Source organism: Saccharolobus solfataricus (assembly GCF_900079115.1).
GTDB classification, from domain to species: domain Archaea; phylum Thermoproteota; class Thermoprotei_A; order Sulfolobales; family Sulfolobaceae; genus Saccharolobus; species Saccharolobus solfataricus.
On record NZ_LT549890.1, the window covers coordinates 288,357 to 517,647 of the forward strand.

General features: G+C 35.3%; 244 protein-coding genes, 10 tRNA genes and 19 pseudogenes (2 of these 273 only partly in view). 140 read left to right on the forward strand and 133 right to left on the reverse strand.

Annotated elements, in window-relative coordinates; all coding sequences use genetic code 11:
* The 19 genes from SSOP1_RS01675 to SSOP1_RS01765 form a co-directional block, all read right to left on the reverse strand.
* Nucleotides 1–2,107 carry the 5' portion of a hypothetical protein gene (locus SSOP1_RS01675; RefSeq protein ID WP_009990626.1) on the reverse strand. 260 nt of this gene lie to the left of the window's left edge, so only the first 2,107 of its 2,367 coding nucleotides appear in the window; the start codon lies at nt 2,105–2,107; its stop codon lies off the left edge, out of view.
* Nucleotides 2,108–2,201: 94 nt separating this feature from the next.
* Entirely contained in the window at nt 2,202–3,245 is a 1,044-nt protein-coding gene (locus tag SSOP1_RS01680; protein WP_009990627.1) for a hypothetical protein, read from the reverse strand.
* A gap of 256 nt (nt 3,246–3,501) precedes the next feature.
* Nucleotides 3,502–3,589 (reverse strand) — tRNA-Arg (locus SSOP1_RS01685).
* A 24-nt stretch (nt 3,590–3,613) separates the two neighbouring features.
* Nucleotides 3,614–4,255 carry a DUF434 domain-containing protein gene (locus SSOP1_RS01690; protein WP_009990628.1) on the reverse strand — a complete coding sequence of 214 codons (642 nt, stop codon included), beginning with the start codon at nt 4,253–4,255 and terminating at the stop codon, nt 3,614–3,616.
* Nucleotides 4,256–4,264: 9 nt separating this feature from the next.
* Complete coding sequence (alaS, locus tag SSOP1_RS01695) at nt 4,265–6,967, reverse strand: alanine--tRNA ligase (RefSeq protein WP_009990629.1); 2,703 nt, start codon at nt 6,965–6,967, stop codon at nt 4,265–4,267.
* 203 nt (nt 6,968–7,170) lie between these two features.
* Nucleotides 7,171–7,491, reverse strand: coding sequence for a 50S ribosomal protein P1 (gene rpl12p / locus SSOP1_RS01700; protein ID WP_009990630.1), 321 nt, complete (start codon nt 7,489–7,491; stop codon nt 7,171–7,173).
* A 46-nt stretch (nt 7,492–7,537) separates the two neighbouring features.
* Nucleotides 7,538–8,554: a 50S ribosomal protein L10 gene (locus SSOP1_RS01705; protein ID WP_009990632.1), complete on the reverse strand. Its 1,017-nt coding sequence runs from the start codon at nt 8,552–8,554 to the stop codon at nt 7,538–7,540.
* A complete protein-coding gene (locus SSOP1_RS01710; RefSeq protein ID WP_009990633.1) occupies nt 8,551–9,207 on the reverse strand; it encodes a 50S ribosomal protein L1 in 657 nt (218 codons plus the stop codon). The genes SSOP1_RS01705 and SSOP1_RS01710 overlap by 4 nt, the downstream gene beginning before the upstream one ends.
* A 1-nt stretch (nt 9,208) precedes the next feature.
* Complete coding sequence (locus SSOP1_RS01715; RefSeq protein ID WP_009990636.1) at nt 9,209–9,721, reverse strand: 50S ribosomal protein L11; 513 nt, start codon at nt 9,719–9,721, stop codon at nt 9,209–9,211.
* A 5-nt stretch (nt 9,722–9,726) separates the two neighbouring features.
* Nucleotides 9,727–10,185 (reverse strand): transcription elongation factor Spt5, encoded by a 459-nt coding sequence (locus SSOP1_RS01720; RefSeq protein ID WP_009990638.1) that lies wholly within the window; start codon nt 10,183–10,185, stop codon nt 9,727–9,729.
* A 4-nt stretch (nt 10,186–10,189) separates the two neighbouring features.
* Nucleotides 10,190–10,378: a protein translocase SEC61 complex subunit gamma gene (locus tag SSOP1_RS01725; RefSeq protein ID WP_009990639.1), complete on the reverse strand. Its 189-nt coding sequence runs from the start codon at nt 10,376–10,378 to the stop codon at nt 10,190–10,192.
* A 31-nt stretch (nt 10,379–10,409) separates the two neighbouring features.
* The gene (gene ftsY, locus SSOP1_RS01730) at nt 10,410–11,342 is read right to left on the reverse strand and encodes a signal recognition particle-docking protein FtsY (protein WP_029552549.1); all 933 of its coding nucleotides are present in this window, start codon (nt 11,340–11,342) and stop codon (nt 10,410–10,412) included.
* Between the two features lie 140 nt (nt 11,343–11,482).
* Nucleotides 11,483–11,926 carry a prefoldin subunit alpha gene (pfdA, locus tag SSOP1_RS01735; protein ID WP_009990641.1) on the reverse strand — a complete coding sequence of 148 codons (444 nt, stop codon included), beginning with the start codon at nt 11,924–11,926 and terminating at the stop codon, nt 11,483–11,485.
* Between the two features lie 6 nt (nt 11,927–11,932).
* Complete coding sequence (rpl18a, locus tag SSOP1_RS01740) at nt 11,933–12,193, reverse strand: 50S ribosomal protein L18Ae (protein ID WP_009990642.1); 261 nt, start codon at nt 12,191–12,193, stop codon at nt 11,933–11,935.
* 1 nt (nt 12,194) lies between these two features.
* The gene (locus SSOP1_RS01745) at nt 12,195–12,866 is read right to left on the reverse strand and encodes a translation initiation factor IF-6 (protein ID WP_009990645.1); all 672 of its coding nucleotides are present in this window, start codon (nt 12,864–12,866) and stop codon (nt 12,195–12,197) included.
* Nucleotides 12,863–13,129: a 50S ribosomal protein L31e gene (locus tag SSOP1_RS01750; protein WP_009990647.1), complete on the reverse strand. Its 267-nt coding sequence runs from the start codon at nt 13,127–13,129 to the stop codon at nt 12,863–12,865. The genes SSOP1_RS01745 and SSOP1_RS01750 overlap by 4 nt, the downstream gene beginning before the upstream one ends.
* A gap of 3 nt (nt 13,130–13,132) precedes the next feature.
* Nucleotides 13,133–13,288, reverse strand: coding sequence for a 50S ribosomal protein L39e (locus SSOP1_RS01755; protein WP_009990648.1), 156 nt, complete (start codon nt 13,286–13,288; stop codon nt 13,133–13,135).
* Entirely contained in the window at nt 13,285–13,641 is a 357-nt protein-coding gene (locus SSOP1_RS01760) for a DNA-binding protein (RefSeq protein ID WP_009990649.1), read from the reverse strand. Before SSOP1_RS01760 ends, SSOP1_RS01755 begins: the two co-directional genes overlap by 4 nt.
* 11 nt (nt 13,642–13,652) lie before the next feature.
* Complete coding sequence (locus SSOP1_RS01765) at nt 13,653–14,117, reverse strand: 30S ribosomal protein S19e (RefSeq protein WP_009990651.1); 465 nt, start codon at nt 14,115–14,117, stop codon at nt 13,653–13,655.
* Nucleotides 14,118–14,187: 70 nt separating this feature from the next.
* Here SSOP1_RS01765 and SSOP1_RS01770 point away from each other — a divergent pair, with 70 nt between their 5' ends.
* Nucleotides 14,188–15,351 carry a nicotinate phosphoribosyltransferase gene (locus SSOP1_RS01770; RefSeq protein ID WP_009990652.1) on the forward strand — a complete coding sequence of 388 codons (1,164 nt, stop codon included), beginning with the start codon at nt 14,188–14,190 and terminating at the stop codon, nt 15,349–15,351.
* Here SSOP1_RS01770 and SSOP1_RS01775 read toward each other — a convergent pair.
* Nucleotides 15,348–16,403 (reverse strand): phosphate signaling complex PhoU family protein, encoded by a 1,056-nt coding sequence (locus SSOP1_RS01775; protein ID WP_009990653.1) that lies wholly within the window; start codon nt 16,401–16,403, stop codon nt 15,348–15,350. The two genes, SSOP1_RS01770 and SSOP1_RS01775, sit on opposite strands and share 4 nt — an antisense overlap.
* 61 nt (nt 16,404–16,464) lie before the next feature.
* Nucleotides 16,465–17,460, reverse strand: coding sequence for a PFL family protein (locus tag SSOP1_RS01780; RefSeq protein WP_009990654.1), 996 nt, complete (start codon nt 17,458–17,460; stop codon nt 16,465–16,467).
* Nucleotides 17,461–17,503: 43 nt separating this feature from the next.
* On the opposite strand from SSOP1_RS01780, the gene SSOP1_RS01785 reads away from it, so the two are divergent.
* The 5 genes from SSOP1_RS01785 to SSOP1_RS01800 are packed head-to-tail and all read left to right on the forward strand — an operon-like array spanning nt 17,504 to nt 19,891.
* Nucleotides 17,504–17,905 (forward strand): DsrE family protein, encoded by a 402-nt coding sequence (locus SSOP1_RS01785; protein ID WP_009990655.1) that lies wholly within the window; start codon nt 17,504–17,506, stop codon nt 17,903–17,905.
* Nucleotides 17,902–18,132, forward strand: coding sequence for a sulfurtransferase TusA family protein (locus SSOP1_RS01790; protein WP_009990657.1), 231 nt, complete (start codon nt 17,902–17,904; stop codon nt 18,130–18,132). Before SSOP1_RS01785 ends, SSOP1_RS01790 begins: the two co-directional genes overlap by 4 nt.
* A gap of 41 nt (nt 18,133–18,173) precedes the next feature.
* The gene (locus SSOP1_RS01795) at nt 18,174–19,067 is read left to right on the forward strand and encodes a cysteine synthase family protein (RefSeq protein ID WP_009990658.1); all 894 of its coding nucleotides are present in this window, start codon (nt 18,174–18,176) and stop codon (nt 19,065–19,067) included.
* A 16-nt stretch (nt 19,068–19,083) separates the two neighbouring features.
* On the forward strand, nt 19,084–19,242 hold the full coding sequence (locus SSOP1_RS17340; protein ID WP_009990659.1) for a hypothetical protein: 159 nt from the start codon (nt 19,084–19,086) through the stop codon (nt 19,240–19,242).
* Entirely contained in the window at nt 19,235–19,891 is a 657-nt protein-coding gene (locus SSOP1_RS01800; RefSeq protein WP_009990660.1) for a BUD32 family EKC/KEOPS complex subunit, read from the forward strand. Before SSOP1_RS17340 ends, SSOP1_RS01800 begins: the two co-directional genes overlap by 8 nt.
* Here the strand turns inward: SSOP1_RS01800 and SSOP1_RS01805 are convergent.
* Entirely contained in the window at nt 19,871–20,059 is a 189-nt protein-coding gene (locus SSOP1_RS01805) for a hypothetical protein (RefSeq protein WP_014511523.1), read from the reverse strand. The genes SSOP1_RS01800 and SSOP1_RS01805 overlap by 21 nt on opposite strands.
* Before the next feature lie 38 nt (nt 20,060–20,097).
* Between SSOP1_RS01805 and moaA the strand changes: the two genes are divergently transcribed.
* The 4 genes from moaA to SSOP1_RS01825 are packed head-to-tail and all read left to right on the forward strand — an operon-like array spanning nt 20,098 to nt 23,684.
* Nucleotides 20,098–21,024 (forward strand): GTP 3',8-cyclase MoaA, encoded by a 927-nt coding sequence (moaA, locus tag SSOP1_RS01810; protein WP_009990662.1) that lies wholly within the window; start codon nt 20,098–20,100, stop codon nt 21,022–21,024.
* Entirely contained in the window at nt 21,021–22,079 is a 1,059-nt protein-coding gene (locus SSOP1_RS01815) for an aminopeptidase P family protein (protein ID WP_009990663.1), read from the forward strand. Before moaA ends, SSOP1_RS01815 begins: the two co-directional genes overlap by 4 nt.
* A 53-nt stretch (nt 22,080–22,132) precedes the next feature.
* Nucleotides 22,133–22,759, forward strand: a complete 627-nt coding sequence (gene folE / locus SSOP1_RS01820) for a GTP cyclohydrolase I (RefSeq protein ID WP_009990665.1) — start codon at nt 22,133–22,135, stop codon at nt 22,757–22,759.
* A 25-nt stretch (nt 22,760–22,784) separates the two neighbouring features.
* Nucleotides 22,785–23,684 carry a winged helix-turn-helix transcriptional regulator gene (locus SSOP1_RS01825; RefSeq protein WP_009990666.1) on the forward strand — a complete coding sequence of 300 codons (900 nt, stop codon included), beginning with the start codon at nt 22,785–22,787 and terminating at the stop codon, nt 23,682–23,684.
* Here SSOP1_RS01825 and glnA read toward each other — a convergent pair.
* The 4 genes from glnA to SSOP1_RS01845 form a co-directional block, all read right to left on the reverse strand.
* On the reverse strand, nt 23,681–25,096 hold the full coding sequence (gene glnA, locus SSOP1_RS01830) for a type I glutamate--ammonia ligase (RefSeq protein ID WP_009990668.1): 1,416 nt from the start codon (nt 25,094–25,096) through the stop codon (nt 23,681–23,683). The genes SSOP1_RS01825 and glnA overlap by 4 nt on opposite strands.
* A gap of 122 nt (nt 25,097–25,218) precedes the next feature.
* Nucleotides 25,219–25,827 carry an ATP-binding cassette domain-containing protein gene (locus SSOP1_RS01835; protein ID WP_009990669.1) on the reverse strand — a complete coding sequence of 203 codons (609 nt, stop codon included), beginning with the start codon at nt 25,825–25,827 and terminating at the stop codon, nt 25,219–25,221.
* On the reverse strand, nt 25,824–26,225 hold the full coding sequence (gene trxA / locus SSOP1_RS01840) for a thioredoxin (RefSeq protein WP_010922953.1): 402 nt from the start codon (nt 26,223–26,225) through the stop codon (nt 25,824–25,826). The genes SSOP1_RS01835 and trxA overlap by 4 nt, the downstream gene beginning before the upstream one ends.
* Nucleotides 26,212–27,576: a class I adenylate-forming enzyme family protein gene (locus SSOP1_RS01845; RefSeq protein WP_009990671.1), complete on the reverse strand. Its 1,365-nt coding sequence runs from the start codon at nt 27,574–27,576 to the stop codon at nt 26,212–26,214. Before SSOP1_RS01845 ends, trxA begins: the two co-directional genes overlap by 14 nt.
* Nucleotides 27,577–27,612: 36 nt before the next feature.
* On the opposite strand from SSOP1_RS01845, the gene SSOP1_RS01850 reads away from it, so the two are divergent.
* The 4 genes from SSOP1_RS01850 to SSOP1_RS01865 are packed head-to-tail and all read left to right on the forward strand — an operon-like array spanning nt 27,613 to nt 31,005.
* Nucleotides 27,613–28,491 (forward strand): beta-ribofuranosylaminobenzene 5'-phosphate synthase family protein, encoded by an 879-nt coding sequence (locus SSOP1_RS01850; RefSeq protein WP_009990672.1) that lies wholly within the window; start codon nt 27,613–27,615, stop codon nt 28,489–28,491.
* Nucleotides 28,491–29,519 (forward strand): methyltransferase domain-containing protein, encoded by a 1,029-nt coding sequence (locus tag SSOP1_RS01855; RefSeq protein WP_173645074.1) that lies wholly within the window; start codon nt 28,491–28,493, stop codon nt 29,517–29,519. The genes SSOP1_RS01850 and SSOP1_RS01855 overlap by 1 nt, the downstream gene beginning before the upstream one ends.
* A gap of 11 nt (nt 29,520–29,530) precedes the next feature.
* The gene (locus tag SSOP1_RS01860) at nt 29,531–30,040 is read left to right on the forward strand and encodes an LbetaH domain-containing protein (RefSeq protein ID WP_009990675.1); all 510 of its coding nucleotides are present in this window, start codon (nt 29,531–29,533) and stop codon (nt 30,038–30,040) included.
* Nucleotides 30,037–31,005 carry a radical SAM protein gene (locus tag SSOP1_RS01865; protein WP_009990676.1) on the forward strand — a complete coding sequence of 323 codons (969 nt, stop codon included), beginning with the start codon at nt 30,037–30,039 and terminating at the stop codon, nt 31,003–31,005. Before SSOP1_RS01860 ends, SSOP1_RS01865 begins: the two co-directional genes overlap by 4 nt.
* Here the strand turns inward: SSOP1_RS01865 and xerA are convergent.
* On the reverse strand, nt 30,976–31,851 hold the full coding sequence (gene xerA, locus SSOP1_RS01870; RefSeq protein ID WP_009990677.1) for a tyrosine recombinase XerA: 876 nt from the start codon (nt 31,849–31,851) through the stop codon (nt 30,976–30,978). The genes SSOP1_RS01865 and xerA overlap by 30 nt on opposite strands.
* 74 nt (nt 31,852–31,925) lie before the next feature.
* Between xerA and SSOP1_RS01875 the strand changes: the two genes are divergently transcribed.
* Nucleotides 31,926–33,443, forward strand: a complete 1,518-nt coding sequence (locus SSOP1_RS01875; protein ID WP_010922954.1) for a cation:proton antiporter domain-containing protein — start codon at nt 31,926–31,928, stop codon at nt 33,441–33,443.
* A gap of 13 nt (nt 33,444–33,456) precedes the next feature.
* The gene (locus SSOP1_RS01880; RefSeq protein ID WP_009988825.1) at nt 33,457–33,975 is read left to right on the forward strand and encodes a cob(I)yrinic acid a,c-diamide adenosyltransferase; all 519 of its coding nucleotides are present in this window, start codon (nt 33,457–33,459) and stop codon (nt 33,973–33,975) included.
* On the opposite strand, the gene SSOP1_RS01885 is transcribed toward SSOP1_RS01880, so the two are convergent.
* Entirely contained in the window at nt 33,959–34,888 is a 930-nt protein-coding gene (locus SSOP1_RS01885; RefSeq protein WP_009988824.1) for an ornithine cyclodeaminase family protein, read from the reverse strand. The genes SSOP1_RS01880 and SSOP1_RS01885 overlap by 17 nt on opposite strands.
* 151 nt (nt 34,889–35,039) lie before the next feature.
* Between SSOP1_RS01885 and SSOP1_RS17345 the strand changes: the two genes are divergently transcribed.
* Nucleotides 35,040–36,557, forward strand: coding sequence for a hypothetical protein (locus tag SSOP1_RS17345; protein ID WP_162922039.1), 1,518 nt, complete (start codon nt 35,040–35,042; stop codon nt 36,555–36,557).
* Between the two features lie 38 nt (nt 36,558–36,595).
* Here the strand turns inward: SSOP1_RS17345 and SSOP1_RS01895 are convergent, their stop codons facing one another.
* From SSOP1_RS01895 to SSOP1_RS01915, 5 genes are all read right to left on the reverse strand, one after another.
* Entirely contained in the window at nt 36,596–37,678 is a 1,083-nt protein-coding gene (locus SSOP1_RS01895) for a nucleotidyltransferase family protein (RefSeq protein ID WP_009988820.1), read from the reverse strand.
* A gap of 1 nt (nt 37,679) precedes the next feature.
* Nucleotides 37,680–39,455, reverse strand: coding sequence for a glutamine--fructose-6-phosphate transaminase (isomerizing) (gene glmS / locus SSOP1_RS01900; protein WP_009988819.1), 1,776 nt, complete (start codon nt 39,453–39,455; stop codon nt 37,680–37,682).
* A gap of 40 nt (nt 39,456–39,495) precedes the next feature.
* Nucleotides 39,496–40,440 (reverse strand): mevalonate kinase, encoded by a 945-nt coding sequence (mvk, locus tag SSOP1_RS01905; protein ID WP_010922957.1) that lies wholly within the window; start codon nt 40,438–40,440, stop codon nt 39,496–39,498.
* 306 nt (nt 40,441–40,746) lie between these two features.
* Nucleotides 40,747–41,907: a threonyl-tRNA synthetase editing domain-containing protein gene (locus SSOP1_RS01910; RefSeq protein WP_009988816.1), complete on the reverse strand. Its 1,161-nt coding sequence runs from the start codon at nt 41,905–41,907 to the stop codon at nt 40,747–40,749.
* Nucleotides 41,908–41,929: 22 nt separating this feature from the next.
* Nucleotides 41,930–43,198 (reverse strand): MBL fold metallo-hydrolase, encoded by a 1,269-nt coding sequence (locus SSOP1_RS01915; protein WP_009988815.1) that lies wholly within the window; start codon nt 43,196–43,198, stop codon nt 41,930–41,932.
* A gap of 58 nt (nt 43,199–43,256) precedes the next feature.
* On the opposite strand from SSOP1_RS01915, the gene SSOP1_RS01920 reads away from it, so the two are divergent.
* The gene (locus SSOP1_RS01920) at nt 43,257–43,607 is read left to right on the forward strand and encodes a nascent polypeptide-associated complex protein (protein ID WP_009988814.1); all 351 of its coding nucleotides are present in this window, start codon (nt 43,257–43,259) and stop codon (nt 43,605–43,607) included.
* Here the strand turns inward: SSOP1_RS01920 and SSOP1_RS01925 are convergent.
* Nucleotides 43,573–44,298: a helix-turn-helix domain-containing protein gene (locus SSOP1_RS01925; RefSeq protein ID WP_048054172.1), complete on the reverse strand. Its 726-nt coding sequence runs from the start codon at nt 44,296–44,298 to the stop codon at nt 43,573–43,575. The two genes, SSOP1_RS01920 and SSOP1_RS01925, sit on opposite strands and share 35 nt — an antisense overlap.
* Nucleotides 44,299–44,334: 36 nt before the next feature.
* Between SSOP1_RS01925 and SSOP1_RS01930 the strand changes: the two genes are divergently transcribed.
* Nucleotides 44,335–44,410 (forward strand) — tRNA-Pro (locus SSOP1_RS01930).
* A gap of 369 nt (nt 44,411–44,779) precedes the next feature.
* Here the strand turns inward: SSOP1_RS01930 and SSOP1_RS01935 are convergent.
* Nucleotides 44,780–46,009 carry a glycosyltransferase family 4 protein gene (locus tag SSOP1_RS01935; RefSeq protein WP_009988811.1) on the reverse strand — a complete coding sequence of 410 codons (1,230 nt, stop codon included), beginning with the start codon at nt 46,007–46,009 and terminating at the stop codon, nt 44,780–44,782.
* A 48-nt stretch (nt 46,010–46,057) separates the two neighbouring features.
* Between SSOP1_RS01935 and SSOP1_RS01940 the strand changes: the two genes are divergently transcribed.
* Nucleotides 46,058–46,131 (forward strand) — tRNA-Ala (locus SSOP1_RS01940).
* A 10-nt stretch (nt 46,132–46,141) separates the two neighbouring features.
* Here SSOP1_RS01940 and SSOP1_RS18010 read toward each other — a convergent pair.
* Nucleotides 46,142–46,222, reverse strand: a pseudogene (locus tag SSOP1_RS18010) (hypothetical protein); the annotation flags it as partial.
* A 123-nt stretch (nt 46,223–46,345) separates the two neighbouring features.
* Between SSOP1_RS18010 and slaA the strand changes: the two are divergent.
* The 4 genes from slaA (at nt 46,346) to SSOP1_RS01960 (ending at nt 53,812) form a co-directional block, all read left to right on the forward strand.
* On the forward strand, nt 46,346–50,041 hold the full coding sequence (gene slaA, locus SSOP1_RS01945) for an S-layer protein SlaA (RefSeq protein ID WP_010922960.1): 3,696 nt from the start codon (nt 46,346–46,348) through the stop codon (nt 50,039–50,041).
* 41 nt (nt 50,042–50,082) lie between these two features.
* Nucleotides 50,083–51,276, forward strand: a complete 1,194-nt coding sequence (gene slaB, locus SSOP1_RS01950) for an S-layer protein SlaB (protein ID WP_010922961.1) — start codon at nt 50,083–50,085, stop codon at nt 51,274–51,276.
* A 259-nt stretch (nt 51,277–51,535) separates the two neighbouring features.
* A tRNA-Gly gene (locus SSOP1_RS01955) sits at nt 51,536–51,611 on the forward strand.
* Nucleotides 51,612–51,628: 17 nt separating this feature from the next.
* The gene (locus SSOP1_RS01960) at nt 51,629–53,812 is read left to right on the forward strand and encodes a tRNA(Met) cytidine acetyltransferase TmcA (RefSeq protein ID WP_014511527.1); all 2,184 of its coding nucleotides are present in this window, start codon (nt 51,629–51,631) and stop codon (nt 53,810–53,812) included.
* A 630-nt stretch (nt 53,813–54,442) separates the two neighbouring features.
* Here the strand turns inward: SSOP1_RS01960 and SSOP1_RS01965 are convergent.
* The 6 genes from SSOP1_RS01965 to SSOP1_RS01990 form a co-directional block, all read right to left on the reverse strand.
* Nucleotides 54,443–54,527, reverse strand: a tRNA-Ser gene (locus SSOP1_RS01965).
* Between the two features lie 24 nt (nt 54,528–54,551).
* Nucleotides 54,552–55,112, reverse strand: coding sequence for a class I SAM-dependent methyltransferase (locus tag SSOP1_RS01970; RefSeq protein WP_009988805.1), 561 nt, complete (start codon nt 55,110–55,112; stop codon nt 54,552–54,554).
* Nucleotides 55,102–55,857, reverse strand: a complete 756-nt coding sequence (locus tag SSOP1_RS01975) for an RNA-guided pseudouridylation complex pseudouridine synthase subunit Cbf5 (protein WP_009988804.1) — start codon at nt 55,855–55,857, stop codon at nt 55,102–55,104. The genes SSOP1_RS01970 and SSOP1_RS01975 overlap by 11 nt, the downstream gene beginning before the upstream one ends.
* Before the next feature lie 16 nt (nt 55,858–55,873).
* Nucleotides 55,874–56,143 (reverse strand): tRNA pseudouridine synthase A, encoded by a 270-nt coding sequence (locus SSOP1_RS01980; protein ID WP_009988802.1) that lies wholly within the window; start codon nt 56,141–56,143, stop codon nt 55,874–55,876.
* A 5-nt stretch (nt 56,144–56,148) separates the two neighbouring features.
* Nucleotides 56,149–56,439, reverse strand: coding sequence for a 50S ribosomal protein L14e (locus SSOP1_RS01985; RefSeq protein ID WP_009988801.1), 291 nt, complete (start codon nt 56,437–56,439; stop codon nt 56,149–56,151).
* Between the two features lie 40 nt (nt 56,440–56,479).
* Nucleotides 56,480–59,221 (reverse strand): DEAD/DEAH box helicase, encoded by a 2,742-nt coding sequence (locus tag SSOP1_RS01990; RefSeq protein ID WP_009988799.1) that lies wholly within the window; start codon nt 59,219–59,221, stop codon nt 56,480–56,482.
* A gap of 39 nt (nt 59,222–59,260) precedes the next feature.
* Between SSOP1_RS01990 and SSOP1_RS01995 the strand changes: the two genes are divergently transcribed.
* From SSOP1_RS01995 to SSOP1_RS02005, 3 genes are read left to right on the forward strand one after another with little or no spacing between them, the layout of a single operon-like run.
* Nucleotides 59,261–60,979 (forward strand): ATP-binding protein, encoded by a 1,719-nt coding sequence (locus SSOP1_RS01995; protein WP_009988797.1) that lies wholly within the window; start codon nt 59,261–59,263, stop codon nt 60,977–60,979.
* Nucleotides 60,980–61,294, forward strand: a complete 315-nt coding sequence (locus tag SSOP1_RS02000) for an RNA polymerase subunit Rpo13 (RefSeq protein WP_009988796.1) — start codon at nt 60,980–60,982, stop codon at nt 61,292–61,294. It abuts the gene before it with no gap.
* Nucleotides 61,295–61,298: 4 nt separating this feature from the next.
* Nucleotides 61,299–62,048, forward strand: coding sequence for a DNA polymerase sliding clamp (locus SSOP1_RS02005; protein WP_009988793.1), 750 nt, complete (start codon nt 61,299–61,301; stop codon nt 62,046–62,048).
* Here SSOP1_RS02005 and SSOP1_RS02010 read toward each other — a convergent pair.
* Genes SSOP1_RS02010 through SSOP1_RS02030 form a run of 5 tightly spaced genes read right to left on the reverse strand, consistent with a single transcriptional unit; the run spans nt 62,015 to nt 65,393 of the window.
* Nucleotides 62,015–63,154 (reverse strand): amidohydrolase family protein, encoded by a 1,140-nt coding sequence (locus SSOP1_RS02010; RefSeq protein WP_009988792.1) that lies wholly within the window; start codon nt 63,152–63,154, stop codon nt 62,015–62,017. The genes SSOP1_RS02005 and SSOP1_RS02010 overlap by 34 nt on opposite strands.
* The gene (locus SSOP1_RS02015) at nt 63,133–63,828 is read right to left on the reverse strand and encodes a GTP cyclohydrolase IIa (RefSeq protein ID WP_009988791.1); all 696 of its coding nucleotides are present in this window, start codon (nt 63,826–63,828) and stop codon (nt 63,133–63,135) included. Before SSOP1_RS02015 ends, SSOP1_RS02010 begins: the two co-directional genes overlap by 22 nt.
* Nucleotides 63,825–64,289, reverse strand: coding sequence for a 6,7-dimethyl-8-ribityllumazine synthase (gene ribH, locus SSOP1_RS02020; RefSeq protein ID WP_009988789.1), 465 nt, complete (start codon nt 64,287–64,289; stop codon nt 63,825–63,827). The genes SSOP1_RS02015 and ribH overlap by 4 nt, the downstream gene beginning before the upstream one ends.
* Entirely contained in the window at nt 64,270–64,737 is a 468-nt protein-coding gene (gene ribC / locus SSOP1_RS02025; RefSeq protein ID WP_009988788.1) for a riboflavin synthase, read from the reverse strand. The genes ribH and ribC overlap by 20 nt, the downstream gene beginning before the upstream one ends.
* Nucleotides 64,734–65,393 (reverse strand): 3,4-dihydroxy-2-butanone-4-phosphate synthase, encoded by a 660-nt coding sequence (locus SSOP1_RS02030; protein WP_009988787.1) that lies wholly within the window; start codon nt 65,391–65,393, stop codon nt 64,734–64,736. Before SSOP1_RS02030 ends, ribC begins: the two co-directional genes overlap by 4 nt.
* Before the next feature lie 127 nt (nt 65,394–65,520).
* On the opposite strand from SSOP1_RS02030, the gene SSOP1_RS02035 reads away from it, so the two are divergent.
* Nucleotides 65,521–66,279, forward strand: coding sequence for a DUF2208 family protein (locus SSOP1_RS02035; RefSeq protein ID WP_009988785.1), 759 nt, complete (start codon nt 65,521–65,523; stop codon nt 66,277–66,279).
* Here the strand turns inward: SSOP1_RS02035 and SSOP1_RS02040 are convergent.
* Nucleotides 66,251–67,555, reverse strand: a complete 1,305-nt coding sequence (locus tag SSOP1_RS02040) for a cobyrinic acid a,c-diamide synthase CobB (RefSeq protein ID WP_009988783.1) — start codon at nt 67,553–67,555, stop codon at nt 66,251–66,253. The genes SSOP1_RS02035 and SSOP1_RS02040 overlap by 29 nt on opposite strands.
* Before the next feature lie 64 nt (nt 67,556–67,619).
* Between SSOP1_RS02040 and pcn the strand changes: the two genes are divergently transcribed.
* Genes pcn through SSOP1_RS02060 form a run of 4 tightly spaced genes read left to right on the forward strand, consistent with a single transcriptional unit; the run spans nt 67,620 to nt 70,861 of the window.
* Nucleotides 67,620–68,399, forward strand: coding sequence for a proliferating cell nuclear antigen (pcna) (gene pcn, locus SSOP1_RS02045; RefSeq protein WP_009988781.1), 780 nt, complete (start codon nt 67,620–67,622; stop codon nt 68,397–68,399).
* Nucleotides 68,400–68,401: 2 nt separating this feature from the next.
* Nucleotides 68,402–69,388: a uroporphyrinogen decarboxylase/cobalamine-independent methonine synthase family protein gene (locus tag SSOP1_RS02050; protein ID WP_014511528.1), complete on the forward strand. Its 987-nt coding sequence runs from the start codon at nt 68,402–68,404 to the stop codon at nt 69,386–69,388.
* Nucleotides 69,381–70,379, forward strand: a complete 999-nt coding sequence (locus SSOP1_RS02055; RefSeq protein ID WP_009988777.1) for a methionine synthase — start codon at nt 69,381–69,383, stop codon at nt 70,377–70,379. Before SSOP1_RS02050 ends, SSOP1_RS02055 begins: the two co-directional genes overlap by 8 nt.
* Before the next feature lie 23 nt (nt 70,380–70,402).
* Complete coding sequence (locus tag SSOP1_RS02060; RefSeq protein ID WP_009988775.1) at nt 70,403–70,861, forward strand: 30S ribosomal protein S15; 459 nt, start codon at nt 70,403–70,405, stop codon at nt 70,859–70,861.
* Here the strand turns inward: SSOP1_RS02060 and SSOP1_RS02065 are convergent.
* Nucleotides 70,858–71,244: a CbiX/SirB N-terminal domain-containing protein gene (locus SSOP1_RS02065; protein ID WP_009988774.1), complete on the reverse strand. Its 387-nt coding sequence runs from the start codon at nt 71,242–71,244 to the stop codon at nt 70,858–70,860. The two genes, SSOP1_RS02060 and SSOP1_RS02065, sit on opposite strands and share 4 nt — an antisense overlap.
* A gap of 77 nt (nt 71,245–71,321) precedes the next feature.
* On the opposite strand from SSOP1_RS02065, the gene SSOP1_RS02070 reads away from it, so the two are divergent.
* From SSOP1_RS02070 to SSOP1_RS02095, 6 genes are read left to right on the forward strand one after another with little or no spacing between them, the layout of a single operon-like run.
* Entirely contained in the window at nt 71,322–71,966 is a 645-nt protein-coding gene (locus SSOP1_RS02070) for a 30S ribosomal protein S6e (protein ID WP_009988772.1), read from the forward strand.
* An 8-nt stretch (nt 71,967–71,974) separates the two neighbouring features.
* A complete protein-coding gene (locus SSOP1_RS02075; protein WP_009988771.1) occupies nt 71,975–73,222 on the forward strand; it encodes a translation initiation factor IF-2 subunit gamma in 1,248 nt (415 codons plus the stop codon).
* Nucleotides 73,201–73,623 (forward strand): type II toxin-antitoxin system VapC family toxin, encoded by a 423-nt coding sequence (locus SSOP1_RS02080; RefSeq protein WP_009988768.1) that lies wholly within the window; start codon nt 73,201–73,203, stop codon nt 73,621–73,623. The genes SSOP1_RS02075 and SSOP1_RS02080 overlap by 22 nt, the downstream gene beginning before the upstream one ends.
* Before the next feature lie 3 nt (nt 73,624–73,626).
* The gene (locus SSOP1_RS02085) at nt 73,627–74,169 is read left to right on the forward strand and encodes a DNA-directed RNA polymerase (protein WP_009988767.1); all 543 of its coding nucleotides are present in this window, start codon (nt 73,627–73,629) and stop codon (nt 74,167–74,169) included.
* Between the two features lie 6 nt (nt 74,170–74,175).
* Nucleotides 74,176–74,376 carry a transcription elongation factor subunit Spt4 gene (gene spt4 / locus SSOP1_RS02090; RefSeq protein ID WP_009988766.1) on the forward strand — a complete coding sequence of 67 codons (201 nt, stop codon included), beginning with the start codon at nt 74,176–74,178 and terminating at the stop codon, nt 74,374–74,376.
* The gene (locus SSOP1_RS02095) at nt 74,349–74,888 is read left to right on the forward strand and encodes a GTP-dependent dephospho-CoA kinase family protein (RefSeq protein WP_009988765.1); all 540 of its coding nucleotides are present in this window, start codon (nt 74,349–74,351) and stop codon (nt 74,886–74,888) included. The genes spt4 and SSOP1_RS02095 overlap by 28 nt, the downstream gene beginning before the upstream one ends.
* Nucleotides 74,889–74,972: 84 nt before the next feature.
* On the opposite strand, the gene SSOP1_RS02100 is transcribed toward SSOP1_RS02095, so the two are convergent.
* Nucleotides 74,973–76,217, reverse strand: a complete 1,245-nt coding sequence (locus tag SSOP1_RS02100; RefSeq protein WP_009988763.1) for a 2,3-bisphosphoglycerate-independent phosphoglycerate mutase — start codon at nt 76,215–76,217, stop codon at nt 74,973–74,975.
* Entirely contained in the window at nt 76,214–78,493 is a 2,280-nt protein-coding gene (locus SSOP1_RS02105) for a CDC48 family AAA ATPase (protein ID WP_009988761.1), read from the reverse strand. The genes SSOP1_RS02100 and SSOP1_RS02105 overlap by 4 nt, the downstream gene beginning before the upstream one ends.
* Before the next feature lie 23 nt (nt 78,494–78,516).
* Here SSOP1_RS02105 and rgy point away from each other — a divergent pair, with 23 nt between their 5' ends.
* Both rgy and SSOP1_RS02115 read left to right on the forward strand, forming a co-directional pair.
* Nucleotides 78,517–82,245, forward strand: a complete 3,729-nt coding sequence (gene rgy / locus SSOP1_RS02110; protein ID WP_009988760.1) for a reverse gyrase — start codon at nt 78,517–78,519, stop codon at nt 82,243–82,245.
* 17 nt (nt 82,246–82,262) lie between these two features.
* Nucleotides 82,263–83,129: a carbon-nitrogen hydrolase family protein gene (locus tag SSOP1_RS02115; protein ID WP_009988759.1), complete on the forward strand. Its 867-nt coding sequence runs from the start codon at nt 82,263–82,265 to the stop codon at nt 83,127–83,129.
* Between the two features lie 3 nt (nt 83,130–83,132).
* On the opposite strand, the gene SSOP1_RS02120 is transcribed toward SSOP1_RS02115, so the two are convergent.
* The gene (locus tag SSOP1_RS02120) at nt 83,133–83,465 is read right to left on the reverse strand and encodes a 30S ribosomal protein S25e (protein WP_009988758.1); all 333 of its coding nucleotides are present in this window, start codon (nt 83,463–83,465) and stop codon (nt 83,133–83,135) included.
* A gap of 48 nt (nt 83,466–83,513) precedes the next feature.
* Here SSOP1_RS02120 and SSOP1_RS02125 point away from each other — a divergent pair, with 48 nt between their 5' ends.
* From SSOP1_RS02125 to SSOP1_RS02145, 5 genes are all read left to right on the forward strand, one after another.
* A complete protein-coding gene (locus tag SSOP1_RS02125; protein WP_009988755.1) occupies nt 83,514–84,245 on the forward strand; it encodes a TrmB family transcriptional regulator in 732 nt (243 codons plus the stop codon).
* Between the two features lie 43 nt (nt 84,246–84,288).
* Nucleotides 84,289–84,441: a ribbon-helix-helix domain-containing protein gene (locus SSOP1_RS02130; protein WP_009988754.1), complete on the forward strand. Its 153-nt coding sequence runs from the start codon at nt 84,289–84,291 to the stop codon at nt 84,439–84,441.
* Between the two features lie 100 nt (nt 84,442–84,541).
* Complete coding sequence (locus tag SSOP1_RS02135) at nt 84,542–85,312, forward strand: tRNA (adenine-N1)-methyltransferase (RefSeq protein WP_010922967.1); 771 nt, start codon at nt 84,542–84,544, stop codon at nt 85,310–85,312.
* A gap of 24 nt (nt 85,313–85,336) precedes the next feature.
* On the forward strand, nt 85,337–85,669 hold the full coding sequence (locus SSOP1_RS02140; protein ID WP_009988752.1) for a hypothetical protein: 333 nt from the start codon (nt 85,337–85,339) through the stop codon (nt 85,667–85,669).
* On the forward strand, nt 85,666–86,646 hold the full coding sequence (locus tag SSOP1_RS02145; protein ID WP_009988751.1) for a V0D/AC39 family V-type ATPase subunit: 981 nt from the start codon (nt 85,666–85,668) through the stop codon (nt 86,644–86,646). The genes SSOP1_RS02140 and SSOP1_RS02145 overlap by 4 nt, the downstream gene beginning before the upstream one ends.
* Here SSOP1_RS02145 and ubp read toward each other — a convergent pair.
* A complete protein-coding gene (gene ubp, locus SSOP1_RS02150; protein ID WP_009988750.1) occupies nt 86,626–86,964 on the reverse strand; it encodes a UBP family nucleoid-associated protein in 339 nt (112 codons plus the stop codon). The two genes, SSOP1_RS02145 and ubp, sit on opposite strands and share 21 nt — an antisense overlap.
* Nucleotides 86,965–87,012: 48 nt before the next feature.
* Here ubp and SSOP1_RS02155 point away from each other — a divergent pair, with 48 nt between their 5' ends.
* Nucleotides 87,013–87,993: an aldo/keto reductase gene (locus SSOP1_RS02155; RefSeq protein WP_009988748.1), complete on the forward strand. Its 981-nt coding sequence runs from the start codon at nt 87,013–87,015 to the stop codon at nt 87,991–87,993.
* Between the two features lie 28 nt (nt 87,994–88,021).
* On the opposite strand, the gene SSOP1_RS02160 is transcribed toward SSOP1_RS02155, so the two are convergent.
* The 6 genes from SSOP1_RS02160 to SSOP1_RS02180 form a co-directional block, all read right to left on the reverse strand.
* Nucleotides 88,022–88,600, reverse strand: a complete 579-nt coding sequence (locus SSOP1_RS02160) for an XTP/dITP diphosphatase (RefSeq protein WP_009988745.1) — start codon at nt 88,598–88,600, stop codon at nt 88,022–88,024.
* Entirely contained in the window at nt 88,560–89,231 is a 672-nt protein-coding gene (locus tag SSOP1_RS02165) for a Kae1-associated kinase Bud32 (RefSeq protein WP_009988744.1), read from the reverse strand. The genes SSOP1_RS02160 and SSOP1_RS02165 overlap by 41 nt, the downstream gene beginning before the upstream one ends.
* Nucleotides 89,219–90,214 (reverse strand): KEOPS complex N(6)-L-threonylcarbamoyladenine synthase Kae1, encoded by a 996-nt coding sequence (gene kae1 / locus SSOP1_RS02170; RefSeq protein ID WP_009988742.1) that lies wholly within the window; start codon nt 90,212–90,214, stop codon nt 89,219–89,221. The genes SSOP1_RS02165 and kae1 overlap by 13 nt, the downstream gene beginning before the upstream one ends.
* Nucleotides 90,215–90,217: 3 nt before the next feature.
* Entirely contained in the window at nt 90,218–90,445 is a 228-nt protein-coding gene (locus tag SSOP1_RS16050) for a 30S ribosomal protein S27ae (protein WP_010922972.1), read from the reverse strand.
* Nucleotides 90,387–90,749 carry a 30S ribosomal protein S24e gene (locus SSOP1_RS02175; protein WP_009988738.1) on the reverse strand — a complete coding sequence of 121 codons (363 nt, stop codon included), beginning with the start codon at nt 90,747–90,749 and terminating at the stop codon, nt 90,387–90,389. Before SSOP1_RS02175 ends, SSOP1_RS16050 begins: the two co-directional genes overlap by 59 nt.
* A 66-nt stretch (nt 90,750–90,815) precedes the next feature.
* Nucleotides 90,816–91,619 (reverse strand): sulfide-dependent adenosine diphosphate thiazole synthase, encoded by an 804-nt coding sequence (locus tag SSOP1_RS02180; protein WP_009988737.1) that lies wholly within the window; start codon nt 91,617–91,619, stop codon nt 90,816–90,818.
* Between the two features lie 89 nt (nt 91,620–91,708).
* Here SSOP1_RS02180 and SSOP1_RS18090 point away from each other — a divergent pair, with 89 nt between their 5' ends.
* Nucleotides 91,709–91,918, forward strand: a complete 210-nt coding sequence (locus tag SSOP1_RS18090; protein ID WP_009988736.1) for a TRASH domain-containing protein — start codon at nt 91,709–91,711, stop codon at nt 91,916–91,918.
* A complete protein-coding gene (locus SSOP1_RS02185; RefSeq protein WP_009988735.1) occupies nt 91,849–92,466 on the forward strand; it encodes a UbiX family flavin prenyltransferase in 618 nt (205 codons plus the stop codon). Before SSOP1_RS18090 ends, SSOP1_RS02185 begins: the two co-directional genes overlap by 70 nt.
* Nucleotides 92,467–92,827: 361 nt before the next feature.
* Here SSOP1_RS02185 and SSOP1_RS02190 read toward each other — a convergent pair whose 3' ends face one another.
* From SSOP1_RS02190 to SSOP1_RS02215, 6 genes are read right to left on the reverse strand one after another with little or no spacing between them, the layout of a single operon-like run.
* Nucleotides 92,828–93,217, reverse strand: a complete 390-nt coding sequence (locus SSOP1_RS02190; RefSeq protein WP_009988733.1) for a hypothetical protein — start codon at nt 93,215–93,217, stop codon at nt 92,828–92,830.
* A gap of 40 nt (nt 93,218–93,257) precedes the next feature.
* Nucleotides 93,258–93,806, reverse strand: coding sequence for a tRNA-intron lyase (gene endA, locus SSOP1_RS02195; protein WP_009988732.1), 549 nt, complete (start codon nt 93,804–93,806; stop codon nt 93,258–93,260).
* Complete coding sequence (locus tag SSOP1_RS02200; protein WP_009988731.1) at nt 93,807–94,454, reverse strand: hypothetical protein; 648 nt, start codon at nt 94,452–94,454, stop codon at nt 93,807–93,809. It lies immediately after the preceding gene.
* Between the two features lie 25 nt (nt 94,455–94,479).
* Entirely contained in the window at nt 94,480–94,884 is a 405-nt protein-coding gene (locus SSOP1_RS02205) for a hypothetical protein (protein ID WP_009988730.1), read from the reverse strand.
* Complete coding sequence (locus tag SSOP1_RS02210) at nt 94,881–95,246, reverse strand: hypothetical protein (RefSeq protein ID WP_009988728.1); 366 nt, start codon at nt 95,244–95,246, stop codon at nt 94,881–94,883. The genes SSOP1_RS02205 and SSOP1_RS02210 overlap by 4 nt, the downstream gene beginning before the upstream one ends.
* Complete coding sequence (locus tag SSOP1_RS02215; RefSeq protein ID WP_009988726.1) at nt 95,230–96,954, reverse strand: glycine--tRNA ligase; 1,725 nt, start codon at nt 96,952–96,954, stop codon at nt 95,230–95,232. Before SSOP1_RS02215 ends, SSOP1_RS02210 begins: the two co-directional genes overlap by 17 nt.
* Before the next feature lie 52 nt (nt 96,955–97,006).
* On the opposite strand from SSOP1_RS02215, the gene speB reads away from it, so the two are divergent.
* Entirely contained in the window at nt 97,007–97,900 is an 894-nt protein-coding gene (gene speB, locus SSOP1_RS02220; protein WP_010922974.1) for an agmatinase, read from the forward strand.
* Here the strand turns inward: speB and SSOP1_RS02225 are convergent.
* Nucleotides 97,887–98,033: a DNA-directed RNA polymerase subunit P gene (locus SSOP1_RS02225; protein ID WP_009988725.1), complete on the reverse strand. Its 147-nt coding sequence runs from the start codon at nt 98,031–98,033 to the stop codon at nt 97,887–97,889. The two genes, speB and SSOP1_RS02225, sit on opposite strands and share 14 nt — an antisense overlap.
* 95 nt (nt 98,034–98,128) lie before the next feature.
* Between SSOP1_RS02225 and SSOP1_RS02230 the strand changes: the two genes are divergently transcribed.
* A complete protein-coding gene (locus SSOP1_RS02230) occupies nt 98,129–98,431 on the forward strand; it encodes a translation initiation factor (RefSeq protein ID WP_009988719.1) in 303 nt (100 codons plus the stop codon).
* Here SSOP1_RS02230 and SSOP1_RS02235 read toward each other — a convergent pair.
* Complete coding sequence (locus tag SSOP1_RS02235) at nt 98,421–99,350, reverse strand: transcription initiation factor IIB (protein ID WP_009988715.1); 930 nt, start codon at nt 99,348–99,350, stop codon at nt 98,421–98,423. The genes SSOP1_RS02230 and SSOP1_RS02235 overlap by 11 nt on opposite strands.
* Before the next feature lie 159 nt (nt 99,351–99,509).
* Between SSOP1_RS02235 and SSOP1_RS02240 the strand changes: the two genes are divergently transcribed.
* The 4 genes from SSOP1_RS02240 to SSOP1_RS02255 all read left to right on the forward strand — a co-directional run bounded on the left by SSOP1_RS02240 (nt 99,510) and on the right by SSOP1_RS02255 (nt 101,640).
* Nucleotides 99,510–99,582: transfer RNA gene (locus tag SSOP1_RS02240), tRNA-Gln, on the forward strand.
* A 241-nt stretch (nt 99,583–99,823) separates the two neighbouring features.
* Nucleotides 99,824–99,899: transfer RNA gene (locus SSOP1_RS02245), tRNA-Gly, on the forward strand.
* A gap of 179 nt (nt 99,900–100,078) precedes the next feature.
* Nucleotides 100,079–100,663, forward strand: coding sequence for a helix-turn-helix domain-containing protein (locus SSOP1_RS02250; protein ID WP_009988714.1), 585 nt, complete (start codon nt 100,079–100,081; stop codon nt 100,661–100,663).
* Entirely contained in the window at nt 100,660–101,640 is a 981-nt protein-coding gene (locus tag SSOP1_RS02255; protein ID WP_009988713.1) for an aminotransferase class I/II-fold pyridoxal phosphate-dependent enzyme, read from the forward strand. Before SSOP1_RS02250 ends, SSOP1_RS02255 begins: the two co-directional genes overlap by 4 nt.
* Here the strand turns inward: SSOP1_RS02255 and SSOP1_RS02260 are convergent.
* The 3 genes from SSOP1_RS02260 to SSOP1_RS02270 are packed head-to-tail and all read right to left on the reverse strand — an operon-like array spanning nt 101,637 to nt 103,095.
* Nucleotides 101,637–102,074, reverse strand: a complete 438-nt coding sequence (locus SSOP1_RS02260) for a GtrA family protein (RefSeq protein WP_009988712.1) — start codon at nt 102,072–102,074, stop codon at nt 101,637–101,639. The two genes, SSOP1_RS02255 and SSOP1_RS02260, sit on opposite strands and share 4 nt — an antisense overlap.
* Nucleotides 102,075–102,111: 37 nt before the next feature.
* Nucleotides 102,112–102,822: an alanyl-tRNA editing protein AlaXM gene (gene alaXM / locus SSOP1_RS02265; protein WP_009988710.1), complete on the reverse strand. Its 711-nt coding sequence runs from the start codon at nt 102,820–102,822 to the stop codon at nt 102,112–102,114.
* On the reverse strand, nt 102,823–103,095 hold the full coding sequence (locus tag SSOP1_RS02270) for a hypothetical protein (RefSeq protein WP_009988709.1): 273 nt from the start codon (nt 103,093–103,095) through the stop codon (nt 102,823–102,825).
* Here SSOP1_RS02270 and cdvB1/B2 point away from each other — a divergent pair.
* Together cdvB1/B2 and SSOP1_RS02280 are read left to right on the forward strand one after the other, a co-directional pair.
* Nucleotides 103,049–103,810, forward strand: a complete 762-nt coding sequence (gene cdvB1/B2 / locus SSOP1_RS02275) for a cell division protein CdvB1/B2 (RefSeq protein WP_009988708.1) — start codon at nt 103,049–103,051, stop codon at nt 103,808–103,810. The genes SSOP1_RS02270 and cdvB1/B2 overlap by 47 nt on opposite strands.
* A 64-nt stretch (nt 103,811–103,874) precedes the next feature.
* On the forward strand, nt 103,875–105,017 hold the full coding sequence (locus SSOP1_RS02280) for a tryptophan--tRNA ligase (RefSeq protein WP_009988707.1): 1,143 nt from the start codon (nt 103,875–103,877) through the stop codon (nt 105,015–105,017).
* Here SSOP1_RS02280 and cbp1 read toward each other — a convergent pair.
* Nucleotides 104,986–105,438 (reverse strand): CRISPR DNA repeat-binding protein Cbp1, encoded by a 453-nt coding sequence (cbp1, locus tag SSOP1_RS02285; protein WP_009988704.1) that lies wholly within the window; start codon nt 105,436–105,438, stop codon nt 104,986–104,988. The two genes, SSOP1_RS02280 and cbp1, sit on opposite strands and share 32 nt — an antisense overlap.
* Before the next feature lie 55 nt (nt 105,439–105,493).
* On the opposite strand from cbp1, the gene SSOP1_RS02290 reads away from it, so the two are divergent.
* The 3 genes from SSOP1_RS02290 to SSOP1_RS02300 are packed head-to-tail and all read left to right on the forward strand — an operon-like array spanning nt 105,494 to nt 107,500.
* Complete coding sequence (locus tag SSOP1_RS02290; RefSeq protein WP_009988703.1) at nt 105,494–106,216, forward strand: DUF72 domain-containing protein; 723 nt, start codon at nt 105,494–105,496, stop codon at nt 106,214–106,216.
* Between the two features lie 8 nt (nt 106,217–106,224).
* Nucleotides 106,225–106,785, forward strand: coding sequence for a LysE family translocator (locus tag SSOP1_RS02295; protein WP_009988702.1), 561 nt, complete (start codon nt 106,225–106,227; stop codon nt 106,783–106,785).
* Nucleotides 106,775–107,500, forward strand: a complete 726-nt coding sequence (locus SSOP1_RS02300; RefSeq protein WP_009988701.1) for a 5-formyltetrahydrofolate cyclo-ligase — start codon at nt 106,775–106,777, stop codon at nt 107,498–107,500. Before SSOP1_RS02295 ends, SSOP1_RS02300 begins: the two co-directional genes overlap by 11 nt.
* Here the strand turns inward: SSOP1_RS02300 and SSOP1_RS02305 are convergent.
* Nucleotides 107,471–107,821 carry a helix-turn-helix domain-containing protein gene (locus SSOP1_RS02305; protein ID WP_009988699.1) on the reverse strand — a complete coding sequence of 117 codons (351 nt, stop codon included), beginning with the start codon at nt 107,819–107,821 and terminating at the stop codon, nt 107,471–107,473. The two genes, SSOP1_RS02300 and SSOP1_RS02305, sit on opposite strands and share 30 nt — an antisense overlap.
* Nucleotides 107,822–107,919: 98 nt before the next feature.
* Between SSOP1_RS02305 and SSOP1_RS02310 the strand changes: the two genes are divergently transcribed.
* Nucleotides 107,920–108,138 carry a hypothetical protein gene (locus tag SSOP1_RS02310; protein ID WP_012713887.1) on the forward strand — a complete coding sequence of 73 codons (219 nt, stop codon included), beginning with the start codon at nt 107,920–107,922 and terminating at the stop codon, nt 108,136–108,138.
* On the opposite strand, the gene SSOP1_RS02315 is transcribed toward SSOP1_RS02310, so the two are convergent.
* The 9 genes and pseudogenes from SSOP1_RS02315 to SSOP1_RS17355 all read right to left on the reverse strand — a co-directional run bounded on the left by SSOP1_RS02315 (nt 108,132) and on the right by SSOP1_RS17355 (nt 113,188).
* Nucleotides 108,132–109,022: an Mrp/NBP35 family ATP-binding protein gene (locus SSOP1_RS02315; RefSeq protein WP_010922978.1), complete on the reverse strand. Its 891-nt coding sequence runs from the start codon at nt 109,020–109,022 to the stop codon at nt 108,132–108,134. The genes SSOP1_RS02310 and SSOP1_RS02315 overlap by 7 nt on opposite strands.
* A complete protein-coding gene (locus tag SSOP1_RS02320; RefSeq protein WP_010922979.1) occupies nt 109,023–109,586 on the reverse strand; it encodes an adenylate kinase family protein in 564 nt (187 codons plus the stop codon).
* On the reverse strand, nt 109,583–109,747 hold the full coding sequence (locus SSOP1_RS17350; RefSeq protein WP_012716328.1) for a hypothetical protein: 165 nt from the start codon (nt 109,745–109,747) through the stop codon (nt 109,583–109,585). The genes SSOP1_RS02320 and SSOP1_RS17350 overlap by 4 nt, the downstream gene beginning before the upstream one ends.
* A 2-nt stretch (nt 109,748–109,749) precedes the next feature.
* Nucleotides 109,750–110,025 (reverse strand): annotated as a pseudogene (locus tag SSOP1_RS16060) (rhomboid family intramembrane serine protease); the annotation flags it as partial.
* 218 nt (nt 110,026–110,243) lie between these two features.
* Nucleotides 110,244–111,209 (reverse strand): ISH3-like element ISC1439A family transposase, encoded by a 966-nt coding sequence (locus SSOP1_RS02325; protein ID WP_010923029.1) that lies wholly within the window; start codon nt 111,207–111,209, stop codon nt 110,244–110,246.
* A gap of 228 nt (nt 111,210–111,437) precedes the next feature.
* Nucleotides 111,438–111,842, reverse strand: a pseudogene (locus SSOP1_RS02330) (rhomboid family intramembrane serine protease); the annotation flags it as partial.
* Entirely contained in the window at nt 111,782–112,384 is a 603-nt protein-coding gene (locus tag SSOP1_RS02335; RefSeq protein WP_012713883.1) for a site-2 protease family protein, read from the reverse strand. The gene SSOP1_RS02335 and the pseudogene SSOP1_RS02330, both read right to left, overlap by 61 nt.
* Nucleotides 112,385–112,386: 2 nt before the next feature.
* A complete protein-coding gene (locus tag SSOP1_RS02340) occupies nt 112,387–113,010 on the reverse strand; it encodes a hypothetical protein (RefSeq protein WP_010922982.1) in 624 nt (207 codons plus the stop codon).
* A gap of 19 nt (nt 113,011–113,029) precedes the next feature.
* Nucleotides 113,030–113,188, reverse strand: coding sequence for a hypothetical protein (locus tag SSOP1_RS17355; protein ID WP_012711624.1), 159 nt, complete (start codon nt 113,186–113,188; stop codon nt 113,030–113,032).
* Nucleotides 113,189–113,215: 27 nt separating this feature from the next.
* Here SSOP1_RS17355 and SSOP1_RS02345 point away from each other — a divergent pair, with 27 nt between their 5' ends.
* Nucleotides 113,216–115,729: an MMPL family transporter gene (locus SSOP1_RS02345; protein ID WP_010922983.1), complete on the forward strand. Its 2,514-nt coding sequence runs from the start codon at nt 113,216–113,218 to the stop codon at nt 115,727–115,729.
* Here the strand turns inward: SSOP1_RS02345 and SSOP1_RS02350 are convergent.
* A complete protein-coding gene (locus SSOP1_RS02350) occupies nt 115,701–116,621 on the reverse strand; it encodes a thiamine-phosphate synthase family protein (RefSeq protein ID WP_014512759.1) in 921 nt (306 codons plus the stop codon). The two genes, SSOP1_RS02345 and SSOP1_RS02350, sit on opposite strands and share 29 nt — an antisense overlap.
* Here SSOP1_RS02350 and SSOP1_RS02355 point away from each other — a divergent pair.
* Nucleotides 116,581–117,339 carry a DNA double-strand break repair nuclease NurA gene (locus SSOP1_RS02355; protein ID WP_010922985.1) on the forward strand — a complete coding sequence of 253 codons (759 nt, stop codon included), beginning with the start codon at nt 116,581–116,583 and terminating at the stop codon, nt 117,337–117,339. The genes SSOP1_RS02350 and SSOP1_RS02355 overlap by 41 nt on opposite strands.
* Complete coding sequence (locus SSOP1_RS02360) at nt 117,320–119,068, forward strand: ATP-binding protein (protein WP_010922986.1); 1,749 nt, start codon at nt 117,320–117,322, stop codon at nt 119,066–119,068. The genes SSOP1_RS02355 and SSOP1_RS02360 overlap by 20 nt, the downstream gene beginning before the upstream one ends.
* On the opposite strand, the gene SSOP1_RS02365 is transcribed toward SSOP1_RS02360, so the two are convergent.
* Together SSOP1_RS02365 and SSOP1_RS02370 are read right to left on the reverse strand one after the other, a co-directional pair.
* Nucleotides 119,063–119,332 (reverse strand): hypothetical protein, encoded by a 270-nt coding sequence (locus SSOP1_RS02365; RefSeq protein ID WP_012711621.1) that lies wholly within the window; start codon nt 119,330–119,332, stop codon nt 119,063–119,065. The genes SSOP1_RS02360 and SSOP1_RS02365 overlap by 6 nt on opposite strands.
* Before the next feature lie 15 nt (nt 119,333–119,347).
* A complete protein-coding gene (locus SSOP1_RS02370) occupies nt 119,348–120,253 on the reverse strand; it encodes a selenocysteine-specific translation elongation factor (RefSeq protein ID WP_010922987.1) in 906 nt (301 codons plus the stop codon).
* Between the two features lie 50 nt (nt 120,254–120,303).
* Here SSOP1_RS02370 and SSOP1_RS02375 point away from each other — a divergent pair, with 50 nt between their 5' ends.
* The gene (locus tag SSOP1_RS02375) at nt 120,304–120,585 is read left to right on the forward strand and encodes a TIGR00304 family membrane protein (RefSeq protein WP_010922988.1); all 282 of its coding nucleotides are present in this window, start codon (nt 120,304–120,306) and stop codon (nt 120,583–120,585) included.
* Here the strand turns inward: SSOP1_RS02375 and SSOP1_RS02380 are convergent.
* Nucleotides 120,582–121,673 (reverse strand): zinc-binding dehydrogenase, encoded by a 1,092-nt coding sequence (locus SSOP1_RS02380; protein WP_048054291.1) that lies wholly within the window; start codon nt 121,671–121,673, stop codon nt 120,582–120,584. The genes SSOP1_RS02375 and SSOP1_RS02380 overlap by 4 nt on opposite strands.
* 79 nt (nt 121,674–121,752) lie before the next feature.
* Here SSOP1_RS02380 and SSOP1_RS02385 point away from each other — a divergent pair, with 79 nt between their 5' ends.
* Entirely contained in the window at nt 121,753–123,087 is a 1,335-nt protein-coding gene (locus tag SSOP1_RS02385; protein ID WP_010922990.1) for a DEAD/DEAH box helicase, read from the forward strand.
* A complete protein-coding gene (gene bax1, locus SSOP1_RS02390) occupies nt 123,074–124,531 on the forward strand; it encodes an endonuclease Bax1 (protein WP_010922991.1) in 1,458 nt (485 codons plus the stop codon). Before SSOP1_RS02385 ends, bax1 begins: the two co-directional genes overlap by 14 nt.
* Here bax1 and SSOP1_RS02395 read toward each other — a convergent pair.
* Nucleotides 124,518–126,143 (reverse strand): B12-binding domain-containing radical SAM protein, encoded by a 1,626-nt coding sequence (locus SSOP1_RS02395; RefSeq protein ID WP_010922992.1) that lies wholly within the window; start codon nt 126,141–126,143, stop codon nt 124,518–124,520. The genes bax1 and SSOP1_RS02395 overlap by 14 nt on opposite strands.
* 127 nt (nt 126,144–126,270) lie before the next feature.
* On the opposite strand from SSOP1_RS02395, the gene SSOP1_RS02400 reads away from it, so the two are divergent.
* The gene (locus SSOP1_RS02400) at nt 126,271–127,413 is read left to right on the forward strand and encodes a metallopeptidase TldD-related protein (RefSeq protein WP_010922993.1); all 1,143 of its coding nucleotides are present in this window, start codon (nt 126,271–126,273) and stop codon (nt 127,411–127,413) included.
* Nucleotides 127,414–127,445: 32 nt separating this feature from the next.
* Nucleotides 127,446–127,994 (forward strand): class I SAM-dependent methyltransferase, encoded by a 549-nt coding sequence (locus tag SSOP1_RS02405; protein ID WP_010922994.1) that lies wholly within the window; start codon nt 127,446–127,448, stop codon nt 127,992–127,994.
* Here the strand turns inward: SSOP1_RS02405 and SSOP1_RS02410 are convergent.
* A complete protein-coding gene (locus tag SSOP1_RS02410; RefSeq protein ID WP_010922995.1) occupies nt 127,978–129,399 on the reverse strand; it encodes a tRNA uridine(34) 5-carboxymethylaminomethyl modification radical SAM/GNAT enzyme Elp3 in 1,422 nt (473 codons plus the stop codon). The genes SSOP1_RS02405 and SSOP1_RS02410 overlap by 17 nt on opposite strands.
* Before the next feature lie 76 nt (nt 129,400–129,475).
* On the opposite strand from SSOP1_RS02410, the gene SSOP1_RS02415 reads away from it, so the two are divergent.
* The 7 genes from SSOP1_RS02415 (at nt 129,476) to SSOP1_RS02445 (ending at nt 134,405) form a co-directional block, all read left to right on the forward strand.
* Nucleotides 129,476–130,108: an HAD family hydrolase gene (locus SSOP1_RS02415; RefSeq protein WP_010922996.1), complete on the forward strand. Its 633-nt coding sequence runs from the start codon at nt 129,476–129,478 to the stop codon at nt 130,106–130,108.
* 76 nt (nt 130,109–130,184) lie between these two features.
* Nucleotides 130,185–130,469: a twin-arginine translocase TatA/TatE family subunit gene (locus SSOP1_RS02420; RefSeq protein ID WP_039698596.1), complete on the forward strand. Its 285-nt coding sequence runs from the start codon at nt 130,185–130,187 to the stop codon at nt 130,467–130,469.
* Between the two features lie 36 nt (nt 130,470–130,505).
* Entirely contained in the window at nt 130,506–130,823 is a 318-nt protein-coding gene (locus SSOP1_RS02425; RefSeq protein WP_010922998.1) for a twin-arginine translocase TatA/TatE family subunit, read from the forward strand.
* Nucleotides 130,807–131,691, forward strand: a complete 885-nt coding sequence (gene tatC, locus SSOP1_RS02430; protein ID WP_010922999.1) for a twin-arginine translocase subunit TatC — start codon at nt 130,807–130,809, stop codon at nt 131,689–131,691. Before SSOP1_RS02425 ends, tatC begins: the two co-directional genes overlap by 17 nt.
* A gap of 133 nt (nt 131,692–131,824) precedes the next feature.
* The gene (locus SSOP1_RS02435; protein WP_010923000.1) at nt 131,825–132,781 is read left to right on the forward strand and encodes an ABC transporter substrate-binding protein; all 957 of its coding nucleotides are present in this window, start codon (nt 131,825–131,827) and stop codon (nt 132,779–132,781) included.
* Nucleotides 132,782–133,768 carry a FecCD family ABC transporter permease gene (locus tag SSOP1_RS02440; RefSeq protein WP_010923001.1) on the forward strand — a complete coding sequence of 329 codons (987 nt, stop codon included), beginning with the start codon at nt 132,782–132,784 and terminating at the stop codon, nt 133,766–133,768.
* Nucleotides 133,746–134,405: an ABC transporter ATP-binding protein gene (locus SSOP1_RS02445; RefSeq protein ID WP_010923002.1), complete on the forward strand. Its 660-nt coding sequence runs from the start codon at nt 133,746–133,748 to the stop codon at nt 134,403–134,405. Before SSOP1_RS02440 ends, SSOP1_RS02445 begins: the two co-directional genes overlap by 23 nt.
* 140 nt (nt 134,406–134,545) lie before the next feature.
* Here the strand turns inward: SSOP1_RS02445 and SSOP1_RS02450 are convergent, their stop codons facing one another.
* A complete protein-coding gene (locus SSOP1_RS02450; RefSeq protein WP_010923003.1) occupies nt 134,546–135,319 on the reverse strand; it encodes an ATP-binding cassette domain-containing protein in 774 nt (257 codons plus the stop codon).
* Nucleotides 135,320–135,464: 145 nt separating this feature from the next.
* Between SSOP1_RS02450 and pstS the strand changes: the two genes are divergently transcribed.
* The 8 genes from pstS (at nt 135,465) to SSOP1_RS02490 (ending at nt 145,019) form a co-directional block, all read left to right on the forward strand.
* Complete coding sequence (gene pstS / locus SSOP1_RS02455) at nt 135,465–136,682, forward strand: phosphate ABC transporter substrate-binding protein PstS (protein ID WP_010923004.1); 1,218 nt, start codon at nt 135,465–135,467, stop codon at nt 136,680–136,682.
* A gap of 2 nt (nt 136,683–136,684) precedes the next feature.
* Nucleotides 136,685–137,569, forward strand: a complete 885-nt coding sequence (pstC, locus tag SSOP1_RS02460; RefSeq protein WP_010923005.1) for a phosphate ABC transporter permease subunit PstC — start codon at nt 136,685–136,687, stop codon at nt 137,567–137,569.
* Nucleotides 137,566–138,384, forward strand: coding sequence for a PstA family ABC transporter permease (locus SSOP1_RS02465; RefSeq protein WP_010923006.1), 819 nt, complete (start codon nt 137,566–137,568; stop codon nt 138,382–138,384). The genes pstC and SSOP1_RS02465 overlap by 4 nt, the downstream gene beginning before the upstream one ends.
* A gap of 223 nt (nt 138,385–138,607) precedes the next feature.
* On the forward strand, nt 138,608–139,633 hold the full coding sequence (locus SSOP1_RS02470) for a pyridoxal-phosphate dependent enzyme (RefSeq protein ID WP_012717377.1): 1,026 nt from the start codon (nt 138,608–138,610) through the stop codon (nt 139,631–139,633).
* Complete coding sequence (locus SSOP1_RS02475) at nt 139,630–140,292, forward strand: DUF72 domain-containing protein (RefSeq protein WP_010923008.1); 663 nt, start codon at nt 139,630–139,632, stop codon at nt 140,290–140,292. Before SSOP1_RS02470 ends, SSOP1_RS02475 begins: the two co-directional genes overlap by 4 nt.
* Before the next feature lie 84 nt (nt 140,293–140,376).
* Nucleotides 140,377–141,201, forward strand: coding sequence for a pyrroline-5-carboxylate reductase (gene proC, locus SSOP1_RS02480; protein WP_012713866.1), 825 nt, complete (start codon nt 140,377–140,379; stop codon nt 141,199–141,201).
* A 54-nt stretch (nt 141,202–141,255) separates the two neighbouring features.
* Entirely contained in the window at nt 141,256–143,412 is a 2,157-nt protein-coding gene (locus SSOP1_RS02485) for a hypothetical protein (protein WP_010923010.1), read from the forward strand.
* Nucleotides 143,409–145,019: a hypothetical protein gene (locus tag SSOP1_RS02490; protein ID WP_009991387.1), complete on the forward strand. Its 1,611-nt coding sequence runs from the start codon at nt 143,409–143,411 to the stop codon at nt 145,017–145,019. The genes SSOP1_RS02485 and SSOP1_RS02490 overlap by 4 nt, the downstream gene beginning before the upstream one ends.
* On the opposite strand, the gene SSOP1_RS02495 is transcribed toward SSOP1_RS02490, so the two are convergent.
* Nucleotides 145,000–146,262: a hypothetical protein gene (locus SSOP1_RS02495; protein WP_009991388.1), complete on the reverse strand. Its 1,263-nt coding sequence runs from the start codon at nt 146,260–146,262 to the stop codon at nt 145,000–145,002. The two genes, SSOP1_RS02490 and SSOP1_RS02495, sit on opposite strands and share 20 nt — an antisense overlap.
* 56 nt (nt 146,263–146,318) lie before the next feature.
* Here SSOP1_RS02495 and SSOP1_RS02500 point away from each other — a divergent pair, with 56 nt between their 5' ends.
* Together SSOP1_RS02500 and SSOP1_RS02505 are read left to right on the forward strand one after the other, a co-directional pair.
* Entirely contained in the window at nt 146,319–146,564 is a 246-nt protein-coding gene (locus SSOP1_RS02500; protein WP_009991389.1) for a hypothetical protein, read from the forward strand.
* Nucleotides 146,549–147,214 (forward strand): hypothetical protein, encoded by a 666-nt coding sequence (locus SSOP1_RS02505; protein WP_009991390.1) that lies wholly within the window; start codon nt 146,549–146,551, stop codon nt 147,212–147,214. The genes SSOP1_RS02500 and SSOP1_RS02505 overlap by 16 nt, the downstream gene beginning before the upstream one ends.
* Before the next feature lie 15 nt (nt 147,215–147,229).
* On the opposite strand, the gene SSOP1_RS02510 is transcribed toward SSOP1_RS02505, so the two are convergent.
* A complete protein-coding gene (locus tag SSOP1_RS02510; protein WP_009991392.1) occupies nt 147,230–147,919 on the reverse strand; it encodes a hypothetical protein in 690 nt (229 codons plus the stop codon).
* Between the two features lie 59 nt (nt 147,920–147,978).
* Between SSOP1_RS02510 and priX the strand changes: the two genes are divergently transcribed.
* From priX to SSOP1_RS02535, 5 genes are all read left to right on the forward strand, one after another.
* Nucleotides 147,979–148,443, forward strand: a complete 465-nt coding sequence (gene priX, locus SSOP1_RS02515) for a DNA primase noncatalytic subunit PriX (protein ID WP_009991394.1) — start codon at nt 147,979–147,981, stop codon at nt 148,441–148,443.
* 82 nt (nt 148,444–148,525) lie between these two features.
* Complete coding sequence (locus tag SSOP1_RS02520; protein ID WP_009991395.1) at nt 148,526–148,729, forward strand: hypothetical protein; 204 nt, start codon at nt 148,526–148,528, stop codon at nt 148,727–148,729.
* A gap of 128 nt (nt 148,730–148,857) precedes the next feature.
* On the forward strand, nt 148,858–149,781 hold the full coding sequence (locus SSOP1_RS02525) for a hypothetical protein (RefSeq protein WP_009991396.1): 924 nt from the start codon (nt 148,858–148,860) through the stop codon (nt 149,779–149,781).
* A gap of 38 nt (nt 149,782–149,819) precedes the next feature.
* The gene (leuS, locus tag SSOP1_RS02530; RefSeq protein WP_009991397.1) at nt 149,820–152,624 is read left to right on the forward strand and encodes a leucine--tRNA ligase; all 2,805 of its coding nucleotides are present in this window, start codon (nt 149,820–149,822) and stop codon (nt 152,622–152,624) included.
* Between the two features lie 2 nt (nt 152,625–152,626).
* Nucleotides 152,627–153,562 carry a nucleoside hydrolase gene (locus SSOP1_RS02535; protein WP_009991400.1) on the forward strand — a complete coding sequence of 312 codons (936 nt, stop codon included), beginning with the start codon at nt 152,627–152,629 and terminating at the stop codon, nt 153,560–153,562.
* Here SSOP1_RS02535 and SSOP1_RS02540 read toward each other — a convergent pair.
* Nucleotides 153,559–153,717: an AbrB/MazE/SpoVT family DNA-binding domain-containing protein gene (locus SSOP1_RS02540; protein WP_063492718.1), complete on the reverse strand. Its 159-nt coding sequence runs from the start codon at nt 153,715–153,717 to the stop codon at nt 153,559–153,561. The two genes, SSOP1_RS02535 and SSOP1_RS02540, sit on opposite strands and share 4 nt — an antisense overlap.
* A 1-nt stretch (nt 153,718) precedes the next feature.
* A complete protein-coding gene (locus tag SSOP1_RS02545; protein WP_010923767.1) occupies nt 153,719–154,783 on the reverse strand; it encodes an ISNCY-like element ISC1217 family transposase in 1,065 nt (354 codons plus the stop codon).
* A gap of 253 nt (nt 154,784–155,036) precedes the next feature.
* Between SSOP1_RS02545 and SSOP1_RS02550 the strand changes: the two genes are divergently transcribed.
* The 3 genes from SSOP1_RS02550 (at nt 155,037) to SSOP1_RS02560 (ending at nt 157,779) form a co-directional block, all read left to right on the forward strand.
* Nucleotides 155,037–156,023, forward strand: coding sequence for a tetratricopeptide repeat protein (locus SSOP1_RS02550; RefSeq protein ID WP_009991402.1), 987 nt, complete (start codon nt 155,037–155,039; stop codon nt 156,021–156,023).
* A gap of 31 nt (nt 156,024–156,054) precedes the next feature.
* Complete coding sequence (locus SSOP1_RS02555; RefSeq protein ID WP_014511544.1) at nt 156,055–156,387, forward strand: hypothetical protein; 333 nt, start codon at nt 156,055–156,057, stop codon at nt 156,385–156,387.
* 492 nt (nt 156,388–156,879) lie between these two features.
* Nucleotides 156,880–157,779, forward strand: coding sequence for an IS5-like element ISC1058 family transposase (locus SSOP1_RS02560; RefSeq protein WP_063492719.1), 900 nt, complete (start codon nt 156,880–156,882; stop codon nt 157,777–157,779).
* 333 nt (nt 157,780–158,112) lie between these two features.
* Here SSOP1_RS02560 and SSOP1_RS16065 read toward each other — a convergent pair whose 3' ends face one another.
* Nucleotides 158,113–158,265 (reverse strand): GNAT family N-acetyltransferase, encoded by a 153-nt coding sequence (locus tag SSOP1_RS16065; protein ID WP_009991404.1) that lies wholly within the window; start codon nt 158,263–158,265, stop codon nt 158,113–158,115.
* A 578-nt stretch (nt 158,266–158,843) separates the two neighbouring features.
* Nucleotides 158,844–159,023, reverse strand: coding sequence for a hypothetical protein (locus SSOP1_RS17360; protein ID WP_173645075.1), 180 nt, complete (start codon nt 159,021–159,023; stop codon nt 158,844–158,846).
* Nucleotides 159,024–159,327: 304 nt separating this feature from the next.
* On the opposite strand from SSOP1_RS17360, the pseudogene SSOP1_RS16785 reads away from it, so the two are divergent.
* A pseudogene (locus SSOP1_RS16785) lies at nt 159,328–159,570 on the forward strand (IS1-like element ISC1174 family transposase); the annotation flags it as partial.
* On the opposite strand, the pseudogene SSOP1_RS02570 reads toward SSOP1_RS16785, so the two are convergent.
* A pseudogene (locus SSOP1_RS02570) lies at nt 159,565–160,628 on the reverse strand (ISNCY family transposase). The pseudogenes SSOP1_RS16785 and SSOP1_RS02570 sit on opposite strands and share 6 nt — an antisense overlap.
* Nucleotides 160,629–160,698: 70 nt before the next feature.
* Between SSOP1_RS02570 and SSOP1_RS16070 the strand changes: the two are divergent.
* Nucleotides 160,699–161,430, forward strand: a pseudogene (locus tag SSOP1_RS16070) (IS1 family transposase); the annotation flags it as partial.
* A 148-nt stretch (nt 161,431–161,578) separates the two neighbouring features.
* Here SSOP1_RS16070 and SSOP1_RS02580 read toward each other — a convergent pair.
* Nucleotides 161,579–162,037 (reverse strand): annotated as a pseudogene (locus SSOP1_RS02580) (IS110 family transposase); the annotation flags it as partial.
* 119 nt (nt 162,038–162,156) lie between these two features.
* Here SSOP1_RS02580 and SSOP1_RS02585 point away from each other — a divergent pair.
* A complete protein-coding gene (locus tag SSOP1_RS02585; protein ID WP_010923018.1) occupies nt 162,157–163,248 on the forward strand; it encodes an ISH3-like element ISC1359 family transposase in 1,092 nt (363 codons plus the stop codon).
* A gap of 149 nt (nt 163,249–163,397) precedes the next feature.
* Here SSOP1_RS02585 and SSOP1_RS16075 read toward each other — a convergent pair.
* From SSOP1_RS16075 to SSOP1_RS16080, 8 genes and pseudogenes are all read right to left on the reverse strand, one after another.
* Nucleotides 163,398–164,010, reverse strand: a pseudogene (locus SSOP1_RS16075) (transposase); the annotation flags it as partial.
* Nucleotides 164,011–164,188: 178 nt separating this feature from the next.
* Complete coding sequence (locus tag SSOP1_RS02600) at nt 164,189–164,902, reverse strand: hypothetical protein (RefSeq protein ID WP_197653733.1); 714 nt, start codon at nt 164,900–164,902, stop codon at nt 164,189–164,191.
* A 60-nt stretch (nt 164,903–164,962) separates the two neighbouring features.
* Nucleotides 164,963–165,277, reverse strand: coding sequence for a hypothetical protein (locus tag SSOP1_RS02605; protein WP_010923022.1), 315 nt, complete (start codon nt 165,275–165,277; stop codon nt 164,963–164,965).
* Between the two features lie 363 nt (nt 165,278–165,640).
* Complete coding sequence (locus SSOP1_RS02610) at nt 165,641–165,955, reverse strand: hypothetical protein (RefSeq protein WP_009988379.1); 315 nt, start codon at nt 165,953–165,955, stop codon at nt 165,641–165,643.
* Nucleotides 165,956–166,035: 80 nt separating this feature from the next.
* Entirely contained in the window at nt 166,036–166,263 is a 228-nt protein-coding gene (locus SSOP1_RS02615; RefSeq protein WP_014511549.1) for a hypothetical protein, read from the reverse strand.
* 40 nt (nt 166,264–166,303) lie between these two features.
* Nucleotides 166,304–167,215: a hypothetical protein gene (locus tag SSOP1_RS02620; RefSeq protein WP_010923023.1), complete on the reverse strand. Its 912-nt coding sequence runs from the start codon at nt 167,213–167,215 to the stop codon at nt 166,304–166,306.
* A 49-nt stretch (nt 167,216–167,264) separates the two neighbouring features.
* Nucleotides 167,265–167,624: a hypothetical protein gene (locus SSOP1_RS02625; RefSeq protein WP_009988374.1), complete on the reverse strand. Its 360-nt coding sequence runs from the start codon at nt 167,622–167,624 to the stop codon at nt 167,265–167,267.
* Between the two features lie 10 nt (nt 167,625–167,634).
* Nucleotides 167,635–167,958, reverse strand: a pseudogene (locus SSOP1_RS16080) (C2H2-type zinc finger protein); the annotation flags it as partial.
* Nucleotides 167,959–168,052: 94 nt separating this feature from the next.
* Here SSOP1_RS16080 and SSOP1_RS02630 point away from each other — a divergent pair.
* A complete protein-coding gene (locus tag SSOP1_RS02630) occupies nt 168,053–169,012 on the forward strand; it encodes an IS5-like element ISC1234 family transposase (RefSeq protein WP_048054176.1) in 960 nt (319 codons plus the stop codon).
* A gap of 337 nt (nt 169,013–169,349) precedes the next feature.
* Nucleotides 169,350–169,493, forward strand: a pseudogene (locus SSOP1_RS16085) (putative integrase); the annotation flags it as partial.
* A gap of 33 nt (nt 169,494–169,526) precedes the next feature.
* On the opposite strand, the gene SSOP1_RS02635 reads toward SSOP1_RS16085, so the two are convergent.
* Nucleotides 169,527–169,616 (reverse strand) — tRNA-Glu (locus tag SSOP1_RS02635).
* Between the two features lie 648 nt (nt 169,617–170,264).
* Between SSOP1_RS02635 and SSOP1_RS16790 the strand changes: the two are divergent.
* The 4 pseudogenes from SSOP1_RS16790 to SSOP1_RS02665 form a co-directional block, all read left to right on the forward strand.
* Nucleotides 170,265–170,360: pseudogene (locus tag SSOP1_RS16790) on the forward strand (IS110 family transposase); the annotation flags it as partial.
* A 253-nt stretch (nt 170,361–170,613) separates the two neighbouring features.
* Nucleotides 170,614–170,933: pseudogene (locus SSOP1_RS02645) on the forward strand (ISH3 family transposase); the annotation flags it as partial.
* A gap of 183 nt (nt 170,934–171,116) precedes the next feature.
* Nucleotides 171,117–171,754, forward strand: a pseudogene (locus tag SSOP1_RS02655) (transposase); the annotation flags it as partial.
* Between the two features lie 322 nt (nt 171,755–172,076).
* A pseudogene (locus SSOP1_RS02665) lies at nt 172,077–172,386 on the forward strand (type II toxin-antitoxin system RelE family toxin).
* 1,143 nt (nt 172,387–173,529) lie between these two features.
* On the opposite strand, the gene SSOP1_RS02675 reads toward SSOP1_RS02665, so the two are convergent.
* On the reverse strand, nt 173,530–174,711 hold the full coding sequence (locus SSOP1_RS02675) for an MFS transporter (protein WP_009992822.1): 1,182 nt from the start codon (nt 174,709–174,711) through the stop codon (nt 173,530–173,532).
* Between the two features lie 18 nt (nt 174,712–174,729).
* Nucleotides 174,730–175,815: a radical SAM/SPASM domain-containing protein gene (locus SSOP1_RS02680; RefSeq protein WP_009992824.1), complete on the reverse strand. Its 1,086-nt coding sequence runs from the start codon at nt 175,813–175,815 to the stop codon at nt 174,730–174,732.
* Nucleotides 175,816–176,236: 421 nt separating this feature from the next.
* Here SSOP1_RS02680 and SSOP1_RS16100 point away from each other — a divergent pair.
* The 6 genes and pseudogenes from SSOP1_RS16100 to SSOP1_RS17485 all read left to right on the forward strand — a co-directional run.
* Nucleotides 176,237–176,681, forward strand: a pseudogene (locus SSOP1_RS16100) (winged helix-turn-helix domain-containing protein); the annotation flags it as partial.
* A 12-nt stretch (nt 176,682–176,693) separates the two neighbouring features.
* A pseudogene (locus SSOP1_RS16800) lies at nt 176,694–176,849 on the forward strand (IS1 family transposase); the annotation flags it as partial.
* Nucleotides 176,850–177,041: 192 nt separating this feature from the next.
* Nucleotides 177,042–177,878, forward strand: a complete 837-nt coding sequence (locus SSOP1_RS02695) for a hypothetical protein (RefSeq protein WP_231918194.1) — start codon at nt 177,042–177,044, stop codon at nt 177,876–177,878.
* 2 nt (nt 177,879–177,880) lie between these two features.
* Nucleotides 177,881–178,618: a 7-cyano-7-deazaguanine synthase gene (locus SSOP1_RS02700; RefSeq protein WP_009992829.1), complete on the forward strand. Its 738-nt coding sequence runs from the start codon at nt 177,881–177,883 to the stop codon at nt 178,616–178,618.
* 5 nt (nt 178,619–178,623) lie between these two features.
* Complete coding sequence (locus SSOP1_RS02705; RefSeq protein WP_014511578.1) at nt 178,624–179,703, forward strand: hypothetical protein; 1,080 nt, start codon at nt 178,624–178,626, stop codon at nt 179,701–179,703.
* A gap of 273 nt (nt 179,704–179,976) precedes the next feature.
* Entirely contained in the window at nt 179,977–180,147 is a 171-nt protein-coding gene (locus SSOP1_RS17485) for a hypothetical protein (protein ID WP_231918196.1), read from the forward strand.
* Between the two features lie 266 nt (nt 180,148–180,413).
* On the opposite strand, the gene SSOP1_RS17365 is transcribed toward SSOP1_RS17485, so the two are convergent.
* Entirely contained in the window at nt 180,414–180,563 is a 150-nt protein-coding gene (locus SSOP1_RS17365) for a hypothetical protein (protein WP_009992831.1), read from the reverse strand.
* Nucleotides 180,564–180,672: 109 nt separating this feature from the next.
* Between SSOP1_RS17365 and SSOP1_RS16805 the strand changes: the two genes are divergently transcribed.
* Together SSOP1_RS16805 and SSOP1_RS18015 are read left to right on the forward strand one after the other, a co-directional pair.
* Entirely contained in the window at nt 180,673–180,831 is a 159-nt protein-coding gene (locus tag SSOP1_RS16805; RefSeq protein ID WP_157861868.1) for an inosine/xanthosine triphosphatase, read from the forward strand.
* Between the two features lie 19 nt (nt 180,832–180,850).
* The gene (locus SSOP1_RS18015; RefSeq protein WP_409333413.1) at nt 180,851–181,015 is read left to right on the forward strand and encodes a hypothetical protein; all 165 of its coding nucleotides are present in this window, start codon (nt 180,851–180,853) and stop codon (nt 181,013–181,015) included.
* A gap of 12 nt (nt 181,016–181,027) precedes the next feature.
* Here SSOP1_RS18015 and SSOP1_RS16115 read toward each other — a convergent pair whose 3' ends face one another.
* Together SSOP1_RS16115 and SSOP1_RS16120 are read right to left on the reverse strand one after the other, a co-directional pair.
* Nucleotides 181,028–181,978, reverse strand: coding sequence for an IS1-like element ISC1174 family transposase (locus SSOP1_RS16115; RefSeq protein WP_010923028.1), 951 nt, complete (start codon nt 181,976–181,978; stop codon nt 181,028–181,030).
* Between the two features lie 652 nt (nt 181,979–182,630).
* Nucleotides 182,631–183,333, reverse strand: a pseudogene (locus SSOP1_RS16120) (IS1/IS1595 family N-terminal zinc-binding domain-containing protein).
* 190 nt (nt 183,334–183,523) lie between these two features.
* Here SSOP1_RS16120 and SSOP1_RS17490 point away from each other — a divergent pair.
* From SSOP1_RS17490 to SSOP1_RS02730, 5 genes and pseudogenes are all read left to right on the forward strand, one after another.
* Nucleotides 183,524–183,637, forward strand: a pseudogene (locus tag SSOP1_RS17490) (ISH3 family transposase); the annotation flags it as partial.
* Between the two features lie 849 nt (nt 183,638–184,486).
* The gene (locus SSOP1_RS17275; protein WP_162268488.1) at nt 184,487–184,636 is read left to right on the forward strand and encodes a hypothetical protein; all 150 of its coding nucleotides are present in this window, start codon (nt 184,487–184,489) and stop codon (nt 184,634–184,636) included.
* A complete protein-coding gene (locus tag SSOP1_RS02720) occupies nt 184,636–185,067 on the forward strand; it encodes a hypothetical protein (RefSeq protein ID WP_009991033.1) in 432 nt (143 codons plus the stop codon). Before SSOP1_RS17275 ends, SSOP1_RS02720 begins: the two co-directional genes overlap by 1 nt.
* 346 nt (nt 185,068–185,413) lie before the next feature.
* Nucleotides 185,414–185,818 (forward strand): hypothetical protein, encoded by a 405-nt coding sequence (locus tag SSOP1_RS02725; protein ID WP_009991035.1) that lies wholly within the window; start codon nt 185,414–185,416, stop codon nt 185,816–185,818.
* Nucleotides 185,819–185,928: 110 nt separating this feature from the next.
* Nucleotides 185,929–186,471, forward strand: coding sequence for a hypothetical protein (locus tag SSOP1_RS02730; RefSeq protein ID WP_009991037.1), 543 nt, complete (start codon nt 185,929–185,931; stop codon nt 186,469–186,471).
* Between the two features lie 105 nt (nt 186,472–186,576).
* On the opposite strand, the gene SSOP1_RS02735 is transcribed toward SSOP1_RS02730, so the two are convergent.
* Both SSOP1_RS02735 and SSOP1_RS02740 read right to left on the reverse strand, forming a co-directional pair.
* Nucleotides 186,577–186,668 (reverse strand) — tRNA-Met (locus SSOP1_RS02735).
* A 58-nt stretch (nt 186,669–186,726) separates the two neighbouring features.
* On the reverse strand, nt 186,727–187,548 hold the full coding sequence (locus tag SSOP1_RS02740; RefSeq protein WP_009991038.1) for a hypothetical protein: 822 nt from the start codon (nt 187,546–187,548) through the stop codon (nt 186,727–186,729).
* Nucleotides 187,549–187,659: 111 nt separating this feature from the next.
* Between SSOP1_RS02740 and speD the strand changes: the two genes are divergently transcribed.
* The 6 genes from speD (at nt 187,660) to glyA (ending at nt 193,282) form a co-directional block, all read left to right on the forward strand.
* Nucleotides 187,660–188,064 (forward strand): adenosylmethionine decarboxylase, encoded by a 405-nt coding sequence (speD, locus tag SSOP1_RS02745; protein WP_009991039.1) that lies wholly within the window; start codon nt 187,660–187,662, stop codon nt 188,062–188,064.
* Between the two features lie 108 nt (nt 188,065–188,172).
* Nucleotides 188,173–189,225: a hydroxymethylglutaryl-CoA synthase gene (locus tag SSOP1_RS02750; RefSeq protein ID WP_009991040.1), complete on the forward strand. Its 1,053-nt coding sequence runs from the start codon at nt 188,173–188,175 to the stop codon at nt 189,223–189,225.
* Complete coding sequence (locus tag SSOP1_RS02755; protein ID WP_009991041.1) at nt 189,225–190,304, forward strand: thiolase family protein; 1,080 nt, start codon at nt 189,225–189,227, stop codon at nt 190,302–190,304. The genes SSOP1_RS02750 and SSOP1_RS02755 overlap by 1 nt, the downstream gene beginning before the upstream one ends.
* A 5-nt stretch (nt 190,305–190,309) precedes the next feature.
* A complete protein-coding gene (locus SSOP1_RS02760) occupies nt 190,310–190,711 on the forward strand; it encodes a Zn-ribbon domain-containing OB-fold protein (protein ID WP_009991042.1) in 402 nt (133 codons plus the stop codon).
* Nucleotides 190,708–191,937 carry a hydroxymethylglutaryl-CoA reductase (NADPH) gene (gene hmgA / locus SSOP1_RS02765; RefSeq protein WP_010923027.1) on the forward strand — a complete coding sequence of 410 codons (1,230 nt, stop codon included), beginning with the start codon at nt 190,708–190,710 and terminating at the stop codon, nt 191,935–191,937. The genes SSOP1_RS02760 and hmgA overlap by 4 nt, the downstream gene beginning before the upstream one ends.
* A gap of 43 nt (nt 191,938–191,980) precedes the next feature.
* Nucleotides 191,981–193,282, forward strand: a complete 1,302-nt coding sequence (gene glyA / locus SSOP1_RS02770; RefSeq protein WP_009991046.1) for a serine hydroxymethyltransferase — start codon at nt 191,981–191,983, stop codon at nt 193,280–193,282.
* On the opposite strand, the gene SSOP1_RS02775 is transcribed toward glyA, so the two are convergent.
* From SSOP1_RS02775 to SSOP1_RS02795, 5 genes are all read right to left on the reverse strand, one after another.
* On the reverse strand, nt 193,275–193,685 hold the full coding sequence (locus SSOP1_RS02775; protein WP_009991047.1) for a universal stress protein: 411 nt from the start codon (nt 193,683–193,685) through the stop codon (nt 193,275–193,277). The genes glyA and SSOP1_RS02775 overlap by 8 nt on opposite strands.
* Complete coding sequence (locus SSOP1_RS02780) at nt 193,682–194,704, reverse strand: phosphorylating glyceraldehyde-3-phosphate dehydrogenase (protein WP_009991048.1); 1,023 nt, start codon at nt 194,702–194,704, stop codon at nt 193,682–193,684. The genes SSOP1_RS02775 and SSOP1_RS02780 overlap by 4 nt, the downstream gene beginning before the upstream one ends.
* A complete protein-coding gene (locus tag SSOP1_RS02785) occupies nt 194,697–195,932 on the reverse strand; it encodes a phosphoglycerate kinase (RefSeq protein ID WP_173645076.1) in 1,236 nt (411 codons plus the stop codon). The genes SSOP1_RS02780 and SSOP1_RS02785 overlap by 8 nt, the downstream gene beginning before the upstream one ends.
* Nucleotides 195,933–195,973: 41 nt before the next feature.
* Nucleotides 195,974–196,759: a hypothetical protein gene (locus tag SSOP1_RS02790; RefSeq protein WP_009991050.1), complete on the reverse strand. Its 786-nt coding sequence runs from the start codon at nt 196,757–196,759 to the stop codon at nt 195,974–195,976.
* 673 nt (nt 196,760–197,432) lie between these two features.
* Entirely contained in the window at nt 197,433–198,398 is a 966-nt protein-coding gene (locus tag SSOP1_RS02795) for an ISH3-like element ISC1439A family transposase (protein WP_010923029.1), read from the reverse strand.
* Nucleotides 198,399–198,743: 345 nt separating this feature from the next.
* On the opposite strand from SSOP1_RS02795, the gene SSOP1_RS02800 reads away from it, so the two are divergent.
* Nucleotides 198,744–199,688 carry a mechanosensitive ion channel family protein gene (locus tag SSOP1_RS02800; RefSeq protein WP_010923030.1) on the forward strand — a complete coding sequence of 315 codons (945 nt, stop codon included), beginning with the start codon at nt 198,744–198,746 and terminating at the stop codon, nt 199,686–199,688.
* Between the two features lie 896 nt (nt 199,689–200,584).
* On the opposite strand, the gene SSOP1_RS02805 is transcribed toward SSOP1_RS02800, so the two are convergent.
* Nucleotides 200,585–201,085, reverse strand: coding sequence for a DUF367 family protein (locus SSOP1_RS02805; RefSeq protein WP_009991056.1), 501 nt, complete (start codon nt 201,083–201,085; stop codon nt 200,585–200,587).
* 122 nt (nt 201,086–201,207) lie between these two features.
* Nucleotides 201,208–201,421: pseudogene (locus SSOP1_RS02810) on the reverse strand (RNA-guided endonuclease TnpB family protein); the annotation flags it as partial.
* A gap of 559 nt (nt 201,422–201,980) precedes the next feature.
* On the opposite strand from SSOP1_RS02810, the gene SSOP1_RS17495 reads away from it, so the two are divergent.
* On the forward strand, nt 201,981–202,094 hold the full coding sequence (locus SSOP1_RS17495) for a putative integrase (RefSeq protein ID WP_009991058.1): 114 nt from the start codon (nt 201,981–201,983) through the stop codon (nt 202,092–202,094).
* A gap of 8 nt (nt 202,095–202,102) precedes the next feature.
* Here the strand turns inward: SSOP1_RS17495 and SSOP1_RS02820 are convergent.
* Nucleotides 202,103–202,177, reverse strand: a tRNA-Arg gene (locus SSOP1_RS02820).
* Nucleotides 202,178–202,398: 221 nt separating this feature from the next.
* Between SSOP1_RS02820 and SSOP1_RS02825 the strand changes: the two genes are divergently transcribed.
* Complete coding sequence (locus tag SSOP1_RS02825; protein ID WP_009991059.1) at nt 202,399–205,047, forward strand: DNA-directed DNA polymerase I; 2,649 nt, start codon at nt 202,399–202,401, stop codon at nt 205,045–205,047.
* A 95-nt stretch (nt 205,048–205,142) separates the two neighbouring features.
* Here SSOP1_RS02825 and SSOP1_RS02830 read toward each other — a convergent pair whose 3' ends face one another.
* Genes SSOP1_RS02830 through SSOP1_RS02840 form a run of 3 tightly spaced genes read right to left on the reverse strand, consistent with a single transcriptional unit; the run spans nt 205,143 to nt 206,404 of the window.
* Nucleotides 205,143–205,583 carry a DUF2286 domain-containing protein gene (locus SSOP1_RS02830; RefSeq protein ID WP_009991060.1) on the reverse strand — a complete coding sequence of 147 codons (441 nt, stop codon included), beginning with the start codon at nt 205,581–205,583 and terminating at the stop codon, nt 205,143–205,145.
* Nucleotides 205,580–206,065 carry a protein-lysine N-methyltransferase gene (locus tag SSOP1_RS02835; protein WP_009991062.1) on the reverse strand — a complete coding sequence of 162 codons (486 nt, stop codon included), beginning with the start codon at nt 206,063–206,065 and terminating at the stop codon, nt 205,580–205,582. Before SSOP1_RS02835 ends, SSOP1_RS02830 begins: the two co-directional genes overlap by 4 nt.
* A gap of 27 nt (nt 206,066–206,092) precedes the next feature.
* The gene (locus SSOP1_RS02840) at nt 206,093–206,404 is read right to left on the reverse strand and encodes a hypothetical protein (RefSeq protein ID WP_010923032.1); all 312 of its coding nucleotides are present in this window, start codon (nt 206,402–206,404) and stop codon (nt 206,093–206,095) included.
* A 34-nt stretch (nt 206,405–206,438) separates the two neighbouring features.
* Here SSOP1_RS02840 and pgsA point away from each other — a divergent pair, with 34 nt between their 5' ends.
* On the forward strand, nt 206,439–207,026 hold the full coding sequence (gene pgsA / locus SSOP1_RS02845; RefSeq protein WP_009991066.1) for an archaetidylinositol phosphate synthase: 588 nt from the start codon (nt 206,439–206,441) through the stop codon (nt 207,024–207,026).
* On the opposite strand, the gene priL is transcribed toward pgsA, so the two are convergent.
* Nucleotides 207,005–207,928 (reverse strand): DNA primase regulatory subunit PriL, encoded by a 924-nt coding sequence (priL, locus tag SSOP1_RS02850; protein ID WP_009991067.1) that lies wholly within the window; start codon nt 207,926–207,928, stop codon nt 207,005–207,007. The two genes, pgsA and priL, sit on opposite strands and share 22 nt — an antisense overlap.
* A gap of 61 nt (nt 207,929–207,989) precedes the next feature.
* Here priL and metG point away from each other — a divergent pair, with 61 nt between their 5' ends.
* A complete protein-coding gene (gene metG / locus SSOP1_RS02855; protein WP_009991068.1) occupies nt 207,990–209,711 on the forward strand; it encodes a methionine--tRNA ligase in 1,722 nt (573 codons plus the stop codon).
* On the opposite strand, the gene SSOP1_RS02860 is transcribed toward metG, so the two are convergent.
* Nucleotides 209,700–211,805 carry a V-type ATP synthase subunit I gene (locus SSOP1_RS02860; protein ID WP_009991070.1) on the reverse strand — a complete coding sequence of 702 codons (2,106 nt, stop codon included), beginning with the start codon at nt 211,803–211,805 and terminating at the stop codon, nt 209,700–209,702. The genes metG and SSOP1_RS02860 overlap by 12 nt on opposite strands.
* A gap of 74 nt (nt 211,806–211,879) precedes the next feature.
* Here SSOP1_RS02860 and SSOP1_RS02865 point away from each other — a divergent pair, with 74 nt between their 5' ends.
* The 12 genes from SSOP1_RS02865 (at nt 211,880) to SSOP1_RS02920 (ending at nt 222,087) form a co-directional block, all read left to right on the forward strand.
* Nucleotides 211,880–212,182, forward strand: a complete 303-nt coding sequence (locus SSOP1_RS02865; protein ID WP_009991071.1) for a V-type ATP synthase subunit F — start codon at nt 211,880–211,882, stop codon at nt 212,180–212,182.
* Between the two features lie 5 nt (nt 212,183–212,187).
* A complete protein-coding gene (locus tag SSOP1_RS02870) occupies nt 212,188–212,772 on the forward strand; it encodes a V-type ATP synthase subunit E (protein WP_009991072.1) in 585 nt (194 codons plus the stop codon).
* A gap of 2 nt (nt 212,773–212,774) precedes the next feature.
* On the forward strand, nt 212,775–214,553 hold the full coding sequence (locus tag SSOP1_RS02875; protein WP_009991074.1) for an ATP synthase subunit A: 1,779 nt from the start codon (nt 212,775–212,777) through the stop codon (nt 214,551–214,553).
* A complete protein-coding gene (locus tag SSOP1_RS02880; RefSeq protein ID WP_009991076.1) occupies nt 214,553–215,944 on the forward strand; it encodes an ATP synthase subunit B in 1,392 nt (463 codons plus the stop codon). The genes SSOP1_RS02875 and SSOP1_RS02880 overlap by 1 nt, the downstream gene beginning before the upstream one ends.
* A complete protein-coding gene (locus SSOP1_RS02885; protein WP_009991078.1) occupies nt 215,941–216,582 on the forward strand; it encodes a V-type ATP synthase subunit D in 642 nt (213 codons plus the stop codon). The genes SSOP1_RS02880 and SSOP1_RS02885 overlap by 4 nt, the downstream gene beginning before the upstream one ends.
* The gene (locus SSOP1_RS02890; RefSeq protein WP_009991079.1) at nt 216,569–216,727 is read left to right on the forward strand and encodes an ATPase; all 159 of its coding nucleotides are present in this window, start codon (nt 216,569–216,571) and stop codon (nt 216,725–216,727) included. Before SSOP1_RS02885 ends, SSOP1_RS02890 begins: the two co-directional genes overlap by 14 nt.
* Nucleotides 216,728–216,747: 20 nt before the next feature.
* Complete coding sequence (locus SSOP1_RS02895) at nt 216,748–217,056, forward strand: ATP synthase subunit c family protein (RefSeq protein ID WP_009991080.1); 309 nt, start codon at nt 216,748–216,750, stop codon at nt 217,054–217,056.
* A gap of 44 nt (nt 217,057–217,100) precedes the next feature.
* Entirely contained in the window at nt 217,101–218,546 is a 1,446-nt protein-coding gene (gene proS, locus SSOP1_RS02900) for a proline--tRNA ligase (protein WP_009991082.1), read from the forward strand.
* Nucleotides 218,547–218,580: 34 nt separating this feature from the next.
* Nucleotides 218,581–218,868 (forward strand): 30S ribosomal protein S26e, encoded by a 288-nt coding sequence (locus tag SSOP1_RS02905; protein WP_009991083.1) that lies wholly within the window; start codon nt 218,581–218,583, stop codon nt 218,866–218,868.
* 33 nt (nt 218,869–218,901) lie between these two features.
* Nucleotides 218,902–219,918, forward strand: coding sequence for a pyridoxal 5'-phosphate synthase lyase subunit PdxS (pdxS, locus tag SSOP1_RS02910; protein WP_010923033.1), 1,017 nt, complete (start codon nt 218,902–218,904; stop codon nt 219,916–219,918).
* Nucleotides 219,915–220,517 carry a pyridoxal 5'-phosphate synthase glutaminase subunit PdxT gene (gene pdxT, locus SSOP1_RS02915; RefSeq protein ID WP_009991085.1) on the forward strand — a complete coding sequence of 201 codons (603 nt, stop codon included), beginning with the start codon at nt 219,915–219,917 and terminating at the stop codon, nt 220,515–220,517. Before pdxS ends, pdxT begins: the two co-directional genes overlap by 4 nt.
* Nucleotides 220,518–220,581: 64 nt before the next feature.
* Nucleotides 220,582–222,087, forward strand: a complete 1,506-nt coding sequence (locus SSOP1_RS02920; RefSeq protein WP_048054179.1) for a holliday junction branch migration ATPase PINA — start codon at nt 220,582–220,584, stop codon at nt 222,085–222,087.
* On the opposite strand, the gene hjc is transcribed toward SSOP1_RS02920, so the two are convergent.
* The 6 genes from hjc to SSOP1_RS02950 form a co-directional block, all read right to left on the reverse strand.
* A complete protein-coding gene (hjc, locus tag SSOP1_RS02925; RefSeq protein WP_009991087.1) occupies nt 222,084–222,515 on the reverse strand; it encodes a Holliday junction resolvase Hjc in 432 nt (143 codons plus the stop codon). The genes SSOP1_RS02920 and hjc overlap by 4 nt on opposite strands.
* 32 nt (nt 222,516–222,547) lie before the next feature.
* Nucleotides 222,548–223,555: a ketol-acid reductoisomerase gene (ilvC, locus tag SSOP1_RS02930; protein WP_009991091.1), complete on the reverse strand. Its 1,008-nt coding sequence runs from the start codon at nt 223,553–223,555 to the stop codon at nt 222,548–222,550.
* Nucleotides 223,527–223,919: an ACT domain-containing protein gene (locus tag SSOP1_RS02935; protein WP_009991093.1), complete on the reverse strand. Its 393-nt coding sequence runs from the start codon at nt 223,917–223,919 to the stop codon at nt 223,527–223,529. The genes ilvC and SSOP1_RS02935 overlap by 29 nt, the downstream gene beginning before the upstream one ends.
* Nucleotides 223,897–225,615 carry an acetolactate synthase large subunit gene (locus tag SSOP1_RS02940; RefSeq protein ID WP_009991094.1) on the reverse strand — a complete coding sequence of 573 codons (1,719 nt, stop codon included), beginning with the start codon at nt 225,613–225,615 and terminating at the stop codon, nt 223,897–223,899. The genes SSOP1_RS02935 and SSOP1_RS02940 overlap by 23 nt, the downstream gene beginning before the upstream one ends.
* A gap of 208 nt (nt 225,616–225,823) precedes the next feature.
* On the reverse strand, nt 225,824–226,324 hold the full coding sequence (locus SSOP1_RS02945; RefSeq protein WP_009991095.1) for a magnesium-dependent phosphatase-1: 501 nt from the start codon (nt 226,322–226,324) through the stop codon (nt 225,824–225,826).
* Nucleotides 226,302–227,105 (reverse strand): GTPase, encoded by an 804-nt coding sequence (locus SSOP1_RS02950; RefSeq protein WP_009991096.1) that lies wholly within the window; start codon nt 227,103–227,105, stop codon nt 226,302–226,304. Before SSOP1_RS02950 ends, SSOP1_RS02945 begins: the two co-directional genes overlap by 23 nt.
* Before the next feature lie 34 nt (nt 227,106–227,139).
* On the opposite strand from SSOP1_RS02950, the gene SSOP1_RS02955 reads away from it, so the two are divergent.
* A complete protein-coding gene (locus tag SSOP1_RS02955) occupies nt 227,140–228,117 on the forward strand; it encodes a hypothetical protein (protein WP_009991097.1) in 978 nt (325 codons plus the stop codon).
* Here SSOP1_RS02955 and SSOP1_RS02960 read toward each other — a convergent pair.
* Nucleotides 228,107–228,955, reverse strand: coding sequence for a UbiA family prenyltransferase (locus SSOP1_RS02960; RefSeq protein ID WP_010923036.1), 849 nt, complete (start codon nt 228,953–228,955; stop codon nt 228,107–228,109). The genes SSOP1_RS02955 and SSOP1_RS02960 overlap by 11 nt on opposite strands.
* 11 nt (nt 228,956–228,966) lie before the next feature.
* Between SSOP1_RS02960 and SSOP1_RS02965 the strand changes: the two genes are divergently transcribed.
* Nucleotides 228,967–229,197, forward strand: a complete 231-nt coding sequence (locus SSOP1_RS02965; RefSeq protein ID WP_009991099.1) for a PolB1-binding protein PBP2 family protein — start codon at nt 228,967–228,969, stop codon at nt 229,195–229,197.
* Here SSOP1_RS02965 and SSOP1_RS02970 read toward each other — a convergent pair.
* Nucleotides 229,168–229,291, reverse strand: the 3' end of a protein-coding gene (locus SSOP1_RS02970; RefSeq protein ID WP_009991100.1) for an NAD(P)/FAD-dependent oxidoreductase. It continues 749 nt past the right edge of the window; the window shows 124 of its 873 coding nt (coding positions 750–873); its start codon lies beyond the right edge, outside the window — the gene reads right to left on this strand; its stop codon occupies nt 229,168–229,170. The two genes, SSOP1_RS02965 and SSOP1_RS02970, sit on opposite strands and share 30 nt — an antisense overlap.

Here is a 229,291-nt window from a genome sequence, read left to right on the forward strand (position 1 = left end):
TAATTGAGTTCACTGATGAGTAACTAAATGTGACATTTCCGTTTATTGCATAGGCGAAAGCTAGTATTGGGACTTGTCCATTCGGTGCATTCCCTGCATTTGCAGGATTATAAAACACTATTGAGAAGTTAAATACACTCAGATTTCCACTAGGTGTAACTATTTTAGTGTTTGGCTGTATTGTGACAATCATATTGCCAGCTACTGCTACCCCTCCTTGGGTACCATTTATTTCGTAACTATACACATTTACTGGAGTCAGACCATATACGCTACTTACACTTACTTGTACTGGTTTGGGTGTTTGGGCAACTGGCGTTTCTGATGACTCGAATATCCATATAACTGGCTTGAAGAACTGTACATTAACCATTACTCCATTACCATATAACCAATGGTCCACAAACTTGTAGCTTCCACCTATGTATGCAGTTCCATTAAATGTTCCACCAAACCAAGTCCAAGAGGTCCAAGTATTTGGAGCCCATACAACTGTTATTGGTGGTTGAGCTATAACTTTTCCATTGCTCATAGTTACTAACGAAATAGCTGGCGTTATCTGGTTGTTTACAGCGAATGCAAACGCATATAATGGCGTTAGGTTAGGTGCAGTCGGTGGTGAATATATGGCTTCAAGGCTAAAGGTTACTAATGAGAAATTGTATACAGATAACATTGTACCATTCGCTAATTCCGCATAGGTATCTGGTTTTACTATAACCATTACATTGCCAACTTGTAATGTATATCCTTGACCGCTACTGGCATTTATAGTTACTGTATCTATCCCACTAACCTTCATTATTGGTTCATTGAGATTATAGTAAACCGTATCTGATAATGCATTGACTTCTGTTGAGTTCCAAATTTCCTTAGTTATTTGCCAGCTTGCAGTAGTGATATTATAAACGAAATATGCGGTTATTGCAACATGAATATCATATATCATTGGGAAATTAGGTTGACCTTGATTTACGAATCCAAAAAATACAGTATCGTTGGCTATGACTTCGGCTGTAGCATTCGATGGAGATAGATACACTTTAACTATTGGTGGTACAGCTGTCCCATTGGGTAATAGATTTTGGACATATGTTAAGGCAAAGATAAAGTATTGATCCCAAGTGTTGAAAACGTTTGTTATACTAGAAACTCCAGTATAAGTTCCCGCTTTAAATACCGGAGGTAATTGTCCAATTAACACTAATTGTGCATTTGGAGCAAAATTTTGTGCTATTGTACTGCCTGGAAATTCTGCTCCTAATGCGTTCATCTGTGACAAGAATTCATCAAGCACTTGATTTGCTTGTATTAAGTGTTGAGATGGATATCCTGTAATTACAGCTGATGGAGGTACCTCGTTTCCTTTCCATATTAATTCAGTAATTTCCGGAACTCCGTGAATGTATTGTACTATTATAGTATTGCTAGCATTAAATACTTGTAAATATACTGGATCAGCGGTAGGTGCTACAAAGTATTGTACAACGTCAGTTACATTGAACGTATTTCCATTAATTTGTGTTACAGTAGGTAATGCTGTGGTGTAGAAGTATACTGTCTCATAAGTTCCGAAGAAGTTAGCTAGCCAAGTTGTATTAAATGTGGTTAAGTTATATGTTCCGGCAAATGGCTGTCCCATTATATACGCAGTAAAGTTAGATGCTAACAAAGGAACAACATCTGAGGGAGATTCTATCGCTATGCCGTCATAGAACTGTAATACTGCAGATAGAGCTGCGCCAGGTTTATATCCCGAAACGTTTAATTTGCTTATTTGCTGTAACATCTGTTCATATAAGGTCTTATAATAAGTATAGTTTGTTTCCGCTTGCCTGTATAAGGTGTAATTATTCTTAGCTTCTGTTAATACTGCATTATACATGCCTTCTAGTAGTTTGTATTGGGAAGCTAGTTGTGAATATGTTTGATTTAATTTAGTATAATTTCCTTGCAATGCCATGTATTGACTATCTACACTCTGATACTCATTATATGCGCTAGTGTATCTCGAGTTTGCTACTGAATATTCATAAAAACCTATAGCTGCTATTACAATTAAAACTACTGCTACTATAGAGAATGCAATAGTTTTCATGTCTGCCATTTTGGATCGAGAAGAAAGTTGAAACTTATTTAAAAAGTTTTTACCCAAATCTAGTTACTTGCATTTAAAATAAAATTCTTAATTACGGTTAGATCTAGGCTGTAATCTTAAGATTTTTGTATACTATTGCTCCAAGTGAAATTGAGGATATTAGAGTTAATATTGCTGAGTTTATTTCTATATCTCCAATACTAACTAAAGAAGGTATTAGAAATCCACTTAATGAGGCTAGGTTCATACTAGGCCCTATTTTTGTTACTTCAACTTTCATTAATTTAATTATAATAGGCAACAATGAATTAAGACCCAATCCCAGTACTGTAAAAGGTATGAACATCCATGCTTTAAGCGTAATAAATGATGTAAATCCCAAAATTCCGATCATCAGAGAAGTCAGTAATGATGAAATTCTAATGTTTCCGATACTTGGTAGAATTATATACGCTATAAATGAAATAGAATACGCGATTATCGTTTCTTCTATTGCATTATTCTCTCCTAATAGGGAAGGAATTAGCTGTAATATATATGCTGGCTCAAATCCTAGTAAAAATATTAACAATGCTTTCCACGAGAACGCTATACTTATACTTCCAGAATTAGAGAATAATTTCTTATCAATATTAGATCTCTTGATTAGCAAGAAAAATACTAATGAAAAAGAGCTTGTTATAAGTACCATTTTTCCCATTAGAAATGACATGAGTGCGGATAGTATCCATCCTAATGCCCATCCACCCATTGTCATTCCCATAATTATTTTGCTCCTACTCTGAGTTGCAAGTTCTACTGCTGCTGATGTAGCCAGGCCGAATAGAATTCCAGTTGCAACTCTTAATAGAATTAGTGCAAGGGTGTCTGTTCCCATAAAGAATTCTAATATATCCAAAATAGCCATATTTCCTAATGAGAGATAAGTTATTCTCTCAATATTTATTCTTGACATCAGAAAAGGATATGTTATTGGAGTTATCGCTCTTCCTATAAATGGGGCACCTATTAATAAAAACTCCACTAAGCCCGTATAATCTGTATATTGTAGATAAAAAATGAAATTAGTAAGGAAGTAGGAAGATAATGTAAAGCTTAATACTGGTAGTATGGTGGTTTTCCTTAGTGGTATTTTTATTCCTAACATTTCAATCAAGATATATACTTTTCAGTTCAAATTTAAAATTAAGTACCATGTAAGTATAGTCTACTTATACATTTCAGTATCAGTAATTATTATAATTACAGTTTTATGTATTTTTCACATATCACTAGAGTTCGATATTGCTAAATAAAAGATTCGTACTATATTATGGAGATTTTCACAGCAGAAAGTAATAAGCTCTGGCTTCCTTCACCTTAAAAGGTTAAGGTTTCAGTTTTAAACACATTATGAGAATGTGCGGACCCGGCGGGATTCGAACCCGCGACCACCGGCTTTCTTCCGAAAGTTAGGAGGCCGGCGCTCCATCCTGGCTGAGCTACGGGTCCAATTATTAGATTACTATAATCCCATTAAAGTTTTTCTTCAAGATTAGCAATCCAAGGTCCCTTAAGTATCTTAAACGTGCTTTCGAAAAATATCGTGTTTAAGATAGTAGAAATTTTTTGTGATTTGAACAGAATTACGAAATCGTTACTATAAACAGCTTTATTTGAAATTATTATCTCTTTATCAGCCTTGTTAACAGTTCTTATTTCTATTCCTTTTTTCCTTAATTTACTTGTTATTTCGCCACTTTTACTTAACTGTTTATCAAGTATTATTTCACATTTTATTCTATATTTCTCACAATATTCAGAAATTAGTATCAATGTATCGGATATTATCTCACTAGATTTGTGTCTTCCTAAACCTAGATCTCTAAGGAATCCATCATCACATAGATATAACTCGTCATTATTTATCGCAGAAATTAGTGTTAAAGCTAAATTATATCCGTCCAATACAACTTCTCTTTCTTCGTTGTTTATTTTTCCTTTAATTATTTCTATTTCCTTATCGGAATGTACGCAGCGATATAATAAGAGTCGTTCTAAGCTAGATAAGTTGTATTTAGCAGCTATTATATCAAGGACAACCTTTCTAGAATAGTCTCTATTTAAAAAATATTTATAATCCAAATAAGCCTCCCTAAAAACATCTGTGAAATACATAATATTCTCTTATAGCGATTTTCTTACTATATCTATTATTTCTTCTTTACTCTTTTTACTACTTAGAATTACGTTTGCAAATGTACCTTTTCCTCCTCCTTTTCCTCCTCCCTTTAGTAATTCTTCTACTATCTTATCTACTCTCATATTTTTAGACGTGGCAATTTGTAATCTATTATCAGAGATGGATATTGCAATAGTATTATCTGTGGAAGTTAATTTTCTTAGTATCTCCTTGTTTTCCTCCTCGTCATTTAATCCCTCTATGATATATATTTTATTACCGTTAATTTCGTAAGGCTTCAGACTATTTAGCAATTCAGTTTCAACTATTCTTCTATATTGGATTATTAAATTATTTTTTTTCTCAACTTCATTAAGTATTCTTCTCAATCTGCTAGGTAGTTGATCTGGAGAAGTACCTATTATTTTCGAAGCTTCAGCAATTTTTGCTTCAGTTTCCCTAATATAGTCAACTAACGCTGGTCCCGCAACATATTCAAGTCTTATTATACCATCTTGTATTCTCTCCACGTTAATTATTTTCACGGCTCCTATCTCACTAGTATTACTTACATGAGTTCCTCCACAACTCTCTATATCCCAGTCCTTTATCTCCAATAATCTGATTGTTGCAGAATTAGGTACTCCACCCTCATATATCGATACTCCATATTTCATTTCAGCTTCCATTCTGTTCATTTCTAAAGGTTTAACTGGTCTTCTATCTGATATTACACTATTTGCGTAATTCTCTATTAGCTTAACTTCTTCCTCAGTTAAAGCTTTATGATGAGTAATATCTAGTCTTCCCTTTTCTGGCGTTTTTTCAGCTCCAGCTTGCCATATATGGTCACCTAATACTTTTTTAGCGGCTGCAAGTATTACGTGTGTTACTGTGTGATGTCTCATTAAACGATACCTTCTTTCCCAATTAATTTCCCCTCTTACATTATCTCCAACCTTTATTGTTGATGGCTCCTCCTTTAGTACATGTATTATCACATCGTTTACTTTCTGCGTATCTACAACTTCATATCTTTTACTACTTTTTTCATCAATTATGAGGCCAGTATCACCTAATTGGCCTCCTCCCTCTGGATAAAATGTGGTCTTATCTAAAATCAAGTAGTTCTTATAGATTCCCAACACTTTTCCTTCAAAAGATCTCATATACTGGTCTTTATAGTATAATTTTTCAGTTGGTTGTAGTGTAGTAATATATTCTAATAAATCCTTGGGCAACTTAACCTTATCATATACGTTTTTGATTGTTGAGGTTTGGTGTCTCTTAGCTACTAATGCGTAAAAGTTACGCGGTAGTTCAAATTTTACTCTCTTTTTCTTTAGTTCCTCTTCTAGTAGATCCGGGGGAACGCCATTAGAATCGTAAACTTGTATTAAGTCTTCTGTTGTAATTTCGCTCTTTCTAGCTAAAGTTGAGGCTATAGATGGAACTTTTTCCAAAATCTTCTCAAATCTCTGTTGTTCTAGTTCCACTGCGTCTAATATGTAATCTTTATTCTTTAATACTTGCGGAAAATCTTCTTTCCAGAAGCCTATTTGCTCTTTTACTAGTTCATACAGTCTTACATCCGATTTGAGTAATCTTAGTACTTTTAAGGCTCTTCTTATAACGAGTCTGCCAAGATATCCTTCACCAGAGTTGGAAGGAACTAGACCATCAGCTAGCATTAGCATTATTGTTTTCGTATGGTCTAAGATCTGAAATACCTTAGCTGCCCTATCTAATTCTTCTTCAACATTCTTGATATCAATTCCTAATTCCTTGCTAACCATTTGTCTATGAATTTTTATAGTATCTGGGTTATCTGGGTCTATCTTACCAGCAAATCTAGATGCTACTTTTAGTAGTGTCTCATCTATGTAAGCTACTCCTATTTTGTCAAAGAATTTGTATACTAAATTACCATATATCGCATGAAATGCAGAGGGAGTCTTTTGTGTTACCCATGCAATCCTTTCCACACCATACCCGGTATCTACAATTTTTAATTTCAGTGGAATGTAATCACCATTATCAGTTATCTTATATTGCATAAATACTAATGTTGCTAACTCTAATCCACCTACTGTAACTTCTAGGCAAGGTCCGGCGTTTCCTCCTCCTTCCCACCACGACTCTTTGAAGTTTAATTCCTCTTCTGGTATTCCTAACTCCTTTGTGAAGAATTCTGTGGCATATGCTGTCGTTTCGTCCTTCCAATACACATAACGATCTGGATAGTTGAAGGCATGATGTGCGGCCATTTCGAACGTAGTTAAATGCCTTCCAAACGTTACTCCCACATTATCTATATCTTCTAATCTTATTGAAGGTTGTGAAACCACTAGGGGATTTGCGGGTGGAGGAACTAAGCCGCTAGTCACATGGGGCTGAAAGTCAACAATGCTCGCTATTGTTAAGTATAAGTCCTCTCTCCATCTAGCCAAAACTGGTTTAGGAGGTATCCTTGTATGTCCTCTCTTCTCAAAGAATGAAAGGAATTTCTCCCTGGCTTCCTTAACTGTTAATGGTTGGCTTTTTATATTTATGTCAAAAAAATAATAATCAGTACAAGGTATATCTGAACAATATTCTTTTTTATCGTCCTTGGTCCAAAATGGTGTTTGGCATGATTTGCATATTTTTCGCTTAAAATCATTTTTGATAAAAAAATTTAGTTTGTACTCCTCTTCACTAGCTTTCATACAATAAAAAGAAAAGTATCTAAAGCTTAAAAACTGACTCCTCTCGTAATTTAGATTCTAAAACAAATAGCCATTAAGATTTCATTTAAGATTTCCATGAGGAAGGGACTAATCCATAAATTAAATTCTGTATTATAAAAACAAATTTAAAATGTGACTATTTCTCGGAAAAAGTGTTACTTTTATTATCCTTTGTAAGAATTTTAGCCGAATAGTGAGGCTAACCCGCTTGCAATTTCTTCTTCGCTTGGTCCTTTCTTTTCTTCTTCTTTCTTTTCTTCTTTCTTCTCTTCTGCAGCAGGTTGTGCTTGAGTTGCTTGTGGTTGTGCAGCTACTGCTACCGGCATAGCTGCAGCATTCTTTAGTACTTCATCAATATTTACTTCTTTTAATGCAGCTACTACGGCTTTTAATCTTACCTCATCTACACTTATACCAGCTGCAGTTAGTACATTCTTTAGAGCATCTTCACTTATTTCCTTCTTAGCTGAATGTAATAGGAGACTCGCATATATGTACTCCATTCTTATTCACACTCCACATTTTTGTCTTAGGTTATATAAATTTTTATCATCCAAATAAGGATGCAAGTCCGCTTGCAATTTCTTCTTCGCTTGGTCCTTTCTTTTCTTCTTCTTTCTTTTCTTCTTTCTTCTCTTCTGCAGCAGGTTGTTGGCTCTGGCTCTGTTGTACTGTAGGTAACTGTACTCCTAAATCTACTTTTCCGCCGATCGCGGTAGCTAATGCATATGCTTTAGCTACAGCTTTAGATATTACCGCTTGGGCTGATTCTGGTGTAATGTAGCCTATCTCAGATGCTAGTGCGATCGCATTCTTAAATACCTTACTAATTGTAAACTTTAATACATCTGGAGTTGGATACGCTATCTCTACTGCAAGAGTGAATGCGTTCCTATAAGCTTCAGTTATATTACTCCTATAACCTTCTAAATCAAGTTTTAGACTTTCAGCGGGAATTACTAAACCTTCATGATACGCTACTTTTATCTTTAATTTTACATATACTGGCATTATTCCAAGTTTCTGTAAAATTGGTAAGGCCTCTGCAGGGATTACATCACCAGGTTTCGCTACTACTGTATCTTTTACTACGTGTACCTTACCATCTTGTACCTTAGTTTGTACCTTTAGCTTTCCAAATACGCTTAATATTGGTCCTGCAGGCATCCCAGTATCTCCAGCTGGAATTACAACTTCTTCTTCAGCCTTATCGCCTGGCATGGCGTACCTTCTTAATTTATAATTTTCAAAGAACATGTTAGTTATGAATGGATTATCTTTAGTGAATATGAAAACGTTTGGACCAGTTAAATATTGCTCAAGCTTTTCTATATCTATACCAGCATTTTTGGCAGCTATCTTGAATAAAGTATTTTTAGTTACTTTTATTGTGGCTTTTCCTCTTAATTTCTTCCTAATTTCATGTAATTTATCTGCAGGGAAACCTTCAAGATTTCCAATTAGTATAGTATTGCTGTTTTTAATAAGTTCAGTTAATTCCTTGACTTCTTCAAGCTTCCAACTGGCAACTTTTCTCTGTTTCAAGGCTAGAGCCAATCTTTTCACCTTAACTCTACTTTTACTACCTTACCCATAGTAGTTTTTACATATATATTCCTTACCTTTTGGGCGTACCCTTTAGATTCTATTACGTTTAGTACTGCTAGTGCGTTTTCAGCTAAGTCTGCAATTTGCTGGCTTTCAGTGCCTATAAATACTTGTGTTTGTGGTTGATCTTTCGTCTTAACTAATGTTGATCTCTTAAATCGTAGTATATATTCTGAGATGTCTGCAGTATTTGGCAATGGAGTCGGGAATTTCCCTCTTGGACCTAAAGCTGGACCTAATATTCTACCTACTAAAGCCATTGAGTCTGGGGCTATCAGAAACCAATCATTTTGACGAGCTATTTTTTTAATTGCCCTCTTGTTCCCTTGAAGTTTTTGTAATTCTTCTTTGGTTAAAATGGTGTTAGGTTCGGCTTTCTTTGCGTACTCTAGTTGCTGAATAGTTGGGACTACTAAAACTTTCTTTGTTTTTTCCGGAGGCTTAGGCAATACTACTATTTCTCTTAATTTTAAGTCTCCCTTTTTCATGTCTACTTCTTTAAACGTAACTATTATCTCTACGCTTTGGACAAAGTTTCTCTTAGGGTTGTTTTCGGGAGATAGTGCTAGCTTAAGAGAAGCTTCAAGATTACTTCTATCAACAATTTGCATTTTACTCTTTCACCCCATTCCATTCATTCTCATATTTTGCTAATAAATCATCGTATTTACCTTCTTCCACTTCCTTTACTAGTTCTTTAGGGTCTCTATTATCCACTGTTAGTCCGATAGACTTAGCTGTACCTAGCATACTTTTTAATGCAGCCTTTAACGATTTAGTAGTTAACCCCGGTTTTTTCATAATTGCTATTTTAATTACTTGTTCTAACGATAAATTACCTATCTTTTTATGTGCGGGATCTCCAGATGGTTCACTAGCACCGGCTTCCTTTAATAATAATGCAGTAGTAGTAGGTATTCCGACTTTTATCTCATATTTTTTAGTACTACTATCGACTTCTATAGTAACTGGAACTGACATGCCTTTAAAACTACTAGTAGCCTCATTTAATTTCTTGACAACTTCTCCTACATTTAACCCTAACTGCGAAAGTGTTGGCGCTAATGGTGGTCCTGGCTTAACATTACCTCCTTCTACCATTATTTTTATTGTTTTTATGGGCACCTTATTCACCTCTTTGAGACCTTAATTTGATCTAGAGGAACTGTGACTTGTAATGGAAATGCTGATTCTAAAATATTTAACACTACCTCTCCTTTAGCTTCCTCAACCCTTATCACTTGAGCTTGAGTACCCCTAAAGGGACCAGAAATTACTTCTACTACATCACCAGGTTTTACAGTAGGACCTACAGTTTTTCTAGATACAATCTTTAATATTTCATCTCTAGGTAGTAAACCTTGTGCAAGACCTCTTGCATTCCTTATCCCAGCAATTAATGGTTTAACTATATGTAAACCCTCTGCCTCTAGAACTACATATCCTTTTAAATTGGGTGGAACAATTATTGCGTATATTCCTTTAATATTATTAGTTTTTATTCTTTCTTCCAGCATTAAAGCTACATTTATTTCTTGCCCTCCAACCACCTTTATAGCATAATAGTTTCTCATATTCGGTTTTTCCACAAAATTACACCCCAATTAATGTCAACGCAAGTTGAATTATGTAAGCTAATACACCTACTACGGCTAATACTAGTAAAGTAACTTTAAGGTTAAGTGAGAAAAAGTTTCTATCCGGTTTCCTCGCTACTGTAATTATTCTATTCCAATCCTCTCTAAGCCTTCTGAACCAGTTAATTATCTTATTTGAACTCACAGTAATTTATAATTGGTTTAAGGTATTTAAGTTAACTGAATAATCTCTGAATGAACCATTCGGCATTAAATGGAATTAGATCATCATAAGCCTGACCTATTCCTAAATATCCAACAGGCTTATTTAATTCATAAGCTAACGATAATATTACACCGCCTTTTACATCTGCATCGACTTTAGTTAATATTACTAGATCGAATCCAACATTATTTTCGAAGTATTTAGCTTGCTCTAATGCATCGTTTCCACCTAGGGAGTCTAAAACTAATATTTTTAGATTTGGCTTTGCAATATTAACAACTCTCTTTAGCTCATTCACTAAATCAGTGTCAGTATGCATTCTTCCAGCAGTATCTATTAAGACTACATCTATACCCCTACTTTTAGCTGCACGTATTGCATCAAAAGCAACTGAGGCAGGGTCACCTCCATATCTACCTTTAATTAAAGGTATCTCTAAGTTTCTTGAATGAACTTCCAACTGTTCTTGCGCTGCTGCTCTAAACGTATCTGAAGCTGAAATAATACACGATAAGCCATTTTTTTTAAGCATATATGCAAATTTCGCAATAGTTGTAGTTTTACCTACTCCGTTTATTCCGAAAAATATTATTATATAAGGTTTTGGTGATTTTTTTATTTCTTCTAATACATTTATGGCATTATTCTTTGTTATTATCTCAGTGATAGATTTTTTCAGAGAATCCTTTACTATTCTTTCAAGATCATCGCTTCGTTTTACCTTTTTGCCGATTATGTTTTCTTTCAGATCTTCAAGAATTTTCTCAGTAACTTCAAAAGAAACGTCACTTTCCAGTAGCTGATATCTCAATTCCTCTATGAAGTCTTCTATATCTTTCTCCTTAATTTCTCTATATCTAAAAACATCAAAAATACTTCCACCACTCTTCCTCTCTTCTTTAGTTTCTTCCTTTACTTCACTAGTTACTGATTGATCCGTTATGTTATTACTAGTCTGCTGTTGATTACTAATAGTTGTCTCTGTAGAAGGGATATTTTGTTCGATCTTTTGTGTCTCTTCTTGCTCTCCCTTTAATTTATCTACAAAATTAGAAAAAGCTTTCCTTATTTTATCAAAACAATTTATTCACCTTGTTGTCTCCTGGCAGCTGCTTGCTGTATTTGATTTAGTATGTCAACTATCTGATTATATGTACTAGCAGCTTTTTGAAGTTCATTATTTAGATCTTGGGCTGCCTTACTTATCTCATCCTTTCTCTTATCAAGAATCTTTATAGCTGAGTCTAGGTCCACTTCTGCATAATAAGATAAACCTAAATGAACAGTTACCTTATCTCCTATTATACCCCCTACTTTTGCTAAAAGATATCCTTTTCTATCAATGAAGACTAACATTTCTTTATTTCCACTCTTCATCGTCTCTATCGCTTGTTTTGCAGAGTCTATTGAGTTTATCGACTCTAGCAATTCTAGTTGAGTTCTCTGCAATGAATCTATGTACCTTTTTAGGTAATCTGCTTGTGCTATTAATTCGTCTAATGTTATACCTCCTTGTCCTTGACTCATCTTTCATCACATTATAATTTTATCAACTTTAGCTAATTCTCTTATTCTTCTATCTGGAATTTCTTCTTCCTTTATTTCACTTATTTGCTCTATTTTTATGTTATATCGCTTTATCTTATTCTTGCTGCCAAAATGTGAATAAACGTACTCAATAGCTTGTTTTTCATTCAATGCTCTAACTATCTTTACAAATTTTCTCTTTTCTGGATAGTGGGATTCGCCAAATAGTGCAGTTCCTTTGACAAGGTAAAATTTTATTCCACTCATCTCATTCACCTAATGCTTTTTGAATTCTTAAAATCTCTGGACCCGTAGTTGACGCGCCTACTAACGTTCCTTTATCGTTTGCGACTAGCCCACTTTTGATAAATACACTTCCAAAATTTACCGTGCCAATATCTATCTTAACTCCGAACAATTTTTCCAATTCTTTTAATTCTTTCTCACTTGTATCAACATGTACTAGTCCACCCTTATTTGTTATAACTCCTACAGAACCTACGGTTATCATTTGAGCTATTTTCCCTCTTTTTATATCTTCAACACCTAAGGTCTCCTTTATTATCTTCTCTTCAATATCATTAAATTCAGGGTAGATTAACGCGGCCTTATTATTTGCCAGTATTGTATTTCCTAGTGCAGTAACTTTTGAATTAAGAATCTCAACTCTGCAATCCCTTAGATTCTCCTTCAGAAATCTGAATTCATCATCAATTGTAGACTTAGGTAAAAGAATTCCGTTATCGTTACCGCTTATGAAAATACCTAAAAGAAAACTTCTGGATATTTCTGCTTCTAATAACTCCGTTCCTAATACTTGGGCAATATTTTCTTTTGTTTCGCTATCTAATCCTCTAGGTATGATTGTATATTTATTATTAGTATAAATATAGACTCCTATATTATCTGTTCCAAAAACTGATAACCTTTGCAGATTCATCTACTTTTAATAGCTAGTCTCACAAGATATATTTTTTCTTCTATCTTACTAACTACTACTCTAATTTTACTTACTATTTTATCATTTCCGTTCTTTGATATTGATTTAGCTAATAGTGGATCTATTATTACCTTCTCCGCGTTAAAATGTCTTGCTACAACCTTTTTTATGAATTTTACTGCCCTTTTACTTCTACCAGTTCTCTTTCCAGTTTTTATTTTTCTTAAATTAATTATCATTTCAAAATTATCTTTCTCTTTCATTTTTTACACCTTTAGATCATTTCTCCTCCAATTTCTCCTTAAGGGATTGTATCTAACTCTTCCACGAGTCTTTAGAACTATCCATATTGGTATTGGAGAGTTCGCTTTTAAGGCTTTGGCTAATCTAAATTTCTTAGCTACTGGTTTATTTCTACTCATTTCCATCCTCTCTCTCTTATTTGTATTTTGAAATCACGTCTGTTCTGTTGTGAAATCTGTTCCAATATTTGCTTTAATTCCTCATCTGTTATTGGTATCTTTATTCTTCCAGATTGTGCTAGTGCAATTAATTGATTTTCCAGCGATTCGGCAAATTCAGGCTTAACTAATTTTATATTTGTTAGCCTCTGTCGTGCCTCAGGTGTTAATATTACTCTTAAGATTGACTCTTTTTGGGATTCTAATTCTGCTTTTCTCTTTCTCTCTTCTTCTATTCTTTTTTGCTCTTGTGCAGCTTTTCTTCTTAATAATTCTTCTAATTCTTCATCATCATATGAGTTTGGAGTTGACATCTTTTCACCCCTTATTCCAAGTATACCTTCAAAGAAGTATTATTCTCAGCCAGCTCTTTAAAGATTTCCAACGCTAATTTATCTAATAATGACCTTCCTTTAGGACTTAAAGATCTTCCCTTATTCTTAATTTTTTGGACTAGCCCAGCTTTTTCTAATTGTTGAAATATTAATCTATTTACATGACCAGGAGCTTTTACAAATTTTTCTGGTCTAGTCCCCCTTCTTTTTCTTCCACCGTAAATTGTTCTTGTTTTTTCTATTCCAATAATTGAGTTAACGTAAAGTTTTCTTAGTAATGATGCGGCTCTTATATACCACCAATCCTCTGCGTTATCTGGTACTCTTTCCTTAAAGCTAGCTGTTTTAGCTAATAGTGCCCACTCTGGTGGATCTACAGTTTTCACATTCTCCTTTAGATATATTGCTAACCGTTTTATCAAAAGATCTGGAGGTACCATTTCAGCTGTTATCATTATAAGACTCAATTACATTCGTAGTATATAAGGTTTAAAATTTATCCTTTTTAATAACATATGATCTCGAATGGAGTTTTATATAGCCGATTTTAAGCAGATTAAGGAGGGTAAAGTCACAGATATTTATTTTGAAAGAACATTAAAGACACTAGAATATCTTGGGATTAAAGACGCTAAAGTAAGGATGGAAGTACATTCTTACGGTTTACCTAAAGGTTATGAATGGGCTCTTTTTACTGGTTTAGAAGAAGTTCTTCATTTGTTGGAAGGAGTGCCAGTGAACGTTTATGCGATGCCAGAAGGTACCTTATTTAAAGAAATAGAACCGGTAATGATAATAGAAGGCAACTATTTAGATTTTGGTATTTACGAGACTGCCTTCCTAGGAATATTGAGGCATTATTCTAGCATATCTACTAAGGCAGCCAGACTTAAATTTCTTGCAATGGATAAAACATTATTTTTCTTTGGCTTAAGATCTCTTCATCCTGCACTAGCCCCTATGGCAGATAGGGCAGCTTATATAGGCGGCATGGATGGAGTTTCTGGTGCCATGAGTAAGGAATATCTAGGAGTTGACCCTTCAGGTACTATGCCTCATGCACTAATGCTTATTGTAGGTGATAACGTGAAAGCCTGGAAGGCTTTTGACGAGGCTATGGGATCTGAAGTTCCTAGAATAACCTTAGTTGATACATTTGAGGACGAAAGAACTGAAGCCTTAAAGGCTGCAACTTTACTTGGTAAGAAATTATATGGTATAAGGTTAGATACGCCGTCAAGTAGAAGAGGGAATTTTAGAAAAATTATTCAGGAGGTTAAATGGACGTTAAAGATACACGGTTATGATCATGTTAAGATATTTGCAAGCGGAGGGATAGATGAGGACGATATAATTAACCTTCGAGATATTGTTGACGGATTTGGGATTGGAACGAGTATAGCATTTCCTCCAAGTGTTGATTTCAGTGCTGATATAGTGGAAAAATTTGTTGATGGTAAATGGGTGCCTTTTACAAAGAGAGGCAAATGGCCCGGGGCTAAGCAAGTATATAGATGTGGAAAGCTAAATGATGTAATTACCCTTATGGACCAAGAACATCCTTCTTCAGATTGTAAGCCTCTACTGCAAAAATATATGGAAAATGGAAAGATTATAAAACCTTTACCTTCTCCAAAAGAAATAAGGGAATACGTGATTAAACAGTTAACTGAATTGCAGAGTAGCTAGCCTGTTATTATAATTTCTTTTTGATTCTCTATGCTTCTGTTAAATGCTATTTCGGTTATTGGCTCCATTCTTCTTATTGCGTTATATAACCTTAAGTTAAGCGCTCGCAATACAGCTATTAGGCTGGGAGATTTGACCTCTTTAAGCATTTCTTCTGAGATTATAGCCTCAGTTATCAATACTCTTCTTAGTGTTCTTAATTCTTCCATCACTTCATTTATTAGTATGGTATCCTCTTTCGCTAGCACTTTTACCGCGTGGTCAATTACAGAAGAAGTTTGTTCTATATACATATTTATCTTATTCCATAATCTCTTCATTTCCTCAAGATCTGATGGATGTAAAGATAATAGATCTAATGCTATCTCACTTATCTCATCGGCAGCTTCCTCTATTGCCTTTATTAAAATTCTATTTCCCACTATTTGTATTCTTTTAACACCTATCATATAGGCTAAGCTCCTATTCATTTGAGCTAATAGTAATTGCCTTAAAGCTAGATAATATAGTCTATCTACTTCCCTTTCTAATTCTATTACTTCTTGTAAGAAAGTTCTACTTGATTCTTTTATTCCGAGATCTAGGTAGTGAAGCATTTGTTTTATTGAATTTGATAATCTATTAATTAGATTATTCATAGTATACTTTGTAGGATCAAGAAAAGATTGTATTTGGATTGTATCTGTTGTCTGCGATACGATCTCTAATCCAATCAGATTCCTTATTGTATCTTTAACTTTCCTCAGTATATCCTCAGTAAAGATACCGCTTTTACTTTCAATATCTATCCTATCGTAGCCTAGGATGTATAATGAGTATATTACTCTGCTTACTAATTCACCTTGAACACTATCGTTTTGTATACTTATTTTCATCTCTTTTACTTTACTTTCTGCCTTTAGATTCGGTGGATATACTTTTAGACTACCATCCTCATCAACTTCTAGATATACACTTTCGCCTGGACTTAAAGAGACTTCTTTTACCCATTCTGCAGGTAGCGAAACCATAAGTGTAGATTTGCCGAACTTTTGAACTCTCCTAACTTCCATTAAATACTACCTCCCACTGTATCATATAGTTCAAAGTTTATAAAAGTAGTTTTATACTATACTATACTACTTTTACCTCGGGTATTTCTCCAAACATCTTAGTTAATACTGGGCTTCCATTAGTTGGTATCATCCTTACACCGTATGGTTTTCGTTTTGTATACTGAATATAATAAACTGATTTCAATATATTCTCATATGTAACTAAATCTGAATATATACCAACCATGTCAATGCCTGCGACACAAACATAGCTCATTAGTAATAAATCCTTTAAAGTTAGGCTACCCTCCTTAACTCTCTCCCTTAAAAGATTGTCCTCTGCAATTGGCAACATTAATTCTGAAAAACCGATAGGATTTACTCTATTTCTCCAAACTCCCTCAAATATCTCCCTATTTATTTCAGCTACTGCTGATAAATTTGAGATATCAAACATTTTCTTACTTCTACTTTCTACAATTTCTCCCACACTACTTTCCATCCATGGCGATAATGACGCATCTATTCCTAAGTACTTTATATTTAATTTTTTCTCTAATTGTCTCCCTATTGTATCTGCCTTTGATAAGGCTTCATTTATCTTTCCTTGTTTAAATTCGTCTACATATAGTAAAGATATTCCAAAAGAATCATAGACTGTATTTGCGGAGGAAGTTGGAAAATAGGGGGTTAATAGAAAATCTTGGTTAAATAATAAGGCAAACCTAGAAGCCTCCTCTGGCTCCAGACTAATGATAAGTTTTGCTAGATCTTTCAGATTATCTGTTGTCTTTACTAATACATGGGCGTAAATTCTTTTATCAGATTTCAATATATCCTTGATTTCTCTTAATCTCTTATCTTTCTCTTGGAGATTTATTAGACTAAATATAATTTCACTATGCGTTGTAGGTAATAATTCTATTAGTTTACTTAAGCTTAAATCAATAGGTGTAGGTGGTAATGAGATCCTTTTACTCCATATATTGTTATCATTTAATTTACTTAGTTTTTCCGTATAATCACTAATTTTTGAGTAGTTGGTAACGAAAATTGTTATCGCTCTTATCATCATTTTGTTTACACTTTTATAATCTTTGTAGAAGTTTAAATTACTGATGAGTAAGATTACTATCTTACTTGCAGATAATAATATAGATAAACTGTATCATGGTCTGGTGGTAGCTTTAGGCGCAAAAGCGTTAGGTTGGGATGTTAAGTTTTTCGTGACATCGCAAGCAGTAGTTCTTTTCACAAAGGCAAAGAAGGGAAAAGGGAAATTAGGTTTACCTTTTTTTGCCAGATTTTTTGTTAGGCTTCAAATGAAGAGGTTAAATATTCCAAATCCTGAAAAATTAATTGATGACGCAATAAATCAAGGTGTTGAATTTTTTGTAGATGAGGCTGGTTTAAGGCTTGTAAACGCTAGAAGTGAAGATTTATTAGAAAATGTTAAATTATCAGGAACTATAACGTTTATATTGGAAGCAAAGGAATCAGATGTGGTGATTACGCTATGAAAATTATTGAATCGGATGAGATATGCCCAGTTATTTTAACTAAGGTAGTAAAGGAATGGGTTTCACTAGAAAACGGCGAAGAAGAGGAATTAGTTATAATTACCACGTGGCAAGCGGTGGGGCAAGAGTTAGAGAAATGGTGTAAGGAAACTGGTAATTCATTTCTTGGCGTATCTAAAAAGGATGGGAAGTTAGAAGTAAGGCTCAAGTTAATTAAAAATAAATAAATACCAGTTTCTCACTACTAAAATCTCGGTAGATCTATATTGTGTCAAATCCTCTTCACGTATTCTCAAATGAGCAAGAGTTACTAGAAGGTATGTGGCCTACTCCACTACTAAAACTTAGGATAGGAAATGACACATGGGCTAAACTAGAATTTTATAATCCTTTTAGCAGAAGTGTAAAAGATAGGACAGCGTGGTTCTTATTTAGGCAAGCATTACTAAAGAATGCAACTCATATAGTTGAAGCCACCTCTGGCAATACTGGAATAGCATTAGCGTCGCTATCTTCAATTTTCGGTATGCGATTCACAATGTTTCTTCCCGTAGTTGCTCCAAAGGTGTATAAGGTTTTTGTAAAGTTATTAGGAGGTAATGTTATAGAGGCTGGTAATTCGACCAATGATGTAATACCCTTAGTAAAGAAGTTTGCAGAGATGACTAATGCGCTCAATTTGGATCAGTTCAATAATCCAATCAACGTAATAGCTCACTATGAGACTACCGCAAGAGAAATTGATGAACAGTTAAGTTCTATTGGGAAGAAGCCTTCACGTATTATAGCTACCATGGGAACTGGGGGTCATATAGCGGGGATTGCTAAGTATTTTAAAGAGAAATATGGAAATGATGTAGAAATAATAGGAGTTCAACCCTCAGAAAATTCCAGAATTCCTGGAATAAAGAGACAAAATGGCTCTAATTCTTTACTAAGGGACGTGAAGATAGATAGAGTAGTTGACGTAAGTTTGGAAGAAGCAATCGATGGGACTATTAGTGTAGCAAGGACTTCCGGGATTTTAATAGGTATAAGTGCAGGTGCTACTGTGGCAGCCTATAAGAAGATAAGTGATGTTTCCTCCACTACAGTGCTTATATTTCCAGATGATGCTTTTAAGTATGTTGATATTTTAGAGCAAACTTTAAAAGAGATATAGGAGTAAGCAAATAACTGTGCCAGAAGTAATAGTTATAATGAATAAGAATGGAGATATTCTGGATTTTTCTCCCAGGAGTTTAGATATATCAAAATTTTTGTCTAAAAAGCCTAATGAGATATACGATGACGGAGAATTAATAAGATTAAGAATAGATATAGCTAACGATGTTTAAAAATTCATACAGTCAGTCAAGAATCATAAAGAAGGATAACAACATATATGTGCAAAAATGTTATATGACAATCTTTGGAATAAAGTGGTATTTTATCTCTACTTTCTTTTGGAATTATCCCTATGTGGCTGATCCTAAGGAAAGATTCGTTAGAGAACTGGATTTTTTCTTGGATAATGCGTGGAAAGATACAGTTGTTGTACCTAAACTAATCGATATTGATGCAAAAGAACTTTGCATTACTAGAGAGTTTATAGAAGGGGATGAAATAAATGAGGAAAATATAGAGATCATGGCTAAGGGCCTAAGGGAAATTCATGAGGTTGGATATGTGCTAGGTGATACTAAAATAAGTAACTTTGTTATAGTAGATAAAAGTAAGTTAGCTGTTATAGATGCTGAGCAATCTTTTAAATCTAACAATTTATATTATAGAGCTTGGGATTTACTAGTATTTTTCCTATTTTTAAGTTACAAAATGGTTAATATAAGTCATTTCCAAGAGGTAGCTAAAAGATTTCTAGACGAATATATGCCAGATAAGAATATTGTGAAAGAATTCTTTGATATGAAGAATATAAATCTAATGGGATTATATCCCCCCACTCATTTATATGTACTAAAAAACTTAATGAGTAATTTTTATTAAAATGGTTGTTGTATCTTTTATAGTCTCTATATTGGAGTCTAAAATTCTTGAGCCACACGCTGGGCATCTATAGTAATATCTTATTACCTTTTTTGTACCATCAGTGCTTTCAGATTCCGCAATGAAGTCCATTCTAATTCTGCATTTTGGACAAATTACTGCATTCATACATGTGTTTATAATCTTTTGAGGTAAAAAAGCTATTAATGATTGATAGATTTGGTAGACCATTAGAAGATCTTAGAATAACGTTAACACACGCATGTAACTTTGAATGTTTCTTCTGCCATATGGAGGGAGAAGAAGGAGATAATTATCTTTTAAGTAAAGAGGATATTTTATTAGTTGCTAAAGTTGCTAGGAAATTTGGTATAAACTCTGTAAAATTAACTGGAGGAGAACCGACATTACGACGAGATTTAGTTGAAATAGTTCGAGGGCTTAAGCAATTAGGGTATGAAGACGTTTCTATGACAACTAATGGTTTTCTCCTAAAAGATTTAGCTCACAAATTAAAGCTAGCTGGGCTTGATAGGATTAATATCAGCCTTCATGCTGTTTCAAGGGATACATTTAAGAAAATTACGGGTGTAGATGCTTTTGATAGAGTAATTGAAGGGATAAAAAGTGCCATAGATGTGGGTTTAGTACCAGTTAAGTTAAATTTTGTTGTAAATAGGAGAAATCGTGAAGAAGCCTTCAAGTTCATTGAGCTATCCCAAAATTTAGGTGTAAATGAGATACACCTTATAGAACTGCATCCGGTAGGGTTAGGAAAATTAGCTTTTAAGGAACATGATGATTTAAGAGAAATAGAAGAATATATTGAGAAAATATCTATTAAAAAACTAATTAGGAAAAAGCATTTTAGACCACGTTATGTTTTACCCTCTGGATTAATAGTCGAAGTAGTTAAGCCCTATGCGAATCCGATATTCTGTGCTGGATGTAACAGGATCAGATTATCTGTTGATGGAAAGTTAAAGACGTGTTTATACAGAGAAGATAACGTAATAGATGTATTAGATATATTGAAAGGTGAATATTCCGAAGATGTTAAAGAAGAATTATTAGGAAGAGCCTTTATGATAGCAATAGCTATTAGAGAGCCTAACTTCAAATATAAAATATGAATAGGTTAAGAAAGCTTAAGGCAATCCTAGAAGATAAGAAAGATAGTTGTGCCATAATATTTGGTTCTCCAAATTTATTCTACTTCTTAGAATATTCTGGGGCAGGAGCGTTAATTTATTGTGATTCACGCTTTACCTTACTTGTCCCTGCCCTAGAGATGTATAGAGCAGAGAATGTGAAAGATGTCGATATTGCAATTTATTATCCATCTAAAATCTTGGAGAATGTCATTGAAGGTAATATATTTAGGGCTATTGAAAAAATTGTTAATAAGAGCAACATAATGCTAGACGTAAGCTGGGTTGAGGCAAGTACGTATAAGGCGTTATCAGAAAAGTATAAGGTAATTGATTTTTCTAATGAGATAGTAAGGTTAAGAGAAGTTAAGGATAACGATGAGATAGAAAGAATAAGAAAAGCTGGTGAAATTACTGCTGTTGCAATGAAAATTGGTATGGAGAAATTGAGCGAAGGAACTTCTAACGAAAAACAAGTAGCGGGTATTATAGATATGACTATGAGATCTATGGGTGCTGAAGATTATGCTTTCCCATCAATAGTGGCATTTGGAGAGAATTCAGCGTATCCACATCACATTCCTACAGATCGTGTATTAGGAAATAATGATATTGTACTATTTGATATAGGTGCGAAATATAATGGTTACTGCTTTGATAGCACCAGAACTTTTGTATTTAAGAATAGTGAAGCAAAGAAAGTTTATGAAGTAGTTTTGGAAGCACAAATGGAGGCTATAGATGCCGTTAGGGATGGAGTAATGGCTTCTGAAGTAGATATTACTGCTAGGAGAGTTATAGAAAAAGCTGGTTATGGTAAATATTTTATACACTCTACTGGACATGGAGTTGGAGTAGAAATTCATGAAAGCCCTGCAGTTTCCATGAATTCCAAGCAGATATTGAAGGAAAATATGATTATTACCGTAGAACCTGGAATATATCTGAAAGGCAGGTTCGGTATACGTATAGAAGATACCCTTATTGTAACTAAAGGAAAGCCCATCGTGCTAGAAACTGCTTATAAACTGTTGTAGAAGTTTTTTAACAAAATAGTTATATTAGATTTCTTCACTAAACTATAAACGGTATGCAAAAGACAGAATTAGACGACCAAAAATTAGTAGAAGAAATAGCTAGAAGGATTAGAGAAATTCTAGAACTACTGGGTGAGAATCCGGAGAGAGAAGGGCTTAAAGAGACGCCTGAAAGAGTAGCAAAGGCTTTATTAGAAATGACCTCAGGGTTGAGAACACCGCCTCCTCAAATAAAGGTTTTCAATTTAGGCGACGATGGTGAAGTATACGAAAAGAATCAAATAGTACTAATAAAAGACGTTAACTTTTCGTCATTGTGTGAGCATCACATGTTGCCAATTATCGGAAAAATTCATGTAGCGTATATTGTTAGTAATAGCGGTAAGGTAGCTGGTTTTAGCAAAATAATTAGAATTGTGAATTACTATTCTTCACGTCTCCAAATCCAAGAGAGATTAGTAGAACAAATAGCTGATGCGATAATGAATAGCGAAATAAAGCCTAAAGGTGTCATGGTGATCGGGAACGCAATACATATGTGTTCATATGTCAGGGGAGTAAAGGATAAAGAGGCTAAGTTAGTTTCAGTAGCTTACAGAGGACTGTTTAAGACTAATAGGGCTTTACAAAATCATGTATTTAGGCTACTCGATAATGCAAATAAGGTAAACTTATTATAGAGTTTTTTAGAATAATTAATTGTTAATGGGCAGTAAAGATAAAGTTATATCTATATTGAAGGAAAAAGGTCCTATATCCCAAACTGAATTAAGTAAACTTTCTGGATTATCGAAGAGCAGATTATCTGAAGTCTTATCCGAACTTGAGAAACAAGGTATAGTAAAAAGGAGGAAGGTTTTAGGAAAAAACCTTGAGGTAAGTTTATCTCAAGATAGATTTTTGAGATTGGGAATTATAAGAGCTGCAGAATATCCATTTATAATTCCATTTATTAAAAACTTGGAAAATAGAGGATATAGCGTTACTGTTAAAATTTATGAAAATGGAATTGATCTAACTAGGGATTTAGTTGAAGCAAAGTTAGATTTAGGCCTATCCCCGATCATAACGCAAATAATATTTTCGACGATATATCGGAATATAAGAATTATTGGGGGAGGCGCTAAAGGGGGAGGTGGTATTATAGGCAAAACTTGTAACAGAATTGCATCAACTGTAATGTCAAGTATGGAAATATGGGCGTTTAGTGAATTCAAGAATATTGAAATCATTCCATCTTATAGTTCATATGAAATGTTAGACTTTCTTGAAAAAGGGATAGTAGATGGTATAGCAATTTGGGAACCTTTTTTGTCAATTTTAGAGAGGAAGGGACATAAGGTACATAGATTTACACCATTACACTGTTGTACTTTAGCAGTAAGGGAAACTATGGATTGGGAGAGAATAAAGAATATTTATGAAGAATCGTTTAGCTGGTTTAAATCTTCCATAGATAGATGGGTTTCAAGTTATTCAAACTTACTTAATATTGATTATAATATTCTAAAAGAAGCATCAAAAAATTATGAATTCGATTATTACCTCGACCTTAAGGAGTTCAAAAACTCATTAAAAAATACTGGTATTTTTATACCAATTTAGGAATCTAAATAATAGTATAACTCCATTGGGTGTGGATAACCTTGCAAGCTTCTTGCCTCATCTCTCTTTAAATCTATGTAAGTATCTAATATTGACGAATTAAATACTGGCTTCAAGAACTCTTTATCACTTTCTAACTCATCTAAAGCTTCATTTAATGATCTAGGTAGTTCTTTTATTCCCAATTGTCTTCTCTTCTCTGGAGTTAGATGGTATATATTCTCATCCACTGGATCTCCTGGATCTATTTTCTTATTTACACCATCTAATGCAGCCATTAGTAAAGCAGCAAATGCTAGATACGGATTAGTGGATGGATCTGGAGGTCTATACTCTATTCTTTTTGCCTTTTCCATTCCTCTATAGTATGCTGGCACTCTAATTACGGCACTTCTGTTTCCCTTACTCCACGCAATGTAAACTGGAGCTTCAAACCCTGGTATTAACCTTCTATAACTGTTTACAGTAGGTGAGACTATTGCAGATAAAGCCCTAGCGTGTGTTAAAAGACCTCCTATTACATATCTTCCAAATTGGCTTATCTCTGCATATTCGTCATTAGGATCATACATTAAATTCTTCTTTCCATCTTTAGTCCATAAACTGAGGTGCGTGTGCATACCAGTTCCATTATCACCATAAATAGGTTTTGGCATGAAAGTTACTACTAATCCGTGTTTAGCGGCAATATTTTTAGCTACATACTTCAAAGTTTGGACCTTGTCTGCAGTATCTACAAGAGTAGAGAATCTGAAATCTATTTCCCCTTGACCTGCAGTTGCAACTTCATGATGTGTAGCCTCTATGGTGTATCCAAAGTACTTAACTAAAGTATCGACTATCTCTACTCTTACATCCATTAGCTGATCAACTGGTGGTGCAGGGTAATATCCCTCTTTAAATCTTATTACAAAGGTTCCACTATCGCTCCACGGAGCCTCCCTTGCATAAATTTTGTACCCAGTTCCAGACTGTGGGGCACTTACGTCTAATTTTACCTTATCAAACATGAAGAATTCCAATTCTGGACCATAGTAGGAAGTGTAGCCTTGTTCTGTCTGGTATTTCTCGGCTTCCTCGGCTATGAATCTAGGATCTCTTTCAAATCTTCCCTTTCCCCCTCCCCAAAAAACTTTGCATAAGACTCTAGCTACTCCTGGAGACCAAGGAATTAGTGTCATAGTCTCTGGTACTGGTAAGAGTACCATATCACTTTCATAAATGCTCGTAAATCCTCTTATACTGCTTCCGTCTAATTTTCCGAAACCCGTCTTTAAGGATTCTAAATCAAACTCGTCAGCAGGTATTGTAATATGATGCAGCCTACCGGGAACATCTGTGAATTGTAGATCTACCCATTTTATGTTATTTTCCTTTAGGAATTTGAGTACATCTTCTGCTGTACTTGGCATGTATGTGGCTATTCATATATAGTTTAAAAAGATTGCTAGATATTATCATAGAAAGTTTTCACATTCTTATGTGGAATTTCACATGAGATTTCTCAAAATCTTTCAATTATCTTATAAACCTTTTAGAAAACTTTATGTAGAGAGCCATTATTCATCACGTAATGGTGATCAGAAAATTTAGCATCTTCAGTATCTTGAGTAACGTAAATTAGATCTATTTGATTCTTTTTACATAGATCGGTATAGATATTAATAAAATATTCCTTTTCTGAGATATTACTGAACCCCTCATCAACTAAAATTAGGTTAGGTTTTGTTAAAATAGCTGTGGCTAATGATACTTTCTCCCTATTTCCTAAACTTAAATTACCTACTTTTTTGTTCTCATTCGGAACTCCGAGTAATTTAGCCACCTCCATTACTTCTTTATCATTTACTTTTCTTCCTCTTAGTTTAGCTCCCCATGTTAGATGTTTCTTTAAGTCTAATGTGGGAATGTAACTATCTGGAGTTACTAATATAACATTTCTCTTGTTTATAGGTAAATTTGTGATATCTATGTCATTTAATCTAATGTACCCTTCATCTGGTTTTAAAATTCCGGCAATAACGTTTAATAATGTACTTTTCCCACTACCATTTTTACCGGTAATTGCAATTATACCTTTTTCAGAAAAATTAACATTTAGCAAAAAAGCTTGTAATTTCTTTTTTACATATACCTCAATCATTTCAAGTATTTATTTACAGTACTCTCTAAAGTATCTTCATCAACAGCTCCAACTAAGGAATCAACCAACTGACCATTGACGAAAATTAATGTAGTAGGTATATTAAGTACGCTATACTTATCCGCAATTTTTTGATTTTCATCAACGTTTAGTCTTCCAAAAACTGCTTTACCTTTATATTTCTCAGCAACTTTTTTATAAATTGGTTCATAGAGGTGGCATGGAGCACACCATTCAGCCCAACAATCAACTAGAACTAACTTATTATTTCTAATTACCTCATCGAAGTTCTCTTCAGTTAAGACTAATGTAACATCCTCCTTCTTTTTACCATATTCCTCAGCCTTCTTTTGTAATCTTTCAGCAACCTCCTTAATTAATGAGTCAATTTCGCTCAATCCTATCTACCACATAAACTTTCTTCAATCTCTTATAAAAAGCTACCCTAGAATTTACATAATTAAGTAATTCATCCTCAATTCCGGCTTTGTGCTCCTTTACCTTAACTAAGGCAACGGGTTGCTGTCCTAGATTTCCAGCATCTTCCCCTATAACTTTTACGTCTTCAACCATTGGATGAGTCTTTAAGATCTCTTCTAAATCTCTTGGAAATATCGGGTAGCCCTTAAATTTCAACATCCTCTTTTTGACTCCTCTAAAATACAATAAGCCCTTTTCATCAATCTTAACTAAATCACCTGTTCTTAGCCACCCCTCATTAAATACTCTGGCCGTCTCCTCTCTATCTTTATATCCTAGCATGAGCCAAGGAGCCTTAACCCACAATTCTCCCTCATTATTCTCATTGCCCTTATCATCTACTATCTTTATCTCAACGCCAGGCAAAGGTTTTCCTATCGAAATTACTCCAGATAGCTCTTTGGGTTGGAAAGTTAGAATTAAACCCTCAGTAAAGCCGTATTGTTGAACAATATCCTTTCCGTATTTACTCTTAAATGTATTTACGGTCGATGGATACAGTGGTGCAGCAGAACTTACACACAGTTCTAAACTATCTACTTTCCTTTTTTCCTCGTTATTTAAGTAATCGTAAACAGTTGGGACAGTTGATAGATAATTTATGTTATATTTGTTTATACTTTCAATAGCCTCATCGACGTTAAACTTACTCATAATATATAACTTGCCACCAGCTTCCAAGGTAATACCTAACACGCTATTTCCTAAGACGTGAGCTAAAGGAACTGTTAGTATTCCCCTAATCTCTTTAAGGCCAATAGAATTGTAGAGCGTCGCAGAATTGAGTTCAACTCTGTTAGCGCTATGCAGTACTTGCATTGTCCTTCCTACTATTCCAGCATAATAGTAAACTAAGCCGACCTCATCCTCTCTGTACTCATAAGGTTTTGTAAAAACGTCTTTTCCTCTCTTATTCACTATCACCTGGTACGATTTGAGAATATCGTACTCTCTCTTGTATATCTCCTCGTCGGTTACTATTAGGTCAGGGTTTGAATCCTCCAATATGAACTTTAAATCTTCTGCTGAAGTTTGCGGGTCAACTGCAACTGCCTTACCGCCTGCCCAAAATATTGCTAAGTAATTAATCACTGACTGCAGAGAGTTTAACATTATATGGACTACAGTATCTCCAGGTGAGATGTTGGAAGCTACATATACTACTTCTCTCGTAACTTGTTCATAGGTAAGTGACTGATTTTTGTCAATTAAAAAGGTTTTTGAAGGCGTTTCTTTAAACCATTTATAGAGTAATGTTGCAAGACTCACAGTTTCCTTTTTTATTACACAATCTTATTAATTCTTATGATAAAGATCGTCGGATTATCACGAATTCATATTACCTTGTTTGATCTTGAGGGAAAATATGGTAGACTCGACGGTGGGGCAGGAGTTGCCTTGAAATACCCTAGGATAGTAGTTAGGAGTGGCAATTGTTTTAAGCCTGAAGTCTCCTTGCCTTTTGATGTCCCTAAAATATGTATAGAGGAAGACTTTGAACAACATATAGGACTTGGTCACACTACACAATATTTGTTATCAGTGGCTAAGCTAGCTGCTGAATATAATTTTAAGAGGCTTAACTCATATGAACTAGCCAAATTGGTAAAAAGAGGTGGGACATCCGGTGTCGGTGTTTACGCCTTCGAGTATGGAGGTTTTATAGTAGATGGAGGCCATTCCACTAAAGTAAAAAGGGAATTATTACCATCGGATTTCTCTTCTGCTCCTCCTCCCCCACTAATAGCTAGACTAAATTTTCCTTGGTATATTTACGTTAATGTGGTTAGGGGCGGTAGAAGAGTATTCGGAAAAGATGAGATTAACGCATTTAAACAAGCTAAGCTAGAGGGATTAGATACTTTGGCGAGAGTAGTTTTAATGGAGTTAATTCCATCAGTTGCAGAAAGAGATTTGGAAGGAGCGTTAAATGCTATCTCGTTAATACAGGATCTAGGATTTAAGAAAGTTGAGGTCTTTTTGCAAACTGATGAGGTCAAAAAACTTATGAATGATATGGTTAAAGCTGGGTTTCCCGCTGGTCTTTCCTCCTTCGGTCCAGCCGTCTATACATTCGTTAGCTCTAAAAGGGAGGGTGATGAGTTAATTTCAAGATTTGGTGGATTTGTATCTGAACCAAATAATGAGGGTGCTAAGGTATTCTGGAGTACGATGAGTTCGTAATTAGTGATTTAAGAGAGGTTTATGGTGAATATTTAAACGACTTCTTGAATGCCATAAGGAAGCCAAATCCTAGATTATACATTAGGGTTAATACTCTAAAGACCTCTGTAGAGAAAATACTGGAAAGGCTTCCACATTTTAAGCCGGACGAAGATTTCAAAGAGGCAATTTACGTTGAGATAAAAGGGCCAAATGAAATTAACATTCATGAAAATAAGGTAATTGTAGATAAGAAAACTGCGGAAAGCGCTATGTTAGGTGCTAATGTTTACAAACCGGGTTTAAAGAGTGTTGTAATTAATAATGCAAAAGATAAAAGGGTTACAGTTTATAGCGATAATGGAATACCAGTAGCTGAGGGTAAATATTATGGCATGAATACTAATTTAGTAGTTGAGGTTACGAATTCCTTATACACCTCCCCTAAATTAGCTGATCTGCCAGAGTTGAAGAATGGATTAATATATGTTCAAGGTAAGGCATCAATGTATGTTGCTCATTTACTTGATCCACATCCTAATGAGAAAATAGTAGATATGACTGCATATGCTGGTGGGAAATTAACTCATATTTATCAGTTAGAGCCTAGAGTTAAGCTTATTGGTTTTGATCATACTGAAAAGAAGGTAGAGAAATTAAGGGATTTAGCAAATAAAATGGGAATGAGAATAGAAATATATAAGGCGGATTCAAGGTATCTTTACGAGGATTATAAAATAGGTGATGTTGATAAAGTGGTAATTGATCCTCCATGTTCAGCGTTGGGGATAAGGCCTAAATTATACGACCATAAAACTAAACAAGATATACTCAATTTCCATAAATACCAGAAGCAATTCCTAAATTCCGCTTATAAGATTTTAAAGAAAAATGGTGTGGTAATTTATTCTACTTGTACTGTAACTACATGGGAGAACGAGAAGGTTATAAATGATCCAAGATTTTCGGTAGAATATGAGATTAGATTTCATCCCCATATTCACGAAATTACCGGTTTTTTCATAGCTAAGCTAATAAAGAAAGGCTAAAAATTCTATATATGCCAATAGAAGAGTATTTAGGTAAAACCCCAAAGGTTTCTCAGAAGGCGTACATACATCCTACTTCTTACATTATAGGTGATGTGGAAATAGGGGATCTGACGAGTATATGGCATTATGTTGTGATTAGGGGAGATAATGACAGTATAAGAATTGGCAAGGAATCTAATGTGCAAGAGAATACTACAATCCACACAGATTACGGATACCCAGTTGAAATTGGCGATAAAGTCACAATTGGTCATAATGCTGTTATTCATGGTGCCAAAGTCTCATCTCACGTTATTGTAGGAATGGGGGCAATATTATTAAATGGATCTCAAGTTAAGGAATACTCAATTATTGGAGCTGGGTCTGTAGTTACTCAAGGCACTGTTATCCCTCCCTATAGTGTAGCAGTTGGAGTTCCCGCTAAAGTTATCAAAAAGTTAAGAGAAGATGAGATTTTGATAATAGATGAGAACGCTGAAGAATATTTAAAGCATACGAGGAGGTTATTGAAATTATGAATAAGGATTTGAAAGCTATAAAATGGTTTATTACAACGCAAATTCTTAAAGATCCTTTTAATCCCGCATATGCAACGTTTAAGGTAACATCTAGATGCAACTTGAGATGTACATTCTGTTCTCCATCGTATTATTCTGGTGAATTAGGAGAGGGAAGTACGGAAAGGGTGAAAAAGATAATAGACAATTTGAGGGATTCGTCAATAGTTGTCTTATCGTTTGAAGGTGGAGAACCAACTTATAGGCCAGATATTTTAGATCTTTTAGAGTACGCACACGATGGGTCCTTTTATATTATGCTTACAACTAATGGTTATAGGCTTAAGGATGAAGATTTCCTAACTAAACTGGCAGACAAGATAGACTTCTTGCACTATTCTATAGACGAATATCATTGGAATGTGAAGGAATTAGAGAATTTATGTAGGTTCAGGAAATATGGCCTTAAGGTTAACGTTCAAACCGTAGTTACCAGATATAATTTATATAAATTGGAGGAAAAAGTTAGGAAGGTTGCTGAATGTGGATACAAGATACTAGCGATGCCTGCAGTAGATTATCCCAATTCAAAGGTAAAGTTAGCTCCAGATCCTTACGAATTTTATAAAGTACTGTATGATCTGAAGCGAAAATATGGTTCTACATTAAATAACTCATGGGGATTCATAAACGCCATAATAGGTAAAGTCCCTAAAAGGGTAGTAAGTTATGCAATAACCATATATCCTAATGGCGACTTGCCTTATCCAGACGATATAAATGGAGAAATAGTTGGAAACGTAGCTGAAGAACCCCTAAATAAAATTTTACAATCTAGTAAAGTGAAGGAATTACAGCAGAAAATGCTAGAAAATCAAGCTAAATTTGAATACTTACATTTGCAAACTGCTTCGTTCAATAATATTAGAGATCTAGCATCATATGTTAGTGAAATGTTAAGGTGGCGTTTTACTGGAAGAGCTTGACATTGCCTTAAGGTATTCATTCCTTAAATCGTCTAGGACTAAATGTGTGTAGATTTGAGTTGTTTTTATATCCTTATGTCCTAGTAATTTCTGTAATGTAATTACATTAATTCCTCTTTTTAGTGATAAGGTAGCGAAAGTGTGTCTCAAAATATGTGGTCTTAAATCAATTCCAACTTTCTTACCTAATCTCTTTAATTTTCTATATAAAGTATCATATTTTAAATCGAATAATTTGTCCTCAGCTTTCTTTCCCTTTATGTACTTTCTCAACAGCAGTTTAGTCTCATCAGTAAAGAAAACTATTCTTTCCTCTCCATTCTTAGTATTCCTAACTCTAATCATGTTATTTTCCAAATCTATATCCTTTACTAATACCGATAACAATTCATTTGCACGTAACCCAGTATCTAATAGTAACCTTATTATTAATTTATCCTTAGTCCTCTTACATGCGTTAAGTACTTTCTGGATCTGAATCTCGTCCAGAGCCTTAACTTCTTTTCTCCTTACTTTAGGAATAGGTGGCCTTACAGAAACGTTAATCCATTTAAGGAATCTTCTCACTGCAATTATATAATATCTAATGGTAACACTCTTGGCTCTCTTCTTTTCTACTTCGTCTCCTTTAACCTTACCCTCTCTATTTAACAGACTAGAAATCCATCTGTTTAGATCTTCACTAGTAACCTTTCTAGGATCTTTGTTTATAAAGTCTAGAAAGTCCCTTACTGCGGTAGAGTAAAGCTTTATAGTTCCATTTCCAGCTCCTGCGATAATTAATGCGTTTATGAAAGCGTTATAAAGATCTCCGGATTCTGGTGGAGAGCCTAGATCAAGCTTCACATATTATATGTAGTAGGATTAAGTCTCAAAAGGATAAACTCTTAATAATTAGGGTATTACTTACTTAGCTTATTATGGTATCATTGCTTCTGATTTCCTTGTTATATCTAGGAATAATGTTGATAGCTGCTAAGATATCTGAGGAGATATTCAGAAGAATTGGTTTAGTAACTTTTGTTGGCCCTATATTAATGGGCATTCTACTTGGAAACGGTGTATTTGGAGTCATACAGATTAATGAGATTATCTCATTTATTACATCTCTTGGTATAGTTTTTCTATTATTCTTGGCTGGAGCTGAAGAGTTTAACGTCGAAAATAGACCTAATGCTAACGTATTTCTAGCGGTGATATTAGAGTCAATTATACCATTTTCGGTAATACTCGTTGCGATCTATATTATAGGCTTTAAGAACTACCTAATTCTCATAGTCCCATTAGCAATGAGTAGTGCTGGTCCCTTATCCAGAATGCTGATGGACGTTAAGATTTCTGATAACAGAATTTCTAACTTAATTTTCCAACAAGTAATCTTAATAGAAATAATTTTTGTGATATTGTTTGCAATACTCTTAAAGACTAGTGAAATTCTGATTACAATAATTGAAATTTTCTTGGTATTCGCATTTACGATAATGTTTGGTAGAACTTTAGCTAAGATTCTAGAGAAAATAGAGTATTATTTTAAGGCGAGAGAAATAGAGTTTGCCTCGCTTATTGCAATAATTTTAATCATAGGTTATTTAGCAGAATTATACAAATTTAATTCAGCCATATCAGCCTTTTTCCTGGGTATATTATTAAAGGATTATTTAAAAGATAGGCCAGAATTACTGGAGAGGCTTCACGCATTTACATATGGATTCTTTGAACCATTATTCTTTTTAGGTATAGGCTTATATGTTACTAAAATTAACGCATCCATTATTCTTTTTAGCTTGCTCTTCTTCTCACTAATAATTGCTTCTAAATTCCTTGCCGGCTTTATTTCATCGAAGATTCTAAATATTAAGGGGAAGATAAATGGATTTGCAACTAGCGTAAAAGGAGGAGTTGATTCATCACTATTGCTTACTGGACTAACTTTAGGGTATATAAACGAATTCATGTACTCGTTTTCAATTTTAGCGATTTCGCTTTCAGCATTAATAGTTCCCCTCCTATTTCAAATTAATTTTAAAATTAGTAATAAAATTTCAGAGAGTAAAAAGGTGAAACTCTCTCAAGAGGTAATTAAGCTTCAGATAAAGCCACTTTACGCTTCATGTGAAGAGAACTTGAGATCGGTAATTAGTAAAATTAGTGAAAGAGGTGTTAGGGGAATAGTTGTTGTAAATTATGAGAATAAACCTCTAGGTTATGTTTCAATACAAACTTTACTTGAAATTGACCCCGAACTATATGAGAGTACTAAAGCTTGCGAGGTACCACTGGATGAGGTTCCAATAGAATACGATAACGTGAAAGTTATAGATCTTCTAAGAAAATTTAGGGAAACTGAGAAACCGGTAATAGCAATTATAAATAAGGAAGGAGTCTTAGTCACTACAGTATATGAAAGAGAACTGGCGAGGTTTTTAATTTCCTTTTAAGCATTAAGATCTTATGACAGTTTGGTATACTGGAACTGGTGATAAGGGTAAGACGAAATTACCTTCAGTTGGCGAGATTTGGAAGGATGATGATATTGTAAATGCTATTGGAGATCTTGATGAGTTGAATGCCAGTTTAGGCGTTATTTCATCCCTTTATCCACAACTTCGTGAAATTATGGTAAGAATTCAATCAGATATATTCTCACTTTCCTCAGAAATTGCTGGGTTTGACATGAATTTCGAAGAAGAGAAGGTAAAATGGATAGAAGAGGAGATCAGTAGTTTTTCTAAGGGCATACCCGAGTTAAGAAATTTCATTTTACCGGGAGGACATGTCGCAGCTTCTTTTCTTCATCTAGCTAGAACCATATGCAGAAGGAGTGAGAGAAGTGTAGTAAAGATATTAAAGAGGAGTAAGGCGAAGGACGTTCACGTTAAATACCTTAATCGTTTATCCTCATTGCTATTTGTTTTAGCATTATACGTTAATAAGCAAGAGAAAGTCCAAGAGATTATATGGAAACGTTAAAACCAATTCCTCTCCTTAAAGCCTCTTGATAAGCTATGTGGGCAGTTATGTTATCCTCTACAGCAATCCCCACAGTTTTAAATAATGATGGTCTTTCTATTTTTATTCCCTTTTCTATTATTTCTCCCAGTTCTTTTATCATTTTGTTTTCCAATAATCCTCTTTGTTTAGGAATGATATAATCACCACTCTCTTTAGAAACTGCTTCTAACGAGTCGACAATATAACTCTTTACCTTTATTATAGTATCATCATCTAATTCCCTCGAATCTGGAGTATGGGCTCCTATACTTGATAAATGAAATACATCTTTTAGATACTTACCTAATACAACTGGAAAATTAGATGAGGTGGTTGCGAAGATAGTATCTGAATTCTTCAATAACGTTTCTAAGTCCGTAGCCTCACCGCCAACTCTCTTAGCTAATTCGAAGTGAGATTTTCTAGCTGAAATGTAAAGCTTCTGAACTTTAAAGTACTCTAAGGCTAATTTTGCGTGATAGTATGCTTCAGTGCCTGCACCTATTATTCCTAAGATGCCTATATTTCTACCATTTATAGCTAACTCAGTCGATAATATACTTGCTGCAGCGGTTCTTATTGCAGTTAGCGTTGTCCCATCAATTATCGCTAAAATCTCTCCAGTATCTGGTGACATCAATATTACAACACCTTGAACTAATGGTAACCCTCTCTCTTTATTCTCAGGTATAACGTTAACTATTTTGGTCACAAAAGAATAATCAGTTGATGATGGCATTAAGCCCCACCAATTTCCCTTTACACTCATGACTAACCTTTGTGGTTGATCTACCTTCTTCTGATAATGCAATTTGAATGCCTCTTTCACTGAGCTTACGGCTATTTCAGCTTTTAATAATTCATCTAGATCTTTCCTTGTTAAGATAATCATTAAGTTAAGATCCTTTTATCGATTATAAACTTTAACATTATTTTGGAATTTTCTGATTAGCATAAGAATTAACCCTAGGACTATATGCAGTATTATTTAAAAATGCTTTTTAGGGATATTAAGGACACATTAAAAGGAAAGTCGATAATTAATATTATATCTAATATACCTTTACCCATTGTATTTAATACTTATCAACATAATACTACTAAGCAAAAAGTTTATTTACAAACACGTTTTGCATAATGTGATGTCAGTGAATTTAAGAAAAGTACTTGTAACTGGTTTTATATCACTATTTGCAATTTTAATGTTAATACTTCCAATTACACTAGCACAATCGCAAACGATAAGTAATGTACTCCTTATTCCAACTGGTTTTATCACAATTCCTACAAGTGGTTCATCAGCCTCGTTTACGGCTTACGTCATAAATAATAACCCAAATAGTGAAACAGTAACTGTTTATTTGAACGGTAACTCATATACTACATTAACTATCCCTCCCTATTCTTACTCTCCGGTTACGTTATCTTTATCAACTGGTAAGAACATTTTAATCGTAAACGGCCAGTCTCTAATAATTAACGTGAATAGTATATCTAAGGTTATATCTGCAAACATCTTGCTAAACAACAGTGCAAACTTGATATTAATAAATGGAATACCCGGTAAGCTTTACACAGTAAATTTAACAATTGCAAATATCCATAATTGGAACATCTCCATATCCACATATACCTATTCATCAATATTTTTCACCAATATGTATAAGCTCTACAACGCTCCGTTTGAGTTACAACCGCCTCTGTCAAACTCCTCTTACATACCGATTCTAGTACCACTTTACGTTCCACAAGGTCTATATTATTTCTATAATTACGTTCAGTTCTATAATATTAGTAATTATCAACAAGTGTTGGGGTACATTCCATTTTTAATTTTTATAAATGTAAGCTATGGGTTGAATGGTACGTTAGTTACGTCTAACACGTATACATCTAATAACATCACGGTATCGTATGTTACAGCAAACGGCTATACATACATTTTATCTAAGTATCCATTTAGCTTAAGCGATAAAGTTATAGTGAAAGTTATTCCACACTCATCCTCTCTTAATCCATATACAGTGGTCTTAGGTAACTTCACCTCAACACTGACAATAAATGGTCAAGCATTACAAGAACCTTACTTTGGGAGTAATAGCAGTGAATTTGCATATGGTAATTCTTGGATAGAATTAAAGATCCCTGAACAGTATACCGGGACACAATATCAAATAAATATAACTTACATTACACCACATGGTATAGTAAGCACTGGAGTAATACCCGCCATTACTTCTTCTACTACAACTACTACAACGACGAGCTCTACTACAACTACAAGTACTACTACCTCAACGACATCTACTACCTCAACTTCTTCCTCAACAACTTCGACTACGACATCGTCCTCCTCAACAACTACTACCTCTTCTTCAATTACATCCTCCTCAACCACATCATCAACAACTTCTTCAACATCCACTACCACACCCACCTCGACTTCCTCGTCTACTACCTCAGTTACTACTTCTGGGGTATCTACTTCAGTTATAATAGGCATTGCAATAGTGGTGATAATAATAGTGATTGTCGCTGTAGTACTTTTAAGAAGAAGATAGAGTAAAAGAAAATGCAAAGGGAATATAGGCTTTTTTTATTAAACCTTCGTACCAGCCTCTATTACGCTTCCATGTTTAATTACTTTTTCTGGTGAAATTAAAGCGCCAAGTTTATTGAATCTAGGTCTACTTAGTGAATGTGCTGGGTAACTTGCAGTTATGACAGAAGCTCCTATCTTAGCTCCTTTACCTACTATTGAGTAAGTCAAATAGGATTTTGAACCTACTTCAGCAAAGGGTTCAATTAAAGAATGGGCAATTTCACAGTAAGCTCCTATCTTAGCTCCCTCCTCTATGGAGGAATAATCTCTAACTAGAGAAAATGATCCTACGTAAGCGTTTTTACCAATATAAGCTGGTCCTTTAATTATTGCATAATCTTCTATTATTGCATAATCTTCTATTATAACTCCTTTCCCTATTATTGCGTTTTTCGAAATCTCAGCCTTATCTGAAATTACGCTTTCTTTTCTCCTTAGCAACGTTTCCAATGCAAATAATAAATCCTCTGGGTAACCTATGTCAACCCAACTCTCTGACCAAATGAAATAGTTGAGTCTAGCTTGACTAGAAAGTAGATCAATATAATCTAGTAGAGAGGTGAAATTGTCCTTTGGTTTTGGTAGTATGTAGGCTCCACCTAACGCTAGAGTTGAGCTTTCTTTAACTACCTTTAGTTTATTATCGACGATTTTAACTAAACCGTAAGTTTCTGTTCCCTCACTTATCGGTATCAGCGGTATTACCGCTTGACTCCCCGTCATTATGTATGTGTCCATAAGGCTCTTGTAGAATTCCGCAGGCGCTATTATATCACCAAATGCCAATACAAATACGTCATCATCAATACTTTCTATACCTTCTAGAACTGCTCCATCAATTCCTTGTTTCTTTTGCACTATGGTCTCAAAGGACACGTCAAGTTTCTCCACCTCTTCTTCTATTTGATTTCCCTTCTCGTTTACAATTATTTCAAATTCTTTTACACCAGCTTTCTTTAAACCCTCTATTGTGTAGTTTATTATTGCCTTACCTAGTACTGTAATAGCTTCTTTCTGTACCTTCTCAGTATATGGTAACAGTCCCTCTCCCTTTCCTCCAGCTAATACTATAGCCTTCATTTCACTCAACCGTTACTGTTTTCGCTAGGTTCCTAGGCTTATCTGGATCATATCCTCTCTTAACAGAAGCATAATACGCAATAAGTTGAATTATTGGCGCTATGGCAAGTGAAGAAAGTTTTTCGCTAGTATTTACTAGAATTTCAGTATCTGCGAAATTAAGTCTCTTATTCACACTTATTGAATAAGTCTTGCCACCTCTAGCTTTCATCTCTTGCAAATTCTTCTCTAATTCATCTACTAGTTCACCATCATTTACGAAGATTATTGGAAATCCACTCTCTACTAACGCTATTGGACCATGTTTACTTTCGCCGGCTGGATACGCTTCTGCATGAATGTATGCTATTTCCTTTATCTTTAATGCCCCTTCCATAGCTAAAGGTACTCCTAGACCTCTTCCTAAATAATAAACGTTGTTCTTGTTAGCTAATTCCTCCCCAATCTTCTTAGCAAATCCTTCAGTCTCAGTTATTACATTTCTAACTGTCTCATGAGCAGTTTCCAGATACGAAATGCTTTCTTTTTCTATTAGGGAATATAAGAAAAGTAAGGATACTATCTCAGATGTGAAAGTTTTTGTAGCAGCTACCCCTATTTCTGGCCCAGCTCTCATATATAATTTGTAATGACTTTCCCTAGCTATGTCGCTCTCAATTACGTTTGTTAATGCAATTATCTTAGCCCCTTCATCCTTGAATTTCCTAATTCCCATTTTCACGTCGAGAGTTTCTCCACTCTGACTTATGGCAAGTACAATATCACCCTTTCTAGCTCTAAAATTGTGGTATTCAGATGCAATTAATGGAATAACCGTATACCCCTTTCTTGTAAGTAATAGGGAGAAATATAGTCCAGCGTGATAACTCGTCCCTGCAGCTGTAACTATTATTCTAGAGGACTCTCTTATTTCCTCAGCGATTTCATTTATCTTATCAACTTCACTTAAAAGTCCAGAAATTGTGTCTTTAACAGCTATTGGGCTCTCATGGATTTCCTTAAGCATAAAGTGAGGATATCCTTGCTTAGAGGCTGATGATGCGTCCCAATCTATAATTTTTATTCTACTTGTAACATCTATTGGATTACCGTTTTCGTCTTCCATATAAACAGTATTTGGCGTAACATATCCTAGCTCTCCATCAGATATTACTATAACCTTTCTAGTATAAGGTAAAAATGAAGGTATATCACTAGCCACAAACGTCTTATCATCTCCTAATCCTATTACTAATGGGTTATCTCTCTTTGCAAAGAAAATTCTTCTCTCTCCCTTAACTATTGCTAAAACTGCATAACTGCCTTGAATGTTCTTTATTGCGCTTCTAAACGCTTGAAAAGTATCCATACCTCTCTTCATGTATTCCTCCATCATATGGGGTATTACTTCGGTGTCAGTCTCGCTTTTGAACTTATGGCCTAGAGCTTGTAACTCATCCCTTAGCTCTTTAAAGTTCCTTATTGTTCCATTATGAATCACTGCTATATTATTGATGCAATCTGTGTGAGGATGAGCATTGTAATCAGTAGGAGCTCCATGAGTAGCCCATCTGGTATGTCCTAAAAATGCGTAACCAGATAATTCTTTAATATTTTTCTTTCTCACTACTTCCTCAACAGTACCTTTAGCCTTTCTGACCTCTAAATTACCGCCTGAAAGTGCTGCAACACCAACACTATCATAACCCCTATACTCTAATCTATTAAGGCATGAGACTACTAATTCAGCTAGTCTATTACTTTCCTTATTTGACACAATCCCTATAATTCCACACACATTAATCTATCTTTTAAGCACTGGTAAATTAGACTTTTCCTTATAGTATCGAAAAAATGACACCATCTTTAGTTAGTGTAGAATTAACTATTCTAGCGTTGTAACTCCTCAGAAGAACTTCAGCCTCAACGGACTTTATACATATTATGGAACCCCCAGCCCCTCCCCCACTGATCTTACAACCTTTTATTCCCAATTGTTTAGCTCTAGAAACAATCTCATCAGCTTCTGGTGAAGTTATTCCTAATGAAAACAATAATCCATGATTTACGTACATTAAGAGTCCTAATTCCTCGAAATTTTGTTCGACTATTAAAGATTTAGCCCTATTAGTTATCTCGCCTATCACATCTAATATGTTCTCAAAGACTTCCTTGTTTGACTCCTTAAGCGTTCTAACACGCCATAAAACATCAGCAGTACTCATACTCCTCCTTATGTATCCTGCAGTCAGTTCAAAATTGGTATCTATTTTTTCAAATCCCTTTCCACCAGCTGGAAAGTAAATTAGCCCACCATAAGTTTCAGTATAAGTATCCATCCTACTGGCTATTCCTTGAACCTTTAACTCTATATTGTGCGAGATTTTGGCTATTTCATCTCTGCTTAAATCAATACCCAAATATTTAGAGTAAGCAGCAACAGTGCCAACAATAACTGCAGCACTAGTACCTAATCCAACAGAAGGTTCGACTGTTGAATTTATTTCTATTTTAACTGGCTTCTTCATTTCAAAATAGTTCAACACCTCAAATACATATCTAAGTACTTTCTTAGCCTCATCGCTCTCAATTTTCATCTCATTTAAATCTAACTTAACCCCTTTTATATTAAGGGATGGAGATATAATTAGGAACTTGTCGTTTTCACTTACCTTTACCTTTAAACTTTCTGAAATAGTCATTGCGATTGCTGGTCTATCGTAAACTACAGCATGTTCCCCAAATAATGTCAGCTTCAACGGAACCTTAGCTTCAACCATCATTACATGAAAAAGTCTAGGTTTAAAATAATAAAGTTCATTTACGTATTTTAGATAGGCTTCTTCTCCGATATAGCAGTTTGGTAAGAATCGTTCTTAAAATTATGTAAATTACTAGAACTTACACAAACATTAACGAAGCTGAGTATACGAATACGAACATTACGTATACTATGAGTTGTTTCAAGAAAACACTAGCCGTGATCTAATAGAAGCTAATAGCTGTAGCATAGAGAATTAATTATATTTGCATTAAGAAATTTATTTTATTTTTTACGTATTATTTCAAAAATTTTTCACATAATGAACTCAGTTATTTTTATGCCTATAAAGAGTATAATAAAGTGGTAAATTCTGCCTTTCTTTAACCTCATCCTTTATTTCCTTTACTAACTCCTCAACAGTCATACTTTTCTGCTCATTCCTCGCTCTGATTTTTACAGTAAGAGTATTAGTCTTTACTTCCCTTTCTCCTATAACTATAACGAAAGGTATCCAGTCAGTTCCGGCTCTTCTTATCTTATTTCCTAAGCTATCATCTAGGTCGTCAATGTTAACTCTTATTCCCTCCTTTCTTAACCTTTCAGCAACTTGTATCGAGAAATCCAAGAAGTCTTTCTTAACTGGCAAAAGTCTAACTTGAATTGGATTAAGCCAATCCGGTAATGTGGGAGGCTGTTGTTTAACCGACTCTAAAATGAAGTAATATATTAATCTTCCGACGTCTACGTAGATTTTACTCTCATTAACCCACCAGACCCTAATCCTATTTTTACTATCGTTAATTTCCTTGGGAAAATTTAACTCTCTAACACCACCATACACTACCACTATCCTAGGATTCTCATTGATACATGGGAGAATTCTTCCGCTCTCAACGTTTTGATAAAGTATACTCATTTCACCATCACGTACGTTCTCGTTATTTTCAGATTCGAAAAGCGGTTGAAACAAGTTCCTTAAATACCCTATTGTAGCTCTCCTCATGAACGCACTTTCAGAGGAGCTAGGAAATCCAAATTTTTCACAATACTTTAACTCCTCACTTTTCTCCAACTCCTCAGTTTTTCTTATTCTCCTAGATAACTCACTTAAAGGATGACCATAGCAAGATATTGAAAAAGCCTTATACCAACCAAATGGCGCCCTATAAACCTTTACCTTATCCTTTAATAGATTCTCCAAGGATTCAAGTATCTTTATTGCAGTATCTGGGTTTGCTAAATTAGAAGATAGGTGAGCGTAAGGGTAAATAACCACAGAATCCGCTTTTACCTTACTATAAACGTCTAAGATATCGTCTATTGCTTTGCTTAAAATCTCCTCATCATCTCCTTTCTCCACTGTAGTAAAACAGACTAGAGTGTTCTTCAGCTCTATCGATTTTAATTTTGCTTCTTCTGGTTCCTTAATAGCTCTTTCCTTTACATTAAATGAGAAGTCAGATGCGTGAATAAATAGTATTATCACAAATTACGGTTACTTTAAACGTTTATAAACTAATTTCTTGACCATTTTCCGGAGTTATAACTTCAACCCCAATCTCTTGCTTTATTAGATCCGCTAAAGATGATTCATTATCTGGAGAACCATGAACGAGCACGACTTTTTCCAAATCCTTAACGGATTTAACTATTTCCAACAACTGTCTTCTTCCAGCGTGACTTGAAAAGTCAAAGATTTCTAACCTAGCCTTTAACAATCCAGAATACTCATCGAACTTACCCATTTCTAATAGCTTCCTTCCCGGAGTGTTAATAGCTTGGTAACTGACTAAGAATACCGCATTCTTACTATTTTCTGATAGCTTTTTGAAGTAATAAACGGCTGGCCCACCCTTAAGCATTCCCGCACTCGCAACGATAACCCCTTTCTCCTTCCATGCTCTATGCCTATCCTCCCAGCCCTTAACGTAATTGAAATTATCATAAGCCTTCTTAAGCAGATCTGGTCTATTCAAAAACTCTTTAAAACCAAGCATTATCTCCGTTATCTCTCTGGACATACCGTCATAATAAACTGGATAAGGAAAATTCCTTTCCGCCAATACAGATAAGACTTCCTGGCTCCTAGCTAAACTAAAAGCTGGTACTAAAACAGTCCCACCGCTTTCTACTACTTCCATAACCTTATCGTAGAAATCGTTTTCAACATCTTTTCTATTTGGATGATTAAACTTGCCATAAGTTGACTCCATAACTAAAACATTTGCATCTCCTATATTCTCAATTTCTGCAGGTTTCATTAATTTGGTCTCCGTTAAGTTAATATCCCCCGTAAAGGCTATTACGCCTTTCTCTGACGATACCTTAATAATAGAACTTCCCGGTATGTGCCCAGCATTGTAAAGCGAAACTTTCAAACTATCTATTTCTACTTCTTCCCCATACCCAATTGCCATGAAATTGTCCATTGTTTTCCTTACTTCAACCCATTCGTACGGTATTTTAGCTCCAGAAAGCTTTAGAAAATCCTTTAGCATTGTCTCAGTTATTATCCTAGTGGCCACAGTGCCATAGACCTTAGTGTTCAATGAACCTATTTGATAAATAGGTAAAGCTCCTATATGGTCTAGATGTGCATGAGATACGACAAAGCCCTTCACCTTACCTGGCATTTCTTGCAACGGAAAATTAGGATTGTCCTTTTCATCGAAGTTTACACCATAGTCTAGTATTATGCTACCATCACTATTTCCAACCTCAATGGCAGATCTACCTACTTCTCTTCCACCACCTAATATTTTCAGAAAGTAATTCATTTGTGAAATATCGTAACCGCAAACTATTAAGTTTACTTCCTCTTCAATAAAACATGTAATGGCAAAAATAAAACCCTCTGATCTAAAGAAAATGGAAAGAATGGGAATAAAAACTGAACAAATAAATGCAACTAGAGTGATAATTGAGACTAATGAAAAGAATATAGTAATTGAAAATCCTACCGTTATGAAAACAAATGTCATGGGCAATGAGGCAATTGTTATATATGGTGGGCAAACCAGGGAAGAGAAAAAGCAGAGTCAAATTGAAATAAAAGATGAAGATGTAAAATTTGTCGCTGAACAAACTGGTAAAAGCGAAAAAGACGCCAGAGAGGCCTTAGTTAAGGCAAATGGCGACATAGCAAAGGCAATTATGATTCTGCAAGGAGAGACCTCAAACCCTTAATTAAATCCTCCTCAGTTGGTTTCATAGAGACAATGATGTTTATTCCTTCAACCTCACTTAACATTAAGGCTAAGGGGTCTAGCTTAACCGGTCTATGGAAAACCACAACCTGAGGCCTTATTGGGGCAACCTTAAGAGCTATCATTGGAGACCTACCGCTACTTACTCTCGTGAAAACCACAACCCTATTCACCATCATACTCAAAACTTGATAAAACTCTAAACCACTTAAACTCAGAATAGCCCTAATACTATCGGTAACAACGTAACCGTAAACCTTCTTATCAGTAACAAAGGAATTTACGACAACACCGTCAACAGCCCTAATCAACTTATCTATACAAATAGGAGAATTGAAATCCCTCATATCAACAATGAAAGGGAAATTTATACCAAACATCTTAGCCAACTCTTTAACAACCTTATAACCCCTCCTAGCGTCAATTGAAATCAAAGCAGACACATAACGCTTAATGAACTCACTACCAGCCTGCCTTCTTCCCCTTTCGTAATCTGCGATAACAGATTGCTTAATTCCCATCTCCCTAGCCAGCTCACCTTGAGAAACGTTAAACATTTCCCTCCACTTCCTTAAAGATCCGGATATATCCTTACTCCAAACAATATCTCCAGATATTCTCTTACCAATAGTCTCTATTATATAGGAATCAAATAATTCATCAACTGCCATTAGTGTTATAAACACGCGTTATAATTTAAATAATAGGGGTCCGTGGTCTAGCCTGGACTAGGATGCGACGTTCGGGTCGTCGTGGTCCCGGGTTCAAATCCCGGCGGACCCATACATAAATTAACTACTTCTTCCAATTCCTAACTAAAATCTCCCGAAAAGTAATGCATAATATACGAAATTTACGTTAATGGGTACTTTGTAGAATCGTCGAATTTTCACTATAGAGTTGGTGGTAGAACAAGCAGAGATTGTGCATCTGATCATCAATTGAAAGGAAGTTAATACTAGTTCAGTAGAAAAATATTCAACACGTTAACTAAGCATTTAGTGAGACCTATGATAGTAAAGTATCTCGGTTTCATTAGAAGATAATAATTGCCATACTCTCCCTAATGGGATTTTACGATAATATTTAAGATCTAATGTGAATTTCCTAAAGTGCTACCCCATATCCAAAACCAAAGTTTCTATTCTCAAATCAAATAAGATACTTCTTTAAAATTTTCAAGACAGAATTGGCAACATTATCCCAATTCGAATGCAGCTTTAAGAATTCCATTAACTTATCTCCATTCATGATCTCTTCAATTTCTTTCTCACTCATTTTGTAGAACTTTAAAGCGTTTTCAGCCATACTTTCCTTATCGAATTCATTAACAATCCTAACACACTCTAATCCTCCATAAACACTCTTAATTGCGGGAATGTCATAGGCAACAACCGGCGTACCTAGGGCTAGAGATTCTAGAGCAACTAATGAGAAACCATCAACATGAGATGGATAAATTAGAACCTTAGCCTTAGAAACAATATCTGCTAACTCCTCCCTCTTAACAAAGCCCTTATAGTCAACCCTCAAATCGTATTTTCTGACCTTAGACCAAAACCTCCTCTCGTTGTATTTATCGAAAAATTTGCCCATTAGAATTAACCTTACCTTATTACCACCCCTCTTTTCCATAATGCGCAAAATGTCTGGCAACTCATGAAAACCCTTATCTTGATTTAACCTACTCCAGAATACAACGTAATCCTCTTTCCCCCTATTCCTAAACTTCAGAAGAGAAGGATTAAAAGCATTTCCGGGTTTAATAACCTCACCACCTAAACCAGACTCAAGTAAAGGAGCTTCACTGACACCAGCTAAAAAAGTAGGTTTTTTCACTTTTTTAAACAACCTCTTATACAAATATTTTATATACTCGTTGTATAGAAACCTAGTGTGAAAACCTTTTCCAGTATATGGATTTACACCATAAAATTTGACTAATCTCCTAAAGTATCTAAGGGAGTTATTATAAAAGGGGGGTTCATGGAAAGTTACGCCATATTTAGTATCCCTAGCCAGATAGAAAATATCAAGGGATGTGTGGTCTGGCTCGTACAAGATATCGGCGTCAACTTTAAAACCCTTGGAAAACTCCCTAGCGATCTTATCGGCAAATAAAAACCTCTTAAGCCTTCCAATTCTCCTCTTCTCCTCCAATATCTCATAAAATTCATCAGCAACCTTTATGCCTTGGCTCTCTAATTCCTTAGCCTTCTTCTCTACGTTCTCCTTATCCCATGAAAGGACTGGGCTAGAAGGGTAATATACAATTTTGAAATGCTCCTTAAGCCTAATCGTAACCTCATAAGCATGAACGGCTCCACCACCAGCAAAATACGGTGAGAGGAATTTATCGTAGACAACTCCCAGTGTAGTCATTTCCTACACATAAACTTTATTTAGTCTCAATAAAAATTCTTAACCAGTGGGCCGGTAGCTCAGCCTGGAAGAGTGCTCGGTTGGCATCCGAGAGGTCCCGGGTTCAAATCCCGGCCGGTCCACTGTGGGGGATACCCCCACACCCCCACTGCTAACGTAAAACTTCAATAACCTTACCAAAAGAGCTGTCTGTTCTTCCACTTTAATGAGCATTTTTCAACAACGAAACTTCAATACCCTCTTATGCCTATTATATTTTTATTTAATGGTACAAAATTTGAAACTGTATACAAAGCTTTATAAAGTATTTTCGCTTATTCCACTAGCAGATGTAGTATGAATAAAACCCTCGGTCTAATCCTAACCTCTGTATTCCTACTATCCACTTTAGGCATAATAACTGGATTTGTAATACCAACACAAGCTGCCAACTCTAATGATGCGGCAATATACACAATACCTAGTGTTACTAGTGTAAGTAATACTTCTAATATAGTCATTAACCTATTCTTTAACGCTACTTCAAACTCTACAGTAGGCGCACAAGCATCTGCATTTAATTATGGTTTAGCAATTAACTATACTTTAGATGCCATAACGTTTACCGTGGTACTTCCAAGTGGTACGTCCTATCCACTAATAAAATTAAATGCTAAAAATTTTGCAAATTATGGATATTATGATCTAGCTCACAATTCAATAGTTTTACTATTAAATACTACTGCTTCATCCACAGCCAAAGAATTGGCATATAGTTATGAGCAAAGTATTGGAGTAACTCCTTCAGCAAGTTATAAAATTTATAATTATACTAATAAAACCGTAAATGTTAATCAATACATGAATGAGCTACCTCTATCAATGTTGATATATATGGCAACTAATGGAAAATATAACAATTTAGCATCATTACCAGTAGGTACTAAACTAGAATTCACTTACGCTGGTGTCACTTATATCATAGCAGTGTCCCCAACCGTGAAATTAGTAGGTGAGTTATTAAACCCATTGTATACAGCAAATTCAAAGATGTTACCTGGCACTAACTACGCAGTTGGAAGAAGCAACATAACCGTAGCAGTTTACGATAACTTGATTACAACTACCACATCACCATTTAACTTTACCTTAACCTATTCCTCATTAGCGCCAGCCCTAATATACTGGTTTGTAATAGCTAATACAACATATACTAATAATGGTGCTTCTACACCAACAGCTAGCTTCCAGGCTCCACCGTTTAAACAATACTTCCCATCTAATAGTACCATATTATATTCCGCAGCACCAACTAAAAGTTCGATCCTAATGTTTAATGGACAAATGAACGTCACTGCACATGAAAACGTAACGCTAACCTTACAAACCGGTACTAACATATACACATCTCCAAACTTCAACGTGACTCCACCAGGTAATTATACTTTCTCTGGTAAGTTAGGTGTTGGATTCAATGGCTTCATCTATCAAAACGGTAGTGCAACATTAACTGCAACTATATTTAATGGTACAATTAATTTCTTCTTTAGCAGTACTGGCCAGAAAGCCGCATTTACTTTCTTCCTAGTTCCGATAGTTCCAATAAACTTAGGCGATAATAATGGTGCAACAGTGATCTATAATGGGGTATCTCTCAACACTGGCTTCCCACAAGTAGTAGTAATGTTTAACATAACTGGTAATTTCACTAAATCTGGAAGTAATTATCTATTATACGGATCAGTATATGAGGCTGAGTTAAAACCGTTAGGCTCTACTCAATTACAAAAATTAGCTGGTGCAACTGATAGTACACAGTTCGTGGGTAACTTAATTTCATCCGCTTCATCACCTTTAGTATCTTACTTCAACTACGGTGAATCTACAACAACAATAACAGGAACATCATTATCCTTCACAGTGCTAATGCCATTAAAGTTCATTGTTGAGAGATTAGGCTACATCTATCTAGTAACCTTCCATATATGGGGTCCGTCAGCTACTGTAACTGTAACTGGTGTTGACTACCACGGTACCCAAATTGCACTAGGTTCCTTTAGAGCATATGTAGCACTTCCAAGCTTCTATACACTGCCAAAAACTCCATTGGTTGGCTTAACTTGCGACAACATGTATACACTAGCACAAGTAAGTGATGCTGGCTCAGTCCTAGAGACCTCCACGGCGAATTCCAATGCTAATAATGCAACTGTTATTGGACCCTATGACTTAATGTCCAATGCTGGTCTACACGTGGCAATTTACAATGGTTCTAAACTAGTGAAGAGTGGGAATTTAGGCCTATTACCCAATGCGACAACAGCTCCTATAACCACTACTATAACGCTAAATGGACAAACAGTTGCATTAACTTACTCTTCTGCTCCAACAGCGATATACCCAGTTGATTTCAAGTTTGAGCCAGGATTCAGTTACAGTGTTACAACTAACGTGATATATAATACTTCAATTCCAACCTATGTTGTGACTGTATATATGCCATTGAAATACATACTACAAACTAAAATCGTAATGTGGTATGTGAGTCCTGACTATGCTGCTTACTTCTATTATTCAAGCACTGGACAGTATCAAACTAGTAACGTAACCTTAACGTTTGCAAATGTTACTCCAGAATTAGTAATGCCACAAGTATTCCCGGTTGGCAAACTATACATGCCCTTCGGAATTAATGATCCGTATTACGTGTTCTACAGCAGTATAAGTATAGGTCCGCAGAGTGGAGTAATTGAAGCTGTTGAGAATGGATTTAACGTAGGTAACATTACTTCAATTACTGTAGAACTAAATGGTATGAACGAGTCAATAGTATTATCACCACTAAATGTTAGTAAATTATTAATATCAAGTAACTTAGGTGAAGTATCTCAATGCAGCCCATTATTTACAACTACACTATTCAACATATCCGCGTTAGCTTCACTATTAGGTTTACCAAACGCAGCTGCTCTAAATGGAAGCTATTTATATGTAACCTATCACGATATAATCAGTGGAGCTTATGTGACAAACAGGACCTTACTGGTGGTTGGTCAATTCTACGTGATGCCACCAACTACTCCAGGTTCGGTTGAATGGATATTAACTGCAAAGTACATTAATGCTACAACGGGTATTCCAGTTGAGATAAGCTATGCTGTAGTGCAACAGCCAAGTGCTAAGGTAGTTGATATAAACGCAGCTAATGCAAGCATTACACAAATACAAGTAACTGGTGTGAAGATTGTTAGCAAGTACGCTACTGTGACAGTTATGTATAATCCAAGTAATGCAAGCACAATCGTATACATGAACGGTATGTTTGTAGCTTCATATGGTGGTAATCTAATATCTTCGCTATCAGAGACGTCAACATTTGGAGTATATTACGGAGCAGTAGTTAACTTATATGTAGCGACTGGTACATTAAGTAGTCCTAACGGAACAATGTATGTAGTATTAGGATCTCATAAAGTTGCAGTAGGTACTGCTAATCTATACACTTACGCTGGATACCACTTCGGTCCATACACAGCCCTACCACTAGTATCTAATGTAACATTTACAGTACAAGACCCAGTAACTCATGCGACACTCACTGGTCAAACCACCTTAGGTGCATTTAACAACACTCCAATTAGGTTAGCTCCATTAGGTGTATCAATACCTCAAACTGCCCAATATAAAGTGTTCTACTACTATAGCACACCTTTAGTATTAAGCCCAACAAGTCAGTACATAGTGTTGTCTGTGACAAGTGTTATATCCTATCCATATCCATTCTACATAGAAACTGTATCGTTCTTAGGTTATAACGTAACTACTGGAACTCCAGTGCCTGGCACTCCAGCATTCCAGACAGTATATTCGCCATCCTTAGGTCCTGGTGTAGTATTACAAGTACCTGTTCAGTCATATCAGTTCATAAGCTTATCGACTCCAAGTGAGCCTCATACAGTAGTAATGTTTGCAGTGCCGTTTGCAGGCGGTCCAGCAATATCTCTATACCCGACATTCTTAGTATACGCTAATGTGACGGCGATTTCAAGTTAAAAGGTTTTTATTTTTTTCTCTTAACCATATATTTGAGGTGATTGGTTGTGAAAAAAACATTCGTTTTATCTACCTTGATATTAATTTCAGTTGTAGCGTTAGTGAGTACAGCAGTTTATACATCTGGTAACGTAACTTTTTACAGTCCTAGTGTAAATAATCAAATTTACTATGTTGGAAAATCAGTAACAATTGATGCTGTTGTTCCTCAACAATTTGCTGGTCAAGGAGCTGTTATAAACTTATTCTTCCCTAATTCAACGCTAGCTGCTAGTATTCCTACTACCGTTAATGCTACTGGTGGAATTTATGTGCCCAATGCTTATACATTTCCTCACGTAATAGGAATTTGGCAAATTACTGTTGAAGTTACTGGTGGTGTGGCTGTAGGTACAATTGACGTTAATGTTACAACTCCCGCAGTAGCTCCAATCATATTAACTCTACAAAACTTAGCTATGTATGAGAATACTTACCCACAGTTTATAGAGTTTGCTAATGGTATCATAACTTCAGTGGTTATGCAAAACGGTACTGTGAACATAATGGGTTACGTCTATAATAGTACAGTAGGTCCATTATCTGGTGCTACTGTTTCCTTAACTCTTAATATACCCACTGTTGGGACTAAAACGTTATCTACGACAACTGCTTCAAACGGGTCGTTCATGTTAAGTTTCCAAGTTCCTCAATTATCAACCACTTTAACGCTAATATCTTCCTACTTGATCAGTGGTAGCTTAACGGTATCTTATGGAGTCCATACTGTAACTTATAACGTATTTATAACCGCAATTCCGAACTATCTTAGTGTAATTAATGCGTTAAATAATGAAGTTAGTACGTTAAGGAGTGAGATCTCATCGTTAAATAGCACAATCGCTAGCTTAAATAAGAGTTTAGCTAATGCAAATACTCAGATATCCAATTTACAGAGTGAGATAACCACATTGAATAGCGAAATAGGAAAGTTAAACAGTACTGTAGGATCGCTAAGTACTCAACTTAGCTCACTGTCTTCACAGTATAATACTTTGAGCAGTCAAGTTACTGCACTAAATGGTAAAATAAGCAATCTAAGTACAAGTCTCAGTACTTTAAACGGAGAGGTTGCTAGCTTAAGGAGTACTGTTAGTAGTTTAACTACAATAGCCTATGGCGGAATTATAGCTGGCATAATAGGTCTAATTGTTGCAATAGTAGCCATAGTACTAGTAATGAGGAGAATAAGTTAAGCTAATTATTGTTTTTTTTAATAAGAACTTTTTCTTTTTTCCAAACTCTGTTTCAATGCGTTCATTGCTTAAGGTGCTTTGTGGGTTTGATGAATTTTTCGCCAAGAGTTAAGAGGATTCATAAACAGAAATTGAACATCTTGAGATTAATTGAAAGGAAGATATTGGTGATTTAATTTAAAAATATTCAACAGATCAACTAAGCAGCAGCTCATAGGGAAAAAAATAAATACCTTCCCCATTCTCATTATTATAGAGTGCGGCCGTAGTCTAGGCTGGATTAGGACGCCGGCCTTCCAAGCCGGTGATCCCGGGTTCAAATCCCGGCGGCCGCATACATAATGTGATTGAGATGTTTGAAAATTACTTCATGGATGCGGTAAAGGGTTATTATAGGCATTTAGCGATAATTGAATCTCAAGATCCTTTAGAGAAGATTAATTCATTAATTGATGACTATTTAAAGGTTAACAAGAAGCCAAGGGTTATATACGGCTTTCATCCTTGGCTCGACAATTCAAAAGATAGAATGAAAGAGCTGAAAAAGAGATTTGAAAACTTTCTCGACATAGATTACTCCAATTCAGAGAAATATCTTGGGCAAAGCGCGGATTTGGTAATATTAGACGCAATGGATGATTTTAGGCCTAACTACATTGCTAGATTCGTTGACATGACTAAGGGAGGAGGTATAGCGATAATCTACAGCGATAACATCCTAGAGGGTAAGTTGTATAAGAAGTCTTTGACCAGGTATGGTGTTGTTAAAGATCTGTTTGAAGCTAGGTTTATTGAACTGGCTAAGAGATATAGAGGGATCATTTTCTTTCAAGGAAATGATAGGATAACTTTTACACCGTATTCCTCAAATGAAACTCACAAACCATACAAGAAAATACCTAAAAGTCCTAAAGTTTCGATGGAGCTTCATGAGCTTTGTCTATCTTCTGACCAGAACAAGGTTCTTGAGGAATCCTTGTTCATTATGAATCTAGGGAAAAGAGTTTTAGTAATAACTGCAGCAAGGGGTAGGGGTAAGAGTGCATCCATAGGTTTGTTTTTGTCTTATTTAATGAGTGAGGGAAATTTTGGTAGTATTATAGTAACTTCCCCAACGTACTATTCTTCACAAGAGATATTCAAATTCATAATTAGAGGGTTAGAAGCTCTAAATGTTAAGTATAAGGTAATCACATCAAGGGATGGTAAGATAATGAAGATATCTACAAGGGATTCCAGGGTAAAATGGGTTTCTCCGGACTTAGCTAAAAATGAGGAGGGTGATTTAATAGTTATAGATGAGGCAGCTGCTATGGGTATAGAGTTTTTAGACTATATCGTGAGATCTTGGGATAAGGTAATCTTGGTTACTACTATTCACGGTTATGAGGGTTCTGGGAAGGCATTTTTAAAGTACGTTGATAAACTGAAGGGTAAGGTTCTTTTGAAGAATATAAAGATGGATTATCCTATTAGGTATGCTAAGGGTGATCCTATTGAGAAGTTCTTATTTGATGTATTCTTATTGGATGCTGAACCGCATGAAGTTGAATATAATGGTAAGTTGAAAATAGTTGAGGTTCCTCAAGAGGAATTGTTTCGAGATGATGATTTGCTTAAGAGCGTTTATGGAATATTGGTTACTGCTCATTATAGGAATTCCCCTGATGATTTAATGCTTTTAGGCGATATGGCTTTCCAAAAGGTTATAGTAGGTTATTCATCTGAGAATCCTGTGGCAGTTTGTCAAGTTGTCTATGAGGGAGGTCTAACTGATAAGCAAATATGGGATATTTCCAATGGGTTAAAGAATGAGGGGCATTTGATTCCTCATAGGCTTATAAAGTACATGAGGGCTTTAGATTTCGGTAAGTTGAAGGGTTGGAGGATAATGAGGATTGCTGTTTCTCCGGAAAATCAAGGTAAGGGTATAGGGAGTAGAGTTATCGAAGAGGTTATTAAGATGGCGAAGGGAGTTGATTGGATTGGATCTTCATTTGTTGCAGATTACTCCGTTTTACGATTTTGGATAAAGAACGGATTTTTGCCGGTTTATTTATCCTCTATTAAGAATGAGGAACTTAATGGTTATTCGGTGATTGTGATTAAGGCTTTAAGCGAGAGAACTAAGGAGTTTGTTGTTAAACTTTCCAGTTTATTGAAGGATAAGCTATTGAGAACTTCTCATCAAGTCTATTATAATTTGAATCCTCAACTTATTGTTCTATTATTAAGGAATACTTACAGTGAAAGGATAGAGGGAGAGGTTCCAGATCTATATGTTGATAAGATTAAGGCTTATACTGAAGGTAAGGTTCCATATAATGTCATCGCTGAAGCTGCACATTTCTTAGTTACTAAACATTTTTTAGAACTTAAAGCCGATTTAAGTATAGAAGCCGAGGCTTCACTAGTAGCTAGAGTTTTACAAGGTAAAAGTTGGTATCATGCAGGTTTAATGTTAGGTTTGAGTAGTAGGGAAGTTGAAGATAATGTTAAGCAGAGTTTAGGGGTTTTGTTAGAAACTTATACTTAGTGGACTTTCTCTCTCTGTATAGATGGTATGTATATGTTATGGAATCACTTTACTTTGCAGTAGTTTTCCAAAGGTATGAAGAAGGGATTGTTATCTTTTATCATCTTGTAAAATAGCTAAATTGAAGATTTTTTATCATTTTCTTTTAACTAAACACTTTTTGATGCAAAATTTACTAACTAAATAGACTATAAACATGTTTTCGTTGCTGTAATACGGGACGGGAAAATGAAGAAAGAAAAGAGCAGTTTTGAAGTGGAGATACAATTACGCTAGAGAAACGATAAGTATCACACCTATTGATCGGAAACGATAAACGGTTAGGCGAAGGAAATTTACGTTGTTCTTCAATGGCGTTATTTGGTTATATGTAAATTAGAAATGGAATCGAGGGTAAGGTTAGCTGTTTTCCCTATACTTTAATTTAAATCATTTTATGCTCTATCACGTTAGTCTCAACCATAAGGTAAGTTATAAGGCTCCTTTGAGCTTAACGGCATAAGGTTCACTTTTCTGTTTTTCTCCTCAGTTAATTTACATAGAATTCCTTGGGAACATCACTCCCGTCGAACCGGAATTATAGAGAACTAGTAATAAGAAAAATCAATATAAAAAGGGTTAAACGCTTAGCGCCGGGGGCGGGATTTGAACCCGCGCAGGCTAGACACCTACTGGCTCTCAAGGCCAGCCCCTTGGACCACTCGGGCACCCCGGCAAATTATAGTTTAACACTATAGCTTTAATCTTTAACTATTGTTATTAAGGAATATCCTTTTTTTCTCTTTATGGATTCAATTTTAAATCTTTTACTGAATATTTTCTCTATATTTTCTTCACCCTTATATGCTATCAACTGTATGAATCCCTTTTCAACTAATCTATCATAGGCTTCGGCTTCAAGCTTCTTTAGAAAATCTACTCCTTTAGAAAGAGGAGGGTTAGAATAAATTGCGGTAAATTTAACGTCGATAGGAATGTTATCAAAGATATCTGATTTCACTATTATTGTCCTATTTTCAACCCCATTAAGTTTTGCATTTTTCTTAGCCAGCTTAATTGCAATGTAGTTGACATCTACCATGTAGACCTTAAGGTTAGGATTTTTCAATGCTAGGTAGATTCCTATGGGTCCGTAGCCACAACCAACGTCTGCTACAGTTCCGTTTTCCGCTACTTTTATGTTTTCCAAAAGTATCCTTGTTCCCAAATCTAGTTCCTTTTTTGAAAATATCCCCGGTGAGGATAGAAGGGTTAGAGGTATACCGTTAATTACTTCAAAAATTATGTACTCATGACTCATGTTTTTTCCATGCTTTTGGATATATATCTCTCTGCATAAAAACTCTACTTAAGTTGACTACTATTCCCTTTTTTGCGTTTTCCAATTCTTCGCTGTCCATTAGTGCGTTGCCTGTCGCTACTAATTCCCCTTTAAGCGTTAATACTGCGACTGTATCGTTCTTTTTAAAGTTCTGATAAGCTACTACTCCAGGTACTGCTAGTTGCGCACCATAAGCTAATGCGTTTACAGCTGAGTCTTCTATTACAATTTTTGGAATTTCACAAGTTGCGAATTCCATTGGTATAAGTACTCTTCTTAGTTCTGTTTCGTCTTTGCAGTTCTTGTATAAGTATATTGCTTCAGAAAGTTCGTGTAATTTCACTAGATTTGTGGATTCTGTGAAAATCCCGGATCTAGTTCTTCTTAGCTCTCTCATATGAGCTCCACAACCGTAAATTATTCCTATATCATGACATAATTTTCTCATGTACGTCCCGGAGTCACAGTTTACTCTAAGTAATACTAACTTCTTGTCCATGTCTAGAATTTCTATATCATATATTCTTCTAATTCTTAGTCTCCTTTTGACTGATGATCTAACTGGTGGTCGTTGGTATATTTCTCCTTTAAATGAACTTATTATCTTTGCCAATTCCTCTTTATTGTATTCACAGTGAACTTGCATTACACATACGTACTCTTTTCCTCCTTTACTTATATAGTTCATTATTTTAGTTGCGTTCTCTATTCCTATTGGTAACACACCGGTAACTTTAGGATTACCCCGCCCAATGAATGGGCTCTAGGGTCCCCCCATGTCCTGCTTTGGTAACGTTTAACATCTTTTTAACCCAATACGCTACTTCATGGCTCGTGGGCCCTGGAGGTTTATCAAGGTTTATTATTGAGTTTTTGATATGTATCTCTATTGGTCTTTTTTCTGGATAATATCCGTATTTATCTGATGTTTCACTATCCTTCCTTATCTTCCATTCATTTTTATATCCACAAAAATTATCTATTTTGTAAATAAAATCATTTAAAATCATCTAAATCACAATGTTGGCATCCTAATCTTTATTTTCTCCTTCATGTACTCTGTTAAGTTGGACTCCTCTAATTTCTTCTTTACTTCCTCATCCGAAGCTCCTTTCTGTATATCAATTTTCTTATCAGTTGGTTCTAAGTGAAGAATGTTAACCCTTCTTCTCTTAACGCCAGTTATGTCTTTTGGTCCGGTGACTAATACGAAATTGTCATCTATTATGTCTACTATTACGCATTTGCTTCCAGCTTCTCTTCCTTTTACTTTTACACAAATTCTTCCAACTTCTATTGCGGGCATTTTAATCTCACAAAAACTTTTAAGAGGCTTAAATTTAAGATTAGTGCCAGTATTTTCTTGTTCTTATAAATCTTTTCTCTTCATCTATTAAGGCCATGTAAAACTCATTTTCTCCTTCATTTAATTTACTCAATACTTTGCCTAAATTACTTGGTCCAACTCCATTAGTTGCTAATGCTATTAGGCTGTACTTACCGTAATCTGGGAAGAAGGAGGCAACTCTCTTCAAGTCTTCTAACTGTCTTCTCTCCTTACTTGTTAATTTCTCACCTTTTATTGCTTTTCTCACTATCTTCACGGAATCGCTATCATCTGGATTAGTTGCAGTTAAGAAAATTGAGGAACATTTGGGGCATTTGCTAGGTGAGTTAATTATAGAGTATTTTCCCTCCCACCCACATGAGAGACAGATTAATTTCAGCTCCTTGTTTTCTAATCTCTTTTTGAAAATTTCAATCATTAATGGTTTTTCTTCTTTATCGAACGAGGTGTAGTTAAGGATTTTATCTAGAAATTGTTTAGCTAAGGGGGACGCTTCGTAAACCTCTACTATTTTCCAGTTGTAATTCTTGAGTTCCTTTATTATTTCTACATCATAATTTTTGACTAATAATTCCTTAACTGCTTCTTCTCCAATTATTGTATCTCCATAAGCCTTTATAATGGATGAGGTAAGCGTTATTTCCTTTTCTGGGTCTATCATCCCAAACCTCTTTATCTCAACCAATAATTTCCACTTGAATTGCGGACTTTCTTTAATTCCCTTCTTTAATATTTCAATTATTCTGTCTATAGGAGTAGAATTTAGCGTAGAGACAATTTTTTCCATATCATTTTTAGTTATTGGCAGTACAGAAGATATTGCGATGTGATATGGATCAGCCCTATAAGTCGTTTTGGTCTGTTTTTCTACGTCTAACATAACTGAAATTATGGCACCAAGCGTGTTGTTTCCTCTTGAGCCGAATGGTGAATGCACTATTATTAAATTATTCTTTACTATTTCAACAAGGATTAGATCTGGTCTTAGTTCTGGATATCCTCTTTTCATGTATTCTCTAACTACTTCAGCTAAGCTATTATCTTCAGTTTCCCTTTTTTCCTTCTCCACTGCGTAAATATACTCGTAGACTTTCCTAGCTATCTCTTTCTCAACTGGAATTGATTCTCCGAACCAACTAGGCAATATTCCGTTTTTTAGCTCAGCCCTTTCCACAAATATTCTGTCGTTCTCTATGGATACGACTTTCCATAGTCTACTTCCTAAAATGAATACACTATCTTCATCTAGTGTGACTACGAAATCTTCGTCTAAGGTACCTATTTTCATGTTGGTAGCATGGTCAATTACTATATAACTTCTAATGGAATCTGGTATCATATTAGTAGTGTAATAATATTTCCAAATTCTTCTACTTGGAAATAAGCTTCCGTCTTCTCTTCTTTTAACTATTTTTGCGCTCTCTAATAATTCTATAACGTTTTCGAACATCTCATCGGTGAAGTTCTCGAAATAAAATGAATTGCGAAGAATCTCCATCATTTCTTTAGGGTTTTTATAACCTTCTAAAACCATTCCCGCTATTTCATGTGCTGCAACGTCAAGTGGGTTTTCTTCAAACAGGGGTTTTTCCAAATAACCAGAATATAATGCTTCAATTATTGCTCTGCACTCTAAAATATCGAAAAGGTCCTCTGAGGGTATAACGTAACCTATAGACGTTCTACCTATTTTATGTCCACTTCTTCCGACTCTTTGAATTAACCTAATTACTTGTCTCGGTGACATGTATTGGACAACTAGATTAATTCTACCGATATCAATACCCAATTCTAAGCTCGAGGTTGCGACTATAGCGTCTATATTACCGTTTTTGAAGTCGTTTTCAGTTTTTATTCTAATTTCTCTTGATAATGAGCCGTGATGAGAAGCTATTTTTAAGGAATAGTTACTCATGAGTTGGTTTGCTATGAATTCGCTAGTTTCCCTAGTATTTGTAAATATTATAATAGGTTTGTTGTTTTTTATAATTTCGTTAAGTTTCTCAAGTCTCGCAATTGTATCTGGTCTTAATCCCAACTTTACTGCTAAATCCGCATCTTTCTTTTCAACCTTAGGGAGTATTAAATCCACTTTTATATCCTTTATTGCGTTGATATTCGCTATTTCGACCTCTCCCTCTCTATCTAAGTACCTTTTTGCTATTTCAACATCACCAATAGTAGCTGAAATTCCTATTAATTGAATTTTATTTCTTGTTGCTATTTTTTTGATCCTTTGGATTAGTACAGAGAGTTCTATTCCTCTTTTCTCATCTAACATTTCTTGTAATTCATCTATTATTATCCATTTCAGATTGGTAAAGTACTTCCTAAAAGTATCGTTTAGCACTAAGTAAAGTAACGTTTCTGGCGTTACTAATAATACGTCAGGAGGGTTATCCAAAATTTCCTTCCTTTCTTTCTGAGAGGAATCTCCGTGTCTTACGTTAACACTAATATTAAAGGCTTCACCTAGCCTTCTTAACCTTAACTCAAGGTCTCTATTTAGCGCTCTTAAGGGAGTTATATAGAGTGTTGAGATTTTTTCAGGTTTATCTTTAAAGATAGTATAAAAAATTGGTAATATCGCTGCCTCAGTTTTGCCATACCCCGTTGGTGCTATGATTAAAACATTCTTTCCAGATAGTACTTTTGGTATTGCTATTTTTTGGATTGGCGTTAAATCTTCATAGCCAAGTTTCTTCAGTCTTACCAAGAATTCATTGGTTACATTTATCATTACTTTGGCAATAATGTAATACTAAAGAGGAGTATATAAATGTATGAGAAGAGACACATTGTTGCTAATATATTAATGCTTATTGTAGCTTATCTAGTTGATAATTTAATGTATTATTTGACATCAGCAGGTAATTTAAGCCAGTTAGTAAATAATCTGTCTACATTACTATTAATTATTCCTATATTAGTAGTGATATTTTCAGTATTCATAACTTTAATGTTTTCATCCATAATAGTCTCATTCCTTTATTACGTAACAGCCATAGCTTACGCGTTAGTAATTTCTAATAACGTGGGCTCTACCCTTATTTTATCTACGTTCTTAAATTTGTTAGGATATTATGCTCTTGCTACTATTATTATCGGAGTTATATTGGGAATTTCTAGAAGAAGTTTTCCAGATGAGATTTTGTTAAATGTTTCACGGCTTAATGTGAGTGTTAATAAGAAGAATGCTATCTATGGGGGATTGATTGTTTTAATTTCTTTCCTGATTTTCTATGAGGTTTTATCCAGTCCATTCTTGTTTGTAGGTAGCATAGCATCATTCACCTTACTATTCTTTATTTCAAATGACTCTATTTTTCCGTTAATTATCTTGTCGTGGTTCTCATTTCCATTCCTATTTACGCAATTATCTGCGTATTCTGTTAACGAGAAGGGGATAGAGCTCGGTTCTATTGAGGGAGTGTTGGCTCCTTCATTAGTTAATAGGATATCTAATACTAAGTATGGTTGGAAGAAATTTTCTAACTTGAAGTTTGTTCTAAACTTTGATGGAGCAAAGAACTATAACATAGTGATACTAGGTACAAGTGGATCTGGAAAGTCTAGTTTAGCTAAGAGTATTATTGGGAAATTTACAGATGCTAGTTTCTTGGTTTTTGATCTACATGGAGAGTATGAGATTGAAAAAGCAGAAAGAATTGACATCTCTAAGAATTCATTAAATCCTCTTTCGTTAAATGGCGCATCTCCTAGGCAAAGGGCATTGGAAGTGGCTTATATGCTAAGGTCCATTTTTAAACTTGGTAATTTACAAACTATAGATATTTTTAATATTATAATGGATACCTATGCCGAAAAGGGAATTGATGAAAACGATGAGAGCAGTTGGAATTTAACACCACCTACTTTTAGGGATGTATTATTAATGATAGAGAGAAGGAAGAAATTAGTTGATAATTCACAAGACCTTTCTAGGCTATCTTCAATTGAACCGTATATACAATTTTTGGCTAATCAAATTTTAAGTGGTAATAGCTTAAATATGAAAAAAATTTTCGAGAGTAATATAATTCTGGATTTTTCTAAAGTTACTACAGACGAGCTAAAATATGTTTTAATTGAAACGATACTTAGAGATTTTAGAAATTACATATATAGGCGTGGGATATCTGGTTTGTGGAAATTTTTGGTTATAGACGAGGCTCCTTTTATACTCAGTAAAGAGACTGGATTAGAGATAGTTGAGAGATTATTCGCAGAGGTTAGGAAGTTCGGAGTCGGAATGATTCTTATATCTCAATTAACTGAGAATATAGAAAATATTGTCCAAAATTCGAGTTATATCTTTATATTTAATGTTGTTGAGCCAAAAGAGTTAGATTACTTAAGTAGGGTGTTAAGTGGAAGCGACAGAGATAAATACGAGGCTATTTATCAAGCTATTCGATCTTTAGAAAGGGGTTACGTGGTTACTGTAAGCGGGGATAACAGAGCTATACTTTTAGTAAAGCTTAATTCTTTAAAATAAATGGTATCTGGTATGTCAACAGATGAGGAAAAGGAAGGGACTAGTGACGAGGAGGTTAATGAGGAAAAGGAAGTTGAGGAGACATCGGAAGACGAGTTTCCAAAACTTTCAATACAAGATATAGAGCTACTAATGAGAAATACTGAAATTTGGGATAACTTGTTGAACGGTAAGATTACTTTGGAGGAAGCTAAGAAGTTGTTTGAGGATAATTACAAGGAATATGAAAAGAGGGATTCTAGGAGGAAAGCTAAAAAGGCTGTTAGTAAAAAAGTTAAAAAGACAAAGAAAAAAGAGAAGAGCGTAGAGGGTTAAAATTATGTTTAAGATTGTTTACCCTAATGCAAAAGACTTTTTCTCTTTTATAAATTCCATTACGAACGTTACTGATTCCATTATTCTAAATTTCACTGAAGATGGAATATTTTCGAGACATTTGACTGAAGATAAAGTGCTAATGGCGATTATGAGAATACCTAAAGATGTTTTAAGCGAATATAGTATTGATAGCCCTACTTCAGTTAAATTGGATGTCTCTTCAGTAAAGAAGATTCTTTCAAAAGCCAGCTCAAAGAAAGCTACGATCGAGTTGACAGAGACTGATAGTGGATTAAAGATTATAATAAGAGATGAGAAGAGTGGGGCGAAAAGTACAATTTATATTAAAGCAGAGAAAGGTCAAGTTGAACAACTAACTGAACCGAAAGTTAATTTGGCCGTGAATTTCACTACAGATGAAAGTGTACTTAATGTAATAGCAGCTGACGTAACTTTGGTTGGAGAAGAGATGAGGATTTCAACAGAGGAGGATAAGATAAAGATAGAGGCTGGTGAGGAGGGGAAAAGATATGTCGCATTTCTTATGAAGGATAAACCCCTAAAGGAACTTTCTATAGATACATCGGCATCATCTTCTTATAGCGCGGAAATGTTTAAGGATGCTGTAAAAGGTCTAAGAGGTTTTTCGGCCCCAACAATGGTAAGCTTTGGAGAAAATCTCCCTATGAAAATTGACGTAGAAGCAGTAAGTGGGGGTCATATGATCTTTTGGATAGCGCCAAGGTTATAAATTATTTTATTACCTCTTTTTATAATTCCAATATATTTATTATTTGAGTTTAATATGCCCGTGCTATCTCCCTCAAGGACTAGTAACCCAGCTTCAATAGGGTTCCCCTCTTCTATCCATCCTCTAATTCCTAAAAACTTATAAGCGTTAATAGTACTTGCCTTCAATATTTGTAGTGAGTGGTCAGAAAGTGGATCTTGAACCCTTGAAATTAGAAGCAAAGTCTCCATTTCTTTCCACATGTCTGGATCTAATACTCCCCCATTATCAGTTCCAATCAATAGATTAACCCCACTCTTTAACCCATTTATTACCTTTGGTATCCCTACAGAGAACCACAGATTACTCCTTGGACAATAAACTATGGATGCTTTCCTATATCTCATAATATCAATTTCCTCTTCACTTAAATAAGTACCATGTATTATTAGGTTTGGTTCATATCTTTTCATAACGTACTCTAAGTCATCTCTTAACCAATGTTTTATGGTCTCGGATACGTGAACAGACCTAATTTTATTGTTAAATACGTGTTTTATTAACTCTATTTCAGATGTGCTAAAAGCACTAGATAACCCATAACCGTCAGCTATTTTATATAAACTATTTAAATTACGGATATCCTTGAACTCATCTTCTTCAAGTCTTCCTAGAAAGTAATACTTCACCCCGTTCGTAGCCATTTTCTTCTTAATTGTACTTGAAATTAAGCTTCCCTCTAATCCTTGCTCTCTAAAGTCTATCATTACATTTGAACCTAGTTCTCTCGCTCTTAAGACAAATCTCTCTATGGAGTTCATGATGGATTCTTTTGTGTTTTTTGCAAAACATTCGTATTTAACGCTATGCGGATCTCCAACGACTTTACTTATTGGCATATTGTATCCCATTTCTTGGCATATGAAGTCGGCAGAATGCACATGAGCGTTAACTATCCCAGGGATTAAGATTCCGTTTTTAAACGTTATGCCTTCAGATGAGAAACCATTTCCTATATGAGTTATTATACCTTCTTCTATTTCTATATTAACGTTCTCTCTTATTTCTAGCTCTTCTCCTACGAGAGCTATTCTTACATTTAGTGTTATTCTTCCTCCATATGCCAAGTTTTTTCCCTATTATTTCTTATTTTTTCTAAAGAAGTAGTAGCCAATCTTATTGCAGTTCTCGCATTTTTCCCTATTCCTATTCCTACCTTTATCTTGTTATCATCACTAAATTCTTCGATTACTTTATTGACGCTCTCAGTCGATATAAAGCCTAAATAATTATCCCCGCCTAGATATTGCAGTATCCCGCCTATCTTGTATAAAAATCTTGATAAGTTTACATATATATTGGTTATCTCTATAAATGAGTCGTATACAGATGTGTATTTTAACGTTTCCGTATTAAAATTTATATCGAAATGCAAAGCGGCTATTTTTTCGTCTGTATATTCCTTAATTTCATTATCGTCTTGATTATTTAGACAAATTGACGCGTTCCATTGCGCCTCTAGTGGAGTTTTTCCATAACCTAGGCAAGACTTTATCCTTACTGGAAGGTTCTCTTGCATATCATTTATCATGTATGCTAGTTGAGTGGTAGTTATCCCATCAGCTATCATTAGGAAATTGTCAAATCTGAGTTGAAGGGGAAATGTGTTATATTGGGAGGCTATTTCATGAATTTTCATCATAAATTTATTTTGAATTTTTTGGATTAACCACTCTCTATCATACCCTAACCTTTCAGTCCACTCTCTATAATCTAAAAGCTTTATCGCTAATATCTTCACTCTATGATCACCGTTTCCTTGATTTCTTTTAATTCATCTAATTTCCTAGTTCTCTGAACTAATTTTATTGCAGCCTCTACTGCTCTGGTAGCGTATTCTTCAATTCTTTCAACAGCTTGTTCGTGGGTTGCTCCATGCCCAATTATCCCTAACGTCACTGGTTTGTTGAATTCCGTAGAGAGATCGACTATTTTCCTAGCAGTCTGGCTTGCAACTAGCTCATCGTGCTTAGTTTCTCCCTTTATTACTGCTCCTAAAGTCACCACAGCATCTATGAAGTCTTTCTCAAGAAGTTTTTTAATTGCAAGAGGCATATCGAAGGTGCCTGGTACTTTTATTACCACTTTTACTTCCACATTCAAGAATCTAGCATGTGATAATGCTTTTTGTAACATCAACTGCGTAATATCATAGTTGAATTCAGCTACTACTATACCTAGTCTAATCGATTTCTCCTGCATTGCTATACCCCTGTCTCAACCCTTTCCCCGCGTATTTAGTTAGCGCATTTTTGCCCTCCTTTACTAGCTTAACTAAGTTTTTAGCGTGTTTAGTGGCTCTATCAATTGCTATTTCCTTTAGTTTCTCCTCATCATCTGCTTCATCCTCATGTACTGTTACGTCAATCACGTGTTTAGAAGTTAGAATTTGAACCATTATTAAGCCTATGCTCGTAGCTAAGTAGCTGTACTTATCTAACATCGTTTTGCCTACCCATCCCAAGGTTATTACACCATCACATCCTTCATCTATTAATCTTTTCGCAGCTACTGGTAGGTCTTTAATACCTGGTACAGTATACCTAACGATATCCGCTTCACTGTCTTCGCTTCTTATTACCTTGTATACTAGACTTCCCATATCTACTCTTGAAAATGTAGTATCCGCTATTCCATATTTTCTCGTCATATGATCACCTCTTTAAAGATGTCTTTTCCCTCTATAAAGTGAAGCCCGAAGTTCTTTGCAATCATTTTTGCCTTATCTTTATTCATGCTGGACTTCTCGTCTAGTATCTCTGCTATTACCGCACTTCTTTCTAATCCTAGTTTTTGTAACAATGTTATTGATAATTCAGTATGGCCCCTTCTCTCTCTTATATCCCTTGCAATGAGTATAGGTACATGACCTGGTGTCATGAAGTTCTCATAAAATTCCCTTCTTGCCTCTTCTGGATTTGTTTTAGTTTTGAGTATTATTTTATGTAATTCGCTTATAGTAATATATCTATCATAGTCAGAGATTCCAGTTTTTGTATTAACATGATTAACCCACACGGAAAATGCTGGGTAATCTCCATAAGAAGGCTTCTTTACTAGTTTACTGTATGTTTCGTGTTGTTTTAACTCTTCTGCTATAAAATTCAGACCTAATGTTTTAGCTTCGTTAATTGCTGTTGCGTAGCATATTAATCCCCCTGCTTCTTTCCTTAGAGTATATATGCTTTTCCAGCTTATTGCTCCCGCGTAAAATACCATGTCAGTTTCTTCTTCCCTTCCATCAAAATCATATATTAATATCGGTATTCCAGATTCTAGATCTTTACGTAAACTGAGAAAATCCATACCAAGAATATCAGAACTGCAATAGTATAAAAAAGTATTTACTCATATCTAAGTACAATATTTATTTAAACGGGTAAATTATTGATCCAACAGAAATATAAGCTTAAGTTATAAAGTTATAGTAGCAATGTCCTCTACTGGATATAATCCATTCAACTGGAAGTTTGTACTACTATCACAAGTAATGATGATATTGTTTTCTCTAGTACTTAGCTTTTTCCCAAAGTATTTTATAGAATTTTACATACTATACATTTTAGTTTACTTGGGTATAACATCAGTAATAATGATGCGTTCGAATCCTTTACTTAGAGAGAGGAGATCCTTAGGTGAAATAGCTAATGCTAGAACCTTATATGAAGAGAAAAAAGCAAGTGAACTCGTAAACCAAGATGAGGAGTATTTAAAGGAAACTACTGAGGTAATGAAGAAGAATTTCTCCTCAATGGGTATTATGTTCTTATACATGATAATACTAATATTAGTTTATAATTATGTGATAATTAGATTTGTTACTAATATTGATAATACATTATATAAATTTGGATTCTTCGTGTTGTATTTTGAATTGCTCTACGGTGTTAGCTTTTTAATGAATAGACGTGTACTAAAGTTTCAAACTAATATCCCCATGGCGCCTACATCATATAAAATAACAGAAAAAGGTATTATAGCTACTGATAGATCTGGCGTATTTTTACCATCAAAGTATCTAATAGATGCCCAAATTTCTCAAAATAGAGATAAAAAGTACATTGAGATTAGGTCTTCATCAAAGTTCCCATTCCAGGTGAGACTGTATTCACAAGATATAGATAAAGTTTCCGAATTAATTGAGAGGGTAAAGAAAATAGAGCTCAAAAAACAATCCTCAGCTGAAAGTTAGAAAAGTGTAAGTGAGAGTAACTTGCAACAGTGTTATTGCTTTTTACGCCGTCCAATTTATTAATAATACCTTTCCCTATTCTAACTTTAAATACAAATTCTTTTTCATTAACGCTTATGGGTTTAGACACATGAAATTCATGCCCCCTGACTACATTGTTCTTATTAACTATGAAGTTCTCTTTAACTGCCTCTAATTCTGTATATCCAATTGTTAATTTATCTTTAGTTTTTATATCAATATCAAAAATACCAGTCATACTATGGTTTTTATTATTTTCGTCTATTAGGTTTTTAGATAAGTACATTAGTCCACCGCACTCAGCATAGATTTTTACTCCCGCGTAAGACATATTTTTAAGCCATTTCTTCGTTCTAGTGGACTTTTCTAACTCATTTAGATGAAGTTCTGGATAACCTCCCCCGATATATATGGCTTCCGCATCCTCCACATATTCGTTATTTAGAGGGCTGAAGAATTCCAATTCGTATTTATTTTTCAATATATCCAAGTTTTCTTGATAATAGAAACTAAATGCTGGATCGTAAGCTATTGCCATTTTTCTTTTTACCCCATTACTCTCATTATCTTCCGGAAGATCGATTTCAAGATCTTCATCTGAAGCCATTTCATAGATCTTATCTAAATCAACGTATTTCTCTACTAACTCTGAGGCATATCTAATTAAGTTTTGTACTTCTCTATTATCTTCGACGGTAACTAAACCTAAATGTCTAGACTTAATTTCTAAATTCTTATCAAATGGGACATAGCCTAAAACTTCAACATCCTCTACTGCGTTCCTACAGTAATTATAATGGGTCTCAGAAGCTATTTTATTAAAGATTACACCCCTTATACTTACGTCGCTTCTATAATATTTTAGCCCCTTTACAATTGCACCTACAGTGCTCCCTATGTTGGAGCAGTTAATTATTAAAATTATTGGGGTCTTAGTAACCTTGGCTAGCTCATAAGTGCTGTAAAGCGTGTCAACACCATCATATAAGCCCATTACTCCCTCAATTATTCCTATATCGAATTCCTTTCCGTATTTCGCTAGACTTCTTTTTACATTATTTTTTCCCATCATCCATAAGTCCAAGTTTATTGAAGGAAAACCTGTGGCAATCTTGTGATATCCTGGATCTATGAAATCTGGTCCCGCTTTGAAACCTCTGACTTTATATTTTTTAGATAGTGCTCTCATTATTGCTGAGGTTATAAGCGTTTTACCTGATCCACTTCTATCTGATGATAACAATATCCTTTTCATTGCTATTAGAAGTATATATTTAAAAGGTAGTTAAATCTTGTGAATCTTTAGTTAAATTGAAAGTATGATATATCTTAAATCTTTTGAAAGGAATATAAGATTGATTAACATGAAAGTAGTTTACGATGATGTAAGGGTTCTTAAAGATATCATACAAGCCTTAGCCAGGTTAGTTGATGAAGCGGTATTAAAGTTTAAGCAAGACAGCGTAGAGTTAGTCGCGCTAGATAGAGCTCATATTTCCCTTATATCAGTAAACTTGCCTAGAGAGATGTTTAAGGAGTATGATGTAAATGACGAATTTAAATTTGGCTTTAATACTCAATATTTAATGAAAATTTTGAAAGTAGCCAAGAGAAAAGAGGCAATAGAGATAGCTAGTGAATCTCCAGACAGTGTTATCATAAATATTATAGGGAGTACTAATAGAGAATTTAATGTTAGGAACCTAGAGGTATCTGAACAAGAGATACCAGAGATCAATCTACAATTTGATATATCAGCGACTATTTCCTCAGATGGTTTTAAGTCTGCTATATCAGAAGTTTCCACAGTTACGGATAATGTAGTTGTAGAGGGCCACGAAGATAGAATACTAATTAAGGCTGAAGGTGAAAGCGAGGTTGAAGTTGAATTTTCAAAAGATACCGGAGGTCTTCAAGATTTGGAATTCTCTAAAGAGTCCAAGAATTCATATTCCGCGGAATATCTTGATGACGTCTTATCTTTAACTAAACTTTCAGATTATGTGAAGATTTCATTCGGTAATCAGAAGCCCCTTCAGTTATTCTTTAATATGGAGGGAGGGGGGAAAGTTACTTATTTATTAGCTCCAAAAGTTTGATAATGAATGTGAAAAAAGCCTTAGTGGGTAGTTTTCCAAAAAATCCAAAATTAGGGAAAGTAATTTCATGGTACAATACAGGCAAGATAAATAAGGAGAAACTAGAGAAGCATATAAGTGAGAATATAAAAAAATTGTTTGAGCTAGCTGGAAATATCAAACTAGAGTATACTACCAATGGACTTTTTAGGTGGGATGACATAGTGGATGTAACATTTGGTTTTATTAGTGGTACTGAAAAGGGTCCCCTACAAAGGTTTTTCGATAATAACTTCTATTATAGACAACCTATAATTAAGGAGAAAATAAATGTAAAGAAGAGAGAGGAAAACTCTTTCCTACAAGATTTGGAATTCTCTAGGAAAATTAAGGAAGAAGTAAGTTTACCTTCAAAGTTAAAGGCCGTAATTCCAGGACCTTTAACGTACTATGTACTATCTGATAATCGGTATTACAATAGTCCAATAGAACTAATGATGGATTATGCATCAGTGGTTAATTCATTATCACAAGAACTTTCGAGTGTGGTAGATGCTATAGAAATTCATGAGCCTGCCATATATACTAATAACATCAAGAGAGATATTTTAGAGAAATTACCGGAGATATACAAAAGCATGTTAGATAATGTAAAAATAGAGAAGCATCTAATAACCTATTTTGAAATCAATAACTTAAAGAGGCTAGATACTCTATTCTCCTTACCAGTAGACTATTTTGGTATAGACGTGATAGAGAACTTGAAGAAACTTGGGAGAGTATATACATATTTCTCCTCTAGGAAAGTATACTTAGGTATGTTAAATGCTAGGAATACTAAGATGGAGAGGATAACTACAATTATTAGAGTTTATAACTCCGTTAAGCGAAAAGGTGTAAGTGATGTAATTATAGGTAATAATACCCTATTTGATTTTATACCAGAGGTAGTTGTTGTAAAGAAACTTAAACTTTTAAAGAAATTAGAAAAGGTGGAAATCAATGAGTAAGTTACCTTTACTTCCTACCACTGTTATAGGAAGCTATCCTAGACCTAAATGGTTAAGGGAATCCATAAGGCTCCATAAAGCTGGTAAAATGAGCAATGAGGACTTACAAGAGGCCTTTAATGATGCTGTAATAGCAGTTTTTCAAGATCACTATAAGGCAGGGGTGGACGTACCTACAGATGGCGAAGTCAGAAGAGATGAAATGGTTGAATTTTTTGCCGAGAGAATAAAAGGGTTTAAATTCTATGGTCCAGTACGAGTGTGGGGAACTGCATATTATAGGAAACCCTCTGTTGTAAGCAAAATTGAATATAGAGAACCAATGTTAGTTGATGAGTTCACTTTTGCAAAATCCGTCTCTTATACTGATAACTTAAAAATAACAATAACTGGTCCTTACACCATAGCTGAATGGTCCTATAACGAGTACTATAGAAATAAGAAAGACCTAGTTTTTGATCTAGCGAAAGCGATAAATCAAGAAATCAAAAATTTAGTAGAAGCAGGTGCTAAAATAATACAAATAGATGAACCCGCCTTACATACTAGAAAGGAAGACGTAAGTTGGGGTGTAGAAGCAGTAAATGAGGCTGTAAAAGGTGTAAATGCTAAGTTGGTTATGCATATATGCTATGGTGATTACAGCTTTGTTGCACCATACTTTAACGAGATTAAAGTTGATCAGATTAATTTTGCATTAAAAATTTACAACTACAAGCCTTTAGAGCTTTTGAAGAAGTATGGTTTCGATAAGGAACTTGGCGCTGGCGTGGTAGATGTGCATAATAGAAAGGTCGAGACGTCTGAGGAAGTTGCCAATGATATAAGAAAGATTTTAGAGTATTTCCCACCAGAGAAAGTGTGGATAAATCCAGACTGTGGGCTGAAATTACTTTCTAGAAAAATAGCCTATCAGAAACTAGTATCCATGGTAGAGGGAACAAAGGTTGTCAGAGAAGAACTTAAAAGGAAAGGATATAGTGTAGATTAAAGGTAGTAATTTGGTGAACGCAGATGAACAAGAGGAGGGCTAAAGGTAAATCGCATTCCATAAGGCCTGCTAGAGCTGGAGCACCTAAATGGGTAAGGTTAACCAGAGAAGAAGTTGAAATGCTAGTTGAAGAATTGGCAAAAAGAGGTTATACTCCATCAATGATAGGGATAATATTAAGAGATCAATATGGGATTCCTTTAGTTAAACAAATAGTCGGGAAAAAGGTTACTCAAATACTGGAAGAAAGAGGTTTAGCTCCTCAAATACCTGAAGATCTTTTCAATCTGATAAGGAAGGCAGTAAATGTAAGGAGGCATATCAATGAATATCCACGTGATAAAACAGCAAAGAAAGGATTAGAAGAGATTGAATCAAAAATCAGGCGTTTAACTAGGTATTATAAAGGTATTGGAAAACTACCACAAGAATGGGTTTACGATCCTGCAAAGGCCGAGCTATTAGTAGCTGGTGCAAGTTAGTAGTTTTTGTTGTAAGTTTCGTTTACTCTTTTAACCAATACCTCTCCTATTTTCTCATCAAATCCTAATGGATCAGCTATTGTTATTTCAATTTCTCTTCCCATGTATCGTATTTTCTTTTCATCGTTGTCTATACCTAGTAGCCTTGGGATATCTCTTCTGAAATGAGTTCCGGTTGCAAATAGTAATGGAACTACTACTATCTTGTCAGCGCCTTTAGCGAGAAGGTTACTTAGGGCTTCGCTTAGCGTAGGTTTATTAAATTCTAAGAAACCAAATTCCACCAAACTAAAATATTTAGATAAATATTCGGCATACTTAATACCAACGTCTTTCCATTCTGGTATCTTGCTACCATGTAAAACTAACAAAACTCCTAGCACCGCTGTTCACATAGCTTATGGTAATGCGATTTTATATATTTGTTTTAAGTATACCACACAAAAGGTGGCATTGTTAAATGCCGGACTTCAAAATTGTCATTTCAGATCCACAATCTGTAGAGCCTAAAAGAATAAAGGTCAAAGTAAAGGCAAGTGATCAAGTTAAATCAATTACTGGGGAAAAAGATGGAAAAGCGGTACCACAAGCTAAGGTTAATGAAAAAACTAAACAATTATTAAATGTTGATACGCTTTTAACATTAGAAATAACCAAACAAGAAGGCGATAAAAAGGTAAAGGTAAAAGGTCATTTTAAGGTAGATGTAGATAACAGTGTACCAGATAACGAAGTATGGATAAGTAAAACAATGGCGGAGAAATTTGGAGCTGAGGATTTTGAAGCCTTTGCATATAGGACTAAGACGCTACAAATAAGTGTTGATCAAAACAAGGCAACGAATCTAGTCGGTCTAAAAATAGGCGATGTATTCGAAGCTAATCAACTAATTGGGTTACCAGTTAAGTTGAAGATAACTGGAGGATCGGATAATTCAGGGTTCCCAATGCGATTTGATGTTATTGGGGCAGCTAAGCGTAAAATATTACTAAGTGGGCCTCCTGGATTTTACCCGAATGAAAATGGAGAAAGAAGAAGAAAAACTATACGAGGAAATACAATTAGCCAGGAAATAGTTCAAATTAATACCATAATAGTAAGGTGAAGTAGTTTTTGGCATGGCCTAAAGTTCAACCAGAAGTTAATATAGGTGTAGTTGGTCATGTAGATCATGGTAAGACTACACTAGTTCAAGCAATAACGGGAATTTGGACATCAAAACATTCCGAAGAATTAAAAAGAGGTATGACAATAAAACTGGGTTACGCAGAGACTAATATAGGTGTTTGTGAAAGTTGTAAAAAACCTGAGGCATATGTAACTGAACCCTCATGTAAATCTTGTGGATCAGATGATGAGCCCAAGTTTCTGAGACGAATTTCCTTTATTGATGCCCCGGGCCATGAAGTTCTAATGGCTACAATGTTATCTGGAGCTGCATTAATGGATGGCGCAATTCTAGTCGTTGCTGCAAATGAACCTTTTCCGCAACCTCAGACTAGAGAACATTTCGTAGCATTAGGTATAATAGGAGTGAAAAACCTAATTATAGTTCAAAATAAGGTAGACGTAGTCTCCAAAGAGGAAGCGTTATCGCAGTATAGGCAAATAAAGCAGTTTACGAAGGGAACTTGGGCTGAAAATGTACCTATAATCCCAGTAAGTGCACTTCATAAGATTAATATAGATTCTCTAATCGAAGGTATAGAAGAGTATATAAAAACTCCTTACAGGGATCTCTCACAAAAACCTGTTATGCTTGTGATAAGAAGTTTTGACGTTAATAAGCCCGGTACCCAATTCAATGAGTTGAAGGGTGGTGTAATAGGTGGCAGTATTATACAAGGTTTGTTTAAAGTTGACCAAGAAATAAAAGTATTACCGGGCTTAAGAGTGGAAAAACAAGGTAAAGTATCTTATGAACCTATTTTCACAAAGATTTCGTCCATAAGGTTTGGAGATGAGGAATTTAAAGAGGCTAAACCAGGAGGTTTAGTTGCAATAGGTACATATTTAGATCCCTCATTGACTAAAGCTGATAATTTGCTTGGCAGTATTATTACCTTAGCTGATGCTGAAGTTCCAGTTTTATGGAACATTAGAATAAAGTATAATCTCCTAGAACGTGTAGTTGGAGCTAAGGAAATGTTAAAGGTAGATCCCATAAGAGCTAAGGAAACTTTAATGTTGTCTGTAGGTTCATCGACGACTTTGGGTATCGTTACCTCTGTAAAGAAGGATGAGATTGAAGTGGAGTTAAGGAGACCTGTGGCAGTATGGTCTAATAATATTAGAACTGTCATAAGTAGGCAAATAGCTGGTAGGTGGAGAATGATAGGATGGGGTTTAGTAGAGATCTAAAAGTACTAGTTGATACTAATATTTTATTGTACGTGTATGATGGTTTAGATCCATTTAATAAGGTATTAGAATTTCTAGATTATAAACCGTCTTTTTTTATTCATTCTACAGTCTTAAGAGAGCTAGATATTTTATTTGAGAAGAACAAAAAAGGATTTATTATATCATCTAGAATTAAGATAGCCAGAAAATATTTGGAAGTATATAAAAATTTATGGAATTTAATAAATGATTATGATGATTTACCTACAGATGAAGCATTAATAAGGACCGCTCTTAAGCATAATATGTTTATATTTACTAATGATAAGGAATTAAAAAATGATGCAATTAAAAAGGGTATAGGAGTTTTATTTCTTCAGAATAGGAGTAAAATTATAAAATCCTTATATCCTATCTAACGTATGTATAAACTTATTAAAGCACGTAGCATTGTGAGGATTCCTCCAAATGAATTTGGCAAGCCGTTAAACGAGATAGCTTTAAACGAACTAAGGCAGCAATATCAAGAAAAGATCCTCAAGGATTTAGGTCTAGTTTTAGCTATATTAAATGTGAAAACCAGTGAGGAAGGGATACTAGTATTTGGCGATGGCGCTACTTACCATGAGGTTGAATTCGATATGATAACCTATGTACCAGTTGTACAAGAGGTAGTTGAGGGTGAGGTTTTACAAGTTGACAACTATGGCATATTCGTTAATTTAGGTCCAATGGATGGTCTTGTTCACATTTCCCAAATAACAGATGATACACTAAAATATGACAATGTAAGAGGTATAATATTCGGAGAGAAATCTAAGAAAGTGATACAAAAGGGTGATAAGGTAAGAGCAAGGGTAATAAGCGTCGCATCTACGGTAACAGGTCGGTTGCCTAGAATTGCTTTAACAATGAGGCAACCCTACTTAGGTAAACTAGAGTGGATAACACAGACTAAGAAGTGAGTATAAATGGCTAAGAAATCAGTCTTTAAAGCATGCAAAAATTGTAAGGCATTAGTAGATACTGATAAGGAAACATGTCCAGTATGTGGAAGTACTAGTTTTACAGATGAGTGGGATGGTATGATAATTATCATTAATTCAGAGTCTGAAATAGCCAAAATAACTGAGGCACCAAAGCCATGGAAGTACGCAATAATAATAAAGTAAATCTATGCTTTAGTTTTGATAATTTAAGAAATGAACTTTCTAGGCCATATGGTATTCTTTTTATAAATAACAAAATCTTTTTAGAGTTTATATCTAAATCGATACAACGAGGTTCTAGGATAATTACTGTAGGAGATTACGTAAGTAGAGTACTAGAAGAAAATGGCATAGTTCCCTTCTTAGAAGTCATAGATGGAAAAACTAAGAGAACTATAACACAGAATAGAGCCATTACAAGAAATAAGGAATATAAGGTAACAAATGAGGCAGGGAAAATTCGATTTGAAATATTTGAAATCATGGAGAATATCCTAAAAGATAGGGAAGGTGGAGTAGTTTTTGTAGATGGAGAGGAGGACTTACTCGTTATTCCGGTCACATTAAGTGCAAATCATGGTGATATAGTAATTTATGGACAACCCAATGCAGGAGCAGTTGTAATTATTGTAAACGAGATGATAAGGTGGAGAGTAAGAGATATATTAGAAAAAGCTATAGTAAAAGAATGTTAACTCTTCTACTTCTTAAAGAGTAAATCTTAACTTAATCAGCCCTGCGCAGGATCTTCATTTTTAATTCCGTCCTTCCGAGCGTCATCATGAACCGTATTTCTCTGCTCTATTAGAGTAGTTTAACAATATATTTGTTACGTCTAATCCTCTTATTCTTAGGCTTCCCTTTCTAGCCTCCTTCTCGTTAAAATCTCCTACATTATCGTTAATAATTGGATAAGGTACGTAGAGAAGTACTGGAACTGGATCTCCAGTATGTTCTTTAATTTCTACTGGGGTAACGTGATCTCCAGTAAACATTAATATTAAATTATCTCTTCCGATATTGTCTATAATAGCTCCTATTACTCTATCTATCCTCTCTATTGCCTTTACTTTTTCTTCTACTAATCCATCATGTGATGCTGCATCTGTAGCTTTAATATGTAGGAAAACGAAATCATTCTCCTTTAATAATTCTATTGCAGCTTTAGCTTTGGCGTTATAATTAGTATCTATACCTCCAGTAGCACCCGATGGCGTTATAACGTTCATACCGAGTTCTCTACATATTCCTTTTATGAGTGCTGTAGCCGAAACAGCCGCAGCTTTAAGTTTGGTATAGCTTGAAAATGGCGGTAACTTAACGTAATGAGCGGCTCCTCTCAATAGCACAATGTTAGCAGGCTTCTCTCCTTGTTCTATTCTTCTCTTATTTATTTCAGAGGAATTTAATACATCAAAAACTTTCCGCGTAAGTATATTGATGATCTCGGCTGTTCTTATAGCTTCGTTAGAATCTTCTAATGGTTTACTTTCTAGAACTTTCAAGCCCTCATGATGAGGATCAGTATCACTAACCTTATCACTTATTCCTTTCCCGGATAATACTACTGCTATTCTATGCTCTGTTCCTTTATAAAATTTAATCTTTACGTCATTTATCTCTTTAATTTTTTCGTTTAATTCCTTTACTAGCTGCTCTCCTTCTTCAAGCTTCCTTCCTGCTCTCCTATCAACTACAACTAGATCATTATTCACTGTAGCGAAATTTCCTCTAAATGCAACATCTCCGTGGCTAAGCGTAGCTCCAGCTCCTAATGCCTCGAAAGCCCCTCTTCCCCTATAGTAAACATGTGGATCTAGGCCAAATATTGATAGATGTGAAGTATCACTCCCAGGAATTATACCCGGTGATATTGGATCCATTAAGCCAATCATTGAGTTTTTAAGCAAGTCAGTTATGGCTGGTTTATTGGCAGCTTCTAATGGGGTTAATCCATTTAATTTAGATACCGGTCTATCTCCTAAACCATCTGCGACTATTAAAAGAATTTTATATTGCTTCAACCAATCACCGATCTCTTTATTTCTTTTACCATGTTTTCATATCTCATAATATCAGCTTTAGTTAGACTAGGCGTTACAATCTTCATGGTATCTAGGAAATCTTGCATAGTAATTTTTATTTCTAGATTGCTCATGCAACTCTTTATAGTCTTATCAGTGCACTCTTGATCTTTGCACTCCTTTTTGGCTTTATTTAAGCAATCGTAATACTTTTGTCTCAGTACTTTCATTGTTGTTTCCCTAGCTAAGGCTTCTATATCAGCTCCCGTATATCCTTCAAGTTTTTTGGCTAACTCCTCTAGGTTTACACTAGAATCTATAGGTAATGTTCTAGTGTAAATTTTGAGTATCTCTATTCTAGCCTTCTCATCAGGTGGCGGAACATATATTAATCTATCAAACCTACCAGGTCTTAGCAATGCTGGATCTAAAATATCTGGTCTATTAGTTGCAGCTATAACTACAACTCTATTTAGTGATTGAATTCCATCCATTTCTGACAATAACTGATTTACTATTCTTTCTGTTACACCAGAATCATGTGTAAAGCCTCTCATGGGTGCAATCGAATCTATTTCATCAAAGAATATTACGCAAGGAGCCGTTTGTCTTGCTCTCCTAAATATTTCTCTAACTGCTTTTTCACTTTCACCTACCCATTTGGATAATATTTCTGGTCCTCTCACTGCTATGAAGTTTGCTCCGCTTTCAGTCGCCACAGCCTTCGCTAGCATTGTCTTTCCAGTTCCGGGTGGACCAAATAACAATATACCCTTAGGTGGTCTAATTCCAAGCTTTTCAAACATTTCTGGAAATTTCAATGGCCACTCCACAGCCTCTCTTAATTGCTGTTTGGCTTCTTCCAGTCCTCCAATATCCTCCCATTTAACCTTCGGAACTTCAACGTATACTTCTCTAAGGAGTGTTGGTTGAATGAACTTCATGGCGTCAATGAAATCTTGCATTGTTACTTTCAATTCCTTTAAAACATCTACTGGTATTTGTTCTTGTTCTAGATTAATCTTGCGTTCATTTATAAATCTTCTCAATGCATTCATAGCTGCCTCTCTAGCCAGAGCTGCGAGATCAGCTCCAGTGTAACCGTGAGTCTGCTCAGAAATTTTATCTAAATCTACATCCTCAGCTAGAGGCATGTTTCTGGTATGTACTTGTAGAATCTCTTTTCTAGCCTTAGCATCGGGTGGTCTAATTTCTATTTCCCTATCAAATCTGCCAGGTCTTCTTAATGCAGGATCTACTGCATCTGGTCTATTAGTTGCTCCTATAACTATTACTTTTCCTCTTCCTTTAATTCCATCCATTAGAGTTAACAATTGCGCTACTACTCTTTTCTCTACTTCTCCAGTAACTTCTTCTCTCTTTGGTGCTATTGCATCAATTTCATCAATGAATATTATTGCTGGAGAATTCTTTTCTGCTTCCTCAAATATTTCTCTTAATCTTTGCTCACTTTCCCCATAGAATTTACTCATTATTTCTGGTCCATTAATTGAAGTGAAGTATGCACCTATCTCATTAGCCAGTGCTCTAGCCAATAAGGTTTTTCCAACTCCCGGTGGTCCATATAGTAGTACACCCTTTGGAGGTTCTATTCCTAGATGCTGGAAAACTTCTGGATGTCTCATTGGTAGTTCTACTATTTCTCTTATTTTCTCTTTTACATCTTCAAGATCGCCAATATCTTCCCAAGTTACCTTAGGTACTGCTGCAGACTCTTTTACTGGTTCTTGTCTTATCTCTAATGATGTCCTACCAGTAATCCTTACTGATTGTGAAGGCTGAGTCGAAACTACGACAAAATCTATTGAGCCAACATAAGTAGGTACAGAAATTGTTTCTCCTCTGCTTATCGGTTTATCCATTAACCAGTCTTTAACGTATTCTACGAAACTCTGACTAAAGGATATAGGTTGTGTTGGAGCTAAAACTACTTTAGTGGCATCTTGTACTTGTGCTCTCTTTACTGTAACTTCATCTCCAATACCCACTCCTATGGATCTTCTAATGTAACCATCTACTCTTATCTCATTGTCTGCAATTCCGTCTCCTATTAATGCTTGAGCTAACGCAGAACCAGAAGGTCCAATAATCTCTACATAGTCACCGTTTTCTATGCCTAGTCTGCTTATAGTGTAATCCGTTATTCTGGCGACTTTTCTCCCAACATCTCTTTGCCTAGCCTCTACCACTCTCAATTTCAATTGTTGGGACATATTATTCATCTTTCCGAAACGTTTAAAATAAGTCTTACTCATTAAAACTATACGAGATTGGGAAGTTGACAAGCATCAATAAAGTCCCACCCTCAATTTATACTAGGTCATGTCCCAATTGTGGAGGAAATATATCATCTCAGAGATTATTTAATGGTTCCGTATGCGAATCATGCCTAAAGGATGATAGAGAGTTTAGTAATTTATCTGATCTCATTAATATCCTTTCTGAAAATAGTAATTTGAAAAATCTTACTCAAATACGTGATGTATTAGAAGAGTACAAGAAAGTTGAAGAAATATTCGGTAAATTATTAAATAATTCAAAACCTATAGGTCCTCAAAGGTCGTGGACAATAAGGTTCTTAAGAGGAGAGAGTTTTGCAATCATAGCACCTCCCGGTTTAGGTAAAACGACCTTTGGTTTAATAATGTCCCTATATAATGCTACTCGTAATAGGAAATCTATCATCATTTTCCCAACGAGGACCTTAATCTCACAAACAGTAGATAAATTGGCAAAATTTTCTGAATTGTACTCATATTCGCCTAGGATACTTTATAATAAGCAATCTCCTACTCAGACTGAGAACATATTAGACCAACTTAAGAGTGGGAATTTTGACATATTCATTTCAACGAATAGATTTGTAATTCAGAATTTATCTGAGTTATCAAATATAAAGTTTGACTTCATTTTCGTAGATGATGTCGACGCTGCGTTAAAGTCTGGAAAAAGTGCTAAGGCGATACTTCGGTTGGTAGGATTTACTGATGAAGACATTCAAACGACCATGAAATTACTTAGAGAAAATATTGGGGAGGAGGAGAAGTTTGGAAAAATTCAAGAGATTAGAGAAAGTAGGTTAAAGGACAAGATAGTAATTTTCTCCTCTGCAACCATTAGTAGAGGAAATCCCATACTCTCATCGCTTATGGGTTTTAGACCCGGGAGTTCTGTGATATATCTAAGGAATATTTATGACTCTTATATTGATCTAACTCAAACTTGTAAAGGACAAGATTTTGAAGAGTGCACTCTTGGTACCGTTATCAAACTTCTTAAAAGACTTAATGATGGTACTTTGATTTTTGTACCCATAGATAAGGGTGCCCAATATGCAGACTATCTAGCTTCGAATTTGAGAGATCATGGGATAAATGTGGAATCTGTTGCATCATCTTCTATCTCCAAACTGGAGAAATTTGAAAGAGGTGAGGTAAGCTCTTTAGTCGGAGTGGCTACACATTACGGAGTTTTAGTGAGAGGAATAGACTTACCATGGAGGGTAAAATATTCAATATTTGTGGGGATACCAAAATTTAAGTTCAAAATTGGCGAATATATGCATCCATTAGCGTTAACCAGATTGCTAAGCTTAGTATACTTAGTGAAGAATGATGATAAAGTAAGGGGTCTACTTAGTTATATTCGTAAGAGGTTAAGAAAAATAAGCCCTGCGGCCTTAGCGATGTTAGCTAAGGATATAAGAGAGGGAAAGATCGATGATGAGAGGTTAAAGGAAGCATATAATTTAGTTAATGAGTATCTAAAAGATAATGAGTTTTTGAAAAAAGTATCTGATGTTGGAGATTTGGTAATAGAAGGGGATTATATTCTAATGCCAGATTACCTAACCTATATTCAAGCTAGTGGTAGAACATCTAGACTTTACGGCGCTAATTTAACTACTGGTCTTTCAGTATTATTAATAGATAATTCTAGATTATTTGAGTTACTTAATAAAAAATTAAATTTAATTTTAGATGAAGTAAAATGGTATTCACTAGATATTGATGCAGATAAACTTGGACAAGTAAGTCTAAGCGATATCTCAGCTAAAATAACAGAAGAAAGAGAGAGTTTAAGTAAAATCAAGAAAGAAGGAAACGTCGAATCATCATCCCTTAGTGTTAAGACTACTTTATTTATAGTTGAATCTCCTAACAAGGCTAAGACTATTTCAAACTTCTTTTCTAGACCGTCTACGAGATCATATGGTAAGCTTAGAGTTTATGAGACAGTACTTGGAGATAGAGTCTTAATTGTAGCAGCTAGTGGTGGGCATATTTATGATCTAATAACGGAAGATGAAAGTGAAAAGCAAGATGACAACTACGTGTATGGAGTACTAGTGAAAGATAGTAAATTTATTCCAATTTATTCTACTATAAAGAAATGTGAAAAAGGTCATCAGATAGTAAAAGATCTAAGTCAAAATAAATGCCCTATTTGTGGATCCAGAATAGTAACTGACAAAACAGAAGTAGTAGATATATTAAGGAAACTGGCTCTTGAAGTAGACGAAGTTCTTATAGGTACTGACCCTGATACTGAAGGGGAAAAGATTGCTTGGGATATATATCTGGCTATCCGTCCGTTTAATGGTAATATAAAAAGGGCAGAATTTCATGAGGTTACCAGAAGAGCGATACTTAATGCAATAAAGAACCCGAGGGAATTTAACGATAACCTAGTTAAATCTCAAATTGTAAGAAGAATTGAGGATAGATGGATTGGATTTAAATTATCACGAAAACTACAAACAGAATTTTGGGAACAACACTGTACATCTATATCTAAGAAAAATAGCAAAGATGAAGAATGCAAAGAAAATCGTAATCTAAGTGCGGGTAGAGTCCAAACTCCAGTATTGGATTGGGTAGTTAATAGATACCAAAAATATAACGAAAATAAGAAGAAGTACCTTATTATAGAGTCTCAAGATAAATCAATCTTTCCCTTTAGTGTATTGGCTTTAAAGAAGAATGGCTTATCTAAAAATACTCAAATAATTATACATCTAGAAGATATAAATATAAAAGAAGAGGAATTTGGACCCTTGCCACCATACACTACGGATACACTACTATCTGACGCTGCTAACCTTTTGAGAATTCCCGCATCAGATACTATGAGAGTAGCCCAAGATCTTTTCGAATTAGGTTTGATAACTTATCATAGAACTGATAGTACTAGGGTATCAAATGTTGGTATAAGTGTAGCAGAAACTTATCTTAAATCTAAACAAGTTGACATTTCCAAAATATTTAGACCAAGATCTTGGGGAGAAGGAGGTGCACATGAAGCTATAAGACCTACCAAACCCCTAGATGAGACAATGTTAAAGGCATCCATAGAACAAGGGGACTTAGAACTATCCAAACAATTGACTTTTAACCATTTTAGAGTATATAATCTAATATTTAGGAGGTTCATTACTAGTCAACTACCACCACTAGTAGTAACTAAACAGATAGTTAGGATAAGGGCGTATACTAAGGACAACATTGAATTGGAATTGGATGAGAATAAGAAGGAATTTGTTATTGGGTATAAATTAAAGGAAGGAGATGAATTTAGACAAACATTACAAGACGCTATTTATACTCTATTTAGGCTTTATCAACCTTTAGATGAAAAAATGAAAGGGAAAGAGCTTTCTGCAACAATAACAGGCACATTAAATAAGAGTGATGTGCAGTTATATACTGAAGGAGAGTTGATAAGTGAGATGAAAAGTAAACAAATCGGAAGACCGAGCACGTACGCAGTAATAATCTCTACTTTAAAGAAGAGAAGATACATTATAGAATCAAAAAATTTGAAGAAAATAATACCAACTAAATTAGGTATGGCAGTAAAAGAGTATCTTATGGAAAATTATAAACAGATAGTATCTGAGAAACGAACTGTGAAATTACTGGAAAAGATGAACGAGGTAGAGGAGGGTAAAGTTGATTATTTAGTACTCTTAAAAGAATTATATAATGAAATACAAACAATTAGTTAGGAATGGTGAAAAAGTTTATGCTTATAGCTTTAGTCCATTTAAGGCTTAAAGAATTGTCAAGGAAACATAATCTAGAGAAAGCTAAAAAACTAATAAGACAAGCAAAAGATAAAGGTGCAAAATTAGTTATACTACCTTCTCTGTTCCCTTCTGGAAACATGTTTGAAATATACGATAACGACAAAAAGCTAAGAAGTTTTATTAAAAACCTTGCAGAAAAAATTCCTGGTAACAATACTGATACTCTAATAAATCTCGCTATGGATGGGGAGGTTCATGTAATAGTTGGTCCTATTTTGGAACAAGCTGGCCCTAAAATATTCCTTACTTCCCTTATAATATCGCCACAAGGAGAGATTATAGGGAAATATAGGAAAACTGTGTTATCTGAAAAGGATATAAGGCTGGGCATATCGGCGGGAAAAGAACCAGTTAATGTAGTTCTTGATAGAAAATATGGTATTATCGCTGAGGACGATATTTTCTCGCCAGAGATCAGCAGACTACTAGCTATGGGAGGTTCAGAAATAGTTATTGGTACAATGAAGGCCCTGGGAAAAGAGCAGCAGGTTATAAAACATCTTGCCATAGCAAGGACCATAGAGAACGGAATACCTTATTTGATAGTAGGGGAAAGTATAGAGGATGAAGAGGGAGAAATTATAGGATACTCGCCAACTTTCATTACCTCTCCAGATAATTTGATAAGCAAGGAGGCTGAAGAAGATGATAGTTTACTATTTGTCGAAAGCTCAATCTTGTCATCGTCAAAACAAACGTCATTAACTTATCTAGAACCGATAATAAACGGTCTTTGTAAAGGTGTAAAAAAGATTAAAGGGGAGGCAAAGAAGAGATCTGCTTCTACAATGGAAGAGGAGTAATTTTTAAGATGCTGCTATATATATTTCTAATCTTCTATTCTTAGAATATAACTTTACTACGTTTTGGTTTTCTAACTCCTTTAGTATTTTTCTAGCTACACTAATGCTTATTCCCGATTTGGTAGCTAAGGCGTACGGGGTTATGATACTCTCCTTCTTTATTTCATCTAGAACTTTCTTTTTAGTTTCTTCATCTATAGTTACAGCTCTACTAATTATCTCTTTCCCAGTTTTAGACGGACCCTTCTTTTTCTCCTCTGCCTTCTGTTGTTTTTCAGCTTCCTTCTTTAATCTCTTTTCCATTGTTGAAATAGGTTTCTTCGAAGCTCCACCCATCTCTTACTCACTATGCTTTAAATTCCAATTCTGCCTAATAAATTATAGATGTCATCTGAATTATTAGAAGAGACCATAAGCAGAGTATCAAAGTTTGCTTCAATTTTTGGAATATCAAAATCGGAATTAAAAGTTTATTCATATCTCTTAATATATGGACGAGCAACTGCGAGAGAAGTCTCAAACAAGTTAAGCTTACCATACACTAAAGTATATAATGTCCTATCTAAACTAGAGGGAAGAGGGTGGGTTATAAAAATAGATAAGAGACCCGCAGTGTACGAGGCAATTCCTTTAAGAGATGTTTGGAATAAGATTAAAATTACTTTTCAAGAAAAATTGGACGAATTTGAAAAACAATTTATCGAGCCGATATCTAGTATTTTCTCCTCAAATATGGCATATAATATAGTTGTTATACCAAGAGATAATATTATGGATAATGCACTAAGACTACTCAAGGACTACAGCAAGATGTATTTAGTTGCAATATCCTATCAAGAGTTCGTAAGAAGCGATATTATAGATATATTAAGGGCTAATTCGCTTAAAGCAGAGACTAAAATAATAGTCGACAAAAGCGTTAATTTACCAGATATCTCATCAGCTCAAGTTAAGAGAGCTCAATCGCTATTTGGCAGTGGTATAATCACATCTGACTCAATTCTCCTAGTCATAAAGAATAATGATATATTAACTGGTCTATTTTCAAATCATAAATATCTAATAGACATCGGCACAGTATATTTTAATCACTTATGGTCTACATTACCGGGATAACTCTTATAAATGTTATAAAATTAACTATGCTATTTGAGTTTCTATGAAAATAATAACGGTAAAACTACCAGAGCAGTTTCTGGAAGCAATAGACGAATTAGTTAATACGGGTAGATATGGTTCTAGAAGTGAAGTCATAAGAGCAGCAATAGGGGATTTTATACGGAAAGAACTATGGATAACTACAGAAGAGTAGATGATGAAGGCTGGTATTTTTGATAAAGTGAAATAAGACACCAAAGCTGAACCTTTTTTGTCAAGTAGAAAGATACTTAACTAACTATTTTTCCTATTATATGATGCCATTAAACGAAGGAGATCCGGTAGTAATTTGGATAGATCCAAAAAGAGTATATATTTCCAAACTGGAAAGAGGCAAAAGGCTTGATACTGATAAGGGAGTAGTATTTTACGACAATTTAATAGGTCTTGAATATGGTACCTCACTAACCTTGAAAACTGGTGTTAAAGCCTACTTACTAAAACCTACTATCCAAGATCTCTACTCCAAAGGGTTAAAGAGACCCTCACAAGTTCTATATCCTAAAGATATAGGATACATTTTAACTACCCTTTCACTAAATCAAGTAAAGACAGTTATCGAAGCTGGAACTGGTTCTGGATTTCTTACAATCTCCTTAGCTTTAAGTTTAAGTGAGAACGCTAAGATCTATACTTATGATATAAGAGAAGATATGCAAAAAGTAGCTAAATTTAACGCAAATGTGTTGGGTGTTCAAGATAGGATAGTATTCAAATTGAAGGATATAAGGGAAGGTATAGACGAGAAGGAGGTAGACGCAATTTTTCTAGATATGCCCGATCCATGGAACGCCATACCAAAGCTTTATGAGTCTCTGAAACCTTCGTCCACCATAATTATATTTGTTCCTACAGTAAATCAAATAGAGAAAACATACTTCGCAATGAAGAATTCTGGAATTATAGATATTCATGTAGAGGAACTTATCTTGAGGGAGTATCAAGTTAAAGAGAACGCTATAAGGCCTAGAAATATAGGTATCATGCATACGGGTTTTATTATTAGGGGAAGAAAATCAATATAAGGTACTGTTATTGGAGTATATTTGATGAGTGAAGTTAAGTTTAACGCATATTCTAAAGCGATAATGGAGTTTGAGGATGAAATAAAGAGAATAAAGAAAGAGATAGCAGATGATAGTAAAAGATTAATCACCCTTTCGGATTCTTATCTTTCTGAGTTAAGGGCAACTGCTGAGAAATCATTAGGAGATGTTCAGAAATTATTGAACGATGAGAAAAAAAGGCAGTTAGATGAGATAAGAAATAAATATATTTCAGAACGAGAAAAACAATTAGAGGAGATAAGAAAAGAGGCTGAGAAGAATATCGATAAGGTTGTAAATGAGGTTATAAGGCAACTATTAGGTGTCTTTAAATGAGTTATGCGATCTATTCTTTTATACATTCAATTTCCAGAACGCAAAAGGTTTCATTATTAACAAAAGGTTTAGTTAATGAATTAATAAGTAGTGAAAGTTGGAATAATGTTGCCTCTCTGCTTAAAGAAAGGGGAATAATTGAGGAACAACCAGCTAGTTTAGAAGATTTTGAATACATGCTCAAGTCTAGATCTCTTACACTATTAGAAAAGATAAGGAATTACTTTTCAATTTTTAGAGTAACCTATAATATAGTTGACCTATATATTTATATGATATCTCTAGACGAATTGAAAAACATAATAGTTAGTATAGTTAACGGCACTGGTAATGGAAATAGTAATAAAATAAGATTTTTTAGAAAGTACTTTGATCAAATACCATCTTCACTTGAGGAATTAATGAATAGTTTTAAGGGAAATGTATACGCTAATGCACTTTCATACGCCATTAAGGATGGACAGGGAAAAAATATATCCTATCTTCTATCGCTACTTGATATCTATTTCATAAAGAAACTATCAGAGATTATAGAAGGTTTCAAGGGAGATTGGAAAAGCCTTGCTGAAAATATAATATGTTATTATAAAGATTACTATTCAATATCATTGGCAATTAAACATAAAACAGTAGAGAATACTGTTTGTAAAATCGGTACCGAGATACTTAAAGATCTCTCTTCTTCCACAAGTGATGCTGAAACACTTGATATTTTAAGACGAACTCAATACTCAAAGCTACTTAACGTAAATAGCACTTATGGGGCGCTCGCTAGCATGTATAGAATAGCGAGAATCAACGCCAGGAAGAACTCAGAGCTAGTATTTATGAGTTCTCCATTTAACCCTGCCTTAGCATTAGCATTAGCAGAACTAATACGTCTTGATACGGAAGATATAATAAGTATAGCGAATGCGAAAAGCCTACGATTAAAGGAAGAAGAAATTAAGAATATGCTATCCTTCGAGATCATATAATATTTTCTCGTCCACTATATATTCGTCATCTTCTTTTATTATGGTCGATTCAGGTATCTGTGGGGGATTTGGCATATTTTCTATTGGTTTAGTTTTACCTAAATATATCCATTTCAATTTGCCCCCAATTTTCTCTAATTTGTACCAATATTTCCCAATATAGATATATCTTTTACCATTTTTATATACAATATGATAAGGTTTTAGATAGACACCATATTCCTTTATCTTCGTATTATATTCGTAGACCATTACTTTAAGTTTGTCAATAATCATATCGAATTGCTTTTCGTTTACCTTAACTCTCATAACTATCATCTTTATTTTTATTATTTAAAATGCAATGATAATAATGGTCGATATTACATGCTCTACAGACGCATAGGTGATACTAACATTACGGTATCTGAAATAGGTATAGGGGTATGGAGTTTGGTTACCGATTGGTGGGGAGCTGATACAAATAAGGCGGAGGATATAATAAGAAGGGCGTATGAAGTCGGAATTAATTTTTACGACACCGCGGACACCTATGGAGAGGGTAAGGGCGAGGAAATTATTGCAAAAGTTTTAGAGACTAAGAGAGATAATATAGTAATATTAACTAAAATAGGATATGACTTTTATCATAAAGAGGGAGGTAAGATACGACAAAGATTTGATATACCATATCTTGAATTTGCTTTAAAGAGATCCCTAGAAAGATTAAGAACAGACTATATTGACATACTTATGATTCACAATCCTAAGATGAATGCTATCAAAAATCTAGAGATCCTATCTTTTCTTAGATCGTTAAAGAAAGATGGAATAATAAGAATGTATGGTGTCGCATTAGGCCCAACATTGGGTTGGGAAGAGGAGGGAATTGAGGCCATAAATATGGGTTACGAAAGTCTCGAGTATATATATAATATCATTGAGCAAAGACCAGGGAACAAGTTCCTAAAGTACGAGAAAGTAGGCCATATAATAAGGGTGCCGCATGCTTCTGACGTTCTAAATGAGGACAAATGGCCACTAATTTCTGATCCTAAGCTTCATAGGTCGTTAAAGGATATTAAATGGCTAAATGAAGGAATCAAGAGAAGCTTAAAATTAAAGGAATTTGCAAGTTCTAAAGGAATGACGTTATCTGATCTAGCACTGAAGTTTATCCTCTCTAATAAGAACGTATCCACAGTGATTCCTAATATAACTTCCATAAATGAATTGGAGAAATATGTAAAAGTTGAGAATTTGTCAATTCTTACTGAAGATGATTTAAAATATATTGGAGAATACTATAGGAAATATTATGAAGATCTAAATGAGGATAGTATAAAAGAAACTTTAAGGTATAAGTAGGTTATTTTATTAATTACTACTTATATATTTATTCTTTTTCAGTATAACTCTCTAAGAATTCTGCAAATTTAGCAAAAGCCCTTGCCCTATGAGAGTACCTATTTTTCTCCTCTAATGACATCTCTGCGAAAGTTCTCTTTTCTCCTTCAGGTATAAATATAGGGTCAAATCCGAAACCTAAATTACCTCTAATCTCTTCAGAAATAGCTCCCTTTACGATCCCAATAAATGTTTTAATTATTTTTCCGTCAGTAAACGTTAGTGCAGTCATAAAATAGGCAGACCTATCTTTTATTCCTTCGAGCAATTTTAGTATACCTTTAAGCCCTATTGTATTCTTAACAAAATTAGTATAGGGACCAGGGAAATTCTGTAATGCTTGCACGAATAATCCGCTATCATCTACTATTAATGGCCTCCTAAATATCAAATATGCCAAATTTGCTGCAGTTCTAGATATTTCTTCTAAGTCATCACTTTGTATTTCTATTTTCTCTCCTCTCAGATGCTCTAACTCTATATTAAAATTCTTTGCAATTTCCTTCAGCTCTATAAATTTATTTTCATTATTCGTTAATACTCCTATTTTTACGCCTCTCCTCAACATATCTACCTCTCATCCTAATATCCTTTACTAGTTCTAATATCTCATCAGTCTTTCTTCCCATGATTTTTCTGTAACCCTCTATAAATGCATCGTATATTATATCTTTAAAATCAGAATGTACACTTTCTAAAGATCTCAGAAATACATGCAAATCTGTTGCGAAATCCTCCTCATCTTGAGTTCTTCTTGATAAGCCGAAATCTATTATGAAGATATCGTCATTTGTAGAGCTTAAAATTAGGTTATTGGTAGTTAAATCACCGTGTGCTATTCCAATATTATGCAACTTTCCCGTAAGTTCCCCTATTCTCTTCCCAATATTAGGCAACAATTGTGTAGGATTATTTGTGTTTATAATATCTTTTACTATCTCTCCTTCTATATATTCAATTACCAATAAATAATTATTAGGATCTATAAAAAGTACTGCGGGTACGTTCACGTCATTTTTCAGTGCAGTATAAATTATCTTTGCTTCTAGTATTGTCCTCTCATAGTTAATTTTGTGATCTAGTTCTGGATTTCTATAACTTTTCTTGATCCTTTGCTTAAATATTGCATGTATGCCTAAAAAATACCCTTCATATATGTTGGATTCTGCGCCACGCTTAATTAACCTTAATTTCTCCAAGGAATATCAACCTCATCTACTCTCCATCTAGGCCTTATGTATGATTTATCAACGTCAATAAATACACCTTTAGATGCAGCTAACATACCGGCATAGGCTATCATCGCTCCGTTGTCTCCCGCAAATTCTGGAGGTACTATTTTGATTTGTACATTCCACTCTTTTCCTAACTCTTCTAATTTTTTTCTCAAACTCACACTTGCTGCTACTCCTCCAACTATCATTAATTCCTTCTTTGAGGTAAGCGCTAATGCCCTTTCCGTAGCCTCTAACAACATGTCAAATGCTATTTCCCTTACTGAGTAACAAATATCTTCTAACTTTTCCTTGCCAACAACCCTTAAAGCTGCTGTAAGTAATCCGGAAAATGACATATCTTGACCTTTAACAACGTAAGGTAATTTAAGCAATTTATTTCCCTTCTCTGCACAAATATCAATTACATGTATTCCATTTATAATATACGGTGGTGCCAAGCTCACCTCTCTTACAAATACATCCATCATGTTTCCTAATGCAATATCTAATGTCTCCCCAAAAACCCTAAATCTTCCTTTATAGAAAGTGGTTATTATCGTATTTCCACCTGAGAGGTATAAGATTAGAGGATCTCTGGCTTCAGTTGTTAAATACCCTATTTCAATATGTCCTATACCATGGTTTACTGGCACTAGTTTCTTATTATATTTCAATGCTATTGCTCTCGCTAGTGTAGCTCCAACTCTCAATGCTGGTCCTATACCTGGCCCTAAAGCTACCGCTATATAATTAATATCGTTTATACTAATTTTAGCCTTCTCTAAGGCTCTTCTTAATATAGTAGCTGAGACCTCAGCATGATGTTTTAATAGATCCCCAGGCTTCATACCCCCTTCTTTAGGAATAAAAGTATCCCTTTCATTCGCCAATATATAAGGTGGCGAATCTCTTACTATTCCTACGCCGAAGGTGTGAGCAGTTGACTCAATACCTAATACAAACATATTTTATCTTTTCTTAGAAGCGCCTATAAACTCAGTGTAACCACACTTTCCACAAGACCATCTTTCATTTGGTTTTAGGTGATGAGCCATTATACTTCCACATCTAGGGCATTTCTTATTTTTCAGCTTTACCTTATTCCCTTCGATCACGTAATAAGTCCTTACTATTGCTTTAACCTTTTGCTCCTTGGCCACCTTTGCTTCCTCCTTTCTTTTGTTTAGTTCCAGCATCTCTATCTAATAAATATTTTGGCTCAACTTTCTCTAATATTTCACGGGATTTATAAATATGTAATTTCACGTTACTTATGCCAGCTCCATAGCTTGTAGATATCTTTCTTACCACTACTAAGTTTTCTTGGGAACCCAAAGCTTGAATTATTGCCTTTATTATATCTTTCCTGGATGGGGTTCCGCTCCCCATATGATAAACTTTTAATGAGATTTCACGCCTACCTATGACAGAATTTTGCATATCCCTTTCTATAATCCCTTCAGCCTTATCTGAGATCTTCACTTTAGCTTGAGACTCCATTCTATTTCACCATTTTTAAAAATACGTATCAATTTAAGGTTTACTGTTTTAAACGTTATCGCTTTACTAAGCCCTTATTTCGCTTTTTAGGAGATCCTTAGTGATCTCCCCCGCTACCGCTTTACCAGAAAGTACCATAGCTCCAAATATTGGCCCCATTCTAGGTAATCCCTTTACTTCGGTAACTGCCATTCCGGTAGCGTATAAACCTTCTGCAACCTTTCCAGTGTTAATTACTGTTAATTCTTCAGCCCTTTCGCTATATGCTGATTTTTCGCCAGGAATAACTATTCCTAATTCTGGTATTTTTCTCGCAGCTACTGATATTACTTCAGCGTCATGACCAGTTGCGTCAACTACAGCTTTAGCTGAAATAAATATAGGATCCACATGAAGGCTTGCCATTTGCGTTGCTGTCCACTCTACTGCCACTCCAGCTACTCTTAAAGGATTCTCTCTAAATATTACATCATCTACGGTAACTCCATGAATTATTTTAGCACCAGCATCTATCGCGGCAGTGGCTAATTTGGCCATGAATTCAGCCGAATCCACAACGTAAACTCCCTCTTCTACTTCCTTTAACCTTATATTGACTTCTCTTAGAATCTCGTCTGCGGGCTTTTCTATTATTAATTTATGGAATAGCATTGCCCCTCCGCCTATTCCTCCGCCGAAACTTAACCTTCTCTCAAACACTAGCGTCTTTAATCCAGCTTTAGCTAGGTAGTAAGCTGCAGATAATCCAGATGGTCCTGCTCCTACTATTACAACATCAGACTCTACAAATTGGTACCAATCTTCCATTGTTTCCTTAATTATGTACCTACTTATCTTGACTTCATCTACTTGCTTAATTTTAACTTCCATAATCTAAAATGATATAACTTGCTTATAAATTAACTTTTATAATGTTATACATAGACAAGGTTTTTTTATAGCCAGAACGAGTGATAAGTATGCCATTGCAATTAAATACTAGTACGGTTACGTTAAAGTGCAACTGGTGTGGTACTATCATAAAGGAAAATCCAATAGTAGTTAAAACATGTTGTAATAATAAACCGTGGGTTTTTTGTAGTAATAGGTGTTATCAACAATGGTTAGCGGAATGGTTAAGGAAGCAGGAACAAAGAACAGGAGGGAAAAAACAAAGAGGATTATTATAGGGATAAGTGGGGCAAGTGGAACAATATACGGTATTAGGACTGTCCAATTTCTAAATGAGCTTGGTTATGAGATACATATCATAATTTCTAAAAGTGCGGAGAAAGTAGCACAAAAGGAACTAGGTATCAATTTAATCAATGAACTGAAGAAGTATTCCTCTTATATTTATAATCAATCCCAGATCGAAGCTTCACCTTCTAGTTCAAGCTTTTCCATAACTTCAAAAGGTATGATTATCATTCCATGTAGTATTAAAACTCTTGCAGAAATTGCAAATGGTATTGGATCGAATCTTCTATCCAGAACTGCATTAAATTTCATCAGAACAAATAAAAGGTTAGTTCTAGTAATTAGGGAAACCCCATTAGGTGCTATAGAACTTGAAAATGCCCTAAAGTTAGCTAGATTGGGGGTTTATATAATGCCAGCTTCTCCTGCCTTCTATATCTTACCAAAAAACATTGATGACATGATTAACTTCATTGTAGGCAAGGCTTTAGACTTACTGGGAATAAAGCATGATATATACAAGAGATGGAAGGGATAGTATGAAAACCTCTAATCCTAGTAGCAGTTTTCTGAAAACAACGCGTAATATAAACTGTTCATATTCATAATCCAAATTAGAGCATTGGTCTAATGTTAAATACTTGGAATTATTTTTGTAAAAGATTTTGTGTTCCTCATAGACTAATATCCCATTATCATTCATTTCCTCTCTGCCTTTTTTGGAGATTTTACTTAGTACCTTTAATCATCTTCCTTTTATAGAACTATCTCCATAACTGATTTAATTCTAGTCTTTCATTGAGTAATTTAATTTCTAGATTTTTAAAAATGTGTACACTTATCTATGTTCTACAAGCTTTCTATACACATCATTACAATCCTTAACTTATAAAATAGAGTCATAAGACATCTAATCCTTTTTTGCCAAATTTCTTAGATATTATCTCTTTCATTTTATCGTCGTAATCCTCTTTTTCAAGTTCTTTTTCAATTTCATTATCCCTTTCATTCTTCTTGTTAATGGCAAATGCGCATTTGTTACCAGGTAATAGTGCTCTCTTTTCACAATAAGCGTATTGGCATTCACCAGTTATACATACATCTCCTACCCATCTGCAATAGCCGACTTTGTATGGATTCCCTTTTGCGTATTTTACTTGAACTAATAGTGCTCTCTTATTACACCTGAAATATGGACACAAATAGTTACACTTATCTCCTAAAGGCATTGGTTTCTGCTCATCAGTAAAGGAGGGCTGTCTTTCAAAGCCTCTATTTCCGTTCCTCAAACTACTTATACCCCCAAACTTTTAGACAATCATATTAAACTTACATTTTGACCCATTTAAACATTATGTATCTTATACCTTCACTTTTACGATCCACTAGAGCCAATACTAATCTCTTTTTAGTGCTATGTGAGACTCTACCGAAACTCAATAGTTCATGAGGTGTGATTTCCTCATCAATATCAACAGCAATAACGACATAGGGTGCATGTTCTAATCCTGGCCCTAATGTATATACCGCAAAGTCCGCTCCATACTTTACTCCAGATCTAACTATAAATCCTTTTTCCCTTAAGTCTTCATAAACTTTGTATAAGATCTCGAATTTATTAATCTTCATTGCACTATATTCATATAATTTCTTATACTCAAGAAGGTCGCCATTTTTATCCACAACATTAATTAAACCCTTCTTAGTTAGATATACACTTTCAATTAGTGACAATTCCAGAGGTCTAACTATATCTTTAGGGCCTTTTGGCTTAGAAATTCCTATGGGTTTTCCATAGAAACCATTTGAATAAAGGTATCTTGACTCATCTATACTTGGAACTAGTACTTTAGATCCTACCAATAAAGCTTTTACCATCTACATCCTCTCATATGCGATATAGGTTATATTGTCAGCAGAACTCTTCAATAGATCCTCACTATCTTCTAATCTGTCAGCTATATCTTTAAGTAACATTATATATGAGAAGTCAGCGAGCTTCTTCTCAAATAGTGCTAATTCTAAACTCCTATACAATTCATCTATTTCTTGCTCCAATTTTATTACGTTACGTGCATTTTCATAGGAATTTTTCGGGTTGACAGATAGTAATCTTAATGCCTCTATGAAATAGGTAATAGATGTAATTATTTTTTCACAGATAACTATAAGTAATCTATTTATTACGTTGTCAATATTCATTTGTTTAGATAGTATAACACTTAGCCTATATGTAGCAGCGTCTAGGTTTTGTGAAACTTTCTCTAAATTATTCAATATTTCTACATATAAATCCTTATCTAATAATCCTTCTCTTATTTTGAATATATATTCACCTAATCTGTATTTGCTAACCTCTATATCGTTTTTTATACCGTTTACCTTAGAATAGATTTGCATTGCATTTACATTTGAATTACTGGTATTAGATAGGAATTCATACAAAACTCTAGTTTCATCCAATAATTTTAATGATATTTGTTGCAATTGCTCCTCTATTGCAAGTGTAGCTATTCCTTCACCCATTGTGAGTTAAAACAGTCATTAAAGTTTAAAAATTAAGATGTGACACACTATTCATAATCTTTTCTATTTGTTCTAAATCTTTATCTATTTCAATATTTACCCCCTTTCCTTTCAAATAATTATTCAGATTATTTAGAAGTTCTTTTTCATCCTTTAATCCCACTATTACCAAATAATTAACTAAACCAAGCGCTTCTTCTTTAATTTGATTATCGGTTGTTTTATCTATATTTTGGATTATAACTTCTAATCCTTGGAAGAGTTCTTTTCTAACTCTTCTCATCCTCCTAACCAGTCTAGTAGCTTTTCCTATGTCAGGGTTGGGAAAAGCTACCAAATTCTCTAACTCATTCAAATATTCAGTATGATCATTTATTATTGTTTCAAAATCAAATAATACTCTACTTATTACCATATCACTTTCATTCATTTATAAGCCCTCGCAGTTACCGTACTATTATCTTCTATGCCCAATGTAACCAGATCTTGAGGATTAGCCCAGACCTCTAATTCTGGTATCCCCTCTTGCAATATAGCTTTTAATCTTATTCTTTTCCCTTTAACTGATATTTCAATATTATCAGTAATCCCTAGATCTTTTGCTAATTTCGATGAAATTATTGCAAACCCCTTATCAACATCGTTTCTTTTTCTGATCTTGATTCTTTTCTCCTTTGGTGGGGCTTTGTTCCCCTTTAATGCTGAAGCTGGAGGTATAACACTAACAAGGGTTTTTATATCAACCTTTTTCTCCTCTTCCTTTTCATTCTCGTTACTACTCATTACTATCATTCACCTCAATTCCAATCTTATTAAAGGCTTCCCCTCTAAATAACTTTTCTAGAGAAATCTTAAGATCATCTATTTTAACTCTAACTTGCTTCCAGCTATCCCTATCCCTTATTGTTACGCTGTTATCTACTAGTGTCTGAGGATCAACTGTAATAGCAAAAGGTATACCAATCTCATCAGCTCTGGCATATCTTCTTCCAATACTTCCAGAATCGTCGTATAACACTTCATATTTTTCGGAAAGACTTTCTCGTATTTCCACTGATTTTCTAATTAGTTCTTCTCTCTCCAGTAGTGGAAAAACTGCAATGTCATAAGGAGCCAGATGTCTAGGTAAGGATAGTAAAACTCTGCCCTCTTTTTCCTTGTATGCACTTAATATCGTTAAGAATAATGTCCTTTCCACACCGAATGAAGGCTCTACAACATGTGGTATGAAGTGCTCACCGTGAACCTTCTCTTCTCTCTCAACAATATTTATGAACTCACTTAAAGGTTTGTCATCTATCATCACGTTGTTTCTAATCATTTGTTCAATTTCCTCGGCGGATTTCCCATTTAACAGTTCCATGATCTTTTTTCTTAGTTCCTTATCCTTTAATTTAGTATTGTTAACTATAACAGTCTTCTTTTTAATCATTTTAGGTTCTTTATATTTTCTGAAAATAGTCAAATCTTGTCCACTATATTTCATATGTCTTGATAAATCATAATCTCCTCTATATGCATGACCAGAAATCTCAACCTTTATACCATTAATTACAGCTATTTGGTCGAAAGTCTGTTTAGAATAATGTGCTCTCTCGTAAGGTAACTTTTCCTCAAAATAAAATTCATTAATACCTAACGCCTTGACAAAACTCGATGCTACAGCCATCCAATATGCCATCCAAGGCTGGATAATGATTTTTTCTCTTACGCTCTCTTCTAACTTGAACTCTTGTGGTTTACCATCTTTTTCCTTTTCACTTGCAGTCAAAATATTGAGCTTAGTATCCTTAAATCTATACAACGGTATATTTTCAATATTATTATCCTCTGGGTCTATGAAAAACTCAATCTCCATTATGGTGAACTCCCTCATTCTTATTAGTCCTTGTCTAGGTGAGATTTCATTTCTACCTACTTTCCCTATTTGAGCTATTCCAATAGGTAATCTTTGCCTAGTAGCCTCGTATACGCGTTTAAATGCAGTGAACATCCCTTGAGCAGTCTCTGGTCTAATGTAACCTAAATTACCAGTATAAGGACCTATGTTAGTGGTAAAAAGTAAATTAAACAATCTTACTTCTCCCAACTCGCCCCCACAATATTGGCATCTTATGTTGTTTTCTTTTATTATCCTCGTTAGTTCTTCTGGCTTAAGACCCTCTACGCTTTTCTTTAATATGTCTTCGATTAAATGGTCAGCCCTATATATTCTTTTGCAATTATTACACTCCACGATAGGATCTGTAAAACTTTCTACATGCCCACTAGCTTCAAACACTTTAGCTGGTCCTATCATTGGACTTTCTATTTCTACTACAAAATCGCCATTATCCTTCACGAAATATTTTCGCCATAGCTCTACTATTCTATTTTTAATCCTTACACCTACTGGTCCTATGTCGTAGAATCCCGCAACTCCTCCGTAAATTTCATACGATAACCAAAATATCCCTCTTCTTTTAGCTAAGTCCAACACTTTATCTATTACTTCACTCACAACTCTCTAACATTACAACAAGTTTATAAAGTTCTATGACCAAAATTAACGAGTGAGCGATGGAAGATTACTTTATTTAAATGAGAATAGTAGGAAATTTGCTGGATTTAACAAGGAAAAATCCCCATTTGTAATAATTGGAATACCTATGGACATTACGAGTAGTTATAGGCCTGGAAGTAGATTTGCTCCGTCTTCAATTAGAGAATCGGCTCAATATATTGAATTTTATTCAATACGAAATGATGTAGATATGGGGGAAATAGGTTTCAATGATGTAGGTGATATAATTCTACATCCTTCAAACGTTGAGGAGAATTTAAGTAGAATATCCAGTGTGATTAGTTATTTCCAAGAAAGTGGGAAGATCACTATTTCTATAGGAGGAGAGCATACAATAACCGCGGGAATAATAAAGGGGACTAAGAGAGAAGGATTATGCCTAGTTAGCTTCGATGCACATTTAGATTTAAGAGACGAGTATATGGGATATAGATATGATCACGCTTGTGTTATGAGGAGAATATCTGAATATGGTGTGAAAATTATTGAAGTCGGTACTAGGGCAGTTAGTAAAGAGGAAATAGAATATGCTAAACAAAAGGGTATACTCTTCTTCACCCCTCAGCAAATTAGACTTTTAGGAGTCAAGGAAACTGCAAGAAGAATAATTACCTCAACGCAAGAATGTAAATCGCTCTATATCTCAGTTGATATGGATGGGATAGATCCAGCTTATGCACCCGGCGTAGCAACACCAGAACCAGATGGATTAGACCCCACTAACCTGTTAGATATTATTAACTTAATTGCAGATAAAAGAGTTATAGGGTTTGATATTGTGGAAGTTTCTCCTTCTTATGACACCTCAGGAATAACTAGTGTATTGGCTTCCAGAATAATTCTGGAGACAGCAGCTACAGTTTATAAAGCTAGATCGCTTTAACTATTTTTATAGTAGGCTTTCTAACCATAAATATTATTTTGTAACCGCAGTATGGACATCTTACACCTGGCAATACTTTTAATTGTTCATCTGTAAACGTCTTCCAGCATTTACCACATCTATAGACTGCCATAGCAACATTTACTTTACGATAACGTTTATAAGCTTATCTGATAAAAAAGGATAGAAAGATTAAAAGGGGAGTGTATATAAAGATAATTTCTGAGAATGGCAGAAAATCTGTGTGGTGGTCTTCCACCAGACATATGTGAGCAACTTTCTAAGGAAGAACAATTTATTAAAATTAAAGTTGAAAAAAGAAGATATGGAAAAGAGGTCACAATAATAGAAGGATTAGGAGGTAATGATTCTGAACTTAAAAAAATAGCTTCTGAACTTAAATCCAAATTAGCAGCAGGAGGTACAGTAAAAGATGGAAAGATACTTATTCAAGGGGATCATAAAGAAAAAGTTAGGGAGATCCTAATAAAAATGGGATATGCAGAATCCAATATTCTAGTTATTGAGTAGGTATTGATATTTTTAGCTCTTGTGTTAACTCTTTATATCTGTTTCTCACAGTAACTTCCGTGACACCTGCAACTTGAGCTATCTCTTTTTGCGTTCTTCTTTCATCATGTAGTAATGATGCTATATAAATTGCAGCCGCAGCTAAACCAGCTGGATCTTTACCAGCAGTTAACCCAGAACCTTTCGCCTTATCTATAATTTCAGCCGCCGTTTTCATAACAGCTCCGCTTAGACCTAACAAGTTAGCTATTCTAGTTACGTAATCCTTGGGATCACTTACTGGTACACTAACATCTAGTTCTCTAAGTAATAGTCTATAGCATCTCGCTACTTCCTTTCTATTAGCCTTAGTATATTGGGCTATCTCATCCAAAGTTCTGGCCAACTTCATTCTTCTACATGCAGCGTATATTGCAGCTGCTACGACGCTTTCTATACTCCTTCCCCTCACTAATCCTTTCTCTACTGCTTTTCTATAGATTAATGCAGCCTCATCTTTAACTGATTTTGGTAAGTTTAGTAAATTCCCAATTCTTTCTAGTTCATTCATAGCTTGTGCTAAGTTTCTATCTATGGAAGATTGAATTCTCGCTCTAATTTGCCACTTTCTCCATCTCAATGCCTCAAGTCTTCTCTTAGGGTCTAAAGTTCTTCCCATAGCATCCTTATCTTTCCAGTCTATAAGAGTGGATAAACCCCTATCGTGAATAGTATTGTTTAAAGGCCCTCCAACTCTGCTTCTCTTTTCTTTCTCCTCTGGCGTGAAGGCCCTCCACTCTGGCCCTTGATCTATAATTTTATCTTCTAAAACTTCTCCAGTTTCAGAGCAAATGTACTCCCCCCTCTCTGCATCAAAGATAATCTTATCAGGAGGGCAAGGAGTGGATACGGATTTATTTTCTTCAGACAAATACAACACCCCAATTATATATAGCCACGAATAGTAAACCTTTTAAACTTTTCTGTTTCCTTACTTATAAATCTTTCTCCCATGTTCCCCATTATTTATCTAAAAATGAGAGAGGTCAGTATAAATTAAGCGTTAAGCTTAAATGATAAGTTAGAATAGTATAGAATTAGCCGGGTAGTCTAGTGGTCAAGGATCCAGGGCTTTGGCCCCTGGGACCAGGGTTCGAATCCCTGCCCGGCTACCTCTCGGCTAATTTAGTTTTGTTCTTCTTTACCTTTTTGAATATAAAATTTATATTGATTGAAAGGTCTTTTTACCTATATTAGACTAGTTTAATGTAATTTAGTAATATTACGAAGGTAACAGAAAAACCATAATATACTAGCTTTTACTAACGAGAGTTAAGATTAACTTAAGTAATGTTGAGAGGTCGTTTACGAGAGGAAAAAAATAAATACCTTGCGTTATCATTATTAAACAGTGCGGCCGTAGTCTAGCCTGGATTAGGACGCCTGCCTGCCACGCAGGAGGTCCCGGGTTCAAATCCCGGCGGCCGCATACAATACTTTTTTATTTGCTGTCGTTATTTATTTCTCCAAGACTTAATTTATTAGAAGTTTATAATTCTCGTTATGATGAGCCTCGTAGTTAATGAAAGGTGAATGAAGGTCTTGAGTGCTGAATTTTAATTGTTAGTAGATAAGTTTAAGTAGTATAAGTTTAGAGGTAATTATGTAATGCTGTTATACGTCGTAATAAAGACTCCTAATTTGCTTCAGTTTCCAGAATTTATTCCTAAAAAGGTTACAGTTAACATTCTGGATATAAGGGTTGATGGGGAGAAAGGTAAGCTACTTCTCGAGATACGTGGAGACGAAACCAGCGCTAAGCAAGTTTGTGAAGAACCTATTAAAGTTTCAAAGTATAAATTTATCTGTACAAATTATATTTCAAGTGAGTTACTTAAGATTTTATCGCAATATACTATAATGAATGGTGCTTTAACAGATGATGGAATTTTTTGGACTTTAATACTAAACGGTTATACAGAGCTTAGGGAATTACTTAACTCGCTAATAGACATTACAAAAGAAGTTAGAGTTTTAAAAGTTGTGAAAGCTGAAAAGAAAGATGCAATAACTGCAAGGCAGGAGCAAATACTAAGGATTGCATTAGAAGCTGGATTTTTCGACTATCCTAGAAGAATAGGATTAAAAGATCTGGCTAAAAAGTTAAACATCAGTCCATCTAGTCTAAGTGAAATTATAAGAAGAGCTGAAAAGAACGTAATTACAGCTTATTTTGAAGAGAGGGAACTATGAAACATGGAGGATACCCTTGGAAAAATGGAAAACCAGCTTTAGACGTTAAAGATTTTAGCGTGAATCTTAATCCTATGGGTGTACCTAAGTTCATTGAGGAATTAATTAATGAAGCCGTAAAACTTAAAGTATACGCGTATTATCCTCCTCAAAACCTTAGAGAGATAAAAGGTATAATTGCCGAAATTTACGGAGTTAATGAAGATTTAGTAGGAGTTTTCAATGGTGCTTCCGAGGTCATTAGTATACTTGACGAGAACTTCACTGTTCCACAGCCTAATTACAGTGAATATAAATTTCATAGCTATTATTTTGCAGAAGAACATGAAGACGAATTTGTTTTCGAGTTAAATCCAGGTAGGATATTAACTAGCAATCCAAATAATCCTACCGGATCTTTAATCAAATTAGACGAAATTGAGGAATTTCTTATAAATGAGAAAAACGAACTTATTCTAGATGAGTCATTTATTGATATAAGCTTGGCGGAAAGCGCGACTAAGCTAGTCAACGAATTCAACAATTTGACAATTATAAACTCATTTACGAAGAGCCTTGCAATTCCAGGATTGAGATTTGGTTTTTCAATAGGACATAAAAGTAAGGAACTGGAAAAACGTGTACCAATTTGGCGGATTAACTCTATTACCTATTATGTTATATCTAATTTAAATCCTAAGGAAGTAAGGTCTTTTTTTGTGAATAGCAAAATTAAGGTGAAGGAAATTTACGATAAAGTAGATGGCGTGAAGAAGCTGTTCAAAATGTATAAATCTTACGCGCCGTTTTTTCTAGTAGAATTTAAAATTCCCACGAGCCTGATTAACGATGAACTAATTAGAAGATGTAAATGCTATATAAGGGATGCTAGTAACTTTTTAGGGTTGAGGAATACCCATGCCAGAATAGCTTTGAAGAATGAGGTTATAGAATTGATTAATAATATAAATGAAATTATATCTGAAAAAGAAAGTTAAGCCCATACATACTTTAGACTAGTTATAAATCTTACTACAAACCCGGATACAATTCCAATGAAATTTGTTAGGACTAGGGTGAAGGTTGAAGCAGCGAGTTTACTAAAGAACAATATAAACACCGCATCAGAAATAGAAGAAATATGCAACAAATATACCAATAAAACCAATGCAACAATATACTGGACTATATTTCCAAGGTAAGAAGATCCATGGAATTTTAATAAACGATTAAGGTACGAATTATTCCTCTTATCTTTGAATGTCCATATATCATTTAAGACGAAATTAAAGATGAGTGAAATCTCGATTGCAATGGCTAGAGAAACCCCAATTGGTATAGTCTTAGAGGCTAAAACGTAAGTGACTTCATTTACAATTGTGCCTAAACCACCAACTAAAGCAAACTTAGCGAGCCTGATTAGTAATGACACAAAAATAGTTATCTGCCCAAACTAATAAATAAATTCCCTATGGTTTAACAGTATAGTAAACTCTCTTTCTCCCTTTCCCTTTGTTTTCAACTTTAAGTAATACTATTTCTCCTATTTCCTTGGTATTCTTAACGTGAGGTCCACCATCAGCTTGGATATCTATACCCGGAATCTCAACAATTCGCCATATGGGAATCTGTGGTGGATTTCTTCCAGCTAGTTTCACTATAGCTGGTATCATTAGAGCTTCTTCCCTAGGTAGAAAATAGATCTTCAACTCTATGTCTTTTTTGATTATTTCGTTAGCTTCATTTATTAACTCAATAAGGGTATCTTTATTTTCAACATTAAAATCGTCCTTAGCTTGTTCTGGGCTAATGTGCCCTCCGGTTATCAAAGCTCCGAATTTTCTATAAGCCAATGCAGCGACTATATGCGAAGCGGTATGTAATCGCATCATTCTATATCTTCTGTCCCAATCTATTGTGCCTATAACTTTTTCATTAACATTAAGGGAACCATTTTGATCTATCTTATGTAAAATCTCTCCGTTTTCTCCCCTTTTTACCTCAGTAACGCTTATTCTCTCCCCTTTCTCATTGACTAGGAATCCAGTATCGTTATCTAAACCTCCTCCACCTGGATAAAAAGCTGTCTTATCAAGTATTACGTAGTTACCTTCTATCCTAACTACTCTTCCCTCGAATTCTTTAATGTAAGAATCCTTTAGATAGAGTTCTTCTGTCATTTAGTTTAACTTGTTACCTTGTAATATAAATATTCCATTCTTGTGCTTGTAAGTTAAGGTTAATGGGTCTATCCTTATTGGTAACGATATCACTTTAATTATTCGGTTATTTATCGAATCAGTTATATAAATCTTGTTTCCGTCAGTATTTATCTTTACTCTATTATATTCTAGTTCTTTCCACCTAAGATCTAAGTATATTACCACGTTATCAGTTGATACGAAGATGTCGTATTCTGGATCTTCATCTTCTTTAATGAACGTGTTTGGCATATTACTTATTTCCGATTCTAATAATTTAAACTCTTCACATTATGTGTTTGATCTTATAAGAGTTGATGAGGTAAGATATATATTAGCCATGCTCGGAAAGGATTTTCAGAAAATGTGGGGTTATGAGGAAAATAAATTTAAAATAAAGGGCTCTAAAGAGCCCTTAAAATACAAGTTGGTTCAAGCTCACTATAAAATCAGCTCCATGATAAGTAGGCTTGACGCTTACATTTCCAGAATGCAAGAAAGAGATAAAATATTATTTGAAAGAGTCGTAGAAGCACAAATGTCTAAGGATACACAAAGAGCAGCAATGTATGCTAATGAGGTAGCTGAAATTAGAAAGATTTCCAGACAATTATTAACAACTCAAATTGCCTTAGAGCAAGTACAACTTAGATTAGAGACAGTAACTGAGTTAGGAGATGTGTTCGTAAACTTGATCCCAGTATTGGGTGTTATTGGTGAATTGAAGTCTGCCTTAAGAGGTATAATGCCTGAAGTTTCGTTAGAACTGACAGAATTAGGAGAAGGATTACAAGAAATAGTTACCGAGTCTGGAGAATTCACAGGTATGGGATCTTACGCAGCAGCATCTTCACCAGAGGCAAGGAAGATATTGGAAGAAGCATCTGTTGTTGCTGAACAGAGAATGAAGGAGAAGTTCCCAGACCTACCTGTCGGTACCGGATTAGCCTCTAAATCTAATTCCTAACCCTTGTAACCGCATATTTCACTTAATTTTAACCTTTTATATTTTCATGTATTTTCTTACTACAATGCCAGATGAATTTACTGTAACTCCTTGGGAAGTTAAGGGTAAAGTTGATTATGATAAACTAATTGTTCAATTTGGTACTCAGAAAATTACAGAAGAGCTGAAACAAAGAATTAAGAACTTAGCTGGGGATTTGCATGTCATGCTCAGGAGAAACGTATTTTTTTCTCATAGGGATTTAGATTTAGTTTTAAATGACTATGAGAAAAGTAAAGGATTCTTCCTATATACTGGAAGAGCGCCTTCCTTAGGTATGCATATAGGACATCTGATACCATTCATATTTACCAAATGGCTACAAGAGAAATTTAATGCTAATTTATACATTGAGATAACTGACGACGAGAAGTACATGAGAAATCCAGAATTTACATTAGATCAAACTAGGAGTTGGGCTTACGATAATATTTTAGATATAATCGCTGTTGGCTTTAATCCCGATAAAACGTTCATCTTCCAAGATACAGAGTACATAAGGAATATGTATCCTATAACAGTGAAAATAGCAAAGAAGCTGACGTTTTCAGAAGTAAGAGCTACTTTTGGATTAGACGCATCCTCAAATATAGGTCTCATATTTTACCCAGCCCTACAGATAGCTCCTACCATGTTTGAAAAGAAGAGATGTCTAATACCAGCCGGTATAGATCAAGATCCCTATTGGAGATTGCAAAGGGATATAGCGGAAAGCCTTGGGTATTATAAGGCTGCGCAGATACATAGTAAATTCCTTCCCCCACTCACGGGTCCAGAGGGCAAGATGAGTTCTTCAAACCCAGAAACGGCAATATATCTTGTAGATGATCCTAAAACCGTGGAAAGGAAAATCATGAAATACGCATTTTCAGGGGGACAACCCACAATAGAGTTACATAGGAAATATGGCGGAAACCCGGAAATAGATGTTCCCTTTCAGTGGTTATATTACTTCTTTGAGGAGGATGATAATAGGATTAAGGAGATTGAGGAGGAGTATAGATCAGGCAAGATGTTAACCGGTGAGTTAAAACAGATATTAATAGACAAACTAAATAATTTCTTAGAAGAACACAGAAGAAGGAGGGAAGAAGCAAAAGAACTTGTACATGTATTTAAATATGATGGTAAATTAGCTAAGCAGATGTGGGAGAAGATTCACGAATAGGTCTATATAAACCCATTTTCTTTAAGTGATACACCACGAGATTAGTTGAAATATTGAGCTCTTTTGCGATCCTATATATACTATTTCCTTTAATATACTCTTCTCTTATCTTCTCTATTTCCTTTGCATCCAACTTTCTTCTCTTTTTACCTAGATTGTATTTTTTAAGAATTCTTAATACGGTATTAAAGTTGATATTTAATTCCCTACTTATCCTATTTGCACTATAACCTTGTTTACCCATTTCTATGATTTTTTGTATTTTATCGTTAGGCACTTTTCCCCTGAAATTAACCTTAGCCTTAATTAGCATTCTACGAACCTTGGAATAACTTAACCCTAATTGATTTGCAATCTCTCTAATACTTAATCCTTCTTCATACATTTTCTTAACTTTTTCAATGTTTTCTTCCTCGCTCACGAGTTATGTGTATACTAAACCAATTATATTAATCTTTTCCCAAAATCTATGTAAGATGATAAAAATAGGTACATGTGGATTTACGAGAAAGCATTTCAATTATTTTGATGTTCTTGAGGTCCAAGAGACTTTTTACAACTTCTTATCAGAAGAAAGGCTAAATAAATTGAAGGAACTTTCTATACGGAATAAAGTTGAGCTAACTATTAAGGCTAATCAGATAATTACACATGAATATAATAGAATTACATATAAGAGATTTAAGAAAATTATTGGGGACGTCAAAAACTACGGATATTTTAGACCAACTAAAGAAGTTATGCAAGCTCTGGAAATCACATTAAATGAAGCAAAATTTTTAAATTCTAGGATTATAATATTTCAGACACCTCCATCCTTTGCACCAAATAATGAAAACATAAAAAATCTTAAAGACTTTTTCAGTATTCTAGATAAATCATTTATCTATGGTTGGGAGCCTAGAGGAGAATGGAATCAAAATCATGAAGTTCTGCTTAAAATATTTTCTCAAATTGATGTAATTCACGTAGTAGATCCATTCAAAAACAAGTCAGTAGATGATAAGCAAATTAGATATTTTCGACTTCACGGTTTAGGATCCAGCGAAGTTAATTATAGATATAAATACACTAAGGCTGATTTGGAGAAACTAAAGGAATATGTGTTATCTGAAAGGAAAGAGCTAATTTACGTCCTTTTCAATAACGTTTACTCGTTTGATGACGCTTTAAGTTTTAAAAGGATGATTGAAGGATAGTCTAATAAATGTTACTCACTTACTTGGGCTTAGGAATTATTCTTGGTTTATCCATGGCTGCACCTCCCGGACCGGTTAATGCAATGATCGCAAATGAGTCTATGAAATCGTGGCTTCATGGAAGTAGTATTGGGGCGGGAGCAATGACAGCTGATTTAATTTTCTTTATAATAGTTTACTTCATTCAAGGATACATCCCTACACCAATTAGAAATGCCCTATATATAATAGGTGGTATTTTCATGTTATATTTATCGTACTTAACAATTAGAGCTAAAATGCCTTCTAAGTCCATAAAAGGAAATTATTTCATAGGACTTTCCATGGGTTTAACTAATCCATACCAAATAAGTTGGTGGATTACTGTTGGAATTTCCATTATCAGGTCCCTTTCAATTTTAATAATACCGGGATTTTTTGTTGGTATACTAATATGGATAATAGCTTTTCCGAAGGCAGTAAATATGTTAGGATCAAAATACGTCAAGTATGTAAAGGTAATTTCATCTGTAATATTAGTCATATTCGGTGTCTACTTATTATACGAGGGTATTCTAAATGTTATCTAAGCAGGAAATAAGAGAATTAATATGGAGAAAATTAGAGGAGGGAAATATAGCACTGTTTCCGAGGCCAGTTTACGGTAGGATTCCTAATTTTAAAGGAGCCGAAGAAGCTGCTTTAAACTTAGTAAAGTGTAAAGAGTTCGAAAACGCCGAAATAATTAAGGTTAACCCTGATTCCCCACAATATAAGGTAAGAGAAATTGCGTTGAGACATAAGAAAAAGGTTCTAGTCCCTACTCCTAGATTAAGAGGAGACTTCTTTTTATTAGATCCTTCTAGAATTTCACCTTCTGATATACCAAGAGCTTCTAGAATATCCGGCTTTGAAAAATATGGAATAAGGATAAGTTTAGAAGATATAGTGAGGGTTGATTTCATGGTAGCTGGATCTGTGGCTGTTGACATAAATGGAAATAGGGTTGGCAAAGGTGAAGGATATAGTGAGTTGGAGTTTGCAATTTTAAGGGAGCTTGGTAAGGTAGATGAGAATACCCCTATTGCAACTACTGTTCATGATGTACAAATAGTTGATGAGATACCCTCAGAACCTTTTGATGTACCAGTTGATATAATTGCAACTCCCTCTAGGCTTATAAGGGTTAATAGGAAAAGAGAAAAACCAAAGGGAATTTACTTAGAATATTTAAGTAAGCAAAAAATAGATAATACACCTTTGTTGAGGGAATACTTAAAGAAAAGAGGATATAATAGTATGTAAATCTTTACAAGTTTCTTCTGATCTTTTAATAAGTTTTTTCTTTAGCTCCTCTTTATTGATACGGTATAAGAACTTTGGTCTTCCTCCTCTACTCACACTAGTTTTCTCTTTTTCTACTAATCCAGCATCAGCTAACTTCTTTAGTATTAGACTTGCCCTACTCTTGCTTATTCCTAATTCTCCAGCTATTGCATCTACATCTTTTCCAGTCTCACTACTTACTATCTTTATGAAGGCATCTACATCTGCCTCTGATAGACCATAGGCTACTATTAAGAACCTTTTCAATAAAAAACTTTTTTCGCTAATTTCAATACTCAATAAACTTTCACCAATCTTTATTTAATATTTTTTTATTTTTAAGTTTTTCCTTCATTAACCCTCAATTTTTTATTTGCATTTATATAATAAATATTATCATGAGTGCAGAGTTAAAACGCAAAATAATTGACATCGTATCTAAAGGTGATAAAACGTCCACACAAATAAGGGATGAACTAATTCAAATGGGGGAGGAGATTAATTTATTGGAATTTAGAAAAGTTCTAGCGAATTTAGTTAGAGAAGGACTATTAGAAAAATATCCAGTTTATAATGAAAGGAAATTTTATTTTCGACTTAAGTCAAAAAGCTATTGATTGGATTCAACAATTTTAATTACTTTGTCAGCTATATTTAAGAATTCTTTAGAAGTTGGACTGTCTGGATGTTTCAAAAAGAAGGGTTCTCCAGCATCATTAGCTTCTGCTATGGAAGGATCAAGAGGAACTTGACCTAAAAGGTCTACTCCCATTTCCTCTGCCATTTTCTTACCTTTACCTTCTCCAAATATATAATAGACTTTCCCATCACTTGGGCATACAAAATGGCTCATATTTTCAACTACACCTAATATTTTTGTGTTTACAGTTCTAGCGAAATTTATTGATTTCTTAACAGCTAATGTGGAAACTTCAGATGGTATTGTAACGATAACAAATCCTGTAATGCCAGGAACTAATTGAGCAATGGACAAAGCTTCATCTCCAGTCCCTGGGGGCATATCTATTATCAGATAGTCCAATTCTCCCCAATTAACGTCACCTAGGAATTGTTTTATCGCTGAATGTTTTATGGCTCCTCTCCATACTACTGGCGTATCGTCTCTAGGTAATAGAAAATCTATGGAAACAACTTTTATTCCGAAAGGCCCTATAACTGGATTTATTCCCTTATCATCGGCAGTTAACATTTGTCCTCTAACGCCTAACATTTTTGGCACTGATGGTCCATGGAAATCAACATCTACTATACCTACTTTTCTACCGCTCGCAGCTATAGCCATTGCTAGGTTAGATGAGACAAATGATTTACCAACTCCACCTTTTCCACTAACTACTCCAATCTTATATTTTATATTTTTCATCTTCATTTGTACTTTTAGATCAACAGCTTGAACTTGTTGGTTAACCTTTCTTAAATCACGAGGCTGTCTTTGAGGTTGTGGCTGAGGATTTTGAATTCTAAAAGGATTACTGCTCATCTAGATATCATTCTCATAGGAGCTAATAATCTTATCTAATTCCTCTAAAAATCTTTGTACTTTTGTATCAACTAACCATTCTATTGGTCCATCACATTGTTTATTTAGTATTTTATTTAATATTTGTTCTGTACTCATTTCTGTGGTATCTACTTCACACACCTTATCCTTAAAGGCTTCTCTAGCCTCTTGTGAGATCACTCCTAGAATTTCTGCCTCCACGTTCTCAGCTACTTTTATATCAGCCCAACCCCTTCCTTTTAGTTCATTATATAGAGAAAAAGGATTCTTCCTAAGGACAACTACTAAGTCAGCGGTAGATACCAATGAAGGGTATATAGTTTCAATCACGAGATGGCTAGTTGAAATAATTTTCTCTAATTCTTCCTTTACTTTATCCTCGTCTATTATATAACTTTGCCTAAGTTCATCATATTCCGTATAAAGTTTATTTTCTATAACAAATTGGGAAAGAGAAAGATAGTTTAGATTAAGCGCCTCAGAAAGTTTCTTTGAAGCTACGGTTTTTCCCACACCGGGTGTGCCAGTCACTATTATTATCATTGCTTCACTGCTAATATCGTTTCAATTGCAAATAAAACTATTGAAATCCCAACAAGGGTTATCTTCACAGCTCTATCTGCCTCACTTTTGATAATTTCATACAAACCGTATGGGAGCATTAAGAATCCTATAATTAATAGTATTTCCTCTACTAATATCATAATTATTTTATTGTCCTTCCACTCCTTATAAGGTAATAGACAACTGCGTACATAATACCTCCCAAAATACCTCCGATATGAGCAACAACGTTCACATTAGGGAATATTAAATCACTAACTCCAAATACTGATACTAAAAATACAAGACCATAAACCCCTAGATTATCCTTTTTTAAGAAATCGTAAAACGTGTAGTAACTTAATAATCCAAATATTCCCCCAGACGCTCCCGAGCTTAGTGTAAAAGGACTATAGAATATTACAGTTAGTAGATTTCCAGTGGTGTTTCACCAAATTATTTCATTTGAAAGATATAATATTAGTCCTTTCAAAAAGAGATTGATATAGAGAAAAACAATAAAATTATTATGAAACATAACATGTTAAAATAATTTGCAAAAAATATAGCGTACAATTCTAATAATAAGAGGAGAATTCTGAATTTTTCTCACGTGGTGAAAACGACGTGCATAGTCTCCTCTGAACACCGAGAAAGTTAGAGAAGCTTGACGAATGAATCGAAGGACAAAACCTTCTTACACGTGGACTTGAAGTTAAAGAGAAGATGATTCACTAGATTCCACGCAGAATCCAGAACCGTGTAATAGAGGAACAAGAAGATCTTATTACTCAACTTCCTAACATACCTTATCCTTGCCTTCCTAACCTTAAAACCCTCCTCAACTTGCCACCTCAACCTATAGAGTTCAGCCAGTTCATAGGGATCTCCCTCGAAGTTCGTTACGAACATGAAGTGCCTCGGCTTCCCCTTAACGTAAACCACATCGTAATAATAAAGCCCTTCAAATTTCAAGACCCTATACGCAACGTAAACCCTGTCCTTAACCTCGTATCTCTTCTCAACTAATGGAACGTTAGATAGTTCCTTGAATCCCTTCAAGTTCGACTTTCCTCTCACAATGGTCTTCACGGGCATTTCCTTGATGACCCCTAGGTTCAAGAATCCGGCGTCAGCTACAACGTAATCTATTTCCATGTATTGGCTTACTTCCCTCACGCTCCTGAGTAGGAACTGTGATGGACTGTCGCTTCTCAAATCTGCTACCTCCACTAGGAGGGGTAACCTTAAGGGATATACGAGGTCCAAGGATCTCATCTTTACTCCTTTTCTCTTCCAGTTGTAGAGTAGAAAGCCCTCTGCTTTTTCTTGTTCCTTTTCTCCCACGGTTAATCCGGTCTCATCTACAGCGACTACGTTGATCTCTCCCTTTACTTCTCTGTAGATTGGGTAGAACTTGAAGGTTCTCTGACCTTTACTAATTACTTTCTCGCCTCGTCTTACTACCTTCAAGTAGTATTTTCCTCTGTTTCCGGTTAGCAAGGATGGTGCTGCTTTCACTATTTCCGGGTCTAGATCTTGAGAGATAACGTTAATATTGTTTGTTGCTAAAGTTATAGCGAGGGACTTCAGCTCCGTTTTGGGTAATATCATGGTTTGCATAACGGAGTTATGGAGTCCCTCGCTTTAACCTTTTCTTGTTCATCTCGTCCTTCCACCTACTTTCCTCTATTGATAATACTAGACAAATGGTATTACTCTTTATATATAAACTCGTTTTCTGTTAGTTTCTTCAACAAATATGAAAATTTTTTGCTTCTTGTGTTGAAATAAGCCGATTTTTCTAACTCCGCTCTGATATTTTTCTCTTCCATAGAAATTGTATCATTTTGAGTAAAATTGGTGAAACACCACTGGTAGATTTCCTAGAATACCAGCTAGGATAAATATACCATATTCATGTTTTCCCGCTCTACTACCAAAAATTAAATATATAACATATAATGAAATAAAATTAAATATAAAATCAACAAAGCTATTAGTTATAAATATTGATGTGAATAGTTCGTAATAATACCCTTTAATTACTAAGTAGTTTAATTGTTCTAGATAATATAATGAGGTAGAATCTATAAAAGTTGCTAATAAACCTACCATAAAACCCAAAGTAACAAGAAACATTAAGAAAAAAGTTGATATACCTATTATTTTTTTTATTATCACTTTATTCACCATTATAGAAATGTTAGTGCGAATGCAATGATTATCAATACTGCCCACACTATCATGTTCCATCTAAAGATCTTTAATCCGTCTAAAACCCAGAATGGAAGCAAGTTAAAGAATGCTACCCAGAAGTTAAACCTAGCTAATTCAAAGAAAAATAAGCCAACAAGGCTAAAAGGCACTAACGATGCACCAATAAGGCCAACAAATCCTACTATTATGTTAGTTAGAGGTCCAGCTAGAGCTGTTTTTCCCTCAACGTCTCTATTAAGAAATCCACAAGATATTGATGTGTATCCCGAAAAGAAAACTAAGATACCTACGAAGCTACCAATTATATTCAGTATTAACGTTGTCCAAAACCCTGAAAAACTTAAAGTAAATCTAGAGAAACAACCATATCTTCTCGCAGCTTGTCTGTGGCCTATTTCATGTGGTATTATAGCTAATAATGCTACGATATATGGTATGATTATACTACCTATTGGATCTGAAAGTATTGATGTTGGGCGTATATAAGCTACTGCTAAAGATAAGGCAGCAAGTAAAAAGGAAGTGATCTCATTTAGGTTGGCGAATCTCCATTCTAAGTATCTTATATCCCAAGACATACCTATCTTATTAATCTTAACAACTCTGAGGGTATTAAATTATTGCTTACATATCGAATGTTTGTACTATCTATTTTCCATAATAACGCTTTTTTGTCATTACTGATGGTTGCCATGTAAATATTTCCACTTAAGTTTATTATCCCTTCAAATATTATGTCAAATAATCTTTTGAAGGAATTAAAGGTATCAAAGATTACTGATCTATACATAAATGGCATCGTAATTTTTAGACAAATATATCTTTTTGCTAAAATTTCAATTAAGTCCTTAGAGAAATCGTTATAGAGTTCAGGTCTCAATAACGTTATTTGCGCATTTCCTTCAACGTTTATAATTATAACTAACATTTTTCTTGTCTGATTAGTTGTGGATATCCATATCTCAAATATCCTTAGGACGTTCTCACACTCATCACTTATCTTTTTAGCTGGCAAGAAAAAAGAATAAGTTCCATTATTTTGAGTTACAGCATCTATTAGTCCCTCTGCAAAAAGTTTCGATGAGACCCCTATTAAGGACAATTCCTTTTCAAGCGAAGGATTTAATTCTACTACATGCCCATCACTTGTAAGTACCTTTCTCCCTATACCTTGTAGGTAATCTACAGTGACTTCGAATCTCACAAAAATAAAATAGTGTACATTAAACTTTTATATATTTTGCGTATATCTCTGCATTTAATTCCATGTTCTTTGCCAATACTTTTTCGAGTACTTGTTTATCCTCAGCGGATGGATTATAATTCTTTATGATAGATTCGATTTGTTCCAACAGCCTTAATACATCTTGTATACTTTCCATGATTTTACTTTATGCTTAATCTAAAAAATGGTTACCAATGTAAAATTGGTATTTCCACAATACTTTTTACTGTATATAAAGTCTAGGAATAATGTGAAGAATGGCCTTGTATCGTTGGTATTATGGTTATTACTGATTATGATATTATTGCATTTTGCAATTAAAACTCCTAGTTTATTTACGTATTCGGATTCCCCATTCTTGTCAAGCAGCGTACAAAGTGTAAGGGCTGATAAGATAGTAACCAATTACTTTCACATTGGCAACGTTGATAATCTGTATATTATTATCAATTCCTCGTCTTATAACCAAGCTTTACAAGAAATTTATTCTAATTTATATCTCCTTAATAACGCTACGGTGATAACTCCCAACGGTTACGTTAGCATGCTTAAGACAGAGTATCTCAGCTACCTTGGCTTAAATGAGAAGAATTTCTCATCTACGATAAGCCAGTTGTATGAGAATTTGACTCGTTTGAAACTTTATTTAATTTCAAATTTTCAATACTTTGAATATCAGTTAAATATTACATTTGGTCTTCCACTTCATAATTTCACTAGTAACATATGCCCTACCTATAAGGAAAATTTTGATAAAGTTAATGGAAGTTTACTAGAGAAAGCTAGATATGCGGGATACTTAACCTTTAAAGATCCATTTCTTTTCTACTTTGGATTTAATAATTACACTAATTACACTTTGGCATTAAAGTTTTTGATACAGTTTAATAACTACACTAGTCTAATCGAAAGGATACTTAAAACTCAAAACATAACGTCTGTTAATGAAAGCAATGTGATTTTTAATAATATAACTACAGCCTTTAACTCATCCTTTCATAAGGGTACTTTATGGCTTTTCATTATAAATGTTCCTAGCAATGAAAGCCTAACAAATATTAATCAATTTACTGAAAGTCTCAGAAACGCCTATGTAATAGGTCACCTAGCGTATTATGCACAATCCGCATATTATACTCAAAGTAACGTTGAAATTATAGATATAACTACAATTATTCTTGTAATGATATTACTAATACTGTTAGTTAGATCAATTGTTCCAATTCTGATTTTAATATCTAGTGCTGGTACTAGTCTTTTATTAGCTTATGGTCTCATGTACATGGAAACGCTTCTAGGTTATAAGATATATTATATTTCGGGTTTGGTTGCACCTCCAATTGTATTTGGTCTTAACATTGACTATGGCATATTACTCATATATAGATATTTTGAAGAAATTAATAAAAATAATTTAGATGCTCTCCTATATGCGCTTAAAAATTCAATAAAAGGTATACTATTAAGTGGTATTAGTATCACGATTGGGTTCTCCAGTTTTATCCTTTCCCCTTCTGCACTACTTCAAAACATAGGAATAGCGTTAGTGACATCTTCCATTTCAGCATTAATACCAGCAGTTTTCTTTACGTACACGTTATTGCTCTTAATCCCTCAAAGATATCTTAGTTTTCCTAGACGAAAATTACCGAGTATTACGGATATAAGGCAAAGGTACTTATATAAGCTTTCCAACTTTGCAGTAAGGCACAATAAGTTATTAGTAATTCTTATGCTAGTTTCTATCGTTATCTTTATCTTTTATTTTCCTTCTATACACACCAACGTTAATATAGATGAAATATTACCTCCCCATGCAAATTCACTTGTAGGTACAAAGGTTCTTAATCAACTTTACAATTATAGTATAGACTATATTATATTGTATGGAAGCCCTAAGGCTAACTACACTCTCATTTATAATTTAACTAAAACTCTTATAGATCAAGGTAACTTAGTTTATGGACCAATGTCCTTAGGTTCTCAGATCATTGTCAATAATAGCAACTTATATGATCACTTTCATCAAGGAAATTACACCTTGTTGATAATTTACCTAAAGTACCCTGTATTTAGCAATGGCGCTATAAATTTAACAAATTGGCTCATAAGCAAGGGATTCCTAGTTGGAGGGGATAACGCACAAAGAATAGATATCGTTAATAATACCGTTAGTACTTATTTTAGCTATACTTTACCACTTACTATAATTTTAATTGTCATTTACCTCTTCATGATTCTCGGATCTATTCTACTTCCCTTGAGGTTATCCTTAACTGTAGGTCTAAGCTCATTATTGGGAGCATTTACAGTGGCATTAGTATATAACTCGCCATATTGGCTATCCCCACTTGTAATTTTTGCCCTTCTTTTCAGTTTAGGTATAGACTATGATATGTTCATAATCATAAGATTATTTGATGAGATGAAAAACGACGATGACATAAATAGTGCTATAGTAAGATCGGTAGAAAATACTGGATTAGTAGTAACTACTTGTGGTTTGATTTTAGCCGGAGCCTTTTTCTCATTGATGGTGGCAAATATGAGATTCTTACAAGAAATAGGTCTAGGTGTAGGAGTCTCAATACTGTTTGATACTTTTGTAGTTAGGCCTATTCTAGTACCTGCAATTATTTCAATTCTGAAAAAATATAATTTTTGGCCATTTAAGGCGAGAAAATTTCTTTATACTTAACTGATATATTTATAATCTTTTTTACAACATCTAATGGATCTCTGCCAAAAACATAAGTGTTGGCCTCAATACCAGTACCGCCCAAATGTATTACCACATCTGTACCTTCATCAAATACTGCAGCTATTGTTTCGGCTATTCTTTCATTGCCTAGGTCGTTCTGAGGACCTACTTTCTTAAATTTATAGCCAATTTCCTTCAATATCATTTCCACTTTCTCATCATACTTGATATTCATAACTGACCTCACAGCGGGATGATTTTTCATCACTGATAATAGTACCTTAGCTAAATGCTTGCTTCCTCCCCACATTGGTTTAGAAGCAGGTGTTGGTAGGTTTCTAATTTTAGTTATTCTCCCTGGAATTGCAAGCACATCTTCTTCCCTCTTAGCGTTGGCTTTTGCAAAGGCTAAATTGCTTAGAACTTCTGGGATTAATTCCGCTACAGACTCGTTTTGAAGCATTGATAGTGCAAGTTCCATCATTTCCTCTTCATTCTCCTTGTACAAACTTTTACAAATGTCGCAATCAACAGGAATTTCACTATCAATCATTTTGTGGTATTTACAGAATTTTAGCCTACTTAAATTGGAAAGGAAAAACACACTGATATATTGCATTACTTGTTTAGGGTCACCATTTATTAGTAATTGCGTAAGTTTATCTAGAAAATCGTCTATTTCTTCACGTGTTAATCCCAAATTCTGTAATCTTTTAATGTACGAATTTTCGTCTTCATCTAAGTATTGTTTCACTGCTGGTTGGCTAACTCCTAATAGATTAGCAATTCTCGTTTGACTCATATGTAGTTCCCTAAGTCTTTTAGCCTCTAATACCCTAATTGATGTTATGAATATGTCATCAAATATTGATAGTGGTGATTTTAGCACAATAGTAAGATTGAGATCAAACAAAAATTACTTTCTGAATAGAGAGTTAACGTTTGCCGCAATTGATGGAACCTTCTCTGACATTATTTTGGAAGGAGAGAAAGGAGGTTATATAGTAATAGGCATAATCAAAGGCAGAATATTTAAGGATTTTAAATTTACTATAGAAGATATTTCAGTTGATGATGAGCTGTGCATTTGTGAAGCAGAGAAGAGAATGAGAGAACTAGAATACTACAATATAAAGGAAAATGAAGTTGATCTAATATTTTTCGATAGAAAACTGTCATTTGATAAATCTTTAGGTATTTCGGTTCCTAAAAATTCCATTGGAATTGTAAAGGATTTTGATATAGTAAAAAGAGAAAATTTGAACAATGTAGAAAACCCCCCTTGGCTAGTAATTAATGAAAAACATGATGAAACGATTTATGGATATTTTAAACTGTTTCCCTCCTCATGGGTATTCTACATAGAGTCTCAAGTTTTTGTAGAAAATCCGGAAGAATTGCTTTCTCTAATCTATAATCTAGGAAGGGAGCCAATACCAGAAGCTTTAGGGTATAATTATCCATTGTTTTTAGCTGATAAGTTAGTGAAATATTACAGAAATAAATTAAGCAAGTTCATAAATGTCACCAGTTTGCAAAGCAATATTAGATACAGAGAATTTAGAAGTTGGATTGAGAGATTAAGAAATGATGGAAAGTATTTTTGAAGTAGAAGAGGGAAAGCTAAGAGAAGCCAAAATAATAACTAGGCAAACTTCTGATGGCAGGGGTACAATATCTTTTAGAAATTATATAGTAGAATTCCCCTTCTCGCTAAAGGATAAATTAGGTATAGGAAAATTGCTTGCTGTAAATACAATAAAGGAAAATTACTATCTGATTTTAGAAGTTGCAGATATTATTCCGATGCATTATGGTATGATAAATCTGGACTCTACAATACCTAAGGAGATTAGAAATGAAATCATGAAAAAAGTTAGTGAAAGTTGGTATTCGAACGATGAGAAAGAAATATGGATAGATTCAATAACTTATCCTTTGGGATATATTCTCGAAATAAATTCGAACAATATTCAATTTAAAAAAGGATATTTCCCACCTCTATTGGGTTCCTCAGTAAAGATTTTAAATAAAAAGGCGTATGCGTCATTTGTCTGTGCAAATAGTAATGTAAGTTTAGGAAACATTCTACATGAACAACTTTCTTTAGATATAAATTTAGAAAAAGCAATAAAGTATCACCTAGGTATTTTCGCTTTTACGGGCTCGGGTAAATCAAATTTAGCATCCTTGATAGCAAGAAAAGTGTTAGATAACCTACCCGACACTAAAGTTGTAATATTTGACGTATCAATGGAGTACGCAATACTTCTCTTAGATAAGTTGCTTGAAGTTCCATCTAGAGTTATAAGCTTAGATAGAGTTCCCCCTAATCCAGCTGATGCGAGTAGAAAATTTTTAAGAAGTCACGTGATTCCTGACGACATTATAGATATTAGAGATAAGATAAAAAAAAGTGCAGAAATTCTACATCAAAATGGGAAAATGAAACAGTTATACGTTCCACCTGAAGGTTTTACTTACTTAACTTATGCCGATTTAATAGATCTAGTCAAAAAGCAGATAGAAGATAAATATACTGCAATATCGCAGAAACCACTACTCTATACTTTCCTAAGTAAGTTAGATAATTTCATGAGAGAAAGGAAATTGACAGTGGATGATATCATAGATGACTCTATTAATAATTTATTGGATGAAATAGAAAACTTAGGAAAAGATGCGCATTTAAAGGAGAATTCGTCACTGTTTACATTTATATCTGGTATAAGAGCATACATCTCACTCGGCATCAGAGAAACTGAAGATTATGATATAGAAAATTTAGCGATTGAAATTTTGGATTCTTCCAGGGACTCACCTAGATTATTTATTTTAGAACTCCCTAACTTAGAAGAGGGAAGGCAAGTAGTTGCGACTGTAATTAATCAAATTTACAATAGGAGAAAGAGAATGTATTCCGACAATCCTAAAGTACTATTCATAATAGATGAAGCTCAAGAGTTTATACCTTATGATACCAAACAGAAAGATAAAAGTGAAGCCTCAAGCACTGCCATAGAGAAATTGCTTAGACATGGAAGAAAGTATCACTTACATTCACTAATAAGTACTCAAAGACTAGCTTACCTAAACACTAACGCACTGCAGCAGTTACACTCTTACTTCATAAGCACACTTCCTAGGCCGTACGATAGACAATTATTAGCTGAAACTTTTGGAATTAGTGATATGCTCTTAGATAAGACCCTAGAACTGGAACCAGGGCAATGGTTATTAGTAAGCTTTAAGTCGGCTCTCCCTCATGATGTTCCAGTATTCTTTGCCGCTGAGAACAATCTAGATTTATTAAAGGATAGAATAAATAAGCTATGACTGTACTTCTATTTCTTCCAAATTTTGATCAGCAAAGGCCTTGTAAGAGCTCTTAGACATAATTAGAATTGTAAGGTTTATCTCATCAGTATGTTTGTATACCTCATCATAAATTGCATCTATTAGTTTAGACTTTTCTTTGCAATTAGCCGTTCTAACTATGATTAGATAGTATGCACCACTTTCATCTTTAAAAAGGTGAACTTCGCCATCTTTATTTAGTTCCCTTGCCTTCTTATATGCAGTCAGAATAGCGTTTTCCATATAATACTAATTAACTTATAAACTAATATATCCAGCGACTCTTGGTTTTCCCTGTCTGACGTTAACGTTTAAGACAAGTATCCTATTGTCAACAATAGGTATTGGAACAGATGACATAATCTTAGCTTTTTGATTATCGACTTTTATATTAGCTGCAATTCCATGACCCTTAACTATTATGTGATTTTGACCTTGATTTATAGTGGACCATTTGTAATTAGTTATTTGTCCTTCTATTTCCTTTACAACCTTAACATTTGGCTTAACCAAATACAGTAAATCTTCTATTTCCTCTTCTTTTACGTTTTTCAGAGCAAACCCTATTCTAACTCCGGTTGAAACACTCTTTTGATCCTCATCTAAAACTTGAATACTCTTTATTTCAACCTCCTTATTATAAGGTAACGCCACTAATTTCTCATGAACTTCAACATTGGTAAATGAGAATCCAGTAACTACGGTTCCAACACCTTTGACTGTGAATACTCTATCTACATATACTATTCCCTTATCCTCCTCTTCGGTCTCGCTTAAGTCTGGAATATCATTATATAGATCGAATTTAGTAAAGGAGCTTAAAGAGCCTAAAATATTATTTATTTTACCTTGATCTAAGTTGGATATTACTATCTTGTTATGCGTATTTAGAGAATCAATTAAAAGTGCTAGCTCTCCATCCATCCACGTTAAAGTTTCTGGTATATATAATATTGCAGTCGACGAGAGTGATAATGCTTCAGCTAAATCTATAATTTTTTCCGGATACTCTGTAGTCAATAGGATTGATCTAATGTATTCCCCCTTTTTTCTATAATATATTTTTGTCTTGGCGGTTTCATGAAGCTTACCTAGTTTTTCGGCTATCCCAGTTAGTTTATTCTTATCTGACGATAAGACTGTAATTATACTCCCGTAATACATACGCTCACCTTAATATAAAGTTTATAAAGCTTATAACAAAAGATTAACATATGAAGTTAATTGCGGCTGGTCTCACATTAATATTTCTTGGTTTCATCCTACTCTTCCTAGGTGTAGTATTGCAAGTTCAAACTCCCCAGACAACTACTTCATCTTCTCCGCAATTCGCAGGATTAGTGTTATTAGGACCAATTCCAATAGCCTTTGGCAATGTCCCACCATCGGTCTTAAGTAACCTAATTATAGTAGGTGTTGTATTTACCATAATAATGTTAATCATCTATTTAATAATGTTTATAATTGGAAGAAAAACTACCAGAGCTCCATTTTAGTTAGGAATTATTAAACTTCTTATTGCCTCTCCTTGCTCCAATAATTTTACTGCCTCGTTAATTTCTTCTAATCTGAACTTTCCAGTCACTAACGCAGTAGGGTCATATTTTCCCAATTTTACAAGTTCAATAAGTCTAGGCATATCTACTCTAGGCCTCCCTCCATAGTCTCCTATGATTTTAATACCCCCTCTAACTATACTTGCTATCCTAATTGGAATTTCAGCAGTAGTTGGAGGTAATCCCACTAGTACTACCTTTCCTCCTATTCTAACCATATCTAAAGACATTTTCACTGTTTCCGTAGTTCCTGCTACTTCTATTACAACATCCGGCCCTCCTCCAGTAATATTCTTAACAGCTCTAACAACATCAGTCTCTTTAGAGTTAACTACATCACTAGCTCCTAGCTCTAACGCCTTTTCCAATTTCCATTTTCTAGTCCCGACTGCTATTATCCTTCCGGCACCAGCAATCTTTAACATCTGTATCACAGACAATCCTACACCGCCAACTCCAATTACAGCAACTGTTTCACCAGGCTCTATTTTAGCGGAATTTACAGCACCATAAGCAGTTAAACCTGCACAACCCAATACTGCAACCTTTCTTAAATCCAAATCTTCCGGAACTTTAGTTAATGCAGTATAAGGTACCATTGCGTATTCTGCAAATCCTCCTCCTAAAAATGCCCTTATCGGAGTTCCATCCTTAAAGTGTAATCTAGTTGTACCATCTAGTAATGTCCCATTTAGTCTATTTTTCGCAAAGACTTCACATAAATTCTCCTTTCCCGTTATACAATTTTTGCATTTACCGCAGGGATGAATAAATGCTGATATAACCCTATCGCCAGGTTTAAAGTCTGTAACGTTATTTCCTACCTCCTCTATAACACCAGCTATTTCATGTCCCGCAATGACTGGTGGAGGGACTGGAGTTTTTCCTTCAAATACATTTACATCTGAATGACATAAGCCAGTTGCCTCAATTCTAATCTTTGTTTCACCTACCTTAGGTTCATCTATTTGAATATTATCCTCAATAATTAATGGCTCATTATATTTATACAATATTGCTCCTTTCATTAGTATAAGGTACAGTATAATCATATTTAAACATTTCTAAACATCTCCCTTTATAACTGCGAAAACTATTCATTATATCGTGGTACGATTACGATACTTTAAATGTTTATTACTATCCGATTTTTCAGCTCCCGGTTTAAGCTGGAATGATGAGTTTAAGTGCTATATAGGCCAAGCAAACAAGTATCGAGAAGTCCTTTATTACTATAAGAGGTCTCACGTTGAAGTTGAGGATAGCGTCCTAGAGTTATTACCTTTTCCTTTGATTGTAGATCGAATAAAATTAAGGGAATATCAGCAAGAGGCTTTGAATGCATGGTTAAAGAGTAAGCTAGGGATAATAGTGATTCCCACTGGAGGTGGAAAAACTGTAATAGGATTGAAGGCCATAGCTCTGATTAGGCTTGCTACACTAATAATAGTGCCTACAATCGATTTATTACAGCAATGGTATGAAAATATAAGAGAGTTACTTGGAGTTGAGGCGGGGAGGGTAGGGGGAGGATATGATGAACTTAAGGGAATAACCGTAATTACGTATGATTCAGCGTACACTCAGCTAGAGAAAATAGGAAATAAATTTGGATTAGTAATTTTTGATGAAGTTCATCATCTACCTTCAGAAGGATATTCCATAATAGCTCAAGGTTTAGCTGCCCCATATAGATTAGGCTTGACTGCTACGCCAGAAAGAAGTGACGGAAGACACAAACTGTATCCATCACTCGTTGGGCCCTTAGTATATAGGATTACAGTTTCTAACCTAGTCGGAAAATATCTTTCAAGTTTTGAAATTCAACGTATATACGTAAATCTCACTGAAGACGAAGAGAAATTATATAGGCACTATAGAGGAATCCTAAAGAAATTTTTATCTCAACGTAATCTTAAGTTAAAGTCATTGAATGATTTCAATAGGCTACTTAGGCTAGCAGTTAAGGATAAGGAAGCTAGAGAGGCATTATTAGCATGGCATGAAGCTCTCAAGATAGCTGTAAATTCCAAGGCAAAGTTAGAGAAGCTTAAAGACTTGCTCAAGGAGCTAAATGGTGAGAAAATTATAATATTTACTAGAAATACGTCAATGGTATACGAGATATCAAGACTATTCTTAATTCCTGCAGTTACATACAAGACGAATAAGCAAGAAAGGATAGAGATTCTGGAGAAATTTAGATCTGGAAAATACAATGTAATAGTAACTTCTAGTGTCCTCGATGAAGGTATTGACGTTCCAGATGCTTCTATTGGTATAGTTCTAGGAGGTTATGGAACCTCTAGGCAATTCATACAGAGGTTAGGTAGAATCTTAAGGAAGAAAGAGAATAAAAAAGCTAGATTGATAGAAATAATAACTAAAGGTACTAGTGATTATAATTTAAGTAAAAGGCGAAGACAAAATGCTAACCTCTGATCTAGCTAGGTTTAAGATAGAAAATCAGAGGATAATTCCACTATTTGCTACAGATTCTGACATAGATGTAGCAAAGGAAGTCATTGACATGTTTAAAATAGGAGCAAAAGTTGGTGATATTCTAGAAGATTTAAAATATTTATCTAAAATATATGATTATAAACTAGTCAAGGGATTAGGGAAAATTTATCTAAGATATTGTATCGTTGAAAGTGCGACTAAGATCGATTATATAGAATTGCGTAGGCAATTATTTAGTAGGGGTCCAGTATTAGAGGAGAACGATAAGGAGAGAGTATTAAAAGAGGTCGGTGACCTTTTTCACGTTGATCCCATAAAGGCTATGTATGAAGACCTTGACGTTGAAAAGAAAATAGTGGAACTCCCTAAATTTTCTCCAGAAGATCTATTAAAAATATATAATCTTTCCCTTTTGCAAACCATTATTTTCAACGCGTATAAGGTTACAGTTTCCGTTAGTGATGGCTGGAAAGAAATCGCGAGAAGAATAAAAATGCTAGGATTAATGTATTTAGCGTATGAAAATCCGCTTAGAATAGAGATTTTTGGTCCATTGTCCCTAGTAAAGATGACAGAGAAATATGGGAGAAATTTAGCTGCATTAGTACCGTTTTTAGTCTCTAAGAATAAGTGGACTATTATAGCTGATATAGTTTTAGGCAAAAATAAAAGAAGAACCTATAGACTGGAACTCTCGAGCGGCTATTCTAAACTCTTTAAGTATATTAATGATGAAGAGATGGAAAAGAGGTTTGATAGTTCAATTGAGGAAAAGTTTTACGAGGAGTTCAGAAGGGTCATAAGGGATTGGAATATAGTAAGGGAACCAGAACCTATAGTGATAGAAAAAAGGCTTTATTTTCCGGATTTCGTACTTAGTAAAGGTAATATCAAAGTGTATGTAGAGATAATGGGATTTTGGACTAAAGAATATGTAAATTCTAAGATAGAGAAACTGAGAAACTTCAAATATCCGATTTTAGTTCTCTTGAATGAAGAGCTTTCATACGAAAATTACATACCGGATACTTTAAATGTAATAAAATTTAAGAAAAAAATTGATATAGGTAAACTGTATTCAGCTTTAAGAGGCTTTCAAGCAAATGTTAACGAGGATATCGACTTAAGTGATGTTAATGACGATATTATCTTGATTAAGGAGCTGTCTGCCAAATATAATGTTAATGAGAAGATAGTTAGAAGCAAGTTGATGCAAAGACCTGATTATATAGTACTTAAAAATTACGCTATAAAGAAAACGTTTATAGAAGAGCTAAAAAAGGAAGATTTCTCAAATACGCAACTTTCTTCATTAGTTAACAAATATGGAAATTATATAGTTGACATTATAGATTATCTAGGTTATAAAATTGTCTGGAAAAACATTTCCGATGCAATTGTAGAAAAGATCAAAGAGGTTTAAAGGCTAACCTGAATAACCAGTAGATCGCCTTTATCACTCCCGTCGTGTTATTGAGATTGATACTTGCGAAAGTGTACGCATATTTCCCTTGTGTCTCTTTTAGTTGTTTAAATACCCATTCAATGCTGTAGAATATTTTGTCTATCATGTATTGGACAGTCCTTTGAGCGAATTTGTTCTTGATACCTCCAGTGAGAATTGGTATCATCTCTCTCGTTATCTGTAAATCGTATTTCCACGATATGTATAGTACATCCCAATATCTGGTGGGCATTTTTTCTAACACTGGAAATGGATTATTTCTTATATAAGAAACTCCCATAGGTATGACCGGCAATGGGAATATCCAAGCTTTAAGTTTATGATCAATTATGGACTGAACTAAATCAATTGATTGATCAACATCTTCATTTGTCTCCTCTGGATAACCTATTGTCATAGTGTAACAAGGATAGATGTAATTATCGTTCATTATCGCAGTCGCATCAAGTATGACATCTTTCCACTCTCTAGGAGTCCAAGGGAATGGCTTTGCTCTCATGTACTTACTTAGTATCTTCTCACTTCCACTCTCTAGTCCAACCACTGGAGCAGCAGCTCTATCCTCATCATATCTTGCAATCTCAGACATAGCCTTTACTGTTTGTGGACTACTTCTAACAGCTGGGGCAGAGATATGTGGAAACCATATCCCATCTACTCCCATATTCATGGTTTCGGTAAACAACTTTGTAATAGCTTCGTGATTTACCCTCAACTTCTGTGAACCGTACAGTAGGACATCATCAGTTATAAATTCAACCCTCTTTACACCAGCCCTCATGTTAACTTCAACTTCCTTCTTCACAACGTCTAATGGTATCGTTCTAAAGGTTTCAGGGGTTATTGGACAGAATTGACATCCTCTTGGACATCCTCTGGTTATTTGAACTTCCCCTAGTCTTGCAGGGTTTATTATTGGTGGTATTTCATTTACCTTTGGATTCTTGCCATAGACAACTTTAGGGACTTCTTGTCCATCAATTATGGATTTTACAACTCGTGGTAGATCTGCTTCAGCTTCTCCTATGAATATAACATCTGCCCAATCCTTATTCTCCTTGGTTAACTCCCAGCTCCCTGGCCCACCTACTATTACTTTAAAATTATACTTTGACTTAAGCTTCGAGATCTTTTCTCCAAATTCTTCGAAATATTTGGCTGTCCATGTAGGACCACCTCCAAATATCATACTTAACTTAAAGCTAACTGGATTTAGGCCAAAGGGATCATGAACTGTTAATCCCACTACTTTAGTCTTCTGGTTTATTGCTTTCTCTAGTCTGTGCGGAGGTATTACTACAACGCTATCGAATCCCGCATGAACAAGCGTACTTTCTACTTTTCTAAGAGCGTACGGTGCTACTATTGCTCTTCCTTCAGAATCCACTGGGACATCTGGAGTGAAGAATCTATCCATAAAGAATTTGGGTATTAGTCTTGATGGCATGCAAGCTACATAACCTAATACACTTGAACCCCCATAATCTGTAAAAGACCCTTTATCCGCGGTTAATATGATCTCCCATGCCATAATATTATATTTTACTTTCCTACTATAAAAAGTATTCATTATAGGGCGTATAAAAGAGTAATATTTAATTTATGTAAACTTTTTTATTGTATATAGAATTATACTAAAGCTTGGAACTATTACGTCTAATTACTTTTAGCTAGTTAAATGTAAACAATCTTACTATGTGAGAAAGTTAAAAAGGGAGGCATATAAATTAAATAATATTAAGATGTTACAGCAAGATGTTAAATATTCTGAAGAAGTGATAGAGGCTGAATTTTCAGTTGAAGGGTATAGCCTCATCGATTATAAAAGATCTTATACGTTAAGTCGAGCTTTAGTTAATGGTAAATGGATAGTTTATGATGGTAACAGATTAGAGAGTAGTCAAAAAATAAAGGAGTTTGAAATTTGTGAAGACTTTTATCATGAATCAGTGAAGGCGTGGCCGAATAAGGAAAAGTATTCCAGACTCTTCACTAATATTAAATTAAATGAAGATGACCAACTAAAAGTTATAAGCAAGAAAATTTCAAAGTCTATCTTAATTCACGATGTTAAGGAGTGCCGCGAAGAAAAAGTAGTAAACTATGTAGAGTATAACGATTTAAATTTCTCATATGCTGGTAACCCTAAAGATATACCGTCAATTGTAGAATATTTAAGGGCAAGTCAGTCCCAACTTACTTCTCCATCTAGACAAGTCTTAACTGAGAGTGGCAGACTAACTTTCATATTAGATTCTGAAATAGTAGCCTCCATTTTCCATTACGTTCTTAGGAATTTTTTAAATGGTAACTCACCTAAGTTGAAATTAAATGAAAAAATATCAAGTGAAATTACAATTTATGATAATCCATTAAATTCATTCTCCTCATCCTTTTCAGTCTTTGATGATGAGGGAGTAAAAACAAAGAAGAAAGAGATTATTGGAGATGGGATAATTACAAATTATTTAGGAACACTTACTTCAAAGTACGGTGAAGCAGGGAACGCACGAGGTATTTTACCAAAACCAGATTATTTCTCCTTAGAAGTAAAGCAAGGAGACTGGTCTCTTAATGAACTAATTGATGAAAGTAGAGGGGCGTACATTGCCATGGGTGTTAAGAAGTCGGAATTAATACGTAATAGTATTAGAATAACTCCGAGAAGTGTAGTTAAAATAGGCCAAGGACAAATATTCTTTAGGGAGATTGCAATTCCACTTCAAGAACTGGTTACAATTGATGCTGTTACTAGAGAGAATAGAGGGGTATTTATTGACGAGGAACATGGAGGTGTAACTCCATACGTAAGAATGAAGGTAAGAGCGATATTGTACTAAAGCAAGATATAATAAATGCATATGATAATATAGTGTATAGAAGAAAGCCTAATCCTTATGTCAAATTGATAAATGGAGATAAGATTATTGATGTAGGTTGTGGATCTGGTCAAAATTGTGACCAATTTAAGGGAAGACTAGTTATTTGCTTAGATCTTTCACTAAATCAATTAAATCAAGCTCGTAAAAAAGGATGTCAAAATTTAGTACAAGCAGATATGGAATATTTACCATTTAGAGATTCATCAGTTGATTCTCTAGCCTATATAGCGTCTCTTCATCATTTGAGAGATCCATCTCAAGCTTTAGGGGAAGCTCAAAGGGTGCTAAAAGATAAAGGTGAAATACTGGTTACTGTATGGTTAGTACAACTAAAGTTTTTCTTCTTAAGAAGATATATAATCAAGAGAAGTCTCATAAACGGCAAAGAGGTTAGACGTTTCTATAGACTTTATTACCCTTGGGAATTAAAGCGAATAATGGAAAGCAAGGGTTTCGTTACAAAAATCTATAAGTTATATAGAGTAAATAGTTTATTGCCAAATAATTCCCTTTATTACGGTATCAAATCAACTGCTTAGACATATAAGGACCTTCTTTTACATAGCCTCTTTTAGCATAGTATTCTCGAGCACCTATTCCAGATAAAACAGAAATTTTCCGCATATCGAATTCCTCTCTCGCAATCTTTTCAGCTTCGCTTAATAACTTACTTCCATACCCCCTATGTTGGAAACCCAATTCATCCCAGCTTCCTATAGGTACTTCTATCCCGTATACGTGAAGTTCTCTTACTATGGCCGTCTTTCCATCTATCTCTTTTCTATGAGCCTTATTTGATGTTATTCTTAATCGTAAATAACCTATTAAAATCTCTTTTTCATCCTCAAAAGATAGGAAAATTTCAGTACCTTCACTTGCTTCATAAACTTCCTTGTAAAGATGAATTTTAGTATGATCTGGTAATAATCCCCTATGTTGCCACATCATCCCAACTTCCCTAAATCTAATTTCATTAATCTTAATTCCTTTCTCCAAGACCTTTTTCTCTACCAATTCTCTTAAGTTTCCCTTTTTGTTACCATCTAAGATTACATTAGCAGGAATATCTCTTTGTATTCTCATCACTCTAACCCATTTAGGAATATATCTATACATTTCAGATATTAATTCAATTAAAGTCTCCGTACCATAAGGCTTATATAATCCCCTTCTCCATAAATTCGCTAACGGCGCAGTTTCAACTACTAAGGTAGGATATATTTTCAACATATCCGGCCTAAAATTAGGATCAGAAAATATTGTCTTAAATGCCTCCAGATCCTTATCAGGATCTGATTTAGGAAGACCAAGCATTACATGATAGACCACTTTGAACCCTGAATCCTTCAGTATTCTAGTAGATTCTATGGAATCTTTTACGGTATGACCCCTATTGGTGAACTTTAAAATGTCATCGTATACAGTTTGCACTCCTAATTCAACTTTGGTTGCACCTAATCTTAGCATTTGATCTGCGTGCCACTCCTTAGCCCAATCCGGTTTCGTTTCAATCGTCATTCCTACACAACGTACTTCTGCCTTTTCGTTTTTCACTTGTGCATCTTCTAAATATACAAAAGAAGGTTTATCATAACTAGGAAATCTATTCATAGCCTCTAAGGCATAGGTCACAAACCAATCTTGATAATCTATGGGTAATGATAGGAAAGTACCACCCATTATTATTAACTCTACTTTACTTGGAGTATGTCCATTCTCAACATATTGTCTTAATCTTGACTGTACTTGATGGAATGGATCATAATCGTTTTCTATTGCCCTCATTAAAGTGGGTTCTCTACCATAGTAGCTTTGGGGGGTATCCACATCTACTCCTCCGGGACAGAATACACACTTTCCATGCGGACAAGAATGCGGGTGAGTCATTATCGATACTATCGTAACGCCAGAAAGCATTCTAGTTGGTTTCCTTATTACTTGCATTAAACTATACTACTCTTTATTCATATTTAGGACTTACTGTGTTAAAACTTTAATATTTCCAGTAAGGTTATAACTTATGAGAAAAGCAGTAATATTTGACCTAGATGGCACTTTAGCGAATACGGATGAAGTTCACAAATTAGCTTGGGAAATTGCTTTACGAAAACTGGGATATGACGTTAAAGTGGATATTAGATATTTGCTTGGTAGGAAAACGATAGACATAGCAAAGATTTTGATTGGGGAGAGTCATGCGGAAAAATTGGCTTCTGTAAAAACCGAAATTTATAACGAATTAGTGAAAACTTTGGCAAAACCTAAACCTTGCGTAATGGAGCTAATAAATCGTTTGAGAGATGTGGAAATACCTATTGCAGTGGTAACCTCGTCGATGCGTAACTCTGCTGTTCAAGTTTTAAAGGTAATTAATGTAGAACCAGATGTCCTAATTACAGGGGATGATGTTAAACTAGGAAAGCCTAATCCTATGCCGGTAATAGAGGCAATTAAAAGATTAAATGTAGATCCTAATGAAAGCGTAGGAGTAGGAGATACAATCTATGATGTAATGGCATACTATTCAGCTGGAATAAGGGAGATTATAGTGGTAAGGAGTAGTGTTCCTCTAAATGTAGAAGAGGCAAGAAAGTACGATGCAAAGATATTGGATTCATTATGTGAAATATCGGATTGGTTTGAATTATTTTAATACTATCTAACCTCCCACTCGAATGAAAACAAAGTTTTTAATCTCACAATACGACTTTTCTTATAAGGATGGGAAAATGTTAACAAACCCTTACGATTGGATCATAATACTAGTAGTAATTGCTGTACTATTCTTTGGAGCATCCAAAATACCAGAACTATTTAGATCGATGGGGAGAGCTGTTGGAGAGTTCAAGAAGGGTAGAGTAGAGGCCGAAATGGAGTTGCAGCAAATGCAAGCACAAAACCTTCAACAACCGTTAGTTCAACAACAGCAACCTAATGTTCAAGACCTAGAGAAACAAATAGCCGAATTACAGAAACAGTTAGAGGAGTTAAAGAAATCTAAGCAGAATCAATAAAATAATAAATACTTTTTTTACTTAGGTGAGATAGGAATGATTAGCAACTTAAGTGACTTTTTAGTAGTGGTAGTTGTGTTTATACTGTTGATGGCCGGAGATAAAAATGCTGGAAATACCACTAAGTCAATAGGGAGGTTTTTAGGTGAAATAAGGAAAAGACAAAACGAATTCAAGAACGAGTTAATGAGGGAATTGAATAGTGTAGAGGCTACTAATAACACTCCTTTTACTGGGTCTAATTTCAAATACGTAAAGGTTACAAATCAAGAAAGAGTTAAAGAATTAGAGGCTCAAATAAAACGATTACAAGAGGAATTGGAGAGGCTGAAAGCTAGTGACGGAAAGAACTAGAGAGGTTGAAAAGCTTGAAGAAAGACCTTTAATAGAACATTTGAGAGAATTGGCGTACAGATTAAGGAGAATTTTAATTGCTCTCGCAATAACTTTTATGATATATTTCATGCTGGGTTTAGAATTAGTTAGAGTATATTTACCTTATCCATTCTTTGGTCTTAAATACGTTTTAGCGGAAGTTCCCGTTTTATACCCATCTCTATTTGATAGTATATCTGTACAACTGACACAGCTTTTCATATATAATGAGCTACCTAAAGGCGTGAAATTGATAATCATAAATTTGTTCGATCCACTTTTCGCATCCTTTTATATTTCCCTGTATCTGGCAATATTTACTACAATCCCTATCATTGTAAGGGAAATTTGGGCATTTGTAGCTCCAGGATTATATGAACATGAGAAGAAACTTTTCAAGAGTATAATATTTCCTGCCTTTTTATTGTTTGCCTTAGGTTCTGCCTTTGCTTACTTTCTTCTTATTCCCTTAATGTTAAGAATAATACTCTTATATGCTACTGCTTTAGGTTCTGCAGTGGAGCCAACTTTAGGCCTAAGGTCCTTTGTAAGTACAGTAATGACATTGCTAATTGCTACTGGATTGTCTTTTGAACTACCCTTAATAATGGGCGGCTTAACGGGCGTTGGAGTTGTAAAGTCAATTACGTGGCTTAAAAATTGGAGATGGGGAGTTCTAGTATCCTTTATTATCGCATGGATAATTTCACCAGGTACAACTGGAGGTATAATAGAAACAGTAATAGGAATAACCTTATCTACCCTATATTTTATTGGTGCATTAATAAGTAAGTTTATGGAAAAGGGTAGGAAGAAAGAATCCCAGAAAACTTTGGAAAGAATTTAGAAAAATTACGTGATTCGGTTTATGAAGTTTTAACCATACGACTAAGGCAGCCGATAGAATAAACTTCAATTTAATATTTTCTTATTCTAACTGAGCCAAAAAATTTATAGTTTGGATAGTCTATCCAGACATTATGCCAAGCGTAAAAGCGATTGGTACGATAGTAGCTATAATTATAGTAGTGAGTGTAATTTCCGTCTACTATTATTACAAGAGTTCTTCTACATTACAACCGGCTACTGTTAACAATAATCTTAGAATTGTATCATTAGCACCTAGTGATACACAAATTCTAATAAGTTTAGGCTTAGGTAAATATATAGTGGGAACTGATTACTATTCATACCAGTTATTGCAATCTCTTAACCTCACAAAGGATATACCATCTAATATTACAGTGTTTTCTCAAATATCTCCTCCAAATATTTCTGGCCTGCTACTATTACATCCAACGGTTATTGTAGTTGAAAAAGGGCTTATAGGAAGTTACATAGAGCAAATGAAAGAAGCTGGACTTAACGTCTTAATTACGAATAATGATTTTGCAAGTACCTATTCCCAGATAGAAAATTGTATATTAAAAGTAGGAGAGTATTTTAATGTAACTAGTAAAGCTCAACAGTTAATAGATTGGATGAATCAGAAAATAAGCGATTTCTCTACTGCAGGAAATGTAAGCGTAGCTTATTTATTATGGATATGCCCAGATTTAAGTTTCTACACCGCTGGCGGGAACGTTTTTATAAATAGCATAATTGTTCAAGCGGGCGGTATTAACGTTTTTGCGAACTACTCTGGCTATCCATTATTAACCCCGTCACCACTATTGATAATAAAACCCTCTGTCGTAATTGCGCAGGAAGTATATAATTTAACTTACACCAACTACTTAATTTCCCAATATAAGGGAATAAATAGTAGTAATCTCTATATAATAGGAAATCTAGCAACTAACCTATTAAATGAACCAGGACCACTTTCGGTGTATTCCATACAAGTTATTAAACTCATAATTGAGGGAAAGGCGCCACATTTCATTTCAGACAATTGGGTGATAAACAATCTTAATGTAACTCTGCCGGTGTTTTAGATGGTTCGTTTAAGTGGTATTTTTTTAATTATAGGATTTATTATTTCGTTTTTGCTTGGGTTACTCTACGGTGATGTTACTATACCGATTAGCGAGATTTTCCATCCTAGCGGAGTTTACGCTTATATATTGCTTAACATAAGATTACCTACCTTAACTGTGGCAATTCTCATAGGTGCAATCTTATCCACATCTGGGGCAGTTCTTCAGATGTTATTGAGAAATCCACTCGTAGATCCCTATATAAGTGGGACAGCATCTGGTGGGGCTTTTGGGGCAGTTCTTACGTATTTACTGCTGATGCTTAATTTGCCCTTTTCATGGATAATATACTTCCAACCTTTGGTAGCATTCTTCACTGCAACGCTAGCAACCTTGATAACCATAATGATTGGAAAGAAATCAGGATATCTTGGTCTTGTGATTGGTGGTGTTTTAGTCTCGTTCATTTTCTCATCTCTGGTAACGGTCATATTATCAGTAATGAGCGCTAAATATCCTCAAATACCCCCACTTACCTTTTGGCTCTTGGGAGATATTAGCGTAGTTGGCTGGTTTAATGCCATAATATTATCATTATTTGCCATTCTCTTACTTTACTTTAGCCTATCAAATTCTAGATTGATAGACTTACTATCAATAAGTGATGAGATTAGTTATTCTCAAGGGGTAAATCCTAATAAGCAGAGAGTCTTCTGGCTATTATTCATAAGTCTTGTAGTAGCTTACTGTGTTTCAATAGCCGGTATTATAGGATTTTTAGGCATAATAGTTCCACATATTATTAGGAGATTAATTGGAGGAAACACAAGCCAGCTAGTGATGTATTCCTCACTATTAGGTTCAACAATCTTAATTCTAAGTAACATTTTATCTCATGGTATATTTGGTTATTTTATTCCTCTAACTGCGCTTCTTTCAATCATGGGAGCTCCAATAATGATATTCGCGTTGGTGAGAAAAGATGTTAACGTTGAGGAATATTAGTGTAAGATTAGGAGGCAAATTAATTTTGTCAAGCATTTCTTTTAGTGCAGTAAAAGGTATTAATGTGATTTTAGGACCAAATGGAAGTGGTAAGACTACGCTACTAAGAGCGATAATTGGGATGATAAAGTATGATGGTGAAATAAGAGTCGATGGTGAAATATCATACGTTCCAGCTGAGTTTTTCTCTCCTAGTATGAAAGTTCTAGATGTATTAAAAGCAGGTAGAAAAAGGGCTAATTATGAATCATATATAAAGGAGTTAAATGTGGAGAAGTTTCTTGAGAGAGATTTCTCCACCTTAAGCTCTGGTGAAAGAAAACTAATCTTAGTAACAAAGGCTCTAGCTGAGGGAGACAATGTAATAATGGATGAACCTCTTTCAAATCTTGACGTTAAAAATAAATTCTTTGTGATGAATATTTTAAAGAAGTTTAACCATAAGACCTTTCTGATTACTTCTCATGAGCTAGAAACTTTAAGGTATGCTGATAAAGCTATCGTGATCAATAAAGGAAAATTGGAATATGATGGAGGAGTTAGCGATCTTTCTGACGATCTACTTTCCAACGTATATGGTATAAAGTTCAAAAAAATACAAGTTGACGGTAAAACATTCTTTAATGTTACGGGATAATAAGCGTTTAAAGGGAGGCAGAGTAATTTGTATTTGTAGTTAAAGCTTATGTTTCGATTAGATCACGATGTAGTTAAGTTTTCATTAGGTTGCAAATTTTTATAACTTAACTATGTTTTCATCAAAGAAATTAATTAAATCTAACTTATCCTACCTATAACGTATTTTTCAGTTAACTCGTTTTTTGGCGAGGTAAATATTTCATTAGAAGATCCCCATTCTACTAATTCTCCATTGTATAAGAAGGCTACATAATCAGCAACTCTTGCGACTTGCTGAGGATTATGTGACACAATAACTATAGCTATTTCATTTTTTAGCTCCGTTATTAATTTCTCGATAGCTTGAGAATTAACTATATCAATCATAGATGTAGGCTCGTCCATTAAAAGTACTTTTGGCTTAAGCGCAAGTGCTCTGGCTATTGTTAATCTTTGTTGTTGTCCACCTGAGAGTTGAGAAGCTGGACTATTTAGCCTATCATATACTTCTTTCCATAGCCCTACCTTTCTTAAGCACTCCTCCACTATTTTCTTTATTTCCCTTTTCTCTTTGATCCCGTGTGACTTTAGCGGATATGCTATGTTATCATAAATGCTAAGATGTGGAAATGGATTAGGCTGTTGAAATACCATTCCTACTTCTTTTCTAAGTTTTATAGCATCTATTTGAAAGATATCTTTGCCAAAATATAGAACCTTTCCATCAACCTTTATTTTACTATCATAGATCTCTATTAATCTATTCAAAACTTTTAATAATGTTGACTTTCCAGAACCTGAAGGCCCCATTATACCAAATATTGAATTATTAGGTATTTTAATAGTGATATCTTTCAGTATAGCTTTATCGTTTATATATAAATATAGTCTAGATATGTTAAATACGTCCTCTGCGCTTTTTCCAGCTTCCATTACGTTCTACTCATACTTCTATTTTTAATATATAAAAAGATAATCTATATAATCTATATATTCTACTATATCTTATTGAGAATACTATATATTATATACAATATGTTTATAATCCTACTTCTAGTAGTTAATCTCAAGATAGGTCATGAAAGGGTTTTCAACTTTGGCAGTTGTGATAATATTAATAATAGTTGTTATTGCAGTGGCAGGGATTTTTTTCGTGATAAATTCCCAAGGTGGTCATAACACTACAACTACTTCAACAAGTTCATCTTTTTCTACTTCGTCACAAGCTTCATCATCTCAAACTACAGCCTCATCACAAATTTCGGCAAGTATTATAGCTGGTGGTTCTACTTTTGTTAATCCATTAATGCAAGTGTGGATTAAAGATTTCCAGTCAAATTATAATGGAATTCAAGTAACTTATAGTGCAGTGGGTAGTGGAGCAGGAGTGAATAATTTCTTACAAGGTGCCTATGACATAGGAGCTACAGATGTTCCTCCGCCCAGTAATTTGTATCAGCAATTAACTCAAAAATATGGTGAAGTTCTCACAATCCCTGATGTTGTAGGTGCAGTGGATATAATATACAATATTCCAAGCTTTTCTGGTACCTTGAACTTAACAGCTGATGTTTTAGCAAAGATATACTTAGGGCAAATTCAATATTGGGATGATCCAGCAATAAAAGCATTAAATCCCCACTTTAATTTCACTCATCAAAAAATAATAGCAGTTCATAGAAGTGATGGAAGCGGCACTACCTTTATCTTTACATATTGGCTTTACACCTCATCTCAATCTTGGAGGAGTTCAAATGTTAGTTATGGTTATACCGTTAACTGGCCGGTAGATAAACTTGGAAACGGATTAGGAGGTAAGGGAAGTGATGGAGTTACAGCATATGTTTCTCAAAATCCTTATTCAATAGGCTATGTTGAGGCACAGTACGCAATAGCGAAGAATTTAACTCCAGCGGCCGTATTAAATCCATCCACAGGCGATTATGTTTTACCAACTCAAGCTTCAATTGAGACCGCAATTCAAAACGCTAATTTATCTTCGCTTCCTTCTTCATTGACAAGAGATTTGTCTCAATATCTTTCAGTCTTCTTAAACGTTAAAGCACACAACGCTTATCCTATAGTGACGTTTTCATGGCTAGTTATTAAGGTAAATTATACCGATAAGTCTAAGGCAGAAGCGATTTACTTATTTTTGAAGTATATTGCAACTACTGGACAGACTGAATTACCATCGGGGTATATTGAATTACCATCAAATATTCAACAATTAATTCTACAAAATCTTAAGCTAATATCATATAATAATACGTCTGTTTATACCTTGGTGAGCTAAAAATGATAACAATTAAAAGAAAAAGAGAAAAATTTTTTTATTTTCTACTTATACCTTCATCTGTAGTAGTCTTTACTTTTATATTGATACTGAGTGTATTAGTGTATAATTCTATTCCTATTTTAGAGAAAGTTGGTCTTTCGATTTATACTAAAAATATATGGAATCCTATTTACGATCAGTATGGTGGTTTAGCAGCGATTTACGGTACGATAGTAACAAGTGTGTTAAGCGTAATGATATCTATCCCATTTGCTACTGCTTTTTCCATTTTTGTTAATGACATTTCTCCAAAAAAAGTTAAAAGTTTTCTAGTTAACCTGTCAGATCTTCTGGCGGCTTTTCCTACAGTGCTATATGGATTCTGGGGTCTTCTATCACTTGGCCCATTTTTATCTCGCACATTATTTACGTTTCTAAGCTCTCACGTTGGGCTTCACCAAACTACTAATGGACCTAGTATATTACTGGCCTCAATAATATTGGCAATTATGATAACACCTTTTGCATCTTCTCTCATAAGGGAAGTTTACTTTCAAGTTCCTAGGTCCTTTGAGGAAGCTGTGTATTCTCTAGGGTTAGGTAAGTGGGAGTTAATTACGCTGAAGCTTTCCTACATTAAAAAGGCTTTCTTGGGCGCATATGCATTAGCATTTGGAAGAGCAGTTGGAGAAACTGTGGCAGTAAGCCTTACAATAGGCAATGTATTAAACATTTCACCGAACCTATTTGAACCGGGTTATACGATATCATCTTTAATTATTAGTCAGTTTGGAACTGCGTATGGAATCCAGTATAATGCAATGTTTGCACTTGCGTTATTTCTTGTTGTAATAGGATTCATATTTGTAATAATCTCTAAATTAATCGTGAGGATGAGATCTTGAGAAGAAAAGATACTGTAATTGTCTCCCTTATAACATTATTAGTTATATTATTTTTACTTCCTATAACATTTCTTTTATACACTGTAGTTGTAAATGGATCAAAGGTTATAATTAGTTATGGACCTAGATTTTTTATAGATTTGCCTCCAAATCCCGGCGAGGGATTAGGCGGTATAGGTCCAGCTCTAGAAGGCTCTTTATACATGGTCTCATTAGCAGTGCTAATCTCAGCTCCTATCTCCATATTTACTGGAGTTTTTTTATCGTTCTTCGAAAGGTCAAAAATAGCTAGTTTAATTAGAGCAAGTTTAGAGCTAATGGTGGAATTCCCAACTATTGTCATAGGTATAGTCATATTCACAATTCTAGTTGTAGAAATTGGTTTAGGATTAAATGGGATTACGGCCGCTATGGCATTAGCAATTGTCATGTTGCCCTATTCAACTATACAAATTAGCGAAGCCCTAAGAATCCCAAAGAAGCTTTACGAAGAGGTCGCCTACTCCCTCGGTTTAACCACCTGGCAAGTAATAAAATTAGTCATGTATATAGGAAGAAGAGGAATAATAAATGGTCTATTAATAGGCTTCGCAAAAATAATAGGCGAGACTGCTCCCATAATTTTCCTCACTTCTTCCACTGCTAACCTTTATATAAAGACTTTTAATACAGCTGTTACTGGAATTCCAGTAATGATATATAATTATGCGTTTAGCGGCTACTCAAACTTAAACGAAGTAGCTTGGGGAGCATCTTTTGTATTAATAATTCTTGTTACAATAATATTTGTCGTAGTTAGAAAAATGGCAAAATAAGTTCACATTGTCATCATTGACCTACAAATCAATTAATTTAATTAACCTTCAAGAAGAGAAGGCATTAAACTGATTTACTTAATGTACGTTTAGTATATTAGGAAGAGAATTTATAGCTTAATAGTAATAATATGAATAAGTTTTATCATTTAACCCGTTCTTAGGTTCCTATATAATCAAAGCTAGCAAACTTGTTATATACTTTAGATTCGTGATTAGTAGTATGGTAAAAGAGGTTTGTATGAAATGCAGAAAGGAAAGGGAAAGTATATACGAGATTAAGTGTAACAAATGCGGAGGACCATTCGAGATCCTGATAGATTTTGAATTTGATAAGAATTCTGAGAGAGGTTTTCCCTATAGTGAAAAGATTTTCCCTTACATCAAACATTTCATATCCCTAGGAGAGGGAAGAACTCCATTAATTAAAAAGGGGAACATATGGTTTAAACTCGACTTCTTAAATCCATCAGGATCATACAAGGATAGAGGAGCAGTGACTCTGGTCTCTTATCTTGCGGAAAAAGGTGTAAAACAAATTAGTGAAGACTCTTCTGGAAATGCAGGATCAGCAATAGCTGCGTATTCTGCAGCTGCTGGTATTGAGGCATACATTTTCGTTCCTGAAACGGCAAAAGGAGGAAAACTTAAGCAAATAGAATCCTACGGTGCTCACGTTGTTAGAGTAAGGGGGAGTAGAGAAGATGTAGCAAAAGCTGCAGAGAATTCTGGTTACTATTACGCATCACATGTTTTACAACCTCAATTTAGAGATGGGATTAGAACTCTGGCATATGAAATTGTAAAGGATTTAGATTGGAAAATTCCTAATTATGTTTTCATTCCAGTATCAGCAGGAACTTTACTTTTAGGTGTTTATAAGGGGTTCAAGCACTTGCTAGATTCTGGTGTCATATCGGAAATGCCTAAAATCGTAGCAGTCCAAACAGAGCAAGTTATGCCACTTTGTGCTAAATTCAAAAAGATTTCTTACACACCACCAGACAAGGTTACCTCCATTGCAGACGCTTTAGTATCAACTAGACCATTTCTACTAGATTATATGGTAAAGGCTTCTAGTGAATGCATAGTTGTAAGCGATAATGAAATAGTAGAAGCTTGGAAAGAATTGGCTAAAATGGGACTGCTGGTAGAATATAGTTCTGCTACTGTATTTGCTGCTTATAAGAAATACAGTGTTAACGATGCAGTATTAGTTTTAACCGGTAGCGGATTAAAGGTATTATGAAGATTTTTGTTGGAACCTCTGGCTGGACGTATGACTGGAATGATGATGATACTTTAGAGTGGTATGTTAAGAATAGTGGGCTTAACGCAGTAGAGGTTAATATGTCGTTTTATCGATATCCTACAAGAAAACAAGTTGAAAGGTGGAGTAAATTTAAGGAGATTAGATGGATAGTAAAGGTAAATAGGAGAATCACGCACATGAAAAGGCTAAAAGATTTTCAGTCTTGGAAAGAGTTTCAACAAATAGTTGACTCATTGAATCCAGATTTTTATTTGTTTCAATTACCACCAACTTTTAAGAGGAATTCAGAAAATGAGAAGAGAGTATTTCAATTTGCTGAAGTATTAAAGGATAAAATGGCCGTTGAGTTTAGGGACATTCAATGGTACTTAAAGCCCCTTAATGTTACTTGTGTAATTGTCTCAATAGATTCACCAATAGGTACTTATGTTATAAAGAATAACGATTACATTTACCTAAGATTGCATGGAAGAGATGTTTGGTACACTTATGATTACTCTGAGAAGGAACTAAAGGAGTTAGCAGATAAAATAATCTCGTTGAATCCTAAGTACGTTTATGTGTTCTTTAATAACAATCATTGGATGCTTGATAATGGTAGATATATGCTTAAAATTTTAACTGAGAAATCTTAAAGTGTGTGATGATAAGGGACCACATGGAGTGGTGAAGATAACTTACCCGTCTGAATATTTAAGTTCCAGAGCATTTTGAAAATTATGGAAGATTTAACTATTGGAATATTAGGAGCTGGTAAAATAGGTTCTGCAATAGTAAGGGCAATAAGGCTAAAGTATCCTAGCATCCACGTAATTGCTACTGCGAGAAAAGATGAGACTTTAAGAAATGTAAAAGATCTAGAGGTAGAGACTACTAAGGATAATAATTATGCAGTTAATAAATCAGATGTAATTATCTTAAGCGTTAAGCCTCAGCATTTTCCTACTGTTCTAAGGCAAGTTGGCATAGAGTCATGGAGAGATAAGGTAGTAATTTCAATAATGGCAGGAGTTAAGTTATCTACATTATCTACCCTACTTAATAATGCTGAGGTTTATAGAGCCATGCCAAACATTAATGCAATAGTATATAAGTCTACTACTACAATTGCTGAGAATAACGGGAAAAGTAGAGAATTAGTGGAGAACATATTTAAGACACTAGGTAACGTATACTGGCTTCCAGAAGAATACTTGGATATTTGGACTGCACTAGTAGGCAGTGGTCCAGCTTTTATATCTGAAATTATAGATGCGTTAAGTTTAGGTGCAGTTGCTTGTGGAATGCAAAGAGAGATAGCCTACAATGCGGTTTTGGATATGATAAGTGGAACTATAATTATGCTTAAGGAGGGTAAAATAGATCATCCTATGCTATTACGTGATCAAGTGACTACGCCAGTCGGTACCACAATAAGGGGACTCATGGTTATGGAAGCTAAGAGCGTTAAGTCAGCGTTAATTGAGACAATAGAGGCATCATATAAGAGGGCAGTTGAAATAGGCAATGAGATTGACAAGAGTATTAGGAATAATAGCAAATAAGGAGGTGATGATTAAGCTTAATAATAACATGCGAAAATAATTATTGCGCTCAATATGGATAAGCGTATAGCGACAATCATATTGAGTATAGTAAATATTATAGGTATATTTGAATTTCCATTATACGAATCGTTCATAGGGTTCTTCTTTATTTCCTCCGCCTTGTCTATCCTTTATGAATCTCAACTGTCCTTGATTGTACCAACAGTTCTATTCGCATCATTAGTTTTATTACATATTATTACTATCCAATTACAAAAACTGATTATATTATCTATTCTGATGTTGATCTCGATTATTGGGAAAAATAATAAATGGATTTATTCAATTCTTATAACCCTTGCGCCGGGTTTAATTATAAATAATCTCTACCTCTTATTAATTGTATTGGCATTACTGATTCCCCTATTAATAAAACTTGGAGGTGAACCAAGGGCTATAATCATTTCGGGTATTTTATATTTAATCTATTCCGGTATAATATTTCCAAATAATGAAGCACTAGCTAATCAGATTTCACAGATATCATACTTTTATCTAATGTTTGGAATAATAGGGATAATTGTTGAAGACAAAAGAATTACTAGAATTACGTTAAGAAAAATTCTCCCATATTTGTCTTTCATTCCCGCATCTTTTGCATCAATAATGTTAGGATACCCAAGCGATTCTTCCTTTATTTATTGGTCAGCAAGCTCATTTTATTTCTCCCACTTATACTTACCTTGGATATACGAAATAGGTTATAATTCAAATCAGCACTTAATAGCAAGTTGGTTTTTGGCTTATCTTTTAACACTTATCATAAAGAACCCTTTGATAACAGCAGAAGTGTTTCTGGGAATTTTTACATTCTTATCCGGTTTAATATCATATTATGTCTTTAAGAGGCTTAATTTGAAATATCCACTACTTTTCTCATTGCTATATCAGATTAATATATTTAATCCTATAATATCTCACTCAATTTCGGTTTTTTCATACGCATTTCTACCTTTAGTCCTATTCTTTGCATATAATAAGAATAAAGTACTCTATTCAATTCTAACGCTAACTGCAGCATCTTCTATCCCGATCTTCATATCTACTCTGGTAATTCCATTAGTATACCGTAGGTATTACTTCCTATTATATGCTCTAGGTGTTAATGCGTTTTGGCTAATTCCCTTCTTAATCTTTGGTTACGATAAATTCACATTTAACGTATCTAACATAGAAATTCTCATCTCAATTATCTTAGTTTCAATATCTGTTCTTTTATATCAACTGAGATTTAAAAATATCGAAATACTATATATGATTTTTATATCATTTGTTCTATTAATATTAGGAATAAATACTGGACCATTAATTCTTCTTGCTACTATTTTAACATTAGGAAGTTTAAGGGATATTAGTATCCTTTACCTGACCTTGTTGAGTGGTCTAATTATTTTATCCGCTACTAGTTTTTCATACGGCGTAATTTCGGGTTATGCAAATACTACGTTTTACACATACAATCTGCCTAATTTACCCAAACCCGGAGAGTATGGGTTTGGAATTACGACGTTAGTTAATGATCTTAATCTCACCGCTAGTGGAATGCCCACCGAATCAATATCCTACAACGTTAGGTACTTTATATATAACTCACGTGTTATTGAGAATCCCCTATACTTTGGATTTCCAATTCCAGCGATACCTAACTACACTCCACAATTAACATTTTCATACATTTACTCAAATTCTTCAGTTAAGGTAATTTACTCACCTTTTAATAAACCATTAGGCCTTATGGTTTACTCTAACGTGACACCATCAAAAATTTCAATAGTGTTTCCAACGCGGATTGAGAACATTAGTGGAATAAAAGGTTTAGTAAAGAACTATACAATTCAGATTATTACCAATACTTCCTTAACCATAATAGGAGGTAAAGTAACTGTAGATAATAAGTCAATCTTTTCATCCTACTATAAGCCTAAAATAGTAACAAGTATCATGATTGGTGAAATTACTGAAGTTATAGATTCAAATTATTCAATTTACCTTCCGATACATGAGAGCTTAACTATTAACGGAAAAGTAGTAAATCACCCAATAATTCTCCCTCCAGGTAAGTATACCATAGTGATTTCTGATGAAAAGATTGAATATGTGAGCTATGCTTCAATATTCCTAACTATAGTATCTTTAGTGCTATTAATAAGAAGGGGGATGAAAGTATGAAAGCACTACTAGCATTCATCGTATTATTACTTTCCCTTTCTGCACTGATAACCTCATCTTTCTCGATAGTGATAATATCACCTAACATAGTAAAGATTTTATCGTATGCACAAGTTGGGAATAATATTTACAGTAGTCCATTATGGTCCAACGGAACTGCAACAGTGATTCATAATACGACTTATGAGTTAGTAGTAGGTTCTTCTTACAGTTATACTGTACAAGAAGTAAATTTTTCCAATTATTATAACTTCAATTACTCAACTAAGTATAGCTATTTATCAGGCGTTCAAGCAGGGGCTATAATACTAGGTGGAAATGTAGATTTGAAAAAACCAGCAAATCAACAGCCGTATGTATTAATTTATTCTGTAACTTCTGGCCAATTACTAGTAAAGACCCCTAACACTAAATTGAGAATTGTACTAAATAATCTACCTATTAGCGTAAGTGGTTTTCTTTCCATTCAATTTTCAAATGTAAATGGTAATTTAACAGTTGTCTATATTTCATTGAACGGCAACATTTCTAGATTAGTTTATATAACTCCTATACCTTGGTCTGAGGTGAAATATGCAGGTTGGTTTCAAAATTATGGTCTTTCCTACATATATTACATCACACTAGGTAAGTTTGCAGAAAGTCAACCGATGATAGCTGGAGAGACTTACTTATCACCAGATATTGTTAGCTCTCCAACATGGAAACTTGGAGTTGCCAAAATTATTAACATAACCCCAAATTACGAAACTGTAGAAGGTCTAGTAAGTGGTAGTTACGTGATTCAGTTCTACAATATGTCACGATTAAATTATCTCATTCTGACGGTTAACTTTACATATTATAATGGAAGTAATGTCGGGATTGAACTTTTAGGAAGCAATTTGAATTTGACAAAACCTGATCTCTCACAAAAAGTTTATGCTCTGTTATATTCAGTAAATAATGGAGAATTGCAAGTTAAGTTACCAAACTCAGCTTTTAAGATTATCAACAACACTTTACCAGTTATTAGAGGAGGGTTATTGAATATAGTGTTTTTGAACAACAATAATAATATAAGTCTATATGAAATTATTAACGGTAGTAGAACATATTATTTAAACATTACTACACCAATACCTTGGTCAAACATAAGTTATATTGGATGGAGAACCGATAATGGTATCTCAAGAATTTTCTTTGTTTCTCCAAATTTCATAATAGGATTACAAAGTCTTTTAACGTTCGAATTTTTAGGAAATAACGGCACTACTGTTCCGAATCAAGAATTCTATATCTATATTGGCGATAATTTATCATCCTTGCAACTTTATTATAAAGGTTACACAAATTCAGATGGTCAATTTTCACTTCCATTACCAATAATATTTCCCTCATCAACGTCTTATGAATACGTAAGGATAGTTTGGATTAACTCATCTACGAACATAACCCTAATAATACCATTAATAAAAGGCGGGAGTAATTTCTATATTCCAGCCAATATTATATCAGTAGAGGAAAAAAGTATGGATGTGAATATCAACTATTATACACTATTCTTATTTATTGTACTCGCCTTCTTATTAGGTGCATATATTTTTACTAAAGGAAAACGCTTCTGAAATATCCTAATCTTACGTAATTATTTAGAAACTCGTTAAACTTGTTAACATATTCGATAATAGGACAATTTATACATATTTCATCACTGTTTAAAATCTCTTTAGAATACCAGTATAGGATTGGATTAGCCAGTTCTATACGATTTGCCATTGTTCTCATCACTATTGGTATCGAGTAATTAATGTTAGTTTCTCTTTCTATTATATCCCTAGTTAACTTAGAGTAGTTACTCTTTGCGATGTAAGTGTTTAGTAACTTCATTAATATATTATCAAAAAATAAATAATCATCGTCTTCCATCATATATAGTGAAGAATATATGTATTCATTTACTGTAAATACATTCTTTTCATGAAGTTCTCCAAGATTTATATCGCCAATCTGAACAGTATTTCCATCATTACTTCTTAAGAACAAACCAACTCTGATATCATTTCTCTCTAAACTATTTTTATTATTTAGTATCTCAACTTCTTCGGTATGTAAATTACCTTTTTTACTTGCTGAGAACATCTTCACTCTATGCTTTACTAGTTTTAAATTTCTCTGTAACATACTGATAGAAGTTTGACCTAACACCTCAACATCGTTGTATAGCGCAGTGAAGAAAGTTAGGAATTTTCTATTTAAACTAATTGTAGAGAATGGATTCGAATTATTAAATCTATCCAATTTAAATAACGAAAGGACGTTGTATACTGCTCTCATATCTCTAATTTTATATGGTGTAACTTGATTGTTTTCAATAATAATTGGTGAAGAAGATAGCGATTCTATAATATCTATTATGCCTAATTCCAATATTAAAGACAAGTATTTTCTATCACCTAAGTACAATAAAGGAATAACGTGTTTTTGTGGAATTTCGATTCTCTTATATTCGTCAATTGATGGTAGTCTCGGTGTCTCTCTCTTTTTTCTCTTTGGCTTTTCTTCTCCTCTTTCCTCTATGCAATTCTCGAAGGAGACTTTTTGCGAGATCCTTAATTCTTCTATAGGTTGCGATATCATGCTTTCTATCTCATCTATTAGCTCGTATATTGCCTTGTGAACTGTGGTTCTAGTAAATCTTTTTGTTATCCTTCTAGCTATACCATCAATGCAGAGAATTGTAGTTAGCGTATGAGGATCTTCCTTGACTAGAACAATCGGTATCCCCTTATTAGTCTCCAAGGCGGTAAGAGTTCCCTCCAGACCGTGTTCTACGACATATTCGAGGAGCCGATAGGATTCTTCTTTCATTTTACCCTTTTATTATAGTTAACCATTTTTATACATGTTTTCCATAATTCCTTTAGATGGAAACGGCATTACAGTTAGCGAGAAAAGGGAAGATATTATATGCTCTTATGTTCCTAAAGGATTACGTAACGGAAAATCAGGATAAATGGGATAATTCTATAGAAATATGTAGAGGACTTCTAAGTGCGATAATGAGCATGCCTTCACTAAACGATGAGAGTTGGGGAATTTTTGTACCAACTATTAACTTAGATGACTTTGAAAAAATTATTTCTAGGGTAAATGAATGTATACGATATTAGCTTATACTGACACTATAGTTTTTAATGTTATTAGGAAAGCTGCATACGAAAATTTTTGTACAGTGTATACTATTAGATCCTATTCACCTTCAAAACTAGTAGCTTCCGTAGGTAATATTATGATTATTGTGAGTAGGAATAATAAGAGCGCTACCATAAGTGTAAAATGCGGAAACGCGAAAAAATCGTTTTATATCAAGGTAAACGAAAATAGGATAAATTTTGATGGAAATGAAATGGACACTAACTTATTTATTTATCATATTTCATCAATTGAGAATGAGTTATATGAATATGTAAAGATTATAAGCGAAAAATGCAATATGCAAGAGATTTGCCATAAACAAAAGAAGGGAATAAAAGAAATTTTAGTTGAGGGTAAAAAGATAAATATTGGTGAAGAGATTAAGCATAGTCTAGAGCAACTTTTAACAATACTCTATAAGAGAGAAGTTTCTGTTGAATGTAGTAAAAGTTCCTTATGTATTAAAAAAGTTATACTAACTAGGAGGAAAGTTTACATACAACTAGTGGATAGTGAAAAGGAAAATTATTGGTATCTTGAGCTGAATGATTTAATAAACAAAATGCCAGAGCACGCTCAGGAGATTCTTAATATTGAAGGACAAATTCGCGCTCAATCAATTTAGTTTTCTCATTATCTTTTATAGTCTTGCGTGTAACCTTTCGAAGAAGCTTAAATCACCTAGAGATGAAATTAAGACTGTCTTTACTCCTATACTATCAAGCGAATTGATAATTGAAAATATCTCATTCTCTACAAAAGAAGGTTGATCGAGGCTTTTTACTAATTCTCTATTCTTATCAGTCATTACTATTAAGTAAGGTATTGCTCTTTCAATAAGCTTTGGACCATAATACTTAATCTGATCTACATCTTTCATTCTAAGAACTAGGAAGAAATCGGCATTTGAATCCAATCTGGCCATAATTTCATTCTCATTTTTTCTTAAACTTATCATCATTCCGCTTTTTACACCATATTCTTTTGCCAAATTCACAGCCTCGTCTGATGACAAATAACCCACTTCTTTTCCGTATTTCGGTTTATCCCCCTTTGTGAAAGCTATTTGGGCATCTAACATCTTAGCGGTTATTGATAATGAACGGATAAATAATTCATTGACATCTAATAGCCTTTGGTTTATGATTATTGTTTTTCTGTCTAGAGATAGAGAATATCTAATTAAAGAAGCCACAAAAGTCGGTATAGGTGATGGCATACCCATGGGTGAGTCCGGTATATCAAATCCATCAAACGACGATAAAATTTTTATTTCATTTAGTAATTTTTCCGGTTTTTTCTTGGGATGTAGTTCTACTAATATTTGCATTTAGAGAAGTAGTACAAATTTTAAGCTATATTTTTTTCCTTGAAGACTAATCATCTATTGTGAGTCAAGAGAAAAAAGCCAAAAAAATTATTCTTCATTATCCTGATGATACACCAGCTGGATATATAGAGTATGCTGAGGGTTCTTCCTCAATTTATGATAATGAGGGAAATTTTTTGTTTAAAGTGGAAGGAAAATTTCCGCCACAGCCCAAAAAATCGTCAGATTATTCATGGATAGAAAAAGTTTTAGAGATGGGATTACAAGATTCAAGGAAGAGATTTATACTTTACGTTGCATCAAGATATTTAGTAAATGTAAAAGGCGTTAATGAAGATGAAGCCTTACAAACATTAAAAGAGTTCTATTACAAACTACAATCTGGGAAAGTTTACGAGTCTTGGTTAAAATCTGTAATAAACGGAGTTAAGAAGAAAGGATTGCTTCCTTGGTCGTTAAAGAGAATAGAGGAGAGGGATAAGGAAATGTACAATGAGATAATAAGAGTATTAAAAAATAGCTAAATTTCTTGAAAAACTTCACAATTAACAATTAAATTATTTATACGCATAAACTTTATAACCTTAATTTAAGTATGGGGATATTATGAAGGACAAGTATTCTGTTGTAACATGGCTATTGATACTAGTTCCTTTAACGGTATTCATCATAATAACAATATGGGTTATTGATTTGCTATTTTTAACTCCGCAGTGGAGGCAGGCAGTTCCAGCAGTTATAGGATTTGCAGTAGCATTTTTAGGATTAGGAGTGTTTATAAGAGGCAAATTTGGAAAATTTGTATTTTAATTTTGCCAAAGGTATCATTACTTAAGACTTTCATCATTTTTCAGACGCTGGCGAATCAATCATCTAACCTAAAATTATAGACAGAAAAATTTAAATCTTATTAGGGCTACCCTAATAATAGTGAGAAAATGATAAGCATATCCACACTACTAAATCCACCGGAAGGATTAACCATTTCAGAAATTCTTCTAATCTCAGTAATATTAGGTATGCTACATGGTGCAACTCCTGATGAACATACATGGCCAATAACGTTCAGCTATGCAATAGGTAAATATAGTTCAAAGGGAGGAATGAAAGCTGGATTTTTATTTTCCTTAGGTTTTACTATTCAAAGAGCATTTTTAACCACAATAGGTTTTATAGGTCTAGCAGCAATCTATGAAAAATACAATTTGGATGGTCCAGTATATACCATTGTCGGTATCGTTATGGCTATTGCAGGCTCTTATATCCTAAAAGGAAGATATTTGCATCTACCAATAGACGTTCTATTTAAAAGCAAATATCATAACACAAAAACTACTGGAGCAGAATTGCACGACGTGCCTTTAAAGATGACTATAGTTCATGGTCTAATTGCTGGTTTTGGTTTTGGAGCTTATGCTAGTATAATAACGTTTGTTTTAGCGCCTCAACTACCCTCAATAGTTTACGCACCATTACCTGGATTAATGTTTGGAATAGGGACAATGATTATGCAAATAATCTTTGGGGCTATATTTGGCAATATATTACGAGCAAAGAAGTTAACTGAGGAAAAAATATCATACGTTGCAAGGAAAACCGCGGGAAGAACGCTTTATTATGGTGGCTTAGTATTTACTATAGTAGGTTTGCTCATAATAGGGTTCCCCATTATTGATAATTTTGCAATATCGACTGGAAATCCAATACCTAATCTTGATGCTATAGATATAGGATTTCTATTAGTGATCAGCGTTGTTGGTATCATAGGTATAAGTAGTATAATACTAGGAATTAAAGAGGCTACTAGGTTATCTGGTACAAACCAGAAACCGGGTAGCTTATCTGGATACAAAAAGTCTTAAGTTAAAACGTTTTTAAGATCGAAAGGTATTTTAGTTTTATGTATAGTGATTTCTTCAACTCCATAGCTTTTAAATGGCAAGCGGAATGGGAGAAAAGTAAAGTATTCGAAACAAATATGGACTACTCTAAGCCTAAGTTTTTCATAACGGTTCCTTTTCCTTATACAAATAGTCCAATGCATGTAGGTCATGGAAGGACTTATATTACTGCAGATATTTACGCTAGATATTTAAGGATGAAGGGTTATAACGTATTATTCCCATTTGCTTTCCAATTTACGGGTACACCTGTTTTAGCTATAGCTGATTCAATAAGAAGAGGAGAGGTTGACGTGATTGAGTTCTTTAAGAATGTCTATGAAGTACCACAAGATAAAATCAAAGAGCTGGAAGATCCATATAAGTTGGCTGAATATTTTAAAGAGGAAATGAAAAATACAGCGAAAAGCATCGGTATGAGTATTGACTGGAGGAGAACCTTTACAACAACTGATCCTAGATTTGAGAAGTTCATACATTGGCAACTAGGTAAACTAAAGGAACTAGGTTATCTAGTAACTGAAGATGATGTTGTTGGATATTGTCCTAATGATGGTTTCCCAGTAGGTATGCATGATACAAGGGGTGACATAGAACCAGAAATCACTACGATGAATGTTATCATGTTTGAGGGCAGCGATTCCTATAATTTCATGGTAGCAACTTCAAGACCAGAGCTAATATTCGGAGTAGTAGCACTAATGGTAAACCATGATGCTAACTATGTGGTTGTCGAATATGAGGGCAAGAATTTTATAATATCGGAAAAGGCCTACAAGAAATTATCCTTTCAGAAGAATATGAAATTAGTAAAGACTATCACTACATCAGATATCGTTAAATTATATGCAATAAACCCAATAACTGGAAGAAAGCTTGAGATTATCAAAAACAAGTACGTGGATCCTTCCCTAGGAACTGGAGTTGTAATGAGCTATCCAGCTCACGATCCATTTCACTATTTAGCGATGACCGAGACTAATAAGGAATTTGAAGTAATACCAGTAGTAGAGACTGAAGAACTTGATGAGATACCCGGTGAAAGTGCAGTTTTGCAAACTAAGAATCCATATGCATTAAAGGACTTCATGGAAAGTATATACAAAACCGAATATTATAAGGGATATATGAAGGATATAATATTGTCTTTAGTCCCTGATTTCTTAAAACAATACGTAAAGGAAAACATCGTCGGAAAGCAAGTTCAAGAGGCTAGAAAAAATACAATAGAATTATTGAAATCCCTAAATATCTACGATACTATTTATGAAATCTCCAATGGTCCAATTTACTGTAGATGCGGATCTGAAATCGTGCCTAAAAGGATAAAGGATCAATGGTTTATAGCTTATGATAATCCTAAGTGGAAAGCGTCAGCACTTAAGGCTATAAATAATATCGAATTAATACCGAATCCGACTAAGACCGAGCTAGAAAAAATTGTATTTAATGCCAGAAAAGAACCTATAGGGAGAAGTAGAGGCATAGGGGTTAAATTACCTTGGGATGAGTCACAAATTGTTGAAAGTTTAAGTGATTCTACATTATACACTCTTCTATACACCGTGATCTATAAAATGCCTATTAACATCGAAAAGGAGATCTTTGATTTTATCTTTCTAGGAAAAGGAGATGCTAAAGAACTTGAAAGGAAGTACGGTACAGATCTTATCCAACTAAGAGAGGAATTCCTATATTGGTATCCGGTGGATCAAAGACATACCGGAAGAGATTTAATTCAAAATCATATACCATTTTATATTTATAACCATCTTGCAATTTTTGGTGAAAAGTACCTACCTAAGAGAATTGTAATCAATGGCTTTGTGAGAGTTGGAGGAAGAAAGATGAGTAAAAGCCTAAGAAACATTTACACATTATCCAAAGCAATCAAGGAATTTGGCGTGGATCCGGTAAGAATAGCGTTAACCTCAACTTCAGACCTACTGCAAGATTTAGACTTTAATGAGAATTTGGTAAATCCAATTGCCGAGCAACTGAAGAAGATTTATGATCTAATAGATAGATTGTTGAGCATAAATACTGAGATTAAAGAGTTAAGGACAGCAGACGAATGGATATCCTCCAAAGTTAGGGATATAATAGAAAAGGTGAATAATAATATCACATCTTTTAAGTATAGGGATGCCGTGAATTTACTTCTATATGAGATTTACGAGATTTTAAGAGATTATTTTGATCTAGTTGAAATACCCAATCAAGAGGTTATAAGGAAAATATTATCCATATGGATAAGGGCTCTTGCACCATTTGTACCACATATTGCAGAAGAATTATGGCATAAAATTTCAAGTACTTTTGTTTCTTTGGAAAAGTACCCAGAACCAAATGAATTAAATCTGTATCCAGATGCCATACTAGAGATATCCTACATTAATAAAATTATAGAAAATGTAAGGGAACTGGAGGATATTGTACATAAAAAAGCCGAAAAAGTAATAATATACATTAACGAGAGCGAGAAAGTCAAAGAATTAATGAAAAACGCAATAAAAGCTGTTAACGAGGAAATTCCATTAAGGGAATTCACTGCAAACACTGAAGATAAGATTGCAGAAAAAGTTTACGTTGTTGTATCGAAATTAGACAAAGCTATAAGAGATTATCTACTGAATAATGAAATAGATGAAGAGCAAATAATAGTAAAGAATATGAATTTCCTATTAAGGAGATTAGGTGTTTCAGAAATAGTAATATACAACGCAGAAGACCCAACGGTACCGGATGTAAAAGGAAAGAAATCTCAAGCATTACCTTTAAGTCCTGCTATTGTGGTAGAATAAGCATGAGACACTTTATAATAGATTGTGATACCGCTGAAGACGACGTATTAAGCCTATATCTTTTATTAAAGAACAACATTGACGTAGTTGCAGTAACTATTGTTGAAGGTAATATATCGTACGAACAAGAGGTAAAGAACGCACTATGGGCTTTAGAACAAGTCAACCGTGAAATTCCAGTTTATCCCGGTGCGAATAAGCCATTATTAAAAAATTACATAACAGTTGAGAAGGTACATGGAAAAGGTGGAATAGGCGATGTAACGGTTGAACCTAAAAGGTTAAAAGCCCAAGAGAAACATGCGGCATTAGCGATCATAGATTTAGCAAATGAATATGCGGGAGAATTGGAATTTTTAGCGATTTCACCTCTAACTAACTTAGCTTTAGCCTACTTATTGGATAATTCGATCGTAAAGAAAATTAAGAAAGTCTGGGTAATGGGTGGTGCAGTATTCGGAATAGGTAATATTACACCAGTAGCAGAGTTTAACATTTGGGTAGATCCAGATGCAGCTAAAATAGTATTTAACGCTGGTTTCGATATTACAATGATACCGTGGGATGTAATAATCAATTACCCAGTAACGGATGAAGAGTGGAATGTAATCAAAAATATGAAGACTAGAATGAGCGAACTTTACGTTTCAATGTATTTACACTACAGACAATACTCTTCAACGGTACAGAAGATAAATGGTCATCCTCATCCTGATGCAATTACAACTGCCATAGCTATCGATGGAAGTATAGCAACGAGAAGAGAAAAAAGGTTTGTAGTAATAGACAACACCGATAATATTACCAGAGGTATGACACTAGTGGATAGATTTGATGCCGACACTAGTTGGTCTGACAAACCTAATGCTGAAATAGTTTATGAAATAAATAAGAAAAGCTTTATGGAAAAAATTTATGATTTATTAAATTGGTTTTAGCTCTTTAAAATTTGAATTTTTACAACTCCTTCATTTTCATCGTAAATTACCTTAACTAAATCTCCTTCCTTTACTGGGAACTTCTGTCTTACTTTCGCTGGTATTGTTACTTGATAGTTACGAGAAACCTTTACAACTTCTTCAACTGGTAGCACTTTACGGTTTTCTCCTCCTCTTGAACAGTTTTTTGATCCCACCCGCCTCACGGTAAATACTTTTTATCAATCTGGCCAACCTTTTGGCCCCGAGCATCAGACCCGTGGAGTACTTGAAGTATTGAACAACGAGGAGGGAGAGAGCCTTCAAGGCCACGAAGCCTGAGTTCCTAACCCAGGTCAAGAAGGACCCACCCTCGAGTCCCAAGGCCTTGAGCTCCCTGATCAAGACCTCTATGTCCCAACGGTTCTCCCAGGTCGTTATGATATCTTCAGCCGTGTCGTTAAGGTCGGTGGAGAAGAAATACCTCCTCCCGTAACCCTTATAGTCATCTATAACAAGTAACTTTATGGGAGTCCCCAAGTACTCTACCAGGTACTCCCCTTGGGGGAACTCGCTAACGGGCACGGATCTGCCACCCTCGACGACTCGCGCGCTGGACTTGAGTTCCCCCACAGTATTCCCTTGGAGAGTCCTCGAGTTCACGTACCATGAGTCGAAGACCCTAGCTTTTACATTCAAACCTGAGAGGGAGGAGAGAAACTCCAAGAGGGCATCTATCTTGGTCTTGAACTTCACCTCCTCACCCCTACGCTTGAGCTCCTCTTCCACCTTTCGGGGTATGTAGGCAATTATGTGGATCACGTAGATCTGGTTGTTCACCAGATCCTTGACGCCAATCACAAGGAGTTGGATCGCGGGTTCGAACCTCTTGTGCGCCCTACAGTAGAAGATCTGCGCCCCGTTTCTGGAGACCGGCATGGCCCTAGCGTAGAGCTTGTGGTCGTGGGTGTCGTCCACTATGAGAAGGACAGGATGATCCCCGACTAACTTCTTCACGACCTCGATTAGTTTGGCTTGAGCTGCCTTGTCCAAGTTATTCAGTACGGTCTCGTAGTCCATCTCGGCCTCTTGAGCTATCTCGGTAGCATTTCTTCCCACAACCGCCCCCAAGAGTAGCCTCTTGGCAACGTCCTTCCTCGTTCCAGTCATGGATAGTATGACCTCGTTAACTGCCTTTTCCAATGCCTTATAGTACTCCTCCCTCGTCAATTCTTTGGTCATACCAAAATTAAAGGTTCTAATTTTAAAAAGTTTTTATGGGCCTCTTGAACTGCCAGGATTTTCCGATAAATGCTAAACTGGCATAAAAATGTATTAGTAAAAGAAGGTTTAAATATTTTATCAAACTCTAAGAAAAGACAATACTTGAAACTATTAAGGACTATTAAATATATAGAGCGTTAATTATACAGTTAAGTGAAAAACAGTAAGATTTCCATAATAGTTTTATGGCCCCATTTCCTAATTTTATAAAATGGAAAGAATAGTGGAACTTGAAGAACAAATAAAAAAGGAGAGGAACAAAGAGAAGAGAAATACCCTATATATTTCGCTTATCCAAGAATATCACAATTTATATAAGAAATATAAGAATACTGAGTTCTTGGATCGAGCACTATCCATTGCAAACAAAATTGAAAAGAAAAACCCTACTGTCCTAAATATTTTGGGGCTAATATACCTAGAAAAGAGAAGGCCAGATATAGCAATTTTAACCTTTAAAGAACTACTTAGCAATTACAATCTAAATAATGAAGACAAAAATGTAATCTTATACAATTTATCTTTAGCTTATTTTCAAAAAGGGGAGCTATTAAATGCGTATAACACATTAAAGGGATTAGTATTAAACTCGAGAGGAGAGATAAATGTTCTAAGTAAGAAATTATTAGTGAAAGTTTGTCTAGCACTAGGAGAAATCAGATATATAGAAGAGGCGAGAGAATTATTGGAGGAATTTAATATTCCCTCTGAGGAGCTTGCAATAGCATATGCAGCACTGGCTAAATACTATAATGACAATAAACTATTAAAAAAGGCTAAAGATATCGCCATAGTTTTAGGAAATGAAAAAATTCTAGCTGATATACTTTCAATATCAGACGACGAGGAAGATTTAAGGAAAGCAATACAGATTTATGAAAAACTTGGAGATCATAATAGTGAATTGAAACCATTATATAAGCTATCGAATAAAGATCCATCCTTATTTGCGCAGATATTGGAAAAAATAGGAAATCTTGAGGATAGTAAGGACAAGCTTGTCATCCTTTATGACATCTATAGGAGGACGAAAATTCTACAATTCCTTAAAGAAGCAATAAAAACCGCTGAAAAACTTCAAGATTATCTTTTCCTAGCTAGGGCATATTCAGAGTTAGCCAATTATGAAGAAGAGGTAACTAATCTGAGAAAAGCCATTTCGTTCTACGAAAAGTACATTGAGAAAAGCCAAAAGTAAAAATATATTCACCCTCTCTTCTTATTATTTCATGATAAAACATGCTGAATACACCAGGCATGGAATCACAGAACCCCTAATGCTAATAATGCTCTATAAAAAAGTTGAAGATGGCAAAATAATATCTGCGTTTAGATTTTCCGTGTATAAAAACATGATAATAATTGTATATGAAGAAGATAAGCTATCTGGGGGAGAAGTTCTAGACTTCGATATATATAATATGACGAATTTGATAAATAAAATTAAAAAGTATTATGATGAATCAATTGACGATATAGTTATATTTGGGGAGAAACAATATGTAGACGAATTTCTAAACAAATTCCTAAGTGATGAGGAAGAAGAAACAGAGAAAAGATGAAGAGCCATTCATGCTCTGATTACAATGTTAACAAGGGTTTTCTATCCTATTTTAAAATCATTATTTTATCATCTAGCTGACTTAATAGTTAAAAATTCCCATGGGGACTAACGCTAGTATTTTGGAAAAGTTCTTAGACTATGATCTAGTGGTATATCCTTTGCCTAAAGCTATAAACTTTCTGAAAGCACTAGCGAAGTAATAACTTGTTAACGGTACTAAGTGAAAGAACTATCACGTTCCCCTTAATATACTTCCTAAAGACGCACTATTAAGCATAAACATATACACAACAATTTCTTCATCGAGTTATCTTTTTCAGATGAGATATTACAATTTGCTAAGGAAACTTGAATTTCCCAAGATACGTGAATATCCTCCAGGTTCTAGTGATAGATTAAGCTTATATTTAAATTTAAAATAATTTGGTGCTTTGTGGATTGCTTCAGAATTGTACAAAAAGTTTATAAATTATTCGTTTAAGTATTACCTATGGAAAAGAGTAAGTACAAGAGGGACTGGAGCAAGTACGACGAGAACGTCATTACTAGATATAAGTTGATGTTCCCCTTCTACGTATTCGAACATTGGTGGGACTTATTAGCAGAGGAGAACAGGAACGCTAGGACAAAGTATAAAGCTCCGAAGGAGTTCAACGAATTCCTAGCATTCTTACACATCTTCCTACCTTACAGAGCAATAGAAGGAGTATTAAGAGCCTTAGAACAATTGAAGATCATCCCCACAAGCCTCGATTACTCAACAATATGGAAGAGAGTGAGGAACATGAAAATAACCTTCCCCGAGGCAAGTGACGAACTTGAAGTAATTGCAGACGCTACAGGCATTAGCACAAACACGGGAGGACAATACATTGTTGCCAAGTGGGGTAAGACTAGGGATTCAAAATTCCTCAAGATCGAGATAGTAATGGACAATAACGAATTCAACGTGATAAACGCTGAGGTCACTAGCAACGAGGTTGAAAGCGCTGTAAAAACAGTTAAGGATCTTCAAGATAAGGGAAAGAAGGTCAAGAAGTTTTATGGAGATAAGACATATGACGCCAATGAGGTTTACAAGACCGGAGTTGAGGTTGTAGTTCCTCCCAAGAAGAACGCTTCTACTAAAAGGGGCCATCTTGCTAGACGTAAGGCTGTGCGGGAGTTTAGGAAGTTGGGTTATGATCGTTGGAGGGAGGAGAAGGGTTATGGCGTTAGGTGGAGGGTCGAGTCCTTGTTCTCTGCGGTGAAGCGTACTTTTGGGGAATCGGTTAGGGCAACAAGTTTTGCTGGACAAGTAGTTGAGGCTAAGCTCAAGTTCTGGGCTTACGCGTGGATGGTTCACTTGGCGAATTCTGTAGTCGGTAGGGCTCCGGGCATTAGGGTGTAAGCTTGAGAGGAACGTTGAAATAAATATTAATTACTGAAAAATTAGTGTTATACAATATCGTTTTAATGAGACAAATTGAACAAATCAACAAAGTAATAATTTGGTATACAGAATACTCTACTAGGAAATAAGTTAGTATAATTCGTAATAATTTATTTTAAGAAATCAATAAAAACAATTAAAAATCAACATGTTACGATAAGTGCGTTATATTTTTAAGCCAAATTCTTTCAAATATTTTCCAACCGGCGTCTTAGCTACTTTAGTTTTGCCCAAATAAAATATTAAGTTGACGAAGATTTTCCTTAACTGAATACATGAATTCGTCAATTTTTAAAGCCCTTCAAAACCTAAATTCTCTAATAGTTTTTGAGATTTAACATTTCTTTCATCTACCCATACAGTAAGTATTCTCGTATCTGCAACTCTTAACGAGTGACTAAGCACAGCATATACTAATCCCTTATCTCTAAAATCCTTATTCACAGTATAAACTATTTAGCCAACACGAGGTTATCTCTAATCCGAAATATCTATCTTTACTTAACTGAATAGATCCTACTAAAACATTATAATCATAAGCTAAAATCATTATCGTCTGTCTTCTCCAACTTTACACCATTCAACTGTTTGATTCCTATTAATTTCGCTATACCTTACTAAGGTATAATTATCTGCGTCTTTAGATAATAGTATAGAAATCTAAGAGTTGAAGAAGAGAGTTGAGGAGCTGGAAAAGAAAGTTAAATAGAATTTTTTGTTGATAAACTGGGGAGTTAACACTATCTTCCTATCCAAATATTATTCCTATAGGGATACTAATTTGGTACAAATAAAAACGGAAAGATTTTTAAACCCCAAAATCAAGAACTAAATCGGGGAGCGGGGAAATGATGAGTGGGGTCAGAACTGAACCCTGATGAATTACCCTGCAACTGACCCCGCTCCCTACTCTTATTTTGATTCAGAAGGAATAAAGTTAACTTATAGCGACCTTACCTCGATTTTCCTCTTTAGTTAAATAGAATTTTTCTTAGTTAACCGGGGAGTTAACTCAATTAGAATTAGCTTATCATCCTCTCAATGGCTTTCCTTATCTTATCTTTCGTAGCAGAGAGCTCTGCTATGACCTCGTCATCTTCAAGTTCCTCTAATACGAAGCTAAGTACTTCGTCTAATTGAAAGTAGACTCTGATTAACTTGGTCAGCTCTTCTATCTCTTGTGTTTCAGCCGTTATCAGCAGTTTCCGATAAACCGTAAAGTTTATATAGGTCAATATGAAAAAATCACATAATATAATCTGATGATGCACCACCAAATGTGGGTCTATATCCCGAAAGGCTGGTGCTGAGATACAAGATGTGCGGGTTGGGAGTGTTCTCATGCAGTCATCTTATTCGATAAGTACCTGTAAAAATATTAAGGTGATGGAGAAATCTCTTCAAGGATTTTTGTAGTCGTTACAACGAGTGGACCTGAAGACTTGAGGACGTGTGGGATTGAAAAGACTTATGTGCGAGGACCTCGAGGTTCTTTAGGTAGGCATCATGAACCTCGTAGCCCTCGCACAACTTATACTATTCGTCCTAAGAAATTTAAACCTTAAGCCCCGAAAGCACAAGCCAGAGGAAATCGCATTAGCCATTGCAGCTTACGTGATGGGAGTACAGATCACGAAGCTCAATATACCGCCCTCCACGTTGTATTACTACACCAAGAAGCTCGGGGTAAAGAGGAGGAAGGACGCGAGACCGAGATGTCCTTCCTGCAACTCGGATAGCACTTTACGGTTTTCTCCTCCTCTTGAACAGTTTTTTGATCCCACCCGCCTCACGGTAAATACTTTTTATCAATCTGGCCAACCTTTTGGCCCCGAGTACCAGACCCGTGGAGTACTTGAAGTATTGGACAACGAGGAGAGAGAGCCTTCAAGGCCACGAAGCCTGAGTTCCTAACCCAAGTCAAGAAGGACCCACCCTCGAGTCCCAAGGCCTTGAGCTCCCTGATCAAGACCTCGATGTCCCAACGGTTCTCCCAGGTCGTTATGATATCTTCAGCCGTGTCGTTAAGGTCGGTGGAGAAGAAATACCTCCTCCCGTAACCCTTATAGTCATCTATAACAAGTAACTTTATGGGAGTCCCCAAGTACTCCACCAGGTACTCCCCTTGGGGGGAACTCGCTAACGGGTACGGATCTACCACCCTCGACGACTCGCGCGCTGGACTTGAGTTCCCCCACAGTATTCCCTTGGAGAGTCCTCGAGTTCACGTACCACGAGTCGAAGACCTTGGATTTCACATTCAAACCTGAGAGGGAGGAGAGAAACTCCAAGAGGGCATCTATCTTGGTCCTGAACTTCACCTCCTCACCCCTACGCTTGAGCTCCTCTTCCACCTTTCGGGGTATGTAGGCAATTATGTGGATCACGTAGATCTGGTTGTTCACCAGATCCTTGATGCCAATCACAAGGAGTTGGATCGCGGGTTCGAACCTCTTGTGCGCCCTACAGTAGAAGATCTGCGCCCCGTTTCTGGAGACCGGCATGGCCCTAGCGTAGAGCTTGTGGTCGTGGATGTCGTCCACTATGAGAAGGACAGGATGATCCCCGACTAACTTCTTCACGACCTCGATTAGTTTGGCTTGAGCTGCTTTGTCTAAGTTATTCAACACGGTCTCGTAGTCCATCTCGGCCTCCTGAGCTATCTCGGTAGCATTTCTTCCCACAACCGCCCCCAGGACGAGCCTCTTTGCAACGTCCTTCCTCGTTCCAGTCATGGATAGTATGACCTCGTTAACTGCCTTTTCCAATGCCTTATAGTACTCCTCCCTCGTCAATTCTTTGGTCATACCAAAATTAAAGGCTCTAATTTTAAAAAGTTTTTATGGGCCTCTTGAACTGCCAGGATTTTCCGATAAATGCTACTCGGATCGCGTGATCAAGAACGGTTCGTCCAGAGGAAAGAGCAAGTACAAGTGCAAGGTCTGCGGGAGGACCTTTTACAGAACTGCGAGTCACAGGATGAGCAGGGAGCAGAGGGAGAGAATCTTGAGGGAGTACACCAACAGGATGAGCTTGAGGGGAATATCCAAGGTTGAGGGAAGGCCCTTGACCACGGTCTACAGCTCGGTGAAGAGGGCAGCCTTGAAGGCTTACGTTGACTTGTCGATCTTGCAAGCCCAATTGAAGGCCTTCAGGTCGAAGTTCGCGGTCCTAGACGAGAGCTGGACTTACGTCCGCGTGAGACGCGGTCCCAGACGACAGAACCTCTGGATCTGGAACGCTTTGATCGACGGAGTCCCCTTCTTTGTCACCGGTGACAGGGACTACAACACCTTCCGTCTTCTTTGGCTGTCACTCCCCAAGTGCGAGGTCCACTACACCGACGACTACCCAATCTATCAAGTCTTGTATCACCACGTTGTGGGCAAGAAGTACACCCACACCGTGGAGAGCTACAACTCATTCTGTAGGTCGCACTTAGTTCGGCTAGCTAGGGACACGAAGGCCGTAAACAGGAGCAGGGCGATGATTGACTACAGCCTGGACTTGTTGAACGTCATGTACCCGCAAGCTTTCACAGACGAGAAAACTCCCTTGAACTTAGCCTATTTGAGCGGAGTACAGTATATTAGAGATCATCTAATATAATTTTACTAATACTTATCGAATAAGATGACTGCATGAGAACACTCCCGTGCGGGCGTTCAGTAATAAATCTTTCGGTCGAATTTTGAGCATAGTATCAGCTACTATTGCCACGCGGACTCTTTCAATCCGCGTGGCGATTAGGGGAGGGTCACTTCACCTCATAAGGCTTATTATTATACCAAACACTCCATCTATACTTGGGCAACTTCCTAGCTAAGGCAGTGTACAGTTTCCTACCCTTCAGTTTGTCCTTGTGAGCTTCGTAGAACTTAAGGAGAGTTGGGTTACGAGAGTATTGAGTCTCGGCGAGGAAATAAAACAAGCTACGCAAATACTTGTTACCCCTCTTGGAGATACCCTTTCTAACCTCAATCCTACCACTCCTCTCAACCACCGGGTCTAAACCGCAATAAGCAACGAAGGATTCAGGTCTTGGGAAGCGCCTAATATCACCCACAATCCCAATTATAATCCCAGCTGCCAGTTTCCCTATTCCGGGAATCGTGAGTAACACGTGGTCTTGAGGCACATTACCCTCTATCATTTTCCTCACCTCCTTCAACTCTTCTCGTGTTTGAAGTAGTATCCTAGCTAGGACTTGAATCTCACGTCAGTATGGGAATCTCATTTTTTGCGTAAAAAACGAGATGAATGGAATACAGAAAAAGTTGAGAGGATGAGAATTTCTGGAGAAAAGTTTGTATATACGAGGGCGAACCTGAATATATGAAACATGAGAATACAACTAAACCGGCGAAGTTCAACCGGGACTTCGCCAGGTCCGCCCTCAAGATAATTTACTCGGTCCTCACTAAAATACTTTTCCCTGAGGAACTCCTCAGTGCCTTGCTTAAGGCGAGTGGGAGCTACTTGAGCAGGTTGGGGAAAGATGGGAGAAGAGCGTTGAGAAAGTTGAACGCGGTTCAAGTTGAGGACGTGAGGGATGCGTTGAGGAAGATGGGAAGGATGACGTTAAGGGGAGTCAGGGACAGGAGGGTAGCAGTGGACTTCCATGCCATACCTCAATATCACGCTGACAAGAGTTTCTTGAGTAGGATAAAGCCAACTAAGGGGACGTCGTGGGGACTGGTTCAAGCTGCGATCTTCCTCCTGGGGAGGACGAGGAGCTTCTTGGACGTGATCCCAGTGACCGTGAAGAACGTAGCTGAAGGTTTCAAGGCGGTGATGGAGGTAATCGTGAAGGAGTTGGAGGAGGACAAGCTGAGGCTCGTCATGGTCTTCGCGGACAGGGAGTTCGCGGTGAACGAAGTGATTAGGTTCCTCTTGGAGTTGGGCTTGGACTTCGTCATATCTGCCAAGGCCCAGATGTACAAGAAGTACAAGGGGATGTTGCAAGATGTGGATGTGAGTTTTGGCGGAGTTAGATATACTGGATTTCTCTGCGTGAGACATGGGAGTGGAGCTTATCTCATTATTCTGAGGAAGGAAGACGGCAAGATTATTGCCTTCCTCGTGAGGAAGGAGATGGATCTTTATGATGCCATAGTCCTTGCCGAGATGTATAGGGAGAGGTGGGGGATAGAGAACGCCTTCCGCTCTCTTGAGGAGTTCAGGATCAGGACTAGGACTTGTGACGTGAGGAAGGAATTGGTTCTCGTTCTGCTTTCCTATCTTCTCTTGAATGTCTGGTTCTTGATCCGCTCTTGGAGGAAGGTAAAGTTGTGGGAGTTCTCGGTCTCCCTCTCGAATCTCCTCGATCGGGAGGTAAGAGTGGAACAAGAACGCGCGTTCCGTGAAGTGAAGACGTCATTCCCCCAGACTCCAGCTAACCCTATGCACCTCCTTCCAGCTACGTGAAATTAATTCTATATATTTATATTCTGCTATTGAAAACTGACTTATTAACTGTCATTTTCATAAAATATATGCAGTTATATTTGAATAAAACTGGTGCGGTTCAATCTTACATATATTATCATTTATATCAGAAAAATGAGATTCCCATACTGACGTAGTACTGTACCAGTGTATTCCAGTTGATACAGTTTTACGTCAGAGAAGTCTCCCTTAGAGAACTTCTCCAATCTCTCCTCGCTCAACTTCTCCTCGTCGCTCACGAGGAAGAGAGCTCTCCTTAACCTGTTCTCTTGTTTTGTTTGGGCATCCTTCATGAAGAGGTAGAGTGATACTAACTCTTTCAAGGGGTTGTTAACGTATTCTCTAGCATTATTTACCATGTTTTCAAGTTTTTCTGCGTCGTAAAAATCTTTTTCCCCTTACATCCTTTTCTTTCCATAACAAGGTAGTACTGACTAGTAGGACTTTCACTCCTCTTTCTTTGAAGTATTGGCAAGGTCTTGTTGAGTATACTCTTGTGGGTTCTATCACGATGATGTTTGGCTTCATGGTTAGTATTTCTTCGTAGCCCTTCTCGTTGTTTGTGAATTTCCTCACCCTCCCCTTACTTGTTACCAAGTGTTCTTTTGATACGTCTATTCCAATTACCCCTACCCTTGTGTCACACCTATATTCGTGAATATTTTCACAATGTTCAGTCTGACTGTAGGGGCTCGTCACGCCCTCGCCCGAAGACTTTGCTTCAGTTACGAGATCGACCATTTTTCCCCAGCTGAGGAGAATATTACTCTCCCCAGCTAATTAACCTATATATAGGTTACGAAATCTTTTTGTGGTAGTACTAGAATGAATCTCGTAAACCCTTTCACATAAGTTTTTCTAAAATAATGTCTTTGTTAAAATTTCTATATCTTAAACGTTAAATGGGCATTTTTCCATACTACTCCAATATTTTTACAAACGTTTTTCGAATTTCATGACTGTTTGAGAACACTCCCAACACATTTGTACCAACTACTTGGGAAGGAGTTAATGAAAAAGTTTTAACACTTCCATTATAATAATAAACATATAATTGGTTCGATGCCGGAAGATAATAAAACCCTAATCCTATTTGTTCCCCGATTGAAATAGATCCTACAGAGACGTTTAACTGTTTCACACCGTCAAAATAAACGAATAGATGATATGTATTCATACCGCCTTTCATCAAATATACCGTTATCCCAGAAGAAGGAACGGAAGGAGCGAAAGCGTTTGTGAATGTTGAAGGAATGTAAGTGCCATATCCTATTGCTAAAGAACCAAAAGCACCACTATTGCTTGATGATGCTAACAAGAAAGTAACATTTATTGCAATTTGACTTGCGCTTAGGGAAAAAGACACATTATTACTTATGTATTCTTGGTTTGGTAAGATTTGCAAATAATAAGTATTGTAAATGCTAACGTAACTTGGATTAAGCCATTGTGCAGAAGAAAGCGTTGAGCCATTATTCTTCGTTTGACTTTGCCCACTTTGTATCGTCATCGTCTTAGAGTAAGTGAAGAAAGGACCAGCAAAGCCTCCACCAGAATCAAATTGCGGGTGTGGTCCCGTAATGACTCCATTTGTTATTGGTATAATCCCTAATACTCCAAACACTAACAACAATAGAAGAAACCACTTCATTAAATAATAAAAAAGAGAATGGGTTTATTAATGGCCAGTTTATTAGAATTTACGTCTTAGAAGAAGGATTGATATTAAAAGTAGTACTATACCGACTGCTAATGTTTCAAGCCATAGGCTGGCATAATAAGGTGGCGGAGTATAATTGGTGTGTATAAAAGTGGTTGCTATAATAGGACCTTCGAATGGTACTCCTATTGGTGCTGTCAGCGTTGTAGTGTTTATTGACACCGTATACGTATACGGTGATGGTATAGTTATTACTGTTTTTTCGGGGTGGTTTACTGAGTATAGGTAGAGCGATGTACCGAGAAGAACAAGGGCTATTACTAATGTAGTCAAAACTGATTTCTTCATCGAAGAAAAAAAGAAGGATTAACTTTAAAAAGTTATTCACCAGTAGTACATGACTCCTTGATCACCATAATCAAGTGTCGCGGCAGAATATGCATACGCAGATGGAGGTTGCATATTGAAACCGACACCGTTAGAGAGAGGTAGCCCCGCTATTGTACCTATAGTGCTATTTGATACTAATGCATTAACAAATACGTAGTTACTTGAAGGTATTATTGGAAATTGAAATGGAACAAAACGATTGAGAGGATCTTCAACTTCGAAGAAAACTTGCTTATCGGGTATCGGATTTTGCAGACTTATAGTTTGACCGAAGTAGACTTGACCAGTCTTAGCATTTGCAATTGTGACTTTAAAAAGGGCTTACTTCTTTAACAATCTTACTACTGAATAAATCAATCCAACAATACCACCGACTAGTGGTATTGGCCATAGTGTAGCATACCATGGTGGTGGGACTATATGTGGGGCTAGTTGTTTTAGCTGAGCTAGTTCTTGAGGTGTAACTATAATGGCTGGGTAGCCCCACCAATAAGCATTCGGCACGCCAGTCTCAGTTATTATCTGACCTTTTATCTCGGGGTATACTACAGTAGGCTTATCTATAGCAAATAGATAACCTCCTAATACTATTAATACGATCGAAACCATAGAAAGCAGAACAATAGATCTTTTCATATTTAAGAAAAAAGAAAATCACCTTATTTAAACTTTATCGTAAGAGAGAGCATAAAGCGGGGCACTGAAGAAAAATTAGCTTAAATAGACCCTCTTAACCACCTAACTACACTCCTCAGTGCACTCCTTAATCCCGGTGAAAAGTAAATAGTGAGAATTAAACTTGCAAATCCAGCAAATATAATTAGTTCTGGGAGTATCTGCACATACCATGGTGGGGGCGGTGATGAGCAAATACAAGGCCCCCCAGGATTACTAAAAGAAGTGTTTAACACAATTGGGGGTGAGTTGTTTAATACTAACGCCATATAACAAGAAAAGAAGAAGAAAAATAAAAAAATCTTTTCCTTATAGACCTGTCGTAGTTATTCCTAAATCAGGATAGATGAATTGGTATAGGTAATCCCATCCACCAAGACTATTAGCCCACCCATTGGCAATTACAGCTTCAGCTGTGTTGTAATATGATGCTTCATTAAGATTGAAGAGAACAGCATACATTGTAGTACCTGACGGTGCATTACCGGGGCCACTATAGTCATTCTTATTTGGGCCAACATAGCCGAACGTAAAATGTATCATCCCACCTTGCATAAGTGGCAACTCAAAGTGGTTGTTCCCATTTTCAGTTGGTTGAGGTGCTTCAACTATACTCATAGCTGACCCTGTCGTATTAAATGGTGTAGATATGTACACAGATGTAGACCAATAGCTTCCGTTTTTGTAAAATACGTAGAACTGAGCTAATTCCGTATAATTAAACAAATTGTCTAAGAATACGTCTAGATATGCTGGCACGCCAGCGGGTACTGGGGCTTCAACAAAATTAGGAAGTATTTGGCCGTTATTGAGAACCATAACAAAATACTCCGCTGTCACTACTCCGTTTGAATAAACATGTATAACATATCCGGCTTGGGCGAAGGTATTTGTTACTTCTGAAGTTGAAGCGTCAGTGCCAACTCCTATTTTGGCGGGGCTTAGACCAACCCATATAGAAACTGCATTAGGATTTGTGTAACCGGCATAGGCGAATGATAGATTTCCAACATATATACTCTCGCTAGCCCACTGTACTACTGCCCAATAGTTAGTAACCCCTGAACGCCATTCGTCAGCGTAAGCAACACCAGCCCAATTGTCACTATTGTAAGTAGTGAGTATTGTTGACGCACCCAACTGATTTGCAGTTACTGCTAATGCGTTTAGAGAAATTAATAATAGGAATAGTGGGGCCACTAATAGTAGGTGTCTTTTCATTGTTTTGGGGGAAAGTGATATAAGTTTAAAAAGGGCTTAGTTAGGGAAATTAGAAAGGCGGTATGTGTTGAGAGATGAGAACGGATGTACTACCTAAGTCTACGAGGAATGATACTGCGATAAACGGTAGCAATGAAAGCCATTTGTACTTACTTACCTTCAATAGGTCGAAGAGCTTTGTATACCAGTAAACTCCAGTGAAAAGCAGAAGTTTGAGTGATATTAACATTAATACTGCTAAAACAAACGAGATAGAGCCTTCATAATAAGCATAAAGCGATATAATGAGGTTCGTTTCCCATACTGCACCATCTGTTATAGTTCCCGGTATCGCATATATAGCGGATATTACAACATCATAAACGTTTAGTAGGATGAAGAGAACCCATACTATTTTAAGGATTCTCATCGTCTTTCACCTATTTCACGCAGATATTATGTTTTTTGCAAATATGATCTAACGTTGCATCAGTAGTTGTGAATCTCTTTTTGCAAATTTGGCACTCCTTTCCATGCTCTTCATATCTGATATGTTGTTTTAGCGCTGAACTACTGCTAAAAGGCGTTAAGCAGATAGGACAAACAAATGGCGAAACTGCTTTTGCAGTCAAGAGCTTATAGAGATACCCACTTTCATCTAATAAGTCCGGCCTATAGATTAATGTCTTGACTATTGCTCTAATTAGTCTCTTTTGTTCTGGAGTGAGAGAATGGTAACGTATTAATTCCTCTAAAGTAACGTGAGAGTGTCCGGAATGTAAAAAATTGAATTTTTATTGACAAGAATAAATTGGTTTTTAGCATTATCTTGGATTAAATTGGAGTAACACTTAAGTTATAGGAGGAGAGGGTAGTACCATGACTCGGACGTTAAGAAACGTCCCAAACTTGATGTACTACCCTCTTCCCCCAATAGAGGATATGCCGTGGAGGGAAAAATGGTTAACGGAGATCAAGCCCGTGCTGGACACCATGGATTTGGAGAGGGTTCTTGGCGAGGGCGCGCTGGTTTACCTGAAGTTGTTAGTCGTCATGGTGCTCTACTCTTGCTCCTATAGGGACGCGGTGAAAATGGTCAACGTGAACGTGGTCGTGGCCTGGTTCGTGGGGAGGAAGGTGGGGAAGAGCACGCTGCACGACTTCGTGGGCAGGTTGTACGGGGTGAGGAAGAAGTTGTTGGAGATTTCCTTCAAGCTTGAGGAGAAGTGCCTACCCAGTTACCTCCCTGCGAGCGCGCATCTCGTGGACTTCATGGCGTGGCTAGTGGACTCCTTCCTACTGGACTTACCTCCTGGGAAGAGGAGTGTGGAGACCTTTCGGGAGAAGGCGGAGCTGGAGAGGAGGGAAGGTAACTTGGAGAGGGCCAGGAAGCTGCTCTCCCTGGGGAGAACCAAGAGGAGGTTCGAGGGAAGGTGGACCAAGAAGAGAGGGGTCTCGCACTACGGGCTCAAGGCAGTGGCCGTGATCTCCGTCTCCCTCTTCGTGAGGTCCATCACGGTGAAGCCAGCCAACTTCTCGGACAAGAGGTTCAAGTCACCGCTCAAGGGGATTAAGATCGCGGACAGGGGATTCTCTCCCTCCCCGACACAGCTCATAGCGCGGGAGAAGCCCTTCACTACCCTGAGGGTCCACGTGGAGTTCTTCGGCACCTACCTGAACGCGTTCTGGAGGCCCTACGGGACCACGACCTGGAGGAACGACGTCTTCCTTCACGTCCTGGGAGTGATCTACAACATCAAGATGTTCCTCGCGATCCAACGGAGGACTCCTCCAGGACGTAGAGCCGTTCAGCTCTGAGACGCGCCTCCTCGCGATCAAGCAACGCTATGCGCGATAGGTAAATCATCTCGTCTTGATATTTTTCCATTATAAAGTTTTTCTCGGTGATCCAGGTCCTACCCTTCTGGCAATATTAATATTTATCATTCTGTTTATCTATTCGTTCAGATAATTACATTCCGGACACTCTCACGTCACCTACAATTCCCCCGCTAAATTCGATTTTATTCAGCTATAGCTGAGATTTAATTCAGTTTTTTGCACAATTGAGGAATTTTTGCCGTCTACTTTCAACCCCATGTCTGATATTCTATTAGAATAAGTATTTAAACCCCACGTAAATTACATTCTTAGAATGCCTTCCTTTTACGTTAATTCTAATTTCTATATAAAAGAGATTAAGGGGAAGTATTATGTTTACTTAATAGAGAAGGATAATGGAAATAAGAGAAGGCATAATTACGTAGGTCCTTTAGATAAGATCATAGAATCTTATATTGGGGGTGTGGGGGTGTCCCCCATAATCCCAAAGTGCCGCGGCCGGGATTTGAACCCGGGTCACGGGCTCGAAAGGCCCGCATTCTTTCGGTGCCTGCGCTTGACCGGGCTAAACCACCGCGGCAAGTCCTCATAAAATAAGTAAAGAGTGAAATTTAAAGTTTTTTGGACATATGGTTTGAATTTATCTCATATTATCGCTGACATTTGTACTTCAGATAATCGAATGTTTAAAACGTTAAATTAAAGCTATTTATTTAACACATTTGTAGAGTAGTTCAATTTTCTTAGATCTTAAGCTCGTTAAGTTTTCTTAAATTCAAACTCAAGCGTTAATTTAAAAGTAAGTTTCACGGTGACTTTGATAAAAATTGAATTTACCCACAAAGCACATTTATCCATCTATTTCTTCTCTGTTAGTAGTTTTAGGAAATTCCCTTATCATAAAAAGTCAAAATATTTATCCATGTATTTATAAATATCTTTCATTGTACTTCTTAATATTATAGCTTATCAATAAGCATTTCTCATCTAACTAGGAAAGATTCATTATATATTTTTAACGTAACGTAAAAGTGTAACGATTTTCCTATAAATGCTACTCTGTGTTTCACTGACTCCTTATATAAAGCATATTAGTCAGATCTGCGTATTACAGATCTGACTGGGGTTGAGGCCGTTGACTCCCTTGGGCTTAGAGCTCGAGAGGGAGCTTGGCCTCCTCCAATTCGGACTGGAAGTTGGGCTTGAGCCCGAATAAGGGTGAGTATACATGGAGGCCCCAGTAGCCGGAATAGATGTATCAAAAGATAAATTAGTAGTGTACTTCCAAGGTAAATACTACGAATTTCAAAATAATAAGCAAGGTCAGTGGTGTTTCACCAATTTTACTCAAAATGATACAATTTTTATGGAAGAGAAAAATATCAGAGCAGAATTAGAAAAATCGGCTTATTTCAACACAAGAAGCAAAAATTTTCATATTTGTTGAAGAATCTAACAGAAAACGAGTTTATATATAAAAAGTAATACCATTTGCCTAGTATTATTAATGGGAGAGAGTAGGTGGAAGGACGAGATGAACAAGAAAAGGTTAAAGCGAGGGACTCCATAACTCCGTTATGCAAACCATGATATTACCCAAAACGGAGCTGAAGTCCCTTGCCATAAATTTAGCAACAATCAATATTAACCTTATCTCCCAAGATCTAGACTTGGAAATAGTGAAAGCAGCACCATCCTTGCTAACCGGAAACAGAGGAAAATACTACTTGAAGGTAGTAAGACAAGGCGAGAAAGTAATTAGTAAAGGTCAGAGAACCTTCAAGTTCTACCCAATCTACAGAGAAGTAAAGGGAGAGATCAACGTAGTGTAGATGAGACCGGATTAACCGTGGGAGAAAAGGAACAAGAGAAGATAAAAGGACTCATACCATATAACTGGAATAGTAGTTTAAGGATATTCCCTTACCATAAAATATTTGTTAGTGGGTTAACAATACATCTTTCATTTAACTTCTTAGCTATATTGCGTGTAGATAAAAATTTTTCATTTTACTATGAGAGATCTAGTATATATTTTTAACGTAACGTAAGAGTGCAAGGATTTTCCTATAAATGCTACTGGAAGAGAAAAGGAATAAAGATGAGATCCTTGGACTTCGTATATCCCTTAAGGTTACCCCTCCTAGTGGAGATAGCAGATTTGAGAAGCGACAGTCCATCACAGTTCCTACTTAGGAGCGTGAGGGAAGTAAGCCAATACATGGAAATAGATTACGTTGTAGCTGACGCCGGATTCTTGAACCTAGACGCCATCAAGGAAATGCCCGTGAAGACCATTGTGAGAGGAAAGTCAAACTTGAAGAGATCCAAGGAACTATCTAACGTTCCATTAGTTGAGAAGAGATACGAGGTTAAGGACAAGGTTTACGTTGCGTATAGGGTCTTGAAATTTGAAGGGCTTTATTATTACGATGTGGTTTACGTTAAGGGGAAGCCGAGGCACTTCATCTTCGTGACGAACTTCGAGGGAGATCCTTATGAACTGGCAGAGCTCTATAGGTTGAAGTGATTGAGGAGAGTTTTAAGGTTAGGAAGGCAAGGATAAGGTATGTTAGGAAGTTGAGTAATAAGATCTTCTTGTTCCTCTATTATACGGTTCTGGATTCTGCGTGGAATCTAGTGAACTACCTTCTCTTTAACTTCAAGTCCACGTGTAAGAAGGTTTTGTCCTTCGATTCATTCGTCAAGCTTCTCTAACTTTCTCGGTGTTCAGAGGAGACTATGCACGTCGTTTTCACCACGTGAGAAAAATTCAGAATTCTCCTCTTATTATTAGAATTGTACGCTATATTTTTTGCAAATTATTTTAACATGTTATGTTTCATAATAATTTTATTGTTTTTCTCTATATCAATCTCTTTTTGAAAGGACTAATATTATATCTTTCAAATGAAATAATTTGGTGGAACATCACTGCTCTAGATCAATCATTATTAAAATATAATATAACTATTATTTCTAACGAGATATTAAACGAAAAGAGATAGATTTTTAAATGTATTTTTCTTCTTATCTTATTGTGGTTTGTGAGAAGTGGGGGTTAAAGTTCGTGATGAGAAAAGTTAAGAACATAGAAGAGCTAGCTGACTACATTATAGACGAGTTTTCCAATTATTATGATTTTGAGATTAGTTAAGGAAAAGTTGGACTTGTTAATATCTAATCCGTTCAAGGTTGCCAGGGAAAAGTTGGGAAAGGATAGGTACGGAAACCTTACGCTCTCAATAGAAGTTACGGGAGATATAAGGATACTCTACAGTGTTGATCCAAAAAACTGCATCGTGTTTATTTGGGAGGTTGGGCCTCATAAGAGGGTTTACGGGCCTTAGCCTTTTCTTGAGCCTTTTTCATAACCAGTTTCCAGAACTCCTCCAAATCTTCTTTACTCTCAATAACTAAATAGCCCTCTCCATTCTCGTCCTTGTCTTCAATTCTCATAATTATATGTTTGTCATTAGGTATTAAAAAAGATATGATAATTAGTTTCATTGAATTTTGAAAAATTGTAAAAGAAAGTAGGATAAGCTAGTGCTTTCAGAAAGTTTATAGCTTTAGGCAAAGGATATATCACTAGATCATAGTCTAAGAACTTTTCCAAAATACTAGCGCTAGTCGTCATTTTTTGCAGTGAAAAAATTCAGTTAACTCCTCAGTTTACTGAGAAAAACTTTATATCCCTTCTCCTTATACTAGAAAAATTATTAAAAATATAGTTTACTTTACAGAAATTCCTTCCTTCTTTTAGTTTATAGAATTCTCAATATTAGCTGATAAGGTACAATAAATACAAGTAAGAAGTGAGATAACACAACATACATACATAATGCACTGATAAACATAAATTACTATATGTATTTGAATTGAATTAAATATTCCTATCACTAAGCAAATTTTTAAAACAAGTGTGTGCATTAATATCGCAGCTATAGTCGTGAAAACGCTCAAAATAATGAATGATACAAGAAGATCTTTCTTATTCATATTTTATCTAATTTCTTTAAAAACCCTCTACGATAAACTCTTCAGTTTACGCTAATCCTAATTCTTTTAGGAACCCGCTGCTTATACAATATAATCTAACTTTTCTACCCCAGTAGTCTCTGGTCCATTTCCTAGTTATTATATGCTACTTAGCTAACTTGGACAAATATACTAAAGCCGCCCCTTCATCAATTCTTACAGACTCTTCAATTTCCTTCAATGTGCAGCATCCTCTCCTAAATAACATGAATTTGTAAAGAAATCTTGAATCGCCCTAGGATAGGGCGATTCTGGTTTCCTTTGCGAATTGTGATTTGTAAATAATGTGTTTATAAAAATGTTAATACTGGTAATCGTGCGTCTCTGCTAGCTAGTCACCTTCGTTTAGTTAATTTCGTAGCAATATTCGAAATAAAGTGAATTCGCAAAAGAAGCGTGAATTGCCCCTAGGATAATATAAGGCGGAATTTATCTAAGTAAATTGGAAGAAATTATTTTAAAACTCCGATAAACTCTGCAAATTTTATAGTAAATATTGCTAATATCCCTAGGAAACCGGTGAAATAAAATGAGTATAACGGCGTTATTTGGAACAGCAAACCTACGATTGCATTATAAAATACTGAAAATATTCTCACAAAAGTACTAATTAGTGCAACTTGAGTCCCCCGGATTTCAGGCTTAGTAACGCTCTGTGCGACATTATAATCCACTATACTTTCCATAGCTACAATTACCGTCCAAGCGTAAAATAATAAGAATAAAATATAAACATTAGTAAAGAGTGGAACTAGGAAAAATATGACGGAGTTGGAGAAGATTAAGATTGATAAGTTCTTAAAATTACTACGTTTACTTAAAATAACCGAGAACAGTAACGGTAAGAAAGCCATTATTAATGCGTATGATGAATATAACACACCTACAAATGTTAAGGGTAGTAGTAAGTCTTTTACGAAATAGATTGTTACGTAATATGTCTCTAGGCTTAAACCGGAAGAAAGAATTGAAACTAACAAATAGAGTAACAATTTCTTGTCTTCTTTAAGGTATTTAAAGCCTAATCTTAGAGATCTTTTCACTTCAACCTTGTTCTCGTCTTTCGGTAATTCAAGAAACCTTATAATACCGCTGATTCCGAAAAGAACCGCTATTATTGTGAAAAGTAGCGTAGAGACCGAGTGTTGTAACAAGTAGCCCCCTAACATAATCCCTATAGCTGCTAAGATGCTGGTTATGAGGGAGAAAACCCCAAAGGCCTTCCCTGCATTCGTATAATTTAGCATAAATCTATGCGCTCCTAAGGAATTAACTATTCTTATCACAGATTCAAAAATTACAAGAGAAATTATAAAAAGTAAGGGATTAAGCGTTCCCATCAAGAGGAACAAAGGTACTGCCATTAGTGCTGATAGAGTGACTGCATTCTTACTACCTATTTTATCAACTATAGCACCTAATGGAATATTAAAAACTACGTAAAGGAAACTGATTATACTGTAAATTATACCAATTGTGAAGGTAGTAATGTCGAGGTTAGTCATAATTATAGGAAAATAGTATGTCAACAGTGAGTAAGCAAAGGTAGAAATCCCCAAAGATAATGAAAAATAGAGCAGTCTCTTATCTGCTACAATGTAATAGATCTCTTTTAGTGTTTGCTTCAGACCCATAACTAATAGACCTCTTCTTTAACTTTTTCCAATATAATCTTTAACTATTTGACATGAAGGGTCTGGAGCAAATAGGTCATTCTTAGTTATATATGCATTAAACCTAAAACCACCTCTACAAAGCTTCTTAACTTCACAACTCTTACAAGGCTCTCTAAGGAAAGATAGACTTCTTATTTTATTAAGCAAGAGATTGTTAAACCAAATTTCAACTAATGAGTCGTTTTTTATATTACCTAGCTTTGATAATGGGATAGATGTCGCCTCGGAACTAGGATAAATGTCACCGTTCGGAGCTATAACTAAACCTACTTCCCCCCAATTTGTAGGGATTGGTATCCTAGAATATAAAATGTCAGTATCCACATAATTTTGTATAAAATTCTCCCCATAAATTTCTATGAGTCTCTTTAATTTTTCTTGAATTGTTCTTTCATCGTTAGGATCTGGTACTATGAACTTTTGGTTTATATAACCATGACCTACCTTTATAACACTATGAATTTCAATCCAATCTAAGTTTGATTTATATGCAAGTTCCGCAATTTCTTCTAAGAAGTCCAAATAATAACTAGTCAAGACTATATTGCCTCCAACTTCCTTTACTCCAAAATCTTTAAATTTCTTTGCGATATTAATCTTCTTAGCTACTTCGTTCTTGATATGCATTATTGGGGATTGTATATTAAAGACGTATTTATGTGAAGTAAGGTTAATTCTAATCTTTTCTAGACCACTTTCTAGCAATTTTGTAATTCTATCATCGGAAATAGGTTCTCCGCTACTTAATAACATGTGCCTTAGTTTTTGTCTTGTAACATATGACAAGATTTCCTCTAAATCGCTTCTTAACAACGGTTCTCCTCCAGTTATCACAACATCCATGATTCCCTCGTATTTTTCATCTAACCTTTTAATTTGATTAATTACTGATATCCACTCACTTAAGTTTAGCTCATTCATTTCTATTACAGATCTAGGTTTTGGAACTTTATCAGCTATATAAAATTTTAGATCTTTAGGTGGATTATGACAATAAATGCATTGCTGACTACATTTATAAGTTAATTCTAATTCAATAAAAAAAGGTTTACGATTTATCAACTATTTCACCCTCACTATCTTAGAATATATTACAAGATTACCAAGAAACCATGTAGTATGAAGGTGGATGTATTGTATAGTACATCATATATTTTCTTCGTTGCATTGCTATTTCGGTTTCAAACTTTTTTATAATATATTCTTTACTTACTTCTGTTTCCAATGTTTTCACCCGTATGATATAGATGTTTTGAACAGCTTTTTTTTTAAAACTCTCGATACTCATGAAAATTTTTTAATACAATGTAAGTCGGTAATAATCAAAACAAAATAGCATTTATAGGAAAATCCTTGCAGTTTAAGGAGACTTTGAAAACTTTTTAAAAAATAACCAAACAAAATATCGGATGAATATAAACTCATTATACTTTGTCAGACCTTAAAGGGCAAGATTTATGTTTCATGAGTAATACTAAATTGTATGCCGAAATCTAGAATGCACGGTATAACTCTCAATAAGAAACAAGAGGAAGAGAGGAGAATTAGCGTATAAAAGACGTGAAGAACGGTATGAGAATAAAGGACGTGATCAAGAAGTATGATGTCTCCTTCTTTACCGTGTGCAAACAGTTGAGGAAAGGTGACTTGAGCGCTAAGCCGAGGAAGGGACCCACGAAACTGAAGGAAGAGAAAAAGCTCGTTCAAATCTTAGAAAAGAGCCCAAGAGATTTCGGCTTGAACTACGACTTCTGGACCTTGAAGCTCATAGCCTATATACTTGAGAAGTAATATGGAATAAAATACAACCCGAGGAGTTTAACTCCAGTCCCCAAGAAGTTGGGCTTCAAGTATAAGAAAGGAAAAAGGACTTACGTGAGAGACGAGAAGACAGTAGAAGATGGGTGAAGGAACAAGGGGAGAAGCTTTTATAACTTGTCTGGTTGAAAGATCACATGGTTGTCTCACCCGTTAATCCTAACGAATCGCTGCACTCTTCATTGAGAGATAGGCTCGTACATTTTAAGAGGACTACTAAGGCAGTAAATAGGAGCATTAGTACCATGATGTACTACATAGTCCTAGTCTTGTCGTAGAGAATGTTAATTCCAGAATTTGTAGGTTAATGACGACACTATCTCCAGACTGTTGTAACTTCGGTAAAAATATATTATATATAGAGTAAGATCGGAAAAAACTTAATATAATATGTATGTTCTATATATTTCTCTATATTCTAAATACAGTATCTTTTTAAACATATTATGAAATATTCTACACAGATAAAGGTGGAAATTAGTTCTAAAGTTGAATACATAACAGGGAAAAACTTAATACCCAAAATAAAGTCCATTTTTTCTAATATTGAGATAAAAATTGAAAATAGTGAGTTAGAAGATAAACAGTTCAAAGATTTTCTAAAATCGTATTATAACTTTTATGATAGTTCCAAGATAGATACCATTTTTATTATTGAAGTTAATTTAATCGATGAAACTTATAGAGGACTTGGCATTGGTTCATACGATACAAAGACTAATATCTCGTCTCTCTATTTTGAGTGGGAATCAACAACTAAATATGAAGTGCAAGCTGCTAGTGGTGGCTCCATAATTTGCTGGGATTACTCTACTTATTCAAAAGCGTATCATGGTGCTGTTAACATAAGTTCTGTCGCGGGAACATTAGAAGGTTTTCCATTAGAAGCAAATGTTACATATTTAACCCTAAACGACGAGGGTGAGATAGTATTCCAAGGATATCAGAAAGGTATAGTTAAGACTATTAACGGGATACGAGTTGGTAAAGTTAAATTAGTTGGGCTTATTGATGAAAAATTCCGGTTGAATACTTCGCCGGGTTATGCAGTATATCTGACACAGAAAAATGACAATATAATGTATGGAGTTTATAATCAGATACAAGTAGACCCCATGGGTAGAATGTATTACGAAACCGCCATTAGAGAATATAAAATATATAGTGGCAGAAAATTACCATTTGATGAGGTTATGATATTTAAATACAAAGATGCTAATTTCAATCAGATAAAGAGTAATAAAAGAATAGATTCAATGTCACATATAGCATATTATATGCCGGCAAAAGACCCTTACGGGAAATAATCATGGTTGAGGAAGCCATTATTCAACTTACTGGAGGAATAGATTCCACAGTATTAGCGTATTATCTTAAAAAAGATAAATATGTGTTGCATGGAACTTTCATACATTACGGCTATCCTCCCCAGATAAAAGAATTAGAGTTAGTTAAAGAATTGTCTAAAAAGCTCGATATCCCTCTAAAGATTATTGATTTTTCCTCTTATATTAAGTCTTTCGATCTCCCTCCAATAGATTCTATACAATACATAATTAAGTACCAGTTCGTGGTAGAAATCCTAGCATCTTTTTCAGCTTATCCGAATCTAAATACCATGTTTGTGGGCTGGCTTAAGGATGAGTGGAATAATAGAATAAGTCTTTTGAAGGATATTGAATCTCTTATGGGTTTTAAGGTTATAGCACCTTTTCACACAATGGTAAAAAGTGAAGTTATTAAATTGGGTAATGAATTAGGTGTAGATTTTACAAAAACTCATAGTTGCATTGTATCTGGAAAAATGCACTGCGGCATATGTATGGCGTGTAGATCTAGAAGAAGAGCTTTTGAAGAGGTAAAAGTTAAAGATCCTACAATCTACTACTATAATTTGCCTCCCGCTGAGGTAGATAAATTATCAAGGGAACTGAGCCTGGAGGAATTCGTAGAGAGATTTTTCAAACCATTCTTACAATATACCGGAGAATATCCTAAAGAATTTGTGGATAATTTAGCACATATTTTAAGAAAATATAACGGTTGAATGTAATGAAGAAATATGTTTTAACATATAGGTCAATTATCTCATTTTTCGTAGGTTTCATGAGTTTTGCGTTCATAGCTTTAATGAAAATATCGGGCTTAAGTGGCTTTCAAATAGGATTAATATTAAGTACCATATCAATATCTCAGTTTATTGCATATATTATTTTGATAGCCTTCTCGATAAGGAGAAATATCTTGGTCTCGGCAGCATTAGAACTTCTTATACCAATAATTTTAATTATCCAAAGAAGTGCTTTTACTTTCACCCTCTCTGCGATTTTTATGGGTATTGTCAACTCTATAAATTCTTCAGTTATAATAATTCAGAAAGAATTTACGAGAAAGGATTATTCAATAATGATGACCTTAACTTACGCCCTTAGCTTAGCAGGATTAGGAATATTTTACTTAAGTAAAATAATAGGAATAAATACCACCCTTCTTTTATTATTTATTCCCTTATTGTCTCTAAACTTAATATTAACATTAATGCTTAGATATGAAGAGAAGAAAGAGAGCTTGTCGGAACTCTACTCTTGGTTAAAGAACGTTGGAAAGTCAGTTTTAGTCTTTGGCTTCTTTGCGAGTTTAAGAAGGGTTCTAATTACAAGTTATATACCCTTAATTCTCCTTACATTATTTTATACATATACTCCGCAAGAAATAAGTTTATACCTCATGATAATTCAAGTTCCTCTAATTATTTTCTTTTATCTAGGCCATAAAATAAGTGTGAGAATTTTCATAACGTTGTCTATAGTAGAATTAATTCTTTTCTTATCGCTTTCTATATTTTATCGGGAATCAATATTACTATTCTTATCCTTGATACTTTTAGCTAACATGTCTTCATCCTTAAGGGCTCCAGTTGTTGAAGAGACAGTAAATAAATTGTTAAATTTCAGTACAAAAATTTCTTCATTTTACCACTTGATGGATACGATCTTCTCGGCGTTAGCGTCAATCTTGCTTGCATTTATGGTAAAATTGGATTTGTTTTATGGAATTTTTGTAATAGCAGGGTTATCTTCACTCTTGCCGTCTTTATTTGTATACAAGGTTATGCTACAGCAAAGGAAATAGTAAATAAAATGTGTAACAGCAAGCAATCTCTAAAAATAATAGAGCTTTCGATATTTTTCAGAGACATGTTTAAGGCTAATAAAAAATAGATTTTTATAAAAGAAATTTATCTTATTCCGATAAGGATTAGGTACAAATATTCAGTCTTATGATACTATTTCCACTCCTTTAGGAAATTGTTTAATATACAATATTCACTCATCTTTCATAAGTAAGCTCAATAGTTTTGATTGTGGGGAAAAGGAGCAAAATGAGTTTATAAGGAGATTTGCGGTGGGACACTATCTGTCTGGAATAAACCACACTTTTCTACTAATCTGCAATAATGATTTAGCGGGCTTCGTTTCATTTTCCAGTTATTCTTATGCATTTACCGAAGGTTTTATTAGTAAAATTAGGGAGGCGAGAAAGGAGGAGTTCAGAAGAAAGGGTTTACCTCACTAATTTGACGTAGGTTTCAAGAAGTTACCAGTGATACCTTTGGGACAGTTAGGTATAGATAAAAAATATTAGGGTAAGGGGTAGGGAGTGTTTTCGTTAGGAGTTTCATAATTCCCTATTCGTTAGGCTACTGTATCAGGAATAGTTGTATCGGAATTTTAGTTTATACAAAGACTTCTAAGGGATTTTACGAAAGACTGGGTTTTTAGCTAATTTATGAGGATAAGAACGGAGGCGCAAATTACTTTTACTCGTTATATAAAAACGTGTTAGAGGTCAAGTATAGGACTTTTCTTGCCCAACAATAATGCTTTTCTGATTAATTCTTCATCAACTTTCTCCTTCTTTATAGCCTTAATAAAATTATTAACTTCTTCATCAGTCTCTAAGATTATTTCTCCTTCTTCAACTCTAGCCATTTATTCCACTAATTTATACTCTCTAACTCTCACTTTAAATACTTTCAAGTTGGAAAAACCGTTTACTTGTTGATAAAGCTTAAATTCATGATTAGAAAGTTTGTGCCCGATGTTAGCTTTGTACTTAGGTTCTTTAAGTAAGTTGAAATATGAAGCAGTCCAAGAGGTTTTGTCAGAATATAACATTAAGGCAAAGGCGATTCCATATAAAGTTGATTCTGGAGTAACCTCTAACTCCTTTTCAAGACGAGACTTATATAGGAGCTAAAAATAGAGCCTGCGCACTAATAAGAGAAATAAATGATGAAAACTCAGCTTACGTCGGCTTAGAAAGCGGGATAGCGAACATGTATAATACCCTGTTTGAGGAGACGGTTTGTGTTATATTATACAAGGGAAAAGAGTATGTAAGTTATTCGGGAGTGTTCTCATGCAGTCATCTTATTCGATAAGTATTAGTAAAATTATATTAGATGATCTCTAATATACTGTACTCCGCTCAAATAGGCTAAGTTCAAGGGAGTTTTCTCGTCTGTGAAAACTTGCGGGTACATGACGTTCAACAAGGCCAGGCTGTAGTCAATCATCGCCCTGCTCCTGTTTACGGCCTTCGTGTCCCTAGCTAGCCGAGCTAAGTGAGACCTACAGAATGAGTTGTAGCTCTCCACGGTGTGGGTGTACTTCTTGCCCACAACGTGGTGATACAAGACTTGATAGATTGGGTAGTCGTCGGTGTAGTGGACCTCGCACTTGGGGAGTGACAGCCAAAGAAGACGGAAGGTGTTGTAGTCCCTGTCACCGGTGACAAAGAAGGGGACTCCGTCGATCAAAGCGTTCCAGATCCAGAGGTTCTGTCGTCTGGGACCGCGTCTCACGCGGACGTAAGTCCAGCTCTCGTCTAGGACCGCGAACTTCGACCTGAAGGCCTTCAATTGGGCTTGCAAGATCGACAAGTCAACGTAAGCCTTCAAGGCTGCCCTCTTCACCGAGCTGTAGACCGTGGTCAATGGCCTTCCCTCAACCTTGGATATTCCCCTCAAGCTCATCCTGTTGGTGTACTCCCTCAAGATCCTCTCCCTCTGCTCCCTGCTCATCCTGTGACTCGCAGTTCCGTAAAAGGTCCTCCCGCAGACCTTGCACTTGTACTTGCTCTTCCCTCTGGACGAACCGTTCTTGATCACGCGATCCGAGTTGCAGGAAGGACATCTCGGTCTCACGTCCTTCCTCCTCTTTACCCCGAGCTTCCTGGTGTAGTAATACAACGTGGAGGGCGGTATATTGAGCTTCGTGATCTGTACTCCCATCACGTAAGCTGCAATGGCTAATGCGATTTCCTCTGGCTTGTGCTTTCGGGGCTTAAGGTTTAAATTTCTTAGGACGAATAGTATAAGTTGTGCGAGGGCCACGAGGTTCATGATGCCTACCTAAAGAACCTCGAGGTCCTCGCACATAAGTCTTTTCAATTCCACACGTCCTCAAGTCTTCAGGTCCACTCGTTGTAACGACTACAAAAATCCTTGAAGAGATTTCTTCATCACCTTAATATTTTTACTAATACTTATCGAATAAGATGACTGCATGAGAACACTCCCCCCGACCATATAATCTTTGAGATAAGTAAGGGAAGGAAACATTACGAAATATTAAATGAAATTATTAAGGAAAAGAGTGTAAACCCTAAAGACACATGGGGAATATATACAAACTTTCGCTTAACAAGAAAAACTGAGCTAAAAGAAGCCTTTAGAAATGCGTTGATAACCTTGATTATAGATAATAATTTAGAGTGATAGGTTCTCAAAACGTCTTAAACCTTTAGTCTTTCAAACTATAAATTTCCACTGCGGTAGTTACTGCGTTATTTCTACGATTTCGACATTAGAGGAATAGGCTCTCAATTTCTCCTCTTGTCGTTTGTTCAATAGTTTTTCATAATGTACATCAGCTTACTTTCCGTGAATTTAAGCGCTATAACCGATAATGGATTCGGTCCTCCATTCTTTAGTTACCTTTTTATATTAAATATCAGAATTTTGTGCTTCTATAAAATTTTCGATAGTGTCGTCATTAAGCTACAAATTCAGGGATTAGCCTTCTCTCCCATAAGACTGGCGCTATGGAGTACTTCATCATGTTTATGCTCCTATTTACAGCCTTCGTTGCCCTCTTAAACCTAACAAGCCTATCCCTTAATGAGGAGTGCAAGGACTCATTGGGGTTAACGGGTGAGACTACCGTGTGATTTTTAACCAGAAATAAACGTTGTAATCGTCACTAACCCACCATCATCTGGCAAGTGAACCTTAATCTCACGAAAAGTATTCTCATCCCTCACCTAAGACTAAATTATGTAAGCCCCCATCTTCGTGTAAGCGTAACAAGTGGAAACCCACTTGTAAAAAGTCCTAGTGTTTCTATACAAGTATGTCCACATCTCATCAACAATCTTAGTAACAACTTTACCCTTGACCAGCTCTTTAGCCTGATCCCACGAGCCTCTCGTGCTTCTGCCCACCATAACGCTTAATCCAGGTGAAAACAGTACCCAGAGGCACATTAAGTACCCTAGAAATAGCCCTCATACTCATATTAGCATACTTCTTAAAGCCTCAACTCCCTGGAGTGATCGTGATAAATTGCGTTTGCAAGGAAGTACTTACCACAATCCCTACACAAATACCTCTGCTTATCCAGAGGCTTACCACACTTAACAACGTGATGACTATGACAAGAGGGACAAGCTATGCCTAATTACAAGCTTCCTACCCATAAGTAATGCTCGTTATACAAATATAAATAGCTTAATGACCACACTATCAAATTTTCCACTGATAACTATAAGTAAATTAGTAATTCTATTAAGATAGAAACCGGATTATATATATTATCGAAACCGTGAGGGGAAGGGGAATTGCTGTGAGTAACCTACTTGAAGGTATTATAGCAACGTTTATTCTAGTGAGGTGAGTAAGGAGTTAATTCCCGTTCTTCTTTCTTATTTTCCCTTGAATGTTTGGTTTTTTGTTAGTTCTTGGAGAAGGGTTAAGTTGCGGAAGTTTTGTCAATCTCTCTTGTAAGGGATTGATGTGTTGCCTAGTTCAAGAGATCAAAGGGTAGGGGATTCTTAAGGGAAGTGTTTTCCACCAAGTCCAGCTGACTCTATGCTTCCCTTATTATTCACGTTAAATAAATTCTTATCGTCAGTATATTCAGGAAAAATATTATTTATTAGATACAATAGGTCGAAATATATAATATTTTATCTAGATTATATGAATAAAATTCAATTTATAATAGGTTTTCATTATCTTGAGATAAACGAGATTCCCATGCTGACTCGTATTAACCTCCCTAGCTATGTAGGTGGTCTTTAATGAAGAATTAATGCCGCCGCGGGGATTTGAACCCCGGACAACCGGATGTCAAAAACGTTAAATTAATAGGCTTGATTTAACACCTTTGTGTTAAAGGGTTAATTTTCATTCTAATAATATAATTTAGATTAAGTATTAGATGAAAGAATCTACATCGTATGAGACGTTAAACCCTTAAACACCTCAGTTACTTTATCATTCTCCTCTATTCTAGTGTATAAATCTTGAACTTCTTGTCATAATATTTTATCTATAACGTGAATATTATTCCCTTTCGATTTTTGGAAATGTTGTTAAAAATAGATTTTTGTCATATTCGAACTTTTTAGACCAAATAACCAATATGCATTAACTTTTGCAGCTGATATTGTTATTATTGTCTCCTAACTTATTTTTCTGAGTGAAGAGACATTCTAAGCTTTTAAATACTAAACAACCAAGCACACTAACATTTCTAGTTCAAAAATTCGTTAATAGAGCATAGCAGACAAAGTTATAGCTCTGCAAGTTCATATTTAAACTGAGAATATGACTACTCCCATCAAGGTTATGAGGAAATATTACGCAATAGATTATAATAGAAGAATTGTTGCTGAGGCTGATTCTGAAGAGGAGATTGATAGGATCATGGAGAAGAAGGGTTATAAGAAAGGGACTTACGATATTTTAGTCTCCATCAAATATGTAGAGAGTCAATAATGTCTCGCGAGATAGAAGTACCTTTTGTCAAGGTTAATGATACGTATTTACCTTTACTTAAAGTGGAAATGGAGTGTCCAAAACTAGGTAGTGAGTATTTAGTTTACGCCCTTCCAGATACTGGAAGCAGGTTTTCTATCATTAGAAATGATACGTTCTTAAAGTGTTTTGATGAATCCTCGTTAAAAAATCGTTTAGTCGATAAAGTTATAATTTCTAATCTGCTCACTACAAAAGAAAGGTATAACATAAAATTTCATTTCGTGGAACTTAATGAGACATTACAGATACCCGTGACATCTTTAGACTTCGTAAACTTAGGTGAGGGTATATATCCCAGCCTAATTTTAGGTAGGGAAGATTTCTTCTCAAGAATAATGATATGCTTCGAAAGAAACGTTAGACTAATTATTAAGGCTAACGATCTTTAACTAAATATTTACAAATTTTCTTTAAATGTACAAAAAGTTCTATGCATTATCTTCTTACGTGGAGATTTTGTCTTTATACTCAACACTAATTAATTTTTTGATGAAACTACGGTATTTGAACATAGCTTTATCCTCTTTGATCCTCTTATTCATATCTTCGGTATCTGTTAAGGCTGTTAGCATCTCTATGCTGATTTAAGGACTTCTGTTGCATCTAGTTAGTTTTAAAAGATAATTGCACACTCTTTCAAACTATAACCTAGTTAGGTTAGAAGCAAAATAAGTGATGAATAGTGTTAAGGTATTCCATTATAGTTAACTTTTTTTTAAAGTTCTCAATTCTTCTATGCCTCAGAGTTTAAAGCCTAAGAGTATTAAATTGTTGCATTATGAAGAGAAGAAAGATGATAAGCGAATTTTTAGACAAGGAGTGACATTAATAGAGTATGAAGGACAACCGTCAAAGATAATTCAATGGAGTCAGTTAATAGAGGGCGATCCTTTCGGTGACCACGAGATAACCTATAGGATAAACTACGGGTCTGAAAGCGAACTTAGAAGTTTTAAAGTGAAGTATTTAGGAAGGGAAGGGGATAAGCATAGGGTTTTGATTAAGGAAGGAGTGTCTGGTTGTGGAACCAAGACTAAGAGGATAGAGAATAAGGAAGTACTAATATCAGACAAACTATACCAACCTTACCCTTTGCAACAAAAAAATGAAGAAGGGAGAGATCCAAATCCGATAGAATGAGGAGTAAAAATTGCTTGCGGGCTAGGTGGAGAATATCTATGTCAGAAAGCTGGTCTATGTTGTTAGAAATTTTTTAAGTATTATGAATAATACTAACCGGGGGATAGGTTATGGAAGAAAAGAGATTATCCTTTTTTAAATGGCTCGGTCTAGCATTACTATTTATAGTTTTACCTAGTGCAGTGGCTGTGGTTCTATCGTTTTCTGTTCCTTACTATATACTACATGATATGACACTGGCCAATGCTCTTAGTACTATTATTTTTATATTAGGATTTGGGGTTTCGGCTATTTACTTTAACAGGTACTTAGAAAGTCGTGGTCTTATTACCCCCTTTATGAAGAGGGTATCCATTACCATCTTACCGGATAGCGGACAACCTATTGACGAGAAATATATTAAGAGTTTTGAGGCTAGACTTAAGTTTGCTAAAGGTGAAGAGTATATTAAGCTGTTAGCCATGCTTGGCATGATGTATTTGCAGAATGCTGTAGCTTATGACAACAAGGATTTTTATTTGAGGGCTAAGGAGTACTTGTCAAGGGCTGAGGAGGCTATGCAAGAAAAGAGTGTGAGCTTTGAGACTAAAGCACTCGTTGATAACTTAAGGAGTAAAATTGAGACTTACAAGTACCGTTTCGGAGAAAGATAAAGACTTAAACTTATTGATGTTATTCAGATATTATTAATTTAGCTCTTACTTTTAGTAGTTCATCATCGAGAAAACTATTGAAATTATTAGCAAATTTAGTTAAGGTGCCGCCGCGGGGATTTGAACCCCGGACAACCGGATTTCCCGGATATTACGCGTATGAGTCCGGCGCTCTAACCAGGCTGAGCTACGGCGGCTCTTATAAGATTCTTCGTCAAATACCTAAAAAGTTTTTTCTTATCTACCCTTAGGTTATTATGATATAATACTTACTGTGAAATAACCTTGATACTTTACTCCTTGACCTTGTAAAATTACTGTCATATTGAAATTTGCCATTGGTACGAATAAGTAGAAATATACTGGGGTATTTCTTGGAATGTTAATTAAGAATGAGTTAGCGTGATCTAAGTAACTAAGTGTTACGTTGTATTTTCCTGGCTGAAGATATTGATTGGCAAGTGGTGATATTGTGAATTTTGTAAATAGGAACGAGGTATTTGAAGTGTAATTGTATTGGTAATATACTATACTATAGCTGTAGTTGAAATTGGCAGATGGAGTGAAGCTTCCTACTAAGCTAAAAGTGGGTAACTGGTTTTGGTTAATTCCCATCAATAATGCTATGTTTCTCGTTAACCCCGTAGTATAAATCGTGTTCACATCGCCGAACTGTTTTGAATAGCCGTAAAGTCCATGCACTAATACTTTGAACTCCTCTATCTCTGGAAATAAAGTGGAGGAAGAAAAGGTCAAATAGACAATTGCAGTTGAGGAAGAGTGTGATTTTAAGGTTATTGTAGTTGAGTTTGCTATTATTTTTAATACTCCATTTGATCCTGGAACGAGATAGCGTGATAATAATGTAATGTTGAGCGTTTGGGTTAACGGTGCGTTATTTGTAGCTGTTATTGCGAACGCAATTACCTCGTAATTGTTTGAATATATTCTCCAATATATGGGGTTTACTGAAATATTAACATCAACGTTTTCAAGATAAAATATTGTTGCGACTGAGCCAATTATAATTATACTTATTATTATTAAAATGCTTCCAATCCCAATACTTTTTGCCATTACGTGTACTACTTATTACCTAGATATAACGTTTATCCTAAGGTTTATGGGGATAGATACACTTATTATTCTCATATTATTGAGAATGAGATGGGGGCATAAGAAAGAGAGATGTCAGAACGGGAGGTATTACAAAAAATTAATTCCCCCGAAGGCAAAGAAGATAGGATAATAGGGAAACATGTGTTCGGCAACCTATATGATATCGATGCAGAAAGGCTTAACGATAAGGAGTTTCTAGAGAAGTTAGTGCTAGAGGCTGTAGATATAGCTCACATGAAGCTAGTGGAAATTAAAGCTTGGTCTTTTGGGGGTAAAAAAGGTGGAGTTTCGGTTATAGCACTAGTTGAGGAAAGCCATATAGCACTTCACACGTGGAATGAGTACAATTATGCTACTCTTGACGTTTATACTTGTGGTGAAGATAGTGATCCACAATCTGCTTTTGCCCATATTGTAAATGCCCTCAATCCCAAACGTTACCAAATGTTTTATGCCGATAGGAGCTCACAATAGTTTTTTCTATATGAATCTCTATTTGTTTTTTAATTCATTCGGCAACTGTCTATGGCTTAATAGACAAAAATCGAAAACCTTATATTTGATCAAAGCAGTAAGAAAGTAATGCTCTCTGGTATTCTTGGATGGGGTGCTTATATTCCAAGATATAGAATAAAAGTAGAGGATATAGCTAAGATGTGGGGTTATGATGAGGCAGTTGTGAAAAGCCTCGGACTGACCGAGAAGTCTGTTCCTGGTCACGATGAGGATTCTACAACTATAGCTTGGGAATCATCGATAAATGCAATTAAGAGAGCTCAAGTTGATACTTCTAAGATAAGGCTAGTCCTTTTTGGTTCAGAATCTAAAGTTTACGCTGTAAAACCCACTTCTACCATTTTAATAGACGCACTAGGCATTAACAATTATTCAGCAACTGCGGATATGGAATTTGCATGTAGGGCTGCATCGGTAGGATTAAGGTTAGCATCAAGTTTCGTTTTACATAATAACGATAGTTACGCGTTAGTAATAGGTGCAGATACTGCACAATCTAATCCGGGGGATGTTTTAGAACTAAGTTCGGCAGCGGCTGGTGTTGCTTTTGTTGTTGGCAAAACTGATGAGAAACACTCGGCTGCCGTGATAGAATATTCTTCATCTTATACCTCTGATACTCCAGACTTTTGGCGAAGGGATGGAACTCCTTATCCAGTCCATGGTGAGGGTTTTACTGGAGAACCAGCTTATTTCCATCATATAATTTCCGCTGTTAACGATCTACTACAGAATAGTGGTTTAAAGATTTCTGATTTCGACTATTTTGTATTTCACCAGCCCAATGGTAAGTTCCCGATCCAAGTTGCTAAAAAGCTGGGTGTCCCATTAGAGAAAGTTAAACAAGGGTTAGTTTCTCCATATATTGGTAATCCCTATAATGCTTCTGCCCTATTAGGTTTAGCTAAAGTTTTGGACATTGCGAAACCTGGTGAAAGGATCTTGGTTGCTCCATTTGGTAGTGGTGCTGGTAGTGACGCTTTTAGTATTTTAGTTTCTGAAGGCATATTGGCGAAGCAAAAATTGGCTAAAACCGTAGAATATTATATAAATAATAAAAAACTCGTATCTTATGCTGAATATGCTAAATATACTAATAAGATAAAGGTGTATGAGTAATGGTAGAGGTTTACTTAAATTCTTCATCAATGATTCCAATAGATAGATATTACGAGTATGATATTTATGATTTGGTAATAGAGGCCTATAAGAACTTTGAAGGAGAATACGATGTAAATAGTATTGACCTAATTGTTGTTGCGAATGCCTATTCCCAAAAACTGAATAACGCGTCTTTAATTGCACCAAAGATTGCTGAAAAGATAGGGAAACCTAACGTACCTTCTATTAAAGTGGATAACGCTGACGCCAGTGGAGGTGCTGCTTTACTTACAGCTTATTCACTGATTAAGAGTAATATGGTAAATTCGGTTTTAATAGTAGGAGTTGAGAAGCAGTCGGATTATCCTTCTAAGTATCTTTATGATGCCATATCCACCAATTTAGATGATTACATGTTTTATAATGGCATCTCTTCTCATTCAGTAGCTGCACTATTAATGAGACAGTATATGAAAAGGTATGGCGTTGATAGAAATTATTTTGCGAATTGGGCTATCAAAATGCACAAGAACGCCACGGAAAATCCTTTTGCGTATTTAAGGTTTCAGGTTGACTTAAATACCGTAATTAATTCGCAGATTATCTCAGATCCTGTAAGATTATTTGACGTCGGTGCGAGAGCTGACGGGGCTGCAATACTCTTACTTTCAAATAATAAGACTGAGTCAGCGGTAAAGATTAATAAAATCCTTTCCGCACAAGCCAGATATGACTTTTCTCCATCTTTACCTTCTGTAAGAATGTTAAGGGATAAGTTAGAATTGAAATTCAGTGAAAGAACCGGGATTGATATTCACGACTCCTATAGTATTATGGCTGCTTTAATGTTAGAAGAAGCGGGAATATTTGAAAGCGGTAAATCCTTGCATAATTTAGATAGTGTGAATGTAAATTTAGGCGGAGGATTAAAAGCCCGAGGACATGTAGGTGGGGCTTCCGCCATATACCAATTAGCTGAGGCTCACATGCAATTAATTGGTTCGTTTAAAGGCAAAAAGGCTAGTGTTGATAATTATATAGTAATTTCCTCAGATGATTTAGGTATGGTGAGTTATGGTATTAATTTATCGAGGTGATCTAGATGAAAATAGCTCCTCCTCAAGTTTGGAGAAATAAAAGATTCATGTATAAGTTAACAGCGAGTAGGTGTGAACGTTGCGGACATATAAGCTTTCCATATTCATCGTATTGCACTAAGTGTGGTAGTAAAAACGTTAAGAAGATTGAGATAAGTGGCAAGGGAGTATTAGAATCCTACACTGTTTCCTATCAATCTAGAGACGGGCACGAGAAAGGCCTTCCAAGTGTTATTGGTCTGGTTAGACTAGATGAAGGTGTAGAAATAGTAGCACCTATCGTAGATGCGGATTTAGATAAACTAAAAGAAGGAGTTAAGGTAGAAGCTACATTAAGGAGAGTTTATACGGACTCATATAATGGTTTAATACAGTATGGGATAAAGTTTAGGGTAGCTGAAGGATGAAAATTGATGAAGTGGTTGAAAAGTTAGTAAAGGGAGAAATTTCTTTTCATGAAGTTGACAATTTATTAGAAGCAAATGCTGCAATGGTTGCGAGGAGGCTTGCATTAGAGAAGATTGTAGGAGTCGGTCTTCCCTCAATTGGTTCTACAGTTATTGATTATAGTGAGATAAAAAATAAAAATGCCGAAAATGTGATTGGAGCAATACAAATACCATTAGGTATAGTGGGGCCAATTAGAGTCAATGGTGATTACGCAAAGGGCGATTTCTATGTACCTATGGCGACGACAGAAGGAGCGCTAATAGCCAGTGTAAATAGGGGTATCAAGGCTGTTACACTAAGTGGGGGAGTTAGGGCTAAGGTTTTAAAGGATGAAATGACGAGAGCCCCCGTTTTTAAGTTTGATTCAATAGAACAGATACCGAATTTTCTAAAGTTCATAGAGGAGAATCTTGAGAAGATAAGGAATATAGCCAATTCTACCTCTCATCATGGTAAATTAAAATCCATTACACCTTTCGTACTAGGCAATAATGTTTGGCTTAGATTTTCCTTTGAAACTGGTGATGCTATGGGGATGAACATGGTTACGATAGCAGTTGAAAAAGTATGTGAGTTTATAGAGGAAAACTTCCCATCAGCTGATTGTTTAGCTGTAAGCGGAAATATGTGTAGTGATAAGAAACAGACCAATGTCAATAGCCTCTTCGGTAGAGGTAAAACTGTAGTGGCTGAGGCTCTCATCAAGAAGGATGTTATAAGGAATATATTACACTCTAATGCTCAACTAATTCATGATATAAATCTACGGAAGAATTGGCTCGGGACAGCAAGAGCAGGATCCTTATCTCAATTTAATGCTCATTTCGCAAACATAGTCACAGCAATCTTTATAGCTACTGGCCAAGATGTAGCTCAAATAGTTGAGAGTAGTTCTGGATATACATGGACTGAAGTAAGAGGAGAGGACTTATATATATCAGTTACACTGCCCTCGTTAGAAGTAGGAACTGTAGGAGGAGGTACAAGGTTACCTACCCAGAAAGAAGCCCTATCCATTATGGGAGTTTACGGCAGTGGAAATCCACCTGGCTCTAATGCTAAGAAATTAGCTGAGATCATAGCTTCTACTGTACTATCTGGGGAACTTAATCTCCTAGCTGCTTTATCCAACAAGGAGTTAGGTAAGGCTCACGCTAAACTTGGAAGAGCTATGAAAGTCTAATCTTTTTATCAAAGTTTAAATATTCTGTAACTACTTTACTCTTATGTCACTTCCTAAAGAATTAGAAAAAGTTCTTGAAATTACTAAGGCACAGAACGTATGGAGAAGGACGCAGACTTTGAACCTTATTGCATCTGAAAACGTAATGAGTCCACTAGCTGAAAGTGTGTATATGAGTGACTTCATGTCCAGATATGCAGAAGGTAAACCATACAAGAGATACTATCAAGGGACCAAGTATACTGATGAAATCGAGACTCTTACTATGGAGTTGATGAATGAGATAACAAACTCAAAGGATTGTGATCTAAGACCTACTAGCGGTACCATAGCAAATGCGGCTGTGTTTAGAGTTTTAGCTGAGCCTGGAGATAAGGCATTAATAGCACCAGTCCAAGCTGGTGCCCATGTCAGTCATACCAAATTTGGAACATTGGGAGCTTTGGGTATTCAACATATTGAAATGCCATTTGATGAGGAAAACATTAACGTAGATGTAGATAAAGCAATAAAGATGATAGAAGAAGTTAAACCAAAATTCGTAGTGCTAGGAGGCAGTCTTTACCTATTTCCTCATCCTACTAAGGAATTAGCTCAACACGTTCACGCTGTAGGAGCTAAATTGGTTTACGATGCTGCACATGTTTATGGGTTGATAGAGGGTAAAGTTTGGAGTAACCCACTAAAAGATGGAGCGGATATTATGACTGTCTCTACGCATAAGACTTTTCCTGGTCCTCAAGGAGGAGCGATTTTCTCTGATGGTTCAGAAGTTTTTAAACAAGTCTCAAAGACAATATTCCCATGGTTTGTTAGTAATCATCATTTGCATAGATTACCAGCTACTGCAGTAACTGCCATTGAGATGAAATATTTTGGCGAAAGTTATGCTAATCAAATACTAAGGAATTCGAAGGCTCTAGCAGAGGCTTTAGCTGAAAGAGGATTTAAGGTAATTGGAGAAAATTTAGGTTATACTAAGAGTCATCAAGTAGCGGTAGATGTTAGACAATTCGGTGGGGGAAATAAGATAGCTAAGCTATTAGAGGACGCAAATATCATAGTAAATAAAAATCTATTGCCCTATGATAAGCCAGAAGATGTTTCCGATCCAAGTGGCTTAAGAATAGGGGTACAAGAGATGACAAGATATGGGATGAAAGAAGGTGAAATGGAGGAGATAGCTGAGCTATTTAAGAAAGTTATTATAGACAAAAAAGATGTTAACGAAGTTAAAAAAGAGGTAATTGAGATGAGAAGGAATTTCTTGGAGGTTAAGTATACATTCGATGATATGAAAGATTTAGAAAAGTACTCGTCAAAATCATTAAAATTGATCATCTAACTAATATCACAGATACTGGAGCGTTTATCGATATTGCTAACGCTGTAGAGCCTATATTTATATCGCTATTTAGTGAAGTTCCTCTTGCACCCATTATTATTGCGTCATATGGTTCCTCATTTATTACCTTTAATATCTCATTTGAAACACTAGACTCCTTTATGTTAATCTTAACTATTTTTAAATCATATTCAATCTTATTGTTTATTCTTTTTTCAATAAGTGACTGTATATCGTTCATATTATTACAATCACTGCATACATGTATTATAGTTATTTTGGAGCCATATCTCATACCGAAGTCTACTGCAAGATCTAGCGCCCTTAAACTATTCTCAGAACCATCCACTGGTACTAGTATTTTCCTTAACCAGAAGCTTACAAAATAAGATGGTTCACTCATATTAGATACCCCTTTAATATTCCTAAACTTTCATTAGTAATTCTCATGGAATCTTCTGCACTCATTAATTTCATGGAAGCCCTTATTGCATCTATATTTTCTGGTACCACTATTGATTCTTGATGTACCGCGTACATGAGCATGACCTCGTCATCCTTAACGTAAATCGAATCACTAAATATCATTACCTCTGGAATATCATTTCTGTCCCTTTTCAAATCTCTCGCCACTTCTACTAATTCCGCTGTAGCTTCTGCATCATACTTTGAGGAGATTAGAACTATCCTTGGAGTATTTTCTAGAACGCTAAGTATATCTTTTTTCTCTACCTTATCTTTTAAGGTTATATTGATAAAGTGCATATGCATCAGTGTTGTTGGGGCTATTACTGCCATCGTAGCTATATCTAAATTCCTTATAACGCTATTAACGTCTTTTGCGTGATGGCTTGGCACTGTTGCGGGATCAGGTACTAATGAATTTATAGGTCCCTTCTTGACTTCCTTTTGATCAGCAGCTCTTCTAACTATTGTCGCTCTAACTTTCTCCACTTTACTGACCTTATTTACTGTACATATTGTTCTAAGTAGTGCAGTAGTATTACATGATACTACTCTAATGTACTTTTTGCCAAGGGCCTCGTTATAATTACATAAGGCTGAGAATGAGATATCAGCTACTTCAGCTTTTTCGCCACCTTGAAATATAGCGTTTCTCTGTAATTGTAGATAAATTGGCTTATATTGTGCACCAACACCATTTGGCGTAGTATCCACTACAATATCTGAGGTTTTTATTAGATCCTCTACTGTGCCAGCCACTGGTATTCCCGACTCTTCGAATTTCTTAATGGACTGTTGGGGTACGTAAATTCTGATTCCCCTACGGTGTGCTATAAAAGCTTCGTAATTTGGAGATGTCTTCGCAACCCCTACTAATTTCATGTCTGGTTGTTTAATGATGGCATCAGCGACTCTTTTCCCTATAGTACCATAACCGTTAACAGCTACATTAATCACCGCTATTCACCACCGACATTGATAATGCCTCTAATGCTGGTAATCGTTCTCCAGATAAGAATAAGAGGAGAGCTCCTCCACCAGTAGAGATATGAACTTTACTACTATCTATCTTCATATCCTCATCTAAAGCACTTATCATGTGTCCACCTCCTATTATAACGTAACCTTGTCCCTCTAATGATGCTTTTAAGACGCTTTTACTTCCACTCTTAAATCTTTCATCTTCGATTACTCCCATTGGTCCCCTTAAAACTACTACTTTAGCATCTTTTATAAATGATGAGTATATTTCTGCAGTAGTGGATCCGATATCCTTTATAATGCCAGTGACCTTACTAGCTGGTTCCTCGATTACGTTTCCGTTTATTTCTACCTTATAGTCAACTGGTATTTCGATAGGAGCTCCACTTAGAAGTAGTTTTCTAGCTCTAGGAATTAGACTCAGTATACCTAATTTTTCCAGAATTTCCATATTCTTTGGATTTAAATTCATTCCTTTAGCGACAGAAAATAATTCTGCAACTAAACCCCCAGTAAGTATTCTGTCAGCTATCCTTTTTCTCACTAGATTTTCAATTATCCTAATAGTATCGTGAACCTTACCACCACCTAACGTAAATATCTTTGGTGTGTCTTCGGCATTAAAAATCTTGGCTAACGCTGAAACTTCCCTTTCCATTACTCTTCCAGCTGCTGATGGTAAAGCTAAAGGAAAGCCTACGATACTAGGCTGACTTCTGTGTGCAGTAGCGAACGCATCATTGATATAAATGTCGAAAAGCGGAGCTAATTTCTTTACTAAAAAGCTTTTTACGTGTTGTTGTGGTGGAGCCTCTATTAACTCCTCTGAAATTAATCTTATATTATCTAAGAGTAAAATCCCATTATTTTCTAATTTTTTAATCATTTCCCTTGCATATGGGCCTATTACATCATCTACGAAAATTACTTCTCGATCTAAATACTTTGAAATTAATTTAGCATGTTCCTCTAAACTTGTGAAATCCTTGTCTCCAGGCCTACCTTGATGTGAAATTAACACAACAGAATTGCCCTTATTAATCAATTCCTTAATTGTTCCAATATGTGCCTTTATTCTAGAATCATCAATTATTTTGCCGTTCTCATCTACGGGGGAATTTATGTCTATTCGTAACAGAACTTTTTTTGATTGGATATCTATATCATCCATTGTGGGTATAGTTAAGTCTCCCACTTTAATCAGAAAGATCCCCACTTATATTCCGCATTTTAGGGTAATAACTTTTAGCAACGCAGAGAATCGATAATAAAACGATCCCAAATTAGGGGTATCAAGGCTTTAGTCTTCAGCTGATTTATAAATATCTGCAACTCAATTTGCCTAATATTACTCCTGTTTAAAGAGATCTTTGGCTCAGAAAAGCTAAAATATTCTAATGCTTTCTTTAAAGGTTCGATTGACTCTAAGGTTTGCTGTATTCTACACTCTGCTACTGCTTTAAGTCGCGTCCCATCACCAGTATCTATTTCCGAAACACTACAGTTAACTCCAAGGGTTTTTTCAATCACGCTCTTTATTAATGATTGAAGAGTATAAGGTATTTCATATAAACTTACTCCAATTGGTGGAAAGAGGAGTTTTACAGAACCCCGTGTTTCTTTCAGATTTCTAACTACAACGTCTATGTAGAAAAATATGAAAAGAATCCCACAAATCTTCAATTTAAATATCTTTATCTCACCAACTGTAAGAGTATCACTTAAAGAATTTTTTATTGTAGTGGCTAGATCTAGCTCTTTTATATTTCCATTACCACAAATCATCCCCTTTATACTAGCCAAATTTCTTATTTTTTCATCTTCGATATATTGAATGACATATAGATCGTGATTCTTTAATCCGGCTTTCTTGATTGATTTCTGCAAAATATTTGAAATATATACTAATGGCTTATTATGGGAGACGATTAACCACTCCCCGTACTCGTCAGCGTAAAATGGCTCCTTAATCTCGTCATTTTTATCTTTCTTAAATATGTCAAAGATCAATTTTTGAGCCTCTAATAACATTATGCTATTAAAGTTTAAATCCTTAACAATTAGCAGTTACCTAGCTTTATGCTTAAAAATTACGTTAGGCAGTGATATAACTCTATAGATACCCTATGATGCAAGAAGAAAGCTTATAAGGTGGGGAAAAGTTAAACACATTTAAATCTTAGGGTGCTTTCTGCTTTGCGAACTTGTTGAATTTTCACAAAGAGTTAAGAGATATTACAAACATAGATTGAACATCTTTAGATTAATTGAAATGAGGAAAATAGCAGTTTAGTATAAAAATAGTCATCAGATCGACTAAGCAAGAGCTTCTATAAGATTTCATGAATTTATATTTAATCCTCATCCTACTAACCAGTATTTCCCTCCCATATCATCTGTAGGACTAACTCCTTACGGAGAAGTGGGGAGGTTCATCGAGTAGCTTCCTTCCCCTTACATTACTTATATAGTCTGTTGTGGCGCCCAGTGGTGTTTCACCAAATTATTTCATTTGAAAGATATAATATTAGTCCTTTCAAAAAGAGATTGATATAGAGAAAAACAATAAAATTATTATGAAACATAACATGTTAAAATAATTTGCAAAAAATATAGCGTACAATTCTAATAATAAGAGGAGAATTCTGAATTTTTCTCACGTGGTGAAAACGACGTGCATAGTCTCCTCTGAACACCGAGAAAGTTAGAGAAGCTTGACGAATGAATCGAAGGACAAAACCTTCTTACACGTGGACTTGAAGTTAAAGAGAAGATGATTCACTAGATTCCACGCAGAATCCAGAACCGTGTAATAGAGGAACAAGAAGATCTTATTACTCAACTTCCTAACATACCTTATCCTTGCCTTCCTAACCTTAAAACCCTCCTCAACTTGCCACCTCAACCTATAGAGTTCAGCCAGTTCATAGGGATCTCCCTCGAAGTTCGTTACGAACATGAAGTGCCTCGGCTTCCCCTTAACGTAAACCACATCGTAATAATAAAGCCCTTCAAATTTCAAGACCCTATACGCAACGTAAACCCTGTCCTTAACCTCGTATCTCTTCTCAACTAATGGAACGTTAGATAGTTCCTTGAATCCCTTCAAGTTCGACTTTCCTCTCACAATGGTCTTCACGGGCATTTCCTTGATGACCCCTAGGTTCAAGAATCCGGCGTCAGCTACAACGTAATCTATTTCCATGTATTGGCTTACTTCCCTCACGCTCCTGAGTAGGAACTGTGATGGACTGTCGCTTCTCAAATCTGCTACCTCCACTAGGAGGGGTAACCTTAAGGGATATACGAGGTCCAAGGATCTCATCTTTACTCCTTTTCTCTTCCAGTTGTAGAGTAGAAAGCCCTCTGCTTTTTCTTGTTCCTTTTCTCCCACGGTTAATCCGGTCTCATCTACAGCGACTACGTTGATCTCTCCCTTTACTTCTCTGTAGATTGGGTAGAACTTGAAGGTTCTCTGACCTTTACTAATTACTTTCTCGCCTCGTCTTACTACCTTCAAGTAGTATTTTCCTCTGTTTCCGGTTAGCAAGGATGGTGCTGCTTTCACTATTTCCGGGTCTAGATCTTGAGAGATAACGTTAATATTGTTTGTTGCTAAAGTTATAGCGAGGGACTTCAGCTCCGTTTTGGGTAATATCATGGTTTGCATAACGGAGTTATGGAGTCCCTCGCTTTAACCTTTTCTTGTTCATCTCGTCCTTCCACCTACTTTCCTCTATTGATAATACTAGACAAATGGTATTACTCTTTATATATAAACTCGTTTTCTGTTAGTTTCTTCAACAAATATGAAAATTTTTTGCTTCTTGTGTTGAAATAAGCCGATTTTTCTAACTCCGCTCTGATATTTTTCTCTTCCATAGAAATTGTATCATTTTGAGTAAAATTGGTGAAACACCACTGTGTGGCGCCCTCAAATTATAGATAACGCCAGATGATATAAACTTTTAAGCTTATTAGAAACTGCTGACTAAGGGAAGAGTAGTAGATAGAGATGCGGATGAGTTTACGTATTGCCATATTATTATTTTTATTATTTTTAGCATTTAGCCTAGGCTTTGTAATTCAGTACTTCTTGCAAGTTTTTGGGATAACTAACCAGTCTACTATCAACTCTGTGATTTTCTATCTTAGGATAGCTCTATACGTATTTATTGGCTTATGGATAGTATCTTCAATATCAGAGGCCATAAGGGTCTATTCTCAAAGGAGACTTGGTATAAGGGCTAATGTAATTGCAAATAGCGTAAGGTACTTTGGGTATGTAATTGTTTTTCTATTAGTGCTGTTACCCTTAGGAGTTGGCTCTTCTACGCTTATTGCAGGAAGCACTTTTGCAGGCTTAATTATAGGTCTTGCTTTACAACCGGTCCTAAGTAACTTCTTTGCCGGTCTACTGATAATGCTCACTGGATATATAGTAGTTGGGGACAAAATAAGGGTTCTTTCCACACAAGTACCATTCTTCCCTGCGCAATTTCCAGCATATAAATATTTTTCAACGGACTTTATAGAACAAGGATATAAAGGTACAGTAGTGGAAATAGATTTGTTTTATTCTAGAGTTCTTCTAGAGAATTTAAGGGAATTAAGAGTGCCAAATATTGTATTGCTGAACTCAGCAGTTTTGGACTATACTTCAAAGTACTCTGAGGAACATGTGATCAATGTGAGAGTGGAGTTTCCATTAGCTTTTATAGACATCAACAAGTTAGAAGATATAGTCAAAGAGGAATTAAAAGACTTTAATGTAGTAGAAGGACCTTATATAAATGAACAAAGCGATAAAGACCACGTAATAGTATTGGCTAGATTAAAAGTTGGTGTTAGTGAAGATTGGAGGAAAATAAAGTCTAATGCACTAAAAAGGTTATTAAGACTAAGACAAGAGCTTATAGATAAGAAGAGCCAAGATTCGCAACAAACAAAGATCTCATAACCGCACACATTAGTTTTTCAAATAAACTGTAAAGTTCATATAAATTTGTCACAGATAAATTTTTGGATGAGACAATACCAGATGTGATGTTATATCACGGAGAAGTTAACGCTACAGTGCGCAAGATATTACGTCTTTCAGCAGATAGTCGATGGATAGAGTTTCCGCTAACGGGTGTAGAAAAGAACGAATTGGCCAGCGACTCGGTAAAGCCCAAGTGACAAAGAGTTAATATCTAGTATTATAGAAATTATATGAAACCCAAACCCTCTTAGATTCAAGAAGTATGTAATAAACTTCGAATCAGACTAGTGTCGACAATAATTTTATTAATTTAATATAAATCATATAAAATATCCGTTTATCTTCAATTTAACATATGATTCAGATGCTAAGAAAGAAAAACTATTACAATTTTTAAATCCTTTCTCAGAAATTTTTGTTACGCAATTGAGGCATTCGATGAGATTGGTATTAGAGGAATTTTAAACTAAGTTTCAAATGAATAAAATTGTAGTCTCCACTTAATTAGACTTACTAACAAATCATTACCTCACCACTTTACGAAAGTTAGAAACGTAAACAGAGAAAAACTTGTATAAAAAGGATTATACTCTTGCTACCTACCCTAATCTACACCTTCTTGACTAATTTATTATTAACTATTACCTTTCGTCTATAACTAAGTTTGCCCTTCAATTCTCTGATTTTTTTACATCATTATTTAGAATCTTGCCAATTTTCCTTTCAACTTAAACATTAGTGGATATTTGTTTCACTAAATTGTAACCAAGTTTGTATACTATCTCATATAATTGGTATCTAACGTGAACTTACGTAGCTTTGAACTCTTTTCTAAAGCGAGAGATCTAAGTTGAAATTCAGTGTTCATATACTCATTTTTCAAGTATTTTCTCAATAATTTCTCGCTCGATTTTCTTTATATCTTCCTCGGTTTTGTTTTTATAAGCTTCCAGAAGCTCCTTATTCAGTTCTATGAATGTATGTCCCCACTTAACTACGTTGGAAAGCTTTATAGCCTCTTCCACCTCATCAACAATGTACAACGTAGCTATTAACGCCTCAATAGAAGACAGTTTATAGGCTATACCGTAATGTATTGGGTTCCCGGCAAATAAGATTGGAATTCTTCTATGTTCCCCTCTTATATTTTTAAACTCGCTTTGGGACGTATTATTCCATGAAGTATCAACTATAGTTATGCCAATTCTCCTCACAATATCTTTATCCTTGTTTGACAGAGTTATTTGAGCGAAAGGGTCAAGAACTACACCTTTACCTACTCTAGTAAATTCTGCAATTTTTAGTTTGACTAACTTCTTCCCAGTACATCTCTTTGGATCATCCTTATGGTAGTCTATAATATATACCTTCATTTGCTCTCTATAATCTTTATGTTCCTTGAATATTAATAAATATAACGAGGTTCGTAAGTTGCTTTTATCATAAAATTTTATTATATAATGGTGAGACGTTATACATTTTAGGGGTTTGGGCTTCATGGGATTTCATGATATTTAATATCAATCCTCAGCCCTTGGGCTTCACCGAAGTCGCGGACGTTCATCCCTCTCCGCCCCATTAGCGGGATAACCCCAACCCACATCCGTGGAATATCACGGATGTGAGGAAATCCCGCACATCTTGAGGTAGATTGTCTTACCAACCTTTCGGGATACAAACCCACATCTGGGGCAAGACTTGTATAAGAGTTTGTGGCAAAATAATATAAACTTTACGGTTTATCGGAAACTGTTGGCTACGGCTTGAAATCCACTACTAAACATACCAGACAGTAAGAAATTATGCTGAGAAAAAGACAGTTACAGAAAACCGCTAGAACGAGTTAAACAAATATCAAATGGAACACTAAAGGAAGAGATGTTTAAAGTTAAAAAGTCACGCCTTTATTAAGGTTTTTAAACTTTGAACGTTAGTTTCTTTAATCTCCTTTTATCATCAACTCCGTTTTAATTTGGATATTGCTCTTTCAATTTCACAGTATTTCTGTTTTCTACCTAACATATTATAGTTTTTATTCCTTAGTTGATATTCGAAATGAGAAAATATTATGCTTGTCAAGACTTTTGTAAGTACACGGGTGTATATACCAAAAATTTTTCATTATCGCAGAATTTTTGAGGCTTTCTTTCAATTTAACAGTAAATTGACAACTGTTATGCGTTGCGTGAAAATGGCGAAAGATAAGACGCGTTATAAATATGGTGATGTAATCATAAGGAAAGAAAAGGCAAGTATTATGTCTATAAATTGGAAACGATAAACGGTGAGGTAAAGGAAACTTATGTCGGTCCTTTAGTTGACGTAGTTGAAACGTACGAAAAGTTGAAAGATAGCAGTGGGGGTGTGGGGGTATCCCCCTAACCCCACAACGGACCCGCCGGGACTTGAACCCGGGACCTCCGGCTCCGCAGGCCGGCGCTCCGTCCTGGCTGAGCTACGGGTCCTCAAAATACTGTAGTCGTAGTTCTATCTGGTGTTTTTCTTTCTCATGCATATTAATAATGTTTACTAAGATTCAAGGCATATCTCTTAAGAAATGGCTAGATGAATGAGAGGAGCAGGAGTAGCTTAAGAATCTTAAAACTTAGGTTCTTCATAAATGTCTATTTTTTCTCCCGCATTAAAACTTATAGCGTATTTCTCAGAAAATAATATATGTTAGAAAATGACTAAGCAACTTACCTTATTTGATATTCCTTCATCTAAACCCGCTAAGAGTGAACAAAATACTCAACAATCGCAACAGAGTGCTCCCGTTGAGGAAAAAAAGGTAGTTAGGAGGGAATGGCTTGAAGAGGCTCAGGAAAATAAGATATACTTCCTATTGCAAGTAGATTATGATGGTAAGAAAGGTAAGGCTGTATGTAAGCTATTCGATAAAGAAACTCAAAAGATCTATGCCCTATATGATAATACTGGACATAAGCCCTACTTTCTAGTAGATCTTGAACCTGATAAAGTAGGTAAAATACCTAAGATTGTTAGAGATCCATCTTTTGATCACATAGAGACTGTGAGTAAGATAGACCCGTATACTTGGAATAAATTCAAATTAACTAAAATCGTTGTTAGAGATCCCCTAGCAGTGAGAAGATTAAGGAATGATGTTCCAAAAGCGTATGAGGCTCACATAAAATATTTTAACAACTACATGTATGACATAGGTCTAATCCCCGGTATGCCTTATGTTGTTAAGAATGGGAAGTTAGAAAGTGTCTATTTGTCTTTGGACGAGAAAGATGTTGAGGAGATTAAGAAAGCCTTCGCTGATTCAGATGAAATGACTAGACAAATGGCAGTCGATTGGCTTCCCATATTTGAAACTGAAATACCTAAAATAAAAAGGGTTGCGATAGATATTGAGGTATATACACCAGTTAAGGGTAGAATCCCAGACTCTCAGAAGGCTGAGTTTCCAATTATAAGTATAGCATTAGCGGGGAGTGATGGATTAAAGAAGGTTCTTGTATTAAATAGGAATGATGTCAATGAAGGGAGTGTAAAACTTGATGGAATATCGGTTGAGAGATTTAATACAGAGTACGAACTGTTAGGGAGATTTTTTGATATACTGTTAGAATATCCGATAGTTCTTACATTCAATGGAGACGATTTTGATTTACCTTACATTTACTTTAGGGCGTTAAAGTTAGGTTATTTTCCAGAGGAAATTCCCATAGATGTAGCTGGTAAGGATGAAGCCAAGTATCTAGCTGGTCTTCATATAGACTTGTACAAATTCTTCTTTAATAAGGCAGTGAGGAATTATGCATTTGAGGGAAAGTATAATGAATACAATTTAGATGCAGTTGCAAAGGCCTTATTAGGGACATCAAAAGTTAAGGTAGATACGCTAATATCTTTCTTAGATGTAGAAAAATTAATAGAATATAACTTTAGGGATGCCGAAATCACACTTCAGCTTACTACATTTAATAACGACCTAACTATGAAGTTAATTGTATTGTTTTCTAGAATTTCTAGACTAGGAATTGAGGAATTAACTCGGACAGAAATATCTACTTGGGTAAAGAATTTATATTATTGGGAACATAGAAAAAGAAATTGGTTAATTCCTCTTAAGGAAGAAATCTTAGCGAAATCCTCTAATATAAGAACTTCTGCTCTAATAAAGGGAAAAGGATATAAAGGCGCAGTAGTTATAGACCCACCTGCTGGAATATTCTTTAACATAACTGTTTTAGATTTTGCATCACTATATCCTTCAATAATTAGAACGTGGAATCTTAGTTACGAGACTGTAGACATTCAACAATGTAAGAAGCCCTATGAAGTAAAGGATGAGACAGGGGAGGTGCTACATATAGTTTGCATGGATAGGCCAGGTATAACAGCAGTAATAACTGGGTTACTAAGAGACTTCAGAGTAAAGATATACAAAAAGAAAGCGAAGAACCCTAATAATAGTGAGGAACAAAAACTACTCTATGACGTAGTACAGAGAGCAATGAAAGTATTCATAAATGCTACTTACGGTGTATTTGGAGCTGAAACATTTCCGTTATATGCGCCAGCTGTAGCGGAGAGTGTTACTGCACTGGGGAGATACGTTATTACCAGTACCGTAAAGAAAGCTAGGGAAGAAGGTTTAACTGTATTATACGGTGATACTGATTCTTTATTCCTCCTTAATCCTCCCAAGAATAGTTTAGAAAATATTATAAAATGGGTTAAAACTACTTTCAATTTAGATTTGGAAGTTGATAAAACCTACAAGTTTGTGGCTTTTTCTGGATTGAAGAAGAATTACTTTGGAGTATACCAAGACGGGAAGGTTGATATAAAGGGGATGTTAGTGAAGAAGAGAAACACGCCGGAATTTGTAAAGAAGGTATTTAACGAGGTAAAGGAGCTAATGATCTCCATAAACTCGCCAAACGATGTGAAGGAGATTAAAAGAAAAATTGTAGACGTAGTTAAAGGATCATATGAAAAACTAAAAAACAAAGGATACAATCTGGACGAATTAGCGTTTAAAGTAATGCTATCGAAGCCTTTAGATGCGTACAAAAAGAACACTCCCCAACACGTAAAGGCAGCTCTACAACTTAGACCATTTGGAGTTAACGTATTACCACGAGATATAATATACTATGTTAAGGTTAGATCTAAAGATGGAGTGAAACCAGTACAACTAGCTAAAGTTACTGAAATAGACGCAGAGAAATATTTAGAAGCGTTAAGAAGTACGTTTGAGCAAATCTTAAGGGCATTCGGAGTCTCTTGGGATGAGATAGCAGCCACAATGTCGATAGATTCGTTCTTTTCATACCCAAGTAAAGGAAATAGTTAATTAAGAAAGATAGCAATTCTTCATAATAAATTTTTAGAAGCAATTTTTACCCACATAAGTTATAAAGATTTTTAGAAAATTTAAATCGTATATTTTTATTCTTCCTCCTCTTCCTCTAATTCTTCCTTTAATTCTTCTTGTTTCTGTTCGCTAGTCATTTGAGCCGCGTCATTTAACACATCTTTCTTTATTTCATCATTGATATAAAATGAAACAACATAAATCTTCTTATCTTGAAAGTCACTTTCTTTCCATTCATTCTCATAGCTTATTATATATACAGGGATTTTAGCTATAGCCTCTTTCTTATCCTTACCAATAAGAAAAGTCTTTATTGCTTCGTAAACCTCTGGTTTTAGCGGAAGAGGCAATCTCACTTCTTGGTTATCGCGCATAATTATAAAATCTGAAGCTAATTCATTCCATTCCTCTAACGCTTCTTTTGCAACATCTCTTAGCACTTTGCTAATTTCGCCTTCAGCTACCTTCTCCGATGTCACCTTTCCATTCTCACTTTTTACTATCAAAATTTTCATTTATGTTCACCAATTACGTAGAGATATACTGTATGATTCATATTTCCGTCCTCAACCTTTACTACTTCCTTTGGATTCCAACCCCTTATTTCAAATTCGTGGGAAACCACTCTCGTTCCAGGTTTAAGTTCCTTTTCAAGTTTTGGTTTTAACATCTCATTAACATTTGTTAAAAGGAACATCGTAACTACAGTAGCCTCGGAAATATCAACCTCAAAGAAATTACCTTTTACTATTGAAGCTCTTCCCGTTACCCCATTTTTCTCGATATTAGCTAATGCTTCTCTTATTCTTTCATCATTGATCTCTACACCTATGGCCTTCTTTACGTTAAAATCCTTCACTGCAGTTATTATTATCCTTCCATCTCCACATCCTAAGTCATACACTATATCATCTTGAGAGGCTTTAGCTATTTCTAACATTCTTCTTACAACTTTTTCTGGTGTTGGTACATAAGGAACATGTGGTACGTAACTCAAAACTTCTCACTTCAAAATAATCCTATCTTATCCTAGGTTTTTAATTTTTTTAATAGCCTCTTCTTTTCCAGCTTTCTTATCTGGCTTTAGGCTAGCGTCGAATGGCATCTTAGTTAATACAGGAATTATTTTCCCATCATCTGTTTGGGCTAATAACTGAGGAAGAAATGGCATATCAAACTCATCCTTTTCACCGTAGTCAGCTAGAAATGCGTAATCCTCTATTTTGACTTCCTTTTCTAGATTTAGTTCCTTTGAAAGCTCCTCTAAAGTTTCCATAAATACTTTGTGTAAGGGATGTGACTCCGAGGTTACCAGAATCAATTTTTTAGCTGTCATCCCGTATCACTAGTTAAAAGGGTTTAAAATAGTAGTGGTTTCCATGTTAACTAGAATAAGAAGGCAAATCAAAAGAGTAATAGAACCACTAGCAAAAACATTAGCCCAGCTTAAAGTAAGTGCAAATTTTATTACTATGCTAGGATTAATTTTCGCAATCGTATATTACTTTGAAATCATGAGATCAAATACCACTCTAGGAATAATTTTTTTGGTATTTTCAGCATTAATGGATGCAATAGATGGAGAAGTAGCAAGAGTATCGAAAACAGTATCTCCCTTAGGAAGTTTCTTAGATTCCACATTAGACAGGATAGAAGATATTCTCTACATTTCAGCCTTCATATTCTTGGGATTCTCCTCGTATCTCGTGGCGATAGCCGTGGGATTATCACTGACAATTTCATATATTAGAGCCAAGGCTGAATCCCTCGGACTCAAGATGGAAGGTAGGGGAATAATAGAAAGAGGAGAAAGAATAATATTTGTATTTGTAATTTTATTACTTTATATAATAGTTAGCAAACAAGTTTCCTTGTATCTATTTTACCTATTTATGTTACTCACAGCGATCACGGTAATCCAGAGGTTTTACGCTGTCTATTCGTTACTTAGGAAGTAGAGCTGTAAGGGATTTTTAACGTTGCAACTGCTCACACATAAACCTAGTTGCTTCATCTTAGCACAAGAATAAACGATATACCTCGTCCCCTTATCTCCCCTATATTTCCTATATAAGTCCTCGACGTTTGAAACGTTATATTTTTTCATAATAGATACTATACCACTTAGTCCCTTACCTATGTCAATGTAAAACGTAATTAAAGTCCTTATTTCTTCTTCGTTTAATTTTTCCTTAGCTAAAATATTTTCTATGCATGGAGGAATTATTCCTCTCCTTTCTATCAAGCTCTTCAATTTTTCTGGTATTTCTTTAAGATTCAGTGGTCTTATCATTTCGACTATCTTACTCTTAATACTTTCAGCTATTAGGCCAATTAGTTGATTCTTGTCCAGATATACGTATCCCTTATGTAAGATCTGCCCACTTAGTTTCCAATCTTCCTTAAGGTCTTTTGTATATTTGAGATAATCGATAAAATGAACACAAAATTCTTTTTGTATTATCCTTCTCTTTTTCTCTAAATAGAATTTTATAGGATCACATCTATTTATCTTCAGATCTAATAACTTAGAGATTTCAAGTAAATTCTCCTCATTCTCGGTGTGAAGTAGGGATCTGAATTGTTTAGCCTCTGCATATGCGTATCTTCTAATAAGCTTCACATCATTTAATATGGCTAGAGAAAGTAGCGTAGTGTAAAACACGAGTACGGGTTCATTATAAGAGACGTAATGTGGAAGTTCGTCACCAGATTTAGTCTTTTGTATCCTATCTTTAGCTTGATCAATGAGGGTAGTGCTATTTAATAGTAAATCTGTTAATGTAATTCCTCCTCCATATTTCTTTAGTTCATCATCAAGACTCTTTATAAAAGGATACTTTTTAACGTCTAATGCCATGTCCTTACTTAAAGTATGTTTAGTTATGTTTAATAAAGACTTGCTCTAAACACAAAATATAATGAAAGTGCTAGTTACAGCCGCCTGGCCATATGTAAATTCGGTACCACATTTAGGAAACTTAATAGGTTCAATATTATCAGCAGATGTCTTCGCTAGATATGCAAGGCTAAGATATGGTAAAGAAAACGTATTATTTGTAAGTGGAAGTGACGAGCACGGAACTCCAATAGAGATAGAGGCTATAAAGAGAAAGGTGAATCCCAAGGAGCTTACTGATCAAGCTCATGAATACGATAGGCACCTCTTCCTCAATGTTTGGAAAATAAGTTTTGATAACTACACTAGAACTGAAAGTGAGATACATAAGAAGTTCGTAAGAGAATTTTTACTGAAACTTACTAAATATATTAAAGTGTCTGAAGACGAGATACCATATTGTGAGAATGATAAACTATATCTACCAGACAGGTTTGTTAAAGGGACATGCCCATATTGTGGCTTTGAAGACGCTAGAGGTGATCAATGTGACAATTGTGGGAAATTACTAACCCCAAGTTTACTTGTAAATCCGAAATGTAGTATCTGCGGAAAGACACCTGTATTTAAGAAAACCAAACACTGGTTTTTTGATTTATCAGAGTTTAATGATAAGATAAGAGGTTGGATTAGCAGCTCTAATGAAATGCCAGATAATGTTAAGTCTGTCGCATTGAGCTGGGTTGGGGAGGGGCTGAAACCTAGAAGTATCACAAGGGATAATAAATGGGGTATCCCAGCACCATTTGAAGGAGCTCAAGATAAATCAATATATGTGTGGTTTGAGGCTCTTTTAGGTTATATATCAGCTGTAATTGAATATTTTGAAAGGAAAGGTGACCAAGAGAAGTGGAAAGAATATTGGTTTGGTCCTAACATAAAAAGCTATTATTTCATAGGAAAAGATAACATCCCATTTCATGCAGTAATTCTTCCAGCTATGCTCATGGCTTCAGAAGAGGAATATCACTTGCCAGATGTAATAGCGGCTACGGAATATTTACTATATGAAGGACAAAAGTTCAGCAAAAGTAGAAAGATAGGAGTATGGATTGATGAAGCACCAGAGCTAATGGATGTAGAATACTGGAGATTTGTGCTAATTAGATTAAGACCAGAAGAGAAAGATACTAACTTTACTTGGAGGGAAACTGTCAGAATAGTGAATACTGAACTTAATGACGATATTGGTAATTATGTAAATAGGGTACTTAGTATGGTGAATAGGTACTATAGCGGGATTGTACCAGAGTTTAAGATTGATATTCTCGATGATAACGATAGGAAAATTATCAGTCTAATAAATGAGACGCCGAAAGTTGTTGGAGATCTATTCGAGAAAGGTAAATTAAAGGCCGGAACGGAGGAAATGCTGAAATTCGTTAGGGAATGTAACGCATATTTAAATATGAAGGCTCCTTGGGACCTATACAAGAGTGGAAAAGAGATTGAATTAAAGAATACACTTTACATTGGAACCAATTCGGTAAAAACGATAGCGATTTTATTATATCCGCTAATGCCCTCACATGCTCAGAAAATATATGAAATGTTGAATATGGGGAATATAGAAAATGAGAAATGGGATGTTGCCTCAACGCTATCAGTTAACCCTGGTCATAAGATAGGGAAAGTTAATGTACTTTTCAAGAAACTTGAACCAGAATTTGAGTCTAAGATAAAGGATAAACTGGAAAAAATAAGGAAAGATATAGAAAAAATAAGACCTACCTTACTCAAGTGAGACGTAAGCCATAACCGGCTCGAATTTTCTTCCTCTTCCTTCATAGAACTTACTGAACATCTCGTAGAAATGAAGCCTTAAATCTTGTATAAATACTACTAACCCTTCTAAGCCTATAGCTAACAAGTTCCCTATAATCAATATGATAATTGCTATGGGGTTTATTAGGACTCCTATAGTAGTTGTGGATGGTGCAACTAAGTAGGCCATATAAGAGAATGCATATAGTATATAATAGTGTGATAAAGCGAATACTAAGACTCTTATAAATGAAATAGTATTAGACAATAATAGTAGGGCTCCCTCAAATCCACCTTCTATGAACCCCATAGCAATCGCAGAACCCCACGTAGCATTATCATGCCTTTTAACTAAAATTGCGTGAGCAGCCCAATTATATAATAGTGCAAACGAAGTCCACCAAACTATTCCGTAACCTACAATATTTTCACTAAAGGATTTCATAAGAACGGCGTTAAGTATTTGGCCTAATATCTGTTGATCTACGGTAAAGAAATTGGCTGGATCGGTTATACCATACATGAAGATAAATATTGGAACTACGTACAGTAAGAATAGTGGGAGTTTCTCCAAGAACAAGAATTCTGGATCCTTCTTTCTAATTGCATCTATAACACCTAATAAGGAGCTCACAAATAGCGCTAGGGCTCCCAGTAATACTGAAAATATCATAGTATTTTCTATACTAACACTAGTACTGTACTCTCCGAATGGTAAGAGAAACTTTATTGCCTCGGATACACTTGCTGGGATTGGCCATAAGTTGTAAAGAGGCCCTGCGCTATAGTTCCCATTATTTAATATCTCCCTTAATCCACCTACTGGTAATGGACCAAAGAAATCTCTAGCTAGTAAACCCGTTATGATTGCAACTATACTTGAGTATATTAGAATTATGGATAATTTAGGAATATTTTCACTTCCTCTCTTCTTCCCATATCTGTAAAACCATATTGAGAATAGCAATAAAACTAAGGCGTTCCCAAAATCGGGGAACATTAAACCAAATAGTATTGGGAAAGTAAAAACAAGGAAGACTATAGGTGATATTTCCCAATAGGATGGTGAGCCATATATTTCGACTAAGGATTCTAAAACCTTTATGGACTTTGGTAATTCAACTAATGTCGGTGGTTCCTCTTTTTCACCATATCTCCTAGGCCTTATATAATCCATAAATGCTAAATTATTAATCTCATTCTGTACTTTTTTAACATGTTTTTCAGGAAAATAACCTTCTATTTGCAAATAGTATTCAGAGACTCTAGCTTTATTCATGATATTTAGCGCATCACGAACAGTCAGTAATTTACCGTATACATTTTTAATATAGTTCTCCTCAGTCTTCACTTTCTTTGCTAATTCTTCTCTAGTTCTTTCTAAAATAATGTTTATTTGATTTATTCTTTCTAAAATTTCGTTATAGAGCTGAAAAGGGGATTTTCCTTCTTGTAGCTCATATCTCCTAACCCCAGCTTCTCTCAATTTCTTATCTACATTAATATTCTTCTCGGCGATGATTAGAACAATATACCTTTCCTCTCCAAACCTCGTATAATACACGAAGTTGGAATCACCTATAATTTGGTTGATAAGCCTTAACTTGTCCTCATCAACTTGAGCTAATATTACGTCAAATAGTTCCAAAGAATATAGTTTGGATAATTCTACAGTTATTGACTTAATCGGTTCTAGCTCTTTTAACTGTTGCTGATAAAGATCTTTCTCTGATCTCAGTCTGCCTATTTCCTCTAATAGTTCCTTGTACCTTTCTTCTAATTTCGACGCCTCTTCACTGACATCTTGTGCAGCCTTGATCCAACTACTTACTTTGATGCTCCCCAATGGTTCTATTACTAATCCTCCTAATTCCATGATTATTTTTAATTTACTTACGTGATCTTGTACTGCCGTGATAAGTCTTCTAGCATCTTCTATTCTTTCATTGCCTAATGGGTAAAGGGGGTCTTCTGGTTGAAACATGCCGAGCTTGAGGAGTTTAGTTATAATAGGGTCTATCGCTGATTTATCAGAAATTATCTGTAATCTGACCATATTCTCTGGCAATAGCACTTCAATTACCTCGGGATATGTATTAGTAGGTCACTTATAAGTATTTAATCTCTGTTATTTAGAATTAATTCGCAATGGGTAAAGTGTTTGTAGTTGGAGACAAGTATACAGTTTCCTTGTTTAGAATGGTTGGAACGGAAGGGGATTTCATAGATGATCCTTACAATCTGCCTGATATTATTTCTAAATTAAAGAAAAGAGAAGATATAGATTTAATATTAATAACGAAAGACATGTATGAACCTATAAGGGGAAAAATTGATCCACTTATTGCAGATCAAAGAAAACCTTTAATAACAATTATTCCTTCTCCATTTAGTGAATCCAAGCCATTAGACGTAAGAAAGATGATAATGAAAGCGTTAGGTTTTGGGTGAAATAAATGGATTTCGAACAGTTGTTGGATAAATCCTTAAACAAAGTTAGGGAAGAAATAAAAACGGAGTTGAGTAAAAGCTTAGATGAGGCTATAAAGCTACTCAATGAAGGTCATAATAAGATAGTACAAGAATATTCACAGAGGATAAATGAATTAATAGTTAAAACTAAGGAAGAAATTGAAGGAGAAAAAGCTAGACTAGAGGTGGAAAATAAGCGAACATTATTAGTTGAGAAAGAGTACTGGATAAATAAAGTTTATGAAAGAGTTTTGGGAAAGATTGGAGAAGTAGTTAAGACCAAGGAGTACAAGGACGCAATAGAGAACATAATAAGTAAAGAAATTAAAGAGATTAGAGAAGAGAAAGTTACCATATATTGTTCCCCAAATGATAAACTAATGATAGAGAAAATTGTAGGCAATAATAAAAACGTAACTGTAAAGACTGATGAGAAAATGCTTGGTGGAATAAAAATATATTTTGAAAGGAGTGGATTAACAAGAGATTTTTCATTAAAGCTTATCTTAGACCAAGTTTTTGATAGTATGAGGGGAAAGATTTCAGACATGTTGTTTGGAGGTAAGTAAAAATGGATAATGGAAGGATTGTCAGGATAAATGGTCCATTAGTCGTAGCAGATAACATGAGAAATGCACAGATGTATGAAGTAGTAGAAGTTGGAGAGCCTAGATTAATCGGAGAGATTACTAGAATAGAAGGAGATAGAGCATTCATTCAAGTTTATGAAGACACTAGTGGAATAAAACCAAATGAGCCAGTGTACAGAACGGGTGCTCCTCTGTCAATAGAGCTGGGTCCAGGCTTAATAGGAAAAATATTTGATGGATTACAAAGGCCACTAGACTCAATCAAAGAGCTCACAAAATCTCCTTTTATAGCAAGAGGTATAAAGGTTCCATCCATCGATAGAAAAACCAAATGGCACTTTGTGCCTAAAGTTAAGAAAGGAGATAAGGTCGAAGGTGGAAGCATCATAGGAATAGTAAACGAAACTCCATTAGTAGAGCATAGAATTCTAGTTCCTCCCTATGTTCACGGCACCTTAAAGGAAGTCGTTGCAGAGGGAGATTATACAGTTGAAGATCCGATAGCGATTGTTGATATGAATGGCGATGAGGTACCAGTGAAGTTAATGCAAAAGTGGCCAGTTAGAATTCCTAGACCGTTTAAAGAGAAGCTAGAGCCAACTGAACCATTATTAACTGGAACCAGAGTACTGGATACGATATTCCCAATAGCTAAAGGAGGAACAGCAGCAATACCAGGGCCCTTTGGAAGTGGAAAAACAGTCACATTGCAGAGTTTAGCTAAGTGGAGTGCCGCAAAAATAGTAATTTATGTGGGATGTGGTGAGAGAGGAAACGAGATGACAGATGAGTTAAGACAATTCCCAAGTCTTAAAGATCCTTGGACTGGTAGACCCTTGTTAGAAAGGACAATACTAGTTGCTAATACAAGCAATATGCCAGTAGCAGCTAGGGAAGCAAGTATATATGTTGGTATAACTATGGCAGAGTATTTCAGAGATCAAGGATATGATACATTACTAGTTGCAGATTCAACTTCGAGATGGGCTGAAGCTCTAAGAGATTTAGGAGGAAGAATGGAGGAAATGCCAGCGGAAGAGGGATTCCCAAGCTATTTACCATCTAGACTTGCAGAATATTATGAGAGAGCTGGAAGAGTTAAAACAATAGGAAATCCAGAAAGATTTGGTTCAGTTACCGTTGCTTCTGCAGTATCTCCACCTGGTGGAGATTTCACAGAACCAGTAACAAGCCAAACGTTAAGATTCGTTAAAGTTTTCTGGCCTTTAGATGTATCATTAGCACAAGCCAGACACTATCCAGCTATTAATTGGCTTCAAGGATTCTCAGCATATGTAGACTTGGTAGCAAATTGGTGGAACACGAATGTAGATCCAAAGTGGAGGGAAATGAGAGATATGATGGTAAGGACACTGATTAGAGAGGACGAGTTAAGACAAATAGTTAGATTAGTAGGACCAGAATCTCTAGCAGAAAAGGATAAATTAATACTCGAAACAGCAAGGTTAATTAAAGAGGCATTCTTAAAGCAAAACGCCTATGACGATATAGATGCCTTCTCTTCTCCACAGAAGCAAGCTAGAATAATGAGATTAATTTACCTATTTAACACATATGCTTCTAAATTAGTTGAAAGGGGAATTCCTACGAAGAAAATAGTAGATAGTATGGGACAGCTCTTACCAGAGATTATTAGATCGAAAGCCGCAATCAAGAACGATGAGTTAAATAGGTATGATGAGTTAGAGAGAAAATTAATTACTGTCTTTGAGAATTTGGAAAAGGAGGCTGGTACTTAATGTTAAGCGTAAGGGAATTTTCAAACATATCTATGATTAAAGGCCCACTAGTTTATGTTCAAGGAGTAACGGATGCATCATATAACGAGCTAGTAGAAATTGAGATGCCGAATGGTGAAAGAAGAAGAGGTCTAGTTATAGATTCTCAAATGGGAATAGCAATTGTGCAAGTTTTTGAAGGAACTACTGGCGTTTCACCTACAGGGACTAAGATAAGAATGTTAGGAAGAGGCTTGGAGGTAAAGATCTCAGAGGAAATGTTAGGGCGTATATTTAATCCACTAGGTGATTCATTAGACAACGGACCACCAGTGATTAAAGGCGAAAAAAGAGATATAAATGGATCCCCATTAAACCCAGCTGCAAGAGAGTATCCTGAGGAGTTTATACAGACCGGGATATCTGCAATAGATGGATTAAACGCGTTATTGAGAGGACAAAAGTTGCCTATATTTAGTGGTAGTGGATTGCCAGCTAATATGTTGGCTGCACAAATAGCTAAACAAGCAACTGTAAGGGGAGAGGAAAGTAACTTCGCAGTAGTCTTTGCCGCGATTGGTGCTAGATACGATGATGCTCTATTTTTCCGTAAGTTCTTCGAAGAGACTGGTGCTATTAATAGGGTTGCAATGATAGTTAGTTTAGCAAACGAACCACCGGTGATGAAGACATTAACACCAAAGACTGCATTAACGTTAGCGGAATATTTAGCCTTTGAACAAGATATGCACGTACTAGCAATATTAATTGATATGACCAACTATTGTGAGGCTCTAAGGGAAATTAGTGCTGCTAGAGAAGAAGTACCTGGCAGAGGTGGATATCCTGGTTATATGTACACTGATTTAGCAACGATTTATGAAAGAGCAGGAAAAGTTATAGGGAAGAAGGGCTCAATCACGCAGATGCCAATATTGACAATGCCAAATGACGATATAACCCATCCAATTCCAGACTTAACGGGTTATATAACTGAAGGGCAAATAGTCCTTGATAGGGCTTTATATAATAAGGGTATTTATCCACCTATCAACGTTTTGATGAGTCTATCGAGATTAGCGAAAGATGGTATTGGAGAAGGAAAAACTAGGGATGATCACAAGGATGTCTCAAATCAGTTATTTGCCTCATATGCTAGGGCAGTAGACACTAGAGGACTAGCTGCAATAATAGGCGAGGATTCATTGTCAGAAGTTGATAGAAAGTATTTACTATTTGGTGAGCTTTTTGAGAGGAAGTTTGTTAGTCAAGGATTTAATGAAAATAGGAGTATAGAGACCACATTGGATATTGGCTGGGAAATTTTATCAGTCTTGCCTGAATCAGAGCTAACGAACATAAAGACGCAATATATACAGAAATATCATCCGAATTATAGGGGTAAGAAATGAGCCAAAAAGTTTTGCCAACAAAAATAAATTTGATACAGTTTAGAAGGCAATTGAGATTAATTACAGTTATAAAGAGATTATTGGAAAATAAGAGGGAGGTCTTGCTTCTCTACTTGAGGACTTATGCTTCACAATATGAAAAAATTTACAATGAAGTAAATGAAGAGATGAAGAAAGTTTATGAGAGTTATTTACAAGCAGTAGCATCAGAGGGAATATCTAATATAGAGGAAATGGCTCTTTCACAAAAACCTAGCCTAGAGGTTAATAGCGCAATAAAAGTAATTTTTGGAGTTAAGGTTCCTACAATAAGATTAGACAAATCTACTATTCCCGCAAAGCCTTTCAGTGATGTTGAAACATCCCCTTACTTGTCAGAATCCTATGAGGAGATGACTGAAGCTTTAAACAAGATTATTGAATTAGTTGAGTTAGAGTCAACGATAAGATCGTTAGTATCAGAGTTAAGAAAAACTCAGAGGCTTATCAACTCAATAGACAATTACATATTACCATTTTATAGGGGATCTATAAAGTTCATTAAGCAGATTTTAGAAGATAGGCAAAGGGAGGAATTCTCAAGACTTAAAATTATAAGAAGAATATTACAGAGGAGGAGGGAAAGTGGATCAAGATAAATATTTACAAATTTTAAGAAACTCCCTAGAGGAGAAAAAGAGCGAAATTTTAAAGAATATAAATATGGAATATGAAAAACTGCTAAAAAATAGGCTAAGTCAGTTAGATGAAGTAAAAAGAAAGGTTTTAAAGGAATTGTCATAATAGTTTTCTGGGACTTAACTATGAAGAGAGCTAGTTTGATCCTAGCCTTCCTAATACCAGTATTAGTAAGTAGTGTAATAGCAGCAGCACAAGCACCATCAGATACTGCACAAGGTTTTGCCGGTATTAACATAGGTGCAGGACTAGCAGTTGGTTTAGCTGCGATAGGAGCCGGAATAGCAGTTGGTATGGCAGCAGCAGCTGGAGTGGGTGTACTAACGGAAAGAAGAGATATGTTCGGTACAGTTCTAATTTTCGTAGCTATTGGTGAAGGAATAGCAGTATACGGAATCTTGTTCGCTGTACTAATGTTGTTCGGTAAGTTCTAAAATAAAGGTTAAAGTTTTTTATCTCCTTATGTTTTTTCCTTTTTGTGCAGATAACTAGAGAGAAGTGGTCAAAAAACTTTAGTGAATGGTTTGATTGGGTATTAAGAGAAGGAGAATTTTACGATTATGGGAGATATCCAATAAAAGGTATGGGAGTATGGATGCCATATGGATTTAAGCTAAGACAAAATATAATAGGAATAATTAGAAATTTTCTAGACTCTACTGGACATGAGGAAGTATTGTTTCCACTTCTAATCCCAGAAGATTTGCTAAGGAGAGAAAGCACGCATATTAAAGGATTTGAAGAGGAGGTATTCTGGGTAACTAAGGGAGGAAGCACGGACTTAGACGTTAAACTTGCGCTAAGACCAACTAGTGAAGTCGCAATAACCACAATGGAAAACTTATGGTTGAAAAGCTACAAGCAATTACCTAAAAAGTACTATCAAATTGTAAGCGTCTTTAGATATGAAACTAAGGCTACTAGGCCAATGATAAGATTAAGAGAAATTACAACTTTTAAAGAAGCCCATACGGTTCATGAAACTTACGATGATGCACAGAAACAAGTAGAAGAGGCAATAGAAATTTATAAGAAGATTTTTGACACTCTCACAATCCCATACGTCCTTTCTGAAAGACCAGAGTGGGATAGATTTGCCGGAGCTTTGCACACTTATGCTTTCGATACTATTATGCCGGATGGTAGAGCAATGCAAATAGGTACAGTGCATCACTTAGGTCAAAACTTTAGTAAGGCATTAGATTTTAAGATACAGAAAAAAGATGGTAGTTTAGACTATCCACACCAAACAAGTTATGGTATTTCAGACAGAGCAGTAGCTTCAGTAATTGCAATACATGGAGATGATCACGGACCGGTTTTACCTCCTTCTGTAGCTCCCATTAAAGTAGTAGTAATACCCATTCCTGCAAAAAATGAAGAGGAAACTCAACAAGTAATGAAATACTCAATTGAGATCTGTGAGATGTTTAACAAGAACAATATAACTTGTTTGACTGATCAAGATACTGAGAAAACACCTGGGGAGAAGTTCTATATTTGGGAAATTAAGGGAGTTCCAATTAGACTAGAAATCGGCCCAAGGGAGCTTATTTCTGGCACAGTATTTATAAAGAGAAGAGACAATTTTAAGTCTTATACTGTAAGGAAAGAAGAAGCCATCAATAAGATTAAAGAACTTCTAAATGAAATCCAGGAAGACTTAAGAAGAAAGGCTTGGGAGGATCTTAAATCTAGAATAGAGTATTCGAATGATATTGAAAAAGCTAAGAAGATATTAGGGAATAACTCAGGTATTGTAGAAGTCCCTTGGTGTGGAAGTAACGAGTGTGGCTTAAAAATTGAGGAACTTACCAATGCGAGAGTACTAGGTTATCCAATAGAGAAGAGAGAAGTTAATGATAAGTGCGTAATTTGTAAAATGAACGCAAAAACAGTTCTAAGGATTGCAAAAACTTATTAGAGATTAAATAGTGTGAATTAAATAGGGTGTAAAATTGCCAAAGAAGAGAGAGAACAGAGGAAGAAGAAAAGGAGATAAAGGACATGTTGGTTATATAAGTTGTGATCAATGTGGTGCTAGAGTACCAGAGGATAAGGCAGTATGTGTAACAAAAATGTATAGCCCCGTGGATGCTTCTCTAGCATCTGAATTAGAAAAGAAGGGTGCAATAATTGCTAGATATCCTGTAACTAAGTGTTACTGTGTGAATTGTGCGGTATTTTTGGGTATTATTAAGATAAGAGCAGAAAATGAGAGAAAGCAAAAAGCTCGTTTAAGATAGGCTTTTAAACCTTTAGTCAGAATATGTGATGAAATGAGACTTTATGAATTATCTTTTGCACAAATTGAAGATTTTTTCTATAAACTAGCAGAAGTTAAAGATATTATAAAAGATCATGGTCTATTAGAATTTCTACCAGAATTTAAAAAATTGGATTCAACTGTCCATACGGGAACTACTAGAGTGAAGCATGCATTTCCAATCTTTCAAAAGGGAGGAGTCGTCATGGATATTACAAACGTTCAGCAGGCTCAAATAGCGGAGGAAGCTGGGGCTGTAGCTGTAATGGTTCTAGACAAGCTACCTTATGATGTTAGAAAGTCTGGTGGTGTGGCTAGAATGGCGGATCCTAAGATAATTGAGGAGGTAATGAGTTCAATAACAATACCAGTAATGGCGAAAGTGAGAATTGGTCACTATTACGAGGCTAAACTACTAGAAGCATTAGGTGTTGACATGATAGATGAAAGTGAAGTCCTAACACCAGCTGACGAGGAACATCACATAAACAAGTGGGAATTTAGTGTACCGTTCGTCAATGGAGCTAGAAATCTGGGAGAAGCACTAAGAAGAACATCAGAAGGAGCATCAATGATAAGAACTAAAGGTGAAGCAGGAACTGGAAATGTAAGTGAGGCAGTAAAGCACATGAAGATAATAAATAGTGAGATAAGAAGCTTGATAAGTATGTCGGAGGAAGATAGGGTCAAAAAAGCAAGAGAATATCAAGTTCCTTACCAGATAGTTGAGCTCACTGCGAAAATCAAGAGATTACCAATAGTCAACTTCGCTGCTGGAGGTATAGCGACACCGGCTGATGCTGCTCTTATGATGTGGTTAGGTGCTGATGGGTTGTTTGTTGGTTCTGGTATATTTAAGAGCCAAGATCCGGACGAAAGAGCTAAAGCAGTAGTCCTAGCGGCAGCTTGCTGGGAATACCCAGAAATCGTATTGGAAGCTCAGAAAATGATAAGCGAACAGAAAAGTATGATGGGAATTGATATAAAATCTCTAAAACCGGAAGAATTACTACAAGTGAGAGGGCTATGAAAATAGGTATAATAGCTTATCAAGGGAGTTTCGAAGAACATTTTCTTCAGTTAAAGAGGGCTTTTGATAAACTATCATTAAATGGCGAGATTATTTCAATAAAGATTCCTAAAGATCTAAAGGGTGTGGACGGAGTAATAATACCGGGAGGGGAAAGCACTACAATAGGATTAGTAGCTAAAAGGCTAGGGCTATTAGATGAACTGAAAGAGAAAATTACATCTGGTTTACCAGTCTTAGGAACGTGTGCTGGTGCTATAATGTTAGCAAAGGAAGTAAGTGATGCCAAAGTAGGTAAAACCTCACAACCATTAATAGGAACAATGAATATTAGTGTGATTAGAAATTATTATGGAAGACAAAAGGAAAGTTTTGAAGCTATAGTTGATCTATCTAAAATAGGTAAGGATAAAGCTCATGTGGTATTCATTAGAGCTCCAGCAATAGCGAAAGTATGGGGAAAGGCTCAAAGCTTAGCTGAGTTAAATGGTGTAACAGTTTTCGCTGAAGAAAATAATATGCTTGCTACTACATTTCACCCCGAATTATCTGATACAACTTCGATACACGAATATTTCCTACATCTAGTTAAAGGGTAATCTTTTATTTTTATATAATATATACCTCGATTGAAAAGTGGGGATAAGGATTTTGAATGATCTGATGTTAGATAAAAGTGCGTTATTATTTGGGGTCTCGAAATATCTTGAGAAGGGAATAATTACTGGTAATATCCTAATTCATAAATCACTTTTAGCTGAACTCGAAAAGGAAAGTAATGATGGTTTAGTTAGCGCTGAAATAGCTCTTGATGAAGTGAAAAAGTTAAAAGATATAACAGAAAGAATTCTAGTTAATTTTGAAATAGTAGGCGAAAATTCAAAAAAAGGAGAAGCTAATGAACTTTCGCGTGAATATTGCTTAGAGAAAGGTTGCATAATGGTTACCGCAGACGAAACGCAGAAAAAGATTTGTGATGTGATGGGGATACAGTATAGTTTTTTACAACCGTTAGAGCAAAGTTTATCATTTGAAAGTTTCTTTGACGATGAAACAATGAGCTTACACATAAAAGAGGATACTGTACCGAGAGCAAAAAAAGGTAAGCCTGGGAATTGGAAATTTGTAAATCTCTCAAATAAGCCTATGTTGTCAGTTGATGTAAAAAGGATAGCTAATGAGATAATTAATGGTGTTAGGTTCATAAAAGGTTCTTTTATAGAAATAGAGAGAAAAGGTTCTCTCATTATACAGTTAGGCAATTATAGAGTGGTGATAACTAGACCACCTTTAAGCGATGGTTGGGAGATAACTATAACTAGACCAGTTGTTAGGAAAAGATTAGAAGATTATGGTTTAGATGAACGACTAATAAAAAGGTTAGAAGAAAGAGCAGAGGGAATAATTATAGCAGGAGCTCCTGGTATGGGAAAGACAACGTTCGCACAAGCACTATCAGAATACTATATGAGGTTAGGGAAGATAGTGAAAACCATAGAATCCCCGAGAGATATGCACTTACCTCCAGAGATAACACAATATTCTAAAAACTATGCAGAAATTGGAGAGCTTCATGATATTTTACTATTAAGTAGGCCAGACTATACAGTATATGACGAGATGAGGAATGACGAGGATTTTAAACTTTATATCGATCTTCGCCTTGCAGGCATAGGAATGGTAGGGGTAGTTCATGCTACCTCACCGATTGATGCAATACATAGGTTTGTAAACAGAGTAGATATAGGTACAATACCAAATATCTTGGATACTATAATATTCATAAATTCTGGAAACGTAAGTAAGGTTTACACTTTAGAAATCACAGTAAAAGTACCAGCAGGATTGAAGGAAGCTGACCTTGCGAGACCAGTTGTAGAAATAAAAGATCTAGTCACTGGGAATACTGAATATGAGATATATGTATTCGGTGAACAGACCATGATAGTACCAGTGAATAGAGGAATCACCTTGAATAATATGGAATTTAAAATATCGAAAATTGTTAATAATATAATACCAAAAGCTACAGTAAAGTATGAGGACGGAGAATACGTTATAGTAATACCAAAAGAAGAAATAGGAAAATACAATAGGAAATTGGTACAACGATTAAAGAGACTCGAGAAGAAGAACAATATAAAGATAAAGATTAAACTGTCAGATTAGAGAAAATTATCTAGCGTTCTACTTATTTTTGCCTCTACTAATCTTACCAAATCTTCTAAATCTAACCCTTCAATTTCAGAGTCTGCAACGTAATTTCCGGTTTCAGTTCTTCTTAACTTCTCAAATGGTATGAACTTCAAAACACCGGGCTTTTTGACTCCTAAAAATAGCGAACCGCCACTCTTTCTTGCAAATTCTATAATACCTTCTGCTTGTTCCCTTCTAACATAAATTTTTCCCTCTATATCCTTTCTACTCTTCATCTCAATTAAAATAATAACGCCATTCTTTAAAGCGATAATATCCGGTATAGGGTCTTTCCTCTTACTACCACTTGCTGGAGCTCTCACAACAGCAAAACCCTTATCCCTTAACCTGCTCACAATATTTCGTTCTACTGCGGAACCTTTCCTCTTTTTAGCGTTCATAAGGTATTATATAAATAAAAGTTTGTAGTATTTTAGCTTTTAGGCTTTCCTTTTTGAACCAGATCTCTCAGTTGATTACCAATCTTCTCCTCTAAACTATTCTGAACGTTTGAGAGACCATTAACTACTGTCGGCATGCCTCTACCATATTCTTCTACCCATTCTTCCGCAAATTTACCGCTCTTTATTCTCTGTAAGGCCTCTTTCATCCTTTTTCTTACACTTTCATCTATTACAAACTTTCCTACAGTCATCCCACCATACTTCGCAGTATCCGAGACTGCTTTTAACATACCGCTTATTCCCTTTTCATAAACCAAATCCACTAACATCTTTAGCTCATTTATAGTTTCAAAGTACGCTACTTCTGGCTGATATCCTTCTTCTACTAAGGTTTCGAACGCAGCTCTCATGAGTTCCATTATACCTCCAACCAGTATCACTTGCTCTCCAAACAAATCCGTCTCTGTCTCTTCCTTAAAGGTAGTTGGAATTACACCAGCTCTAGTAGCACCTATACCTTTAGCTATAGCTAGAGCCTTATGAAGAGCTGTACCACTCACGTCTTGATGTACTGCAACTAAAGCTGGAACGCCACCTCCAGCTTTATAATACTCCCTAACAGTAGGACCTGGGCCTTTAGGAGCTATCATATATACATCTGAATCCTTAGGTGGATCGATTAGCTTATAGTGAATATTAAACCCATGTGCAAATACTAGATCTGCACCTTTCTTCATATAAGGTTGCACGCTCTCTAACCATAGTGTCCTCTGAACCATATCCGGCACGAGGAAGATTATTATATCTGCGTCCTTAACTGCATCCTTAGTATGGAGTGGAGTAATTCCATCACTCTTAGCCAATTCCCACGATTTTCCTTCCCTTTCCAATCCTACTACAACATTTAATCCTGAATCTCTCAAATTCTGAGCCCATGCTCTCCCTTGACTTCCATAGCCTAAGACTGCTATTCTCTTACCTTTAATTAAGTCTAGATTAGCATCGTTATCAGTGTAGATCTTTGACGTACACTTCACCCCAACTATATCCTTTTACTTTATTGAAAACCGGTACATAAATTATTATGTCCCCTTCTTTTACGCCTTCCGATTGATTCTCAATTACTTTTCCATCCCTTATTATTACCCTTTTTAATTGAGCATCATCTAAAATCTCTACCTTACTAACATCCACAGTCTTACTTAGCAGAAGTACTGCAGTGTTAAAATTATTGTGATCCTTTACTCCAACATAAAACTCGTAGAGGTTTTCGTCATTTACCTTCCAACCGTATATCCATTCAATATCCATAAATAGTTTTCTAAAGTTTGATGCTATCCTCTCTATTAATCCCGGGTCCCTATAATAAGCTAATATCCTAACTACTCTTTCTTGGGTCACGTAATATCACCTGTTTTAATCTTCCACCCGGTGGTAACGTAGGTAAGGCCAGCTCTTCCTTATCTACTGGTACTCTAATTACTGCAGGGATGTCTTCCTTTATTGCACTTTTAATCGACTTTTCTATTTCCTCGTAAGTCGTTGCATTAAAGCCTAAAGCACCGAATGCTTCAGCCAATTTAACGAAGTCTGGCGAAGGACCATAATCTACACCTACTATTCTCCTTCCGAAGAATAAATCTTGAACTTGCCTCACTAACCCTAAGGTTCTATTATCAAATATCACCGATATTACTGGAATGTGCTCATCTACAGCCGTGGCCAAATTTGTTCCAGTCATTAAGAACGAACCGTCACCATCTAGATCCACTACGATTTTATCAGGCCTAGCCAATTTGGCTCCCATTGCAGCAGGGAGACCAAAACCCATTGTACCCATTCCAGATGATGTTAGAAAAGTTCTGGGTTCCAATACTTCCCAAAACACTTCTGCCCACATTTGATGTTGACCTACACCAGTAGTTACTATAGCATCTCTTGGTAATGATTGCCTAATTGTTTTCATAATCTTCCAAGGCTTTAATTTTCCGTTCTCCTCAGTGTAGTAAAATTGGGAATAATATTCCTTGTACTCTTTAACTCTTTTTATCCATGCACTTTTATCTCTTTTTTGGCCCAGTGTTATTATTGCCTTTATTAGCTCCCTTAATATTATCTTAGCGTTACCGTAGAGTCCTACATCCACTTTTATGGCCTTTTCTCCATCTGTCGGATCTATATTAACCATTATGAATTTCTTTCTGGTCTCTACCATTTCGTCATATGATGTGAATGTCCTATCGCTAAATCTCGCACCTACTACTAGCATTGCATCAGATTCTAGAGCAGCCATTGATGCCTCAGCTCTTCCATAATATCCCATTGGTCCGAAATATAAGGGATGATCATGCGGTATTGCAGTTTTTCCAGGAAAAGTTGAGACTATTGGAATATGCAATAGTTCTGCTAACTCCAAAACTTCTGGAGTCGCGTTCGCCCATACTACTCCAGTACCTACCAAAATTATTGGTCTCTCTGCATTGATTAGAATCTCAGCTGCCTTTTTCAGTGCTAAACGATCTATTCTAGTTGGGAAATCCCTATAACCCTTAACAAGTGGTTTCTCTGGCCATTTTATCTCTTCCATTTTTTCATAGAAAATATCCCTAGGGATGTCAACCACAACTGGCCCAGGTCTTCCAGTAGTTGCTATATAAAATGCGTTCTTAATCCACTGGGGTATCTCATCTATCCTCTTAATACCAATAACGTATTTGGTCACATTTTCGAACACTCCCATAGCATCAGCTTCTTGGAATGCCATCTTACCCATAACGCTTCTAGGCACGTTACCAGTTATTGCAATAACAGGAGAACTATCCCAGTATGCAGTAATAAGCCCCGTAGTTAAATTGGTCGTACCTGGACCAGATGTTGCTGTGCATACACCTGGGACTCCAGAAGCTCTTGCGTATCCATCTGCAGCATGCGCTGCGGCTTGTTCATGTCTCATTAGAACATGTCTAAGCTCACCATTTGCCAAATCTTCTACGAAAGCATCATATATCTGCATATTCGATAATCCTGGTATTCCGAATACTACCTTAACTCCTTCTCTCTTTAGAGAATCAACTAAAATGCGTGCGCCTGTTGGCAATTTATATCACCTTCTTATATATAGAACTCTCGTATCTAATCCAATTTTTATTTCCTTTATCAAGAAACCCGTTAAAAGTTTTGAAACATGTATTAAATTTGGAGGGAGAACTCACCTATCATCTTTTTCACGTCTATGCTTTTATGTATGTATGTTTTTAAACTTTTTCATTATTTTTATTTAGGAATGATAAAGTAGATAATAAAAACTATTCATTATTAACGTGACTTAATACGCTAAATATTTCACTATACTTGCTGATATCTTTCCACATTTCTAAACACTTTACATTCCCTAGATACAACCAGATATTCCCGAAATGCCCTCTTCTATCATCTAGGAAAAGGACTTCGCTTGGTTTTATTTTCTGGTTGGCTTTAGTATTAATCTCAACAATTATCTGACTTAACATTAAAAATTTGTAGGGATAAGGCTTTGCTACAATTATATCGAAATATTGAAGCAAATCTAGTGCAGCTAAGACTTTAATTGCCTTATCCTCAAAATTCCACGTTGCTAGACCTAGTATATAACCTCTATTTTTTAATTCCTTAAGGGTCTCTTTAACGTCTGGAAATAAATGGAGAACCCTACCTTTAGAATCCTCTAAAGTGTTTGAGTCAATTAGTCTTAAAGGTTCTTCAAACTCCGATATATTATGATGATCCCATAAGGTTTTATCAGCATCAAATACTATTGCTCTTATCATCTCTGTATAGACTAGGAGGAAGAGTATAATAAGCAATTTTACCTTCGTGATAGTCCCTTATTACCGCCCTAGCAGCCATATCGATATTGGGCTCTTTAGTACTCTTGTAGAACCATCCTCTCCTTATGGCTATCCTTTCTAATAGTTCGTAAGGATTATTAAAATCCACCTTATAAACACTAATCAAACTTTCTTTCGAAAATTCAATAACTCTATTTATCAGCATCAAAGCCGGTTTTACAGGATCTTCTAATAAATCCGCGTTATATCCCCTTATTGTTTTTTCTAGCTCATTACCATCTGGGGGTATTACACCTGGCGTATCCCATGCATATATTTTGTTGTCAATCTTAAACAGTTGAATAGATTTGGTATAACCATATTCCAATGGATGGGCTGACGTTTGAGCTGAATGTCTACCCTTAAGAGCATTAATCACTGAAGACTTTCCGGATTTCGGATACCCTACAAACACTACAATCCCTTTATTTCCTTTTAGTAAGGACTTCATTGTATCACGTAAAATTTTAGTACCTAAATGGGAAGTTGCGGATACATACACGCTTTCAATATTCTCTTCAGTCTTAAAGTAATCCTTCCAAGCTTTGAGAACCCATAAAGGTACTAAATCTCCTTTATTTAATACTAATAATATATTTTTATAATTTTTTACTATAATATCCTCTATTTTCTTTGACCTGGTTAAAGAAGGTTCTCTAGCATCCAGTACCTCAACTACAAGATCAGATCTCTTGATCAACTGAATGACTTTTCCCAGCATTCATTTTATTTTCTTGTAATTACTATTTTTATGCATGCCTAAAGGAGAGTTAGCGATATTTGACGAAGGAGACTTTGAAGGGTCAATAGACTATCAGTCCTTTACGAAATCGATTAAGCTAAGTAACATAAATAAAGAGGCTAGTTTCTCTATAGATATAGCATCGAAGCCTACTAAGTTTTATCTTATAATCCAAGCTAAACGAGAAAAAACATATTTGCCTAGATGGAGGCTTTGGTTTGATAATTTCTCTCTTACAAAAGAATTTAAACCAAATCTCGAAACTGAAATAAATGATGCCCAAGTTATCTCAACTATAGTCTATGATATAACTCCTATAATCAAAGAAGGGAAACATCAAATAGCAGTATACCATCCATCTATTCAAGTACTTGAGTTACTTAACATAAGTCTGATTTCGTTCTATAGAACAGAAGGTTTTAGTACTAAATATCGACTGAGTGCCGGATCACTAATTTTCAATAGAAATGATTCAGTTTCTTTTCACTTAATGAAAAAGTCGTATTTTGTGATAAGAAATGAGAGTAAGGAAGGAATGGTAAAAATAAGTGATATAGACGGGAAAACAATATACACAATATTACCTAGCTCTGATAGTGATGAGATAGAAATTGAAAACAATGATGCGATAACGACTACGCTTCAATCAAATAATGAAAAAGACTATGGAGTTATTTTAGCTTCGTATAACTTACTTGAAAAAGCTCCTAAAATAAATTTTAGCGTAGACAGTAAGGTGAGTGATAACATAATTTACCTATACTTGAAAAATGAGAGCGAGATAAGTTTAGATAAACTACTAATAAACGTTATGATAAATGGTGTTCCGGCCCATTTTAAAACATTTACCAATATAGATGTTTCCTCGACTATAGACCTAAAATTGCCCATATCCGTACCACAAAGTAAGAAAGCTCCAATAATCAACGTAAGAGTAGTTGGGGTAAAGGGAGGATATAGAAAGATAATAGATAAACAGATTAGCCTTTAAAGAATGGAAGACTCCCTAGTAAAAACGCGATTATTCCTGAAATTGCTGATATTTTTAGATATGTTCTAGCTTTAGAGGCTCCTTCTATTGTCTCCTTTTGAATTATGGAAAGAATAGTGAAAGGAATAAAAACAAGTATTAGAAGTATAAGGTAAATTAAATTAAAACCTATAAAGAATGGTAAAGGTGATATTATTAATAGAAGTACAAGTAGAATTTTTGCTATTCTCCAAGATTTATTTATCCCAAGGGTTGTGGCTAACGTTTTCACGTTATTAAGTGAATCCCCATTATAGTCTTCAATACCCTTTACTATCTCTCTTATTAAGGTGAGAAAGAATGCATAGAGTGTGGGAATTATTATCCTTAAAAGCCAGTTATCGGAGAAAAAAGCTAGGCCACCGTAAAATATCGAAAGAGCAGTGGTTGTTGCTACTAATAAATTACCGTAAAAGCCAGTTTTCTTTAGATCTTTGGCGTAATATATCAAGCCAATTGCGGTTACTAGCGCTATTACTAAAGCGTAAATATTTAATAGAATCGAAAGTGCTATACCAATTATAAATAGAGCTATTGATAGTGCTTTTGCTTTATTTACTGATATTTTGCCTGATGGGATAGGTCTGTATGGTTTATTTATTTTATCTATTTCTACATCATATACGTCATTTATAACGTATCCTCCGGCTGCAATAAGGCCAACTACCAGTGCGGATAGTAAAATTCCTTTGAGTTCGAGATACCATTGCGACGAAACCAAAAAGCCCATAATTGCCCCTAGCGCTGCCCCTATAACATTATGTATTCTAACAAGTTGCATATAGGATTTTAAACTCACGATAACGTTAAATGAATACTGGATTAATATATCTTATGTCTGTTAATCAGAAGGAAATTGAGATAGCAATAGAATACTTTAAAAATTATATTTCTGTAGGCGAGATAGTAGCTACCATGGATCTTAAAGCTAGGGGAATTTCCAATCCTCAAGCTGTAATATCTAAGCTAATAGAGATGGGAATTATAGAAAAAGGAGAAGGATGTTATAATCTAGTGAGGAAATCTACTGACAAGAAGTGAATGCAAGTCAAATTCTTCAGAAATATTGAGCGTCTTATCGTTATATAACTTAAATAAAATTGGGAGAAACCTCCAAGTGGATTCCAGAAGTCTA

What these genes read in the sequence shown, in the direction of transcription:
- SSOP1_RS02435 (WP_010923000.1), top strand. Translation starts at nt 131,825, where the DNA reads ATGCCAAGCGTAAAAGCGATTGGTACGATAGTAGCTATAATTATAGTA.
- SSOP1_RS01880 (WP_009988825.1), top strand. Translation starts at nt 33,457, where the DNA reads ATGACAGTTTGGTATACTGGAACTGGTGATAAGGGTAAGACGAAATTA.
- pstC (WP_010923005.1), top strand. Translation starts at nt 136,685, where the DNA reads ATGATAACAATTAAAAGAAAAAGAGAAAAATTTTTTTATTTTCTACTT.
- SSOP1_RS01690 (WP_009990628.1), bottom strand. Translation starts at nt 4,255, where the DNA reads ATGTATTTCACAGATGTTTTTAGGGAGGCTTATTTGGATTATAAATAT.
- SSOP1_RS02140 (WP_009988752.1), top strand. Translation starts at nt 85,337, where the DNA reads ATGAGTGAAGTTAAGTTTAACGCATATTCTAAAGCGATAATGGAGTTT.
- hjc (WP_009991087.1), bottom strand. Translation starts at nt 222,515, where the DNA reads ATGAACGCTAAAAAGAGGAAAGGTTCCGCAGTAGAACGAAATATTGTG.
- SSOP1_RS02555 (WP_014511544.1), top strand. Translation starts at nt 156,055, where the DNA reads ATGATAAAACATGCTGAATACACCAGGCATGGAATCACAGAACCCCTA.
- SSOP1_RS02355 (WP_010922985.1), top strand. Translation starts at nt 116,581, where the DNA reads ATGAATATGTCATCAAATATTGATAGTGGTGATTTTAGCACAATAGTA.
- SSOP1_RS02185 (WP_009988735.1), top strand. Translation starts at nt 91,849, where the DNA reads ATGGTTAGCGGAATGGTTAAGGAAGCAGGAACAAAGAACAGGAGGGAA.
- SSOP1_RS01780 (WP_009990654.1), bottom strand. Translation starts at nt 17,460, where the DNA reads ATGATGATAAGAGCGATAACAATTTTCGTTACCAACTACTCAAAAATT.
- priL (WP_009991067.1), bottom strand. Translation starts at nt 207,928, where the DNA reads ATGGCATTAGACGTTAAAAAGTATCCTTTTATAAAGAGTCTTGATGAT.
- SSOP1_RS02200 (WP_009988731.1), bottom strand. Translation starts at nt 94,454, where the DNA reads ATGGGTGAAGGAATAGCTACACTTGCAATAGAGGAGCAATTGCAACAA.
- pstS (WP_010923004.1), top strand. Translation starts at nt 135,465, where the DNA reads ATGAAAGGGTTTTCAACTTTGGCAGTTGTGATAATATTAATAATAGTT.
- SSOP1_RS01680 (WP_009990627.1), bottom strand. Translation starts at nt 3,245, where the DNA reads ATGTTAGGAATAAAAATACCACTAAGGAAAACCACCATACTACCAGTA.
- SSOP1_RS01885 (WP_009988824.1), bottom strand. Translation starts at nt 34,888, where the DNA reads ATGATTATCTTAACAAGGAAAGATCTAGATGAATTATTAAAAGCTGAA.
- SSOP1_RS02495 (WP_009991388.1), bottom strand. Translation starts at nt 146,262, where the DNA reads ATGAAAGAAGAATCCTATCGGCTCCTCGAATATGTCGTAGAACACGGT.
- hmgA (WP_010923027.1), top strand. Translation starts at nt 190,708, where the DNA reads ATGAAAATTGATGAAGTGGTTGAAAAGTTAGTAAAGGGAGAAATTTCT.
- pdxT (WP_009991085.1), top strand. Translation starts at nt 219,915, where the DNA reads ATGAAAATAGGTATAATAGCTTATCAAGGGAGTTTCGAAGAACATTTT.
- SSOP1_RS17365 (WP_009992831.1), bottom strand. Translation starts at nt 180,563, where the DNA reads ATGGCTAGAGTTGAAGAAGGAGAAATAATCTTAGAGACTGATGAAGAA.
- SSOP1_RS02805 (WP_009991056.1), bottom strand. Translation starts at nt 201,085, where the DNA reads ATGAAGGTATATATTATAGACTACCATAAGGATGATCCAAAGAGATGT.
- endA (WP_009988732.1), bottom strand. Translation starts at nt 93,806, where the DNA reads ATGGTAAAAGCTTTATTGGTAGGATCTAAAGTACTAGTTCCAAGTATA.
- SSOP1_RS17275 (WP_162268488.1), top strand. Translation starts at nt 184,487, where the DNA reads ATGAGGAAATATTACGCAATAGATTATAATAGAAGAATTGTTGCTGAG.
- SSOP1_RS02475 (WP_010923008.1), top strand. Translation starts at nt 139,630, where the DNA reads ATGAAGATTTTTGTTGGAACCTCTGGCTGGACGTATGACTGGAATGAT.
- SSOP1_RS02205 (WP_009988730.1), bottom strand. Translation starts at nt 94,884, where the DNA reads ATGAATGAAAGTGATATGGTAATAAGTAGAGTATTATTTGATTTTGAA.
- SSOP1_RS02395 (WP_010922992.1), bottom strand. Translation starts at nt 126,143, where the DNA reads ATGAATACTTTTTATAGTAGGAAAGTAAAATATAATATTATGGCATGG.
- SSOP1_RS02030 (WP_009988787.1), bottom strand. Translation starts at nt 65,393, where the DNA reads ATGGATTTTCTCAGTTTACGTAAAGATCTAGAATCTGGAATACCGATA.
- SSOP1_RS02365 (WP_012711621.1), bottom strand. Translation starts at nt 119,332, where the DNA reads ATGGAAAACGCTATTCTGACTGCATATAAGAAGGCAAGGGAACTAAAT.
- SSOP1_RS01765 (WP_009990651.1), bottom strand. Translation starts at nt 14,117, where the DNA reads ATGATAACAGCTGAAATGGTACCTCCAGATCTTTTGATAAAACGGTTA.
- SSOP1_RS01800 (WP_009990660.1), top strand. Translation starts at nt 19,235, where the DNA reads ATGTTTAAAAATTCATACAGTCAGTCAAGAATCATAAAGAAGGATAAC.
- SSOP1_RS02180 (WP_009988737.1), bottom strand. Translation starts at nt 91,619, where the DNA reads ATGGAAGTTAAAATTAAGCAAGTAGATGAAGTCAAGATAAGTAGGTAC.
- alaXM (WP_009988710.1), bottom strand. Translation starts at nt 102,822, where the DNA reads ATGACAGAAGAACTCTATCTAAAGGATTCTTACATTAAAGAATTCGAG.
- SSOP1_RS02035 (WP_009988785.1), top strand. Translation starts at nt 65,521, where the DNA reads ATGTCCTCTACTGGATATAATCCATTCAACTGGAAGTTTGTACTACTA.
- SSOP1_RS02410 (WP_010922995.1), bottom strand. Translation starts at nt 129,399, where the DNA reads ATGCAAGTAATAAGGAAACCAACTAGAATGCTTTCTGGCGTTACGATA.
- SSOP1_RS02380 (WP_048054291.1), bottom strand. Translation starts at nt 121,673, where the DNA reads ATGAAAGGAGCAATATTGTATAAATATAATGAGCCATTAATTATTGAG.
- SSOP1_RS01995 (WP_009988797.1), top strand. Translation starts at nt 59,261, where the DNA reads ATGTATGAGAAGAGACACATTGTTGCTAATATATTAATGCTTATTGTA.
- SSOP1_RS02880 (WP_009991076.1), top strand. Translation starts at nt 214,553, where the DNA reads ATGTTAAGCGTAAGGGAATTTTCAAACATATCTATGATTAAAGGCCCA.
- rpl18a (WP_009990642.1), bottom strand. Translation starts at nt 12,193, where the DNA reads ATGAGTGGAATAAAATTTTACCTTGTCAAAGGAACTGCACTATTTGGC.
- SSOP1_RS02450 (WP_010923003.1), bottom strand. Translation starts at nt 135,319, where the DNA reads ATGGAAGCTGGAAAAAGCGCAGAGGACGTATTTAACATATCTAGACTA.
- SSOP1_RS02250 (WP_009988714.1), top strand. Translation starts at nt 100,079, where the DNA reads ATGCTGTTATACGTCGTAATAAAGACTCCTAATTTGCTTCAGTTTCCA.
- SSOP1_RS02270 (WP_009988709.1), bottom strand. Translation starts at nt 103,095, where the DNA reads ATGCCAAACACGTTCATTAAAGAAGATGAAGATCCAGAATACGACATC.
- SSOP1_RS18090 (WP_009988736.1), top strand. Translation starts at nt 91,709, where the DNA reads ATGCCATTGCAATTAAATACTAGTACGGTTACGTTAAAGTGCAACTGG.
- SSOP1_RS02560 (WP_063492719.1), top strand. Translation starts at nt 156,880, where the DNA reads ATGGAAAAGAGTAAGTACAAGAGGGACTGGAGCAAGTACGACGAGAAC.
- metG (WP_009991068.1), top strand. Translation starts at nt 207,990, where the DNA reads ATGAAAGTGCTAGTTACAGCCGCCTGGCCATATGTAAATTCGGTACCA.
- SSOP1_RS02295 (WP_009988702.1), top strand. Translation starts at nt 106,225, where the DNA reads ATGTTACTCACTTACTTGGGCTTAGGAATTATTCTTGGTTTATCCATG.
- pfdA (WP_009990641.1), bottom strand. Translation starts at nt 11,926, where the DNA reads ATGAGTCAAGGACAAGGAGGTATAACATTAGACGAATTAATAGCACAA.
- ubp (WP_009988750.1), bottom strand. Translation starts at nt 86,964, where the DNA reads ATGATAGTTATGAGAGTTAAGGTAAACGAAAAGCAATTCGATATGATT.
- SSOP1_RS02005 (WP_009988793.1), top strand. Translation starts at nt 61,299, where the DNA reads ATGTTTAAGATTGTTTACCCTAATGCAAAAGACTTTTTCTCTTTTATA.
- glnA (WP_009990668.1), bottom strand. Translation starts at nt 25,096, where the DNA reads ATGCCAAGTACAGCAGAAGATGTACTCAAATTCCTAAAGGAAAATAAC.
- SSOP1_RS02750 (WP_009991040.1), top strand. Translation starts at nt 188,173, where the DNA reads ATGCTCTCTGGTATTCTTGGATGGGGTGCTTATATTCCAAGATATAGA.
- SSOP1_RS01815 (WP_009990663.1), top strand. Translation starts at nt 21,021, where the DNA reads ATGAATAGGTTAAGAAAGCTTAAGGCAATCCTAGAAGATAAGAAAGAT.
- SSOP1_RS02760 (WP_009991042.1), top strand. Translation starts at nt 190,310, where the DNA reads ATGAAAATAGCTCCTCCTCAAGTTTGGAGAAATAAAAGATTCATGTAT.
- SSOP1_RS02510 (WP_009991392.1), bottom strand. Translation starts at nt 147,919, where the DNA reads ATGCAAATATTAGTAGAACTACATCCCAAGAAAAAACCGGAAAAATTA.
- SSOP1_RS02505 (WP_009991390.1), top strand. Translation starts at nt 146,549, where the DNA reads ATGTATACGATATTAGCTTATACTGACACTATAGTTTTTAATGTTATT.
- SSOP1_RS02255 (WP_009988713.1), top strand. Translation starts at nt 100,660, where the DNA reads ATGAAACATGGAGGATACCCTTGGAAAAATGGAAAACCAGCTTTAGAC.
- SSOP1_RS02965 (WP_009991099.1), top strand. Translation starts at nt 228,967, where the DNA reads ATGAATACTGGATTAATATATCTTATGTCTGTTAATCAGAAGGAAATT.
- SSOP1_RS02520 (WP_009991395.1), top strand. Translation starts at nt 148,526, where the DNA reads ATGAAGGACAAGTATTCTGTTGTAACATGGCTATTGATACTAGTTCCT.
- SSOP1_RS02675 (WP_009992822.1), bottom strand. Translation starts at nt 174,711, where the DNA reads ATGGGTCTGAAGCAAACACTAAAAGAGATCTATTACATTGTAGCAGAT.
- SSOP1_RS02225 (WP_009988725.1), bottom strand. Translation starts at nt 98,033, where the DNA reads ATGGCAGTCTATAGATGTGGTAAATGCTGGAAGACGTTTACAGATGAA.
- SSOP1_RS01775 (WP_009990653.1), bottom strand. Translation starts at nt 16,403, where the DNA reads ATGGAAGTTAGGAGAGTTCAAAAGTTCGGCAAATCTACACTTATGGTT.
- SSOP1_RS01925 (WP_048054172.1), bottom strand. Translation starts at nt 44,298, where the DNA reads ATGGCAGTTGATGAATTATTTGATTCCTATATAATAGAGACTATTGGT.
- SSOP1_RS02445 (WP_010923002.1), top strand. Translation starts at nt 133,746, where the DNA reads ATGTTAACGTTGAGGAATATTAGTGTAAGATTAGGAGGCAAATTAATT.
- SSOP1_RS02720 (WP_009991033.1), top strand. Translation starts at nt 184,636, where the DNA reads ATGTCTCGCGAGATAGAAGTACCTTTTGTCAAGGTTAATGATACGTAT.
- SSOP1_RS02830 (WP_009991060.1), bottom strand. Translation starts at nt 205,583, where the DNA reads ATGAAAATTTTGATAGTAAAAAGTGAGAATGGAAAGGTGACATCGGAG.
- leuS (WP_009991397.1), top strand. Translation starts at nt 149,820, where the DNA reads ATGTATAGTGATTTCTTCAACTCCATAGCTTTTAAATGGCAAGCGGAA.
- SSOP1_RS01960 (WP_014511527.1), top strand. Translation starts at nt 51,629, where the DNA reads ATGTTTGAAAATTACTTCATGGATGCGGTAAAGGGTTATTATAGGCAT.
- moaA (WP_009990662.1), top strand. Translation starts at nt 20,098, where the DNA reads ATGATTGATAGATTTGGTAGACCATTAGAAGATCTTAGAATAACGTTA.
- SSOP1_RS02325 (WP_010923029.1), bottom strand. Translation starts at nt 111,209, where the DNA reads ATGCAAACCATGATATTACCCAAAACGGAGCTGAAGTCCCTCGCTATA.
- SSOP1_RS17355 (WP_012711624.1), bottom strand. Translation starts at nt 113,188, where the DNA reads ATGGAAAGTATACAAGATGTATTAAGGCTGTTGGAACAAATCGAATCT.
- pdxS (WP_010923033.1), top strand. Translation starts at nt 218,902, where the DNA reads ATGAGACTTTATGAATTATCTTTTGCACAAATTGAAGATTTTTTCTAT.
- SSOP1_RS01935 (WP_009988811.1), bottom strand. Translation starts at nt 46,009, where the DNA reads ATGACTACACTGGGAGTTGTCTACGATAAATTCCTCTCACCGTATTTT.
- SSOP1_RS02865 (WP_009991071.1), top strand. Translation starts at nt 211,880, where the DNA reads ATGGGTAAAGTGTTTGTAGTTGGAGACAAGTATACAGTTTCCTTGTTT.
- SSOP1_RS02105 (WP_009988761.1), bottom strand. Translation starts at nt 78,493, where the DNA reads ATGAGTAAGACTTATTTTAAACGTTTCGGAAAGATGAATAATATGTCC.
- SSOP1_RS02300 (WP_009988701.1), top strand. Translation starts at nt 106,775, where the DNA reads ATGTTATCTAAGCAGGAAATAAGAGAATTAATATGGAGAAAATTAGAG.
- SSOP1_RS16805 (WP_157861868.1), top strand. Translation starts at nt 180,673, where the DNA reads ATGTTAGCTTTGTACTTAGGTTCTTTAAGTAAGTTGAAATATGAAGCA.
- SSOP1_RS02525 (WP_009991396.1), top strand. Translation starts at nt 148,858, where the DNA reads ATGATAAGCATATCCACACTACTAAATCCACCGGAAGGATTAACCATT.
- SSOP1_RS02370 (WP_010922987.1), bottom strand. Translation starts at nt 120,253, where the DNA reads ATGTATTACGGGAGTATAATTACAGTCTTATCGTCAGATAAGAATAAA.
- SSOP1_RS01785 (WP_009990655.1), top strand. Translation starts at nt 17,504, where the DNA reads ATGAGTAAGATTACTATCTTACTTGCAGATAATAATATAGATAAACTG.
- SSOP1_RS01850 (WP_009990672.1), top strand. Translation starts at nt 27,613, where the DNA reads ATGATAAAGATCGTCGGATTATCACGAATTCATATTACCTTGTTTGAT.
- SSOP1_RS02825 (WP_009991059.1), top strand. Translation starts at nt 202,399, where the DNA reads ATGACTAAGCAACTTACCTTATTTGATATTCCTTCATCTAAACCCGCT.
- SSOP1_RS02955 (WP_009991097.1), top strand. Translation starts at nt 227,140, where the DNA reads ATGCCTAAAGGAGAGTTAGCGATATTTGACGAAGGAGACTTTGAAGGG.
- SSOP1_RS02080 (WP_009988768.1), top strand. Translation starts at nt 73,201, where the DNA reads ATGGGGTTTAGTAGAGATCTAAAAGTACTAGTTGATACTAATATTTTA.
- SSOP1_RS01895 (WP_009988820.1), bottom strand. Translation starts at nt 37,678, where the DNA reads ATGAAGGCTATAGTATTAGCTGGAGGAAAGGGAGAGGGACTGTTACCA.
- SSOP1_RS02425 (WP_010922998.1), top strand. Translation starts at nt 130,506, where the DNA reads ATGATTAGCAACTTAAGTGACTTTTTAGTAGTGGTAGTTGTGTTTATA.
- SSOP1_RS02485 (WP_010923010.1), top strand. Translation starts at nt 141,256, where the DNA reads ATGGATAAGCGTATAGCGACAATCATATTGAGTATAGTAAATATTATA.
- kae1 (WP_009988742.1), bottom strand. Translation starts at nt 90,214, where the DNA reads ATGTTTGTATTAGGTATTGAGTCAACTGCTCACACCTTCGGCGTAGGA.
- SSOP1_RS02800 (WP_010923030.1), top strand. Translation starts at nt 198,744, where the DNA reads ATGCGGATGAGTTTACGTATTGCCATATTATTATTTTTATTATTTTTA.
- SSOP1_RS02840 (WP_010923032.1), bottom strand. Translation starts at nt 206,404, where the DNA reads ATGACAGCTAAAAAATTGATTCTGGTAACCTCGGAGTCACATCCCTTA.
- SSOP1_RS02470 (WP_012717377.1), top strand. Translation starts at nt 138,608, where the DNA reads ATGGTAAAAGAGGTTTGTATGAAATGCAGAAAGGAAAGGGAAAGTATA.
- SSOP1_RS02040 (WP_009988783.1), bottom strand. Translation starts at nt 67,555, where the DNA reads ATGAAAAGGATATTGTTATCATCAGATAGAAGTGGATCAGGTAAAACG.
- SSOP1_RS01990 (WP_009988799.1), bottom strand. Translation starts at nt 59,221, where the DNA reads ATGATAAATGTAACCAATGAATTCTTGGTAAGACTGAAGAAACTTGGC.
- SSOP1_RS02490 (WP_009991387.1), top strand. Translation starts at nt 143,409, where the DNA reads ATGAAAGCACTACTAGCATTCATCGTATTATTACTTTCCCTTTCTGCA.
- SSOP1_RS02000 (WP_009988796.1), top strand. Translation starts at nt 60,980, where the DNA reads ATGGTATCTGGTATGTCAACAGATGAGGAAAAGGAAGGGACTAGTGAC.
- glyA (WP_009991046.1), top strand. Translation starts at nt 191,981, where the DNA reads ATGTCACTTCCTAAAGAATTAGAAAAAGTTCTTGAAATTACTAAGGCA.
- SSOP1_RS02920 (WP_048054179.1), top strand. Translation starts at nt 220,582, where the DNA reads ATGTTAGATAAAAGTGCGTTATTATTTGGGGTCTCGAAATATCTTGAG.
- pcn (WP_009988781.1), top strand. Translation starts at nt 67,620, where the DNA reads ATGATATATCTTAAATCTTTTGAAAGGAATATAAGATTGATTAACATG.
- SSOP1_RS01755 (WP_009990648.1), bottom strand. Translation starts at nt 13,288, where the DNA reads ATGAGTAGAAATAAACCAGTAGCTAAGAAATTTAGATTAGCCAAAGCC.
- SSOP1_RS02320 (WP_010922979.1), bottom strand. Translation starts at nt 109,586, where the DNA reads ATGATAATAATAGTGACTGGCACACCCGGTGTGGGAAAAACCGTAGCT.
- slaA (WP_010922960.1), top strand. Translation starts at nt 46,346, where the DNA reads ATGAATAAAACCCTCGGTCTAATCCTAACCTCTGTATTCCTACTATCC.
- SSOP1_RS02870 (WP_009991072.1), top strand. Translation starts at nt 212,188, where the DNA reads ATGGATTTCGAACAGTTGTTGGATAAATCCTTAAACAAAGTTAGGGAA.
- SSOP1_RS02335 (WP_012713883.1), bottom strand. Translation starts at nt 112,384, where the DNA reads ATGTCTTGGGATATAAGATACTTAGAATGGAGATTCGCCAACCTAAAT.
- SSOP1_RS17350 (WP_012716328.1), bottom strand. Translation starts at nt 109,747, where the DNA reads ATGATATTAGTAGAGGAAATACTATTAATTATAGGATTCTTAATGCTC.
- SSOP1_RS02895 (WP_009991080.1), top strand. Translation starts at nt 216,748, where the DNA reads ATGAAGAGAGCTAGTTTGATCCTAGCCTTCCTAATACCAGTATTAGTA.
- SSOP1_RS02120 (WP_009988758.1), bottom strand. Translation starts at nt 83,465, where the DNA reads ATGGGTGGAGCTTCGAAGAAACCTATTTCAACAATGGAAAAGAGATTA.
- SSOP1_RS01860 (WP_009990675.1), top strand. Translation starts at nt 29,531, where the DNA reads ATGCCAATAGAAGAGTATTTAGGTAAAACCCCAAAGGTTTCTCAGAAG.
- SSOP1_RS02375 (WP_010922988.1), top strand. Translation starts at nt 120,304, where the DNA reads ATGAAGTTAATTGCGGCTGGTCTCACATTAATATTTCTTGGTTTCATC.
- bax1 (WP_010922991.1), top strand. Translation starts at nt 123,074, where the DNA reads ATGCTAACCTCTGATCTAGCTAGGTTTAAGATAGAAAATCAGAGGATA.
- SSOP1_RS02060 (WP_009988775.1), top strand. Translation starts at nt 70,403, where the DNA reads ATGAACAAGAGGAGGGCTAAAGGTAAATCGCATTCCATAAGGCCTGCT.
- SSOP1_RS02160 (WP_009988745.1), bottom strand. Translation starts at nt 88,600, where the DNA reads ATGTTGAGGAGAGGCGTAAAAATAGGAGTATTAACGAATAATGAAAAT.
- SSOP1_RS02615 (WP_014511549.1), bottom strand. Translation starts at nt 166,263, where the DNA reads ATGGCGTTAGTATTAAACAACTCACCCCCAATTGTGTTAAACACTTCT.
- SSOP1_RS02145 (WP_009988751.1), top strand. Translation starts at nt 85,666, where the DNA reads ATGAGTTATGCGATCTATTCTTTTATACATTCAATTTCCAGAACGCAA.
- SSOP1_RS02310 (WP_012713887.1), top strand. Translation starts at nt 107,920, where the DNA reads ATGAGTGCAGAGTTAAAACGCAAAATAATTGACATCGTATCTAAAGGT.
- SSOP1_RS02135 (WP_010922967.1), top strand. Translation starts at nt 84,542, where the DNA reads ATGATGCCATTAAACGAAGGAGATCCGGTAGTAATTTGGATAGATCCA.
- SSOP1_RS01745 (WP_009990645.1), bottom strand. Translation starts at nt 12,866, where the DNA reads ATGAATCTGCAAAGGTTATCAGTTTTTGGAACAGATAATATAGGAGTC.
- cdvB1/B2 (WP_009988708.1), top strand. Translation starts at nt 103,049, where the DNA reads ATGTCGTATTCTGGATCTTCATCTTCTTTAATGAACGTGTTTGGCATA.
- SSOP1_RS02210 (WP_009988728.1), bottom strand. Translation starts at nt 95,246, where the DNA reads ATGATAGTAATGAGTAGTAACGAGAATGAAAAGGAAGAGGAGAAAAAG.
- SSOP1_RS02420 (WP_039698596.1), top strand. Translation starts at nt 130,185, where the DNA reads ATGTTAACAAACCCTTACGATTGGATCATAATACTAGTAGTAATTGCT.
- SSOP1_RS02290 (WP_009988703.1), top strand. Translation starts at nt 105,494, where the DNA reads ATGATAAAAATAGGTACATGTGGATTTACGAGAAAGCATTTCAATTAT.
- SSOP1_RS02740 (WP_009991038.1), bottom strand. Translation starts at nt 187,548, where the DNA reads ATGGCAAAAAGTATTGGGATTGGAAGCATTTTAATAATAATAAGTATA.
- SSOP1_RS02945 (WP_009991095.1), bottom strand. Translation starts at nt 226,324, where the DNA reads ATGATAAGAGCAATAGTATTTGATGCTGATAAAACCTTATGGGATCAT.
- spt4 (WP_009988766.1), top strand. Translation starts at nt 74,176, where the DNA reads ATGGCTAAGAAATCAGTCTTTAAAGCATGCAAAAATTGTAAGGCATTA.
- SSOP1_RS02705 (WP_014511578.1), top strand. Translation starts at nt 178,624, where the DNA reads ATGAAGAAATATGTTTTAACATATAGGTCAATTATCTCATTTTTCGTA.
- rpl12p (WP_009990630.1), bottom strand. Translation starts at nt 7,491, where the DNA reads ATGGAGTACATATATGCGAGTCTCCTATTACATTCAGCTAAGAAGGAA.
- SSOP1_RS02230 (WP_009988719.1), top strand. Translation starts at nt 98,129, where the DNA reads ATGGCAGAAAATCTGTGTGGTGGTCTTCCACCAGACATATGTGAGCAA.
- SSOP1_RS02130 (WP_009988754.1), top strand. Translation starts at nt 84,289, where the DNA reads ATGAAAATAATAACGGTAAAACTACCAGAGCAGTTTCTGGAAGCAATA.
- SSOP1_RS01865 (WP_009990676.1), top strand. Translation starts at nt 30,037, where the DNA reads ATGAATAAGGATTTGAAAGCTATAAAATGGTTTATTACAACGCAAATT.
- speD (WP_009991039.1), top strand. Translation starts at nt 187,660, where the DNA reads ATGTCAGAACGGGAGGTATTACAAAAAATTAATTCCCCCGAAGGCAAA.
- SSOP1_RS02360 (WP_010922986.1), top strand. Translation starts at nt 117,320, where the DNA reads ATGATGGAAAGTATTTTTGAAGTAGAAGAGGGAAAGCTAAGAGAAGCC.
- SSOP1_RS02885 (WP_009991078.1), top strand. Translation starts at nt 215,941, where the DNA reads ATGAGCCAAAAAGTTTTGCCAACAAAAATAAATTTGATACAGTTTAGA.
- SSOP1_RS02095 (WP_009988765.1), top strand. Translation starts at nt 74,349, where the DNA reads ATGGAAGTACGCAATAATAATAAAGTAAATCTATGCTTTAGTTTTGAT.
- alaS (WP_009990629.1), bottom strand. Translation starts at nt 6,967, where the DNA reads ATGAAAGCTAGTGAAGAGGAGTACAAACTAAATTTTTTTATCAAAAAT.
- SSOP1_RS02500 (WP_009991389.1), top strand. Translation starts at nt 146,319, where the DNA reads ATGGAAACGGCATTACAGTTAGCGAGAAAAGGGAAGATATTATATGCT.
- SSOP1_RS01985 (WP_009988801.1), bottom strand. Translation starts at nt 56,439, where the DNA reads ATGCCCGCAATAGAAGTTGGAAGAATTTGTGTAAAAGTAAAAGGAAGA.
- SSOP1_RS02115 (WP_009988759.1), top strand. Translation starts at nt 82,263, where the DNA reads ATGCTTATAGCTTTAGTCCATTTAAGGCTTAAAGAATTGTCAAGGAAA.
- SSOP1_RS01760 (WP_009990649.1), bottom strand. Translation starts at nt 13,641, where the DNA reads ATGTCAACTCCAAACTCATATGATGATGAAGAATTAGAAGAATTATTA.
- SSOP1_RS02625 (WP_009988374.1), bottom strand. Translation starts at nt 167,624, where the DNA reads ATGAGAATCCTTAAAATAGTATGGGTTCTCTTCATCCTACTAAACGTT.
- SSOP1_RS01835 (WP_009990669.1), bottom strand. Translation starts at nt 25,827, where the DNA reads ATGATTGAGGTATATGTAAAAAAGAAATTACAAGCTTTTTTGCTAAAT.
- SSOP1_RS02755 (WP_009991041.1), top strand. Translation starts at nt 189,225, where the DNA reads ATGGTAGAGGTTTACTTAAATTCTTCATCAATGATTCCAATAGATAGA.
- SSOP1_RS01920 (WP_009988814.1), top strand. Translation starts at nt 43,257, where the DNA reads ATGGCAAAAATAAAACCCTCTGATCTAAAGAAAATGGAAAGAATGGGA.
- SSOP1_RS02345 (WP_010922983.1), top strand. Translation starts at nt 113,216, where the DNA reads ATGGTTACCAATGTAAAATTGGTATTTCCACAATACTTTTTACTGTAT.
- SSOP1_RS02950 (WP_009991096.1), bottom strand. Translation starts at nt 227,105, where the DNA reads ATGCTGGGAAAAGTCATTCAGTTGATCAAGAGATCTGATCTTGTAGTT.
- SSOP1_RS02620 (WP_010923023.1), bottom strand. Translation starts at nt 167,215, where the DNA reads ATGAAAAGACACCTACTATTAGTGGCCCCACTATTCCTATTATTAATT.
- SSOP1_RS02440 (WP_010923001.1), top strand. Translation starts at nt 132,782, where the DNA reads ATGGTTCGTTTAAGTGGTATTTTTTTAATTATAGGATTTATTATTTCG.
- SSOP1_RS02315 (WP_010922978.1), bottom strand. Translation starts at nt 109,022, where the DNA reads ATGAGCAGTAATCCTTTTAGAATTCAAAATCCTCAGCCACAACCTCAA.
- SSOP1_RS02070 (WP_009988772.1), top strand. Translation starts at nt 71,322, where the DNA reads ATGCCGGACTTCAAAATTGTCATTTCAGATCCACAATCTGTAGAGCCT.
- SSOP1_RS01710 (WP_009990633.1), bottom strand. Translation starts at nt 9,207, where the DNA reads ATGCAAATTGTTGATAGAAGTAATCTTGAAGCTTCTCTTAAGCTAGCA.
- SSOP1_RS16115 (WP_010923028.1), bottom strand. Translation starts at nt 181,978, where the DNA reads ATGAACCTCGTGGCCCTCGCACAACTTATACTATTCGTCCTAAGAAAT.
- SSOP1_RS02550 (WP_009991402.1), top strand. Translation starts at nt 155,037, where the DNA reads ATGGAAAGAATAGTGGAACTTGAAGAACAAATAAAAAAGGAGAGGAAC.
- SSOP1_RS02775 (WP_009991047.1), bottom strand. Translation starts at nt 193,685, where the DNA reads ATGAGTGAACCATCTTATTTTGTAAGCTTCTGGTTAAGGAAAATACTA.
- ribH (WP_009988789.1), bottom strand. Translation starts at nt 64,289, where the DNA reads ATGCAGGAGAAATCGATTAGACTAGGTATAGTAGTAGCTGAATTCAAC.
- SSOP1_RS02050 (WP_014511528.1), top strand. Translation starts at nt 68,402, where the DNA reads ATGAATGTGAAAAAAGCCTTAGTGGGTAGTTTTCCAAAAAATCCAAAA.
- SSOP1_RS02875 (WP_009991074.1), top strand. Translation starts at nt 212,775, where the DNA reads ATGGATAATGGAAGGATTGTCAGGATAAATGGTCCATTAGTCGTAGCA.
- SSOP1_RS02155 (WP_009988748.1), top strand. Translation starts at nt 87,013, where the DNA reads ATGCTCTACAGACGCATAGGTGATACTAACATTACGGTATCTGAAATA.
- SSOP1_RS01875 (WP_010922954.1), top strand. Translation starts at nt 31,926, where the DNA reads ATGGTATCATTGCTTCTGATTTCCTTGTTATATCTAGGAATAATGTTG.
- proC (WP_012713866.1), top strand. Translation starts at nt 140,377, where the DNA reads ATGGAAGATTTAACTATTGGAATATTAGGAGCTGGTAAAATAGGTTCT.
- SSOP1_RS16050 (WP_010922972.1), bottom strand. Translation starts at nt 90,445, where the DNA reads ATGCTGGAACTAAACAAAAGAAAGGAGGAAGCAAAGGTGGCCAAGGAG.
- SSOP1_RS01970 (WP_009988805.1), bottom strand. Translation starts at nt 55,112, where the DNA reads ATGAGTCATGAGTACATAATTTTTGAAGTAATTAACGGTATACCTCTA.
- SSOP1_RS01750 (WP_009990647.1), bottom strand. Translation starts at nt 13,129, where the DNA reads ATGAAAGAGAAAGATAATTTTGAAATGATAATTAATTTAAGAAAAATA.
- SSOP1_RS02055 (WP_009988777.1), top strand. Translation starts at nt 69,381, where the DNA reads ATGAGTAAGTTACCTTTACTTCCTACCACTGTTATAGGAAGCTATCCT.
- SSOP1_RS01790 (WP_009990657.1), top strand. Translation starts at nt 17,902, where the DNA reads ATGAAAATTATTGAATCGGATGAGATATGCCCAGTTATTTTAACTAAG.
- SSOP1_RS01825 (WP_009990666.1), top strand. Translation starts at nt 22,785, where the DNA reads ATGGGCAGTAAAGATAAAGTTATATCTATATTGAAGGAAAAAGGTCCT.
- SSOP1_RS02085 (WP_009988767.1), top strand. Translation starts at nt 73,627, where the DNA reads ATGTATAAACTTATTAAAGCACGTAGCATTGTGAGGATTCCTCCAAAT.
- folE (WP_009990665.1), top strand. Translation starts at nt 22,133, where the DNA reads ATGCAAAAGACAGAATTAGACGACCAAAAATTAGTAGAAGAAATAGCT.
- SSOP1_RS02535 (WP_009991400.1), top strand. Translation starts at nt 152,627, where the DNA reads ATGAGACACTTTATAATAGATTGTGATACCGCTGAAGACGACGTATTA.
- SSOP1_RS02795 (WP_010923029.1), bottom strand. Translation starts at nt 198,398, where the DNA reads ATGCAAACCATGATATTACCCAAAACGGAGCTGAAGTCCCTCGCTATA.
- SSOP1_RS02700 (WP_009992829.1), top strand. Translation starts at nt 177,881, where the DNA reads ATGGTTGAGGAAGCCATTATTCAACTTACTGGAGGAATAGATTCCACA.
- SSOP1_RS02725 (WP_009991035.1), top strand. Translation starts at nt 185,414, where the DNA reads ATGCCTCAGAGTTTAAAGCCTAAGAGTATTAAATTGTTGCATTATGAA.
- SSOP1_RS02125 (WP_009988755.1), top strand. Translation starts at nt 83,514, where the DNA reads ATGTCATCTGAATTATTAGAAGAGACCATAAGCAGAGTATCAAAGTTT.
- SSOP1_RS02790 (WP_009991050.1), bottom strand. Translation starts at nt 196,759, where the DNA reads ATGTTATTAGAGGCTCAAAAATTGATCTTTGACATATTTAAGAAAGAT.
- SSOP1_RS02730 (WP_009991037.1), top strand. Translation starts at nt 185,929, where the DNA reads ATGGAAGAAAAGAGATTATCCTTTTTTAAATGGCTCGGTCTAGCATTA.
- SSOP1_RS01805 (WP_014511523.1), bottom strand. Translation starts at nt 20,059, where the DNA reads ATGAATGCAGTAATTTGTCCAAAATGCAGAATTAGAATGGACTTCATT.
- SSOP1_RS02610 (WP_009988379.1), bottom strand. Translation starts at nt 165,955, where the DNA reads ATGAAAAGATCTATTGTTCTGCTTTCTATGGTTTCGATCGTATTAATA.
- SSOP1_RS01980 (WP_009988802.1), bottom strand. Translation starts at nt 56,143, where the DNA reads ATGATTTTAAATGATTTTATTTACAAAATAGATAATTTTTGTGGATAT.
- SSOP1_RS02545 (WP_010923767.1), bottom strand. Translation starts at nt 154,783, where the DNA reads ATGACCAAAGAATTGACGAGGGAGGAGTACTATAAGGCATTGGAAAAG.
- SSOP1_RS01915 (WP_009988815.1), bottom strand. Translation starts at nt 43,198, where the DNA reads ATGAATTACTTTCTGAAAATATTAGGTGGTGGAAGAGAAGTAGGTAGA.
- ribC (WP_009988788.1), bottom strand. Translation starts at nt 64,737, where the DNA reads ATGACGAGAAAATATGGAATAGCGGATACTACATTTTCAAGAGTAGAT.
- SSOP1_RS02175 (WP_009988738.1), bottom strand. Translation starts at nt 90,749, where the DNA reads ATGGAGTCTCAAGCTAAAGTGAAGATCTCAGATAAGGCTGAAGGGATT.
- mvk (WP_010922957.1), bottom strand. Translation starts at nt 40,440, where the DNA reads ATGATGGTTGAAGCTAAGGTTCCGTTGAAGCTGACATTATTTGGGGAA.
- SSOP1_RS02280 (WP_009988707.1), top strand. Translation starts at nt 103,875, where the DNA reads ATGCCAGATGAATTTACTGTAACTCCTTGGGAAGTTAAGGGTAAAGTT.
- SSOP1_RS01770 (WP_009990652.1), top strand. Translation starts at nt 14,188, where the DNA reads ATGGAGTTTTATATAGCCGATTTTAAGCAGATTAAGGAGGGTAAAGTC.
- SSOP1_RS02415 (WP_010922996.1), top strand. Translation starts at nt 129,476, where the DNA reads ATGAGAAAAGCAGTAATATTTGACCTAGATGGCACTTTAGCGAATACG.
- SSOP1_RS02585 (WP_010923018.1), top strand. Translation starts at nt 162,157, where the DNA reads ATGAAACATGAGAATACAACTAAACCGGCGAAGTTCAACCGGGACTTC.
- SSOP1_RS02605 (WP_010923022.1), bottom strand. Translation starts at nt 165,277, where the DNA reads ATGAAGAAATCAGTTTTGACTACATTAGTAATAGCCCTTGTTCTTCTC.